Origin of the sequence: Sphingobacterium sp. LZ11T8 (genome assembly GCF_024261425.1) — a bacterium.
In the GTDB taxonomy this organism is placed as follows: Bacteria; Bacteroidota; Bacteroidia; order Sphingobacteriales; family Sphingobacteriaceae; genus Sphingobacterium.
The window spans coordinates 57,672-288,357 of the sequence record NZ_JANBZY010000002.1 but is presented as its reverse complement, the minus strand read 5'-3'; the positions used below and the strand labels follow the sequence as shown (position 1 = coordinate 288,357).

Here is a 230,686-nt window from a genome sequence, read left to right as displayed (position 1 = left end):
TTGGTGAAAACCGATGACGCGATTGACACGGAAGATAATTTCAAACAGAAATATGAGGTTCCGTCGGATAAAAAAGCTTTGGTCAGTGAGTTAAAGAAGTTAGCGAAATCTGCAGAGACAGTATGGTTAGCGTCCGATGAGGACCGTGAGGGGGAAGCTATTTCCTGGCACTTATTTGAGACCTTGGGATTAAAGGATGATAAAACCAAACGTATCGTTTTCCATGAGATTACCAAGCCAGCCATTTTAAAAGCGATAGAATCACCAAGAAAGATAGATTTTAACTTAGTCAATGCACAGCAAGCACGCCGTGTATTGGATAGGTTAGTTGGTTTTGAGCTATCTCCGGTTTTATGGAGAAAGGTTAAGCCTTCACTTTCTGCGGGAAGGGTTCAATCCGTAGCGGTTCGATTGATTGTTGAGCGCGAAAGGGATATCAATAAATTTAATGCAGAAGCTGCATTCAAGATCGTTGCCATATTTAATACTGGCAATGCCAAGGATCGTTTCAAAGCAGAATTGCCACAAAGGTTTGCCACAGTAGAGGAAGCTAATCAGTTTCTGAACGATTGTGCCAATGCTGTGTTCCAGATCAAGAGTTTAGAGACAAAACCATCAAAGCGTACTCCATCTGCACCTTTTACCACTTCGACCTTACAACAAGAGGCGAGCAGGAAATTAGGATTTTCAGTTGCTAGAACCATGCAGGTCGCTCAGCGTTTATATGAGGCTGGACGCATTACCTATATGCGTACTGACTCGGTAAACTTATCTGACACGGCATTACAGGGCGCACAAGCTGAGATTATCAATGCCTATGGGGAAAAGTACCATAAGTTACGTCAATACCGTACGAAGAGTGCAGGGGCCCAAGAGGCTCACGAAGCAATTCGTCCGACTTACTTCAACGATCATACGATTGATGGGGATAATTCGGAGAAGCGATTATATGAACTGATCTGGAAGCGTTCGATTGCTTCGCAGATGAGTGAAGCAGAGTTTGAAAAAACGACGGCTAAGATTTCTATTTCCAGCAGAACTGAAGATCTAGTAGCAACAGGAGAAGTCATGAAATTTGATGGTTTCCTGAAGGTTTACTTTGAATCTTCCGATGATGATAACGATGAAATTGATTTGGACAATTCAGATAATGCCATCCTTCCACCGTTAAGTAAGGGACAGGATCTGAATTTAGAGATCATGCATGCCACTGAAAGGTTCTCTAGACCTCCGGCAAGATTTACGGAAGCTTCATTGGTTAAGAAATTGGAAGAATTAGGTATTGGTCGTCCTTCGACTTATGCACCTACCATTTCGACGATTCAAAACCGAGGCTATGTGGTAAAGGAAGACCGTGATGGGAAGGAAAGAGCCTACAGGATCCTTACCTTAAATGGCGGACAGGTAAGTTCACAGACCAAAACTGAAATTACCGGGGCTGAGCGTAATAAGATGTTCCCAACGGATATTGGTGTTTTGGTGAACGATTTCTTGGTTCAACATTTCAAAGGAATCGTTGATTACCATTTTACGGCGAAAGTAGAGAAGGAATTTGATGAGATTGCACAAGGATTCAAGGAGTGGACCGATATGCTGTCCAATTTCTATGGTCCATTCCATTCGGAAGTACAGAATACACTAGATAATGCCGATCGTGCTACCCATGAACGTGAACTTGGTGTTGATCCCGTATCGGGCAAACCGATTTCGGTTCGTGTAGGACGTTTTGGACCATTGGTTCAGATTGGAACGGCGGACGATGAAGAAAAACCAGTTTTTGCTTCATTACGTAAAGGTCAAATGATCGAAACCATTACTTTAGAAGAAGCCTTGGAATTGTTCAAGCTTCCTAAAAAAGTGGGGGAATTTGAAGGGAAAGAAATGACAGTTGCTATTGGTCGTTTTGGACCATATATCCGTCATAACAGCAGTTTCTATTCCTTGCCAAAAGGGTTGGACCCATTGGATGTAGAGCAAGATCAGGCAATCCAGATCATCGAGGAAAAACGTCAGAAAGATAAGGATAAAGTCATCAAGATTTTTGATGAAAACCCAGAGGCTAAGATAGAAAATGGACGCTGGGGACCATTCGTTCGTTTTGGTAAGCAGAACCTAAAAATTCCTAAAGGTACAGAAGTTGAGAAGATCACTTATGCGGACGTACTGAAATGGGCTGAGGAAGACAGTAAATCGCCATCGGCGAGAAAAGCTGCCAAAGCAACGAAAGCGACTAAAACAACAGCAAAAAAGACAACGACTAAGAAAGCTACTGCTAAAAAGAAATAGGATAAAATGAAGAAGGATCTACCTTTAAATATAGTTGAAGATATCTCGGTTGCCGTTGTTCTGGAAACTGAGTCTCCGACTACAAAGGTTTGGAATGTTTATTTGATCAATGAAAAAAAAGCTGCCATCCAGAGTGTACTTGTTTCCTCAAAAGGGTATGGTATAAAGGATGGAAAGGAAGTGAAAACGACCATTTTGAGACATTTCATTGGTGATATGGAAGCCAAGACTTCTCAAAAAATTGAAGCGATCGATCCTCAGGTTTTCGGTTTGACCAATGAATATTGGTTGAGTTATTATATAAACGGTACTATTTATGACAAGAAATATGTTTTCTTACCAGAAAGTATCGTTGATGAGAATCTGATCAAGATTCCTTTGGTAAATAAACCCGGTGTAATGATTGGAGGAACCAACTAATGGTTATGAAGAATTTTGTAATTGCTATTGATGGTTTCTCATCATGCGGAAAGAGTACAGTTGCAAAAGCATTGGCGAAAGAATTGAACTTTGTTTTTATCGACAGTGGTGCAATGTACAGGGCAGTAACCCTATATATTCAACAGAACCAAATCGATATCAATGATGAGGAGGCTGTGTCTACAGCTTTGGAAAACATCCATATAGATTTTATTCCGAATCCTGAAAAGACCCAAATCTTACTGAACGGTAATGACGTTTCAGACGCAATCAGAACGATGGAAGTTTCTGAATATGTTTCTGAAGTGAGTGCATTGAAGGCTGTTCGTAAGGCTATGGTCAAACAACAGCAGGATTTGGGAAAGAAAAGGAATATCGTGATGGACGGTAGGGATATCGGGACTACGGTATTTCCAAAGGCAGACCTAAAGATCTTTATGACGGCAAGCCCACAGGTTCGCGCGGAAAGAAGATTTGCGGAACTGTCAGCAAAAGGGGAGGTTTTGACGATGGAGGAGGTGAAAGAAAACCTTTCACATCGCGATCATATTGACAGTACCAGGGAAGAAAGTCCGTTAAGACAGGCTGAAGATGCCATCGTACTGGATAATTCAGAACTGAACCAGGTTGAGCAGTTGAATTTTGTGATTCAATTGGTAAAGGATAAGATAGAATTGCCCCAATCCTAGGGAAAAGATATATAAAGAAAAAGGCCTCAATTTGAGGCCTTTTCTATTATTTCATATTATCGATTTCCTGTTGTTGTTTCAACTGATCGATATTATTTTTACTTCCAAAGTCATCTGTTTTTTCCTGGAAGGAATTGAGGATCTCCAGAATAGCTTCAGAGTTGTCTGCAGTTCGCTGATAGATATCAGGGATTTTGCTTTCGATAGTTTTATCACCTAACTCTATATTGTCAATTTCAACTTTTGCGATTTTTTCTAAAACAGCCTGCTGGCTATTTCTAATGTCCTCTAATTCTCTGGATATTTTCTCCATTAATTCGAATTTCTTTAATTTATCCATATATATTATTCATTAGTTTCTACTATTATAAACGCCAAAGATTACAAATTGTTGTATATTTTTTATAAATAACTGAAATGCAGCATTTTAATAAGTGTTATTTATGTAATTATTAAGATAAGTTTGTGTGGAAAAATAAAAAGGTCGCTAGTTAAACTAGCGACCTTCGAAATTGATTTAGGTATAAACTTAAATTGTTCTACCCGGATATTCTTCTAGACCTTTTTCTAAGCAAACCAATGCTTTTTTAAGATCATCTTGGTTTAAGACGTAAGCTAAACGGACTTCATTCGATCCTGCTCCAGGAGTGGAGTAGAAGCCAGTTGCCGGAGCCATCATCACTGTTTCATTGTTGTAAGAAAATTTCTCCAACATCCATTGACAGAATTTATCTGCATTATCGATTGGCAGTTTTGCAATGACATAGAACGCACCGCCTGGGTTAGGGCAGAAGACACCATCAATTTTATTAAGACCATTGACCAATGTATCTCTTCTTGCAGTGTATTCTTTGGATACCGCTTCAAAATAACTATCAGGAGTATCTACTGCAGCCTCTCCAGCGATCTGACCTTCCAATGATGGACTAAGTCTAGCTTGAGCAAATTTCAATGCTGTCAAGTAAAGTTCTCTGTTTTTGGTGATGATACATCCGATCCTTGCTCCACAAGCGGAATAGCGTTTAGAAACGGTATCAAATACCACTACATTTTGTTCAAGACCTTCTAATTGCATTGGGGAAATGAATTCGCGGCCATCATAACAAAATTCCCTATAAGCTTCATCAGAGAATAGGTAAAGATCATGTTTCAGACATAATTCTTTTAATGCCTCCAGCTCTTCGCGTGAATACAGGTAACCTGTAGGGTTATTTGGATTACAGATTGCAATTGCTTTAGTTTTTTCTGTAATTACTTTTTCAAAATCTGCAATGGAAGGTAATGCGAAACCATTGTCTATGACAGACATGATTGGTTTTACGATAATGTCTGCTGAACATGCAAAGCCATTGTAGTTGGCATAGAAAGGTTCAGGGATAATAACTTCTTCACCTGGGTTCAGACAGGCTTGCATCGCAATGGTAATTGCTTCCGAGCCACCGTTGGTAACCAAAATGTCGTTTGGAGTGATGTTATAATGGATCTTATTATAATACTCAGCTAATTTAGTTCTGTATGAAAGAGTCCCTTCAGATGAGGTATAAGCCCAAACTTTAAAATCAATGTTTTTTAAAGCATTTAACATGACTTCAGGAGTTTCAATATCAGGTTGGCCTATGTTCAAATGGTAAATTTTCTTTCCATCTTTTTTTGCCTGATCGGCAAAAGGAGTTAGTTTTCTAATAGGCGATGCAGGCATATTGATGCCCTTATGAGAAATAGTTGGCATTATAATTTTATTATGTTTTCAATCTTTACAAAAATACAAATAAAACTGAGCTTGTCCTAAAAAATGAAAGCCGACCTCTTGAGGTCGGCTTTCCATGATATTTTTATTTTTTCTCAGAATTGTTTCATTCTGGAGTACATTTTCCTTATTCTACGATACCTTTGATAGTAAGCGTTTTAACAGGTGTTTTAGTGTTTGATTTTACAATAAATGATTTTGTAAAAGGACCTTTAGCAGCTGCATTGAAAGTTACTTTAATGGTTCCCGCTTCTCCTGGTTTAACAGGAGTTTTGGTAAATTCTGCTACAGAACATCCACAAGTTGGTTGTACATCTGAAATAATGATTGGTTCATCTCCCGAGTTGCTGAATTTATATTCATGAGAAACCGGCTTATTCAAAGGGATCTTACCGAAGTCATGGGTTTCTTTGTCAAATTTAAACTCTGCAGCAAACATTCCCATCGCAGTCAAACTAATAAATGCAATCAATACTGCACATATACTTGTAATCTTTTTCATCGTTTCAATTTTTTCGTTGCTTTATTCAATCAAATCTAAGACCATTTTTATAAGAATACGATTCTTTAGTGAGATTTTGAAATAAACACACAAGAATTTTACAATCTTGATATTAGATAATACCTTCTTTTAAAATGTCTTGCAGGTGAATAATGCCTGCATATTTTCCTTCGTCGGTAACCACCAATTGGGAGATACTATTCTGGCGCATGAGGTGAAGAGCATTTGCTGCCAGTTCAGTTTTGTCTATGGTTTTAGGATTTAAGGACATAATATCCTTTGCCTGAAGGCCAGAAACATCCTCATGTTTGCCTAACATCCGACGAATATCGCCATCGGTAATGATTCCAAGGATATTTTCGTTTTCAATGACCACGGTTGCTCCAAGTCTATATTCGGTAATACTGATCAATACGGAACGGATATTTGCATCTGCAGCTACCATTGGGACACCGTTATGATCAGAAAGGTCACTAACTTTTAGATATAGTTGTTTTCCCAAAGCGCCACCTGGATGGTATTTAGCGAAATCTTGATCGGTGAACTGTCTTTTGGTCTGCAGACAGACAGCAATGGCATCACCCATAGCAAGTTGAACTGTAGTACTGGTGGTTGGGGCTAAATTATTAGGGCAAGCTTCTCTCGTAATGCTGGTGTCCAGAATATAATCCGCTTGTTCAGCAAGGAAGGATTCATGGTTTCCAACCATGGCTACTAAGATGTTCCCTGTTTGTTTAAGATATGGGACCAGAACTTTGATTTCCGGTGTATTGCCACTTTTTGAAATCGCGATGATAAGGTCATCTTTTTGGATGATTCCAAGGTCACCGTGAATGGCATCTGCGGCATGCATAAAAATGGCAGGGGTGCCAGTGGAATTTAGGGTTGCGACAATTTTTTGAGCGATGATTGCGCTTTTTCCGATTCCGGTTAATATTACCCTACCTTTCAGCGTCAAAATCTTCTCAATTACCTCTACAAAATCGCTGTCGATTTTTTCAGATAGAGCCAATACGTTAGCTGCTTCAAGTTCAAATGTGCTCTGTGCCAACGATTTGATATCTATATTGTTTTTCACGTAATATTTCCTTAATTTTATATATAAATATGATGTGTTCGCTACAAAAATACATTATTTAACACGTATTATTCATACCGTTATTACATCTATTTATTTTGCATAGTCAATGGAAATAGAAAAATCACTTTTCGACAATCTTCAAGATTTTTTTGGGTTCGACACTTTTAAAGGCGATCAGGAAGCAATTATTACGAACGTTCTGAACAGGAAGGATACATTCGTCATAATGCCTACAGGTGGCGGGAAATCAATCTGTTATCAGTTGCCGGCTCTGATGAGCGAAGGGACTGCAATTGTAATCTCACCGCTTATTGCTTTGATGAAGAATCAGGTCGACCAGGTACGCGCTTTTGGAGGAAGAGATAGCATCGCGCACTTTTTGAATTCCTCCCTTACCAAAAATGAAATTCAACGCGTAAAACAGGACGTGCAAGAAGGGAAAACCAAGCTCTTGTATGTAGCACCTGAATCTTTGGCCAAAGAGGAAAATGTTAACTTTTTAAGGAGCATAACAGTTTCATTTGTGGCCGTTGATGAGGCGCACTGTATTTCAGAGTGGGGACATGATTTCAGACCGGAATATCGTAAGATCCGTCAAGTCATCAATGAAATTGGTGAGGATATTCCAATTATCGCATTGACGGCCACCGCTACTCCAAAGGTTCAGTCTGATATCCGTAAGAACCTACAGATGAATGATGCAACCTTGTTTAAGTCTTCCTTTAACCGTACGAACCTGTACTATGAAGTGAGGCCTAAAGAGGATGTTATTAAGCAGATCGTTCGTTTTATTAAAAACAATGCAGGAAAGGCCGGTATTGTGTACTGTCTGAGCCGTAAGAAGGTGGAGGAGATAGCTGAGGTATTGAACATCAACGGGATTAAAGCTCTTCCATACCATGCTGGTTTGGACGCAAAGACCCGTGCTGATACACAGGATAAGTTTTTGATGGAAGATATTGAAGTGATCGTAGCGACGATTGCTTTCGGAATGGGGATCGATAAACCTGATGTCCGATATGTTATCCATCATGATATCCCAAAATCAATGGAAGGATACTATCAGGAAACTGGTCGTGCTGGCCGTGATGGCGGGGAAGGTTACTGTCTGGCTTTCTACTCTGAAAAAGATGTAGAGAAGCTGACCAAGTTCATGAAAGATAAGCCCGTTTCGGAAAAGGAAATCGGCACTCAGATATTGAAGGAAGTGATTGATTATTCTGAATCAGCTGTTTGTCGAAGGAAGCAGATCCTCCATTATTTTGGGGAGAAGTTTGACGAAACTGGATGTAATTCCATGTGTGATAATTGTCGATCTGCAAAGACCTATTTCGATGCCGAGGAGCCTTTATTGACTGTACTGAATTTTATAAAAGAGCAGGGTGATAAATTTGATGATCAGCATATAATCAATGTGTTGATTGGACAGAACAATCAGCCTATTTCGAAATATAAACATGATACCCATGCCTTATTTGGTACTGGGAAGGAGCAAGGAGTGAATTTCTGGAATTCCTTGATCCGCCAGGCAGAATTAGCTGATTTTATCAAGAAGGATATTGATCACTATGGTCTATTGCAATTGACTTCAGATGGTAATAAGTATATCAATAATCCGTATCCATTGAAGTTTATCTTAAATAAACCGATGGAAATGTCTAAATCAGACTCTTCAGAAGAAGGTTCTGCTCAGGCAGGTGCATTGGATGCCGAGTTGCTGAAAATGTTAAAGGATCTTAGAAAGAAGATCGCTAAACAGAAGTCGCTGCCACCATTTGTTATTTTCCAAGATCCTTCATTAGATGAAATGTGCACCCATTATCCGGTAAGCATTGATGAGTTGAAACAAATCCAAGGTGTTGGATCCGGGAAAGCCATGAAGTTTGGGGCTCCATTTGTAGAACTGATCAAAAAGTATGTGGAGGATAATGATATCGATAGGCCTCAGGATTTAGTGATCAAGAGCACGGCCAATAAATCTGCCTTAAAAGTTTCTATTATCCAGAATATCGATAGAAAGATCTCTTTGGAAGATATTGCCTCGTCAAAAGGAATCAGTTATGAAGATCTTTTGCGTGAAGTGGAGTCTATCGTAAATTCAGGAACCAAACTGAATATTGGTTATTTTGTAGATGAAATGATCGATCAGGACCGTCAAGATGAGGTCTATGATTATTTCAAAACTGCAGAGAATGATGCTATCGAAACTGCATTGGATGAATTGGGGGAGGAAGATTACTCCTTTGAGGATATCCAACTGATGCGCATCAAATTTATGTCGGAACTAGGTAATTAAAATTATATGATCAATACATATTTGCCAGGAATAAAAAATGGCAACTCTTCTTCTTTCTTTTTGATGGCAGGACCTTGTGCCATTGAAGGTGAAGAGATCGCTTTGCGTATTGCGGATAAAATCGTAAATATCACTGATAAACTGAACATCCCTTATATTTTTAAGGGATCTTATCGTAAAGCAAATCGTTCGAAAGGAAATTCCTTTACTGGAATTGGGGATGAAAAAGCATTGAAGGTGTTGGAGAAAGTAGGGAAGACCTTTGGCATTCCTACCGTAACAGATATCCATGAAAGTCAGGAGGCTGCAATGGCCGCTGCGTATGTGGATGTGTTGCAGATTCCTGCATTTCTATGTAGACAGACTGACCTTTTGGTTGCTGCAGCAGAAACTGGAAAAGTCGTTAATATTAAGAAAGGACAGTTTTTATCAGCTGAGTCGATGAAATTCGCTGTAGAAAAGGTTCAAGATGCTGGAAACCCTAAAGTTGTTCTTACTGACCGTGGGAATACTTTTGGTTATCAGGACTTGATCGTAGACTATAGAGGATTACCAGTTATGAAATCTTTTAATGTTCCTACGGTTATGGACTGTACGCATTCCTTGCAACAGCCAAACCAGAGTTCAGGAGTGACAGGCGGTAAACCGGAATTGATCGAGACAATTGCTAAAGCTGCCATTGCAGTCGGTGCTGATGGTCTGTTTATTGAAACTCACCCTGATCCTGCAAATGCCAAATCTGATGGTGCAAATATGCTCCACCTGGATCTGTTAGAAGATCTGCTGGTGAAATTGCAAAGGATAAGGGAAGCGATTCTTTAAGACATAAAAAAAGCTGGTTTATTAAAACCAGCTTTTTTTATGTCTTAAATTTTAGATTTGAGTATAGCGATAGTAGAAATTCTATTCAAATTAATATCTCATGTCTCAGATCTCAAATCTCACATCTATTATTCAAAATACTCTTTAATTCTCTCAAAGAATGATTTTTCGCTCTTACCAGGTTGTGGTTTGAAGTTAGCAGAGTTCTTAAGTTTTTCTAGAAGTTCTTTTTCTTCTTTTGAAACTGTTTTTGGAGTCCACACATTCACATAAACCAATTGGTCACCTTTGTGGTAGGAATTTACTTCTGGAAGACCTTTGCCTTTTAGACGGAGGATCTTACCACCTTGAGTACCTGGTTCGATCTTGATCTTTGCCTTGCCATCAATGGTCGGAATTTCTACGCTCGTGCCTAAAGCAGCATCAGCAAAATTGATATAAAGATCATAGATGACATTGATGCCATCGCGTTTAAGCGTTTCGTGAGGGACTTCTTCAACCAGGATGATCAAATCACCAGGGATCCCACCACGTGGTGCAGCATTACCTTTTCCACTCATGGACAGTTGCATGCCTTCGCTTACACCTGCAGGAATATTGATTGAAATGGTCTCTTCACCACGAACTAAACCTTCGCCTTTACAAGAAGTACATTTGGCAGTTATTTCGACACCTTCACCATTACAGGTAGGACAGGTGCTTGTGGTTTGCATCTGACCAAGGATAGTATTGGTTACACGTCTTACAGAACCAGAACCACCACAGGTATTACAGGTATGGTACGAGTTTTTGTCTTTGGCACCAGTACCATCACAGGTATTACATTTTACCTGTTTGTTTACTTTTACCTTTTTCTCAACTCCTTTTGCAATTTCTTCAAGGGTAAGTTTTACTTTGATCCGCAGGTTTGTTCCGCGTTGTACACGGCGTCCGCCACGACTACCTCCGCCGCCGCCTCCGAAAAAGCTTTCAAAGGGGTTGCCTCCACCAAAGATATCTCCAAATTGACTGAAGATATCATCCATGTTCATGCCGCCACCACCATATCCAGAAGCAGAGTTGCCTGCATGTCCGAATTGGTCATAACGTCTTCTTTTTTCAGGGTTGCTCAGGACTTCATATGCCTCAGCAGCCTCTTTGAACTTGTCTTCAGCCTCTTTGTCTCCAGGGTTCTTATCTGGATGGTATTTGATGGCTAGCTTACGATATGATGTTTTTATTTCTGTTACTTCTGCCGTTCTGGTTACACCAAGGACATCGTAATAATCTCTTTTTGACATCTTTTATATTTATTGGCCTACTACTACTTTCGCAAATCTGATTACGTTGTCATTCAAAGTATAACCTTTTTCAATAACATCGATAACCTTATCTTTTAAATCTGGGGTAGGTGCAGGGATGAGGGTTATGGCTTCTTGGAATTCAGGATCAAAAGGTTGACCAATAACATCGATTTCCTTTACACCTAATTGTTCCATGGTTTTCTTAAGCTTATGATAAACCAAGTCAATGCCTTGTTTCATTGGGTCATCAGCAGGCACGTCTTTCATAAAGCTTAGGGAGCGATCGAAATCATCAACTACAGGTAATAATTTTAAGATTACATCCTTACCAGCTGATTGCATTAAATCAATCTTTTCTTTTGCAGTTCTCTTTTTGTAATTGTCAAACTCAGCAAACAATCTTGCATATTTATCGTTGGATTCGCTTAACTTATTGGTAAGTTCTTCGGTAGCTGCAGAACCTTGCTCTACATTTTCCTCCGAATTGTTCATTTCTGGGTCTTGAATATTCTCGTTCTCGTTTATCATCTCCTAATATCTAGTTTAAGTAACCTTAACATGGCATCCATCAATTTTTTTGCCAACAAAAAAAATCCGACATGCTGTCAGTGTTTACTGGTTTCATTAGCAAAATTGTCGGATTTAAATGGTATTGTCAGCTGTTAGATGCTGACATTGTCATGCAACGCACCATCTGCTGTTTTCAGGATGCGTGCAGGCATATTTCTAATAATTTGGTAATCGTGCGTTGCCATCAGGACTGCGGTTCCAGAGGAAGCGATGTCACGTAATAACAATACAATTTCTTCGGATGTAGCGGGGTCTAAGTTCCCTGTTGGCTCATCGGCAAGGATGATTTCAGGGTTGTTCAGTAATGCACGGGCAATTACGACACGTTGCTGCTCACCACCAGAAAGTTCATGAGGCATTTTCTTCAGTTTCGAACGAAGTCCAACTTTTTCCAACACATCGATGATTCTGTTCTCGATCTGAGCCTTTTCCTTCCAACCTGTAGCTTTAAGGGCAAACTCTAGGTTTTTTTCAACTGTACGGTCGTTCAATAAATGGAAATCTTGAAAAACGATTCCCAATTTACGTCTTAGGTATGGGACATCATTTTCATGAAGTTTTTTCAGGTCGAATCCAGCAATCATCCCTTCGCCATTCGCGATGTATAGGTCTCCATAGATTATTTTCAATAAACTACTTTTTCCTGAACCAGATTGTCCAATAAGGTATAAAAATTCTCCTTGGGCAATGTCTAAGTTAACATCTGAAAGTACAAGGTGTTTTTGTTGATAGATATCTACATGTTTAAGTTTGATAACCGTATTTGTCTCTCTCATGGTAATTTATAAGTCGATTTTCTTTATTTGGCCAAATGGTAATTCACGAACAACATCCATAATATATTCGGATTTATCAGCAAGTCCGATTTTTTCCAATGATTTGTCGGGTCTATCCACGCGGAAATAAGCCAAAAGCGTAAATGCATCGTCCCTTAATTGAACATAATCTGGAATTTTTGCTACACCTTTAACCTTAATAACATACATAGTCAAACAAAATTATAATTTTTTACGAATTCACACTCATATAACGACAATAAAAGCTAATTATTGGTTTGCCAATAAAAAGTCTAATGTATTTACATTGTCTGCATAATCATCCAATGCCGGGTATTGGCTTGCACCAAATGGGAATACAGGAACGTCAGCTACCTGGAGATCCATATCGCTAGTTACACATTGAATGTCCTTTTTGTGGGCTAGGATGTATTTTTCTACTTCTTCCTTAGCCTTATAGTATTCAAAATGAACGACTGCAAGGGGAGAGGCTAGGCTTTCATCTTCCTTTAACAATAGAAAACCATTGTCAAAATGTTTGTTCTTGTTGATCAAATAGATTGACTTATTGAAATCGTAATTGTTGTTGTATTTTGAATGGTCTTTTATGGAATGAAAAGATTCTAGGTTGTCCATAAGCTTTGCAATGTCATAACCTTCTGGGATGAATATTTTTGAAACAGACCTGCATCCCAAACCGAAATAATCAAAGATGTCATGTCCTAGGGCCTGTAGTTGTTCTTTAGTCTCATTTCCAGAAAGCACAGAAAGTGAGTTTCTGTTTTTCCGGATAATATTCGGTTTTTTACCGAAATAATATTCAAAATAACGCGCTGAATTATTGCTTCCTGTAGCAATGACAAGATCAAAATTCTCTAGCTTATCCAGTAATTGGATCTTCTTGGCAAATTGAGGTTCAATTTCAATTAATTGATCCAGTATAAATTTTGTTAAGCCGGCATCATCTGATGAAACTTTGATTTTGGCCGTAAACCCAGCCAATAGCACACACATGATATCGTGAAATCCGACTAAGGGAAGATTTCCTGCCAATACCAAGCCTACAGATTTATCAATATCCTGATTAGGAACATCCTTAAGCCATTTCTCCAATTGATCATGGGTCAGATTTTGCGCAATGGCGTGGATCTGTTGCAGAATATTTGATTTGGTATACCAAGCATTTTTATGAACTGCTGAATCAATGATGGGAGAGTTCTTCAACTCATCAGATTGAAGGAATTGTCCGAGTTTTACGAAGGCGTTTATTCTTTGTGCTCTTGTCAAAATCTTACTATTTATAATTAATCTGTGTTTTTTTTGCCGTATATTTGCCATATCAAAGTAAATAACTACTAATTTTGTATACTTTTATTTTTGAGTATATAGCTTTAGTATTACCTTTGAAAGTGCAAAATTAGTTTATTATTTTATTGTAAGGACATAAATGGCAATTAAAATTACTGACGAATGTATAAATTGTGGGGCATGTGAACCAGAATGCCCAAATAATGCAATCTATGATGCTGGTGTAAGTTGGAAGTTTTCAGATGGTACAGCATTGGATGGTGTGATTGATTTTGGTGATGGAGTAACTCTTGACGCGAACGAATCACAGGATGCTATTTCCAATGAAGTTTATTACATCGTTTCAGATAAATGTACGGAGTGTGTGGGATTCCATGATGAACCTCAGTGTGCTGCTGTATGTCCAGTTGATTGTTGTGTTGAGGATGAAGACGTCCGTGAAACTGAAGAAGAACTATTAGCGAAGAAAGCTTGGCTTCACGCTGAATAATCTTAAAGATATTCTATAGATAAACCACCTTGAAAGAGGTGGTTTTTTTATTTTTCAAGATCCCTGAAATGGAAAATCAGTTGGTTTCTAAGTTCTATTAATCCTTTGTACCTCTTATTTTACAATCTTCCCCGATATTTTTAACCTTAACCCAACTCTCTGATTCAATATTTTACGATTGAAAAAGCCGAAACTCAGCACATTTTAGGAAATACTATAACGCAAAAGATTTGGTTTGCAGAGCTATTTTTTTATTTTTGTTCGTCTAAAAAGTAAAAAAAAGAAATAAATAACCTTATTAAATCTACATGTCAAAAAAAACTACAGGATATGTTCTACTTGCGACCATTGCGATAGCATCTATCCTGACCCTCCTTTATGAATTTAATCTTGCGCCAATTCCTGCATCCTTGATGATGGTTGTCCGTTGGGTTACTGCCATTGTTTTGGTATGGAACGCAATTGTACGGAAAGGATTGACAACATGGATCCTAACCTGTATGGTATTGGGTATTTTTGTTGGGCTTGATTTTCCAGATGTAGCTAAGGCATTGCAGCCCTTAAGCCAAGGGTTTATCAAGTTAGTGAAAACCATTGTGGGGCCAATTTTATTCTCCACCTTGGTATTTGGTATTGCTGGCCACTCAGATCTTAAGCAAGTTGGTCGTATGGCTTGGAAATCCATGTTGTATTTCTTCTGTGCTACTACCTGTGCTATATTTATTGGTCTAGGTGCTATTAACTTAACCCGTGCTGGAGTAGGGATCGATATCGAGCACATGCCGCACGAAGAATTACCGCAGACATCCGCAGTGTCAGATGCAGATAAGATCGCACTTGAACATATTGATGAAAGCGCACATTGGATCTATAAATTCACCTCATTCTTTAGGGATACATTTCCTGAAAATATTGTAAAATCAGTATACGAGAATAAAGTTTTGCAGATCGTTGTATTTGCCGTGATCTTTGGTATCGGTCTGGCCATGGTGGATGAGAAGAAGCGAAAGCCCTTTGTGGACTTCGCAGAATCACTCTCCGAAGCCATGTTCAAATTTACCAATCTGGTGATGCTCTTTGCGCCAATTGGTGTTGGGGCAGCAATGGCCTATACCGTTGGGCATTTGGGGATCGATATCCTCAAAAACCTGTTCATGTTATTGGCAACACTGTACCTAGCATTGATTTTCTTCCTTGCCGGGGTGTTATTGCCGGTAGCGCTTTATCTGAAAATTCCGGTAAAGCAATTTATCAATGCCATTAAAGAACCAGTTTCTATTGCATTTGCAACTACAAGTTCTGATGCAGCTCTTCCAAAAGCGATGAGTGCAATGGAGAAGTTTGGTGTGCCAAGGAAAATCGTTTCGTTTGTAATTCCTACTGGCTATAGCTTTAACTTGGATGGTACTTCACTTTACCTTTCATTAGCTTCCATCTTCGTAGCTCAAGCTGCTGGTATCCACTTGTCCTTTGGTCAACAATTGATGATCGCCTTTACTTTGATGATCACTTCAAAAGGAGTGGCAGCAGTTCCTAGGGCATCCTTGATTATTTTGATCGCAACTGCTGATCAATTTGGACTACCTGTATTTGTTATTGCAGCGATTCTAGGTATAGATGAATTGATGGATATGGCTAGGACATCTGTGAATGTCATTGGAAACTGTTTAGCTACGGTTGTAGTCGCCAAGTGGGAGGGGGAATTTGATGAAACCGCCCCATTTAGGCAGGATTCTGATGAAGACGGCATTGAAGAGATCGCCGAAGTCATTGAAGAAGGTCCTGAAGGGGAAACCAGGTCTTAGACCACAAAAATATTTAAATAAATAAGGGAGCTTTTCATACGAATTGCTCCCTTTTTCTATCTATTAATTGTGATTATGAAATAAATCCTTTGACATACTGTTTCGTAATTTCATGCTTAGGTTCCAAGAGAATCTGCTCTGAGGGTCCAAATTCAATAACCTCACCATTGTATAAGAATAATATATAATCTGATACCCTTCTGGCTTGGCGTAGGATATGTGTGACCAAAACAATGGTATAATCTTGTTTTAATTGGACCAATAAGTTCTCAATGACCTGAGTTGAAATTGGATCCAAAGCAGAAGTAGACTCATCTCCCAATATGATTTCTGGCTCTACAGCAAGGCCCCTTGCTAAACAGAGCCGTTGTTGTTGTCCGATCGATAATTTACTTGCGGAACCATCTAACCGATCCTTAACCTCTTCCCATAAACCTACATTGCGCAATTGTCTTTCAACTATAGCCTTTAAAGACTTTTTATCTTTATTCCCATGAATTTTAGGGCCATAGGCAATGTTGTCGAATATAGACATCGGCAGAGGAAATGGTTTTTGGGACAGTAAGCCCATCTTTTTCCGGATATGGGTCACCTCAGCATCCGGACCATAAATATCTTCACCATTGACAAGTACCGATCCCGTGACCTTGACTTCAGTGGAATCATCCAATAGCCTATTAAGCGTCTTGAGCAAGGTAGTTTTGCCACATCCTGAGGGACCAATGATAGAGGTTATGCAGTTATTTGGAATCTCGAGATTGATGTCCTTTAAAATATGTTGGTCTTCAACAAAAACATTCAACCCCTTAATCTCAATATGTGGATTTACCTGATGGATTATGCCCTGTGTTTTTTCTGTCTCGATGCTAGGTATTGCGTACATATAACAATAAGTAAGATGATTATAGTTAAAATTAATGCGGAAGCATAGGCTCTACCCTGAACTTCAGGAATAGGGCTGCTCAACTGAAAGAAAATCGCCAATGGAAGGGTTGCAGTAGGTTCATCCAGATAAATCGGAATATTGTCGCTGAACCCAGTTGTCAATAATACGCCTGCAACATCTCCAATTGCCCTTCCGAATGCAAGTAAAATCGCGGTGAACAGGCCTGGTTTAATATAGGTTATCATGACTTTAGCTGATTCCCAGCGAGTTGCTCCTAAAGAAGTTGTAATATGGCCTAAATCCGTTGGAATGGTCTGAATTAGCTCATCTAAGGTCCTGACAACGATTGGGATAGTTAATAGGGTAATCGTGATCACACCACCGATCAACGATGCTCGGACACCTAGCCACACCATGATGCTGAAAGCTATTGCTCCATATACTATAGATGGCACTCCAAATAAAACATCAAATACTAATTTGGAAAATCGACTGATCCTTGATCCTTTCTTAGAATAGATGTTTAAATAAATACAGATAGGTATCCCAATGATAGTGGCTAAGAACGTAGATAAACCTGCAAGGTAAAGCGATCCAAGTATCGCATTGAGGATTCCACCGCCTTTACCTACATAAAATCCTCCTTCAGGAGTCTTGGTGATCATATCTAAGCTCAAATATGGCAATCCTTTGTAAAGGATCGTCCCTATGATAAAGAATAAGGAGCCTGTGATGATGATTCCAGAACCTTGCATAAGGAGTTTGGCAAACTTTTCTTTCCTCAGCCTTCTATTGATGTTGCTCATATATTTTTTGCCTCCATTTTCTTTAATATCCCTCTTGAAATCAGGTTAAATCCTAAAATGATAATAAACAATAGCAATGCTGCGAACATCAATGCGGAATCATATAGAGGAATGGACATCATTTCCCCAAAGTTATTGGCAATTAGAGCGGGTAATGGATATCCCGCATCAAATATGGATTGAGGGATCTTTGGAATATTTCCACAGACCATAAGCACGGCAATGGTTTCCCCAAATGCCCTGGAAACAGCTAGAACTATTGCAGCCATTATTCCGGGCCTTGCTTTCTTTAATATCACTTGCTGAATGGTTTCAAGTTTAGTGGCCCCTAAGGATAAGGAAACTGATCTCAGCTCCATAGGAATGGTCTGCAAGACCTCGACCATAATGCTCACCATGATTGGAAAAATCATGACGGCCAATACAATACCTCCAGAAAAGACAGAGTAACCGGTACTGCTGATTCCGAAAATAGGAGCGATGTACCCTCCAATTAATGGAACTACGAATAGAACTCCCCATACACCATAAAGTACAGGTGGGATAGCTGCTAATATGTTTACTAATGGCAGTACAAAATTCCGCAATCTGCTTCCAGCATACTCGACCAAGTAAACGGATGCAGCCAAACATAAGGGTACAGCAATGATTAATGCGATTAATGTAACCCATACAGTCCCCATGATAAACGGTAAAAAACCGAAGTTTCCTTTCATAGGCGACCAAATGCTACTGCTCAGGATAGTCCACAAGGATTCTGTGGCAATTAATGGTTCTGCCTTAATACTTAACCCAATGAGGATTGCCAATATCACCAAGAGGCATATTCCCAATAAAATCCCAGAGAGGTTTTTGATTATTTTATCTTTTATCAGTCTGTAATTCACTTGCAAGCAATTTTTCGTTCTCTTTCTTATTCAATTCCTTATTGATCGGCACAAATCCATTGTCCAGTAAATATGCCTGTTGTTTGTCGGTCATTACAAAACGGACAAACTCTTCCAGTAACTTTGATTGATGTTCCTTATTGAGGACAAACATAAGTTCCCTTGAAGGTGGTGATGGGTATTTTCCGGTTGCCACTGCATTTGTGAGGCTATCCAGTTCTGTGTAGAAGTTTTCCTGAGCATCAATCTTATGGTTTGAATTAATATCAAGTGGCAGGGCTATAATATTTGCTGTTGTTCTTTTTGTTTCTAAATCAAAAACATAGTTGATGTTATTAAAACCAATAGCAAGCGGATTGTCTTTGATGGCTTGAGCCAATCCTGGATCACCAAATATTCCGATTCCTTTTAATTCCTCTTGAGTTGCTCCAAGATACTTCGCCCAGGTTTCTGCTGCTCCAGCAGCATCTGAACGTATATATACTTCAATATTCTTGTTTACAAAGCTTGGATCTAAATCACTCCACTTTTTGATTTTGCCTGTTACAAAGATTCCTTTTAGTTCATCTTGACTCAATCCTCTTGTTAGGAGAGCGGCGATATTAGGATGTTTGCTATTTAAGGTTCCTATAACGGCATCGTTTGCTACAATAACTGGTAAAGCACCTTTTTCTATTTCTATCGGGTGTAGGTCTCGGGATACCAATCCGATATCTACCATATTAGAAAGCACATCAGATATCCCTTTTCCAGCTCCTCCCGCTGAAATATTGAATCTTACATGCGGGTGTAATTTCTTGAAATCTTCACTCCATAAAACAGCAATTGGGTAGAGCGCAAAGGCCCCAGAAATTGATATTGTGCCTACAAATCCCTTGTCCTTATCATAACCTTGATCAACTTTCGGTGCACAAGAAAATGTTACAATCTGGATTAAGGAGCTAAATATCAGTAGTTTAATTGTTTTTATTTGCTGTTTTTTATACATCCTTTGAAATTAATTACACAAATATATAGTAATTTGGTAGACTTTGTATAGTTCTTTTATAATTATTTTATACATTTGTCGAATAAACGTTATCAATAACCTAACTAAAGAGGTGAAATATTACCTTTTTAATAATTGAAGATAGAATGCAGAGCTTTAGGACAGAATTAGAGAATCCTGTAGTAGCACAGGAAATCATAGAATTAGAGAAAAAGATTAGAGCTTATCGGAAAGGTGATCTACCAGAAGAAAAGTTCAGATCCTTGCGTTTAGCTAGGGGAGTGTATGGGCAGAGGCAGCCTGGCGTTCAAATGGTGAGGATAAAACTCCCATTTGGAAAAGTTACTTTTCAGCAGATATTAAAAATTGCGGATATCTCTGATGAGTACGCAAGCAAAAACCTTCACTTAACTACCAGACAAGATATTCAAATCCATTTCGTAAGCCTTGACAAGACCCCAGAACTTTGGTCTAAGCTTGCCGAGGACGATATGACCTTAAGGGAAGCCTGTGGGAACACCGTTAGAAATGTAACGGCTTCAGCAACTGCCGGTATTGATCCGGAGGAACCATTCGACGTATCTCCTTATGCTCATCAAACTTTTAAATATTTTGTCCGTAATCCTATCTGTGCTGAAATGGGAAGGAAATTCAAGATTTCATTTTCAGCTTCTGATAAGGATAGCGCATTTTCCTATATCCACGATTTCGGTTTTATTCCTAAAATCAGAATAGTTGATGGTAAAGAACAAAGAGGTTTTAAGGTCATGTTAGGTGGTGGATTAGGTGCCCAGCCAATTCTAGCGCATGAAGTCTATGATTTCCTTCCTGAGGATGAAATCCTTCCTTATGCTGAAGCTACAATTCGGGTTTTTGACCGTTATGGAGAGCGGAATAACCGAAATAAAGCAAGATTTAAGTTCTTGGTACAAAAACTTGGTCTTGAAACGGTCTTGGATCTGATAGAAGAAGAGAAGATCGCGGTAAAACATAAGCGTGTTCCCTTTGACATCGATGCAATCCCTCAACCTGAGCCTCCATCTAATAAAGTTGAAGAAGAAATAGCAGATGACCTGCTTGGTTTTGAGCTTTGGAAAGCTACAAATAGCTTTGAACAAAAGCAAAAAGGCTATTATGGCGTTTATGCAAATATCCAAACAGGAGATATTTCCACGGAAAAAGCACGGATACTGATCGCTGGAATCAGAGATCATGTCGCTGACGATATTCGTATCACCCAAGACCAGAATCTTTTGTTTAAATACGTGCGTCCTGAGTCATTGGCAAGTATTTATAATGTACTCTTAAAATTAGGTTTTGCAAAACCGGGTTATAATAGCACAGCTGATATTACCACTTGTCCAGGAACGGACACCTGTAATCTAGGTATATCGAATTCTACTGAAATGGCAAGGGTACTGGAGAATTACATCCATGAATTCCACCAGGATTTTATACAGGAAAAAGAATTAAAGATTAAGATCTCTGGTTGCATGAATTCTTGTGGCCAACATGGTCTTGCTCATATTGGCTTCCACGGTAGTTCGGTAAAAGTCAATGGCAATGTGGTCCCTGCAGCTCAAGTCATGATTGGAGGCGGAACCCTTGGCGACGGAAAAGGTAGGGTGGCAGATCGAGTGATCAAAGTTCCTACTAAAAGAGTCCTTCAGGTGGTTGATGTTATATTAGCTGATTTTAAGTCGAATAAGGATAGCGAGCAAAACTTCATTTCTTATTACGAACAGCAAGGGAAAGATCATTTCTATAGATTATTGAAACCCTTGGCAGAGCTTGGAAACCTCAGTGCTGATGAGCATATCGATTGGGGCCATGAAGAAAGTTTTGAAACTGCCATTGGTGTCGGCGAATGTGCTGGAGTGGTAATTGATCTCGTGGCCACCTTATTATTAGAGGCCGAAGAAAAACTGGAGCTAGCAGAACTTGCCTTGGAACAAAAGCAATTTGCTGATGCAATCTATCATTCATACAGCTCATTCGTATGGACAGCTAAAGCCTTATTGTTAGATAAAGGCATAAATGCTTCGACACAAACCGCAGTTATTCAAGAGTTTGATGACAACTATGTAAATGAAGACTATTTCCAGTTTCCAGCTTCATTTTCAGATAGAGTTTTACAGATCAACAAATACGAGCCTTCTGAGGAATTTGCAAGAACCTATTTGCTGCAAGCCAAGGCCTTTTGCTTTGAGGCAAAAGAACGTAGAGAAGAATGGCGTGTAGTAAACCAATAAGAGAGGAGAGAACATGAAGGAAATTAAACCATTTGTAACATTAGTAGGCGCTGGTCCAGGTGACCCAGACCTAATTACCTTAAAAGGCATTAAAGCAATCCAACAAGCCGACGTAATTCTTTATGATGCCTTAGTAAATGAGGAATTACTAGAACTTGCAACAGCTGATTGTACAAAAATATACGTTGGGAAACGAGCTGAACAGCTATCTACCTCACAAGATCAGATCAATCAACTTTTGGTTGATTACGCTTTGACCCATGGTCATGTTGTTAGGCTCAAAGGAGGAGACCCATTTGTCTTCGGACGTGGTGGTGAAGAAATTGATTTTGTAAGAAAATTCAATATTCCTACCGCAGTAGTGCCTGGGCTTTCTTCTTCGATCAGTCTTACTGGATTGCAACAGATCCCATTGACATACCGAGGGATTTCTGAATCTTTTTGGGTCATTACTGGAGCAACGAAAGCGGGTTTCCTTTCTGAAGATTTATATACTGCAGTCAATACAAATGCTACAGTCGTAGTTTTGATGGGTTATGCTAAACTTCATCAAATCATTGAATTATATAAAGAAAATGGAAAGGCTGATCTACCAATCGCTTTGATCCAAAATGGGTCTCTTCCTAATGAAAAGATTGTGTTGGGTAGGGTTGATAATATCCTTGACCAAGCTGAAGCATCAGCCATTGGAGTACCTGCCATCATAGTACTTGGAGAAGTCGTTGCTAAACATCTGGAATTTGAAAAGGTTAAGGAACAATTACAATTTATAGAAGGATAATGAACGAGCTTTTTCCAATATATGTCAAGTTAGATCAGGTAGAAACCTTGTTGGTTGGTGCTGGTCCCGTTGGATTGGAAAAGATACAGGCTATTATTTCCAATTCACCAAATGCCAAGGTTACCGTGGTGGCAGAGGAAATTTGTCATGATTTCTATGAATTTGTATTGGGTAAAGAAAATATAGTGCTGCATAAGCGTTCGTTTTCAGCCGTCGATCTTTATTCCAAACAGGTGGTAGTTCTGGCGACCAATAATCCCAAATTAAACAGCTATGTAAGGGAGCTTTGCTCTGATCATCATATCCTTTTGAATGTGGCAGACAAACCATCCCTATGTGATTTCTATCTGGGTTCGGTGGTTCAAAAAGGAAATTTGAAAATCGGGATTTCAACAAATGGGAAATCTCCAACGATTGCCAAAAGACTGAAAGAGTTCTTGAATGACCTTTTACCAGAAGAAATTGATGAAACACTCAATCTCATGGCAGATCTTAGAAACCAGCTTTCCGGTGACCTTAAGGAGAAAATAACAGTGCTGAATGCACATACGGAGCAATTAATTAAACAAAATGAATATGATCGAGCAAATTAAAGCAGACTTAATTGGAGCAGATGCACGGTCTATCATCCAATATATTGAGGAGAAATATGCCGAAAAAGCTGTCTTTTCTACCTCATTTGGAATAGAGGATCAAGTGTTGACCCACATTTTGGCTCAAGAAAAATCAAGGACGTCTATTTTCACCTTAGATACTGGACGTCTTTTTCCGGAAACCTATTATGTGTGGAATCGGACATTAGACCTCTATAAGTTAAAAATCAAAGCCTATTATCCAGAAACAAAGGCCGTAGAAGAACTTTTGGAACAGAAGGGGCCATCTAGTTTTTATAATTCCGTGGAGGATCGAAAGGAATGTTGCTATATCAGAAAAATTGAGCCTCTAAAGCGAGCAATTGCTGGTTATCAGGTCTGGATTACTGGAATCAGAGCTGAACAATCTCAAAATAGAGACCAAATGGAATTTGTGGAATGGGATGATGTCAATCAGATCATTAAAATCCATCCCTTATACAACTGGACTTTGGCCGACGTAGAAAAATACTTAAAAGACAATTTCGTTCCTTATAACCCACTACATGATAAAGGATTTATCAGTATAGGTTGCCAACCTTGTACGAGAGCTGTACAAGAAGGAGAGGACTTCCGCGCCGGCAGATGGTGGTGGGAAGATAAATCAAAGAAGGAGTGTGGATTACATGTAACACTTAAATAATTAGTTTATACAATGGATTACTTAGATCATTTAGAGGCAGAAGCCATTTACATATTGAGAGAAGTAGCTGGACAGTTCGAAAATCCTGCACTTTTATTCTCCGGAGGAAAAGATTCGATTACATTAGTTCACCTAGCTAAGAAGGCGTTTCGACCAGGTAAATTTCCATTTCCATTAGTTCATATCGATACTGGCCACAATTTCCCCGAAACCATTGAGTTTCGTGATTGGCTAGTAGATCAAATTGGAGAAAAACTAATTGTGGGTTATGTGCAGGAAAGCATAGATGCTGGTAAGGTCGTTGAACAGAAAGGCAAAAATGCCAGTAGAAATGCCCTGCAAACGGTTACTTTACTCGATACGATCGAAAAAAATGGTTTTGATGCCTGTATTGGTGGAGCCCGCCGTGATGAAGAGAAAGCTAGGGCCAAGGAAAGGATATTTTCGGTAAGGGACGATTTTGGACAATGGGATCCTAAGAGACAGAGACCAGAGCTTTGGAATATTTTCAATGGTAAAATCCAAAAAGGCGAAAATGTCCGCGTTTTCCCTATCTCCAATTGGACTGAACTCGATGTTTGGAATTATATAAAAAGAGAAAAGATCGCCTTGCCATCCATATATTTCTCCCACAAAAGGGACGTGGTTTTTAGAAATGGTCAATGGATGGCAGCTGATCCTGTCCTTCAGATTGATGACAACGATCTTGTAGAACATAAATCAGTGCGTTTCAGAACAGTAGGAGATATGACATGTACTGCCGCTGTAGATTCGATTGCTACTGAATTAGATGATATCATCAACGAAATTAAAGCATCCACAGTTAGCGAGCGTGGCGCCAGAATGGATGATAAGGTCTCGGAAGCTGCAATGGAAGATCGCAAAAAGCAAGGCTATTTTTAATTTAAGGGAGGAAAAGAACATGAACATTTTGAAATTTTTAACGGCCGGATCTGTAGATGACGGAAAGAGCACACTGATTGGCCGATTATTATATGATACTAATTCTATTTTAGATGATCAATTGGAAGCCATACAAAAAGCAAACCGCAAGAATGATGATGGAACCATTGATTTAGCAATCCTGACAGATGGTCTCAAAGCAGAAAGGGAGCAAGGTATCACCATAGATGTCGCCTATAAATACTTCCAAACGGAAAATAGAAAATTTATCATAGCTGATGCACCGGGACATATACAATATACCAGGAACATGGTTACCGGAGCTTCAAATTCTGACCTGATCATTATCCTCGTTGATGCCAGAAAAGGCGTAATTGAGCAGACTAAGCGTCATTCATTTATTGCTAAAATATTGGGAATCAAAAAGGTATTGGTTTGTGTCAATAAAATGGATATGGTAGATTATGAATTGGCAGTTTTTGAGAATATCAAAACAGAATATCTTAACCTAGCCAATAAATTGGGCTTAGAAGATGTTGATTTTATTCCTGTATCTGCTCTTAAAGGTGATAATATAGTACAAAAGTCCCAAAGAATGCCTTGGTATCATGGCGCACCAATACTCACATATTTGGAAGAAGTTGAATTTGAGGAACTTGCAAACCAAGGTTGGCGTTTTCCAGTTCAATGGGTAGTTCGCCCGCAAAGTACTGATTTACACGATTATAGAGGTTATGCCGGTAGGGTGTTGGGAGAGGGCTTGAAAGTAGGGGAAGAGGTCCTGGTTTTACCAAGTGGCTCCAAATCTAAGGTAAAATCTATAGAATTTGATAGTCAGGAATTGCCTGAAGCACACAATGGATCATCTGTCATCATCCATTTAGAAGATGAAATTGATATTTCTAGAGGAGATTTCATTGTCAGTGCCAACCATCCAGCAAAAACTGACAAATCTTTTGAAGCTAATATCTCTTGGTTTGAAAACAAAGAACTTGACTTGGGGCAGATTTACTTGTTGCAGACTCATTCTAAAGTCAGCAAAATAAAAATTCCAGAAATCCTTTATAAATACGACGTCCATACTCAAGAACAATTATATGAGCAAGCGATTGGTCTTAATGATATTGGTCGAGTATTAATAAAATCTGCAGATGAAATTGTTTATGATCAACAAAAGGATTTCCCTGAAAATTCTAGAGCAATCATCATTGACCCAAGAACAAATATTACAGTAGCCGCTGCAATAATTCAATAAGAAAACTATACAGAATCCTATAGGAGCTAATAAATTTAGAAACTATAGGATTTTAGTATTTAACACAAATATACAAGAGAAGGGTATATTCAATAATTACTATTTAACATAATATAAATTATTTGACTTATTCGTATTGTGAGATAATAAGGCAAATCCTTTAACTATCGATCCTCTTAACAAAATTTAAAGTCTAAGTAATAACCAAACTATCCGCAACAGTTACTCACTTAAAAACCAAATCTAAATTTGGTATCTGAATGATTCCTTTGACTTAGATTCTAAAATGCTTTGAATAAATTCCTTTAAATAATAAAATGGCTATAAATAAATTGGGATCGGATCCTAGATGAAATTCTGAAACACTTATTGCTTATGGAATATTTTATAGGATTATATAATTCTCAAGCCTTAGCCTTTTCTACCATAAATCAACAGCCGTTTAAATGCATAAATTGCTGGAAAACTTTTATAGGCATCCACTATCCTTTTTTTAAATTCCTGGATGAATCCTTCCTTATTCTCTTCATCCAAAATCTCTAAATAAGGCACCATTGCCGAACCTGAGATGAAATCATACAGATCATCCACATTTTCAGCAATCTGAGGATATACCTTTTGATAGATTTCAATATCCTTTATTCCATTGTCAAACAGGATCTGTGTATACTCATCCATGGATAGAACTGGGGAATTTCGCGTGAAATGACCTAATTGAGAGGCAAAGGGTTCCTCCTGTACCAATTTTAAAAGGATCTGATTTAATTTATTATCATTCTGAACGGGCATCTGAATGGCTAATTGACCTCCCGCCTTTAATTTGGAAATAACTTTAGGAAAAAGAACGGTATGCTTATCCAACCATTGTAAGGCTGCATTGCTGAAAATTAAATCCCAATGCTTGTTGTCAGCTATTGCATCCTCGATGTTTTCCAGTTTGAACTTAAGCCGATCATTTTCGTAAGGCTTCGACTTTTCAAGCATTTCTGCTGAATTGTCTACGCCCAAGATTTTAGCTTCCTTAAAGCGGTTTGCAAGCGTTGCAGTCTGTTCTCCAGTACCACAGCCTAAATCAATACATTCCATTGGCCCTAAATCTTCTACCAAATTTAGCAGGTCATAAAATGGCTTATAGCGAATATCTTTATATCGGTTGTATACTTCTGGATCCCAAGGCATAGTTGTAAATTATTTTAGTTTAGAAAATGCTACCTTAATTCCCATCAAAATAAATACCATACCTGAAAATTTATCCATAAATCCCTTGATTTTATTGTTGCCCTTGATCTTGCTTGAAAAAAGGTTCATGGAAAGCGCCAATATGCAATAATACAGCAATCCTAAGGCCGCATAGGTAAAACCTAATACGATAAAGGGAATTGAAGAACCTACAGCGTCTTTCTGGACAAACTGAGGGAAAAAGGAAAGAAAAAACAAAGCCACTTTAGGATTCAAAACGTTGGTAATCAATCCAGATTTAAAGTTTTTCCAGCCACTTTCTGACTCAGTCGTGATCTCTTCCAGGTTAAAGGCCTTTTCCTTAGAAAGAATGGATTTGATCCCTAAATAGATTAAATAGGCTGCTCCTAAATATTTTATGATGGAAAAAGCTATTGCTGACTGGGCAATCAACACCGAAAGACCCAAAGCTGCAAACATGGTATGCACTAATATGCCTGCATTGACCCCGATCGCAGAATATATACCTGCAGACCTCCCCTGACTAATGGATTTATTCAGCACAAAAATGGTATCCATTCCCGGTGTGATAATAAAAACTATGGTCGCAAGCAAAAAGAGCTCAAAATTTAAGATGCCAAACATGTTTCGGAATTTGTTTTCCCAAATCTAAAAATTTAAGTGAGGAAATCAATTGAAAAATTAACCTGACTTCCAAAATGTTTTTGATAAATTAGAAAGGAAGAAATGCCTGGTTTTAACCCGCTTAAATAAAGACCCTTGAGAGAGTTACCAAAAATGGATAGGAATACCATTGGCCCTTTTGCTGATGTCTCACTGTTAGATTTCTACAGCGGTGTCTTCAACTGTGTATTTGTTTCCTTAAATCCTTTCCTACAACTGCTGGACTCTTCCACTTTGAAACTTTCTAATTTCTGGGAAATAGACGATAGAACTTCAATTGATATTAAACAAAGGATCCTTCTCCATACTAAACCCATCCGATGGGAAGAGATATTAATGATTTCAGGATTTCAGGGGATTAACCAAATAGATATCGCATTGAGGACTTCTATCGGTGGATTGGTCAAGCTGAAACAAGATTGGGTCCTTGAGGAAATATTAGATAACGCTATGGAGAATAACCAAATCCTAGCACCAACTGAAGGCCGCATTCCTGAAAACCAAATCAACTCTATTCTAAAAGCGATTAAAAAACAGGGATATGAATGGATATGTTTAGGCGCTGAATTTGGTGATGCCATGGAATTGGTCTGGATTGATGACCTGATCCAGGATCAAATAGATTATGCTACACACCAAAATCTATATACTTATGATCGCAAGATATTGATCAGCTGCCATTGGGATAGCTTCCAAATCTATATCTGTTCTAATCCAGCGACCGTGAAAAGTATCGTGAAGGATGCTTTATTGGAAGGTTTTTACGCCAATGAGAAAACAGAAGTTTATTGGAGTGTAAAAGCTGATTGATCTTAACTTGTTCAAAATATAAATATTGGCAGCATTTTTTCAACAATATTCCTCAAATTTGCCATTCTATTGAATGATACATGAAGCTTCAAGCCATCAATCTTATTTCCAAGGAAAAGATCAATTTAAAGAATGAAATTCTCGCTGGATTAACGGTTTCTATGACCATGATCCCAGAGTCGCTTTCATTCGCCATACTGGCGGGACTTAGCCCACTCACTGGTCTATATGCAGCATTCTTGATGGGTATTGTAACTGCTTTTTTAGGAGGTAGACCTGGAATGGTATCCGGTGGCGCCGGTGCTACAATTGTTGTCCTGATTGCATTGGCATCCTCACATGGGGTCGAATACCTATTTGCTGCTGTGGCCCTTGCTGGCCTTATGCAGATCCTAGTTGGCGCTTTTAAATTAGGGAAATTTGTTCGTCTGATTCCACAGCCTGTTATGTACGGATTCTTAAATGGTCTGGCCATTATTATCTTTATGGCCCAATTAAAACAGTTTAAAACGTTCAACAATGGCATAGAAACCTGGATGACAGGCTCTCCCCTCTTAATAATGGCTGGTTTGACTTTGCTGACCGTATTGATCGTGTTGATCTTTCCAAAAATTACCAAAGCTGTTCCGGCATCCTTGGTTGCTATCATCGTCACCTTTGCCCTGGTTTACTTCTTTGATATCCATACGAAGAAAGTTATTGATATAGCATCGGTGAGTGGTGCTTTTCCCTCTTTCCACATACCCAATGTCCCTTTTTCCATCGAAACCTTGAAAATCATCTTTCCTTATGCTTCGGTTATGGCTGCAGTTGGATTGATTGAATCCTTGTTGACCTTAAATATGGTTGATGAAATCACAAATACTAAGGGGAGTTCAAATCAGGAAGCCGTAGCGCAAGGTACTGCGAATATGGTCAACGGATTTTTTGCAGGTATGGGAGGTTGTGCCATGGTGGCTCAGACCTTGGTGAATATCAATGCTGGTGCGCGGACCAAGATTTCAGCCATTGTTGGTGCATTGGGGATCTTGTTTGTGATCTTGGTGGGTGGAAAGGTAATTGAACAGATTCCTATGGCTGCTTTGGTCGGGGTCATGATGATGGTGGCAATTTCTACTTTTCAATGGGGCTTTTTACGACTCTTGACCAAAATGCCAAAATCTGATGTGCTGGTTGGTATCCTGGTCGCAGCCATTACGGTCATCTTGCATAACCTGGCTTTAGCGGTATTTGTAGGTGTAATCATATCAGCATTGGTGTTTTCTTGGGATAATGCCAAAAGGATTCGCGCCAGGAAATCCATAGCAGAAAATGGCGAAAAGGTATATGAAATATACGGACCTCTGTTCTTTGGTTCCACAAGTAATTTCATGGATAAATTTGATATGATTGAGGATCCCGAACATATCATCATAGATTTTCAAGAATCGAGGGTAGTTGATATGTCCGCCATAGAAACCTTGAAAAAGCTGATCCAAAAATATCAGGATTTAAATAAGAAAGTTACCTTAAGACATCTCAGTCCAGATTGTGTCCGATTATTGGATAACGCCAAAGGATTTATAGAAGTCGATATCGAAGAAGATCCAACTTATAAGGTTATGCCTAAAGGTTAATCAGTAACCATAAAAAAACTAATTGGGTTTAACTGAATAAACCCAATTCGTCTATTTATAGTCAGTGATTAAATCTTATCTGTCAGGCTGCTGATATCTATCGTTGGTTTTCCCAGATTCATGGCTTTGATCGCATCCTTGCATTCATCTACCATTTGTTGGGTCATTTTGTATTCATAATTTCCATAATCATCATATTTCATTTCCCCTACATAAAAGAAACCATATTGATCAAAGAAATCAGTTAAATCTGTCCTTGATACCTCGCAGGCAGTCTTGATGAAATTCAATTGATGAACTGCTGGGTTTCGTTCCACAACAACAGGCTCCCTGCCCCATCGTTCCCGGATTTTTTGCCTAGAAGGACTATTGTTCTTATTTTGTTTTCTCAAAGTCTCAAATAAGTCTGGATAGAAATCTGGGTTCTTCCCCTCCCCTTCAAAGTATAATTGCAATTGCCAAAATGGAACTAACCTGTTGAACACATCAGGGTCTTGCAGATAGGAAATCTTTTTGTCAATGATCGATTCTTTAGCTGACTGGAAATTGTTTTGGGCCAAGATTCTTGATTTGTTTCCAAATGACCTCATGACATAAAGCGAATAAATATTATTACTCACCTCTCCTAACCCTCCCCAGCTCAGCATTGGCGAAGTTTGGTGTACATGTCCAACTTCATGGCTAAATCCCCAACAAGGGTCACCATTGATGACTGAACTTGGATCTAAGACCATCTTCATGGCATAACCCTGCTTGTCTCCCATATAGGCTACTCCATCTCCATCACGGAACATATAGTAGTTATAGTTTACTCTTGCTAATATCTTATTGTCGGGAACCCTATCGTATTTGATCAAGCCCATTAAACGATGTTGTCTATATACGAGGGAATCGTAATTGCTGATCAACTCCTTCCCTTTTCCGTATGCATATTTCTTTAGATCCTCTACGGGATATGCCGTTTGTATATGCTTGCCCTTTGCATCCATGATCGGATAGACAGCATGATCCAAAAATGCATTCCAATCTTGGTCAGAATGCTTCTGTATATCAAAATAACCATTTACCTGTCCAGATAGAAAATGTATTTTGATCGGTTTTTCGTCCTTGGGCTGATCAGAGAAGTAATTGACATAAGCCAAACTGCCAAACTCCTTTAATTCAATGATATTGACCCCATTCTTTAATTTGAATTCCTTCTTCTCGATTCCCCAACCCTTCGGGTCTTTGGTCGGCTCTTCTGGGTTAGGCGCTTTACGCATCCAATTTGGAATAACGAGCTTGATATCTTGATCATCTTCAATGCCATCAGCAATAAGGATGTGTTTGCCAATAGGTAGATAAACGCCGGTTACATTTTCATATTTGCTATATCCATCGCCAATACTCAGTTCTTGACCCAATGTTTTCGGTGATAATAGTGCAGGATAGCTGGCATATTTATAAGGGTCTACATTTTTGCCAGACAATAATCCTTGTGCTAAGGCACGGATATCCTCATTTGCAATAGTCGCTATCTGTTTCTTGTTTACTCCCTTTTTAAGTTGGGTAGCTAGCCCGTCTTGGAAGACCGTTAAATCAGCATATACTTGATGCAGATCTTGGGCACTCTGGGCACAACTAAGGTTACTGATTAATATGGCTGCTGAAAGTGTAATTAGTGTTTTTTTCATAATAAAGAATTGATCCAGTACTGACTAAAATACATTTAATTTTTTATCTCAATAATGTGAGAATTTGCCAAAACAGGCTAATTACGCTTTATTTGCAGTTTCAATCGGTTGACTAAAATTTTATTTATTTCTGGTCTCTTGATTAACAATAAATAATTCTAAGCTCCGTTTAAAATTTGAACCCTAAAATTTATTTTTCAATGCACTTTAAAACTTACTCTTTAACGCTAGTTTCCAGCCTCATTTCCTGTTCTGTTTTCTCTCAAAATCTGCAAGGCTTAAAACCGCAGATTGATAAAATATTAGCTAATTACCAAGCAAAAGTTGGGATTGCCATTCACAATAATGATTTTACCGATAGCTTGATAATGAATGGAGATCATCAATATCCCTTACAGAGCACGTATAAGTTCCATCTTGCCATTGCCATCCTTGATCAGGTGGATAAAGGGAAGTTAAGTTTGGACCAACCTGTGGATATCAGTAAGGCGACAGTTACCACTGATCTATACAGTCCAATCAAGGATAAGTTCCCCAATGGTACAACGCTGCCATTAAGTGAAATATTAAGGTATACCGTAGCGGAAAGCGACAATGTAGGTTGTGATATTATGTTTGGATTGCTTGGAGGGACTGAGCCTGTACAAAAATATTTTGAAGATAGAGGCTATACGGAGCAATCGATCAAAACTACCGAGGAAGAACAACAAAGTAACTGGGATATTCAATTCCAGAATTGGACGAAGGTGGCACAAACCAATAGAATCCTCTTTGATTATTACACAAACACGAAAAAATTGCTGTCAGACAGTTCCCATAAATTTCTTTGGGATACTATGCGCTCCACCAGTACTGGTAAAAATAGGTTAAAGGGTCTATTGCCACAGGGCACCGTTGTGGCTCACAAGACCGGTTATTCAGGAGTCCATAAAACCACAGGTTTCATAGCTGCAGTCAATGATATTGGCGTAGTCACGTTGCCAGATGGCCAGGTTTTCTATATTTCAGTCTATGTTACCGACTCCAAAGAAACCGAACCGAACAGCGCCAAAATTATTGCAGAAGTTTCAAAAGCCGCTTATGATTTTTTGAAAAAGTAAGGTTGGGATTGATGCCTAAAAGAGATTGATTGAAATGATGTGGAGGTCGTATTTATTTGAGGAAAGCATCTTGATCCATCCTCCTATCCTTTGCATCCTGGTTCAAAACAATATTTTTAAAACAAACTCCCAAAATATTCTGTTTGAACAATTACATTTGTTTAATACGAACTAGAACAATGAAACCAAAAAAATTAGAACCACAGCGTGCCGAGGAACTATTGGATATCCTTAAAAAGCGATTTGAAAAAAATATGCACAGGCATCCTAATATCACCTGGGAAGATGTTAAAGGAAAATTAGAGGCTTCGGCTGATAAACTTTGGAGCATTAATGAGATGGAAGAATCAGATGGTGAACCTGATGTGGTATCGATATATGACAATGAGGAAATCATCTATATCGACTGTGCTGCAGAAAGCCCAAAAGGCAGACGTAGCTTATGTTATGATGAGGAGGCATTGGAATCCCGAAAAGAACATAAGCCCAAAGATTCGGCGGTCAACTTGGCCAATCATATGGGGGTAAAAATATTGAATGAGGCAGAATATGCTGCTTTACAGGCTTTGGGCAACTTTGATGCAAAGACCTCTAGTTGGCTGGAGACACCAACTGAGATTAGGGAAAAAGGCGGTGCTATCTTCGGAGACTATCGCTTTGGCCGGGTTTTTACCTACCATAACGGAGCAGAATCCTATTATGCAGCCCGTGGATTCCGTGGTTTGATCTCCCTTTCCTAAAAATATCAATAATCCTTTCAAGGATTATACCTAACCTAGCCGATCAAAATTCAGCTAGGTTTTTTATTTTTATATGCTGTTCTATTGGGTTTCTATTAGACCTCATTCGAGACACATTCCGAAATTTCGAATCGGATGAAATTATTCTCGAATGATTTTCGAATGATTCCCGAATATGCCTCGAATGATTCCCGAATATGCCTCGAATGAAACTGTCATACTCGGCTAATTTTTGAACCTGAAGAAAAGTGTTGTTTGCTAAAGAATCTCTAATTTTCCTTATATTTAATTATAAATTTAAGTTATGGGAATGTATTGCACCCTTAGAAGGGTAACTTTGGATAAATTGGAGTCTTACCTCGAAGACAGTCATAAGTTGGAGCAAGATTTCTTTTCCAATGAAGTTACACAAGCTCCTTCCTTAGATATTGATAAATCATGGGATGGCATAATTTTTTTGTTGACAGGGTCCTCCTTTGAGAACGCTGTGGAGAACAAAATGAGCCATGTCATTTTAGGGTCTGCATCGGTAGATGAAAATCAAGATCTGGGTTATGGTCCAGCAAGATACTTGCTTCCAGAGGAAGTGAAGAGCTTGAATGAAAAAATCAAAGCGATTGGAATTGAAGACCTGAAACTTAGGTTCAATCCTCAAGAGATGAAGGAACAGTCCGTATATCCTGATATTTGGGACGAACAGAATAGCTTTGACTATTTAGAGGAATATTTTGTGAAACTCCAAAGCTTTTTCCAACATGCAAGTTGGGCAAATGAAGCCATTGTAATCATCATTAATTAGTATTACCTGCACGGATACCGGTCAGTTAGGATTTAATGATCGTATCTAACTGTTCCGATAATTTCTTCAGAACGGTCCTGTCACCCCCGTTTACTTCCAAGGTCATATATTGACCTTTATAGTTGATGTCTTTGATGGTTTTCATGACCTGGGACCAATTTACATCCCCCTGGGTAAGTTCTATGTTAAAGCCCTTCCCTAGCCCTTCCTCATTCATGATCTTCTTGCTGTATTCCTTGACATGGAGCTTGAAAACTTTGTCTCCAAGGACTTCCAACCAATGGTCTGGCCATCCATATCGTAGGATATTACCTAAGTCAAAATACCAACCGACTAATGGATGATCTATTTTATCTAGAAAATCCTTGGCCTCTATTGGACTGAGGATAAAATTGTTCCATACGTTTTCCAATGCAATTTTTACCCCTGTTTTTTCAGCATGCGGAATCATTTTTCGAATAGAATCCAGGGCATTTCCATAAGCAGTTTTATAGGATACTGTATCACTGACCACTCCGGGTACTAGCAATACAGTATCTCCACCTAACTCTTTGGTCTGTTCCAAGGATTTCGCCATGGAGTCGATGGTAAACTTTCTCACAGCAGGATCAGGATCTGAAATTGGTTTGCCCCAATGATCCTTATTGACCGTACTTGGGACCTCAATACCTGTTTTATCACGCGCTTCCAATAAATCTTTCAAAGGGATGTCCAATGGACTGTTGAACTCAATGCCATCAAAACCTAGGTCCTTGACCAACTTAAACTTGTCCAGTAGAGAAAGGTCTTCCTTGATCATCCAATAGCCTAGCCCCTTTTTTATCTGGAGTGAATTAGCATTGACTTTCAGGGTATTGCCAATTACATCCGTTGATAAACTTGTAGCTGCTAGGATTCCAAGAGATTTGATGAAGTCTTTTCTTTGCATTGGATTTTATTAAAGTTAAGAAGGTTGATTTCCTAAAGATAGAAATTTAAAACCAATTGCTATATGCAAATAAGCCTGCTGTGCCTCCGGTATGGATAAATAATATAGGTTCTCCTTTGGGATATTTCCCTAATTTAATGTCGTTGACCAAACCTGTAAAGGCTTTGCCAGTGTAAACAGGATCTAGGAAAACGCCTTCTGTCTTAGCGAGATGCTTGATGGTTGCCAAAGTTTGTTCATTGGGTATGCCATATGCCTCTCCTACATATTCATTGGATAATCGGTATTCGATTTTGGATTTTGAATCGTCCAGTTCGAAAATGTCGAGAATACCTTCTGTAATATGCTTGGTTTCTGTCAAGATAGGTTCTCGGTCTGGTTGTACATTGTAGGCCTGGATAAAGACTTTCTTTCCTTGGATTTCATAGCCAGCGATTACGCCTCCATGAGTTCCTCCCGATCCACTTGCCAAAGCTATATGTTGAAAATTGATACCTAGAGCAGCAGCTTGGGTTTCGATCTCAAAGGTGGCTCTAGCATAACCTAATCCACCAACCACATTAGAACCGCCTACGGGTATGAAATATACTTTCTCCCCTTCGGTTTCATAATGTTTGCTGAGGTTGCTGATAAAGGTATTGGCTGTTCCGTCGTTGGGTATTTCGTGGATGTTGGCGTCAACAATATTATCCAAAACAAGGTTCCCGTTGAGTTGATAACTCTCTGTATCAAGCGGGACCGAATTTTTGAGGACCAAATCGACCTCAAAGCCCTGCATTTTTGCTGAAATTGCCGTAAGCCTTGCATGGTTAGATTGTCTCGCTCCGATGGTGATGACCCGGTTTGCTTGCTGGTTCTTCGCTTCTGCCAATAGGTATTCTAACTTTCTAAGTTTATTTCCACCTGTTCCGAGCTCGGTTAGATCATCCCTCTTGATAAAAATTGGGGTGTCAAGTTCTTTGCTCAGAGATTTTAGTTGTAGTAATGGACTGGCTTGGTTTAATAGGTTAATTCGGTGGAATCCGTTTGAAACCAAGTGATGGTCAAATCCGCTTAATTCTTTCATGAAATAAAATTAAGGAATTATATGCATTGATTAAAAACATAAAATATTGGCATTTTTCTGGAATTTTTGGTAATATTGCGTTGAATCAAATAATTATTTAATAATAAATGTCCCTTAATTTTAAGAATTTCATTAAACAAGTAGATCAGCGTAATCCAAATGAACCTGAATTTCTACAAGCAGTTACCGAAGTAGTTGAGGATTTAATTCCCTATATCACTGAAAACAGACAAGATTTTATTGATCTCAAGATCCTGGAGCGTATGGTCGAGCCAGAACGTGTTGTTTCCTTTCGCGTGGCATGGTTGGATGACAAGAACCAGATTCAAGTTAACCGTGGCTATCGTGTTCAGATGAATTCAGCAATCGGGCCGTACAAAGGCGGGTTGAGATTTGCACCGGATGTAAACTTGAGCATCTTGAAGTTCTTGGCTTTCGAACAGGTTTTCAAGAACAGCTTGACGGGTTTGCCAATTGGCGGTGGTAAAGGAGGTTCTGATTTTGATCCTAAAGGTAAATCGGACAATGAAATCATGCGTTTTTGCCAAAGCTTCATGACGGAATTGCAAAGACATATCGGTTCGGAAACGGATGTCCCTGCAGGCGATATCGGTGTAGGAACAAGAGAAGTTGGGTATTTATTTGGTCAATACAAAAGATTACAGAATAATTTCTCAGGCGTGTTGACCGGAAAGGGAACACAATGGGGAGGTTCATATATACGACCAGAAGCTACGGGTTATGGTCTACTCTACTTCGTGCAATGTGTATTGGACTACAATAACGAAAGCATTGAAGGAAAGACAATCAGTATTTCTGGAGCTGGAAATGTAGCCTACTATGCTGCGGAAAAAGCCATTCAATTAGGTGCAAAAGTGATTACTTTATCAAATAGCCAGGGGACAATATATGATAAAGATGGATTCACGATAGAGAAACTGGTTTATTTGGGGACTTTAGGCCGTGATCTAGGAAAATTCAGCAAAAAATATCCTTCAGCAACCTATCATGCTAAGGAAAACCCATGGCAGTTTAAATGTGATATTGCATTACCATGTGCTACGCAAAATGAAATAAATGAATCCGATGCCAAGAAATTAGTTAAGAATGGTTGTACTATCGTTGCTGAGGGTGCCAATATGCCTTCAACTGCCGAAGCAATCCGTGTTTACCATCAGGCAAAGATCCATTTTGGTCCTGGTAAAGCCGCTAATGCGGGTGGTGTTGCGGTTTCTGGTTTAGAAATGTCGCAAAATGCCATTGGCCAACAGTGGTCTCCTGAAAAAGTAGACCATCGATTGAAATTGATCATGGAGAACATCCATAAGACCTGTGTCCGTTTTGGTAAGGAACAGACAGGTTATGTCAATTACTTAAGAGGTGCCAATATTGGAGGCTTTATAAAAGTTGCGGAAGCAATGAAAGCCCAAGGAGTCGTTTAGAATAGTAATAATTTATAATTTTGAAGTTCTGGTCTATATAAACCAGAACTTTTTTATTTAATATACATAAGAAAAGATATGCGAGTACTAGCTGAGTTGCCACATCCTGACTGTAAGATCAGCATCTTCGGGATGAACCAAAAGTTTATCATCAAGTTTGAACAAGGGACTTTGGAGCAATCCTATAAAATAGCCGAAGTAGATGTTGTTGGCGGAGTCAATGGCTTGTTTGAAATGCTTGATGAAGAGTTTATGAAGAAGGTTCTTGACCTCTTTGTTCAGATGAGAGCTGCAATTATAGAAACCTACAACAAACATCAATAATAAGTTGATATAATATACGTAAGTATCAGATTACGTAGTTGTTAAAAAACTAAAAACCTGTATACCAAATATTATTTGGTATTCAGGTTTTTTTTATGTTCTAGTTTATATTTTAGTAAAACCTAACATTTAAATAAATAATATAAAATACTGAAATACAGTATAGTTATATGTTGTTACAAAATATTATTTGGGTAGATATTTCGCCAAATAATCCACTCCTACACTCGCTTTTTCGGATATTTTCAGTACTACTGGTGGTACGCGATATTGCTCAGCATTTGGGTCGATAAGGATAAGTTTGCAGTCCGGTTTAGTTTCGTAGATCAGGTTTGCTGCAGGATAGACTTGCAGGGATGTTCCAATGGTTATGAAGACATCTGCCTGCCTTGCTATTTTATAAGCTTCATTCATATTTGGAACTGCTTCTCCGAACCAGACCACATGTGGGCGCAATTGAGAACCGAGCTCACATAGGTCCCCGTCCTTAATATCCGTCCCGTTGATGTCATAGATAAGATTTGGATTTATGGATGACTGTCCTTTCCTGATCTGTCCATGTAGATGCAACACTTTGCTGCTTCCCGCACGCTCATGCAAATCATCAATATTCTGGGTGATAATGGTGATATCATAATCTTTCTCCAGTTCGGCCAGCTTTCTATGGGCATGGTTAGGTTCTGCTGCCAAACAATCTGACCTTCTTTTATTATAGAAATTTTGAACTAATTCAGGGTCTTTTTCCCAGGCTTCAGGAGTAGCGACATCCTCTACGCGATGGCCTTCCCAGAGTCCATCTGAACCCCTAAATGTTGGCAGGCCACTCTCTACGGATATTCCAGCACCTGTAAATACAACTATTTTTTTCATGGAAAATGGATTAAAAAAAATCGGTTTCATTATAAAATGAAACCGATTATAAAATGAATTGTGAATATTATTTCACAAAATATCTATGCTCAATAACTGTAGCTTCGGGTTTCTTTTCTTCAATAGCTTCCTTGATTGGGCAACTACCCGTGACACCTCTCAGTACAAGTGCGCCCCCCAGTGTAATTCCAGAGAAAGCTGTAATCGGGTTTTTGAGAAGCTTTCTAGCTCCCATACCGATAATGAAACCGCCAGCAATTACTGATAATATACGTTCTGATGTTCCCACATTACCATATTCGCAGGATTCTTCTAGTTTAGTTTTTACTTTGTCAATTGCAAAATTTAAAATACCGCTCATAATTTTCGAAATTTATTCCTCTACAATATAACGATTGAAAAATTAAAATGTTTCCAGTTAGGTATAAATTTTGTGTTTAGGACATTAATATTTGTAAATTCAGGCAGAAAAGAAAAAAATGCGCGTAAAAAAATATTCAGGTGAGCTGGTACCTTTCGACGAAACAGCATTACGTCGCTCCTTAACCCGATCTGGAGCCAATGAACAAGTAGTCAATATGGTTTATGAATCTATCAAAGGTTCGGTATATGATGGGATACCTACCAAAGAATTATACGAAATGGCATTTAATGCCCTTAGAGGCAAGAAGAATTCCTATGCCGCACGATATAGTCTGAAACGGGCTATTCGTGAATTGGGGCCAGAAGGCTTCTATTTTGAGAAATGGATCGCGAGGTTATTCCAAGAAGATGGCTACGAGGCTGTAACCGGCCAGACCGTTCAAGGTCATGCCGTAAGCCACGAAATTGATGTAGTTGCCTTAAAAGGCGATGAAATGTTGGCCATAGAGTGTAAGTTCAGGAATGACACCGACGCCAAGATCTCCGTGACTACCCCCATGTACTTTAAATCAAGAAAAGAGGATATTACGGGAATATCTTATCGTTTCTTCAACCAAGACCATGAGTTTACGGATGGTTGGTTGGTGACAAACGCATACCTTACCAGCGATTCCATTGATTTCGGAAAATATTACAATGTAAACTTACTTTCATGGGATTATCCTAAAGGAAGTTGTTTGAAGACCCGTGTTGATAGCAATGCGGAATATCCGGTGACCTGCTTGACCAATGTATCGGAACAAGATAAAGCGATGCTGTTGAAATTTCAATGTATTTTAGTTAAGGACCTGGTTAAGTCTCCCCAAATCTTGGATAAAATCCAAGTGGCAAAGGATAAACAAAAACTTATCCTGAAAGAGGCAAATGAGTTAATTAATAGCCCATTAGAACATGAGTAATAAATTTGTACGTGAGGAAATCAATTTCCTAAAAGGTGCTCGAGGTAGATGGAATGAATTGAAATATGCCATCGGTGTTGTATTTCAATTTATGAAAGGATTCCGGACCTTACATTTCGTTGGTCCATGTGTCACCGTATTTGGATCTGCGCGTTTTGGAGAAGATCATCCCTATTATGTTCAGGCTCGGGAGCTTTCTGCAAAATTAGCTGACCAAGGTTTTACCATCATGACTGGCGGCGGCCCTGGGATAATGGAAGCGGCCAATCGGGGTGCAAAGGACGTGGATGGAAATTCAGTGGGCTGCAATATTGTATTGCCCCATGAACAGAAGCACAATCCTTACATGGATAAGTTTGTAAATATTGATTATTTCTTCGTCCGAAAAGAATTGCTCCGTAAATATTCCTTTGCTTTTGTCATTATGCCAGGTGGTTTTGGAACTTTGGATGAATTCTTTGAAACCCTGACCCTTATACAGACCAAAAAGATCTCTCAATTTCCAATCGTTATTATGGGCATGGATTATCATAAAAACATCAAGGAACATGTCGATATGATGATCGAGGCAAAAACGATCAGTCCAGAGGATCAAGACTTATTATTGTTTACGGATGATATCACTGAAGCTGCCCTGCATATCATGAAGTATGCAGACACGAATAAGATCATCAAGCTTAAGGAACCAAAACCAAATTGGATATTGGGCGAGAAAAAGGCTATTTAATTGTAGTACTTAGTAGCTGGTATTTAGTATTTAGACTTTGGGGCATCTCTAAATGTTTACTTTCAAACTGATTTGGAGATTGTAAAGAACTGTGTTTATGCCAGTGGATTACGATGTTATAATTCAACTGGCATAAAAACTTTTCCGTATTTATTTAATTCATTTAAGTCTACGTTTTCTTCAAATATCCCGAATACTGATGAACCTGACCCACTCATTGAAGCGTAGATAGCTCCTTTTTCGTAAAGTTTTGCTTTAATATCCCCTATTAATGGGTAGCGATCAAAGAGGGAAATTTCAAAATCATTGATGATATGATATTTCCATTCTTGAATAGGAAGTTTTATCGCTTCTCGCAAGTCTACACTTGGAACCATAGGACTGACCCTGCTGTATGCCTCAACCGTAGAGATGTGAATTTCCGGTTTGATTATTATGATCTTGTATGGACTTAGGTCGAGTTGGATCTCGCTGAGTTCGGTTCCAATCCCTTCCGCATACATGGCCTTATTATCAATAAAAAATGGACAGTCTGCTCCCAACTTTGCTGCATATTGCTTCAGGATTTCCTTGCTTAAGTTTAACTTGAAGTAATCGTTTAAAAGCTCTAAGGTTGAGCTGGCATCTGAAGATCCACCGCCCAGACCTGCACCAATAGGGATGTTCTTCAATAGATGAATTTTTACAGGATCTATATGGTGGTCCTGTTGCAGGAAACGGAAAGCTTTAAGGCAAAGGTTTTGATCATCCGCAAGGAGATCAGAATTCCAGATCTGGAGTTCCAGTTTTTCTGCCGGCAGTATTTCAAGGACATCATAGATATGTACTGGATAGAATATGGTTTCCAGTTCATGGTATCCATCTTGCCTTTTGCTACGGATGTGTAAACCAAGGTTAATTTTAGCGTTTGCGAACTTCAGCATATACAAATTAAATGATTTTCCCTTAAGTAGCCAATGAGAATTTTAATGTTCATGAGTAGCTTTTGTTATATTTGGTCCTTAAGAATATGAAGTTGCTGAAGTATTTCCTAGTTATCTTATTTATTGTTGGTCATTTTGTCGAATCAAATGGTCAGAATATTCCGCGTGTCGGTTCTCCTTATGTGCAGCAGTACAGTAAGACTGTCTACCACGCGGGAAACCAAAACTGGGGCATAGCCGTGAGTCCGGAAGGAATGATCTATTCAGCGAATACAGAAGGTCTTCTTCAATACGATGGCCAGGAATGGGAACTTTATCGGATGAAAAACCATGCTGGTCTACGCAGCGTAAATATTGATCCCGCAGGAAGGATATTTGTAGGTGGAGCTGGGGAATTTGGCTATTGGAGCCGATCCGACTATGGGAAAATGGAATACAGCAGTTTATCCGGATTGGTCAGCGATCAACAGGCATTAAAAAATGATGAAATATGGCGGATCATCATTGATGGTGATAAGATTTATTTCCATACCTTTTCCAAAAGTTACCTCTATCAAAACAACCAGATCAAGACCATCACCGCTGATGGCGAGCCATTTTTATTTGGCTTCCAGGTAAACGGGAAGATGTATTTTGAGCAACTCCCTTCTGGTTTGCATGAACTCAATGATAGCAAGTTAATTGCGATAAAAGATAAACATAAGCTATTAGGATATAATATTTTAGCTATGCTTCCCTATAGTTCCAATGAAGTACTGATCGGGACTGATCGCAATGGCGTTTACAAGATGAATGCCGATGGTAGCATGGAGCCTTGGAGAACCGAAGCCCAGGACTTGCTGAAAAAATATCAGATCAATAATGCAGTCAAGCTTTTTGGAAACCAATATGCATTTGGTACCATTCAAAATGGAGTCATCATTGTCAATCAAGCCGGCGAAATTGTTCAGCATATTAATAAAAACAATGGTCTGCAGAACAATACGGTCCTCAGCTTAGCCGTAGATAAGCAATCCAATCTTTGGGTCGGACTAGACAATGGCATTGATCGGATTGACATCAATAGCCCATTATATTACTACTCAGACCTGACGGGTAATATCGGTACGGTCTACAGCTCGATAATCTTTGACAACAAGATCTATCTTGGCACCAATCAAGGCCTCTTTGTAAGTGATTGGCAAGGGGTCAATGATTATAAGTCTTTAAATTTTAGGATCGTGCCCAATTCCCAAGGTCAGGTATGGAAATTGGCCAATATCAAAGGTCAACTGATCTGTGGCCACAATAATGGAACATTTGTGGTTGAGGGAAATAGCATGCGTCAGGTTTCTTCGGTTACCGGTGCTTGGGATTTTGTCTCCATGCGAGATTCTAAATATTGGCTTCAAGCTAATTATACGGGTGTGAGTTTGATGCAGAGTGATCCTTCTGCAAGCTTTGTAAAACAGTTTTCCTATAAAAAGGACCCAATTAGGAATATAATGCAGATTGGACCTGAAAGCTTTTGGTTGAGTAACTCACAGAATGTTTTCAGTTTTAAATTAAGTCCAAACTATCAAGATGCATTAGAATTTAAATTAGAGAATAATGGCTTGCCAAAAGGCAGCAAATTGCATGGGATCTATAATTTGGCCAATAATATTGTTTTTGCAAGTGATTCCGGTTTTTACTTATTTGACAATATCCTAAGGGCTTTCAAACCCTATGAAGAACTGAACAGCCAATTGGCTAGTTTTGCTTCCGCAAATAAAATAATCCCTATCCATAATAATGCTTATTGGTTTATCAAGAAGTCGCATTTGGCCAAAATACAGTTTCTAAGCGATGGCAAGTTAAAGATTGATTCCAGTTCATGGAATTCCCTGAAAGGCCGTATGATGAACGATTATGAGCAGGTATTAAATGTGGATGAAAACCTCTCTCTAATTGGTTTGGATAACGGCTTTGCCTTGTATTTCAATCAATATCCCGTTCAGCAAAACATCCCTAAACCTATCATTACAAGTATTTGGAACACTACATCTGATCCTTATTCAATTTATGATGAACTTGAGATCCCGAATAAGGAAAATAATATCAGGTTTTCTTTTGCGTCAACTTGGTATTCCTCTTCAGCATTGAAGTACCAATATTATCTGGAAGGATATACCGAATCTTGGTCTACATGGGAGGAAATTGCATTTAAGGATTTCACCAATCTACCCTTTGGAAGTTATACCTTTCAGGTCAGGGCTATTACTCCTAATGGTATAAAATCTGAGATAACCTCTGTCTCATTTAAAGTATTACCGCCATGGTACCTGAGTTGGCCTGCTATTCTAGCTTATTTCATTGCATTAGCTGCTGTGATATACTTCGGTAAGAAATGGTATGAAAACAGGTTGTTGGAGCATCAGCGAAAGGTCAAGAAGAAATTATTGGAAGAACAAGAAGAACGTATGGCTCGTGAGGCTGCTGCCAATGAGAAAAAATTGATTTCCTTGAAGAACTTGCAATTGGAACAGGAATTGGAAAGTAAGAACAGGGAATTGGCCAATGCGGCCATGAACATTGTCTATAAGAATGAGATGCTCAATAATCTGCATCATGAACTGACCAATCTAAATGACTCCAGTGGGAACAAATTGAGCAACGATCAATTGCGAAAGGTAAATAAACTGATCGATGAAGCACATAGTGATGACCGGGACTGGGATCTGTTTGAGAAGAGCTTCAATGAAGCGCATGAGAACTTCTTTAAGAAGCTTAAATCTGAATACCCTAGCTTGGTTCCCAATGACCTGAAGTTATGCGCTTATTTAAGGTTAAATATGTCCAGCAAGGAAATAGCTTCTCTCTTGAACATCAGTACCCGTGGCGTCGAAATCCGCCGGTATAGACTGCGAAAGAAGTTGAATTTACCTACCAATAAGAACCTTACTGAATTCCTTTTGGAACTGTAAGGCATCCCTCCTTTTATTTCATTTTCATTAGCTAAATTTCTTAATGAGTAACCACTCATTTGCTAAAATGCTGCTCTTTTTTAGCATATGAACTGCTAAAAACACTTGAAATATTTGTTAAATATTTACTTTCCAGTACTACATCACTACATCATTACGCTAATATCAATTATGTGTTATTTATACACTAACTTAATTAACTTGTGATGAATATGATTGTTTTAAACATTTAGTTATCAAATATATAACTTTTATATAACATTTAAATGAGCAAGTAAAAATTGAATGTAGTAGTAATGTATATATGGATTATTTTAATTACAAACTTATACATCACATATTTGTTAAGTGAACAAACACTTTTTTACTTACTAAACATTATTCACTCAATTAAACCATTTGTTATATGAGGAAGTTATTTACACTGACCTTTGTTTTCCTTATCAGCTTTACATGGCTATACGGTCAAAGCAAAACCGTTACAGGTACGGTAAAGGACAGCCAAAGCATGATTGCTTTGCCTGGAGTTTCCGTTTCTATAAGTGGTAAATCAGGAGGAGCTCAGACGGATGAGGCAGGCCGTTTTAGCTTAGAGGCTAGCCCTACTGATTCATTGGTATTCTCTTTTATAGGATACGTGTCGCAAAGCATCGCAGTTGGCGACAAAGATCAAATCAATGTTTTCTTAGACGACGAGAACATGGCTTTAGAAGAGGTTGTGGTTGTCGGTTATGGTACACAGAAGAAAGTAGACTTAACGGGTTCCATTGGAAGCGTTAAGGCTGAAGAAATCGTGAAACAACCAGCCATGTCAGCTATGCAGTCTATTCAAGGTAAAGTAGCTGGTTTGAACGTAACAGCTTCAGAAGCTCCAGGTTCTACCCCACAAGTTACTATCCGCGGTCTAGGAACAGCATTAGGGGGAAGAAATCCATTGTATATCGTGGATGGTTTCCCAACTGATAACCTTAATTCAATCAACCCTGCAGACATCGAATCCATTAACGTATTGAAAGATGCTTCTTCTGCTTCCATTTATGGTGTTCGTGCTGCGAACGGTGTAATCATGGTTACTACCAAAAAAGGTAGAGTTGGTTCTGTTAAGATTGGCTACGAGGGCTATGCAGGTATGAAAAACATGTTGAACCGTGTTAAGATGGCTGATGCTTCCCAATATATCCAATATTATAACGAAAATATTCAGGGAATCGGAAGAGGTACTTTATTGGCGGCAAACCAAGCAAATAATACGGATTGGTTTGATGAAATCTTGCAAAATGGTACCGTATTCAATAACTCCATCAATATTTCTGGTGGATCTGAAATTGTAGACTATTTCTTCAGTGCAAATAATTTCACTGAACAAGGTATTATCGACGGTTCTAAATTCACTAGAAATACCATTAGAAACAACAATACCTACAAGTTTTTGGATAACAAACTTAAGTTTATCCAAACCTTAAACCTTTCATTCAATAAATCTACGCCAAAACCTTTCAGTGCATTTAATGATGCCTACCGTCAGACTCCATTGGCTCCAGTTATGTTTGACAACGGTCGTTATGGTACTTCAATTTACAATTCTTCAACTGGTGTTGCTGGATACCAAACTCAACCTGGTGAAACTACTGGTAACTTGAACTCGATCGGTAACCCTGTTTATGCAATCCAAAGAGCTAATCAATTGTTGAACAATACTCGTCTTCAAGGTGGTATCGAAGCGGAATATCAAATCTTTGATTTCTTAAAGATCAATTCACGTATCGGTGGAACTAAGATCTTCAGCAATGAAAGATCTTTTACTGATATCAAAGATGCATGGTTAAATGGCAATCCACTTCGTACAGAGGCTGATTTCAATAAATTGAAAAATGACAATCCAAATGTCACTCAATATGCAAACAACAGCTTGATGTACAAAAAGAACGAAGATTTCAGATGGCAATGGGAAACCTTCTTGACATTTGACAAAAACTTCAATGGTCATCAAGTAAACGCAGTTGCCGGTTTCTCTAGGGAGAAATCTAATATTTCAAATATGCTTTCAGGAACTGGATATGACCTGCCTGTTTTGGAGCAATATTGGAACATAGACATGGCTTCAGCAGATTATACCAAGGTGTTGAACCAAACTTATTATACACCAAGAGCATTAGCTTCTTATTTCGGTCGTGTTCAATATAACTACAACAGTAAATATTATGCAACAGCGACCATCAGACGTGATGGATCAAGTGTATTCAGAAACACAGGTAACTACTATGCGACCTTCCCTTCATTTGGTTTAGGTTGGACCATCTCCAATGAAGATTTCATGAAAGACAATACCGTATTGAATTTCTTGAAATTAAGAGCAAACTGGGGTGTATTAGGAAACCAAGATATTCCATTGAACGTTTCTCAATTATTGACTGCTGAAGGAAGTTCAAACTACAACTACGTATTTGGCCCTGGTCAAGACCTAGTATTAGGAGCAGCTTTTGGTAGCCCTGCATTACCATTGACTTGGGAGAAAACTCAAGAAACTGGTGTAGGTTTGGATTTTGAAATGTTCAATAGAAAACTTTCGGGTTCCGTAGATTTCTACAACAAGTTGAATACAAATGTACTGATGAACGTTCAGCCAATCTTGAACTCTCCTTTCGCCAATAACTTCTACGATCACGGTGGTAAGGTAAGAAACAAAGGTATTGAAGTGATCTTAAACTGGGCTAACTCTGTTTCTGAGGACTTTAATTACAATATCGGAGTTAACTACTCTTACAACCACAATGAGTTGACTGATGTAAAAGCAGCTTATGACGGAGCTATCGGTGGTAGTCTTGCGAATGGTCAGATCACTAAGCAGATCAAATCTGGGCAGCCAATCTACGGTTGGTGGATGTGGGAGACCGATGGTGTTTGGCAAAATACCGATGAAATTGCGAACAATGCAAAATATGGTACCCCTCGTCCTGGTCACTTACGCTATAAGGATCAAAATGATGATGGTGTAATCGACAACAGGGATAAAGTATTCTTCGGATCGTATATGCCAACTTCTACTTACGGTGTGAACCTAGGTATCAACTACAAAGCGATTGATTTCTCCCTTTCAGGATATGGTGTTGCAGGTAACAAGATCTACAATGCATTGAAAGGAACTAGGATCAATGGTGGTGAAAACATCACTGAGGATACTTTCAACAACCGTTGGACAGCAGATAACAAATCTAACACCGATCCAGGAGCTGATAGAGATTCATATGCTTCTAGTTATTACTTAGAGTCTGGTAATTATTTCAGGATCAATAACATTACCCTAGGATATACCTTCAAAAAGTTATATAACTCTACTTCAAACATGAGGTTATATTTCACAGCGCAGAATCCATTTATGTTTACCAAGTACACTGGTTTCTCACCAGAGATTGCTAGCGATGGTAATCCTGCATTGACTTCAGGTATTGAGTTATCGGCATACCCTACTACAAGAAACTTCTTGTTTGGTATCAATGTTCAGTTCTAATTAATTAATGACGACAACATGAAATTTAGAAATTTAAATATAGCATTATTGGCAGCTGCAGGTCTTTTGATGACTGGCTGTTCCAAGGATTTTTTAGACGTGCCATCCCAGGAAGTAATTGAAGCTGAAGACAGTAATGAAAATTACTCTCCCGAAGTATTAGTGAATGGTATCTATGGGATGTTCACGGACTGGAATTATGGATTCTCCTTCTTGGGGATTACAGAAATCATTTCGGATAATTCAGATAAAGGTTCTTCACCTACAGATACTGGTGGTGACAAAGATATCTTAGATAACCTAACCTACACCTCTACTGCTGGTTCATTTGCAGCTTTATGGGAACAATGGTACAAGTCTATAGGTAGAGCGACCAATTCCATTCAATACACAGAAGAATATGGTTTGACGGATGAAACCTTGAAAAACAGGTATATCGGTGAAGCAAGGTTCTTGAGAGCTTTGAATTATTTCTGGTTAGTTCGTGGCTGGGGCGATGTTCCTATCCAGGAGAAAGACCTGATCATTAGGGCTCCTCAGGCTGAAGTGTATGCATACATTGAAGCTGACCTTCAGTTTGCAATCAATAACCTTCCTGATAAGTCCAAATATGCCGCTAAAGATTTGGGTAGAGCTACTAAAGGTGCTGCTCAAGGATTATTATCTAAGGTATATCTATATCAAGGAAAATGGCAGCAAGCATTTGATTTGGCACAAGCAGTAATTAGTTCTGGAGAATATTCTTTAGAGCCTGATTACGCCAAGATCTGGAGACTTGCAGGTGAAAACGGGTCCGAATCTCTATTCGAAGTTCAGGCTAGAGGGTCTTCAATTGCCCACGGTATACAACAATACTCGCAAACTCAAGGTCCACGTGGTGGAGCTGCTGGAATTGGTTGGGGATTCAATACACCGTCTCAAAACTTATTGGATGCTTTCAATGCGGAGAAAGATGATATCCGCCGCGATGCTACCATTATTTTCAGAAATGAAACCATGTTTGATGGTTTACTAATCGGAAATACCGAGAATGAAATGTACAACGAAAAGGCCTATTCATCTGCAAATGGTGGAGCTGGCGATACAGATAAAAACCTTAGGTACTTACGTTTAGGTGAAATCTACTTAATCAAAGCAGAAGCTGCCAATGAATTGGGCAATACATCCGAAGCCTTGACAGCTTTGAATGCTGTTCGCTCTCGTGTTAAGCTGGCTAATTCAACAGCTTCAGGCCAAGTAGCCATCCGTCAAGCGATCTGGAAGGAACGTCGTTTAGAGTTGGCTATGGAACATGATCGTTGGTTTGATTTGGTAAGGACCAAACAAGCCGAAGCAGCGATGAAAGCTGCCGGCAAACCGTTCGTTGCTAAACATTATCTGTTCCCTATTCCAGATAATCAATTGATTCAGACACCAGATATGGTTCAAAATACTGGCTGGTAAATTTTCATACAATTAGAGGGAAGGTCTTCGGATCTTCCCTTCTATTACCACTTTCAAGCATGAGAAATCTATACTCCACTATTTTATTGTTCAGTTCAGTTTTCATGGCTTGTTCTAAAAACGAAGCCCCTGATAAACCTTCTAGTACCAGTTTTGCACTGACTTCTGTTAGCAACGGAAATAAGGTGTTGCAAATTGCTTCCAAAGGAATTGAGCTTCAGCCTGAATTTATTCTTGAGTTTGATGAGAATGTTTCGAATCAAGATCTAAATAACTCCATTCAGATTTTGGATGCCAATAAATCCACAATTTCAAGCACTGTAAAACTACTTGAAGCAGGTAAAAAGGTTTCCATTACTCCGACTAAAGCATTAAACCCTCTATCCAAATATGAAGTATTGGTAAAGAATTCCCTGAAAAGCAATGCTAATAATCCCTTAAACCAACAATACAACTATTCATTCAACACAGCGTTTGACCCTTCTGACAAGTTCAAGAGGATTTCACAGGATGAATTAATGACCTTGGTTCAAAAGCAGACCTTTAACTATTTCTGGACCTTTGCACATCCTAGCTCTGGTATGATCAGGGAACGAAATAGCTCTACTGAAACAGTTACAATTGGAGGAACTGGATTTGGTTTAATGGCTATCGTAACTGGGATTCACAGGAACTTTATCAGTAAATCGGAAGGATTGGAAAGAACCAAGAAAATTGTTTCCTTTCTTAAGACAGCGGATAGATATCATGGCGCTTTTTCGCATTGGTACCAAGGTGGGACAGGAAAAACCCAACCTTTTAGTGAGAAAGATAATGGCGCTGATATTGTTGAGACCTCCCTACTCTTTCAAGGGCTAATGGTCGCTAGGGAATATTTTCAAGACGCCAATTTAACGGCTGATATCAATGCTTTATACCAAGCGGTGGAATGGAATTTCTTTCAGAACGGGCAGAATGTTCTCTTTTGGCATTGGAGTCCTAACCATAATTGGGATATGAACCTGAAGGTTCAAGGATGGAATGAATCATTGATCACTTATGTATTGTCGGCTGGAAGCAATAAGTTCAGTATTGATAAAAAGGTTTATGATGAAGGATGGGCTAGAAATGGACAGATGAAAAATGGAAAGCGTTTCTTTGAGATGGAACTACCTTTAGGTCCAGATCAAGGTGGACCGCTTTTTACAGCACAATATAGTTTTCTTGGAATCAATCCAATGGGATTAAAAGATGCTTATGCCGATTATGAGGTACAGGTGAAAAACCAGACATTAATTAACCGAGCTTATTGTATTTCAAACCCGAAAGGATTTTATGGGTATTCTGCAAGTAGTTGGGGTCTTACAGCAGGTGATATCCCTAATGGATATTCAGCGATGTCACCCAGCAATGATCTAGGGATCATCAGTCCAACAGCTGCATTGACATCCATGGCATTTACACCAAAAGAATCTATGGAAGCCATGGAGTTCTTTTATTATAAGCTTGGTGACAAATTATGGGGCCAATATGGTTTCAAGGATGGCTTCTCCCTGGATGAGCCTTGGTTTGCGGAAAGTTACATCGCAATCAATCAGGGGCCTATTATCATAGGGATTGAGAACCACCGCAGTAAATTAATCTGGAACTTATTGATGAAGAGTCCAGAAGTAAAAAACGGATTAAAGAAATTAGGGTTTAATTCTCCTAACATTTAATATATTATGAAGATACGAGCAATTACAATCGGGTTATTATTAGCAGCTGCAGGGATTCAATCTTGTCAAAACGTACAGAAAACGGATAACAAGAAAGAAACAAGCCAATCTGTAGATAGTGTTGCCCATTCAAACGATTCCCTGATGAACAAGATTCAGCAGCAAACTTTCCAATATTTCTGGGAAGGTGCTGAACCTAATTCAGGAATGGCTAGAGAAAGAATCCATATCGATGGGGTCTATCCTGAGAACGATGAAAATGTCGTTACCATCGGTGGAAGTGGATTTGGCATTATGGGATTGATCGTTGGAATGGAGCGTGGCTATATTTCCAAGAAAGAAGGAGAAGATCGCCTAAACCATATCATGGATTACTTGGGGAAAATCCCAAGATTCAAGGGAGCTTGGTCACATTGGTACCATGGAGATACCGGAAAAGTTAAAGCTTTCAGCGAAAAGGATAATGGTGGTGATTTGGTGGAAACGGCATTTCTAGCACAATCACTGATCGTTGTGAGAGAATATTTGAAGAATGGATCTGATACCCAGAAAACCATTGCCAACAAAGCTGATGAGCTATGGAAAGAAATCGACTGGAACCATTATACCAATGGCAAGAATGTCCTGTTATGGCATTGGAGTCCGACCCACGATTTCGGAATGAATCATCCTATCCAAGGATATGATGAATGTCTGGTAACCTATGTATTGGCGGCTTCCTCTCCTACACATGCCATTGATACCGCGGTGTACAACCAAGGTTGGGCAAGAGATGGAAAAATTAAGTCGGACCTTAAAAAATTTGATATTCCAATAGGTATGAAGCATAATGCAAAAGAAGGTCAGGTAGGACCTTTATTCTGGGCCCATTACTCCTTTTTAGGATTAAATCCAACGGGGTTAAAGGATCAGTATGTTGATTATGGTGAAGTAGTCGTGAACCATGCTAAGATCAATATCGCCTATGCTGAAGAAAATCCTAATCATTATAAAGGATATGGTGCTGATAAAGGTTGGGGATGGACCGCTTCATACTCCATCAAAGGATATGATGCCCATCATCCTGACAACGATAAGTCAGTGATCAGTCCGACTGCCGCCTTGTCCTCTACCCCTTATACCCCAAAAGAAAGTTTAGCATTTGCGAGGTACCTGTTCAATAATTTAGGTGATAAGGTATGGGGAAAATATGGTTTTTATGATGCTTATAGTGAAACTGAAAATTGGTTTCCGCAGCGATACTTAGCCATCGACCAAGGTCCTATCGTGGTCATGATGGAAAATTACCGTTCTGGTCTGATCTGGAATCTGTTTATGCAAGCTCCAGAGATTCAGTCAGGATTGAAAAAGTTAGGATTTCAAAGTCCAAATTTGAAATAATAAGTGGTTAGTAATGAATGCTCAGCCCTTCATGGGCTGAGTTTTTATGAATCAATTTGCAATGAAATTTTTTAAGAATATACTCTGTTGCGGACTAATCCTTAGTTCCAATATGTTATTTGCCCAACAGGATCAAAAGATGGATTCTTTCATCGATGGCCTGATGAACAAAATGACCATAGAAGAGAAAATTGGGCAATTGAACCTGGTTACCGCTGGTGAAGCTACGACTGGTTCTGTAGTATCTACGGATGTGGAATCTAAGATTAAAGCTGGAAATATCGGGGGAATATTTAGTATGACCTCTCCTGCTCGAATCCGTAAAGCCCAGGAATTGGCAGTAAATCAATCTCGTTTAAAGATTCCCATAATATTCGGAATGGATGTTATCCATGGTTATAAAACCATTTTCCCGATCCCATTGGGATTAGCGGCAACCTGGGATATGCCATTAATCCAAAAAACGGCGCGTGTAGCTGCTGTTGAGGCTTCAGCCGATGGGTTGAACTGGACCTTCTCACCAATGGTCGATATTTCGAGAGATGCCCGTTGGGGAAGAATCTCCGAAGGAAGCGGAGAAGACACCTACTTAAGCTCTCGGATTGCCAGAGAGATGGTCGTTGGCTATCAAGGTGATGATCTGAGCAAGAACAATACACTAATGGCTTGCGTAAAGCATTTTGCGCTCTATGGAGCTGCTGAATCTGGTAGAGATTATAATACCACAGATATGAGCTTGCATAGGATGTACAATGAATATCTACCTCCTTATAAGGCGGCTTTGGATGCAGGTGCGATGTCCGTAATGACTTCATTTAACGATATCAACGGAGTTCCGGCAAGTGCAAACCATTGGTTGTTGACCGATCTTTTGCGTAAAGACTGGAAATTTAATGGGCTTGTTGTAACGGATTATACGGCAGTCAATGAATTGATCGACCATGGCTTAGGGGATCTTCAGAAAGTTTCCGAATTATCCTTGAAAGCTGGAGTGGATATGGATATGGTCGGTGAAGGATTTTTGACTACCCTAAAAAAATCATTGGATGAAGGTAAAGTTTCAGAGGATGATATCAATAGGGCCTGTCGTTTTGTTTTGGAGGCAAAATATAGATTAGGATTATTTGAAGATCCGTTTAAATATTGTAGTGAAGATCGTGCGAAGAAAGAAATCCTGACTCCGGAGCACCTGAAACTGGCTAGAGAAGCAGCAGGAAAATCCTTCGTGCTCCTGAAAAATGAAAGCAATACTTTGCCTTTGAAAAAACAGGGAACGGTTGCTGTCATTGGACCATTGGCTAATACTGGAGCAAATATGCCAGGAACATGGAGCGTCAGTGCTGATCTGAAAAACACCCAGTCTTTAGTGGAAGGCATGCAATCTGTTTTGGGTGATAAAGTAAAAATTGTAACTCATTTAGGCGCCAATCTTACCGATGATGCTGCCTTACAGGAACGTTCTACAATGTTTGGTCGTACCATTCCGAGAGATGACCGTAATCCAGAGGAAATCATTGCTTCAGCCATCCAGGTTTCTCAGGAAGCTGATGTAATCGTTGCTGCTTTGGGTGAAAGTTCAGAAATGAGCGGTGAAAGCTCAAGCCGTACTGACCTCAATATTCCTGAAAGCCAAAAGCGCTTGTTAGAAGCTTTAGTGAAAACTGGAAAGCCAGTGGTATTGGTGTTATTCGCAGGAAGACCTATGACGCTTTCCTGGGAAAGTAAGAATGTCCCAGCAATCTTAAATGTATGGTTTGGTGGTACTGAAACCGGAAAAGCTGTAGCTGATGTGCTTTTTGGAGATGTAAATCCTTCAGGAAAACTTCCTGCAACCTTTCCTCAGAACGTTGGTCAAGTGCCTATGTACTACAGTCAAAAGAATACTGGAAGGCCTTTGGCTAAAGATGCCTGGTTTCAGAAGTTTAGGTCTAATTACCTAGATGTGAGCAATGAACCTTTATATCCTTTTGGATACGGATTGAGCTATACGAAATTTGAATATGCGGCTGTAAAACTGGATAAATCAAGCATCCATAAATCAGATAAACTAAAAGTTTCGGTTACAGTGAAGAATAACGGTAATTTTGATGGCGAGGAAGTCGTTCAGTTGTACCTTCAAGACTTAGTAGGCTCCCAAACAAGACCTGTTAAGGAATTAAAAGGCTTCCAAAAAATCTTTATAGAAAAAGGCAAATCAAAAGAAGTTGAATTCATTATTGAAGAAGAAGATCTTCGATTCTATAATCAACAGTTAGAATTTGTATCAGAGCCTGGAAAATTCAAGGTCTATGTGGGCACCAATTCAAGAGATGTTCAGGAAGCTGAATTTGAATTAATGGACTAGAAGAACTTGCATAATAATAGTTAAAACAATGAGTAAGAGCGACCATAATTGGTCGCTCTTCTTTATTTTGCTTCGCTGTAAAAGTCTACTTCAATAAACTTCTGGAATTCGCTTTCGTCATCCTGGGCCAATTGAAATTGTTTGATTACTCCAGCAATATTCAATTTTGCTTCTGCCAATAGTCCTGCATCCTTATCATGTGCTACCAGAACCGATTGACCAGAAAGCTCATCTTTTATTTCATAGACGATATAGGTTTCACTGATTGGTATCAGGGTAAATACATCAATTACTGGAATCGAGATATAACCAGAAATAACTCCTTCTCCTTCGATTTTTCTCGGTACCCCAGTAATTATAACAGCAGTCCCAGCATCCAAGGATTCCAATTCCCCATGTGAGTTTATTACTTGAGGAGTATACTTCTGGAAACTATCAGAAAGATTATCATCAAACCTACCTTCAATTTCCTGTTGTTCCCTAGGGGAAAGGTTTTTCATTGCTAAATTCAGGAACAGGACTGCCTTTTGTTTTTGAAGGACCGCCCCAGCAACCTTGGAAACCTCTGACTGTGAGATGAGATCATCATCTGCTTTTGTGAAAATATTATAAAATTGACCACCATTGTCCAAGGCATCGATGGCTTGACTGGCACTATTGAAAGGTGTTATTTGTTCCATGTGTGAATTTATTATTGATATACTTAAATCTAAGGATTTTATTGTTCTAATAATAGCGATTTACCGGTTATCTAGGGTTTTTTAGCATTTATGACATGGGTAAGATGATGATTACAGTGCCAAGCATAGATTCCAATGGCAGTTTCAATACTGATTGTCTTCTTGCTTTCAGGATTAATAAATTGCTTTTTCAAATCCTCTTCCGAAAGACTTTCCAGTAGTGTCGCCCAGCGTTGATGTAGACCCTCCAATATCTTTATTGAACTTTCAATAGGTTGCAAACTATCTGCAAGGCAAGCCCATCTGTCTTCTTTATAAGGTTTTATTATCGGTGTATCTTCCGTGAGTGCCAGTTTAAAACGAATAAAACTATTCATATGGCTATCGGCGCAATGATGAACCAATTGTCTGATAGTCCAACCTCCTTCCCTATACGTCAATTCTAAATCTTTTTCCTGAAGCTTCTGTACTTCATTTTTTAGGTATTCAGGAAACTTAGCTATGGTATTGATCCAGCTTTCAATGGTTTCTTTACTAATATTTTCAGGTTGACTGAACTTACCGATTGGGTACCTCAGCTTTTCAAGTTGATCTTTTAGCATTTCATTAGGCTTTTATTCCTCAATTTAATTGGATTTATGCCAATTTTCCTCGAAGTAATTAATGTATTGACGATATTGCGATTCAGGTTCAGCATGCTGTACTACAATGCTTTTCCACTCATCAAATTTAGCTTTATCCTTGGCATGAAAGTAACTCTGAGCCATATTAATGGCCATTTCAGCGACTTGGTTTTTATCAGAAGCGAGTTCTATTCCTTTTCTATAAACCTTTTCGGCTTCAGGTAAGTTATTGAGATGCTTTAGGGAAAATCCAAGTTCACGGTAATACCAAAAGTTACTTGGATCATTTTCAATCGCCTTATTTAATACGATTACAGCCTTATAAAAGCTTCCAGTAGCATTATAGGCATATCCAAGTTCAAATTCTAATCCCGGATAATGTGGATCTTCCTGATAGGCCTTTTGCAGGATTGGCAAAGCTTTGATACTCGCACCAGCACCATTCATCATGGATGCTCTATGGACGCGTGTCTCAATAAAATCAGCATTCTGTTTATAATTTTGGAGCCATTCTGGTGGATTTGCTAAGCCTAGTTTTGTCACTTGTTCATCAGTTAGGACCTTCACATTAAAAGAGTTGCGATCAAGCCTCATGATTATATTACTGCTTGTGTCCAATCTAGGTACTTTATGGAATTCACTGTTTTTATATTCCAATTCGCCCTGATAGCTAAAGGTATAACCAGCCTCAGAGTCCAAATAGACAAATCCTAATGCATAGGTATTCTGATTCTCCTTTTTATCAAAGATTACCCACCTGTCCTCGGCATCATAAAACTTGGTTTCAAAAGTCAGAGAGGACTTTTGAGCAAAGGCAAATTGTATCAAAGAAATAAAAAGGATAAGAATTTTTTTCATGTCGTATGACTTTATGCTAAAATCGGGAAATAAACGGTAAAAACTAAAAGTTGGGATGTATTTTAAGGGTATTTAACTGAAAATATATGGTTAATTGCAATTTTTTTCGTTGAATAAAAAATAATCAGGCTCATTTTCAGGCTAATAATAATTAAGTTTTGGAGAGCGTACAAAAATTTCTACTTTTGTCGCGGAGAGTTGGCAGAGTGGTCGAATGCGGCGGTCTTGAAAACCGTTAACTGTCACAGGTTCGGGGGTTCGAATCCCTCACTCTCCGCACAAAAAGCCTTCATCGAAAAGATGAAGGCTTTTTTGCGTGAGTGAGGGATCGAACCTTGTGATGGCCGGGGTTCGACCCGCAGGGGGTTCAGGGTTTGCGTTGGGGGTATGTGGGACTGAACCAATCCCTCACGGGTGCTGGTCGAAAATGTTCCTGAACAACGATATACAAAAAGCCTTCATCGAAAAGATGAAGGCTTTTTTGCGTGAGTGAGGGATCGAACCTTGTGTTGGCCTGGGTTCGACCCGAAGGGGGTTCAGGGTTTGCGCTGGGGGCATGCGGGGCTGAACCAATCCCTCACGGGTGCTGGTCGAAAATGTTCCTGGAAAACGATATACAAAAAGCCTTCATCGAAAAGATGAAGGCTTTTTTGCGTGAGTGAGGGATCGAACCTTGTGATGGCCGGGGTTCGACCCGAAGGGGGTTCAGGGTTTGCGTTGGGGGTATGTGGGGCTGAACCAATCCCTCACGGATGCTGGTCGAAAATGTTCCTGGAAAACGATATACAAAAAAGCCTTCATCGAAAAGATGAAGGCTTTTTTGCGTGAGTGAGGGATCGAACCTTGTGATGGCCGGGGTTCGACCCGAAGGGGGTTCAGGGTTTGCGTTGGGGGTATGCGGGGCTGAACAAATCCCTCACGGGTGCTGTGAGTGAAAGATGGTGTTTGTGAAGTTTCAAAAAATTGATAAAATACTGAGGTTGTTCCGAAGTATCTCATCCTGTAAAACTTCAAAATCAAAAAAATTATGGTTTTTACTAGCGTACAGTTCCTTAACCTTCGGTTAAGGATGACAAAGTCTTTGGGAGTAAAACCATACAGATTCCTCACTTGTCGTTCAGAATCAGAAGTATACTAATAGTTTTATAATGATGTTCGTAATATTTCATTAAATAAAAAAAACCACCCACCTTTCCCTCCCATTTCTTAAATTTATCTTATCACAAACCCACTTCACCATGCAACCCACAATTTCCAATACCACCCCCATCAACGGAATCCAAATCTACTACGAAATATATGGCAAGGGCTCCCCATTAATCATGCTACATGGTGGCGGATCTACCATCCAAAGCAGTTTTGAAAGAATCATCCCACTTTTAGCAAAAACCCATCACATCATAGCCGTAGAATCCCAAGCCCATGGTAGAACCTCCGACAGAAACTCGCCTTCATCTTTTAACCAAGACGCCGATGATATCGCCCAGCTAATGGACCACCTAAAAATCAAAAAAACAGATATTCTGGGGTTTAGTAATGGAGCCACAACAGCTCTTCAATTAGCCATACATCATCCGGAAATAGTGAACAAACTTGTTTTAGGGTCACCTTTAGCAAAACGTAATGGCGTAGCAGATGGCTTTTGGGAATTTATGAAGAATGCCAGCTTAGAGAATATGCCTTCGCAACTAAAAGAGGCATTTCTAAAAGTAAATCCCTCCGAAGAAGGATTAAAAAACATGCATGACAGGGATGCGGCAAGAATGGTTAATTTCAAGGATATCTCTGATCATGACCTTCAATCCATCGTTGCTCCAGCTTTGATTATCTTAGCTGAACAGGATGTAATACTGACGGAACATGGAATAGAATTAAACAAGTTGATTCCAAATAGTCAACTGGTTATCCTCCCTAGGGGCCATGGCGCATACTTTGGAGAGATTACGACGATCGGCCCAGATTTCAAGGAAGAGGACCTTCCAGTTCCTTTGATTGAAAGGTTCCTGAATTAAATACAAAAGCTGAATTAATCTTTAACTCAGATTTGTGTATATGTAGATATCATTTAACCTTTTGTAACCGGATGGTATCTCCCTCCAAACTAAAAAACCTTAGTGTATCGACCTTAATGTTAAATGGTATTTGCCTGTCTGCAGTGTCAATGATAATACCTTCATTCGATTCCAAATTGAAATTATAGGTTCCCTCCCACTTGGTTGTATCATATATTGCCTTGAGCATACCATCTTTTAAAAAGCTTAGTTCCAGATCAACAGAATCTGAATCTGCATCCAATTTACCTTTTCCCTTCCATTCCGTTCCAATAATGGCGATTTCCTCATCAACATTAAAATCATCCTTTACACAAGACGTAAATCCAATTGAAACCATTATCAAACCAAAAACCAACTTTCTCATATTTTCTTAAATTATCTTGATCAGCCCTCCAATCATCAAGATTAATGCCAATATAGGGTTAGTGGATTTGACCTTCCGAATAATATATTCCGAAATTTTTCTTTGGAAGAACTATGATTTTAAAGATTAATGAAATAAATTTATTAAAAAATTATTTCTATTATGTTAATGGTAAACTATCATAACAAAACTTTCCACACCGTCAGCAATTCTCAAAACGGCGAAACTTCTTCTGAAACAATATTTCATTACAAACAAATCGGTAATGTAGTTTTTGCAGAATACCAAGGTGGCAATATTAAATATGGCCATTTATTGGGTCTTGTGAGCGAATACGGAACTATAGACATGACCTACCATCAGGTAAATGTTGCTGACGAATTGATGTGTGGAAAATGCGAATCAATCCCCGAAATCTTAAGCAATGGCAAAGTCAGGCTACACGAAAGCTGGGAATGGACCTCCGGTGATTTTTCAAAGGGAAAATCTATCGTAGAAGAGGTATAATTGGAACTGAAAGCTTAAATCATTCCTGCGCATTCTATTGAATTTTTTGGATACCATTCTAAATCCAGTATATTTAAACCCATATGTTACTGGTACAAATACAATTCAATACCTTTACAACCATCTTGTTGGTGGCGCTCTTGCTCGTCATTATCCTTTTATTGATCTATTTGTACAGGAGCCAAAAACAGGTCAATTCTCTTGCAAATAAGCTTAATAAGATCGAAGGAGAATTACATAGCCACCAATTGAAAGATATCGATTACAAGCTTAATCCGCACCTGTTTAAGAATGTATTGAACTCCATCCAGTCCCATGCCTATCAGACTTTCCACTCCTTAGATTCGCTTTCCAATGTGCTGGATTATATCTTATATGAAAGCAGCAAAAAGTTTGTCACACCTCAGCAGGAGATATCCTTTGCAATGAGCTTGATTGAAATCAATAAGATAAAATTGAGTCCCTTATTCGATTTAAAGGTGAAACAAAAGGTTCGAGAGAATGAACCTCTATTGAACCAAAAACTGATGGTTCCTATGTTGAGCACAGATTTGATTGAGAATGCCTTCAAGCATGCCGATATCCAAAGCCCAAATGCCTTTATCTCGGTTACTTTTGAATTCAAGGATAATGTATTCTCCTTGACCGTTGCCAATAAAATATCCAAGAAAGAGCCTATTCAGAAGGACAAGGATGGTTATGGTTCCAAAATGCTGGAACAACGCTTGAATATCGTCTACAAGGACAATTACAAACTCGATAAGTTCATTGAGGGCGATGTCTACATTGCCCATTTAAAAATAAATCTACTTGATTACAAAGCTAAGGTGCTTGCTGCTCGATGATGAGCTGCCAAGCCTACAATATTTGAAATTACTGTGCCAGCAGATTCCTGACCTGGAAGTCGTCAAATCCTTTAATTCCCCTCAAGATTTATTGGCAGAATTTCCTACATTGGATTTTGACCTATTGATTTCAGATATCGATATGCCTGGCTTAAACGGTCTCGAACTAGCTGAACAATTACGAGGAAAGCCTATAATCTTTATCACGGCCTATGCTGAATATGCTGCTGATGCATTTGACCTCCAAGCCGTCGATTATATCCGAAAGCCGCTCAAAATTGAGCGATTAAAGCAAGCTATCCAAAAACTATTGAGCATTCGTGGTAGAAAACCGATTGAAGAAAAAAACTTCGTCCAATTAAATACTGATCAAGGCAAATACCTGCTCTATTTTGACCAGATTGCTTATATTCAAACTTCATCCCTTGATAGCCGCGATAAAATCGTTCGGCTTGTGGATCAGAAAGAGGTAACCCTGAAAAACATCTCCTTCGATAAATTATTGGAGATTCTCCCTGAAATGCAGTTTTGTAGGATCAATAAAAAGGAAATCATTTCCATGAATATCATCAGTTCCTTCTCGCATGATGAAATCAAGACCAATTTTAGTATTGGAAGCGATGCTCCCCTAACCTTTAATCTGAGTGAAATCTATAAAACCGCTTTCATCCAAAAGGTCAGTTTATAGTTTCGCTACATAAAAGCCCCCTTTCATTACATATTTCTGCTTAATGGCCCAATAAGCAGGGTTTTTAAGTTTATTAATTTCTATTTTCATCCCGTCAGACTGCGCAGAAACTGACGCCAAAACAAAAATTGAAGAAGGAATTATTGTATGAAGAACTTAAAAAGCAGCTTCTTTTATATTGTTATCATTGGTGGATTTTCATTATTGATTTATTGGATCATCAACCATGGTGCTTTTATGGAAGAAGGTCGTCATGTTGAAAACATGGGATCCAACCTTTCCAATTGGGAAGAGTTCCTAAGTTCCATGTTGCATAATTTACAGCATCCATTGGCAATTTTATTGGTACAGATCATCGTAATCATATTGGTTGCTAGATTATTTGGTTGGCTCTTTAAAAAAATAGGTCAGCCTTCTGTAATCGGAGAAATCATTGCCGGTATAGTCTTGGGGCCATCCTTTTTGGGCATGTATTTCCCCGATTTCTCTGCTGCCCTATTTCCAGAAGCCTCTTTTGGCAACCTGCAGTTCTTGAGCCAGATCGGATTGATCCTGTTTATGTTTGTCATAGGAATGGAGCTGGACCTAAAAGTCTTGCAGAAGAAAGCTCATGATGCCATTGTTATCAGTCATGCTAGTATTATTTTACCCTTTGCATTGGGTGTCGGCTTGGCTTATTTCATCTACCAAAGTTTTGCTCCAGAGGGAATCGCATTCTCATCTTTCGCTTTATTTATCGGGATCTCCATGAGTATTACTGCATTCCCAGTCCTAGCTAGGATTGTTCAGGAACGCCACATGCAGAAAACCAAGGTCGGCACCATTGCCATCACCTGTGCTGCTGCCGATGATATCACTGCATGGTGTCTCTTGGCAGCTGTAATTGCCATAGTAAAGGCAGGTTCATTTGTCAGTTCCCTATATGTGATCGCTTTGGCGGTTGCTTACGTTTTATTGATGATCAAAGTGGTGCGTCCATTCCTTAAACGCATTGGCGAGCTCCACTCTACGCGAGAAAACCTTAATAAATCCATTGTTGCCATTTTCTTCTTGACCCTCTTGGTCTCCTCTTACCTTACCGAGGTTATTGGAATCCATGCTTTGTTCGGCGCATTTATGGCAGGTGCCATCATGCCCGAAAATTCTAGGTTCAGGAATATCTTCATTGAAAAGGTAGAAGATGTAGCCTTGGTCCTGCTCTTGCCTTTATTCTTTGTTTTTACAGGTTTAAGGACAGAAATCGGCTTGTTAAACGAACCATATTTATGGAAAGTTACCGGTTGGATTATTCTGGTCGCTGTTGTCGGTAAATTTGTAGGGAGTTCCCTAGCTGCCAAGTTTATGGGGCAAAATTGGAAAGATAGTCTGACCATAGGTGCATTGATGAACACCCGTGGCTTGATGGAATTGATCGTACTGAATATTGGATTTGATCTAGGGGTATTGAATGCTGAAATATTCGCCATGATGGTTATTATGGCTCTGGTCACCACCTTTATGACCGGACCAGCAATCGATCTATTCAATAAGATTTTAAAATCTACGGAGGATGTCGTTCCAGAAGAAATCAGCCGAAAAGGCAAGTATAATATCTTGATTTCTTTTGGCAATCCCGAAACAAGTCCATCCCTTTTAAGATTGGCAAATGGAATGGTCAAGCAATTGAACCAAAGTTCATCCATTACCGCAATGCACCTGACCCCAACGAGTGACCTCACATATTTAAACTCAGATTTATATGAGTTCGAAACCTTTGAACCCATAGTCAAGGAGTCCAAGTTCTTGGAGCAAAAAATCAGCACCTTGTTCAAGGCTTCCAGTAACCTAGAAGCTGACGTCGCAGAAATTGCCAATGATGGCGATTATGACCTTCTTTTGATTGGTATTGGACAGTCCATATACGATGGTACTTTCCTAGGCAAAATCTTGGGGGTAACGACACGGATCATTAATCCTGAAACCTTGATCTATAGGGCTAAGGAGAAGGAAAGTCCGTTTAATACCTCCTCATTTTCTGATAGTACCATTCAGATCATGCACAAAACGAAGGTACCTGTTGGGATTTTCATGGATAAGGGTTTGAAGAAACTGGACAAGATATTGCTTCCTATCTATACAAAGGAGGATTTGGAGCTATTGCCCTATATCCAAAAATTCATTCATAATTCCCAATCACAGGTAACTCTGATCGATGTGCATCATATCCTTCAAGAGGATAAAAAGGCATCAGAAATGGTTCGCGCCATTGCTTTGAAGGCACCTAACCATATTAGCAAATTCGAAGCAATGGATATAGATGCGCAATTATTCAAGGATCATGATCTATTATTGATCAGTGCCGAAAGCTGGCGCGAATTGATCGAAAGCAATAAGATATGGCAATCTGAAATGACTTCCGTAATGGTAATAAAGAAGTAATAACGCATATTTAAATTAATATTCTTGCTGAAGATAATCAGTAGATTTTATTCTTTAATCAATTTTTTATAATTTGAAAGAAATCACGCTATCTCCAAATGGAAGAACAAAATCAAGAATTAAGGGCAACAATAAAAGAATTTAGGGTTAATCAAGATATATCCAAACTGGATCGATTTAAGTTGGATGCACAGCCTACCCCTGACAAAAAATGGACCTATGATCCTCATGCTTGGGATAGAGCCATGTTGATCTTAGAACTGTTTAATGACAATACCGCTGCTGATAAACCACTTATTAAATGGATTTTGGATGAGGAGATCAAAGGTCAGGAACTCGAAATTCCATATTATGCCTTAGATGTCATCGCCTACTTATTGTACAAGTACATGGACAATGAGGATGTCTACCAGCTTTTCCTAGCCAAATTTGCCTATGGAAATGTATTCCATTTGGATGTTGAATTAATCTTCGGTCATGACAGGGAAGAAATGAAAGCATACTTGAAAGATTCCCAAAATGCCAATCCATTGAACAAGGATATATTGGCAACTATTTCTTCATACGAGCAAAATCCTGATGCAAAATTCAAGAGCCGTGAGGAGTATGTAAATTATTATGAAAACAGGAAAATAAAACATATCCGCAATGATATTGAAGCTAGCAAAAATTATATGCAAACTGGAGATTATTGATAATATATGCTCCAAACTTAAATGGGCTACAATTTCTTGTAACCCATTATATTTATTTTAATTCTTCTTGAATCTGTTCTAGAGACTTTCCTTTGGTCTCTGGCATTCGCATCACAAAGAAGAAGGATACTACCACCATGATGGCATAGAACAAAAAGATATAGAAACCACCAGAGGCAAAATTTTCGACCACGATCGGGAAAACCCAAGAAATTAACGCAGCCATTACCCAATGCGTGGTACTTCCTAAGGAAGTGCCTTGAGCTCGAACGGCATTCGGGAAAATTTCAGAAATAAAGACCCAAATAACGGCTCCCTGAGATAGTGCAAATGATGCAATAAAACCTATGATATAGAATAACAGAAACTCCGAAGCTCCACCTTTCAAGCCAAATGCGGTCAATACTAAAAATATAAACATCCCCACTGCCCCACTTAACAAGAGTTTCTTTCGACCATATTTATCGATAATGCTCATCCCGATCAGGGTAAACAACAGGTTGGTACCTCCTATGAAAATAGGTTGTAGAAAGGCCAGATCCCTACTGAACCCTGCCATTTCAAATATTCGTGGCGCATAGTACAGAATGGCATTGATCCCAGTGAATTGGTTAAAAACCGCCAATAGGACCGCGTAAATGATCGGTTTCCTATATTTCGCCTGGAACAATGGAACTTTTTCTGAACTTGCATTTTCTGTATTGAGCGTTTCCTCATAGGTTTGGCCTAAGTCATCAAATACTTTCTTGGCCTCTTCTTTTCTATTATTCAATGCTAGCCAACGTGGAGAAAACGGAATGGTATTGAGCAATAATAGAAAAGCTAATGAAGGTATGGCCATGATTCCTAACATGTATCGCCAAGCATCGTCTCCGAAATTTGCAAATAAATAATTCGTCAGGAAAGCGATAAAGATACCGCTGACAATCATAATCTGGAACATACCAGTCATTCTTCCTCTTAGTTTGGCAGGTGCTATTTCTGATATATACAGAGGACCGACTACGGAACTTACCCCAACAGATAATCCACCCAAGAACCTGAAGAATAAAAACATATACCAGTTAAAAGATAGTCCACAGCCTATTGCCGAAAATAGGTACATTACGGCAACCACCTGTAGCACTCTTTTCCTCCCGTATTTTTGGGCAGGTTTTGCAGCAGCGATGGCTCCAAAGATGGTTCCGATCAAGGATATCGAAACTGTAAATCCATGCCAAAAAGAATTAAGATGCCACAATTCCTGTATGATCTTTTCGGCTCCCGAAATGACAGCAGTCTCAAAACCGAATAGGAATCCTCCTAAAGAGGCGATAAATACATATTTCCAAATTTTACTCATAGGTTTAGGTGTTTTCAGTGGTTATTTACTTTCGGGTACTGGATCAAAATCAGTTAATTTTGTGGGATCATAGACGGCAACTGCCACTCTAGAATCCGCACAGCCATAATAGAGATACCATTTATTCTTAAAATAGGTCAATCCTTGAATAAATACTGTCCCATCCTTATATTGACCTGATTTCTCAAATTCTTCCATAGGTCTCAGGAAAGGGACATCCATACGTTGGATGACATGCGTAGGATCGGTATTGGAAAATAACACCTGCCCTGCACTGTAAGTGCCAATATTAAATCTTGGATCTGCTAATTCTTTTTTATCATGGTTCTTACCATTATACAATAGTAAAATACCCTTATCGGTTAGGACAGCTGGAGGCCCGCATTCGGTCAGGGCTGAATCAAAATACCCTTCACGAGGAGAAATAAATTTCGCTAGGTGTCCCTCTTCATCCAATACTGGTTCCCAATTGATCAGGTCTGTGGAAGTTGCTCCAGATACGCCATGCTCTCCCCAATACATAAAATATTTGCCATTTACTTTACTTATGACCAATCTGTCATCCTTTAGGGTGGTCACAATCGAGGCTGATTTATGAGGCTCCTGATAGACCTTTTGGTATTTGGCATTCTTGAATATTGGTCCATGCTTTTGCCAAGTGATCAAATCTTTGGAAGTTGCAACTCCTAAGCGCGGCATTTTCCTGTTCCACTGTGTATAGAACACGACATAAGTGCCATCTTCTGTAACGGCCAATCGCGGATCTTCCAAACCTCCTGGCCATTCATATTCGCGTTGGCTGTCCTTATTCGGAAATAAGACAGGTTCTTTGCGTCTCTTAAAGTGGATGCCATCATTACTCTCCGCTAATCCCAATCTGGAAGTCCTAAAACCGATCCCAATACCAAATTTATCCTCAGCACGGTACAGAACATATACTTTACCATCTTTCACGACAGCGCCAGGGTTAAAAGTGTCATTTTCCTCCCAACGGACCAAGGAGTCACTCATCGGATCCATAAAAATAGAAGTGGAATCAGGAAGGATAATGGGATTGACAGCATTGGGCCGTTCAAATCCGCCTAAGGTCCAGACAATATCCTTGGTTATCGCCGCATCTGGTTTGGTCGATATGCAGCTGACAAAAAGAAACAATAGAGCAATGGAAAACAATCTATTGGACATGCTTTTCAGATTAATTAGGTTAATAAATCAAATCAGTAAACCGCTTTAGCAATTTGATATATCTAATATAAGACTAAAAATTATTTCTACAATAGCAATTGTTTATTAAAGCTCAAGTACAGAATCGTTTACAATGACGAAAATCTTGTTGTTTCTATCTTTCTTCACCAGGTGCAAACCTGTGTATTTTCCAAATGCCGGCATCGTGAGCACTTTATCCTGAATAAAAAAGCATGGCAGTCGAAAAGATTGCCTTCCTCCTGCTTCGATAAGACAGCCTGGATGAATATGCCCTACTATATTGAACATGTAATCTGGTAAGCCAATTATGGGCTCATGGGAGAGAATCACTCCTTCAGCTAATAATACTTCATCCTTGATCTTCATGTTCATATCTTGAAAATGCTTTTCCTTCAAGATATCATGGTTCCCTTTGGTCAGGGTAAATTGGATCGAGTATTTACTGATGCTGTTTATATGGGATTTTAATTTTTCCCAATCGGAATTCCATTCGGAATGGAAAAGATCCCCTAAGAAAACGATTTCCTTGATATCAAGGTCATCAATCAATAGGTTCATCCTTTCCAGCTCTTCATCAATGTTTGGTGCTGGAACAAAAAGACCTTCCTTGCGAAAATGGGCTAATTTACCGAGGTGCCAATCGGAGATGATCAACATAAAATATTTGGGAATATACATCACCTTTTGGGGTAACAGATAAATTTCCAATCCATTTAACTCTAAGCGTTTAGCCATCTAATAGTTGATTTTTCAGCTTTTCCAATCGACTTTGCCAATCTTCATTGGAATAGCGCTCTCGAAAAGATTCTGCAAATATAGGGAACGCAAAGGGAGTTAATTTAGAAGGTCTACTAAAAATAATCTTATGTTTCGAGATTCGTTCAAAGGCAAGCTGCATTCTCCCTTCCTCCAATTGAAAATCAAAAACTTCATCATAAGCCTCCCGTAACAGAAGATTGGAGGGCTCATATTCAGAAAAAACAGAAAAAAACAGCCCGGCATTCGCCTGCAAATGCTTGCTTTTCATCTGCTTTCCTGGAAAACCCTGAAATATCAGTCCTGCAATACCAGCTATGTCCCGAAACCTCCTTCTTGCCATTTCCTGAACATTGATTCCAGAATTGATGTCCTTGTGCAGGTTCTGTGGACTGAAAATTTGCTTTAACAGTTGGGTGTCTATTTCATAATCTGTTTCGGAAAGAAGCTCAATCCCATATTCATTTGTCGCAATGGAGAAGGTTGCAGGTTTTAACAGACTCAATCGATAGGCCACAACCTGAGCCATTCCTTCATGGACGAGCTTTCCTTCAAATGGATAGAAAAAGAGATGGAAGCCATACTTGGTCTGTATATATTCGACCAAGAGCTCATCTTCTTTCGGAAGGGCCGAGAGTTGCTCCTGCTCTTTAAATAATGGTTTCAAGAATTTTATTTCTGGACTTATCCCTACAGTTTTATGGATACTCTTAAAACTATGTCGAATAGCAATCCCAAGGTCTGTAGAAATGGCAAATCGCCCACCCATCCAGGATGGTACCACACCTTTTTTCTTTTCAGATGCCTTCACGATAGCATCATTTGCAATAATCTGAACCAGCTCCAGCTGCCGACCGGAAAACCAAAAAACATCGCCGATATTCAATTTTGAGATAAAGGACTCCTCTATGGATCCCAAATATTTTCCAGAAAGGAATTTCACCCGCATCATCAGATCTGATACAATGGCACCTATAGACAATCGATGTCGCATCGCCAACTTTCTTGAAGTCACCTTGTATACCCCTTCTTCCAAAACCAAGCGATGGAAATCATCATACGCTTGAAGGGTTGATCCCCCATGGATCAATAAGGACATGCATTGGTCAAATTCCTCTTGGGTTATCGATTCAAAACAATGGGTTTGAGCTACCTCTTGCAGGATTTCATCTGCATAAAATCCATCTCCTACAGCCAAGGTCATGAGATATTGGATCAAAACATCAAAAGATCTTAAATAGGGAATCCGACTTTCCACGATTTTCTCCTTCACGGCAAATTTCAAGGAATCTCCCTCAATGATCTCTAAGGAATTGGTAGGCACGTAATAGATGATAGAGGTAGCATCAGGCCTATGGCCCGAGCGTCCTGCCCTTTGCAGGAACCTGGCAATACCTTTTGGCGATCCAACTTGGACTACGCAGTCCACGGGCCTAAAATCAACACCTAGGTCCAAGCTGCTCGTACAGACTACCGCCTTTAATTTTCCTTCATGCAGGGACTCCTCTACCCAATTGCGGACCTCGTCACTTAATGAGCCATGGTGGATGGCCAGCAGTCCGGCAAATTCTGGATAATAGGTAATAATCTGCTGGTACCAGATTTCGGCCTGCGACCTTGTATTGGTGAAAATTAATGTTGTTTGGTAATTATTGATAATATCGACGACCTTGTCCAATAGTTTAATCCCTAAATGGCCAGCCCAAGGAAATTTCTCCAGATTATCCGGAAAGACCGTCTGAATGTCCATTTTTTTATGGATATCAGCCTTAATGAGAGTTCCAAGGGTTCCTGGACCTAATAGTATATCTTTTGCTTCCTCTAGGTTACCGATCGTTGCCGATATACCCCAAATCTTCAGGTTAGGATTTATGGCCTTTAAGCGACTTAGCGCAAGCTCAATTAACACACCTCGCTTGGATCCCAACAGTTCATGCCATTCATCAACTACAATGAACTCCAGATTCTTAAAATATTCCTGTCCTCCTTTTGTTGCAAGGATCAGATGCACACTCTCCGGCGTCGTAATTAAAGCTTGAGGTGGGTTTTTTCGCTGTTTCTGGCGAATGCTGGTGGAAGTATCTCCTGTCCGCAATTCAATCTGATAATCAAGGTCCAAGTCAGTTGAAACTTGATTGGTCGCTTTATGGATTTCCTTGGAAAGCGCTCGCAACGGGGTAATCCAAAGGGCATGCAGGTGTTTTTTCTTGCTTGCTTTGGGATTTGTCATTTTAGCATAGTATTGAGCAATGATCCCAAACCAGATCGCAAAGGTCTTTCCATAGCCAGTCGGCGCATTCAGTATTCCAGATTCTCCATTGGAAATTGCCTCCCAACAGTGCTCCTGAAAGGCATGCGCCTTCCATCCCTGGTTAAAGAACCATACTTCCGCAAATTCATTTTTCACTGTAGACATCCAAAGAATGAAAATAAGAATTAATAATATCTTAATAACTTTTTATGAAGTAATTTGTTATAACCAATAACAAAGTAAATATTATGACAAATAAAAAAATAGGTGTTTTTGTAGGAAGTTTGAGAAAAGAGTCTTTCAATAAGAAAATCGCTAACTATCTGGTTTCTAATCCACCGGCAGGTTTGGAATTAGAGATTCTAGAAATTGGCCAACTTCCATATTATAACGAAGATTTAGATCAAGGAAATCCTCCTAAGGAATATGTTGATTTCAGGAAAGCCGTGTCCGAATTAGATGCAGTGCTTTTTGTCACTCCAGAATATAATCGTGGGGTATCTGCAGTGCTGAAGAATGCCATAGATGTTGCTTCAAGACCATATGGTAAAAATGTTTGGAATGGTAAACCAGGCGGCGTGATCAGCTCTTCTATTGGAGCAATCGGTGGATTTGGTGCCAATCATCATTTAAGGCAATCATTGGTCTTTATCAATGTGCCAACCATGGCTCAACCGGAAGCCTATATAGGTAATGTTGCAGCAAATTTCGATGAACAAGGAAAATTGGTCAACAAAGATTGTCAGAAATTCTTGGACTCCTTTATGGCAGCCTATAAAGAATGGATTGAAAAATTCTTAAAATAGCCGAATAGTATTGGCTAAATGAATGCAATGTCGGCAAGTTGAAACTCAATCCACTTGCCGATGTTTTTTTAGTTTATTGAAACTTGATTTCACCAAAGAATGCTGGTAAATGAAAATTAGGTTTTGGAAAATCGATGTCATTCCAAGCTACAAAATGAGGATTTGGTAAACTGTCCCCACATTTATAGAAATTTGCTTGAACTGTTGTTCCCCCTAATTCATCCGCTTTTTTACCAAATAAAGAAATCGGAATGACCAAGATCATATCCCAAGTCTTATCCCCTTGAAGGTTCTTTACTTGGGTGAAGGTACTCACACTTAATATCTCCTCTGCTGTCAATCTATTTCTGGATGCCTTATCCGAGGTTCCATAACCGATCAGACCTGCGCCTAATACATTAAATTCAAAATTATAATAGGTCTTGCGATCATCAAATGAAACAAAGAACTCAACACAGCTATCTTCCCAAATATTTTCATTCGGACGGATATATTGAGCTTTTACAAATTCCTCCTGAACATGATAATGGACATAAATCGACTCCTGATCATAGGCAATCTGAAATCTTACTTCAGGGTTTACCGGAAACTCAGTTTGCCAAGGTGCTTGGTCTATTTGGTTCCAATCTAATCCAAACAGTCCCTTTGAAAGGCTGGCGTAATCTAATTCACCGCCTGTAAGATCGATTTTTTTAACAATAAGTTCCTTCATATTAGTTAGACATTAGATTCTCCGCTAATATACTTGTTAATTTATCATTGTTTTCTTCAAGTTCATGGACAAGCTTCAATTGAGCTTTTGTCCTTACCAGGTTATGTTCTGGGTAAGCGATTTTATAATAGGTATCCCCATTGATATAATCGGTCAAGAACCTGACTGCTTGCATATAGGGCAATAAATGAACAGCAGGAATAAGAGAATCCACTTCTGTTTCGGTCAAAAACTCCTTAGCTTCTGATAGATATCCAGCCGTAAATGATTGGAACAATGGAATATTTAAGACAATTTTTGATACATCAGCTTCATCTTCTGCTGCTGAATTGATAATGGTACGGATGGCGTCTCCAAAATCATAGGCTACATAACCTGGCATTACCGTATCCAAATCAATGACACATTGCACGTTATCGTCCTTATCCAACAAAACATTGTTGAATTTTGTGTCATTATGGGTAATTCTCAAAGGCAATTGATTGGAACGGCCTAATTCTAGGATCGTCCTCATCTTTTCTTCGCGCTCAAAGATATAATCCAATAGATCCTGGATTTTCTCCACACGCTTTGCTGGATTTTTCTCAATTGCTTCGCGAAGGTTATTCAATCTAAATTCGATGTTGTGGAAATTGGGAAGTATTTCAACTATGGTTTTAGGATCCAGGTCACTCAATTGTTTCTGGAATTGTCCAAATGCCAATCCACCAGAGTAAGCCTGCTCTTGGGTCTCCAAGATATCATAACTCCTAGTATCAGGAATCAAATGGAATACGCGCCAATAATCACCATTTTCCTCTTGATAGTAGTTTTTTTCATCTATGGTAGGAACAATAGTCATTGTTCTCTTCAAGACTTCCTTTTCCCCTAAGTGTGCTAATTTTTTCTTGAGGTGCTCACAGACACTTTCAATATTATTCATCAGGCCTTCCACGTCTTGGAAAATATGATGGTTAATGCGCTGCAATAAATAAAGGTTATTTTGTTGGCTATTGGTTGTTATCTTAAAGGTATCATTGATATGACCAGACCCAAAAGGTACAGAATCAATGATTTCACCTTCTAATTTAAATTTCTCCGCCGATCTAATGCTATTTTCAGTTTTTTTGGTTGACATTACTCTTAATTCATTCAACATGCTATGTAATGAATGCAATATCTATAAACAGAATCAATAAATAAAATATTTTTTATAATCAAACGGTTGCATAATAAAATTGCATGCAGTCAATTTAAAGTATTAATTATAGGTTGTTTCCTTGCTTTAAAATCAATTTTAATCAAGTATTGAAAAGAAAATTTCGTATTTTGCTACATGATTAGCGAGTTATATCCCATATGGTCACGGAAATAGTAATTATTCTTATATTAATAGTTTTAAATGGTATCCTATCTGCTTCTGAAATAGCGATAGTATCCAGCAGAAAAGCAAGATTGCAAGCTGCAAGTTCTAAAAATCAAGGTGCCAAAACCGCCCTTGAATTAAAAGAAAACCCAAACAACTTCTTATCGACCGTACAGATCGGTATTACCTTAATCGGTATCTTGACTGGTTTTTTCTCCGGAGGTTCAATCTCAGTTTACATTGCAGAACAACTCAATAAAATAGAAGCCTTAGCGCCTTACAGTAATCAAGTTTCTGTTTTGGTCGTGGTATTGATTATCACCTACCTTTCCTTAATTATCGGTGAATTGGTTCCAAAACGAATCGGTATGGCTATTCCTGAAAAGTATGCTTCCTTTATTGCAGTTCCTATGAATGTACTGAGTAAGATCGTAAAACCATTTGTGTGGTTGCTGAGCATCTCTACTGAGTTTATCGTGAAGTTATTCAATATCAAGGTAAATCAGAATGCAGTGACCGAAGAAGAAATCAAGGCCTTGGTCGATGAAGGTGTGGATAGTGGAGCCATTGAAGGAATTGAACATGATATGGTGGATCGTGTATTGAGCCTAGGTGATAAAAAGGCAATAAACCTGATGGTGCACCGAAGCAAGATCACTTATTTGGATATCCAAGATAGTTTTGAAGAAAACAAAGCTTGCATTATCGCTGATGAGCATACCGAATATCCTGTCTGTGACGGTAATTTTGACCATGTCATTGGAGTGGTGCATGTTAAAACCCTATTGAAGGAATACTTAACCTCCAAGGAAATGGACCTGGCGAAACTGGTCACTCCTATCCCCTTTGTCAACGAGAACACATACGCCTATAATGTCCTGAAAACCTTGAAAATTGGCAAGGTTCTACAGGCTGTAGTTGTTGATGAATACGGTAGTCCTCAAGGGATCATTACCATGACTGATATTGTAGCCTCTCTAGTAGGTGGTTTCGACTCTCCTGAAACAGAAGAGAAGAAAACTATCAGACAGCGTGAAGATGGATCTTTTGTTATCGATGGTAGTTTCCAGCTGGATGATTTTATCGAAATGTTCAACTTGGATCTTACAGAGGAAGATGAAGATGAGATCGGTAATTTAACAACAGTGGCTGGATTGGTATTCTTATTATTGGATCATATACCTGAAGAAGGCGAAAAAGTGATGTACAAGAACCTAGAATTTGAAGTCTTGGACATGGATGGTCATAGGATCGATAAACTTAGTCTTATCGTCAAAGATCCTGCATCTGACGAAACAGCAAATATTGACTGATAATACTCATATAAAGACATCTGAAAAGCCACCAAATTTGGTGGCTTTTTTTATGCATATTAAGGAGCATATATTCTGAATTATTCTTCATTATTGACCGAAAAATTTTAACAGATATTCTATACCCCTCAGTTTACCCTTATTCGAGACATGTTCGGAAAATTCGGAATGTGTCTCGAATAAGGTCCATATAAAACCTAAGTATTTTTATCAATTTTTGGATTGAATTTCTATTCTTGGAATAGCAAATTTGGAAGGGAGACTTTAACCTAAAAAAGGCATAGTTAAAAGTCGAAATAATCGATTGAAAACCGAAAGACTAAATTCAAAAAAATAAGAGGAAATCAGTTATTGACTTCCTCTTATATATTCCTTAAGAAAAGGAATTAATAATTTTCAGAAGTTCATGTTTCGGCTGTAATCCACTTTGACGCCATACCTGATTTCCATCCTTATATAGGATTAAGGTTGGAACACCTTGAACATGGAATTTGCTCGCTACTGCTTGGTTCTTGTCGATGTCTATCTTAATGATCGAGAGCTTCTCTCCCATTTCATCTTTAACTTCTTTTAAGATTGGTGCCAACATTTGACATGGTCCACACCAAGCTGCTGAGAAGTCGATCAAGACCAAAGAATTTTTTTGAAGTATATCGTTAAATGATGCCATTGTATAATAATTTATAAAATTAAGCATTTAAGCCAATGGATTAAATGCTTCGTTAATTCACTTGTTTCTATTAATAATACAAAATTAAGCCTATTTCGTTTATTCTAAGCTCAATTTTTCTAGATCTTCAATATCGCCACTGAATAGATTGAGGTCCACTGGTCCTTTAATTCCCTTCACAGTGCCTTTCTCTGAGAATTGCCAGAAATTCCAGTGTTTCTTGGGCTTCTCTACCCAAAAGTTATAGTTAGCAATCCAAAGGGTATAGTCTGCAAATTCTTTTTCCAGGAAGTCAGCAAAATATTTGTCTCCTGAGTATAAAACGGGTTTTATTTTATAATGTTTTTCAACTTGGACCAGCCATCTCTTTAAGCCAGTCTTTAAACTGTCCATGGACTGGTTCCTAGGCATTTCTTCGATATCCAATACCGGAGGTAAGTCTCCAGGTTCAAGCTCCACAGTTTTGATAAAGTTATTAGCCTGCTTAACAGAATTTTCGTTTGGTCGGAAATAATGGTAAGCCCCCCTGAGTTTATTTCTTTTCTTGACCGCTTTCCAATTGGATCTGAATTTGCTGTCCTTTGCTTTTTCTCCCATGGTAGCACGGATATATATGAAATCTACCGGGAATTCCCCATTGATCGTTAAGACCTCGTCCCAGGAAATATCACCTTGATACTGCGAAACATCGATTCCGAAGATTTTATCATCGTGCCTACGCATCAATTCGACATTTCGGATATCATATTTGCTATTATCCTCAGCGATCATCTTGTCCTTCTCAAACCATTTGACCATCAGGTAAGATAGACCCGCACGGTGCTGCCAAGCAAAAATACCTATGACGATCAGGCATGGAATGGCAATACTCCAAAAAAGTAGATTACGGTTAATTTCTCTTTCGGAGACAACTTTTTTCTTGACCGTTTTGCGCTTTTTTGTCATATTGCGTGAAATTAGGCTATTTATAGATTATAGCCAAAAAAATTATTCAATGATTGTTTACAACCCCAAAGACTGGTTTAAAACCATTTCCTACCTTCATAACAGTAAAATTTTCAAGAGACTTCTTCCCTATCTTATTATTTCTGTTTTGGTATCCTGGGCTCTAGCATATTGGGAGTTGGAATACCTGAAATTGTCCGATAGGACTTGGATGAAAAACATTACCACGGTCCATAATCTATTGGGCTTTGTCCTTTCCTTATTATTGGTTTTTAGAACAAATACTGCCTATGACCGTTGGTGGGAAGCCAGGAAACAATGGGGCGCCCTAACCAACACTAGCAGAACGCTTGCCATTAAGCTTAATGCCTTTTTAGCACCGGATGACAAGGTAAACCGAAGTTTCTATAAAAAGTCGATTGCTCTTTTTGCAGAGACGCTCTTTAGCTATTTAAGGTCTGACTATACCAAATTTATGCTGGATGAGAATGAACATCCTGAATTACAGGATCTTGATGAAAAGAAACATGGTCCCAACCAGGTAGCTGCCCTCATCTATAAAAAGACCAACAAGATCTATAAGGAAGGAATCCTTACAGGAGATCAACTTATTGTGCTGAATAAGGAATTGACATCTTTGACCGATGTGACCGGAGCCTGTGAAAGAATCAAGAACACACCTATCCCATTGGGTTATAGTGCATTCATAAAAACTTTTATTGTGTTGTATACAGCCACATTGCCCATTGGCCTGGTATTTTCAATGGGTTATTTTGTAGTAGCAGCTGTTCCATTTATATTTTATGTATTAGCTACGCTAGAAATGATTGGCGAATCCATCGAAGACCCATTTGGCGCAGATTCTGATGATCTACCGATCGATAAGATCGCAGCAAATATCAAAAAGCATTGCAATGAGATATTGTTGGGTTAATCTGGAAAGTCCCTAAATCTATCTAACTAACTGTCGTGTTGAGGAACGAAACATCTCGGAGTAAAACAAGGATTGCACTGGCTTACAGTTCTTGTATCGAAGGTTCAGGTTGACAGGCCATTTTTTATAAGAACCGTACAGATTCTTCACTAATCGTTCAGAATTGGAAATGTGCTAAAGAAACATTGGCCAATTAATTGTTTGATGGGCTTAAAATCCTGGCCCATCCTCTAATCCCTTTAATCCTGGTTCAAATAACCCAAACCCAATCATCAATCCCCAAAAAAAAGGGATAGCTTTCGCCATCCCTTTCATATTCATGTTTTGCAATGCTATTCCTTAGACCACAATATTGATAATCTTTCCTTTTACAAAAATCACCTTTTTCACAGCTTTGCCATCCAATAATTTTTGGACATCTGCATTTTCTTTCAATATTCCCTCTACTGCTTGTTGATCAAGATCTAAAGCAAGAGGAAGGTTCATTTTCATCTTTCCGTTAATGGAAACAGGGTATGCAAATTCACTTTCTACCAAATATTCAGGATTGAAGACTGGGTAATTTGCATAAGAAATGCTGCCGGCTTCATTTCCTAGTTTAGACCATAGCTCTTCGGTAATATGTGGAGCATATGGTTCTAGGACGATCAAAAGATCTTGAAGGATCTTACGCTTGTTGGTTTTAAGATCGGTCAATTCATTTACACAGATCATAAAGGCCGATACGGAAGTATTGAAAGAGAAACGCTCAATATCTTCTTCAACTTTCTTGATGATCTTATGTAATGCTTTGTATTCCGCTTTTGTTGGCTCTTCATCTGATACATTGAAGTTTCCTTCAGCGTCATGGAATAAGCGCCATACCTTACGTAAGAATTTATATACACCTTCAATACCATTTGTGTTCCAAGGCTTTGCCTGTTCCAAAGGACCTAAGAACATTTCATATAGGCGAAGCGTATCGGCGCCATATTGTTCGATGATATCATCAGGGTTGACCACGTTGAATTTAGATTTTGACATCTTTTCAACTTCTGTTCCGCAGATATATTTACCGTTTTCTAAAATGAATTCCGCATCATTATAATCAGGTCTAGACTGTTTGAATTTCTCCAGGTCTAGAACATCGTTATGTACAATATTTACATCCACATGTAATGGATTCACGGTATATTGATCTTTCAATCCTAAGGAAACAAATTGATTGGTTCCTTTTCCATCAGCATCCAATACACGATAAACAAAATTGGATCTTCCTTGGATCATACCTTGGTTGATCAATTTCTTGAACGGTTCTTCTTCGTTGTGATAACCGATATCTTTCAGGAACTTGTTCCAGAAGCGTGAGTATAGCAAGTGACCTGTAGCATGCTCAGAACCACCAATGTATAGATCTACTGCTTTCCAGTAATTCACTGCTTCTTTAGAAGCAAAATCCTGTTCGTTTTTAGGATCCATATAGCGGAACCAATACCATGAAGAGCCTGCCCATCCTGGCATGGTACTCAATTCATACTCGTATTGGTCTTGGTATTTCCATCCTTCTGCACGACCCAAAGGCGGCTCACCGGTTTCAGTTGGAAGGTATTTATCTACCTCAGGAAGTAATAAAGGTAATTCTTCCTCTTTGATCAAATAAGGTAATCCATCCTTGAAATAGACAGGAACTGGTTCTCCCCAGTATCTTTGTCTGCCGAAGATGGCATCGCGCATACGGAAGTTGATTTTTGCCTTGCCTAATTTGATGGCCTCCAATTTTTCGATCAATGCTGGAACAGCTTCCTGATAGCTCATTCCATTGATGAAATCTGAATTGATATATTTTCCATCCTTATTGGGATCTGCTGCTTCAGAGATATCCTGTGAATCAGAGATCGGAATGATAGGAAGGTTAAAATGCTTAGCGAATAGATAATCACGTTGATCACCTGAAGGTACGGCCATAACGGCTCCTGTCCCATATCCAGCCAAAACATAATCAGCAATCCAGATCTGTACATCTTCTCCAGTCAACGGATGTTTGGCATATGAGCCTGTAAATGCTCCGGAAACGGTCTTGGTATCCGCCAGACGATCCAATTCGGATTTCTTGGAAGTCTTATCGATATAAGATTCGATTTCAGCTTTTTGAGCCTCCGTAGTTAAAGCAGAAACTAATTCATGTTCTGGAGCTAAAACCACAAAGCTAACACCGAAAATAGTATCGACACGGGTGGTAAATACTTCGATATTATCATTTAATTGAGGAACAGGAAATTTGACACTTGCACCTACTGATTTACCGATCCAGTTGCGCTGCATCTCTACCAAAGGTTCTGGCCAATCGATGGTATCCAACCCTCTTAATAGACGGTCTGCATAAGCAGTGATACGCATTGACCATTGCATCATTTTCTTTTGTTCCACTGGGAATCCACCACGTTCTGACAAACCGTTGATTACCTCATCGTTTGCCAATACCGTTCCTAACGCAGGGCACCAGTTCACTGTACTCTCTCTCAAGAAAGCCAGTCTATATTTTAATAGTTCAGTTTGTTTTTCTGTTTCGGAGAATGCCTTCCATTCATCCGCTGTGAAGGTCAATACATCTTCGTCAGATTCGGCTTTGATGCCTTCGGAACCTGATGTCTCAAATTTTTGGATTAAGGTAGAGATCGACTCAGCCTTATCGGACTCCTTATTATACCATGCATCGAATAGCTGCATAAAGATCCATTGGGTCCAACGGTAATAATCGGGCTCAGAGGTACGGACCTCACGAGACCAGTCATAGGAGAAACCAATGTTATCTAACTGCTCTCTATAGCGGTTGATATTCGCTTCAGTGGTGATAGCTGGATGCTGTCCAGTTTGGATGGCATATTGTTCAGCTGGCAGACCAAAAGAGTCATAACCCATGGGGTGCAATACATTGAAGCCTTTTAATCTCTTGTAGCGTGAAAAGATGTCGGAAGCAATATAGCCGAGCGGGTGACCAACATGCAGCCCAGCACCAGAAGGATAAGGAAACATGTCCAAAACATAGTATTTTGGTTTTTCAGTAGATTCAGAAGTCTTGAAGGTCTGGTTATCAGCCCAAAACTTTTGCCATTTTTGCTCGATAGATTGATGGTTATACTCCATTATAAATTATAAAAGTATGGTACAAAGAATTGCGAAATTAGCGAATTTAGGGTAAATTCGGTATAAAAGTTTTTTATTCTATACAATAAATTCTGATATTCGCTGTTAGAAAATTAGTATTGGGAAAAAATAAATCCTTACTTTCGCAAGGATAACCGCAGAATCAAATATATGTCAGTGATCGAACAGGGTTCACCAAGGAAAAAAACTAAATCAGTATACGTATCTACAGTAATCAGTATTGCACTGGTTTTATTGATGACTGGTCTTTTGGGACTAATTCTAGTCCATGCTAAAAACTTATCTCGCTATGTAAAAGAGAACATCGTCTTGAACGTCATCGTCAATGATAATGTCAATGAAGGTGATGTGCTATCGCTACAAAAGGATCTTGAAAAAGACCCTTATGTTTTACGTTCGGAATATGTGAGCAAGGAACTCGCTGCAAAGAACCTTAGAGAGGATTTGGGTGAAGACTTTGTTGAATACTTAGGTAGAAACCCTTTGCTGCCATCTATTGATGTGTACATGAAGGAACAATACGCGAATAGCGATTCGATCCAGACCTTCATCAATAAGATTGGAAAAAACAGCCGCATTAAAGAGGTGGTTTACCAAGAGTCATTGATTGATATGGTCAACAAAAACATCCGTGTGATCAGTATCGTGATTCTTGCCTTTACCGTGATTCTTTTGATCATAGCCGTAGCTTTGATCAACAATACCATTCGACTAGCAATCTACTCTCAGCGTTTCTTGATCAAGAGTATGCAGTTGATCGGTGCTACGAAAGGGTTCATCCGCAAACCATATATATTATACGGGATTGCCCATGGATTGATCGGTGCCTTGATTGCTATCTTACTATTGATTCTAACCTTACAATTTGCTCAAAAACAAGTACCTGAATTGGTATTCTTACGCGATTGGTTTGAATTTGCAATGATTTTTGCCATCGTTTTAGGATTAGGTATCTTGATCTCTGGAGCAAGTACATACTTTGCCGTTACCAAATATTTACGTGCTAAATCAGCAAGTTTATATAGATAAAATCGATCAATTGTTAATCCGTTCAGAAAATGAGTCAAACTAAGAATGTAAAAGGAACTCCAGCAAATGCTTCAAATGCGGGGTTTGTATTTAAGAAAATAAACTATCAATTATTTGTTTTGAGTATCGTTGTGGTGGCCATTGGCTTCATCTTGATGATGGGTACAGAGGATATATACAGCTTTACCAAAATCACTTTGGCACCTATTGTTGTGGTTGCTGGTTTTGCATTAGGATTTGTAGCAATATTGTATAAACCTAAGAACAAAACAAACCAGGAATAATGAGTTATTTAGAAGCAATTATCCTCGCTATCGTCGAGGGTTTAACAGAGTACCTTCCTATTTCTTCTACTGCTCACATGGGCTTTACGGCCGCATTGATGGGTATGGAAGAAAGCGAATACCTAAAGATGTTCCAAGTTTCTATTCAGTTTGGAGCTATCCTTTCCATTGTTGTCCTTTATTGGAAAAGATTCTTTGATTTCAAAAACCTTAAATTTTACTACAAATTAGCCATTGCCGTTATTCCAGCCCTAGTATTGGGTAAATTATTGGATGATAAGATTGAGGCGGTGTTAGGAAACCAGATTGCCATTTCAACCGTATTGGTTTTAGGTGGTGTGGTCCTATTGTTTGTGGACAAATGGTTTAAGAATCCAAAGATTACCGATGAGAAGGAAATTCCGGTAAAGAAAGCCTTTATTATTGGTATTTGGCAATGTTTGGCGATGATGCCAGGAACTTCACGATCTGCAGCATCCATCATCGGTGGTTTGACCCAAGGACTGGACCGTAAAGCAGCTGCTGAGTTTTCATTCTTTTTGGCCGTACCTACGATGCTTGCCGTAACTGTCTACTCCATTTTCGTCAAAACATGGGCTGAAGGAACAGAACATGCGGCAAAAGGTTATGAGATGATCATGGCCAGCAATGAAAACATCATGATTTTTATCATCGGGAATATCGTTGCGTTTATCGTTGCCATGATTGCCGTAAAAACTTTCATCAGCGTACTAACAAAATATGGCTTCAAATTCTGGGGCTGGTATAGAATTGTTATCGGTATAGCCCTGTTGGTGTTTTTTTATACGCAAGGATAGGTAAGACAATAGACATGATAAATAAGACACAAGAATATTCTAACTGTATATGTTAGATAATATTTTTAAGGACCTTTTTAGGTCCTTTTTTATTTCAAGTCTTTTGTCGGTTGTCTGATATCTGATGTCTTGTTTCAAAATAAAATTCCTATTTTTGCAGAAAATTAGCCAGAGGAGACATTCTGAACTGATGCACAGATTGGAATGAATTCCATGAAACTTTAAGATTAAATGAGCGAAAATATAGAAGGACAAGCTAAGCCAAAATTTGCTTTTGCGGAGGGTGAAGTGTTATTAATCGATAAGCCATTAACGTGGACTAGTTTTGATGTCGTTGGTAAATTGCGCAACAGCATTAAACCGATGAAGGTTAAAGTTGGACACGCTGGTACCTTAGACCCTTTAGCAACCGGACTGCTGATCGTTTGTACTGGTAAGATGACCAAGCAAATCGATGGGTTCCAAGCTGAAGACAAAGAATATACTGGAAGCATAACCTTAGGAGCTACCACTCCTTCATATGACCTAGAAACTGAAATTGACCAAACTTTTGACTATTCTTTCTTGAAGGATGAAGATATCTTGAATACAGCAGCTTCTTTTGTTGGTGTCCAAGATCAGTTCCCTCCTGCCCACTCTGCTATTAAAATTGGGGGAGAGCGTGTGTATGAGAAAGCAAGACGTGGTGAAGAGGTCGAGTTAAAGGCAAGAAGGGTTGAAATCATGGAATTTGATGTTGAAAAGATCGAATTGCCAAAGGTTTACTTCCGGATTAAATGCAGTAAAGGAACTTATATCCGTTCCATCGCCCATGACTTCGGCAAAAAACTGAATTGTGGCGGACATCTATCTTCTTTGAGAAGGACAAAATCGGGCGACTTTGATGTCAAAGACGCCTGGGAATTAACTGAATTAATTAATCAAGTAAGGGAGTTAAAGAACCAAACGGTTTAATAGTTCTAAGCTTAGAAAATCATATAATGAAAATATACAGAAATCTGGATGAATTCAAAGCGTTGGATTATGCTATCGTCACGATAGGGACATTTGACGGCGTGCATGTTGGTCATCAGAAGATTCTAAATAAGTTGACCGAATTGGCAAAGGATAATACTGGCGAGACAGTTTTGTTAACCTTTTTTCCGCATCCAAGATTAATTATCAATCCAGATGACGATAGCTTAAGGCTGATCAATGATATTGAAGAAAAGGTGGAACGATTGGCACTGGCAGGTATCGACCACTTGATCATCACTCCTTTCACCAGAGACTTTTCCAATCAAAACCCAGAAGAATATATTTCAGATGTTCTGGTCAATAAAATTGGATGTAAGAAAATTGTAATCGGTTATGACCACCATTTTGGTAAGGACCGAAAAGGTACCATTAAGGATTTAATTCATTTTTCTGAGATCTTTGACTATACCGTAGATCAAATCCCTGAACAGGACATCGAAGATGTAGCGGTTTCTTCCACCAGAGTGCGAGAATCGTTGATCAAAGGTGATATTATAACGGCTAACAAATACTTAGGTTATCCCTTTGAATTGACGGGAACAGTGATTAAAGGAGATCAGATTGGACGTGAGATTGGTTTCCCGACCGCAAACTTACACGTGCATGAATCCCATAAATTAATTCCTGCTTATGGTATCTATGCCGTGGATGTGGAAATCTTCCCTAAAACCACTGAAGTAGTAACAGGCGATTATTTTGAACCGGTACCAGAACGTGTGGCAAAAGGGATGTGCTATATTGGAACCCGTCCTACCGTGGATGGGATGAACAGAAAAATTGAGGTCAACCTATTGGACTTCAACGATGATCTTTATACCAAAACCATCCGTGTAAAATTCCTTGAATTTATCCGCCATGATCAATGGTTCGAAAGCCTTGAGCTCATGCAGGAACAGATCAAAAAAGACGAAGCTGATATCAGGAAATATTTCGAAGGGAAGTAGTTTTTGAAGATGTGCAATCTGAGTATTGAGATTTCAGATAGAAAATTTATTAAATATCAAGATTATAAGAAAAGGACCAAATTGGTCCTTTTCTTATTTCTCATATCTCACATCTCCATCTAATAAAGCTAATAGAGATCAAACAGGTCATTCACACCTAAGATCTTTCTACTGGTAAATCCTTCGGCATATTTTACCTGGATGGATCTTCCGAACTCATGAGCCCTTGCTTTTGTGGAATCCATGAAGTCAGGGTTTGAGATATAGGTCTGCGGTTCGTCATCTTGGTTCTCGACATTGAATTGAGAGGTGTAAGCCAATATTGAACGCTCTTTGATATCCCAATACTTCGTAATGTCTATTAAGATGTCTGGTTGAATATATTTGTCTTGGATCAATTGAAGCTGTAGCCTAGGACGAAAGGGTTCTTGAGACTGACCTTCCAATTCAGTTTCTATCCTTCTCAGACCAGCAAGGAACAATGCGTCATTAACAAGCTTGCTAGCACGGCCATGGTCTGGATGACGGTCCTCCCAAGCATTGGTGATGACGATTTCAGGTTGAAACTTTCGAATTGCCTTAATCACTTCCTTCTGACCTTCTTCGTTGTTCTGGAAGAATCCATCCCGTAACCTAAGGTTCTCACGAACGGCTACACCAAGTATTTTTGCAGCGTCTTGAGCTTCCTGGGCACGGATTTCTGGAGTACCACGTGTACCCAATTCGCCTAAAGTAAGGTCTACGATCCCTACTGTTTTACCCTCAGCTACATATTTGGCAATAACACCACCGGCTCCCAATTCTGCATCATCAGGATGTACGGTCATGACAAGTAAATCTAATTTCATCAAATTGTGTATTAAGTACAATACACAAAACTACTAAAATTTAAAGCGATTACTTATCTCCTAGAAGCTCTTCAATGCGATTGTGGACTTTTTTTGACATTGGGCTTGTCAATGAGTAGAAATGATCGACTACTTCACCTTTTTTATTAATTAAATATTTATGGAAATTCCACTTCGGGATAGTGCCAATCTTTCCGTTTTCCTCAATGTTGGTTAGATACCTGTAAAGTGGGTCAGTAAACTCCCCTTTCACATGGATTCGCTTAAAAACAGGAAATGTAACTTGCCTATTGATCCGGCAGTAAGTCTCCAAGGTCCTTCCGGTCAAGGGTTCTTGGTTCCTGAAATCATTGGATGGAAAGGCCAACACCTCAAAACCCAACTCTTTATATTTCTTATACAGATTTTCAAGGGTCCTGAACTGTCTGCTGAAAAAGCAATTGCTTGCGGTATTGACAATGAGTAAAACTTTGCCTTCAAAATCTCGAAGTGATCTCTTCTGTCCACTAAACTCTAATGCATCATAATCATATACGGTCTTACTCATAATAATAGGTTTTTAACGTTTTACCATCGGCCGCGAACGTTCGTACTCGCGAATAATATTCTCTATCTCATAATCTTCCTGAGGATCATATGTACTCTTTAAATTATGGCCAAATATCTTGGCCACACCTTGATATACAAATGCGGAGATACCGCCTTTCATGTCTTTTACAAGGTCATAACTGGTGTTTCCAGTCTGTCTTTCTATCAATTTGATCAAGATCTTACCTTGAGAAACGCTGAGGTTCTTGACTTCCGAAGTGATCTTATCCTTGATTTCCCGCTCACACTCCTTGATCAATCTTTTCTCTTCACGCCTTGAATTGGCCAAGGCTAAGTCCCGGTCTAATTGCTCATATCTTTTTTGGGCATAGATAGCATAAGGAAGAACCCGAATCACATTCCTTCTTAACCTTAAATATTTCTGCCTGTCTTCTTCTGTTTTAAATGTTCGCCTAGCGTATATGACAACTTCCTCAATTGGGAACCAAGGAACAACTTCACCATTATCAAGGGTTGTAGTTGCATAATGTTCTACCACCTCAGGTTTACCCGGTCCATACTGAGGTTTTATCAATGTTTGAGCAAAGCCAATCCCTGGCAATACAAACAAGATCGCTGCGATAAAAACCCACTTTATGTTACTTCCACACATCATCAATATAATAAGCCCTATGCGATAAAATTCATTTTTTTTCTGTATATTTATACTTTACAATTTAGTATAAAATCTTTAATTATTTGTTCAATAAATATAGCAAATTATTTTATTTTTTTTGATAGCAATGCAATTTTATGGAAGAATATGTGATTGATATTGAGGCTGAAAATAAGGAAATCCGTAAAAGATACCGCGCACTTTTAAGGGCTTGTAAGCCCACTCTTCAAAAAGGAGATAAGCAACAGATCAGAAAGGCCTTCGATTTAGCACTGGAAAGCCATAAAGATATGCGCCGGAAATCTGGCGAACCTTATATTTACCATCCTATCGCTGTAGCACAGATCGCTGCAGAAGAAATCGGACTTGGAACTACTTCTATTGTTTGTGCATTGCTACATGATGTTGTTGAGGATACTAGTGTTACCCTTCAAGATATCGAAGAACAGTTCGGAAAAAAAGTGGTGCGTATTATCGACGGCCTGACCAAGATCTCTGGGATCTTTGACCCGAACAGTTCCATGCAAGCCGAGAACTTTAGAAAAATGCTTTTGACCCTAGCGGATGATGTTAGGGTAATCTTAATTAAACTGGCTGACCGTCTTCATAATATGAGGACCATGGAATTCATGGCCCGCCATAAGCAATTGAAGATCGCTTCGGAAACCAGCTACCTTTATGCTCCCCTAGCCCATCGACTGGGATTGTATGCCATAAAATCTGAGCTGGAAGACCTCTCGATGAAATATACGGATCCCGATACGTATAAGTTTATCGCCAAGAAACTGAATGAAAAGAAGGCTGAACGTGAAAAGTTTATCGCTGACTTCATTTCTCCTATTCAGGAGATTCTTGCTGAAGAAGGTATCAATGCTTCTGTTTTTGGAAGACCTAAGTCCATCCACTCCATCTGGAACAAGATGCGCAAGAAGTCCATTCCTTTTGAAGAGGTTTATGACCTATTCGCCATCAGGATCATCATTGATACGGATGATGAAAAGGAAAAAACAGAATGTTGGAAGGTATATTCAATCGTAACTGACCTTTATCGTCCGAATCCAGACCGCTTGCGCGACTGGGTGTCTTCTCCGAAGGCAAATGGCTATGAGTCTTTGCACACTACCGTTATGGGCCCGAGAGGTCAATGGGTAGAAGTGCAGATCAGGACAAGAAGGATGAATGAGATTGCCGAAAAAGGTTTTGCTGCCCATTGGAAATATAAAGAGTCGAACTCTGACAATGGATTGGATCAATGGATCCAAAAGGTACGTGATATCTTGAACAATCCGGAACCTAACGCCCTGGACTTTGTGGATGATTTTAAAATGAACTTGTTCTCGGACGAGATCTTTATCTTCACGCCTAAAGGTACCTTGGTGCAGCTTCCGAACGGTGCTACGGCCCTTGACTTTGCCTTTGAAATCCATACCGATATTGGGGCAACCTGTATTGGTGCCAAGGTAAACCATAAATTGGTGCCCCTGAGCCATGAACTTCTAAATGGCGATCAGGTAGAGATTATCACCTCCAGCAAACAGACTCCAAAAGAAGATTGGCTAAACTTTGTTGTAACGGCAAAGGCGAAGTCAAAAATCAAATCTTCCTTGAAGGAAGAGAAACGCCGTGTAGCTGAGGACGGTAAGGAGATCTTGGAAAGAAAACTGAAATCTCTAAAGATTACCTACAACACGGAAAACATCAATAAAATCGCTAATTTCTTTAAATTCCCTAGTTCGCAGGAGCTATTCTATAATGTAGCAAAGGGAGCTATCGATATTAAGAACCTTAGAAATTTTGTTGCCAATGAGCGTTCTGAAGACGCAAATCAGAATCAATTCCAATCCCATATCAATGGGTTGGTTGAGAAGATCAACAAAAAGGATGATACCATCCTGATCGGCGATGATTATCAGAAAGTCGATTATACATTGGCACCATGCTGTAACCCAATCCCTGGTGATGATATTTTTGGTTTCTTGACAGTCAATGATGGCATTAAGATCCACCGCACCAGCTGTCCGAATGCTTCGAAGTTGATGGCTAACTATGGCTATAGGATATTAAAAGCTAAATGGGCATCATTGCACAATAATGTTGCCTTCTTAACCGGGTTGAAGATCGTCGGTATTGATGATGTGGGCTTAGTAAATAAGATCACAACCGTGATTTCACAGGACTTCAAGGTGAACATCCGCTCTCTATCCATTTCCAGTAACGAGGGGATATTTGAAGGGGATATTATGGTCTTTGTAAACGACACCAATCAATTAGATAGTTTAATCAAGCATTTGAAACAGATTCCAGGCATTACTGGAGTAACACGATATGAGTCAGAAAACTAAAGACTTACAAGGTCTTGACATTTTCACATGGATATTACCATCCTATTTTGGTAAATTTGGAACTTATAAAGGAAATACCTTATGAAACAAGGGGAAAATTACGAAACCGTAAAGAAGATTTTTGAAGCCTATTTAGAAAACAAAAATCTCAGAAAAACACCTGAGCGTTATGCAATCTTAGAAGAAATCTACTCGAGATCAGACCATTTCGATGTAGAATCTCTATATATCCACATGAAAAACAAAAAATACCGTGTAAGTAGAGCGACGGTATATAATACCCTAGAATTACTGGTATCATGTGACTTGGTGACCAAACATCAGTTTGGCCGCAATATGGCTCAGTTTGAAAAATCGTATGGTTACAAACAACATGACCACGTTATCTGCATCGAATGCAATAAAGTAGTGGAGTTTTGTGACCCTAGGGTTTACCAGATCCAATCCATGATTGGCGACCTATTGAATTTTGATATCAAGCACCATTCCCTAAACCTATATGGAATCTGTGCTGACTGCAGAAAAAGTAAACTCAACCAAGAGGCACCCGTAAAAGAAGCAGTAATTTCAAATTAATTTAACATTCGAGGAATTAATATATACCTTTGTTCGGAAAAAGGCACATGAGCACCTTTTTCCGAATTTTTTTTTGATTCGTGAATAAACAAAATAAATTTTAACTAATAAATTTCAAGTAATACTATGCAAGTTGATGTGCTATTGGGATTGCAGTGGGGAGACGAGGGAAAAGGAAAAATCGTTGATGTTTTTTGTCCAAAATATGATTTGATCGCTCGCTTCCAAGGCGGACCAAACGCGGGACACACTTTAGAGTTTGACAACAAGAAATTTGTATTGAACACTATTCCTTCAGGAATCTTCAATGAAGGAACCCTAAACCTAATCGGTAACGGCGTTGTAATCGACCCTATCATCCTGAAAAGAGAATTGGACAACCTTAAAGCCGCTGGATTCGATCCAGTTGGTAAAGGAAACTTGGTAATTGCGCGTAAAGCACACTTAATTTTACCAACCCATCAACTATTGGATGCAGCATCTGAATCTAATATGGGCGCTGGTAAGATCGGTTCTACACTTAAAGGTATCGGTCCTACTTATATGGACAAAACTGGCCGTAATGGCTTAAGAGTCGGAGATACAACTCTTCCCGACTTTATGGAGCGTTACGAAAAACTTAAGCAAAAGCACCTTTCCATGTTAGCTCACTATGGTGAGATTCCTGATTTTTCTGAAAAGGAAAAAGCGTTCATGGATGCTATTGAATTCTTGAAATCTATCCCTCATGTAGATTCTGAACACCTTGTAAACCAATACCTAAAAGATGGTAAACGTGTGTTGGCAGAAGGTGCACAGGGAACTCTTCTGGATGTTGACTTCGGTTCTTATCCATTCGTAACTTCTTCAAATACCACTACTGCTGGTGCTTGTACAGGTTTAGGAATTGCTCCAAACAAAATCGGTGAAGTATTCGGAATCTTTAAAGCTTATGCAACTCGTGTAGGTGGCGGTCCATTCCCGACAGAACTTGAAAATGAAACTGGCGAGAAATTACGCCAATTAGGTCATGAGTTTGGCGCGACTACAGGTAGAGCTCGTCGTACCGGATGGATTGATCTTCCTGCATTGAAATATGCCATTATGATCAACGGTGTTACTGAATTGATCATGATGAAAGCGGATGTATTGGATACTTTTGACAAGATCTACGTTTGTACACACTATAAATACCAAGGTGAAACTATCGATTACATGCCATATGAAATCATAACTCACCAACCTGAGCCTATCCTGAAAGAAGTTGAAGGATGGAATACAGATTTAACTGGTATCCGTAGTAAAGATGAAATTCCAGCTGCATTGAACAATTACATTGCTTTCTTAGAACAAGAATTGAATGTGCCAATTAAGTATTTGTCAGTAGGTCCAGATCGTACGCAAACTATTGTTTTATAAGAAATATGGCAAAAGCCATTTTTGAAACGGACTCTTCTACATTTTTACTTCAGGCACTTAATTGGTCTAAAGGATTTGATACGGTATGTCTTTTTCAATCAAATGGTTTCCAAAATCAATATTCAAAGATTGGGAATCTATTAGCCATTGGTGCTAAGGAAGAATTCTCAGCCAATGTAGGATCAGTCTTTACTGATCTAGAAAACTTTAAATCCCGGTATCCAAACACTTTGATACCGGGATTTCTTAGTTATGATCTCAAAAACGAGGTCGAAGATCTTCAAACTAACCACCCTAACCCACTTGGTTTTCCAGATGCGTACTTCTTTATTCCTCAGATATTAATTGAATTGAACAAGGATTCAATCAGTATAACTGCGGAGGATCCTCAAAAAACATTTGAAGAGATCAGTATGTTCCCAAGCTTGGATCTGCATTATCAATTTAAGGGCAAAATACAGCCTAGAATGAATCAAGCGGCATATTTTGATGCTTTCAATAATATCCAAAGGCATATTTATCAGGGTGATATATATGAAGCCAACCTCTGTCAGGAGTTTTATGATGAGCAGGCAGAGATTGATAATCCTGAGGCCCTGTACCTACGTTTGAATAGCCTTTCCCCTACTCCATTCTCATCTTTCATCAAGGTCAGGGACAAGTACGTCATCAGCGCTTCTCCCGAACGCTTTCTTGCAAAAAGAGGAAAAACTTTGGTTTCCCAACCGATCAAAGGAACTGCAGCTCGAGGAAAGAATGCAAAAGAAGATGAAGAGTTGAGGAACAATCTTGCAAGAAATCCCAAAGAGATTGCAGAGAACGTCATGATTGTGGATCTCGTTCGAAATGACCTGACGAGAAGTGCCATTCCGGGAACAGTTGAGGTGACGGAGAAACTCGGAATCTATACCTTTGAGCATGTCCACCAAATGATTTCCACGGTATCTTGCGAAATGGATGAAAGCCTAACTGAAACTGAAGTTATCCGTAACACCTTTCCGGCAGGTTCAATGACTGGCGCACCAAAGATTTCAGCCATGAAATTATGTGATAAATACGAAACATCACGTCGCGGAGTGTATTCAGGTGCTATTGGATACTTTTCTGCTGACGGTGATTTTGACTTTAACGTGGTCATCCGTACCATTCTCTTCAATAAAACCCAACAATACCTATCCTTCCATACCGGCAGTGCCATCACTGTAGATGCCAATGCAGCACATGAATTCGCCGAATGTTATACCAAAGCAAGTGCGATTTTGAAAGCTTTAGAACAAAAGCTTTAAATAAATTCATCAGATACCCAATATATTGTAGTTATTTTTTCAATAAAATCTGCAAATCATTAACATTTTGTTATTTTTGTTTCGATTATGAAAATTAGTGGACAGATGTCTTACTAAACTATGTTTATATTGTAAAATTTTTAATGGGACGTCATATTTTAAAAAGAGAGCAAGCGATCACGTTTGTTAAGGAAACATTTGCATCTCGATTGAAGGAAGTATTAAACCTCACACCTGTTTCTTCACCAATAGTGGTTTTGGATGGGACAGGAATTAACGATGATTTAAATGGAATCGAGAGACCTGTGTCTTTTCCGATCAAATCATTATCAGACCAAAGAGCCGTTGTAGTGCACTCATTGGCAAAATGGAAAAGAATCAGATTGAAAGAATTGGAAATGGAACCTGGAGAAGGTATCCTAACTGATATGCGAGCATTACGCCCCGATGAAGATTACTCCCCGATCCATTCTATATATGTGGATCAATGGGATTGGGAAAAATGCATCCGCTATGATGACCGTAATCTTGATTTCCTGAAAGAAACTGTAGAAAAGATCTACGGTGTAATCTATTCTACCGAACAAGCAGTTGCCGAAAAATATCCACACGTTGAGACTATCCTTCCAAAAGAAATCAAGTTCATTTCTTCCGAAGAATTGTTATTAGCTTATCCGCACCTATCTCCTAAAGAGCGTGAAAACGCTATCTCAAAAGAATATGGGGCCGTATTCCTATATGGTATCGGAGGCGCTCTTTCCAACGGGCTTGCCCATGATGGCCGTGCAGCGGATTATGATGATTGGAGCACAGACAATAGCCTTGGATACAGAGGATTAAACGGTGATATCTTGGTATGGAACCCTATCCTTGGTTCTGCCTTTGAACTATCATCTATGGGAATCCGTGTCGATAAAAAAGCACTGATGACCCAATTGGAAATCAGAAACAGCCTAGACCGTCAAAAATTGACCTTCCACCAGATGTTATTGAACGATCTATTGCCAGAATCCATTGGTGGTGGTATCGGTCAATCCAGAATCTGTATGTTTATGTTGAAATTAAAACATATTGGAGAGGTTCAAGTAAGTATCTGGGATCCAAAGAAAAAAGAAGAACTCCTAGACCAAGGAGTTGAATTACTATAATCTTTAAAGATTAATCGAAAATAATACTAATAATTTTAGTAAATAAAATTATTAGTATTATTTTTGTTTAATGGAGTCTTCACACTTTGCTATAGTCGATATCGAAACCACTGGTGGTTATGCCTCTGCCAGTCAAATTACTGAAATAGCTATTTTCATATATGATGGCGATCGGGTAATAAACGAATATAGCACCTTAATCAATCCTGAACAACCTATTCCATTCCATATCCAAGCCCTTACGGGCATTACAGATGAAATGGTCAAGGACTCCCCTGTTTTTGCTGATGTGGCAGAAATGGTCTTTAATCTCTTGGAGAACAAGATTTTTGTTGCCCATAACGTACATTTCGATTATTCCTTCATCCAATCTTCACTGAAGAATTCAGGTTACGACTGGAAAACATCCAGGCTCTGTACTGTCAGGTTATCAAAAAAGATCTTTCCAAACCTTAATTCATATAGTCTTGGGCGTCTTTGCCAATCCTTAGGCATTGACATACAGGATAGGCACCGTGCGAAGGGAGATGCCGAAGCTACGGTTACCCTATTCCAGCAACTTCAGGAAGCCGATAGCCATCAAATTATTGAAAATTCCATCAAACATAAGGCTAAGGAGCAGCGAATCCCGACCCATATTTCTTCAGAGCAGGTCAATAACCTTCCCATGAGTACCGGAGTATATATCTTTAAGAATTCCAGTTCCAAGATCATCTATGTCGGTAAAGCAAACAATATTAAGAAAAGGGTGATTTCCCATTTTACGGGAAATAATACAGGACAAAGGAGACAAAGCTTTATCAATGAAATCTGCTATATTGAATTCCAGGAAACTGGAACTGAATTAATGGCATTTCTATTGGAGTGCCACCTGATCAAGAAGAACTGGCCGATCTACAACCGAGCTCTAAAGAAGTTTGAACCCAAATACGGTCTATTGGACTATGAAGATCAAAATGGATATATCAGGCTTTCCATTTGCCAGGTTCGCAAAAATGTAAAACCCATCTACTATTTCAATAGCGTTCATGAATCAACACAGCTTTTACTCAAATTGGTCCAGGAATTCGAACTTGATCTTCGTTTATGCTCATTTTTTTCCAATCCAAATGTACCGAAGGAATCTAAGGATGTCCCCTCGAACAAAACATTACCCGAATTGGAGGAGTACAATCTCAAGGTAACCCAAGCTATTGAGTCCTTGACCGACCAAAAACGTAGTTTTGTGATATTGGACAAAGGAAGGAACATGAACGAGAAAAGCTATGTATATTATAAGGACAATAAGGTATATGCTATTGGATTCGTTGAGAATGATGATGAAAACATGGATATAGACAACATTGTCAGTCAAGATGATTTGGTGATCAATAACTTTTACATGAACCACTTGGCAGAAAGCTATGCAACATTATATCCCAACAAAGTCCTGCAATTAAAAGGTGTTCCTTCTCTAGAATAGAGTCAATTGATATCCCTCTTCCACAGCTTCTAAATCATGAAAATTCGAAATCGTAACTCCCAGTAATCTGACCCGACTTTCTTGCAGATCCAGTTTATTCAAAAGGTCCAGGGCTTGATTCTCGATATCCACGAGCTGTTCCATGGGCGTGAAAAAGGTCCGGCTTCTTGTAATCTGCGTAAAATCTCCGAACTTCACCTTTAAGGTAATGGTCTTACCAAACTTCTCTGCTTTTTTGAGGCGCTTGAATAATTTGCTTGAAATCCTTTTTATCTCTTCCACCATATCCTCCCGTTCCCTTAGGTCCGTCTCAAAAGTATCTTCCACCCCGATGGACTTACTGATCCTATTGGGTTTAACAGGGCGGTTATCCTCCCCACGGACAATTTGATAGAAGAACTTTCCCGACTTTCCGAAATGCTGGATCATCTCTATTTCCGAAAACCTCTTCAGGTCATGTCCATTGAATATCCCCATTTGGTTCATCTTTTTGGCCGTTACTTTTCCGACTCCAAAGAACTTCTCGATAGGCAATTTTTCCAGAAATGAAACGATCTTCGAAGGCCCAATAAAAGTCAAGCCATCAGGTTTCTGGAAATCGGAGGCGATTTTAGCCACAAACTTATTGACCGAAACCCCAGCAGAGGCGGTTAAACCCAGTTCTTCAGAAATGGCATCTTTAATTTGCTTCGCTATTTCAATTGCTGAACCTATCCCCTGCTTATCTTCTGTTACATCCAAATAGGCCTCATCTAAGGACAAAGGCTCGATCAAGTCCGTATATCGGCTGAATATGGAACGTATATGATTAGAAACCTCCTTATAGACATCAAATCTCGGATAGGTTAAAAGTAAATGTGGGCACAGTTGCAAAGCCATACGGGAAGACATTGCTGATTTCACACCAAATTTCCGGGCTTCATAGCTTGCAGTGGCCACAACTCCCCTGCCATCTGGCGAACCGCCGACAGCAAGGGGCTTTCCTCTAAATTCAGGGAAATCGCGCTGTTCCACAGAAGCATAAAACGCATCCATGTCGATATGAATGATCTTTCGCATTATCCAAAAGTAAAAAAATGGTATTAATACTACATATCCAAAGCCCAAATTTGACTTTAAGCCATGAAATTATAGTATCTTTGCGCTAAGTCCAATATATTATTAAAAAATGAGTAAAGTAAAAGTTGGTATGGTTCAAATGTCTTGTGTAAAAGACAAACAAACGAACCTAAACAAAGCTATTGAGAAAGTTCGTGAAGCTGCTGCCAAAGGTGCACAAATTGTATGTTTACAAGAGTTATTTACTTCTTTGTATTTCTGCGATGTGGAAGATTACGATAATTTTGATTTAGCAGAAGCAATCCCTGGACCTTCTACAGATGCCCTTTCTGCAGTGGCTAAAGAGTTAGGAGTAGTAATTATTGCTTCTCTATTCGAAAAAAGAGCGCAAGGATTATATCATAATACCACAGCTATCTTAGATGCAGACGGTTCTTACCTGGGTAAATACCGCAAGATGCATATCCCTGATGATCCCGCATTCTACGAAAAATTCTATTTCACCCCAGGTGATCTAGGTTATAAAGTATTCAATACAAAATTTGGTAAGATTGGTGTATTGATCTGTTGGGATCAATGGTACCCTGAAGCTTCTAGGATCACTGCCCTTATGGGTGCTGAAATCATGTTCTACCCTACTGCTATCGGATGGGCGACTGATCAAGACGAGGAAACCAATCAAGACCAATACAATGCTTGGCAAACTATCCAACGCTCCCATGCAGTTGCAAATGGAGTACCGGTAGTATCGGTAAACCGCGTTGGCTTTGAACAAGATGGTGCCATGAAATTCTGGGGCGGTAGTTTTGCTGCCAATGCACAGGGTAAATTATTGTACTTAGCCTCCCATGATAAAGAAGAAGTGGAAGTAGTGGAAATCGATTTAAATCAATCCGATTATTTCCGCAAACACTGGCCTTTCCTACGTGATAGACGTATTGAAACCTATAGCCCAATTACCAAAAGGTTTATTGACGAAGATTAATAAGCTTTAATTTAAAATATAATAAGAACTATGTTTTGTACCACGAAACATAGTTTTTTTACGCTACTTTATTATGACAGCGCATATCAATTCAGATTTATATTCATTTCAAGATACTCCCAAAGCTCAAGGCTTTGTTTTTCCTGCAGAATGGGAAAAACAGGATGCACTTTGGTTAAGTTGGCCACATAAGGAAGAATCTTGGCCAGGAAAAATAGAAACCATTTACGAACCATATTGCCAGTTTATTAAACTGGTTGCCGAGGATCAACTTGTCCGCATCAATGTTGCTGATGAAGAAATGAAAGCATTTGCTCTCGGCCATATTGAAAAATCGGGTGCTAAAATGGAAAACATCAGTTTCTATTTCAACCCGACCAATGATGCCTGGTGCCGTGACCATGGCCCTGCCTTTGTAATCAATCGCGAAACTGGCGAAAAAGCTATCGTAGATTGGGGATACAATGCTTGGGGCGGAAAATACCCACCATTTGACCTAGATGATGTAGTTCCTACAAGGATCGCAAAAGAATTCAACCTTAAACTATTTACTCCGCCAATCGTTATGGAAGGTGGATCTGTAGAATTTAATGGTAAAGGAACTATCTTGACCACTACCGCTTGCCTATTGAACGAAAACAGGAACCCGCATCTCAATAAAGAGCAAATTGAAACTTATTTGAAGGATTACTATGGCCAAGACCAAGTCCTTTGGTTAGGTGACGGAATTGTTGGCGATGATACGGATGGGCATATCGACGATATTACGAGATTTGTTTCAGAGGACACCGTTCTAACGGTCGTTGAGGAGGATAAATCGGACGAAAACTATGCTTTATTACAGGAGAACCTAGACAACTTAAAAGGCATGAAGCTTTTGGATGGTCGCTCTCTAAATGTAATTGAGTTGCCGATGCCAAGACCGGTAGAATACGATGAGCAAAGGCTACCTGCTTCATACGCAAACTTTTACATTGCAAACAAAGTGGTTATTGTACCTGTTTTTAATGATAAAAATGATCAAAAAGCCTTAGAAATTATTCAAAGTGTCTTCCCTGATAGAAAAGTAATCGGAATCGATTCTGTAGATATTATTTGGGGATTGGGAAGTTTTCACTGTTTAAGTCAACAAGAACCTTCAATATAATATGAAAAACCTAAAACAGCTCTTATTAACCTCAGCATTCATCTTTTTAGGCCTATGTATGGCTCAGGCTCAAGAAAGAGATGACCGTGCAACGATATTGAATTTCAAAGGTATTCAGTATAAATCGAATGACTCTTTGTTCTATATCAACTTTCGTTTTAGAATGCAAAACCGATTAGGTTTCAAACAGGAACTGAATGATATTGACGATGGTAAATTCGATGCCAGGATCAGAAGACTGCGTATGCGTATGGATGGATACATCTATACCCCAAAGATTTCCTATTCGGTACAATTGGCCTTTACCCGCAGTGACCAAGATTACGATGATACCAAGGTAGCAAATATCGTAAGGGACGCGGTGATGTTCTATAACTTTTCAGATGATTTCTATATTTCTTTTGGACAGAATAAATTACCGGGTAACCGCCAACGTGTAAATTCCTCAGGGCAATTGCAGTTCGCCGATCGTTCCTTGGTAAATGACAACTTTACCTTAGACCGTGACTTTGGTATTTCCCTGAATTTGAGTAAGAAAATCGGGAATATGCCATTCAACGCAAAAGCCGCTATCTCAACAGGTGAAGGTCGTGCTGCAGCTTCAACCGATCCAGGTTTAGCATATACCGGTCGTGTTGAATTCCTACCTTTGGGTAAATTTACCAATGAAAATGATTACCAAGAAGGTGACTTAGAACGAGAAGAAACACCAAAAGTATCTATTGGTGCTGGATACAGTTATAACGATAGAACCAAAAGAGAAGGTGGTCAGTTAGGTAGGTTCGTACAAAATCCTTTTACTTTCAAAACCACATTTGCAGATGCGATGTTTAAATACAGTGGTTTTGCATACCAAGCTGAATACATGCGTCGTGATGTAGATAATCCATTTAACATCACAGATGAAGAAAAGCCACAGGAAACTGTCGCGTATAAAGGATGGGGTATAAACCAACAAATGTCCTATCTTATGAACCATGGCTATGAAATAGCTGGTAGATACACCTTAGTTCAGCCGGATAGTGAAATCAAGGCATTTGAAAGACAAACCGAAGTGGTGGAGTTAGGCCTTACCAAATATATGAAAGCCCACCGCTTGAAATTCCAATTGAATGGTAATTATACCTTCAAAGATGGCCATTTCAACAACAGTAATGACAAAAGCTCTTGGGGCGCCATGTTCCAAGTTGAATTGGGAATCTAATACTTTCCAACACCTCATATCCAAAGGCTGCAAGTAATTTTGCGGCCTTTGTCATTTAATCCTATGGATTTTCCCCTTTTATTGCATCATGGTTATAAGAATCCTTATCTTTAAAGATTAATTGTTGCAATGAAATATTACTTAATAGCCGGTGAAACATCAGGCGATCTGCATGGTGCAAACCTGATCAAAGCATTAAAAAAAGAAGACCCCGAAGCTGAATTCCATATTGTTGGTGGCGATCAGATGCAAGAGGCTGCTGAAGTCCCTGTCCTGATCCATACCTCTGAAATGGCATTTATGGGTTTCGTGGAGGTTTTAATGAACCTTCGTAGCATTTCCAGGAACCTTAAAAAAGTAAAGGAAGATATACAAAAGGTCAAACCTGATTGCCTGATCTTGATTGATTTCCCTGGCTTCAATATGAAAATAGCGGAATTCGCCAAGAAGCTCGGAATTCCCGTAAACTATTATATTTCGCCTAAAATTTGGGCCTGGAATCAGAAACGCGTTTACAAGATCAAAAAAGTAGTGGACCATATGTTCTGTATCCTTCCTTTTGAGGTCAAGTTCTATAAAGAATTCAGATATGATGTGGACTATGTAGGCAATCCCTTATTGGATGCAATTTCTGCCTATAAGTTCCAACCTGATTTCCGAGAAAAAAATGGCTTGGACAAAAGTCCGATCATTGCCTTATTGCCGGGAAGCAGAAAAATGGAAATCGAGCATCTTCTTCCTGAAATGGTAGATTTGTACAATCGTTTTCCTGCGCATCAATTGGTCATCGCCGGAGCCCCTAACATTGACCTGAGCCTCTACCAAAGGTATATTGGCGATTATCCTATCCCAGTCATATTTGATCAAACCTATGACCTTCTAAAGCATGCTGAGGCAGCAGTGGTGACCAGTGGTACAGCGACATTGGAAACCGCACTCCTAAGGGTGCCCCAGGTAGTCGTTTATAAAGCAAATCCTATCTCGGTCATGATTGCTAGACAGGTCATTAAAGTTCGGTTTATCTCATTGGTAAATCTGATCAACGATTATCTTTCCGTAATCGAATTGATCCAGAAAGATTGTACCACGTCTAATATTTCGGATGAACTTGGTTTATTGATATCTAACCCTGAGCATCGGGCCAGTGTATTAGAAAATTATGATGTCCTTATGGAGAAAATGGGAACTCCAGGTGCCTCCGAAAAAACCGCTAAATTGATAGTGGAATATATGAAGGCTGAAAATTAAACTTTTTTCCAATAATATTGTCCTAATATACAGGAGGATAATGAAATGAAATACATATTAAGTTTAGCGTTTATTTTAGGAAGCTTCTTTACATATGCGCAAGAAGTTCAACATATTCCACGCCTAGAGCTTGGAAAAAAAGACAAAAAAGTTTTCAGCAGAGGAGACTCTTCCATGATCTTGAAAATAGATACCTTGATCATGAAAGATAAATCCAAAATAGAGTTCTATGCCAAAAAGGATGTAAAACTCGAAATTGGATATGCTGAAATCGGTAAAAATGTGGTGATTACCGGGCAAGACAGCAAGAACAATGCAACCAATATTGATATGGACGTCAATTTTAAAAAATTGGGATCCCTATTCATAATTGCTAGAGGTCTAGATGCTTTCAACGGTACCAAGACATTCCCAAATGGCAACGGTGGAAAAGTGAGTATCACCTATGATCCAACAGGAGTCAATCCACAAACCAAGGATAAAAAAGGAAACAACTACCTATTTGTTGACATTAAGGAAGGTGGTCTTAGGGTTAATCCAACAAGTGAGATTGGCCAGATATACAGCCGTATCTCTATGTCCTACCCTGGGTTAAGAGGAATGCCGCAAGGACAGATTTACTCTGGTTCTCCTGGTAGAGAAGGATCAGTGGAAATAAAAGCAAAGGAATAATAACAGAATAAAATGTTAGTCCGCGCTATTTTCGGAGCATAAAAAAAACGATCAGGTGTAAGCATCTGATCGTTTTTTATTACCCTTTATTTTTGATATTGAGTTCAAATTATTCGAACCATGTTTTGACCTTATTCGAGACATATTCGGAAATTTCGGAATGTGTCTCGAATAAGGTCAGAAGGAGCTATACAATTTTATCAGTTGTTATTCTTAAAAGAAAAAAATTGAATGGGCTCTACCCTATTGCATGTTGCGTATTTTCTTTTGTTTTATTTTCTTTTTTAGCCTTATTGATCTTCAACTGCAAGAGAATTATTGAAGCTATAAAGGTAACTACTGCAATAATGGCTAATCCTAAAATCGGGCCATGCAGATAAGCAGATGTACCTTTTTCGATCATTAAGGTACGGAAAATCTGTAAATAATGGGTCAATGGAATCATTTTCGCAATGCCTACCACCCAATCAGGCATTTGGCTCAATGGCCATGTAAAACCACTCAAGATAAAACTTGGGGTCGCAATGACCATCAGGATCTCGGTAGCCTTCAACTGACTTGGAATAGCAATACTGACCAGCACACCGATGAAGCTTACTGCCAAGAGGAATAACATGGTTGAACCAAAGAAAGTCCAGCCATCGAGTTCTAATGGCATCCTATACCAAATCGAATAAGCATAGTACAGTCCAAAGATCAGGAAGGACATTAAGATGTAAGGCAAAATTTTCACCAGGATCAGTACAAATACGTTTTTAGATCTGTTGACCAATTCGTTGAACGTGCCTTTTTCAAATTCTGAGGCAAAACTCAATGCCAGTCCAAGCATCATGACCTGTTGCAAAACCGTTAACAGCACTCCCGGCAACATAAAATACAGGTAGTTACCACTGCGGATATTTTGCTTGATCATGGTAATCTTAAAGGGTTCAAACTGTTTGCTGGCAACAAATTCAGGTACACCTTTCTTCTGCTGTGCTTTGATCTGTATACCTGCTTTTAAGGTTGATGCAGCAACATTCACGGCCATCATGGCGTAATTGGAAGTCAAGGTGTTGGAGGCATTGACAAACAAGGTCAGTTCCGTACTTCGATTATAATTAATGTCGGACGAAAAATTACGAGGGATCTGAACGACTACGGTTGATTCCGTTTTCATGGCTTCATCTTTAGCCTTGAAAGGATCGTTGAGAACCTTTGCCACATAAATGACTTCATTTTCCTCAAACATATCGATCAACTGTCTACTCAATGGGCTTCTGTCTTCATCCACCACTATGATGGGTAAGTTTGTCACTTTACCCTTCTTATATACTCCGCCAACCAAAACACCATATAGCACAGGAGCACCAAGGAAAAGCACAAGCAATACTTTATTCTGAAAGAAAAGCTTGAATTCTCTTATTATTAAACTCCAAAAATTCTTCATGCTAATTAGTTTTGTTTGACTAAGAAAGTCGCTTTAGTTAATAGATCCTTAGATTCCTGTTTGTCCACTGGTTTTAAATGGATTTCAAACAAGGTCTCCTGTTCTTCAAAATCAGGGTATGCCGTGGAGATATTTGCATAAGAACTCAATGGTTTTATGGTTTCCACTTTTGCCTTGATTTCCTTATTGTCCAAATATGGAACGGTCAGGATTTTCTCTTGTCCTTTTGTAAAGTCTTTCACTTTGCTTTCAGGAATGGTTACCCTAAAAAAAGTGGCATCATTGATGTATCCCGAAACCAAGCTGTATCCTGCTAAGGCAAGTTCACCTACCTGCAAATTGATGTTTTCTACAGTCATATCCTGAGGTGCTAGAATATACCTTTCCTTGCCGGCAACTTTCACTTCGTCCACAGCACCTAGGGCACGCTCTTTCTGACCTAAGGCCATTCTTTGTTGCTCTATACGGGCACCATGTTGTACATCTGCTAATTCAGCCTGAGCAGCAAGGTATTGATTCTTTGCACCTTGATATTTTGCATAGACTTCATCATATTTCTGTTGGGCGATCAATGAATCCTTGAGGAGGTTGTTCATGCGGTCCAGGGATTTCTGAGCAAAATCAAATTGTTCCTTGAGGCCATCTACCTTGGCATGCAGTTGCTTCAACTGTCCATCAGTTGCACCCTTCACAGCCATTTCGTATTGAGCCTGAGCGGCAGCTAATGCCCCTTCAGCTTGAATTGATTTCGCATCTACTTCAGGTAACTCCAGTACGATCAAGGTATCCCCTTTGTGGACGGACTCTCCTACCTCCACTAAAATCTTCTGGATCTTTCCCGGGATTTTTGTGGTCACCGCGATCTGATCACGCTCAATTTTTCCTTCTAATTTTGGTTCCTTTTTAGCATTGTCCCCAGAACAACTTTGTAAAAGAATAATGCCTGCTATTGTGTATATAATGTTTTTCATGATTATCTAGTGATGGTTTGGTATAAGTTTCCGTTTGCTTTTAATAACTCCGATGCTGCCAAGCGCTGATTTAAGACTTGGTTGTAAAAGCCCAATGACTGTTTGTAAAATTCATTTTCTGCTTCCAACCTTTCTGTCACATCCGCCAAGCCTTCTTCAAACTGTCTAGAAGCTAAGTGTAGATTGTTCTTGGCAATTTCAACCTGTTGGTTGCTTACGCTTATTTTTTTCATGGCCAAATTATAATCTACTTCAGTTTTTCGCTGCAATAGGGATAGCTTCTCCTTGGTGTCAGCAAGTTTGTTTTCATTGATCTGAATATCCAATCTAGCCTTATCTATGGCAGTTTTATGGGCCTTTCCTTCAAATATGGTCCATTTGACCCCTACCCCCAAAGCAAAATTGGGTGCCATCCTTAAATGATTGGCCTCTAATTTTAAATCACCCAAATGAGGTAGATCTTTCAGGGTAGCATTTGTACCAAAAGCATTGAAATAGGAGACATTTCCAAATGCAAATACCTGCGGAAGCTTTGCGCCTTTTTCTTTTTTCAACACAAATTCATAGGCTTTCTGGGAGGCTTCCAGTGCTTGAAGCTCCTTTCTGTTCATCTGTTTAGCCGATTCCATTTCCAGATTGATTTCTTGAAGTTGGTAATTAACAGCTTCCAACTCATTGATATCCATCCCTGTCAGTTCCTGTAGCTTGAAGTACAGGAGCTCCCTATTACTTTGCACCTCTGCTTTTTTACTTTCCAATTCCAACATCGCCAATTTAATCTTATCGCGATCATATGGGATTGCAAAGCCGTTTTCAATTCCTTTCACCACTTTGACATGCTCCTTATTCAATCTTTTTTCAGAGTCGATAATCAACAGGTCGACTTCTTTCAGTAGCATTAATTGGTCAAAACTGTGCAACACTTCTTGAGCCAATTCATCATAACCAGCTTCAGTCATCAATTGTTGTGCTTTAAACTTCTGTTCCAATGCCTTTTGTCCGTTTGTGATCTGTAGACCACTGAAAATTACCTGAGTAGCTGTTACACCAGCCATTCCAATTTGAGTAGATAAGTTCATGCGTTGAGAACCATCAAAAATGCTGGTACCTAGCAAAGGCAAGGTTTTAGAAGGAAGATCCACATCTATGTTGCTGTTCAGATAACCATACATTGCGTTTGCAGAAACGGTTGGCAACAACTTTCCTTTTACGTTTTCACGGTCCAATGCTACCTTTTGATTTTCAAGGTTGGCATTGATCAGTGATTTATTATAATTAACCGCCTTCTCAACAGGTGCTTTGAAAGCTTCCAGCCCCTCTTGCCCATAAGCAGTCATGGTTGTAAGCAACACGAAAGCTAAGCTTGATAAGGTTTTATTAATTTTAAAATCCATTTTGAATCAGTTTGACTTAATCTTTTAACAAGACAAAGATGCAAGTGTTTTAGATGAATAAATTTCAGATATCTTAAAAAAGAACATTAATCTAAAATTCAATCCATAATAAATACCATTAAAATGATCTTATTGAGTAAGGAAGATAAAATTAGCTGCAGGCTTATATAGAAAAATTACTATTTGATCCCTCGTATTACCGATAGTGTCTGTTGGGAAATGCCAAGGTATGATGCGATGTGACCTAAAGACGCATTTTGGAATAACTCCGGATTTTCCTCAATCAGCGCATTATAACGCTCATGCGCAGTTTCAAACTGCGTTTTGTAAAACCTATTGGAAAAGTTTATCAGGGAGTCTAAAAGGACTTTCTGAATAATCTTATTGACAGTAATATCTGTATTAGAAAGTTCTTCAATTGCAGCAAACGGAATCAAACAGACCTTGGAAGGAGCCAATGCCTGAAAGCCAAAAAGAGATGGCTTTTTATAAAAGACACTTTCAATACCGGTTCCAAAGGTATTTGGACCAAAGAAATAATGTGTTATTTCTCTTTTGTTTTTATAATAGTAAATCCTGGTAAATCCAGATTCGATAAAATAAATATATCTTAAGTAAGTATCAGGCTCAAAGATTACATCCCCTTTAGCATATTCCTTGATTTCAATAATAGAATCAAAGAATTGTTCGAGCTCATCATTGATATGGTAAAGTTCCTTAAAATATTTTAATAGGGTCATCGGAAATTTCTGCTGATAAACATTGAAAATATTGTTTTTAATTGGCCTAAACAAATGAATTATGCATTATTTTTTTGGTTAAAGGGGTCCATTCAAAAAGATATTTTATAAAAAATTAATTACATTTATGGCTAGAAAGCTGTTGGATATTGCAGCTTTAAACTAATCAATTATAAAAAATGAAAATTACACTAACAGTCATCATGTTAGCCTTTATTACAATGGCGCATGCGCAGCATCATGAAACTAGAAAAATCGGTAATATTTCAGGGATTTCGGTTGCTTCAGGTATTCAAGCTAAGTTTATCAAGTCCTCTAAAAATGAAGTGGTAGTCGATGTTTCAAGACAAGATCTATTAAATAAAATTGTAACTGAGGTCAAGGGTGGCAATTTAAAGATCCAGGTAAAAAGAGGCAGTAATATCAGAAATGCTAATTCATTGAAAGTTACTGTGTACAGCAACTCTACCATTAATTCGATAGCAATCAGTTCATCAGGATCATTAGAGATTTTAGATCCAATAAGTGTCAATAATTTCAATGCAGACCTTTCCTCTGCGGGAAAATTGAAAACTGGAAAGGTTGAAGCTACCTCATCGGAAATAAACCTAAGTTCTGCCGGTAAAATGTCAGGGGAATTAAAGACCGAGAAATTGGCAATCAATGCTTCCAGTTCTGGAGAATTGACCTTATCTGGTTTGGCCAAACAGACCACTGTAAATATGTCCTCAAATGGTAAAGCATTTTTACAGAACTTGAAAACCACAAATTTAACGGTTAATGGTAGTTCAGGTGCCGGATTGAAAATCAATGTATCGAATGAATTAAACGCAAATGTTTCATCTGGTGCAAAAGTCGAATATTCTGGTAATCCAAAGTCTAAATCAGTCAATCATTCATCAGGTGGTTCGGTTAGCCAGCTATAAAGTATTTTAAGAATGAATCAAAGGAGCTAAATTAAAACTTAGCTCCTTTTTTGTTTAAATCCATGTCTTTGCTAGCAGAGCGAACGAACTGTTTCCTTTCTATAGGAAAGTTATCATTTTACTCCCTTACTGCCGTCCTGAGAATGGAAGTGTCTCAGAATTTTACAGACATAATCAATTACGGATGGCAATAGCGTACAGGTCCTCAATCTTCGATTGAGAATGACAAGGTCATGAGGGGCAGAACCATACAGATTCCTCACTGATCCTGCAGAATCAAGATTGCTCTTTTGGCTGATTGTTTTTTTTCGGATAGCGTCCCTAATTTTTCCTTTTACGTTATAAAATTATTTTGAACTGTCCTGAGAAAGGGTAAAGTTTGTAGTGTTATTTATAATCATTCTAAATAATTATTGATAGGCATTATTTGACTTTAGATAAAGTCCACAAAGAATCTCCATAATCTCTTTACTACTATTTCTATTGAGCTCCTGTATCCTTTCCACCGATACGGGAGCCATAGAAATAATGTAGCCCTACCTTAGCCCCTTTTCCCAGATTTAAAAAATTGAGTTTCTATTCTATCCTAAGCTTTAATTTTCATAAAATATATTCTAAATTCAGGTTGTAAAATTACCCTTATGAAAGCTCTCTTCTTTATTGGATTTTGGCTCTGCCAGATCAGTTCAAGTATTATTTTCAAATATGGAGGTATTCAACCGAAATATCAGTGGATGGCATTGATCGGTGGGAACATCATCCTACTTTCTGCTTCCTGGTTTTTGGTCCAATTATTCAAAACCGTTCCACAGCCTATAGTAATAGCTCTTTGTTCAGGCGGAACCTTTTTAACCGTGCAATTGGCCATGGCGTTATGGTTCAAGCAATCATTAAGTTGGATGCAGATATTGGGGTCATTGATCATCATTGTGGGCATGGTAATGGTCACTTTTGGTGATAAATCAATCAGTCAAAACTAATTTAATTAAGATGGACGCAGAAGAAAAACAACCAGAAGTATGGATGCGAGGTCCAATCCCTCAAGTTCCAGCTTTGCTTCAACCTGTCGCACATGCCATATTGCAGGTCAATGAAGATATCCAAAAAATTAACTCAGACAAATATGAAAAACAATTATGGATCAAGCCATATGGCATGGCATCAATTGCATTTCATTTACAGCATATAGCCGGAGTAATAGATCGATTGATGACCTATTCGCGGGGGGAATCCTTAAATGAAGAGCAATTTGATTCTCTCAGTCAAGAGGGGCAACGAAATGACAACCTATGTTTGGAAGACTTAAAGGGTAATTTGGAAAGGACTGTTGAAGTTTTTATAGCGGCATTAAAGCGCATCAATCCGGACAGCCTAACCGAAGAACGGTTCTTGGGTAGAAAAAAGATACCTACAACGCAAATCGGTCTCCTGTTCCATGCTGCAGAGCATGCACAAAGACATTATGGACAACTATTGGTCACCCTGAATTTATTACATCATATGGACCACACTGCATAGGCATAAGCCATACTCATAAAGGAAATCCTAAAGCCAATGATCTTGACTTTAGGATTAACTTTTGCTAATTAAGCGATCTTTTCATCAAAGAAAACGATAAACTGGGTTGGATTGAATCCAGTTCGATCTTTAATGCTCTTAGCAAATTTTCCATAGGATGAGAAGCCTGAGAGTGCAGCTAAATACGTTAATTTAAAATTTCTAGCCTCTTCCACTGTTCTTAAATAATTGTTCAAGAAATCCAGTCTTAAATTATTTACATAATTTGGGAAATCAATTTTCTTGTTTTTATTTACTACGAAGGAAAGATATTTAGAATTACATCCTATCTCCTTGGACGCAGTGGTTATAGAACAAGAAGGATTTAAATATGATTCCTGTGCTTCCCATTGAGTAAGTGCTGCCAGAATCTTATTCTCCGTGTCTGGGTTCATATACTCCTTTTTGATAGTTGGAACGTTGTCAATCATAATAGAATAGATAGTGTTAATTAATTTGATAGTTATTCGGTTTGTTATTAATATGGTGATTTACCCTATTTGGTAGTTTATTTGTTTCGTTAGAGCTTCTTCAAAGAATGTGTCCGTTGTTGTTTTTTCCTGAGTTTCGGTATCACGGTGATTTCTAATGATTTTCATGGCTTGGATTAACTCTTCCTTTAGCGCACTGTCTTTGGATTCAAAGAAAATTTCATTCAGGAACTCCAGTCCAAATTTTGTTTTAAACTCAGTAACGGCCCTAATAATGGCTTTTTTCACCTTTTTGTTGCTGGAATGGTAACAGGCGATGATATGTGATTCACTCTGTTTGTGCTTTAAACAGATCAATGTTTCAATAATGGCCAAGCGGATATCATTACAGGGTTCATTATGCAGCAAACTGGCTAATATAGCTCCACAGCCACGTTGATTAAAAAATGAAATTTCTTTAATCATAAAAATCCTGAAAGCTGTATTCGTCGAGTTCCTCACCCATCTGCTCAAGAGCGGTAAACGGCCTGCATCAGCTTTCACCATTAAAAATTGGTGAACGAGAATTTCATCCAGCGGATTAAATTCATTGATAAAACTTTCGTCCAAGAATTTATAGGGTTCGTGATTCTCAGTTTTCGAAATCTTTTGCGGCCCTTTATTATTTAACCTGTTCGGGAGGTTATGCGCTGAAATATGAAGGATCTGTTGCTGATAATTGCTCTTCAGGTCATCCAGATTCTTTTTTGCCTTAAAAATTCTATTCAGATTATTGGATACAAGTTCTAATTCCCAGAAATTAATGAGTCCGTAGGTGTTCAAAATGATATTATAGTTATTATCATTAAAAGCGACCTTTCCAATTTTAGATTTTAGGTTGGCTTGGATCAATAACTTGGATAGGAACTTTAAGCCTCTTCTGGATCCTTTTATATTATAGATCGATTCAAATTCATTTAAGACATTCTGTTCCGAGAGATTATTTCTATTCATGAGGATATCATTGATAGAACTCTCCAGTCTCTCTTTAAAGGGTCTAAATGTTTGATCATCCTGATTATATTTTGCCTCGAAAAACAGGTTTCTCAATTGATTAATAATCAGAACTAAGATTATGGATACGAAGATTACAATTGTTAACCTTGTTAAGGAAGGATAACTCCATAATTTTGCCTGTACATATAACAGATAAAATTGAAGGTAATAACCTAGATACATATTCTTTAATATTTGTTATTAATAGTTAGTTGGCGTATTAATAGCGGAATTAGCCTGCATTTTTCATGTTAGTTAATTCCTCGTTTGTGATTAATCAAAATTACATCTAGTCCCCAAAAAAGTATGTCCCATAAAACATTTTAATTGTCTAATTGCAATAATAAGACATGTCTTAAAACTATATAACAATCTGTTTGTCAATTTATTATAAGCCTCTATTTGATTTGATTATATTAATTGTTGATTTTCAGGAAATTGAAAATTTGCACAATATTTCCAGCAAATTATTAGACTTAAATGGAGGTGGACATACGCCCTTTTGGACAATTTATGATCATTATCAAGGAATATTTAACCATGTATCCTTGATTTATCTGTTATAAACAGCTATAATTAGTTGATTTTAGCAAAAATTTAGTCTAAAGAGCTGCAATATTTTGGTTGATTTTTAGATTGGAAGAGATCTGTAGAAGAAATTAGGTGAAAATGGTAGATGAATACCTGTTAAAATTAAGGAATGTCCACCCCCCTAACCCCTTTTATTTGATAATATTAACCTATAAATTAAATGTGAAGTTATTCATTCACCTGCTTGCACAAGCTGTTTTAAGAAAATAACAATGAACTATTTTAGTGCTTCTGTTTTAACTCCTCAATAAATAAGGATGGTGTAGTATCCATTACGGATTTAAAGGCTAGTGTGAATTTACTATGTGATGTAAACCCAGCCATATCCGCAAGGTAAGACAGTTTATAGTCCAATAGAGCCTTGTTGGACTCTAATTGCTGAACTATATATTGGATCCTCAAATTCAATATATAATCATTGAAATGTTGATTCTTATATTTTCGTATTACATAGGATATATACTTCTGATTGCTGTTCAGTTTATTGCTCAACCAGCCTAAAGTAATATTCTTGTTCAAGAAAAAATGGTCATCTTCCAGATCATTAAGCTTCTTGACCAGTCTCGTTTCGGTTTCCAGGGATATCTGTACCTCTAAATTAGTATGCAGATCCTTCGTATGAGGTTTGCTCGGGTTGGAAATTTCAGCCAAAGGAGCCAAACCTGCATAAATATTTTCATTTTTATTTGATTTAGGTTTTACCTTGATCATATAAAAGAGAATAAATACACATATACTGATAACAATCGACCAAACCAGAATGACATTATTTCTTTTTAGGGATTTAATTTCCTGTAAGTTTTCCTTAATCAGGTTATTGCTAATGATCTCCGCGCTATTTCTTTTTTGTTCTTCGATTTGGTTGAATTTGTCCACAAATTGTATAGCTAGATCATTCCTGTCGATATTTCTTTGATATTTTGCTTCTAAAAAGTAGTATTCTTTCTTAAGGTAGAGGTTATTAGACCCATTTACATAAGGAATTACGAGATCTAAATACTTCCTGGCGTTTTCCTGTTGACCCAAATGAAAATAGCTGTCAGCCAGGAATTGATAGGTAAAAGCCTTAATGATATGTTCGAAGCCATAAACTTCATCCATGACCATTTTAAGGTACGTTAGGCTTTCCTCATAATTACCCATCTCCATGTAACATTGCGCAATTATTAAATAGTTTTTGGATCTAATTAATAAGGATCGAGGGTTGTTAAAGTCAATATAACCTTTTTTGTTAACGGCTAAATTCATACATTCTAAGGCATCAACATACCTTTTCTGATTTATGTATTGATAGGCTTCTTCTTGAAGGACCCAAATATCGAGCTGGTTCCTGACCAGGCTATCATTAACAGATTTAATATTGGCCTTGGCTCTATGGATATATCGGCTGACTTCTTCATGTATACCAATATCTCTGTATATTGATGCAAGAACTAATGCGCTGCTGGCTTCAAAATCCGAAAGACCTATAAGGTCAGAAAGCCGATCTGCTTGTTTAGCATAATTAATTGCTATAGAATAGGTTCCAATGCTTTGATGAACTAAAGCTAAAAGAGATTTTGATCGGATTTTAGAAGTTTCCGATGTTGAAATTTGTTCCAATGAATCCGCAACGCGAAGGGCTTCTTCATAATTATTGGCAAGAAATTCGGAACGAACTGCAGCATACCTTTTCTCAAACACCGTCCTTTGGGAATAAACCTGAAAAGGAAGTATCCACAGCAATAAATAGCTCAAAATCCTAATGCATCCCATATTAATTCAAATTTGGAATAACCATTTCTCTATATTCAATAGGTGTACATTTCTTTTCTAGGTTAAAATTCCTATAGAATGAAGCCCTTGAACTAAACCCGCAGCGTAATGCCAGTTCATCTATATTTATATCAAAATCTTCTTTGCTCAACTCTTTACACACTTCCTCGACACGGAGGGCATTAATAGTTTTCAAAGCATTTTGATTAAAATAATCTTTAAAAAATTGGGAAATCAAAGGTCGAGAGATTTTCAAATCTCTGGCCATAACATCAATATTAAATTCTGGACTTAAATATCTTTTCTCTTCTAGGTATTGTAGGATCTTCTCTTTATATGGTGATTCTTTTACGTTTTGATTGACCTTTAATGAATACTCCGGTGTTTCATTTTTCTTGAAACTGTGATTTGACAATGGAAATCCTTGAGGCCGAACCTGAGAAACCAAGGTTCGGAATAAATAATTGTAAATCATACTAACCCCTATCATCATGATAAAATACACGGTAACTCCTGAAACAGGTTTGCCCACATCAAATTTATCAATGAAGCTTGACATGATGGTGGGGATAATAAATGCCGCTAATACCAATAGAAGTATGATAAAGTAATAGTAAAGCCTTTTGGTGTCAAGTTGTAAGAAATCAGATATATTACCTTTCAACAATACTGAAATTGGATATAAGATCCAGGATAAACCGAACATGCTGTAAAGAACAACATAATACAATTTACCGTATTGGAATCGAATAAATTCACTGGATAAAAAAATGATAAAAATGACGGACATTATCAAAAAAGGAAAACCATGGATTAGGATAGTTTTTCCAGTTACCCTTTTATATTTAAATGCCAGATATCCAAAATATAGGAAAGGTCCATAGAGTAGGCCAAATGGTGCTCCTAAGTCCACATATTTATAACCTGGAATGATATCACGGAAAAGGGCGGCAAAAACAGTATGGATCAAAAGGGTAATGATCAGCAAAGACAGGATTTTCTCAAACAGACCTTTTTGGGGAAGGTTGCTGTATATCTGATAGCTGAGGAGGCATATGACGATAATTGCTGAGTAGATGAAAAAAATCAACATATGCTATTTAATTAATTTATTCCTATAATTAGATGGAGATTCTCCAACATATAATTTGAAATATTTATTAAAAGTAGTTCTGGAATCGAAACCACTTAAATCCGCCAAGAATTCAAGTTTTAAATTTCCAGAATCTGCATGGATTAAGTTGACAGCATGTTGGACTCGATAAGACGCCAACCAATCTTCAAAATTGGAATCCAGGATCATCTCTAAATAATATTCAATCTTTTCCTTATCAATAGAAGTTTGTTTGCTTAATCGGTCCAAGGTTAAATGGGCATCAAGATATAAGTGTTCCAGTTCCATGCTCTGGGCAATCTTGTTTTTGATCAGATGTAATTCTTGGTCCTTAATATTAAAATCATATACAGATGCAAGTGATAATGCTTGTTGTTTTTCTTGACTACTGCTCAGAAATCTATTGCTGACAAGAAACCAAGTCAAAACGGCCACATTTACCAATAGGATGGCAACAATAACTAATTGAGCATGTCTGTTGGAGAAGTTGTTAGATAAATGGTTGATGTAGATAATATTGATGAAGAAAAATATGGCAAAGCCCAGTAAGGCTAGTATCTCAAGTAGAATCAGATTCCTTTCATTTAAAAACAGACTTTCTTTTTTCTTGGAAAAGATAACAATGGAAGGATATGTAAACATCGAAATCAACGTCGAAATGAAATAAACATGTTGATAGATAGATGGAATGGAAGGTTTTACCAGAAAGAAAATGGCAGCAACAATGGTAAATGGAATAATATGAGGCAGTGCTCTGCTTAAGGTTATATTTACATCAAGTTGATCTAAATAGGCTAAATATAGAAGAGGCCCAAATATTAAGGATATTGGAAATTCAATACTTTCCATCATCATTAGGATTTGGATTATTAAACCAATACAGAACATGGTTAATAAAATCTCAAATAGGTTCTTCTTCATATACTATTTACTAAATAATACCAGATTATTCAGCTGTAAGAAATTAAATGGTAGACTTAGCCTCTACCTCTTAGATAACACTGTTAATAATTGAACAATTCACATAGCAACAGATTCAATATCAGGTACGGTTGCTTCTATTTCAGCAAATATATCTAAATATTCATACATCTATAAAATGAACCCAGAGGCCCTTTTTTTAAAGAAATAGTCTATTTTCTGTACTTAGAATTTAGTTAATGTTTTTGAGTGATTTAAATAATTAGAAATAGTTAAAATATATAAATTGGCTTCGCTTAAAAACGACCTTTATTTATGTAAAGGAAAAATAAAATAATTATCAGCGTTTAAACATCTATATGTTTTCTGATATCAATCTTGTTCATTGGTTAACTTAAGTGGCAAATGACAATTAAACAAATCACAGGCCCTTTTACTTAATTTTTTTTCTATTTCAAAGATATTCAATACAATATATAATAATTTGTTGAGATTTATGAAATTATTATTACCAAATTTTAAAGTTAAATTAAATTGGCAGGAATGGTTTAGTGAGCTGTTTATCAATGTTTAAACATTAATTCAAACTATTTAGGCTTTAGATTGTATTACAATTACATATGTTACAAAATCTAGATATACCCGATTCGGGCACTCTCATTATATCGAATCGCCTGCCAGTAAAAATTGAACGAAAAAAATCAAAACTCAAGTTCACTCCCAGCGAAGGAGGATTAGCCACTGGCCTGGGATCCTTTTATAAAGAAAATGGATCTTGGTGGATTGGCTGGCCAGGGATTATCCCCAAAAATGAAAAAGAAGAAGAATTGATCAGGCAGGAGCTTAAAAAGCTGAACCTCATCCCTATATTTCTCACAGAAAAAGAGATCAAAGGTTACTATGAGGGTTTTTCGAATGCCATTCTTTGGCCATTATGCCACTATAGACCAAGCTATGTGGAGTTGAAACAAGAGTTTTGGCTAAGTTATGTGGAAGTAAATAAAAAATTTGCCGAAGCAGCATTGCCTTTTATAGAACAAAATACGCGTGTTTGGGTCCATGATTATCAATTAATGCTAGTACCTAATTATATTAGGGAACTTAAGGAATCCTGCAGCATTGGATATTTTCACCATATCCCCTTTCCTCCTATCGAGTTATTTAAGATGCTACCATGGCGAGATGAACTATTGGAAGGACTTCTGGGTGCAGACCTGATCGGTTTTCATACCTATGAAAACGTGGATAATTTCTTGGACTCCTGTTCTGGTGTTTTAAACCTCCAAAACAATATCAACTCCCTGAAAATAAATGGAAGAAAGGAATTGGTCGACGTATTTCCAATGGGCATTGATTATGAAAAGTATAAAAGCCAAGCCCTAGATACAGAGACGAAAGAATATAGCAAGCATCTGAAAGAACTGTACCACAATCAAAAACTAATCCTATCTGTAGATCGCCTGGATTACAGTAAAGGAATCTTACAGCGATTGACAGCCTTCGAAATTCTATTAAATGACCATCCGGAGTTACATGGACAAATTTTATTATATATGCTCATAGTTCCTTCTCGGGACCAAGTCAATCAATATAAAAAACTAAGGAATGAAATCGACAGAAAGGTTGGAAACATCAATGCCGTTTATGGGAAGCCAGGCTGGCAACCAATTGCCTATTTCTATAATTCATTGCCATTCCATGCACTTTCAGCATTATATGTAGCGGCAGATGTATGTTGGGTAACCTCTCTGTACGATGGCATGAACTTGGTTGCGAAAGAATATATCGCAAGTAAGCAGGAAACAAAAGGGGTTTTGGTGATCAGTGAATTCGCTGGTGCCTCCAAAGAGCTATCGGATGCATTAGTCATTAATCCATATGCAGTGCATCGGACCAGCAGAACACTTTATGATGCCATTAGCATGGAAGATGAAGAAAAAGATGAAAGGATGCATGCTAGCCAAGCCATTGTTTCAAAATTCACGGTTCATCACTGGGTCAACCTCTTTATGCAGCGTTTAGAAGAAATCAAGAATGAGCAAAGGCATGAATTAGCCCGGAAGGTTCGTGAAAAGGTTGAGAATGATATTAAATCGGGTTACAATGCAAGTAAAAAACGATTAATCCTTCTTGATTACGATGGGACTTTAGTTGGATTCAACAAGAATGCAGATAAAGCGGTTCCCACTACGGAGGTATATGCAGTATTGGACAAATTAAGCAATGACCCACGGAACTTGGTCACCATAATTTCGGGTCGGAAATATAGCAATTTAGAAAATTGGTTTGGGAGCCGACCATATTACTTAATTGCAGAACATGGGATCTGGAGTAATTATCCCAACCATGAATGGCATTTAGTTCCAGGGCTGAGCAATAGTTGGAAAACAGAAGTCAATCAAATCTTACAAAGGTTTACAGACAGGACCCCTGGATCTTCAATTGAAGAAAAATCCCATTCCTTGGCATGGCATTACAGGAAGGTAGAACGGGCCTTTGGACTAAGACAGGCACAGGAGCTTTTACAGGAATTGAGGCATTTGAACCAAGTTTTGGACCTTCAGCTAATCAATGGTGATCGTGTCATTGAAATCAAGAATAAACTTGTGAACAAAGGAAAAGCGGCCATAAACCTTGCAAATGAAATTGACCCTGACTTTATTTTATGTATCGGTGATGATGCTACTGATGAGGATATGTTTATTGCCTTACCTGAGCATAGCATTACAATTAAAGTGGGTGACAAACAATCTCACGCGAAGTATTACGTTGAAAATAATAAAGAAGTCTTACAGTTATTGGCTTCTTTAGAAAAATAAAAAGATAAAATCTATGAATAAAAGACACCTTTATAATAGTGGTATTATTGGGAACTGTAATTTTATTGCCCATGTGCACAAAAGCACAAACATCAACTGGCTATGTTGGCCAACATTTGAAGATAGTTTCATTTTTGGATGTTTACTGGATACCGAAAAAGGTGGAGAATTTAACATAAAGCTTGACGACAGTCATATTACCTCCAATCAATATTATTTAGAGAATACCAATATTTTAGTTACCGAAGTCAATGGTGAACATTCTGGTTTCAGAGTTATTGACTTTGCCCCACGGTTTGTACAATATGATCGTTATTACAAACCACTGATGTTGATCCGAATAGTTGAGCCACTATATGGAAATCCAGCAGTAAGAGTAAACTGTAATCCGAAAGCGAATTACGGGAAAGATGATTTTAAAAAAAACAGAGGAAGCAATCACATTCATTTTCAGCATGCAGAAGAACATATGAGATTGACGACCAACATTCCCATCAGTCATTTTTTCGATCAGGAGGAGAGCAATATTATCCTTTCCGAGAAGAAATATATGATCCTATCGTATGGGAACAGTTTTGAAGCACCATTGATACAAACAGCGGAAGAGTTTTTGATCAAGACCAAAATATATTGGAGGCGCTGGACAAAAAAAGCAAACATTCCGAACTTCTATCAGGACCATATCATTCGATCGGCTTTAGTTTTAAAATTGCACCAATACGAAGATACCGGAGCCATCATTGCTTCGAGTACAACAAGTTTACCGGAGTCACCTGGTTCGGGAAGAAATTGGGATTACCGTTATTGCTGGGTCAGGGATAGTTATTACGTATTAACAGCCCTGAGCCATATCGGAAAATTTGATGAACTCGAAGAGTTTGCCAACTACATTACCAATATCACCCAATCGGATTCTGGGAGGTTGCAACCTCTATATGGGATATTAGGTCGTAAAGTTTTGACAGAAACGACGCTTGACTATTTGGAAGGCTATAGAGGCAATAAGCCCGTTAGGATTGGAAACCAAGCTTATGAACATATACAAAATGATGTATATGGGCAAGCCATGATCGCCATGTTACCTCTATATACGGATTATCGCTTTCCTCAAGATGAAAGAAAAGATGCTAAAAGCTGGTTGAAATATATCTTGGAGAAGATACAGATGACGATTGATGAAAAGGATGCCGGTATCTGGGAATTCAGGAACATTGCAAACCATCATGCCTATTCCAATCTATTTCAATGGGCTGGTGCTTCAGCTGCCTTAAAAATTGCGAAGCAGAACAATTACAAAGATATTGAGGAACAGGCCAAGATATTAATGGATAAAGCAGCTGAGTATATTGAAAAATGTTATGATCCAGAAATGCAGGTTTACAGGAATTCAGATGAAGGTTCAAATTTGGATGCGAGTACTTTACAGTTAATTTTAATGAATTACCTGGATCCAAGTTCAGACCGAGCTAAAAAACATTTGGAAGCTGTGGAGAAAGAGTTAAAGGGCAAGAACGGACTGTTTTACAGGTACCTGCACCAAGATGATTTTGGAAAACCTAAAACAACCTTTTTAGTGTGTGCATTTTGGTATGTGGAAGCATTGGCATGTGTAGGTCGATTGGAAGAAGCTCAGGAAACCTTTGAGCAACTCCTCTCCTATGGAAATTCCTTAAAGCTATTTTCTGAGGATGTTAACGAGGAAGATGGTAGTCAATGGGGCAATTTTCCACAAGCTTATAGCCATGTGGGATTAATGAATGCGGCATATCGAATCGCGGTAAAACTGGATAAGCCAATATTTCTAATTTAATTACTTAACATTAAATTCATAAATAGCTGAAATGGTACATGTTTTGCTAAAAATAGTGAAATAACGAAAATTACTATGAAAGCATTACTTGGATTATCGGTAGCTATGGTTGCCTTAAGCTTATCGAGTTGCAGTACTGATGACTCGAAAACAACAGATGGAACAACACCAGTAACCATTAAAATTACAGATGCACCTGCATATTATGATCAGATTATCTTAGATATCGATCATATTGAAGTTATTACAGAAGGTGGTCGTCAGGTTATTGATGTTGATATTGAGCCTTTTGATATCTTACATTATCGTGAAGGAGATTACTTGATCCTTGCCGAACATGATGTCCCTTCAGGGCGATTACAAGAAGTAAGATTGGTTTTGGATGATGATAATTATATTGTGGTAGATGGTGTAAGGCAAGATTTGAAGACACCTAGTGGTCAAACTTCAGGTGTCAAAATCAAAGTTCAAGATGATTTAATTCCCCATGTAGCCTATACCCTAGCCTTGGATTTTGATGCATCAAAGTCTATACATCAGACTGGAAATGGTAAATATATGATGAAACCTGTGATCCGCGCCATTCCGGTTGCAGTATCAGGAGCTTTAACTGGTGAGATTTCGCCTATTTCTGCAATGCCTCATGTCTTTGCCATTCAAGGAACTGATACCTTAGGTACATTGGCCGGCCCAACGGGTAAATTCTATTTTCCTGGTGTTATGCAAGGAACTTATAAGCTTGTAATTGAACCGACAAATGATAATTTTAAATCAGCAATCGTCAATGATGTTGTGGTAACTACGGGGCAAACAAAAAATTTAGGGGTCATTCAATTAGAAGAAAAGTAATTGAAATAGCTCTATTAAAAAGGGATAACGTTTATGTTATCCCTTTTTTGGTTTTATAAGGAATCCGCAATGGCATCCCAAAGACCAATTCTATATTGCAAAGCTAATTTGGCAACATCAGCCATCTCTTTCCATTTCACTTCGTTGTTATCTGCCAATTCGTGGATCATCTTCATGGCTAATGGTCCATGTTCATCCCCATCCAATTCGATATGACGCTGAAAATAATATTCAATCTTCTTTAAATCCGATTCGGGGAACTGTTCCTTTAAAGAAGATAGAATTGACGTGAACATATCTGGAATCAAATCCTCTCTACCAAATGTGAATGCAGAGGCAATCTTATGGGTCTCTCCTGCTTCAATAGTATCAAAGGAAAAATTTAGGAAATCTTTAATTCTGTTGTCCAATGTACTATTATCTAAAGCATCTTTAATCTTTATTCCCGCTTGAAGGTTTTGGATCAGGTCCAATATAGGATTCACATCCGCCCCTATCCCTTTCATGGCATCGATATACATTTCAAAATGGCTTAATCGTTGACCATCAATATATTCATCTGATTCTTCAGCAAGAACAATTTCATTGATCAAATATCTGGTTATGGGTGACGGGCTTGCAAACCAAGGAATCGTGGTACAGGTTAATTTGATCTGCAATGCTTTCAACAGAGACATGAAGTCCCACACTGCATAGACATGCCCTTCGGTAAATTTCTGTAAATCGGTAACCTTTTGAATTTTATGATATAATTCGTGGTTTAGTAGATGATTTCTTTCAGCTTGAATATACTCGTTTATTGCTTGAACATTATTTTTCATGGCCCAAAGGTAGGAATAGCACCTATTTTTTAGTCCATTAAAGGAATAAATTGCAAAAAGCTTACAATAATTAGTTTGATGTTTAACTATCTTATGTTTAACTTTGTGCAAAATATTAGAAAATGGCAAAGGATCATAAAGTAGTTCAAGGTTTAATCAGAGATATTATTTCGTTAAGGGTTGCGATAAAACAGTTTTACTTTCAGAAAGTTAAGGAGTTGGAATTAGATGTCACCTATGAAATGGTCCAAGTTTTAGCTGTTCTATGGCGAGAGAAAGAGCTTAATCAACAGGATATTGCAGAGGAGGTACAAAAGAGTAAGGCAAGCGTGACACCATTAATTGACAATCTCTGCAAAAGGGATCTTGTTCAAAGGGTACCTGATGCCAACGATAGGAGAAATAATAAAATTGTCCTGACAGAGAAAGGTTGGGAATACCAGTCGCATTTAGAGCCAGTTCAAAAAGAGCTCTATGAAAAGATCATGAAGAACTCCCAAATCAAAGATATTTCAGAAATCAGTAATCAATTAAGATTGATCAAAAGCGCTATTGAATAGTGTTTTTTTGGAGGAATAGTTCAATATCAAACTAATTTTAAGAATATATTACATTAATAGATGAGCACAGAAACAAATAAAGCAATCAATCAAAAAGAAAGAAACCGAAGGATCAAGATCTATGGTATCAATATCCTTTCCGTACTGATTGTTTTGGCAGCTATAGGTTGGGGCATACTTAGCTATTTACAGTTAAATAACAGTGTTTTCACAGAGGATGCACAAATCGATGGACATATCAATCCTGTAAGCACAAAAATCACCAGCTATATTAAGAAAATCCGGTTTCAGGAACATCAGACAGTGCATAAAGGAGATACATTAGTGGTCTTAGAAAATGATGAGTATAAAATTCAGGTGGAAAATGCCTTGGCTGCTCTAGCTGATGCCAAAGCAGGCAATTCCGTAGTAAGAACCGAGGTCGAAATAGCAAGAAATAGCCAAAACATCGCGGATGCGAACATAGAGGAACTCAAGACCCGCTTGGAAAATGCTGAGGTCAATTATAAGCGGTTCAAGGATCTGATGGATAAGGATGCCATAGCAGTGTATCAATTTGAACAGGTAAAAACCGAATATGAATCCCTAAAAGCAAAATATAAAGCATTGTCTGCGCTAAAGGTAAGCTCCCATTTAACTACACAAGAAACCAGTAGGAAAACAGGGATCAATGAAGCTGCGATCTTAAGGGCCAAGGCTTCGCTCGATCTGGCCAAACTTAATTTATCCTATACCGTGATTGTAGCCCCTTATGATGGCATTTTGGGCAGGGTAAGTTTGGAGAAGGCCAATTGGTCCAATCAGGACAGCAATTATTCAATATCGTTAGGGATCAACAGAAGTGGGTAACAGCAAATTACACCGAAAATCAGATGAAACAAATTGTCCTTGGCAAGAAAGTAAAGCTATCTGTGGATGCTATTCCCCATGTTGTTTTTGTGGGTGAGATAAAGGCTATTTCCGAAGCTACGGGTTCAAAATATTCCAGTATCCCAGTGGACAACAGTACCGGTAATTTTGTAAAAGTTCAACAACGGATACCTGTAAGGATAGAATTTTCAAAGGACAACAAAGTTGAAGATTTAAAAAAACTGATGGTAGGGCTTAATGTGGTGGTTAATTCGATATAGATGAGCAATAGTTTATTTAGAGATTGGGTCCCTCAAAAGTATAAACTAAGCATACTGCTATTAATAGCGGTTTCCTTATCCTTTTGTAGTGGAATTCCAAACAGCATCTATATCTATATCATTTCAGATCAAGCGGCAAGTTCAGCTGATCTATCCATGGCAATGTACGCGTATTGTGCCGGCATGGTCTGTTCAATTTCCTTGATCTTTAGACTGACCATCTATATGCCGAAGAAAAGGTTAATAATATTCTGTTTGATCTTATTAATGGTCATTAACATAGGCTTGGCATTAAATCAAGCGCCATTGATCAATGTGATGTTGATGTTTGTGTTCGGCTGTGTGAAAATCATATTAACCATGGCTTTGATATCAGAGCTGATGCCATTCTTGATGCCCACCGGGGAAAGGTATCAAATGTATGCCATCTATTATCCGATGAACCTGATCTTTCCCATTTTAGGAGGTTTGATAGCTGCCTATCTTGCCAAGCAACATTGGGAACTTGGCTATTATTTCCAGACCTTAATGCTTCTTATATCCTTCCTGATCGTCATTATCTGCTTTAAAACACAACATATCAAGAAGGTGCCATTGTTTCAATACGATTGGTTGGGAACCATCTTATTAGCATCCAGTTTGCTCTGTTTTTCGTTTGTTGCAAGCTATGGTTTACAAAACAATTGGTTGACCAGCAAGAGTATCATATTGGCAATAGTGTTGACCATTGTATTTTTTATCTTATTCTTTAATCGGAATTTCAAGAAAAAGAGAAAGATTATCAGCTTTTCAGTTATTAGGAACAAAGCCACATTCTTAACTCTATTTACCGTGTTTATTTTGGGGATATTTTATTCCAATACAAGTTTGCTGAGCAATCTAATGAATGTACTTTTACCCTCAAATCCTACTAAACAAGCAGAAATCAATGCCTATGTAATTGTTGGATATTTCTTGGGGAGTATATTGGTGTATTTATATTTCAAGCAGACCAAAAAATGTAAAGCTATCTTTTTAATTTCTGCCTCTCTCTATTTAATTTCCAATATCTTATTGTACAATCTGATCAATATCAATACCCCTTTACATTATTTAATTCTACCAATCATACTGAGAGGAATGGCTGTGATAATCTCATTTATTTCGACAGCTGTTTATCTAGCAGGTAATGTGAATGGAAAAGCCTTTTTACAGAGCATTGTTATGTTCCTTTTGATCAGGACATTTTTTGTAACTGTTTTCTGGTCCAGTGTAATCAGTAATTGGTTTAATAAATTACAATTTATCCATCAGACAAGATTGGCGGAAGTTTTTGAGTCTGGAGAAAAAGTAGATCGAACGGTATTAGTAAACTTCCAAAAACAAGCAAACTTATTGGGTTTACATGATCTATATCTTTACCTATGTATCATTAATATATTGGTTATTATCATTATAGCATTAATCCCCTATCACTCATCCACAGTAAGACATATTTTTAACTGGGGAACAAAGAAAAATTCGAAAGAATTGATTCAGGCTACCCCGATGTCTTAATTTTATTTTCAGTTAAACTTTAGATCGCCGTGGCAGTCCATACTGAAACAAGGTTATTAATTGAATAATAATATAAGCCGTATGCCAAATCAATTCTATCGTATTATGAAAAATTCCATATTCATCAGCATCCTTTTTCTAATGTTTTCTTTAACTTCTATGGGTCAGGAAATTGAAAACCAACAATTGCCTGATTCCTCTGTATTCCATAAGAACAACGTGATCTTTGATCGCATTGTACAGCAGAAATTAATGGATTTTCCATATACCAGGGTATACTCTAGCAATAATTATGGTATCCTGGGGTTAATGATGGTTTTATCTGATGATGGATATTTTGGATTTTCAGACAGCAAATACCTAAAAATATCGAATCGCTATTATAATCTAATGGGCCTGAGAGATCTTGACGGGAATGAGGCTGAAATTGAAATTGAAAGCGATGGCACCTCTTTTTTCCGTGGTTTTAACGGAAATACTATGTCAAGTTTCAAAGAGGCTAATAATCAAATGGTGATTCGTGATGAAGCTGGTGAGGTATATCATCTGACCTTTGATCGGATGTCGAATTTAAAAGAAATACATTCAGAATCAGGATATCAATTAACCATAAAAAAAATAAAATCGGGTTTCGAGATCAAGGATAATCAAAATAATGTGGCAGAGATAAAAAAGCAAAAGATTTTTGTTTGGGAGGCTACCTACTCTAATGGAAAAATCTTATCGACAAAGAGAGGGATCTGGAATACCCATAATTTTATTTCAGAAGATGGTAAATCCATATTGAACATTGATTTTGATCGAAATACCGACAACATTAAAATAACGAACAATGAAGGTTTGTATTTAGTAATTAACAACTCCTATAATCCAACCCTCGGAAAGGTTCATCAACATCAACATCAACATCACGATCAATCAAGTGATAAATAAGGATATAAAATTATTATGGAAAGGGAACAAACTCAAGTGTTTGTTCCCTTTTCTATTATATTTTGTTAAAATCTTTGCTAAAATCTGTCCTTTGGATCCGTACGGCATTCAAAATGGCCAATAATGCCACACCTACATCGGCGAAAACAGCTTCCCACATGGTTGCTACACCTCCAGCTCCCAAAATCAGTACAATAGCTTTAACAGCAAATGCCAAACCTATATTCTGCCATACAATTTTCTTCGTTTTTCTTCCGATTTTAATGGACATAGGGATCTTAATTGGTCTATCATCTTGAATAACCACATCTGCAGTTTCGATGGTGGCATCCGAGCCTAAACCTCCCATGGCGATTCCTACATCACTTAACGCAACAACAGGGGCATCATTTACACCGTCACCTACAAAGGCAACGATTCGATCTCTTGCTTTGACCTCCTTCAGTTTTTCAACCTTATCTTCTGGTAGAAGATCACCATAGGCAGAATCGATCTTCAGGTTCTTTGCAACCTCATTTACAACAGTGGATTTATCACCACTTAACATGGTCACTTTGATTCCTTCGCTATGCAGCGCATTTATGGTGTCCTGTGCACCATCCTTTATTTTATCAGCTATGCTTATATAGCCTATATACTTCCGATCGACTGCAATAGCAATGGTGGTATAAACAATTTCTTTATCTGCATTAGGATAGGAAACCTGATGCTGGTCAAGTAACTTAAAATTACCTACCAATACTTCTTTGCCATCAATTTTTGCTTTCAGTCCGTGGCCAGCAATTTCTTCAACATGATCGAGGTTGAGATGACCCTTCACCTCTCCTACATATTCATGGATTGCCGTTGCTACAGGATGTGTACTTTTGCTCTCGATTTCATTGACATACTCCAATATCTGCTCCTGAAGGGCGGATGGATCGAACTTGACATCATTAACCTTAAAAACACCTTCGGTCATGGTTCCTGTTTTATCCATAACAACATGCTTCACGGCTGCCAAGGTATCCAGAAAGTTTCCTCCTTTGACTAAAATCCCATGTCTGCTAGCGGCACCTATTCCACCAAAATAGCCCAATGGAATCGAAATAACCAAGGCACAAGGGCATGAAACGACCAAGAATATCAATGCCCTATATAGCCAATCTTGAAAAACATAGTCTGCCACAAAGAAATATGGGATCAATGCTATTCCAATTGCCAGGAACACCACTATAGGGGTATAGATTTTGGCGAATTTTGAAATAAACAGTTCTGTAGGTGCTTTTTGGGTACTGGCATGCTGAACCATTTCCAGGATCTTACTCAGTTTACTGTCCTCATATACTGTTGTAATTTCAACTTCAGAAACGGTTTGCAGGTTTATCATTCCGGCAAGCACGGAATCGCCTTTAGCTTTAGAGTCTGGTTTGCTCTCTCCTGTCAATGCTGCGGTATTAAAAGTGCCGGATACTGAAATTAACTTACCATCTAAGGCTAATTTTTCACCGGGTTTTAATTGGACAATATCTCCCACTTTCACCAATTCAGCTTTGATCAGTTCAGTTTTTCCATTCCTAAGAACGGTCGCTTCATCGGGTCTTTGATCCAATAAAGATTTAATGTTGGCTTTTGCCTTGGAAACCGCCATGGTTTGGAAAGCTTCACCAACCGAATAAAAAAGCATTACAGCGACCCCTTCCGGATATTCACCAATGGCAAAAGCTCCAATTGTTGCAATCCCCATCAAGAAGAATTCTGAGAAAAAATTGCCTTTTGAAATACTTTTAAAAGCGTCTTTTAAGACTGGAAGCCCAACAGGTAAATAGGCCAATAAATACCAGACCAAACGCAGCCAGCCCTGAAACCAAGGGAAATGAAAAACATAATCGAATAGAATTCCGGAAATCAAAAAGACAAAACTGATTATAGCTGGTCTGAAAAGTTCAAATGTACTGGCATTATTGTCATGAGAATGATTATGCTCATGATCGTGGCCATCATCTTCAGCATGTTGATGATCCAACTTATGACTATTATTTCCTTGATGGCTCCTATGGTTTTGGGTCTGTTTAAGTAAGTCATCAGCATTGGCATTTTTATAAACCTTCACCGTCTGACTACAGATTTCGCAATTGCCATCTTTATCAAAAATATGTTTGTGATCCATAAAGTATTATCCTCTCCTAAATTTAACCTATTTAAATCTAAAAGCTTAGCTTATCAACCAAATAAACCTTGAATTTGTTTTAATAGTGCATTTTTAAAGATGTAAACAAAATGTATATAGGTTTTATTTAGGACCTATTTCCAATAATTATAAATTGCATAAGCAAAAAAACACAAAAGAAAATCATGAAATACTATCAATTATATTATTGGATTACACTATTGTTGCTATCAATATTTAATCCGTTAGATTCCTGGGCACAACCATATCTTATTCAGAGTAAGGAGGGGTATTCGAATGTAAGGGAATCAGCAGATTCAAAAGGGAAAATTCAAAACCAATTGAAGAACAATACAGTTGTGTTGATAGATCAGGTTGAAGAACAAGATCTAGCAAAAGATCAATGGATCAAGATTCTATATTATGAAAACCTGCCTTTTTCCATCGTTGAAATAAAGGATGAAAAACCGCTTAAGGCTGGATATATCCATAATTCCCAACTATTGGCACTAAACAAACTGGAGAAGCCAAGGAAAGCAGATTTTTCCATGCAATATTTAATAAAGCCAGCAAACCTGAAGGGGAAAAAGATAGCATACTATGATGAGAACTCCACTGCCATCAAGTCAATAAATGGAATCTATTATTATCTGGCGGATTGTGGAATTCCAAATGAATTAATAGAAAAGGCGGATGCAACTATCAAAGGAACCAAAGTTTCAATACCAACAGAACTATTGTTGGGAATTGGCTCAGCTAGGCAATCTTTTGACTATTATAAACTGGGAAATGTCTATCTGGCTGTGCAAGAGATTGGAGATGGGGCTTGCACAAATCATGTCGTTTGGGTGTTTGAGAGGAATAAGTTAACCCAGCGATTTATAGGATGGGAATATTAAGAAAAAATAAATGCCCGATTATAATTTAATCGGGCATCAATATGTTGTTCAGTAAGTATTTATAATTATTTCATTAAGCTAACGCTATAGCTTTTACCCGCATCCGTAAGGAGCACAGTAGCATTGGAATAATCTCTACTTAATAAAATGTAAAATTCTTGAAAGTTAGATTTCATTGCTAGTGTAAAGATATCAGGCAATTCAGTGCTGCCTCTGTTCGCATTATTGATCTCAAAACCGTATCTAGATTTTGTTCCATCCGCCCCGGTCATCTCAATCACAGTACCTACAAACTCCATTTTAGTAAAGTAACCTTGATTCGGCTCCAACATTACTGGACCTGTACTCTCGGAAGACATTTGAGCTTCATAAGCTGTAAACACTTTACCTTTAAGATCTGATAATACTTCCTCTTTTAATTTTTCAGGAACAACTCCATTGTCCTTTTCACAAGAGATAAATAATACAGCAAACAACAATAATATACTTAACTTTTTCATACCTTATTAATATAATAATGCTCAAAAGTAGAACAAAAATTAATAACAATTTAATATTTGGACCTGCTCTACCCTACTTAAAAATAATTTGTAGCTATATGTTTGCAAAAGTTCGATTTCAAGGAATTTGGCCTTAAAAGCCACTTTTAATCTAAATTTCAATTGCTAAACTAGCTTTAGCATATTTGCTATCTCCAGCTATGGGGGTTCAATTTTTTTAAGTAAAAAAAGCCTAAGAATTAATAGAAACGAAGAATTCAGGAAAAACCTTTTCAGGCTAACGCGATTTAGCTCATGACAGGCATAAGATTTTACTAGATTTAGCGTTAATTTAACATAACAGCAATAACTAGCGTGATTATAAACTAAACTTAAAATTATATGCTAAAAATGAAAACCAAACTGCAAAGCTTGACTTTTGCCCTATTTTGTTCAGTTATCTACAGCAGTTGTAGCAAAGACAGTTTCCTGGACCAACCTGACCCTGAATTGGAAAAAATTGAAATTAAGGACATTACCACTGATGCTAGAGTAACCGTAAGCATAGAAAATCCAGATGGGGCTAATGGGCAGGAAGGCTCAACCAAATTAACTGACGGTGACAGCACGACGAAGTTCCTCGCAAAAAACTTTAAGACATTAGATATCAAATTCCAATTTGATACGGCGAAGCTTGTTGCGGGGTATGATTTTACCACAGGAAATGATTTTGACGGCCGTGATCCGATGGATTGGAAATTTTATGGGTCCAATGATGGTCAGACCTGGAAAGAACTGGATAGCCATATGGGCATGCAATTCAGAAAAAGAAGGAATACCTACAGTTTCTTTTTCAAGAATGAGGAGAAATTCACCCATTACAAATGGTCTATCTCAAAGCTTTACAATGACAATATGTTCCAGGCTTCAGAGTTCAGGCTGATCCAGATGCCACCTTCAAGTCAAAAACAGGAACCTATCCAAAAGATTGATAGCTTGACCAAAAACAATGTCTCCTTGGTTTTTATCAATCATTCCAATAAATCACAATTGGAATATCAGGAAAGATTGATGAACACTTACTTTACGGTCTATCCAAAGCTTCTCAATGATTTTAATCCGAATGCGAAAAAGAAAATGTACTTCATCATTGATCCTACTTATGATGGTGCTGCTTATGCCTGGGGTGAGGTCGTGGTTTTTGGCTTCAAATACATGGAAGGAAATCCGAAAGACGGTGATGTCGTTGTCCATGAGACCATGCACCATATACAACAGGATTATAAAGGTTCGGTACCTGGATGGCTAGTTGAAGGCATTGCAGACAATGTAAGGTATCATTATGGTATAGATGAACCTGATCCATGGACATTACAAGATTACAAACCAGAACATAACTATGATGGCAGCTATGGAATTACCGGTCGATTCCTGTTATGGATTGAAACACATAAGAACAAGAATTTTGTAAAAGAATTGAACAATGCCTTGATCAATGGCACTAACTACAATGATTTTTTTGTGCAATCGCTTGGAAAGAACATTCAAGATGTCTGGAAAGAATATGCACAGAATCCAGCAATCTAAATTCATCACATAAAAAATGGGCTATAATTTATAGCCCATTTTTTATGCCTCTAAAGTTGTTTTTATTTGCTCAAGGAATTTATTTCTGCAATTAAATCATCAATGCTCTGGTTCAACTTTTCATGACTTACATGCTGGAGATGGTTTGCCTGGTATTTTTTCAACTGCTCAAAAAATTGTACCAAGTTATTTTTAAACTCTTCGTATGTCAAATCTGTAGGTATGTATTTGGTTGAGGCTTCAATACGTTCTACCCGAGGATTCTCAATTGCAGGATATTGAATCCATTTTCCTGTATGATCCAGCTTAGGGATGTACTCCTCTTGCATCCATAAAATTATTTCATCTTTTGGTTGGGATAATCTCAAAAAATAATGTCTTGAATCTGATATTTTTAAACCAAACAAATTCACTGAGTAATCATATTCCTTTAAGAAATCAGACAACATTTGGTTGTTCATCAACACCTGAATAAGATTGAGTATCTTTTCATTTTTTTTCATCATACTATCAAAATATTATGTTTTTCACTTTCCTAAATATTTCTAAAATAAGGAATCCATTAGAGAAAGCATTAATTATTATTATTTTAACTATTGATTAATTTAATTGAACTACCTTATAGACAAATAAATATATAAGGCTATGGCAAGACAACACTATTTAAAGACCATTATTATTATCCTTTTCCCTATTTTTTTGAGTTCATGTGTTAAAGAAGGTATCCTCGATGAAGATATAGAACCAAAAAATCAAGCCTCAAAATTATATGTGGGGGAAACGCTTCAATTAAAGTCGAATGATAAAAACACGAAATGGAAAAGTTCAAATAAGTATGTTGGGACCATCGACGAAGAAGGTCTCTTTACTGCCCATCATATTGGAAAAGTAAAGATAAATGCAACAAATGAAGGTAAAAAGAACAGCACTGAAATAACCGTTATCCCTAAGATAACGGATATCCCAGAGCCTGTGATTAAATTTGGTGGCTCTAAGGAACAAATCAAAGATTTAGAAAAAAGGAATTTACTGAATGACTCAGGCCCGGCTCTTTCATTTGAAACTGATTCACCTTATGTGGAATCCTTGTATTATGTCTTTCAAGGAGGAAAATGCGCTTATGCAATTGTGCGATTTAAAAATGATCCAAGTATCGACATTGATTATATTCTGGCCTTTTATCAAGAGCGATATGAGGCAATAGGTACGGATAAAGATGATTATTACTTCACGGACCAAAAGCGGAAAATAGTGATAGCCGTATCTACTAAGGATCAGTTTAATGGGAGGTATGCCGTATATGAGAAAAAGAAAAGTTAACAATTGCAGAATTCATGCAATATTTCTTTTCAAAATCTGTTATTAATAAGATACAATTTATCGTCAATTATTAGGACTGTACATTTTATTGGATTTCACACTAATAAAAAATTAAACACGATTCAAAAGAAAATTCATTAAAGTTAATTTATCAAGCTTCTTGTTAGCGCTATGTTAACCTCGGATTATTTGTAAATTTTTTAATAACCTTTCTACATAATTGGCACAATATTTTCATAAGCGTATCCGTAGTTGTTGAACATTTGATAATTGTTTGAATCAAGGAGCACAATTCCAAAAGGTACTTTCCTTTTTCCAATAATAATCAACTTAAAAGGATTTTTCAATATGGTAAAGAACCAAAACTTTAATAGAGAAGCAATAATTAAAGAATTAAAGAAATTAGATGAAAAACACCGGGACTATCTTGAAAAAGATGGAAAATGGTTAATTGGGGGTTTTGAATCTATTATTAGCTATGATGGCAAAATCTCAACTATTCAGGGAGAACAAGTCACTTTGAAAAAAGAAATCTATATGATGTTACCGTCTGAAATTAGAGAAGAAATCGCTCAATTTATGGACGTAGAATAAGGCATTAGCCATTCTAAAAAAACATCTGTACTTAAGAGGAAGAACAGGCTATTAAAATTATAGCCTGTTCTTCCTTTTTCTGTATTAATTGCCCATTATTTAGTGGGAATTTATCCAATCCTCTCCCCTTTCTCCTATTAATCTGTATATTTATTAACACAGATGAATTTAATATATGGAAGAAACTAAATCATTACCAATTTTAAGCCCTGAAGAAATTAGAGTATTGGGATCATTATTAGAAAAATCTAAGACTACTCCAGAATATTATCCAATGACCCTTAATGGTCTGTTGACTGCCTGTAATCAAAAAAGTTCAAGAAAGCCCGTAGTTCAATATGAAGAAAATCTGGTTATCCAAGTTTTGGACGGATTGAAGAAAAAAGGATTGATTTCAACTGTTGTTGGTGGTGGTAGTCGAGTTACAAAATATAAACACAACTTGGCGATTCAATTTCCCTTATTACCCCAAGAATTAGCAATAATCTGTCTATTATTTCTTCGAGGACCTTTAACAGCTGGTGAAATCAATAGCAATTCTGGTCGTCTATATGAATTTGAAAATCTTGATGAGGTACAGGAACTCCTTCAAAAACTAAGTACCTCTAAACCTTTGTACATCAAACAATTATCAAAACGTCCAGGCCAAAAGGAAGTAAGATATATCCATCTCTTTGCAGACTTTGATGAGGATTCTTATGAGGAAGAGGCTCCCTCAAGTCCATCAACAACCAATAATACGGCAATTGCGCAGCTAGAAGAAAAAGTAGCCCAACTAGAAGAGCAACTTAATACCCTTCGGGCTGAATTTGATGAATTAATGAAGCAACTATCATAGTATGAAAAGATATTTTCTAATTTCTGCAGTTTGTCTTTTCGCCTTTCAAGCTTATTCCCAATCCTTTCAAACCCTAACTTCTGGTAACAAGGCTAGTTTTAGGGGGTTGGAAACCTATAAAAATAAGGTTGTTTGGGTAAGTGGAAGCAATGGAACGGTTGGAAGATCTATTGATTCCGGCAAAAGCTGGGAATGGATTTCGCCGAAAGGATATGAAAAATTTGATTTCAGGGATATTGAGGTTTTCAGTGCCAAAGAAGCAGTTATTGTCAGCGCTGGAGCACCTGCAGTAGTATTACATACGAAAGATGCTGGGAAAACTTGGACAGAAACATATAAGAATGAGGATCCTGCTATCTTTTTAGATGGAATGGACTTCAAGGGAAAAACAGGTTATATATTAGGTGATCCCATCAATGGACAATTTCAATTGCTGAAGAGTGACAATAAAGGCAAAACTTGGACAGATGTGACTGAAGAAATTCATTTGTTTGCGGAGCCCGGGGAAGCGGCATTTGCAGCAAGTGGGTCTTCTCTTCAGGTCATCAATGATTGGTTATATATTGGTACTGGAGGCACTTATTCAAGTTTGATGAAAAGAAGTGAAAAGGAAAGAAAGCTGGACGTTCAGGATGTTCCTATCTGGTCTGGTTCTGCCAGTACTGGAATATTTTCCATTGATTTCCTCAATGAGCGTGTTGGTGTTGTTGTAGGTGGAAACTATACCTCAGATAAGGACAACAGCAATAACATTCTTCTGACCCATAATGCTGGATTATCATGGGATAAACCTGAAATTCCAGTTCATGGATATCGATCGTCCGTAAAATACATTAGTCCTGAAATATTGGTTGCCACTGGAACATCGGGAACTGATATTTCCAAAGATGGAGGAAAGACATGGGAAAATATTTCGACTGAAAGTTTTAATGTCATTGCCGTTTCTTTCAATAAAAAGCTTATTTATTTAGCAGGAAGTAGTGGAAATGTTGTCGGATTGACTTTATAGAAAGATTATTAAAAATCAAAGCCCGATAAATGATATCGGGCTTTTTATATGTTCAATTTTTCCTTTTAGCTTACGGGCTCCAAATATTGCGCATAGCAATATCCTTCTTCACCATCTTTGGTTCTTACCAACCACCATTGATCATTGGCACGGCTAATTAAAGTAATGATTTCATCCTTCGCAGCTTTACCTACGATTGGTTGATCCGTTCCTGGACCTTTACGGATATTCAAATTACTACTTTCCGTAATTACACGTACTTGAGAACCTGCTACAGCAGATGATACATCCACATTCATGACCACATCACCACTTAAGAAATTAGGGTCAATTTGATTGTAGATATCCCACAATTTATTTTTCACATCTGCATTTGGTGCTGTACCTTGAACATGCAAAACACCATCTTGTTCTGCGATAGCCAAATCTGTCATTCCTGAAGCCTTTGCAGTATCAATTAAAACTTGATATTTCGATTGTAAACTCATATTATTTTCTATTTAACAGTTAAACCACTCATGTCTACTTTCTTCGGATTCAATGCATCCAGACCCATTTTCAGAGCTTGTACACGTGCTTGTTCCAATTCACCAGTTACCGTAATAACTCCGTCAGATACAGCGGTTTTTACCGAAGGAAAGTCTTTGGTAAAATCGGCTACTTTTGAAGTTAAGTCAGCATCATTGGTATTGATTTCAACAGGAGGCATCGTATTCACTACGATATTGTTTTGTACAGACTTTACAGCTTTGCTATCAGCAGCTTTTGCAGCATTTTCGATCTGCACTTTCTCATCTTCTGAATTTGCCGTTCCGTTTAGAGTAACCACTCCATCTTTCACATCAACGGTAATTCCAGGATTAGCCTGTACAGCAGTTTCTACTTTTGCTTTCAAGTCGGCGTCCGATATTTTGGACTTACAAGCGATTGTTCCGGTCATCAGGGTTCCGGAAACCAATGCAATAGTTAAGATTTTTTTAAGATTCATAAATCACCTTGTTTTTATTGGTAAATAATACTTAAATCTAAACAAAAATTACTCCTAAAAAGTTTTGACAATTATTTTTTTCATTTATTGTAAATCAATCTATACAAATTCTTCAACTTTTCTGTTTTCCATTACTGAAAATTGAATTTACAATATCCTCTCCCTTTAAAAACTTTGTAACATATCGCCATCTTTCACAAACAAAAAAACGAGCCATAAGCTCGTTAGATCTTCGTTATATATATCCTAATAAATTTTATTGATGATAATTGTTTTATTATTGAACTGAATTGATTCATTTACCTTTTTCCCAAACAAGATGCTCCCAATAGGTGACTCTTTAGAAATGACCATAAGGGTCTTCTCCTTAATTTTAACTGCGCCAATAGAGATCGCAATAAAGTAATCAAATTGGTCTGTTTGAACAATGCTACCCATTCTCACCAATTCCGAGGGATTTAAGTCTACTCCATTGATTTTATCCAGGTCAATTTCAGCCTGTTTCAGCTGATTTTGCAAGCGACTTATTTCCTGTTGGGCCATTTCCCTGGATGTTTCATATTTATCCCCCATACTACTTTTAGTATCATTCAGGATAGCATCTTGCGCTGAATCCATGGCTGATTTTATCTCTTCTACCCTATTTTTGCATTTATTAAAGCAGTATGCGACAACTTCTTCTTTATTCCAATTCATTTTTTATTATTAAACCAACAATATACAGCAATAAATAGAATTTATAGGAGGCTCTCGTAAAATCAAAATAAAAAAAGCGCCAATAGTATTGGCGCTTTCAATTAAAAACTTAATAACCATTCTATAAATGGATTTTATTAGTTTTCTAAAGCTTTTTTAACGTTTTCTGCTTTTCTTTTGGCGTCGTCAGATAATTCTTTTGTTTTATCACCTACTTTTTCTGCAGTGTTATCGATAGCTTCGCCAGTTTTTTGACCAGCTTCTTTTGTAGCATCTACTGCATTGTTTACACCTTCTTCAATTTTATCACCAGCTTTTTTCGCTGCTTCTTTTGTTTTTTCCCATGCTGATTTTGCATCATCTAATGCTTTTTGAGCAGCTTCTTCAGCCTTTTTATCGCCACTTTTTACTGCAGCATCTAAATCAGCTTGTGCTTTTTTTACATTTTCTTCAGCTTTTGCCAATTCAGCATCTGCATTTGCTTTCATTTCATCAATTGATTCATTTGTAGTTTCAATTGAATGATCTAATTTCTCACCGATTGAAGTATCTCCATCATTGTTTTTATCCATAGATGAATTATTGTTACATGCTGACAAGGAAAGTGCACATGCAACTGCTGCTAATACTGCGATTTTTTTCATGTTTCTAATTTGTTTGTGTAATAATAGTTTATTGTAATAATTATATACTGATTGCACTTTGCAATATTTATACCAATTTTTTGAAAAATATGGCAGCCATCCCACTATGGCTGTACATTTTTGTTTTTCAACTCCTTTTCCAAGCGGTCGACATGATCCGAGAGTTGTTTCAGCAATTTTAAATGGTTCACCTGCGAATCAAATAGCTGTTTAACCTCTTCCTCTAACAGTACATCTATTTTCTTATGCAAACTCCTGATTTCTAATTCAGCCTTTAGGTTTACCAGATAGTCATTCTCAGCCCGTTTTCTATCCTTTTCCTCCTGTCGGTTTTGGCTCATCATAATGATTGGAGCCTGTAGAGCAGCCAAACAGGACAAGACTAAATTCATCAAAATAAAAGGATAAGGGTCAAATCGGTCTTGCTTGATCATGAGCGTATTGAACAATATCCAAACGATCAATATCCCTGTAAATATTAAAATAAAAGACCAGCTTCCTCCAAATCGTGCTACCTTATCAGAAATAAGTTGCCCCCTATTTAGGTATTCATCTGTAGGATTAATAAGGTTATCAACGATTAATTTTTCTTCCTCAAATGATTTTCGAACGATTTCATGAAGCTTTTTTAGGTTTTCATCATTTTGGTTGATCATTTCCAAAATATCCTTATTCTTTACTTGATCAAGTTTAGCCATGGTTAATGAAATAAGTAATCAAATATATGGACTAAAACCAAGGAGAATTCAAATAGTTGGAAATTAATCAAAAAAAGCCCCCAAAATTGGGAGCTTTAAATAAACATATTTCAATTCAATATTTTTTAAGCTTTGGGATACACTGTTCCTTTTGCAGCCTCTAGGGTGTTCTTTAATAAACCAATAATGGTCATTAATCCGACACCTCCCGGTACTGGCGTTATCCAAGAAGATTTCGGAGCAACATGCTCAAAATCCACATCACCATAAAGTTTAAATCCTGATTTTGTTTCGGTCGAATTCTCCCTATTGATTCCCACATCGATAACAATAGCACCTTCTTTTACCATATCCGCAGTTACAAAATTCTTTTTGCCAATGGCTGCAACCACGATGTCACCTTGCAAAACCTCAGCTTTCAAGTCTTTTGTCCTACTATGTGTCAGGGTAACTGTACAATTTCCTGGATTAGAATTTCTTGCCAAAAGGATACTCATTGGGGACCCAACGATATTGCTCCTTCCAACAATGACTGCCTTTTTACCAGCTGTATCAATTCCGTAATGTTCCAACATCAACATGATGCCATAAGGAGTAGCAGGAATAAAGCAAGGTAGATTACGTTGCATTCTACCTAGATTGATTGGATGGAACCCATCAACATCTTTGCGGTAATCGATAGCTTCAGTAACTTTTTCAGGATCAATATGTTTAGGTAAAGGCAATTGAACGATCAATCCATCAATCGATTCATCTGCATTGATCTCATTGATCTTTTCCAACAATTCTTTTTCAGTGATATCCGTATCATAACGAAGATTGGTCGAGTCGAAACCAACTTGCTCACAATTTCTCATTTTGCTCGCAACATAAGTTTCACTACCACCATCGTTTCCAACTAAAATAGCTACCAAATGAGGTTTGCGGCCTAACTTCGCAGTAAGCTCTGCAGCCTCTCTTTTGATGTCTTCTTTAACTTTGGTTGATACTTCCTTACCGTCCAGTAAATTCATGATATATTTTATAGGTTGATTTTCTTAATCTAATTTCAGAACCGCCATAAATGCTGATTGTGGAATCTCTACGTTTCCAACCTGACGCATACGTTTTTTACCTTTCTTCTGTTTTTCCAACAACTTACGCTTACGCGAAATATCACCACCATAACATTTTGCAGTTACATCCTTACGCAATGCAGAAATGGTTTCCCTAGCAATGATCTTTGCTCCAATCGAAGCTTGAATACGGATTTCAAACTGCTGTCTCGGTAAAAGTTCCTTCAATTTCTCACAGATCTTCTTACCAAAATCATAAGCATTGCTTCTGTGTATCAATGAAGATAAAGCATCCACGGGTTCATCATTCAAACGGATATCCAATTTCACCAAGTCCGATTGCCTATAGCCGATTTGATGATAATCGAAAGATGCATATCCTTTAGAGATAGTCTTTAACTTATCATAGAAATCAAAAACGATCTCTCCCATTGGCATTTCAAACACCAATTCTACACGATCAGATGTCAAATAAGATTGGTTGACAATCGTACCGCGTTTCTGAATACAAAGGGACATTACAGGACCAACAAACTCAGCCTTTGTAATGATATTTGCTTTAATATAAGGTTCCTCGATACTGTCCAATTTACTTGGATCAGGAAGATCCGAAGGATTGTGGACTACGATCTCCTCATGATTTTTTGACAGGTAAGCTAGGTAAGATACGTTCGGCACAGTAGTAATAACTGTCATATCGAACTCACGTTCCAAGCGTTCTTGGATGATTTCCATGTGCAGCATTCCTAAGAAACCACAACGGAAACCAAAACCTAATGCAGCTGAAGATTCTGGTTCAAACACCAACGAAGCGTCATTTAACTGCAAACGGTGCATAGACTCCCTTAGCTCTTCATAATCTTCCGTATCTACAGGATAGATACCCGCAAACACCATGGGCTTAACTTCCTCAAAACCTTGGATAGCTTGAGCACAAGGACGATCCTTCTTCGTGATGGTATCCCCTACTTTTACCTCTCTAGCTTCTTTGATCCCAGAAATAATATAACCTACATCTCCGGTCTTAATTACTTCCTTAGGCACCTGGTTTAGCTTCAAGGTACCAACCTCATCAGCGATATATTCTTTGCCCGTAGCAACAAACTTTACACGGTCTCCTTTTCTGATCTCACCATTTTCAACTTTGAAATAGGCCATAATCCCTCTGAAAGAGTTGAATACGGAGTCAAAGATCAAGGCTTGTAATGGAGCTTCAGGATCGCCAACCGGCGCAGGGATACGCTCAATGATAGCAGTTAGGATATCAGGAATACCCATTCCGGTTTTACCGGAGGCAGGGATAATTTCTTCTCTCTTTCCACCGATCAATTCAACGATCTGATCTTTTACTTCCTCCGGCATAGCTCCTGGTAAATCCATCTTGTTCAAGATGGGAATAATTTCAAGATCATGCTCTAAGGCTAAGTATAGGTTGGAAATAGTCTGTGCCTGTATACCTTGAGAAGCATCTACGATCAACAAAGCACCTTCACAGGCAGCAATCGATCTAGAAACTTCATATGAAAAATCGACGTGACCCGGGGTGTCAATCAGATTTAACACATACGTTTGTCCATCTTTGGTATACTCCATTTGGATTGCATGGCTCTTAATCGTAATCCCTCTTTCACGTTCCAAGTCCATATTGTCCAACAATTGTGCTTGCGCCTCACGTTGGGTGATGGTATTGGTATACTCTAATAATCTATCGGCCAAAGTACTTTTCCCGTGGTCGATATGTGCGATAATACAAAAATTGCGTATATGCTTCATATAGGTTATTATGCCTTCAATTTAATTCGCAAATATAATTTTTTTAAGTGAGCTTTTTAGCTATTAAAATCATCTATTTCCGAATAATTGAAACATTTACCCCTATTTTTAGCAATACCGGAATTTACTGGGATTAAAGAATTTGCTTTTGACTAGGATTGAGAAGGAAGTATGAAAACCTCTTTCGGGAACAACAGATGGAAACATGTTCCTTTTCCTATTTCACTTTCCACCTCGATTGTAATATGGAGTCGGTCCGCAATCCGCTTTACAATGGTCAGGCCTAAGCCTGTTCCCTCATAACTATTGGCATTGGACATCCGCTTAAAGGAATCATAAATGGTACTCAACTCCTCCTTCGCGATCCCTATACCGTTATCTTGGATGGTATAACGGACAAATTCATGCTTGAGGCTAGAAGAAATGGTTACAACGGGCTTTGCTACTTTTGCACTATATTTAATGGCATTCCCTATTAAATTCTGGAACAATTGGTACACAATACTTCTTTCACCATAAACTGGAAGAATATTACCATATATCACTTCAGTTCCAAGGGCATTATAGCGCAATTGACTGAAGTTCACAATTTGCTTAAGGAATTCTTCCACATACACTGGTTCCATACTGTACTGATAGTCTTTCACCTTAGAAAAATCATGAATACTCTTCAGCAGTTCAGAAATGACTTCCACGGCCTCTTTCGTGTTCTTCAGCATCTTCAGTTTCAGGTCATTTGTCATTTCCGGTCGTTGAAGGAGCATCTGGGTAGAGAGGTTAATTGCTGATAAAGGGTTTTTAAGATCATGGCTCACCGTATGGGCATAGTTATCCAGTGCCCTATTCAGGTCGATCACCTCTTTGTTCAGCTTTACGATTTCTTGAGAAAAATTCTTATTGCTCTGGATGATCAGATTCCTTAACCGCTTAATAAAATAAATCTCATTATCGCGCCAAGGGTCGCAGATCCCAACGGTAGTTTGATGCCAAATATCGAGGACAGGATGTTCTTCCCTTTCAAATGAATCATTCGGTAGGTTCATTTTGATCCTAGATTCGGGTTTGGCTACCCACTTCCTTTTGAACTCTTTCTCCTTCCTAAACCAAAGCACACTGCAATTCTCCTCCAACTCAACTTTAAGTGCAGCTAAGCCGACAAATCGCTCTGAATCCAACCCTAACTCTTCACCATGATTTAATATAAACTCAGCATCAAAGAAGATTGAATCCTTTGATACTCTGGAAAGAAGTCCTTTAATATCTAATACTTTATCAAAACCAATGGAGATATTGTAGGTATAAAGCTTACCATTAATCAATATTAGCATAGCATCTGCTTTGGCATAATAGCAGAGCTCTTTATCCAAACTCATTAAAGCTTCAGCAAGGTTATTTTTCAGGATTAACTTTTCCTTCAGCTGAAGCTCAAAATTCCTAATATCATCCTGAAAGTCCTTGATCTTATTCTTTTGTTCCTCTTCATAACGGTAAATAGCCATTTGAATAAAGTACACCATGGCCTCTCGTTTTAAGAGGTTTATTTTCTTTCCCTTTTTACTTTGACAAAAAATATATCCCCAAATCTTTCCATCAATCTGCAAGGATACACTAAGGTTTGAATTGACTCCATCGCGAATGAGATAATTTGCATGGATCGGAGAAATCATCCTGATATTTGTCTGTGATAGATTGGGCTTAAAATTATCTTTAGTTACGATCTTTATGGTTTTACCATTGACCTGAGCGGTATAGCGGTGGAAATTGACCGAATGAATGTTTTTAGCATGCTTAAAAATATCCATATCAGGATAATAACAGCCTAATATTTTTTCCAAGTCTGAATTCTCAATACTTTCCGCCAATACATAGCCATCTCCATCACCGACATATTGAAAAACCCTTACCCGATCAAATCCAGAAATCTTCGAAATATAAGAACTGACTACCTTCCAGATCTTTCCTTTGCTTTCACTTAATAGCTTATCTACAATTTCAAACTTTGGAAAAAAAACATTCGAGTCCTCAAATTTCTTTTCAAACTCTAAATAGATGTTGTTATTGAATAAATAGATATTTAGATAATATGGTTCTCCTTGGATGACCAATTCCAATAAAACCCGTTCATTGGTTTCATTTATAACTTGATCAACTGCAATTTTTATACTGACTACGTATTTCGAAAAATATGCAGTTAATATCTCCCATAAATTAATTCCTAGATAAGTGGAAACAGGATTGCTTAACCAAACATCACAGTTCTCACTACCTGCAATGAGGTTATAGTCTAAATCAACAATCAATAAATAACCGAACTCCTGAATCCCTTCACTGAGATTCAATTGTTCTTCCTCAAGAATAATCCGATTATCCATTTAATTAATTCATAGTTAGTTTGTACTTTTTTCCTGGTTTGGCCAGATGTTTTTCAAACAGCAGTTAAAATTAGAAAAAAGAAATCAAGTTTAAATATATTCAAACTATATTTTTATTGATATTGAGTATCAATAAATAACAACCTTTCAATTCAAACTCCTTAATTGTTTATTTCCAACAGGTTATCGGAAGTATGGAATGAATATGAATTCATTAAATAAAACACTCAAGGTTAAAAGTTCTCATTCCATAAACAATGCTGAAAATCTACCTAAATATTGAATTACTAAATGAATACTCAAAAGAATTCATAGCATTGAATTCTTTGCAGTAGGCTATTGGGCAATAAAAAAGGAGTTGCCAAAAGACAACTCCCGAATATTTCTAAATGAGGTTGGATTATTCTGCCAAACTAGGCACTTGTACCAATTCACTAGTATCTTTATCGTAATCGATATTATCAAAGTTGAAACCAAATAGTTGGAAGAAATCATTACGGTAACCAACGATATCAGAGATCTCTTCTAAGTTTTCCGTTGTTGCCTGTTCCCAAAGTTTTGCTACCTCTTCTTGAACATCTGCTCTCATTTCAAGATCGTCAACACGGATCCTGCCTTTTTCATCCAAAGGAGTTTCTACATTATTGTATAATCTTTCAGCAAACAATCTTTGCATCTGCTCGATTGTTCCCTCATGGATTCCTTTTTCCTTCATCACTTTATACAATAATGAAATATACAAAGGAACCACTGGAATTGCAGAACTAGATTGTGTAACCAATGCTTTGTTTACAGAAACATAGGAGATACCGTGCAAATCTTTCAGAATTTCATTGATGGTTGGAACAGTTCCTTCCAAATCATCTTTAGCACGCCCGATTGTACCATTTCTATAGATAGGATAAGTCAATTCAGGGCCGATATAAGAATATGCAACAGTTTTAACGCCTTCTGCTAAGACGCCTGCAGCTTTAAGGTCTTCAATCCAGAATTTCCAATCTTCACCACCCATTACAGCAACCGTATTTTTGATGTCATCATCTGAATCAACAGGTTGAATGCTTATATCTGATACAACACCAGAATGGAAATCAACAGTTTTATTGGTAAAAGCCTGATCGATTGGCTTTAATACTGAAGCATGTTGAACTCCAGTTTTTGGATGTGTACGACGTGGAGATGCCAAAGAATAGACAACCAAGTCAACCTGTCCAAGATCTTTTTTGATCAATTCAATGGTTTGCGCTTTGATCTCATCCGAGAAAGCATCGCCATTGATACTTTTTGCATATAAGCCAGCAGCATGAGCTTCTTTCTCAAAAGCAGCGCTATTGTACCAACCTGCAGTACCTAATTTGCCTTCAGATGCTGGTTTTTCAAAAAACACTCCGATAGTTGCTGCTCCTGAACCGAATGCAGCACTGATGCGTGAAGCAATCCCAAATCCGGTAGATGCACCGATTACCAATACCTTTTTAGGCCCGTTTTTAATCTCGCCTTTAGATTTTACGTAATCGATTTGGTTTTTGATATTCTCTGCCGCTCCTTCTGGATGCGCTGTCAAGCAGATAAAACCTCTAGTTCTTGGTTGAATAATCATATTGCTAAATTCTCAATTTGAATAATTTTTACAAAAGTAGTTAATTTTTCAAGTAAACTGCCTCAAAATATCCCCCTTTAATCCTTTTGTGGACCTTGCAACCTAATGCTCAGAAGGTTAATGGCACTCGTTACTGTTTTTTTATGAAATCTTGATAGAGTAAGTTAATAACTTCTTTCGACATTACAATATCTTCATTTCGATCAATCGTTGGAATGCAACCATTGGTTATCACGACAAAACCGAACTTTTTCTTAGGCTCAAAAAACATGTTGCTATAAAGGCCATAGGCTGAGCCAGTATGTCCGATCATATGTTCCCCAGGAATTAATTGATAGGTCTCTAATAATGCTAAGCCATAATTTTCCTTTGGAGATAAGCCCTTTTGCATTTTTTGCGAACTTGCTTTGCTGATGATTCGCTTCTTACCTAATTTCCCATAGTTCATATGCATCTGCATATATTTCCCTAGATCATGTGCCGAGATCTTCATCCCCCCAGTTGGTGAAAAAACAGGTGTACTCACTCCCATCGTATAATTCCTGATCTCCTCAGATCTTGGATAGTAAGCAGCACTTTGTTCATCATATTCACCATCTATTTTATCATACAATTTTGCAAATCGACTTTGGTCTAATGAGTCTACACAATATCCCGCATCCAATTTTAATGGATTCAGTATTTGTTGTTTGATATAGTTATCAAATCGAATTTCAGTTAATCTCTCCAATACTGCCCCAATGATATTGAAGTTCAAGTTACAGTATTCATAATCGGTTCCTGGTTCATAACTGTTATAGGATTTCTCCCATTCTTTGTTCTTTGTGGTATCCAGAACATCAAAAGTAAAATAACCATTATAATCATTTAAACTGGAACGATGTGATAGCATCATTTCCAATGTTATTTTGGTATCAGGAAATTTAGGATTTCTTATTTTAAATCCAGCCAGATCACTGATATCATCATCCAACGAAACCTTTCCTTGTTCTACAAGTTGCATAATTGCCGTAGAACTGAACGATTTGGAAATCGAAGCAATCCTGAAAAGGTCATTTGTGGTTAATGGAGCTTTTGTTTCTAGGTCCTTATAGCCAAAAGCCTTTTCATAAACAGGTTTTCCATTTTTTACAACCACAATGGCCAAGCCTACGGCATCATATTTATCCGTTATTTTTTTAAGGTCAGATTCAAATGAAGCACTTTGCGCCATGGCGCCAGTGCTCATAGAGACCGCAGCAAATAGACAAAATAGGCTCTTGAACCTTTTTAGATTTATTTTCATAGTAGATTATATTATTGTTAGTAGATATTTTAAGCCAAATGCGACCAACATACCAAGTCCAAAACTTAACAAAGTTCCGATCAGTACATACTCTGTAAATTTTGTATCCTTCGCATTCGTTAGGTCCCCGAACCTAAATATTGATTTAGCTGCCAGCAAGAACCCAATCCCCTCATTCAAGCCAAGCAGCACAAAGCCCAATATCATTGCTCTTTCCAAGATTCCAATAATGGTCCCGGCATCAAATAAGGTTTCTTTTCGCTTACTGTTGAACTCAACTTCCTTATTCCACTTGCTGAAAAACACACGGATCACAATTGGTATTACAAATACGATCAACAATATGGCTATGGTATAGAGCAGCACATGGTTCCAGTTCATATTTGTTAAAATATCCTGGAAGGCAGCCATATTATTAAAATAATAGACAGCAAAAATACTCGCTATATGCAAGGCTTGGTCTACCAGGAAAATTCGGACAGGATTCGAGGGCCATTTTTGTTCCCAACCTATTTTTAGGCTGTCGATAGCTAAATGTGCCGCAACCAGGAAAAGGATACTTTGCCATTTATTGCCCAGATCATTGATAAAAAATAATATCAATAGACCTGCATGCACCGCAACATGATAAAACAAATATTGAATATGTGTCCTACGTTTATCAACCCACGATTTCGGCTGAAAAACAAAATCCCCTAAAATGTGGGATATCAACATTTTAAGCAGATCAATTAACATAGGCCTTTAAATCTTTTGTGCAATAATCGATTACTTGGTTCATCTTGGAATAATTCGCTTTACTAAGTTCTGTACTCACTTGGCTCTGGTGCTTTCTCCCGATGATCTTCGTCAATTCAGTCTGGTTGGCATTGGGATAGTCCATTGCTGCCTGAACTGTTTCAGCCATATTGGGAGTCCATTGGTCCGTTAAGCGGGTTGTCAAAGTTAATATTAAATTCAAGCGCTCATCCAGATCCTTCCATTGCGATTTGAATTCCAAACTTTCCTTAGTCAGGCTATCCAATGATTGACCTGAAAAAACAAAAGCCTCTCCGCTCGACTTCTTTATATCTTTATCAATGAAATCAACCTTCCCCACTCCTATTCCTATTCGGATATCCATTCCTTCCAATTGCCTCATTTCTGACTTTAAATAAAATATCGCCTGAAAGCAGGCCTCAATAGGCACCTCGGCCTGAAAACTATCCCCACGAAAAATATCATAGGTCAGTGCATGTTTCTTGATGCCCCGCTCTAACCTCGGAAGCCATTCTTTCGCATCATGCGACCTTGAATGCACTACATCTCCTGTTAATATGACATGGTAACTCATGGCTGTCTTTTTATTAATCATCCAATATAATGATATTTCTTATTATCATCAAAATAAATGATAAACAAATTTATCATTAAAAACGATGATATTTTTAATTATCACTGAAATAAATGATAATTTTATTTATCAGCTCATTGGATAATAAATTATTGACCCTAGGGCAAAACGTAGATTAAACAATTATTTATTAAATTGTGTTCAACTAAATAAAGCTTATGGGAAACTATGCAAAAAGGCTAACGGCAAAAAGCAATTTCAAACTAAATGAACATCCCACCAGTATAAAAGATGAGATAACAAAGGATGACGCAAAGCTTGAATTAAAGGAATTAAGAAAGAAAATAGCTGCTCTTCAGGACAAAATGTATGCAGATGACCGATATTCAGTTTTGATTTGTCTGCAAGGGATGGATACTTCTGGTAAGGATTCCTTGATTCGAGAAGTCTTCAAGGAAATGAATGTACGCGGGGTAGTTGTTGAAAGCTTCAAAACACCAACAGAAATCGAACTACAACATGATTATTTATGGCGACATGAAATCAAGTTGCCAGAAAAAGGGAAATTCACGGTATTCAATCGGACCCATTACGAAAATGTATTGGTAACAAGGGTACACCCTGAATACCTTCTGAACGAAAGGATTCCTCATATCACTGATCCTCAAAATTTACCAGATGATTTTTGGGAAATGCGCTTCCAGCAAATCAACAACTTTGAAGAACGATTGACACAAAATGGTATGATTGTCTTCAAGTTCTTTTTGAATGTCAGCAAGGAGGAACAACGTGACAGACTTCTGAGCCGATTGGAGGAGGAAGAAAAAAACTGGAAATTCTCTCCTGGAGACTTAAAGGAAAGAGCACTGTGGAGTAAATATATGGAATGCTATGAGGATGCCATCAAGAATACCAGCAAAAAACATGCACCTTGGTATGTTATTCCTTCAGATTCTAAACCAATCAGTAGATTCTTGGTCGCAAAGATTATTTACGAAGTACTTTCAACATATAAGGATATCAAATATCCTGAAATGCCAGAAGAGATCGAAGAACACAAGAAAAAATACAAAGAACAGTTGGAAGCCGAATAGCTTCCAACCGTTTATCTAAAAGACGACATTGGAAAGACCGCCATCCAATGGAATGGAGGCTCCAGTCAAGAAGTTGGCATAAGGAGAAGCTAAGAAAGCTGCTAAATAACCATATTCTTCCGGTTTACCCAATCGTTTGATAGGCATACTTTCAATCCGTCGCTTTTCAATCGTCTCTAAGGAAACTCCCTCATTTTTTGCCTGAATATTCATCAGGTCATAAAGTCTATCCGTTGCAAAATAACCTGTCAAAATGGAATTGACTGTAATTCCATCTGCAGCAACCGCTTTTGAAAGTGATTTACTCCAACTGACTAAGGCGACCCGCATCGTATTGGAAAGCACTAGGCCATCCTGAGGTTCTTTCACGGTCAGGGAGGAAACATTGATAATACGTCCAAAACCTGAGGAACGCATACCTTTCAAGGCTAATTCAGAGGTATAAACAGCGTTTTTGAACAACAGATCAAAGGCCTGCTGATAATCTCCGATATTTTTATGGGAGACATCTCCTGCTGCTGGTCCATTGGTATTGTTCACCAGGATATCTACCTGATGCGCATTAAAATAAGCCGATAAATTGGCTTGGTGCTGCTCAAAGTCCATAAAGTCGGTTTGCAGATAACCATGTTTCTGGCCATTTACCGCCGAGAGTTCCATTAAAACTTCCTTTAACTTATCCTCATTCCTGGACATCAGGGTGACTTCAGCTCCACATGCCGCCAATTCCATGGCAATTGCTTTCCCGATTCCCGAAGTAGCACCACCAACTAAGGCCTTTTTACCTGTTAAATCAATTTGCATATCAAAATTTTTGAAAGCCTAAATATAGCCATTCAATAAGAAAAACCGACCCAGTGAATAGGAATTAATCGCCTTCATATTTAGGATAGCCTTCTTCATCCAAATCATCGCGCTCATCTTCAGCATCTCTCGACAGCTCTTCATCTTCTTTAGATACCCGTACGATGCTCTCCCCTTCGACATGCATATTGTTATCCTCAAGATTTTCCTCCTGAAGTTCATCTAATGGGGCATATTCTTCACCTACATAGGGATTCGACGAATCATAGGTAGAGTCATCGTCTGCAGCACCTTCACTGATAGTATCATAGTCCGAAGGATGCTCCCAATCTGGATCATTATCATTGACATCCAATTCGTAGGAGGAATCTTCCTTATTATAGGCCAGGTCCTTTGGATCTTTAGGTCCTTGGTCATCATCATTCACCTTATTTTGTTTTTTGTTCTCTTCTGAATTCATAATAATTAATTATTTAAAACCTACCTTTAAAACCATCCTAACATCCCAATTGTTTGCATAAACATCATAAGATTAACGACTTTGTGACGTTGTATTAAAAGAGATAATTAGTTATATTTACCTTTAACAATTTATAAACTTCTATTATGCAAACTAAAACTGAGTACCTAATTTGGGACAAAATCGTCTCAAGTGCGAAAAGTCGTTTTGATGCTGATTTATATGCCAATAAATTCAGAAATATGAATCCAGAATTGTTTGATAAACTGATCCTACATATCATTGTTGGATTTGCTTCTGGAGAAGATCATGATAGTATTTCAACCAACCTACACAACGAATTGGAACATTTAGGGATTGATGTCCGTGAGGGCGTCATCGACACCATTGTATCGGATAAACATGTCACCTTTTCGTGTGAAATCTATGCGGCTTACCTTACTTTTTCCATGCTGGAAGATGGAGCCTTGGAAGTTGAAGTATTGGGTTATGTTACCGACCTGCTGGAAAACCCTCATATTTATTAGGATAGCAATTTTCATTGCCTTCGGTTGAATTCCGATAAACCCCGTTTATCATCCGTACTAGCTGTATCAATTTTCCTGTTTTTTATGTAACTTCGCAGTTATATGGAAACCGTTGTTAGTGGTATTAGAAGTACCGGAAAATTACACCTTGGAAATTATTATGGGGCATTGAAAAATTTCGTCAAAATGCAAGACGAATACAATTGCTTCTTTTTTATTGCAGATTTACACTCTTTAACGACTCATCCTACTCCACATGGCCTCAAAGAAACTGTACGCAATGTGGTGGTAGAATACCTTGCCGCTGGATTAGACCCCGAAAAATCAACTATATACGTTCAATCTGATGTACCTGAAGTTGCTGAACTCTATCTATACATGAATATGAACGCCTATTTAGGTGAACTGGAAAGATCTACAGCATTTAAGGATAAGGTTAGAGCAAACCCTAATAATGTCAATGCAGGTCTATTGACATATCCTGTCCTTATGGCCTGTGATATCTTGATCCACCACGGAACTAAAGTGCCTGTAGGAAAAGATCAAGAACAACATCTGGAAATGACCAGGACCTTTTCAAACAGGTTCAACCGTCTGTATGAGGTAGATTATTTCAAAGAAGCATTTGCATTCAGTTATGCAGACAAGCTCATCAAGATCCCAGGACTATCTGGCCAAGGTAAAATGGGAAAATCAAACGGTGAAGCCGATTGTATCTATCTTTCCGACGCCGAGGAAGTAATCCGTAAAAAAATTATGCGCGCGGTAACCGATGCTGGTCCTACGGAACAGAACCAAGTAAAACCTGAAGCTGTACAAAACCTCTTCGATTTGATGAATGTCGTATCTACTGCTGATACCGTTCAACACTTCGATGGATTATATAATAAAGCCGAAATCCGCTACGGTGATTTCAAAAAACAACTTGCTGAAGATATGGTAAATGCCACCAGTGAAGTGAGAGCACGAATCCAAGAAATCAGTGAGGATGATGCTTACATTGCCAAAGTCATAAAAATGGGCGCTGAAAAAGCCCAGGCAAGTGCCCAAAAAACAATGAAAGAAGTTCGCGAAATTATCGGTTTAAAAAATTTGTATTAGAATATGCATATAGCAATTGTTGGAAATATTGGAGCTGGTAAAACAACCTTAACAGAATTACTTGCCAAACACCTTAACTTTGAGCCTCAATTTGAAGCCGTAGAGAATAACCCTTACCTAGAGGATTTCTATAGCGACATGAAACGATGGGCCTTTAACCTGCAGATTTTCTTCCTAAATTCTAGATTCCGCCATATTGTGGATCTACAGAATAGAGAGATCAACATGATCCAAGATAGAACCATCTATGAGGATGCTTACATCTTTGCAGAAAACTTATATGATATGGGCTTGATGAGTGCCCGCGATTTTGAAAACTATTCCGATATTTTTCAAAGCATTGTTAACTACATCAAACCACCAGATCTTTTGATCTACCTTCGTGCATCCGTACCTACTTTGGTAAACAATATCCAAAAAAGAGGCCGTGACTACGAATCTGGAATACGTTTGGATTATCTTTCTAAGCTGAACGAGAAATACGAAAAATGGATCAATAATTATTCTGAAGGAAAACTATTGATTCTAGATAAGGATAATCTGGATTTTGCCAACAATCAGGAAGATCTCGGAAAAATTATCCAAAAAATAGAAGCCGAACTCTTCGGTTTATTTTAAGAACTAAAAAGCCGATATTCTTCGGCTTTTCTTATTTTTAATCTATGAAAGTAATTGGAATAATACCTGCTCGATACGATTCAACAAGATTTCCCGGAAAACCGCTGGTGGATATCGCCGGAATGACCATGATCCAGCGAGTTTACAACCAAGTAAAACATGCCGCCTCACTCAGCGAAGTCGTTGTCGCTACGGATGACCAAAGGATATTCGACCATGTGAAAAGTTTTGCGGGCAATGTCGTCATGACTAAAAAAGAACACCAATCTGGTACTGATCGCTGTGCTGAGGTCATCAATAACATCTCGGGTTTTGATATCGCCATCAATATTCAAGGTGATGAACCTTTTATTGATCCTCAACAGATTGATTTACTGGTTTCCTGCTTCCAAAGACCTGAAGTAGAAATTGCAACCCTTGTCCGTCCGATTCAAGAACTTTCGGATCTGGAAAATGTAAATAAGCCGAAGGTGGTATTAAACCAAAAAAGCGAAGCATTGTATTTCTCTAGGCAGGCAATCCCCTATATGAGAGGTGCTGACATCAAAGAATGGCTCTCCAAAGAAACCTATTACAATCATATTGGCATCTATGGTTTTAAGGTTGAAACTTTAAAGGAATTAGCCAGGTTACCTATATCTAAACTTGAAACGACAGAATCTTTGGAACAGCTCCGCTGGTTAGATAATGGCTACAGGATCCAAACTGCGGTATCTACCCATATTAACGATGCCATCGATAGCCCCGAAGATCTACAGGATATCCTCAAAAAATATTTCAGCAAATAATAAAAAATAAGGTCAAGATTTATTCTTGACCTTTATCCTATATCTCTATTCCTCCTGCCCTTTCTATTAGATCAGAAGTATAAAATTCCTTTAATAACTAACTTCGGGCATATTAGCCAACAATTCCTGATAGTCGTGTAATTTAATCTTATTCATTTCATCAACAACCAGGTCCAACGAATTAATTTGCTCCCTAGTCCTTATCCCGAGTACACTGCAGGCTACAGGATGATGTAATAATGGATATTTTAAAGCAAGTGCCAAATTATTCACACCTAATTTATTTGCTATCTTTGATATTTCACGTTGGATCTCCAGAACTTCATGAACGGAATAGCTCAAGTATTTCTGGGCAGCTTTTTTTAACAATAACCCTTGGGCAACAGTACCACGAGCTAATACAGAAATTCCACTATCCGCAAGTTCCTGAAAATACGCCTCTGGCCTCCGATCAAAGATACTGTACTGCATCATATCGGAAACAATATGGCTATTCTTGGCATAATTTAGGAACACCTTTGGCCTAATGGATGAAATACCGTAATAGCGGATCTTTCCCTGCTGAACCAATAATTCGAAGGCTTCAACTATTTCATCAAATGGATCCTCAATGGTACCTCCATGTAATTGATAAAGATCGAGGTAATCAGTCCTTAGACGACTTAAAGATTCATCAACAGATTTTAAGATATAGGTCTTACTTGGCGCCCAATCCCAGCCACTTCCATCCTCTTTCCACTTATTCCCGACTTTAGAAGCTAAAATCCATTTATCACGATTTCCTTCAAGCAACCTGCCTATCAATTCCTCATTCTTCCCTTTGTCATAAAGGTCCGATGTATCGAGGTAATTGATACCAAGCTCTTGCGCATGCTTAATAATATAAGAATTCGTTCCATCATGACCTTGCACCAACGACATCGCGCCAAGTCCAATTTCAGATATCTTTAATTCCGATTTCCCTAAGGTATTATATTGCATTCTCATTTGGGGATTTTATATCCAATAGTTCCACATCAAAGATCAACGTACTGTATGGAGGAATTGGACCACTGCCACGTTCTCCATAGCCTAAATTATAAGGAATGAAAAATCTATATTTTGCTCCTTTTTTCATCAAGGGGATACCGATTTTCCATCCTTCAATTACATTATCCAATTCAAGGTCCAATGGCTCACCACGTTCATAGGAATTATCAAAGGTTTCTCCAGTATGGACCTTTCCAATATAATGAACCTTTACAGTATCGGTCAATGAAGGGTTCAATCCTGTTCCCTCTTTTAGGACTTCATATTGCACTCCCTCAGGAGTCACCTTTACTCCAGCTTTGCTTTTATTTTTTGTCAAGAATTCTTCCGCAGATTTCTTTAATCCTGCACTCTTTTCGTCCTGGATCTTCTGTAATCCATCACGGATTATCTGCTCTCGGTCTTCATCCTTAAATAATGGATCCTTACCTTCCAGCACATCTCCTATTGCTTGTAACAATTTCGCCTTATTGATAGGCAGATCCATCCTTTTGATATATGACCCTAAGTCTTGGCCTAAAGCATAAGACAAAGAATCATTGGCATTTGATAAGGCCTGTGCCTGACTTTGCGAACTTATTGCTAAACAAAAAAAGATTCCTAAAATGTACTTCATTATGGTTTATGGTTTTTTATTATTTTATCGATTATCTCTGCCGTACAGTCTTGGTAATCCACGTTTACCTTAGATTTTGCATTTAACCAAGATTCAATGTCCAACTCAGATTTCTTCTTTAGACTTTTGATCACAGGTACGCCAATTTCCTCCAGAGATGCTGCATTTAAATGTTGCTCATATTGGTTCTTCATTGGAATCACCAATAATTTCTTCCCTAAATATAGGGCTTCCGCAGGAGTTTCAAATCCTGCACCACATAAAACGCCTGAAGATTCTGCCATACTCTGTACAAAAGCATCCGAATTGATAGGATTGATGGACACATTCTTTAGTCTAAATGGCTTCTTGTTATGTTTCGAAAAAACCTCCCATTTTACATCCGTAAAACGTGATAGGTGCTTTAATAAATGGGAATCATCATAAGAAGGTAAATATACCGTATAATGCCCAAGATCCTTAGGTTCCAATTCTCTTACGGACTGCCTGATTACTGGAGTGAAGATATGGGATGCATAGGACTTAAAGTGAAAACCATAGGAAATATTCGATGGAGCATAATTCTTCATGATGAATTTCCCCAACATGTCCGACTCCTCAGGTTTAGGACTCGAAGGATCAAAAGCACCGATCTGATGACTTAATCCAATACAGTTCTTTTCTTTAAAATAACATCCCCAAGCAGAAATAGGTTCAAAATCATTGATTACCAAATCATAGTCTTCCACTGGAACAGAATTCACTTCCTTGACAAATTTCCGGACTGTTGAACTCATAAAGGTCTTCCAAAGGTCTACACCACCAGACTTGCCAAAAATAAAGCTCAATCCATGATATCGATATTTGACTTCAAATGGCAAATCGATATCGGCTTGTATGCCACTGATTAGAACATCGACCTGACCGTATTCCTGAAGACATGGAATAATATCGATAGCTCGACATAAATGCCCATTTCCAGTCCCTTGAACAGCATATAATATTTTCATCGAATCAGTATTTGACTTCAGCAAAGTAACAAATTTCAGTTAACATGTTTCGACAAAATCTTATATATCTTAACTTAAAATTATTATATTTCGATAAATCTCTACTAACCAACATGAAACAATGTTGTATTTTGTTCATCTCAGGAATTATTATCCTTATCCTATCTGCATGGGGTTTTAAACCGCATAAATTGATGAATCAAAATGCCATTTTCACCCTCCCTGCTGATCTCAGTGTCTTTTATAAGAAACATCACTATCAAATCCGTGAGTATGCCATCAATGCCGATAAAAGGGTTTACATTGACCCAGCGGAGTCACCACGTCACTTTATTGATCTGGATCGTTGGGATCAGCACGATTCTATCCAGATCCCATGGAATAAAGCAAAGGAAAAATATCAGGAAAAATATTTGATCAGCCGTGGAATTGTTCCTTGGCAAATCGAGAAGTCATATCGTCAATTAAAAAAAGCCTTCTTCGAAAAGGATATTGACCGAATTATTAAGATCTCTGCTGATTTAGGTCATTATGTAGCTGATGCCCATGTTCCATTACATACCAGCAGTAATTATAACGGACAGTTAACAGACCAGATTGGAATCCATGCCCTATGGGAAACCCGATTGCCTGAAAGATATAGCAACAAGTATAGTTTATATGTCGGACCGGCGGTCTATATTGATGATGTCCTAGGTTTTGCCTGGCAGGCAGTCCTTGAAAGTCATTCCCTCCTCGATTCCGTATTAAAAATTGAAAAGGATTTGTCAAATAAACTTCCAAAAGTCCTACATCGATCCTTTATCCAGCGAGGTCAACAATTACAAACAAACTACTCCGACTTCTATGTCACAAATTATCATAATCAGTTAAATGGTATGGTCATGCGACGAATGAAAAAATCAATCCATGCCATCGGCTCAATATGGTTTACAGCTTGGGTGGATGCAGGACAGCCTGACCTTGCCAACACTCAAAACCTAGAAAACAAAATTGATAGTATAGACCTTAAGATCAATCATATCCCTAAAGGTCGAGAAGAATGGCATTAGAATATTCGTTCAACTAAACATTTTAACTAATTTTGGCAAAAATTTAATTAAAATGTCAACCAAAAAGTTATTATTCCTTTTTTGTTCTATACCTACATTCGCCTTTACACAAAGCTTGAATGATACGACCAAAATCTCAGAGGTCATCATTCAGGAAAACAGATTTCAGATTCCTTTCAATCAACATAGCCGCAATATCCAGCTCTTGACGCAAAAGGACCTTAAGAAATTACCAAGTACAAGTATCAATGAGGTCTTAAGGTACGTGTCTGGCGTAGATATCCGTCAGCGTGGTCCTTTTGGAACCCAAGCAGATATTGGCATCGATGGTGGTAGTTTCGACCAAACGCTGGTATTGATCAATGGTGTTAAATTATCTGATCCACAGACAGGTCACCACATGCTCAATATCCCTATTCCATTAGAAGCAATCGAAAGAATTGAAATCCTCCGTGGGCCTGCCTCCAGGATGTATGGAATCAATGCCCTTACCGGAGCTGTCAATATTGTAACCAAACAAGTGGAACATAATTCAGTATATACCCATCTATATGCAGGTACTTCTTTTGACAAAGTGGAAGAAACCGATAAGGAAGGCATCTACTATGGAACAGGAATTCAAGTTGGTGGAACTTATTATAATAAAAGTAACCAACATCAATTATATGCCAATAAAGAGCATAGCAATGGTCAACGATATAATACAGGATCTGATAACGAAAGAATCTATTATCAAAACAACCTAGTCATAAATTCGGACAACAGGATCCAAATGATGGCTGGCTATATGAACAACAGGTTTGGTGCAAATGGTTATTATGCAGCACCTGGGGATAAAAATTCAGAAGAGTTGGTAGAGACATTTTTATCAAGTATTTCCTCTCAACACCAGCTGAACGAAAACTGGTACCTGAATCCTAGGTTCAATTACCGCTATAATGATGATGATTATAGATACTTTAAAGATGATTTGAGCAAAGGAAGAAGCCATCACTACACACATAGCCTATCAGGGGAATTAAATGCATACAGACAATTTAAATACGGTGATTTGGGATTAGGGATTGAATCAAGACATGAAAAGATCAATAGCTCCAACATTGGAGATCATAGTCGCAATAACCTTGGATTTTTCACTGAATTCCGTTCAACCTATTTTAGGAAGTTTATTTTCAACCTAGGGGCCTATATCAATTACAATTCTGATTACGATTGGCAGGTATTCCCTGGCCTAGATATCAGTTACCTGATCAATGACAACTGGAAAATCTCGGCAAGCAGTGGGACCAGCCAAAGGATCCCAACCTTTACAGACCTGTATCTAAACCAAAGACCCGGAAATATAGGAAATCCAGATCTAAAAAGTGAAAATGCTTGGCAAAACGAAATCGGAACCTCCTATACCAAAGGTAACCTCAGTATAAGGGCGGGCTACTTCTATCGTGATATCGATAACTTTATTGATTGGATGCGTGAAAGTACGGATGTACCTTACCAAGCAAATAATTTAGGGAACAATAAAACCCACGGAATCTTTTCCAATCTATTATACAATTACCAGATTGCTGAAAGAAAAAGCTTGAACTTCAACTTTTCATACAGCTATTTAAACCCTTCTATTGTAAATAATTACAAGAACAGCATAATCAAATACGGAATCGAAAGCTTAAAACATCAGGCTATCGCAACCATTAGCTTCCATACCGGAAACTGGAATTTTATTACTGCAAATCGTTGGCTAGAAAGGACTTCAAACAACTCATATTTTGTGTCCGATGCCCGCATATCATTCCAAAAATCTAAGTATACCATCTACGGCGATATCCAGAATATATTTGATGCACAATACATCGAAGTTGGAGCAGTCCGAATGCCAAGCCGCTGGGCTACTTTAGGGTTTAAGTATAACATTAAATTATAGATATGAGATGTGAGATATGATATGTGAGATAGAAAATTTGGAATGTAATGTGTGATACGTTGGGCGAGTGCTCTCCCAGCGGAAAAGCTGAGTGTAGAAATAAAATTATTAAATCAATATTGATTTTTCAAGATCGGTTGAAGATTTAGTTAGGCTAAGTATTATTGCTAACCTGTAAAAAAAATATACCGACTAGTTAATTGCATGATAATTGTTGCCTCTAAAGTATAAAGAGGGAAGTGTTATTTTTCCGGGTGAATTTGAATGCTGTTACGCTATCACCTTCCATTTATCGGAAGCGCACAGGATGTGCGAGGATAAGCTAAACATATTTGACCTTAAGGTTGAAGAAGGCGTGTTCCAACAATTTTAGTTTATTTATTGTAATTATTATTGCTACAATTTCAAAATGCACCTTAAATAAATCAATCAACTTTAAATTCCGTATTTGAAAACATTTTTTTTAAACTATCAATAGTATTTTGATTTTTTATTAAATCTGGATAATTAATAAATACTTCGAATTCTACAATACCTTCTTGGGTTTTGTAAATAACTTCATTAGTGAATATACCAAAATACTTCATTCTATCTTTCATAAAGTTAATAAAAGCACTAATTTGTTTTGGATCTAATTCTTTTTCGAAAGTAAAACTGTCCTGAAATAAATCTTTTTCAAATTTGGATTTATCATATAGTTTGTTGAAAATTCTATTAAAACTTGAATTTATATTGTTTTTAATTTCACCTAGTGAGAGATTGTTTTTTCTGAGTTTTTCTTCTAATTCGGTTTGTTTGTTTTGAAGTGTTAAATTTAAATCTGAATTAATATTTTGGCTTTCTCGCAATTCTAATAAAGTTTTTTCAAGTAAAGTTTTTTGTTCATTAAATTGAATGTCTTTTGCCATATTTGATTTCTCAAGAGTATCTATTTTTCTATTAAGTAATGCGAGATTTGCACTTTCAGCAATTGATTCTTGAAGTGCTTTTGTTTTTAGAGCGTGTTCTGATTTATAATCGAATTCTGGGCCTAATGCTTCCTTTTGTATTTTGAAATTTTCTGATCTAGAATTCAATAAAGCTAATTTTATCCAATTTGTTATATATGGGAATCCAATAGTATACACTAAAGCTACCATAACTGGTTTAACCAATAAATCTTTTGGACGGTTATAATGTAAATAAAACTTATCTATTTTTGATTCAATGATATCAGTTGAAAACAGAAAAAAAAGTACTAATTCCCAGTTTACAATTAAAAATGAACAAATAAATGAAAATATTAATGGATGACTTAATCTATCTTTTGCTGGTTGAATTAAATCATTAATATAACTGCCTTGATAAATATCTTTCGCAGACTCTAATAATTTTTCTGAGACATTTTTATCATCCTTTTCCATTATTAAATGCTAGTTACTACATTAAAATTAATAAAAATATAGATAATAAGAATATTATTTAAAGTCAATGTTCGTTATAATATTTGCAATGTTTTTCTGTGACCATCCTATCTTGAATTAATCGGAATTAGCAGACACCCATTGACGTTCTTTCGCTCAAAAAAACAGGGAGGCTTAATGGCTGTTGGATCTATTAGTAAAGAGGATTAAGCTCTACAATTCTAAAGAATTTAAGAGAACTTAGGAAAGGCCTTTCAGTTTGATTCTAAATTCAACATCTACAAGGAATTCAAGGTTGTAAATCTCATATATACCATCAAGTTGAACTTAAGATGGATAGATATTACAAACAAGAGACCTCAAGAGATATAGTTAAAGATCGAAGGATAACGAGGGAAATCCTTGAGGAATGTCTAACGTAATAACTCTAAAAATTGTTTTTTTGGTTCTAGGGACCAATGAACATGGATTTTCCTTCCTGAAAACTTATCCAAATTATATAAACGTATAATTGTTTTTTGTTGGATAAAGTTCAAATCTTCCTGTTACCACTTTTTTCTGGTGTAAATAATCTTGGCAATTATTTCTAATCGTCCTACCATATTTTGTTTTCTAGTCTTAAAGTTGTTTCCCAAATTTATCAAATACTTTCTCTTCATCAGTTGTTATTCCCGAAGAAGTTTATGGAATTTCCATAAAAAATGAATCCAAATAGAAATAGTTTAGCGCAAATAAAAAACAAACTCAATTCGAAGCACATACTTCTAAATATCGAATAGAGATTGAGATTTTGAAGAGGTTCAGGAAAAGGCATTACTCGAATCGACGGACGTCCAAACTTTAGGGCTGTAATTAAATAATAAAAATGTTAAAAATTTATTTAAAATCTATTATGCTCTATTATTAACTCTATTAGTTAATAATGCATCATTTGCCCAAACATATATTAAGGGTAAATTTGTTGAACCGTTATCCAATATTGGAACAACAAACCTTCTACCAAACAGTTCGAGGATTGACCATTCAATAGCTTATACAAAGCTTAAATCAATTTATCCCACTACAGTTTATAAAAATGCTTCGGAAATTATTGGTGAGTTTTGGTTAATTGATGGAATGCTCATAAATGTTGTTTCAAGAAAAATAACCCCTAATGTATTAAAACTTGATTTAGAAGAAATGAACTATGGGTTATCTCCAAAAATTAATCGGATGAATGACATGCCGGTAATTATGACAAGAGCAAATGATTACTTTTATGAATTAGAGGTAGTAAAAAACTCTGACGTGCTTATTTCCTATTATAAAACTCATCCTTGGCCAAAAACATTTATTATACAGGACAAGTTAGATAAATATTACGTTTGGGGAGAAATTTATGCAGTCCAGACTGACTATACTAAGGCTCACAGTTACATCAATACCCTGATCAAAAGTATCACTTTTAAATAATGAGATTACCCTATCCTGGTTCTAATCCAGATCTTGGCCCATCCTCTCTTCCTTTCCATCTTGGTTCAGACCCAGATCTTGGCCCATCCCCTTATCCTTTCCCTCCTGGTTCAAACCCAGATCTTGGCCTATCCTCCCATCCTTTCCATCCTGGTTTTAATCCAAATCTTGGCCCATCCTCTTATCCCATTAATCCTGGTTCAAAAAACAGGGCGATTATTTCTAATCGCCCTACCTTATTTTGTTTTCTAGTCTTAAAGTTGTTTCTCTAATTTATCAGTCAATACTGATTTTGGAACAGCACCGATTTGTTTGTCAACAATCTCACCATTCTTAAAGAACAACAAAGCCGGGATATTACGGATTCCATAACGAACAGAAATATCTGGATTGTTATCAACATTAACTTTACCTACCACTGCTTTACCTTCGTACTCCGTTGCAATCTCATCCACCAATGGACCTACCATACGACATGGGCCACACCATTCTGCCCAAAAGTCAATTAGTACTGGTTTATCTGATTTTAATACAACTTCATCAAAGTTGCCATCTGTAATTTCTAATGCCATTTTGATTATGTTTTTATGATTTTACAATTTAAATGAACACAAATATAAGCAATCGCTTATACATGCTATTTACTTACAACTATTATTTTTTTTATATGCTATCAATTTAATTTATATCGCACACTCTCTAAAGCTTCCAATCCATCCAAAAATTCATTGGTGATAAAAATCTTCTTCCGCTTTACAGGCATTTCAATGGACAATTCATCCTGAAGATCCATGATCATAAACTTTAATTGACAGTTTGCCTCTTGTCCTTCTAATTGAGTATAACTCACTAACTCTTCTAATGTTTTGACAAATTCCTGATTTAAGATATGCAATGGAAACTGAATAGTAAAGCTTTTTGCCATCTTTTCGCGTAAATCAGATAGCAATTGGATGCCTTTCAGCTCAAATCCCCAGTTACCAACTTGTTTGAAACGCTCTTGCACCAATCCCCTGATCTGGACAAAATAGCCTTCCTGCAGATAACCTTTAAATTTCACATAATCTTCACCAAAAACCATGATCTCATAGGAGTCTGAATAATCTTCAATAATAAATGAACCAAAAGGTTTGCCCGATTTGGCAACCCTATGGTTTGCCAAGGCCACAATCCCTCCTAAAACAACCTCCTTGTTCTTGATCCGGTTAAATTCAAGTAATAGCTCCTGCTCTACTTCCGCAGCTTTCACCTTATTGATCATCTGTAGGTCTGTCACATTATTTGGACAGAAATGGCGCATTTCGAATTTATAGTTATCCAAAGGGTGACTGGTCAGATAAATTCCGATCACATCTTTTTCATATTTCAACTTCTCGATCAATCCCCATGCTGGACATGGATTCAAGGTCGGTTCAGGCAATTCAACAGCTCCACCCGCTCCAAATAAACTTACCTGCGCGGAGTTCTCATTCTCTTTAAATTTATGAGCAAATTTAATGGCCTTCTCAATCCCCGAACTACTATCGGTGTCCGAGAAAAAGTATTGTGCACGGTGGGTATCCGAAAAGGAATCAAATCCTCCAGCATAAGCCAAACTTTCGAATGCTTTCTTATTGATCATCCGAAGATCAACTCGCTTAGCTAAATCAAATATTGACTTGTACGGACCATCAGTTCTACTATTTACAATCGTTTCTACGGCTCCTGCTCCTACACCTTTCACTGCTCCAATACCAAAACGGATAGCCCCTTCATCATTTACCGTAAATTTATAATGCGACTCATTAACATCTGGACCTAAGACAGTTAAACCCATTCTCCTACACTCTTCCATAAAGAACGTTACTTGTTTGATATCGTTCATGTTATTGGAAAGTACAGCAGCCATATATTCCGCTGGATAATGTGCTTTTAGGTACGCAGTCTGATAGGCGACCCAGGCATAACAGGTGGAGTGGGATTTATTGAAGGCATAGGATGCAAATGCTTCCCAGTCAGTCCAGATCTTTTCCAAAACCTTTGCACTATGTCCATTCGCTTCTGCTTGGGCAACAAATTTAGGCTTCATCTTATCCAAGACCGCTTTTTGTTTCTTACCCATCGCCTTACGGAGAACGTCGGCATCACCTTTTGAGAATCCCGCAAGCTTTTGGGACAGAAGCATTACCTGCTCCTGGTAAACCGTAATACCGTAGGTTTCACTCAGGTATTCCTCACAGGCATCCAAGTCATAGGTGATAGGTTCAATTCCATGCTTACGTTTTACGAAACTAGGAATATATTCCATCGGACCTGGACGATATAATGCATTCATGGCAATTAAATCCGCAAAGACTGTCGGTTTTAATTCCTTCATATATTTCTGCATCCCTGGAGACTCGTATTGGAAGATACCAATGGTCTCACCCCTCTGGAACAGTTCGTAGGTCTTTACATCATCAATAGGGAAATTATCGGGATCCAAATCGATGTCATGGCTCAATTTTACGTTGATTACAGTATCCTTGATTAAGGTTAACGTTTTTAAGCCTAGAAAGTCCATCTTCAACAGACCCGCACTTTCAACGACCGAGTTGTCGAATTGGGTGACATATAGATCTGAATCCTTCGCTAAAGATACTGGAACGAAATTCGTAATATCATCCGGTGTGATGATTACCCCACAGGCATGTATACCCGTATTACGCATCGATCCTTCCAAGACCCTAGCCTGTTTAATGGTCTCCGCTTCAATACCGGCACCATCAGCCAAAGACTTCAGTTTATTGACGGCTTCCAACTCTTCACTACGCAAAACTTCCTTCAGCGCTTTGTCTTCCAGATTGAAGATCTTACTTAGTTTCAAGTTGGGAATCAATTTTGCAATTTCATTGGCATCAGAAAGTGGAAGATCCAAAACCCTGGCAGTATCCTTGATAGAAGATTTCGCTGCCATAGTTCCATAAGTAATGATCTGCGCTACTTGTGATGCTCCATATTTGTCGATTACATATTGCATTACCCGACCACGCCCCTCATCATCGAAGTCGATATCAATATCGGGCATGGAAACACGGTCAGGATTCAAGAAACGCTCAAATAGCAAATCATATAAGATGGGGTCTACATTGGTAATCCCCAAACAATAGGCAACGGCAGATCCTGCTGCTGAACCACGACCCGGACCTACTGATACTCCCATTTCACGGGCGGCAGCAATAAAGTCCTGTACGATCAAGAAATAACCAGGATACCCTGTTTTCTCAATCGTAGCCAATTCAAAATCCAATCGCTCCCGAATGGAATCGGTAATCTCAGGATATCGTTTCTCCGCACCGATATAGGTCAGGTGCCTTAAGAAGGCATTCTCACCACGCTTTCCACCATCAACCAAATCCTCTTCCGATTGGAACTGTTCAGGGATTTCAAATTTTGGAAGTAAGACATCCCTGTTCAAGGAATAAATCTCAATCTTATCCAAAACCTCCTGTATATTGATGATGGCATGTGGTGTATCTTTAAAAACCTGCTTCATTTCATCAGCAGATTTGAAATAGTATTCTTGGTTTGGTAAACCAAATCGGAATCCGCGACCTCTCCCTTTCGGTGTAGAGAGCTTTTCACCATCCTTAACACATAATAGAATATCGTGCGCGTGCGCATCAGCTTTATTGACGTAATATGTATTGTTGGTCCCGATTACCTTCACCTGATGTTTTTCTGCCAGTTGGACCAAGGTATCATTTACCCTGTTTTCGTCCTCCTGACCATGTCGCATCAGTTCAATATAGAAATCCTCGCCAAACTGTTCCTTCCACCAGATCAGCGCTTCTTCTGCTTGGGCTTCACCAATATTTAAAACCTTGCTAGGGACCTCACCATTTAGGTTACCTGAAAGAACGATCAAATCTTCTTTATAGCGTTCGACAGTTTCCTTATCGATCCTCGGCACATAATAGAATCCTTCAGTATAAGCTACTGAAGCCATTTTTGCCATGTTGTGATATCCATTTTTGTTCTTGGCCAGAAAGACAATTTGATAACCATTGTCTTTTCTGCTTTTGTCTTTACGGTTCTCACATACAAAGAATTCACAACCCACGATAGGTTTGATGATCCGACCATCATAGGTCTCGCCATTTTCTTCAGCTTCCTTAATTTTTGCTTCTACATCCTTATTGTGACCTAAGGTCTTGCTAACAAAGTGAAAGGCTCCCATCATATTACCATGGTCCGTCATGGCAACTGCCGACATTTTATGCTTGGCTGCTGCTTGGATCAGGCTATCAATGGAAATTGTGGACTGTAAAACTGAAAATTGGGTATGATTATGTAAGTGGGCAAACTCAGCTGCTTCAAATTTAGCTAGCGTTTCAGGATCAATGACAACCTTTTTAACCCCCATGCTTTCCTCTTGACGGATTGCATCAGAGGCCGCCTTCAGGTTGACATGCTTCAGTCCTACCGATTCAACAACGGAAGGATTCTCTTTTCTAAATTCTACAAAATAGCCGGTATCAACCTGTAAATCACTTGGCGTAAATACATCTTTTCTGATCAGCTCAAAAAAGCATCGCGTAGTTGCTTCCACGTCGGCTGTAGCATTGTGCGCCTCAGCAAATGGAACCCCAAACAGATAACTGTGTAATTCTGTTAGGTTAGGCAACTTATATCGGCCACCACGACCACCGGGCAGTTTCAATAGCTCTGCCGTGACTTCCGTACAGGTATCAAGGATTTGCATGGAAGCCATTGGACTATCCACCTGATAACGGTAGAATTCACAGCCCATAATATTGATATCAAAACCAATATTCTGACCTACCACAAATTTCGCCTTTGCTAATGCTTCATTGAATTTTACTAAAACATCAGTCAGGGGTATACCCTCAGATTCTGCCAATTCAGTAGAAATACCATGGATTTTTTCAGAATCATAGGGAATGTTGAAACCATCCGGCTTGATCAAATAATCCTGATGCTCAACCAGCCTTCCCATTTCATCGTGCAATTGCCAAGCAATCTGAATACACCTCGGCCAGTTATCTGTATCCGTAATTGGTGCATCCCAACGCTTTGGCAAACCCGTAGTCTCCGTATCAAAAATTATATACATCTTTCTCTTCTCCCTAAAACTTTGAACTAACAAAAATACTTAATATTATCCTAATAAACTCCCAAATTCTAGGAACTAAAATCTCCAATTCTTTAAGTAAATCTAAACTAGGATTTTAAAGGCAAAGCTCTGTTTTTAAAAAGTCATTTTGCAATTTTAGCTTTCCATATCGATCAATTAATAAATTAGCAACCTATCAAATTCCAGCAAACAAAAAACGCAGCCCATTTACTGCGGACTGCGTTTTTATATATTTTTAGAGGTTCTTTATTTCAAGATCACCACTTCTACTCTTCTGTTCTTTTGTCTTCCTTCTGGAGTTTTGTTGTCAGCAATTGGTTTGGTCTGGCCTAAACCTTTTGTTGAAATTCGAGCGTCAGATATCCCCGCATCTACCAAAAACTTCTCCACTGAAGCTGCACGCTTGTCTGACAGCCAAACATTGTACTCCGGAGTACCTGTAGCATCAGTATGTCCATCAACTCTGATCTTGGAACTGGCGTTGGAAGTCTTCAATACCTTCACCAATTTGCTCAATTCAGTTTTTGCTCCATCTGTTAAATATGAAGAATTTGTCGGGAACAATAAATCGGATGATATGGAAACTAAAATACCTTCATTTGTCTGCTTCGCGTCCTCAAATTCTCTCTTCACATTTTTCAATCCATCATTGGTTCCATCTTGACTGACTACAGCCCCTGGGTTCACAACCAATGCTTGTTGTTTACAAGAAAATAAAGTAAGACCCGCTAAAAAAATTAAAGTTAAATAGTTGATTCGCTTCATGAGTTTTTATAAAGTTATTATTCTGTAAATATAGTGATATTACTATTAAAAATGTCACTTCTTGAAGATTCTTTGTTCCGCAGATCTGATTTCTGGAATTGCCTGATATAAGTTCCAGATCAGCCCTGTTCTGGCGTTCTCCAACAGGATGGCAAGGTTGGATTGGTTGTTGGCAATATACTCATCAGAAACATCATCTGTCCGCAAATCCATCCATGCTCTAAAACCATATTCGGTAAAGAGGTATTCTCCAAATTGATTGTACATGGCATACATGGAACGCTTAGAACGGCTCTCATCCAAAAACATGGACGAAATCGCTATGGCCGGATTGATCCGGAAAGTACCAATACTATCTCTATATTGATAGAATCCCCAAATATCAGAATTTGAAGTACCTACGCCAATCTCATTATCCCTGCGTTTAGCCACTTGTGTATATTTTTGGAGAACTGATTTCAGGTCATACTCTCCTACCTTACTTAGATTCGGGTTGATCGTATTAAAAGGCCTGTACATATCCAATAGACTCGTGGTATAGTTTCCGAATGGAAGTTTGATACCGTACATCAGGGTATCATGCGCTGAAGCCACTTTAAATATGGAATCCTGCCCAGGAACGGAAATCAATACCTTTTCAGCATCCATCATCAGATTAACGGAATCTCCTAAATTGGATTCATGATCGGTGCCCATCCGTCGGATCGAATTTCTTCCCCTTGGCTTTTCAAATCTATATTTTAAAGCGTTGGCAAAGGCCTCAGGTGGCAAGCTAGATTTTGTTGAAGCAATGGCTAACATGTAGGCATTTAGGCCTCCATTGATACCAACCAAGGGATCAAAGGTAAAATATTCATCTACCATATCGATTGCTGACCTTAACACCAATGGATCAGACGGCAAGGTCACTCCTCTCCAATCCAATCTTTCCCACAACTGGGTAATATCCGCGCGTAACTTATTTTCATCTGCAGCATCGGTGGTCAGGTACTGACGGATGACCAATAAGGCTTCCATCAAGGAACTCGTGGCTTGCACGTCATAACGTGGAATATCGTCTAGATATAAGGGCAGTCCTTTTCTACCATCAAAATAAGCAGGAAAGAAGCCTTTATTGTTTTGGGCCTTACCCAAAAAACCTACAATCCGTTTAACCCGACTTAGGAACAATGCTTTGCTTACAAATCCTTTCTCTACACCCACCAACATGCTCAACATGGCACCTCCGGTTTCACGAACAGAAACCACTGCCTTATCTTTCATGCGATAGGGCATGTACATTCCTGAATTGATATCGTAATTCTCAACGAAATAATTTACGTTGGCAAGTTGGATCAGATCCAATAACTGATCTTCATTAAGCTGTTTGGGTTCTACCTCTAGCACTTCTGAAAATGGAGATTCACGGTAGTTGTAGTCCACCCAGGCAATCTTATAATAATATTTCTTATCTAAAACTGGCACATAGTCCAAGCTCCTCAGCATATAGGTTGGTCGGATGGCCACTGCTTTAAATTCTTTGTTGTCCAAGGAGCGATAGATTTTAACATAGCGGATACTAGGTGTCAGGGGAACCTGCCATTGTAGGTCAACATGCTTCCCATAAGCAGTAGCTTTGGATAATACCGCATTGGATGTCAAGGGAGCCTCTGAATATTTTGTAGGAAGGAATTCTATCTGATCCAGAAATAATTGATTGGTAACCTCACTGGAGTGATGTTGCCTAAGTATAATCCCAGAGATATTATGATCAATATTCAAGCCTGCAAATTCCTTCAGTGGAATCTTCACGCTCATCCAACTGCTATGGTTATAATCTTCGATATAATCTCCCAATGGGATAGAAACTGATTGATTCATCCCTTGTTGGATAGAGATGGAAGGTAAGTTTTCAGCTTTTGTACCAGCGGAACCTACAAAGATCTTTAGGCTCAGGATATCATCGAAGGACACCCGATAGTGAAATTTCTGCCTACTATACTTGATCAGCACATCCCAATCTCCCATTTCAGAGGAAATGTATTTTAGGGAAAGCGCATTCCCAGGAGTAAAAAATAAGCTGTCCGAAACCAAAAGGTTTTTTTGGACATTCTCCACCCAACTATCGCCCGAATAATTAACGATACTGCGGGCATAAGTTCCTTTCACCAAACTATTATCAAATACCACCTCAGGATAGGATTCAGCTTTACTGTTCAAGCCCAGAAAGCATAAAAAGAGTATAGTAAAAAGTCGAAGTTGCATAAACAAGAATTAATCTACGAAAATAGATAAAAATCGCGCCAAAAGCTATTATTATGCCCTTTTTCTGGCTTCGTGATAAAATTATTACGCACATTACAAGCACATTGCATTTTTTATCAGGATATTATTTTTCAACTTTGTTAAATCTCTCTATATTTGCAGCACGTCAAGCGAAAGTAGCTCAGTTGGTAGAGCACAACCTTGCCAAGGTTGGGGTCGCGAGTTCGAATCTCGTCTTTCGCTCAGTTGCCTAGGTGGTGGAACTGGTAGACACGCAGGACTTAAAATCCTGTTCCCGTTAAGGGAGTGCGGGTTCGATTCCCGCCCTAGGTACAGAAAAAAGCCGCTTAAAGCGGCTTTTTTAGTATGTAAGTATTTAGTAGTTAGTATTTAGACCTATAGTTTCCTAAAAAGAGAAACCCCTAAAGGGGGTGAGATAATTTTTTATTTGAGGAAACTTCAAATTCTGAATGATATTTAAGAATCTGTTAGGTTCTACTCTCCACATCCCTGTCATCGTCAATCTTCGATTGACGAACTGTACGCCAATACAAACTATCTAAGATTGGCACATTGAACGTCAATCCAAATTGGATAATAGTTTAAGTTTGCATTGTTCCGAGATACTTCGGATGAACCTCAGTATGACTAAAAAAAAAAAGATTCTTCGCCTTATCCTGAATCCCTCTTCAGCGCATTTTTATTCTGAACGATTAGTGAAGAATCTGTACGGTTCCACTATAACTATCCCTGTCATCGTCAATCTTCGATTGACGAACTGTACGCCAATACAAACTATCTAAGATTGACACGCTGAACGTCAATCCAAATTGGATAATAGTTTAAGTTTGCATTGTTCCGAGATACTTCGGATGAACCTCAGTATGACTAAAAAAAATAGATTCTTCGCCTCGCTCTGAATCCCTCTTTAGCGCATTTTTATTCTGAACGATCAGTGAAGAATCTGTACGGTTCCACTATACCCATCCTTGTCATCGTCAATCTTCGATTGGCGAACTGTACGCCAATACAAACTATCTAAGATTGACACACTGAACGTCAATCCAAATTGGATAATAGTTTAAGTTTGCATTGTTCCGAGATACTTCGGATGAACCTCAGTATGACTAAAAAAAAAAGATTCTTCGCCTTATCCTGAATCCCTCTTCAGCGCATTTTTATTCTGAACGATATGTGAAGAATCTGTACGGTTCCACTATACCCATCCCTGTCATCGTCAATCTTCGATTGACGAACTGTACGCCAATACAAAATTCCATGATTTTAAAATTGTTTATTGTATTGTACCGAGATCCTTCCTGCGTCAGGACGGCAACGTGGCGTTAAACTATATATGATTAGGCTTGTATTGTTCTGAGATTTTCGAAGATTTTTAGAATACGAAAAAAGCCTTCACAATATTTTACCTAAATTCGAAAAGGAACAATTGCAGGTTCTCCTCCCTTCCCTAAAATTTTCAACTAAGAAAATTCTCCTATTTCTAAAAATCTCGATAGACCTTTTGACCTTATTCGAGACACATTCCGAAAATTCGCAATACAACCAAACCATTTCTCGAATATGGCTCGAATGAATCCCGAACAAGACAAGGAAATAAAGTCCAATTTCAGCCATCCATTTCTTCCTAAAAACTGATGGCCCTCTCCTATTTTCCTACCCAATCTCAAGTCTAACCTTATCCATTTCAGTCAATTATTTACAATTATTTAAAAGGTCATTTTCACACTTTAGAGGCCATTACCACATATCAATAGCAAACTGTAGTGATGAAACGACAATTTAAAATTAACTGCTATTACGCATATCTTCTGCAGTAGAGAAAATGAATTTCCTACTTATTTTTACAATGTTTTCAAAGTGAAGACATTAGAATATACCGAAAATCACTAACTATTAACGCGTAATTCTAAAATTTTATAAAGTATCACTAACTAGGTGCAAAGCATTATGGATAAAACTTACATGAGTCCAAAAATCGAGGTCCTCGATATCCATCTTGAAGAAGGTATAGCTTCAGGATCAGCATTTGTCCGCCCTCATAACACTGATAATGAGCTGATGGACCAATGGTACCAAGACGATCAGGAAACAAAAAATATCGATTGGTAATACAAACACACAAAGAATAATAAAAACCTACAAAATGGAATTTACACTACTGAACAAGATGGCTAGATTAAAAAGTATGTTCTTTATAGCGATTCTGCTACTTAGCTTTCAATCTTGTAAAAAGTCAGGCTCTGATCCAGTTTCTGGAGAACTAACGACCGTAAAAGTAAAATTATCGGTTGGCTCGCCTGAAGAGGAAAGAATAGCATACGGAAGCAATAAATCAACTAAGAGAGCGCCAGAATCCAATGTACAATTATCAAACGTACAGATCAGCGATAATATGAACATGGAAGTGATGGTAATCCGCGATGTTGAACCTTCTACGATTAGAAGGACTTCTTCTGCAGACAATGCAGCCAAAGCAGCAACACAAACCGTGAACTCAACTTTGACTCCTGGCGTGAAATACCGCATTATGGTTTATAATAATGCAGGTGCTCATCAAGGGAATTTCGACTATATCTATGGTAGCGAACCTACAACTGGTGGCATTCAATTAAATGCTGGTGAAACCTACACTTTTGTAGTTTATTCAGTGAATAGCTCGACAGATTTACCAAATGTGAGCAACCAAGGAAGCTTAAGTACAGCTAGTCTGAATAATATCTCCAGTGATCTTATGTTCTTTAAAAAGTCAGTGAAACTGACTCACGGAGATAATAACCTGAACGCCGTATTGGTACATCAATTTAGCCAGATTACGACGACCATTGAAATGGACGATAGTATGACTGGATCTATTGAAGCAATTTCAAATGCCCGTTTCTCTCCAACAAAAGCTAGTGGTTCATTGAAATTCAGTGATGAAAGTCTAAGTTTCCCTAATCAAAATGGGCAAACTAATGTGACATTTCCAACTATTACACCTGGTATGAGAAGCATCAGTAGTAATCCAACATTTTTGATCAGCAAGAGTGTTACGGATGCCATCTTTACTTTTGGATCAATCACCTTAGATGCGGAGACCCAAACTGGAATTCAAGTTAAGGATGTTAAGATTACTCCGGGACATAAGTACAATTTAGTATTACGATTCAGAGCATGTACACAAAATGTAACTTCAGATGCCATGAACTGGAGATACAAGGAAGAAACTTGGAGAGAAGGAAATTGGTTTACAGGTTATACAACTTATATTGGCATCATAAAAGACGGCCAAAAAATTAAAAATAATGAGATTATTACCAATTCATTCAGTGCACCACGAGCTGATTATGGTTTCCAATTTGATATTACCGAATTAGACAATGCATTGAATATGCGCGTAAATGGTAAATATATTTTTGGAAACAGCTACGCAGACCAGATCCAATTCCAGACTAACAATAACTTAGGTACTGTACGTAATATTGAATTTGAAGACGGCACAGAATACGCTAAAAATGGTATTGATGAGGCTTACAACTTAAAAGGTACATTGGCTAAACCATTGATCCGTATCATGATCAGTCGTACTGGAGAAGTGACCATGTTAGGAAGCAAAACCAACGAAGGACCATTGATTCCATTGCGCTTGAAAGGTGGCAAGCAATTCAATAATGTTACCTGGAGTTCAACAGGTTCAAATACCGTAGTAGTAAGCCAGAAAGTGGACGGTAGGACGATTGTTGTTGGTAGAGGTTATGGAAGAAAAAGAACCGACTGTCCTAAATAGCATAAGCCCCATTTAATAACAAGGATATAATTTTTAAGATAACGGCCAAATGTAATATTTGGCCGTTTTTATTTTGCCAAGATTTTATTGATATACTCGCACCCAATCTATTTCCATGGCGACAGGTAATTGTGTTTGATCCACCTTACCTACCCAATTACCGCCTAATTGTTGATCGATCAAGATAAAAAAAGGTTGATCATATGGCCATTGTGTAGGGTCAACCCCTTCTACTCTTGGATAGGTAAAAGTATCCTTTCCATTCAATTGAAAAACAATTCTGTCAGGGTACCATGAGATTCCAAAGACATTGAATTCATCAGGTTCTATGGCCGTTGTGCCAGAATGTGGCGGATTGTCTTGATGACCAAGATTTAGGGTATAATGGGAATGGGTTGTCTGATAGATTATTTTATCAAAGTTAAGGTGTTCCATGATATCGATCTCTCCATTCATGGGGTATTTGCCGTATTTATCCAATTCAGCTAACATCCACATGGCCGGCCATGCACCCTGTGCACTTCCCAATTTAGCCCGAATCTCAATCCGGCCATATTGAAAGGCAAATTTGTTCTTGCTCCAGATCCCTCCTGTGATAAAGGGCCTAGGGTCTGAGGATAGGTCTGGATTATTGATACCTAGTAAAAACAAACTCCCATTTTCCATTCGGAAAACGGCATCTGAAGTACTCATATGTCTGTTCCAATCAGATTCTCCTTTGGGTATCCGGGACCATTTTGTTGTATCTATCCCCGTCCCGTTAAAATTATCCTCCCAGATCAATTTCCACTTTCTATCTGCCCTATTTTCTTTTTGGATATGGATATATGGTTTGTCCGCCATCTTTTGCGTGACTGAACAGGACCCCAATAAAGTAATGAAAGTGAGTCCAAGGAGATATAGGTTTTTAGTTTTCATAGCAGATTAAAATAGAGAAGTTTGTCCAGACCAAGGTTTTTGGATATCGGGACGATTGGTATTTCCGCTGCGATCAGCTGTAACCCGATGCACTTGGTGGGCATTTAATTCCTTTGGGTATGGAATCATCAATTGTTTGATTTCCTCTTTTCCTTCTGCAAATAACCAAGCATCTCTTGACTCCTCGGGAATTACCAATGGCATCCTTTTCTTTTCATTATGAACCTCCTCAAGCAGTTCATTTGCAGCTGTTGTGATCACGGAAAAAGTTGGATAAGTTTCACCAGTTTCCTGATCCGTGAAATTGGAATATACAATCCCCAAACTGATAATTTCATGCTTAGGAGCATAAATGAAGTAATTCTCAGTATCTTTTTTTCCGGCGACCTTATGGGGTTCATAAAACCCGGTTACATACAATAATCCTCGATTATTGTGGATGTAGTTTTTATAGCTAGCTTTTTCGAAAATACTTTCAGCTTCGGCATTGAGGGTGTTTGCATATTTACCGGCATCTGTTTCCGTCTTCACCCAGCTGGGGATCAGCTTCCACCTCGCCTCGATCACAGCATCCGAATCTTGGTTTAATGTCACTGGAAGATAGGGTCTAGTGAATCCTGAAATATGGAAAATTTCATTTTCATTCGGATAGTATACCTTCTTTTTGGGAAGTTTATTTTTTAATTCTGATTTACTTGGAGAACCAACATGATAACACATAACTGTAAGGTAGATTTCATTTGAAAATAATAATTATTATACAATAAAACGCATATTTTGATTGCAGGAACACACATGGAGATAATTCAACATTTATAATTGCCAATAAACAATTATACCCCAATAGCTTGGGGTATAATCTTATGCAAATTGACAATAAATTGTAAACTAATTTCTGAAAAGAGTCAATCTGCAATTTTATGGTTGTATTGCGATGTGCGTTATAACAGTTTTAATGTTCTAGATAATTTTCAAACAATTTAAATGTAAATTGGTTTTAGAACATTTGATTTTTTATAAATAATAAAAATATTAAACTTTTTTCACCGGAATTGATTCATTCATAAAGGTATACTGAAAATATGAGGGATAAAATAAAACTGGAATTGGGTGATATTACCAAATGTCATGTGGATGCTATTGTAAATGCAGCAAATACTTCATTATTGGGCGGAGGAGGTGTTGATGGTGCAATCCATCGGGCTGCTGGACCTTCACTATTAGAAGAATGCCAACAGATCCGCAACAGGCAAGGTGGTTGCAAAACAGGCCAGGCTGTCATAACCCATGCAGGCAATCTTCCCTGTAAATTTGTAATCCATGCCGTTGGTCCGGTTTGGAAGGATGGGAACCATAGTGAAGATGAGCTTTTATATAATGCCTACTTCAATAGTTTAGTTTTGGCTAGTAAAAATAATGTAAGCAAAATTGCATTCCCTAATATCAGTACCGGAATTTATGGTTTTCCAAAAGAAAGGGCTGCAAAAATTGCGATTCAGGCGGTAAAAAATTATTTAGCTGAAAATGAATCGATTGGAGAAGTAATTTTTGTCTGTTTTGATGAGGAAAACCTTAAGATTTACCAGAAATCGTTGGATATAACTATAATATAAACGTCATAACTTGGATTTCAACCATCCAAATTGCATATAATTCGATACATTTAGGCTCCCAGGACTTAATATTATGATTGAAATCAAAGTAGCATCTATTGATGACTTGCTCATTATTCAAAAAATTGGTCGAGAAACATTCCTTGAAACCTTTGAATCCAGAAATTCCGAATCGGATATGTCTGCATATATTAATGATCGTTTTTCCGAAATCCAGGTTCAGCATGAATTGAAAAATCTGGAGTCTATATTTTATATAGCTTGGGACCAGGAAGACCCTATTGGCTATCTGAAATTAAATATTGGTCAGGCCCAGACCGAGTATAAGCTGGAAGACCATATCGAAATAGAACGAATTTATGTCTATGCAAGCCATCATGGCAAACAAGTTGGTCAGCTTTTATTTTTTAAGGCCCTTGAAACCGCAAAAAGTTTAAGGGTACCGACGATTTGGTTGGGAGTCTGGGAAGAAAATGCCCGTGCCATCAGTTTCTATAAGAAAAATGGATTTGAAGAATTTGATAAACATATTTTCAGGTTAGGTAGTGATGAACAGACGGATATTTTAATGCGAAGGGCAGTTGGGTAATACCCTAAGGGGGTGAAATACTTTTCTTTACCCTTTTGTGTCACCCTGAGGGCACCCCGAAGGGTCTCGGAACTATCCAATCTTCTTGTGAAATAATTTTCAATAATGATTTCCAAAGCTTGAAAATAAAATAATTCTCTTCTTTACTTTTGAAGCGCAAATTAACCAAACTGACGAAGGAGCTCAGGGATACCAATCCTATTGTTACTTTTGAAGCCCAAATTAACCAAACCGACGAAGGAGCTCACGGATACCAATTCTCTTCGTTACTTTTGAAGCCCAAAAGTAACCAAACCGACGAAGGAGCTCAGGGACACCAATTCTCTTCGTTACTTTTGAAGCGCAAATTAACCAAACCGACGAAGGAGCTCAGGGACACCAATTCTCTTCGTTACTTTTGAAGCCCAAAAGTAACCAAAAGGCTTCGGCTCATTTAAGATGGCTTTTCGCACAATCCAACACACATGAAAAGAATGCCTTGATGTCGGGAATATCTTCCTGCAAAATTCTCCTTTTAGATGGAGAATTTTTTGAAAGCATTCCAAGGCCAATCCCATCGCGCAGGGCAACGTCATTCTTTCCATTTTTCCGCCATTGGAAATGAGCCGGGAGCTAAAGGACTTCCTTTGGAAGGATGATGTTTGTTTTGAGTAACCCCTAGCGGGCATGAAATACTTTTCTATACCCTTTTTGTGTCACCCTGAGGGCACCCCGAAGGGTCTCGGAACTATCCATACTACATTTGAAATGGTGTCCTCATCTTACGATAGCGGAATGACAAAAAGCTCAAAAAGAATCAAAAAATAGATTCTTCGTTTACTCTGAATCCCTCTTTAGCGCATTTTGATTCTGAACGATTAGTGAGGAATCTGTACGGTTGTCCTCCCACAGGTCCTGTCATGCTGCACCGAAGGTGCAGGAAAGTTCGTCAATGCAAATTGTATAATAATGTAAGTTTGCATTGCTCCGAGATACTTCGGATGAACCTCAGTATGACTAAAAAAAATAGATTCTTCGCTTCACTCTGAATCTCTCCTTAGCGCATTTTGATTCTGAACGATTAGAAACTTTTGGACGTTGCGCCTTATTTTTTGATCAGTTCGATATTGGAATGTTCAGCGATAATTTCTTGGAGGATTTCGAAATAGGTCTGCCCCTTCCCTTCCCTTAATGCATCCAATCGTTTTTGGATAACGGAAGAATCGAAATCATCGGGATGCTCTAACTTTTCCTGATAATAACTAATGGTGAATTCAGTTCCTAAAGCTTCTCGATTGGCTTCAAAGTTTTCCCAGATCAATGTTATTTCTTCCTTTTCACGGATGGCTCCAAAACCTCCGTACAATAGGTCATCAAATGCATCCAAACTTTCCGCTAATTGCCAGCTTTCATTTTGCATAAACTTTCGATTTATTTCTTCGTAAAAACTGGATTTATCGTGGATTTGGCTACCGTCAATTATGATTTCTTTTTTCATGCGTACACAAAAATAGAAATTTTAAGGAATCTGACTAAATAGGAAGTAACAGCAAAAAGCTATTCCGTGTAATCCTTAGTACAGCTGTTATAAACCATAGTTTTATTGGCAACTTCATTAAAGTTTTCAAAATCTACCTTTTCTAGGTCACAAGTATAGCCATATTCTGGAGAAGCAGTTAGGCAAGAAATACACACGACATCTACATAATATACCGTTTTGCCTTTATAGATTCCTTTATAGAGATTGGTTTCATACGCACCTTTCTCGGTACATCGTATTTCTTTCTTGAAATGGCTTCTTAATTTTTTGGAGCAGGGTGAAGCATCTTGACCTTCTTTTTCACAAGCCGTAAACAGTACTATGGCTAGAGCTAAAAACATAATTCTCTTCATAATTGACAATGGTTTAATATTAATAGAAATGCTGTGTATTAACTAAACGATTAAATTTATCAAGATGCTACAAAGTTGAATACATAAAAAAAGCCTGATTTCTCAGGCTTTTTCCTACAAATTATGTTTATAAAAAAATTAATCTTTTAATTTTTATTTACAAGCAATTTTAGCTTGACCGTAACCTCTACCTACAACAAAAGTTGTATTGGATACTTTTTGAGTAACCTTTACGCTATTCGTTCCAGAAGTTTTCCAAGGCACGTTGTTGAATTTCAAAGAACCTTTTAAAACCATTTGAACTAATGGTCCATTGTTTGTTTTGCTACCTAACATGGTCACTTCACCTGTTTTACTGATAATGATTCTAATCATTGGAGTAGCATCAGTTCCTCTAAGGTTCCAAATATCCGGAATGCCACCTTTACCATGTTCCGTTCCATCAGCAAATTGAATGTTACGAGTAATGATTCCTTCACCATTTGCTGTGTTATCGTAAGTTTGGAATTGAATCTGGCCTTCTTTAGGATCAGTTAAGATCTGAACTCCATTAACTTCCATATTTATGGCATTGTCCAATTGGGTGATATCAAATGTAAAGCCGTAATTTGAAGCAGGAGCAGTGAATTCTCTCGTCAATAATTCTCCATTTTTCCAAACTTTACCTGAATTTGGATCATAACAACCCTTACGGTCACCAGTTTCAGGAAATTTCCAGTTTAAAGCATCATTCGCCAATTTCACTTCCTGGGTACAGGTTCTGAAGTTCAGATTCAGGTTATACTTACATCCAGGATTTACCTTAATATTAGCGATCGAAAAGTTTGTCTTGGTTTCATCATCAATTTTAATAATGCCAAAATTCAATGTTTTGTTGGTAGATGCAGGGTTGATAATCAAGGTAGGAAAACTAGTAACGTCCCTTAATCCGGTTCCCAAAACAGGGAAATTGATTGCTGCAAATGTATTTTGGTCATTTTTGTAAGCGATTGTTTCGCCATTGAAATTAAAGGTAGCACTAGCATCCACTTTTCCGATGGTTGTGTTGGTCAAGGTCTTGATAGAGCCTGTCATTTTTGAATCCATCGTTAATCGGGTAGTAATCATGCTGAATCTATGTTTTAGGATTACCCCTAATTTATTGTCACCATAGGTCAGTTGTTTATCTTTAACAATAAAGACCATTAAATCTTTAGATACGTCAACCAATTTTGCATTTGCAAATGTTGTAACGCCATTGGTGTAGATTAATTTAGGTAATTCATCATTTGCGCTGTTGATCGAATAAGCAACAAAAGTATATTTTTTACCAGCATCTAAGCTCATCGCACCTGCTGAAGCTTCACTACCATAGGTATAATCCTTTGCTTGATTAAAAGTACCATCTGCATTAAAGGCTACCAATCTATATTTGGTACCTTTGGTCAGTGGAGTAGTTTTCGTTACTGCTGCTGCCATATTAGCATCAGAACCACGGTAAGTAGTTTGGTTACTCACTGTTCTATTTGATCTATCATTGTCTTGGGACATTTTCACGTCCACTACAAAATCATCATAAACCAATGAGGTATCTTTTACGAGCCCAGATGCAACAGAGCCTTTGGTGCTGCTTTTCTTATCGAAGTCAATATTGTCCTCTTCAAAAGAAATCCCATCAATCTGAACATTAAGTTTTGCTTCTCCATTGCCCCCAACTGGATCATCAGACCTCTTACAAGATCCAAAACTAAGCATGAGGACTGCCAAGAATCCAATACTAAATTTCATACTGATTTTATTTTTGATATTATTCATGTTCTATTTCTTAATCAATTTTTATTATTACCAATCGATATTTCTATTATCATCATCCTCTTCAGTCCATTGGTCTTGGACCACATTGTTACCATTTTGAGGATATACTTTTGCAGACCCCAATGCGATGTCCACTTCCATCTGTACTTTAACTAAATGAACATGGGGAGTTTTGTAGTGCTTTTTCATTTCTTTAACCTCCATTACGGTCTAGACTCAAAACCAAAAAGAAAAAACAATTTTTCCTATCAGTTAAGATTTAGCCGCAATTTTGTATGCCTTTTTATTAATTTTTTAATAGTTGTGTGCCATAAAATTATGGTCTACAAAAATACACAGGATTTCGATTACCTGAAATCAATAGTATCTATTTAGTGCTGTTAATTATTTTTTGTAGCCCATGGCCTACACGAAATTAGCGTGTAAAAAAAGTAGCTAATATGATTTAGTTAGCAATCAGCTTAATGTTGACTTCAATTTATTAAATTTTTTGTATATCGAAAATCGATAAAAAACAGAAAAATATCTTCGTTTAACGGCTTTAAACTGTGTTTTAAAAAACAGGATTTTCAACTGTTTTAAGCAAGATTTTAAGCAGATGAGCGCAAGATTAGCTAATCATGAAAAAAAAGATTTTTGGACTTATTGGATACTAATATTAACGTCTGGTTTTATTTTATTGAAAAGGAGTAAAATACATGTTTGAACATGTATAATTTCAGCCGCTTTAACTATATTAGTAACTAAGAATGCAATTAATCACGATGAATAAGAATATTATTTTTCTGAATATTATAAGTTTGTCCCTACTCTATTCTTGTCAACAGGGAACTAAAACAGAACCTATTCAAGCTAGTCAAAATTCCACGCAAAGCCCTATTCCGGAAGCTATACCTCTCACCTATCAGATAATTGGAACACTAGACCACGATACTTCAGCTTTTACCCAAGGCTTTGTTTTAGACCAAGGAAGTCTAATTGAAGGGACAGGTCTTGAAAGGCATACCCGAATCAACAAAATTGATACTTCAACGGCAAAAGTTGAAGTACTCAAGGGAAACTATGAGAATGAAGTGTTCGGTGAAGGAATAACCATACTGAACAATAAGCTTTATCAATTGACTTACATGAACAATAAAATCTATCAATTTGATCTGGACAATTTAAAGCAGCCCAGCGGCACACATAGCTGGCAGAAAGAAGGCTGGGGATTGACACATGATTCTACCTCCTTGATATTAAGTGATGGTTCCTCCACGTTGTACTACCTTAATCCGGAAAACATGGCAATCATCAAAGAATTAAAGGTACTAGATAATATGGGGTCAGTCGATAGCCTGAATGAATTGGAATATGTGGAAGGTTATATTTTCGCTAACCAATGGGGGTCTGATTACATTTATAAAATAGACCCGAAAACAGGCTATGTGGCAGGAAAAATAAGTTTTGAAGGGATCTTACAACTTTACGACAAGAGTTTTCAACCTGACCCTGAAAAGGTGTTGAATGGGATTGCCTGGGATCCTATGAATAAATTTATGTTTGTTACTGGAAAAAACTGGCCTTTGATATTTAAGATAAGGATCAATTAACCTTCATAATTATGGTCTTCAGTGATACTAATGTAATACCCATCGAGATCATAAAATGAAAATTCCATTTTTTTGGAATTCATATTTCTATGAAGATCTTCAATCATCTCAATCTGCATTTCTTTTGCTGTATCGTAAATCCCTTGGTAATCCTTGGTCTTAAAATATAAGATTAAGCCATTTCCATGTGCAAGGTCTGGGTTTTCCATGCTAGGATGATGATGTTCAGCCCATTGATGTAGGCATATAATGGTTTCACCCGAAGAATCTTGCAATACAGCGAAATTCTCGCCACCATGACTGTTATGGAGGTTTAATAACCTTTCATACCAAACGGCACTCTTCTGTACATCTTGCACAGCGACAATAGGATCTAGTTTCATATTTATCTGCATTACCAAACGCTATATAGCAAGAACAATTAAAGACAGGAAATTGATTTCATAGATTGCCATTCATGTTCGATATTTAACATTATTACGGCATGGTCAAATTGGATAGAGCCTTCAGGAAAGCGGTTTTTATCATCAAAATAAGTCGATTTTATGTTTTGTACTTCTAATGGACTTATCTCCCAATTATAGGTGTTTAATTTTAGTCCATCGAATGATTTTCCATTTGGTGAATAACCAATGGATCCTTTTTCAAAGAACTGGGATACCTCGTCAATGTTGTCGAATATTGAACCTAATGGAAACTCTGAGGTTCTCCTGGCGTCGATTTGGATATGATTCTGATCGGAACTGAGCGCATCTAGGTGATAATTAGCATTAGATTCTCGAATATTGAAGTTTGCAAAGTTATGTTTTCCAGGAAAAAACCTACCTCCTACTAAAGTGTTCAAATAGAGACTGGTATCTCTTCTGGGAATATAGACCCCTTCACAAATTTGGCCGGATTCATCTGTCCATTCTACAGCAAAACGATGGGCTGCATTTTCAGAACTAACTCCAAATAATTTAGGAAAACCTTTCGGCTTGATAGATTTGAGCCGGATCAAGCAGATGCCTACAATTGCTTTTCCTTTATATAATTTTGGCGTAAATGGAGCTGGCAAGATTCCGCTAACGACTGTAGGATCTGCAGTATAATTGACTAATATCCTTCTTTCTATAAACCCATGGATCTTTGGTATATTCATCGGGAAATGCTAGAGTCTTTATTGTTAAAATTTTTATGAGTAAATTACAAATTTCATTACTTTCCAAATTGTACCTTTTTGAATGCTGATGGAATATGGAAATCTGGCTTTATACTAGTGGGTCTAATCCAAGATATCCAATTGATTGATTTCTCATTCCATTCCAGACTATCAAATTCGCCTCTGAATAAGCTTAAATATACTGATTGCCCGGAACTTGAATCCATTATACTTTTAATGAAATCCATAGGAATCTTACCTTCCAAAATGTAGCCATCAGGTTTTATTTTTGACTTAACTTCTAAACTTTCTAAATCCCATCCATAGTCAAACTTTCTATAATGGCTTGCCCTATAGTCTAAAACCTTGGCACTTGGGGATATTTCAAAACAGTAATATTCTTTTAAACCAAGATCTACTGATAAGAATATCTCTCCTCTATCGCCTCTACCTACATCTTCTTCTTTCTCAAATTTCTTTTCTACAACCTTATTATCCTTGATATCAAAATAGAAATAGAAATAGGACCCATCATGAAATGCCTTAAAGATCGTCTTCCCAAAGTTTTGATTTCCCCAAGGAGATATAAATTGATCTACGGTGAATAGATTTCTTTGATTATTCCAGTCGGTTAGATTCCCATCTATAGAGGTGGAATGGTTTTTTTTGAATGGAATTAATGGGATTTCAGAAGATTGCGCTATAGTAGCTTTGGGAAGGCTAAACAATCCGGTCAGAAGGATGAAAGGAAATAGAAAAGATATTGGTCTTTTAGGCATTATAGATTTCTTGATTTGATCTCGTCCTCTAATTCCTTTGTGCTATTTTTGGATTTCACAAACCAATAGACAAATAATAATGGGAATAACGTAAAAAAGCTGAACCCTTTATTATAGAAGCTGTAGGCTGCAACACCTACCGCCGCCCCGATCAAAAGTGCATTGATCAGATTGGTTGACTTTAATTTCTTTTGCTCTTGTAGGAGCTGTTCGTCCGTCAATTGGGAATATTTATTTTGGTTCATAGATTTGGGAAATTGATTTTTAGTTTAACGAATATAGAAAAATTGGAGGGAAAGAATGTTAATCTTATGATCAGTCTATAAAAAAACAGCCCTCCTATTTAGAGAGCTGTTCATTCATTTTTAATTTTCCGGTTCCTTTTCGGCTTCATCAGGATCAACCACAAATCCTATGAAATAGGTTATTACATTTAAACCTAACATGACATACATGGACCATCCAGACTGATGCGTTAACACATAATAAGAATATCCTAGTATGAACAGAACAAAAAGTATGTTGAGAAAGTAGGCTTGATTGACATTCTTTAAACTTGTTAATCCGAACTCGTTTTTGACAGCTAAGGCATTTTGCCTTTTACTGAATAAAAAGATAAAGATGATATATGCTAAAATGCCTACACAAATATTAATAAACATGACAAAAATACTAAATGGTTAAACTTTGCTTGATTTGATTAATTAACTGATCCCTTTCGTTGAGATCGGACGTAATTGCATCGTTAGTATGCTGCATTAAATCCTGATTGAGTTTTTCTAAAATTTCATCATTGCTTTTATTTAGAGCTTTCAGGGCTTTAATTTCATCCAAATACTTTAATCGACGAACCATACTTTTTGCTTGCTCCGCGATTATTCCGACCATTTTACCTGATAAATCAGCAAGGTATGGTTTGTCCGGAAAGTTTTCAATCATCAATTTCTCTAAATAACCGCTCATCCTTTCTTTAATGGAATCCTCATCACGCAATTGCAGAAAATTCGTTTTGGTAATAAAAGAATCCATTTGATCCGAAATCAATTTAGTTTCATTCACATCAAAAGAACCTTTTTCCATTCCTGTTGAAACTCCATCTATGAATTTCTTACGTACGTTGTCTAATAAGGCAACCGTATCAAGTACTTTATTGGCTGCATTCGAAATTTTCCTAGACACTAATTTGCTCTCATCATAGCTTTCAGCCCCTTTAACTGCCTTAACGAAGGTCAGGTTACTTAGGTATTCTGCTGGGTTCAATAAATTGTCCCGAAGTCCTTTTTCTAAAATATCCTTCGAAATCTTTAAAACAGTATTGATATTCGCTGGATTAATATCTGTTAAAACAGCGTCCATATTGTTTTCTTTAAAATACTCTTTAACTTCCTCTGAAAAACCCTCAATTGACTTTGCTATGTTGACATTTTCTTTTTCTAAATCAACGATACGACCCTTATAATATGAAATGTCCTTTTTTAATTTTTCAATTTCATTTGTACTTGAATTAAATTCAGCCTCGTATGGTTCGAAAAAAGTAGACCATTTAGCAAATACATGATCATATACTGCCGTATTTAAACCCAAAGACAAGATCTTTGAAATCATTCCTGGTTTGGTTGGCTGAATATTCAACAACCTTTCATATAACGGCTTAACCTCATTTTCAAGATATGCCCTTTCGTCATCTAAAAGCTTTTCTAGATTTCCAATGCTTTTATGATGTTCTAAGACATCCAACTCATTCGCACGCCTTGATAAAACAAGTCTTTCTCTTTCCTTAAAAACCGGAGACTGCTTAAATTCTCCATATTTGTTCAGTAAACTCTTTAATTCACCTCCTAAAATATTGTTGAAATACCTTCCATAACACTCTGCCAAAGGAATAAATACCTCGCGAATATTGGTGTAAACCTCAAATAACCTCCCCAAATCAACCAGGATCTTTTGATAATCTGGAGCAAAGGAAAGTTTCATAAACTCAATATCCTTCTTAATTTCCAAACATTTCTCCTTAGATAGGGCCCTTGTATTTGAAAAGTTTTCTAATACTTTCATCGCAACTTTGCCAACCTCCTTTCCAATATGCTTTTGCTTTAGCTTGGAATAGACCATCTTATCAACAACATTTGAAAGTGATGAATCTAATTGGTCTTTTACCTTTTGTAGATTTTTATCTGCCTGATCTAAAAACGCATCGTATTTACCTTGAATCTTTTCAAATTGCGTGTCCAAATCGTTAAACATGTTCTCTACATCCAACCATTCAATTTGATTGAAATTGAATAATTGTGGGTATGAATCATAGATTTTCTCGCCATACACATCTTTTAGGACGCAAATTAAATCTTCCCTGTCAAAGCTTAACTGAATCCTTAATTGAGAATATTCATTGATGGATTGTAAAATGGAAAATTTAGCAAAATGGTATTCTTCCAGAATATTGGTATAGATTGAATATACTTCTGTAGCCCTTTGCGTAAATTTCTTCACGTTACTCGCGCCAGTGATGGAGAACCAAGATTCTTTAGGTAATTCTATTTTCTCAAAATTATTTTTGAAAATGTCTAACGTTTCTCTTATCTCGTCCTCAAATGATAGGTTTATCATTTCACCTAATACCTTAAGGCTTTCTGCAGAATTTTTTACCGTATCAAAAGTCAAGCTCTGTTCTGCTACAATCAGACTGCCATCTTGGCTTAATGGCTTAGAGATGAAATTATTAACGAAATATTTATCCGCATTCTTCTTTTTGTAGATACTTAATGTTTTATAATAAGACTGATATGCTTGCATAAAACTCGAATCTTCATATAAACGCTTTTGAAGAAGATTGGAACTATTTAGGTATTCAACAATATCAGATCGAGTATACTGGGTCTGATTAATTTCACATTCACTGAGTAATTTATCCATTACTTCGGAAAAAGAATTATCAACCAAACCGTTATCGTTATTTAATACCTTCAGCATCTTCGAAACATAGCCATCATGCCTAAACCAGTTGTGTGCCCAGTTAGGGACCATAAAAATATATCCACTTGGGTCTTCATGAGGTGCACAATCAAGCTGATTGCCAATCGCTAGTGAAGCTTCTCTTACCGTCATGCCACAGACATGGGCTACTTCCTGCCTGAGCAAGTCATAAGTTACTTCACGGATCATAGCCGCAGTAACACTCCTATCCGCTAAGGCTTTGGCTGTATTTTCATTGGAAGCAAGTATTTCGCGTAATTGCGCTTCATCTGGAGTTCTGACCACAGGGGAAATCCGTAATCCCCAAAAACAGTACTCTCCATCAATTTTGAACATTTCAAAGGGAGTGTTTGCATTTCGAGCATTGCACTTTTGGGCTAACTCGGCCAATTTATGATTGCTGATATTCTCTAACAATTCGTTAATGATGGGCTGATGCCTCAATTGACCATAGGTATATCCTTCCCTATTTATTCCACCGGAGCCATTAGGAATGTCATTATCATCTACTTCACAGATTTCAACTGAGCGGATGTTAATTAGATCTGGATAGTCAGCATAGAGATTTTTAAATTTCTGTTTCATTTCAGTTAATAATAATAGATTGGTTGCATGGCAAAAGCCATGTATTAGTTCAGATTCACTTTTTTGGAACTATTTCACAAATGTAATTTCGCAGACGGCCAAATTTTGTCAGTCTAAGGGTAATGATTAATAATAAGTCGGTCTGTTGATTCAAAATTAATTGATAAACAGTAAAAGATTTTACGGGAAACCATATTGAAACCTGAAAAATTATTTGCTAATGGGTAAGGTGGTTGGAGATTTTAAGGGAAAAAGAGAAAGATTCTTAAGGTTAATGGGATTGCGGTAGGGACTTATAGCTAATAGGGACATTAATATGAACAAGTAGCTCAAAGGGACACTATCTGGATTCTTTAGCTCAAAGGATCCCGTTGCTCATAGGGATTGGTTCAGCCCCACTGGGCCCGCACGCAAACCCTGAACCTTCCCTTTGGGGGGAGGCTTCACAGAAACAAAGGGCCTCGCTCCGCGGGCCTTTTGTTGTTTCAGGACTGCCTTTGCTCAAACAAGTTTGCCAAGGAACTCAATCAGGATTCTTTAGCTCTTAGGGATTCCGGTAGGATCCCGTAGCTCAAAGGGATTGGTTCAGCCCCACTGGGCACGCACGCAAACCCTGAACCTTCCCTTTGGGGGGAGGCTTCACAGTAACAAAGGGCCTCGCTCCGCGGGCCTTTTGTTGTTTCAGGACTGCCTTTGCTCAAACAAGTTTGGCAAGGCTGTCCTGAAACAACAAAACCCAACTAACGTTGGGCTTTGTTTCTTTGGCGGAGAGAGAGGGATTCGAACCCTATCTAACACCTTTATAAAAGTCTATTTTTCAATCAGTTATGTCGATTAAAAAATCTTCATAAAACATTCATAAAACAAAATTTCATTCATAAAACATTTTGGTAAATTCATTTGATTTATTATAAAGGTTTGTTTCGTCACCTATCTATATTTAAAATTAAGACATATTGATCTCAAAAAATACCAAAGAGAGGGTGTGCGCCCTCCATCTATTTCTATTTTCAATATGCCACACAAATAATTCAAAAAATAATTACTTCCTCTTGTAAGAAATAGTTTTGAAATAATTATCTGTGTCAGTAATTGTTAATTCATTTGAAGATATTAAATCAACATCGAAAACAAAATCCTTATACCCAGCCTTTAAAGCAAGTGATTTATTAGAATAAATATATTTACCAGTTGCGAGACATTCATTGTCTTCATTTCTAGAACTACAAATTGAAAATTCAAAATTTCCGTTTGACTTAAGATTTAAATAAACCCATTTATCTCCATTAACATCTACCCAATTTCCAATAATAGTTTGATCATCAACCTGCGCTTCATCCTTACTGCATGACAGGAATGTAAATGATAGCGTTAGAATTAATAAAATTTTTTTCATTATTTAATTATATCTGCAAGATCATATGTGTTTTCTATATCAGGAGCATTCAATTTAAAAGACCTGTTACTTAAAAAAATATTACTCGGAATAACTGTCAATATGAATTCACTTTCGTTTATTGTGAATCTTTCAGCATTTGCAATGCTATTTTTTACTTTAATTGACTTACCCCTATTATTAACATGTATTGTAAATGTCCTTCCTTTAGAATCGAAAAAATATAAATTCCTTACTTCTACTCTATTCCTATCTAACCTTAGTTTTTCTGATTCGTAAAGTTCATTAGTTATAGCCCCAGAATCCAACAAGGATTTAAGCTTAAATAACTCATCAATATAATTTACATTATTTTTATATTCATTCTTTTCCAATAAGGCTTTTTCAAATGCGATTGTGTCTTTTCTTTTTGAAGCAAGGGTAATAATAATACCTATTAATGGAGAAAGTAAAAGAGAAATAAGAAAACCACCCAAAAAACCTGTTGTTCTATTAGAGGCGACAGCTCCAACAACAAAAGATAGTATTATCCAGGATATTATTATTTCCATAATTTATTTATTGGTCTTAGTTTTTAATTACCATTTCACGCTGGTACACGCGTTTAATATCTTTAAGGTATATTGGTTTAACTGGATTATAATCTTCATTTTGCGATCTTAAATGGATATAATCGTCCTCGATCTTAACAAATTCTTTAATTATGATCCCATCGATAGTTTGGAATACATATACTCTACCCTTTACTAAATGATTGAAATTCTCGATCGGAGTTCCTACAAAGTATTCTCCAGGAACATATTCTGTCAACATACTTAACCCGTCTATTTCAAATGCAAAACACTCTTGACCAATAAATGGAAAATAGACTTTCTCTATATTCTGTTCTAGCAAAACAGAATCTCCGTAACCTTCAAGAAACCCTCCTTGTGCTTTAATAGGAACCACCCACATATTTGGAGTGCCATCGCCTAAAAATCTTGCCGGTTTAGCATTAGGCTTACTAAGGTCATCACCCCATATTTCATCCTGAGACAATCCCAATCCTTTTGTAATTTTTACAATCTGCTTGTGGTCCAATTGTTCTTTTTTAAACCATTTATGAATCGTATCCCTGCTAATTTCTATTCTTTTTGCAGCTTCTGTAGCAGAAATACCTAACTCTGTAAGTTTTTTCTGAAATTTATCTCCCTGATAATCAGACATATGTAAAAATGTGTAAGTTTTTAACTTACTATTACTTGCAAATACGGATATATTACCCTTACTTTGTGTAAGTGATAGTAAGATTTATTTTTTAAATGCAATGCAAAAATAACACTTTCTGTCATATATTGTAATATTTAGTAATATAAAGCAATTGAATAACATGGTTAATGACATTATTATGACAGGAATACCGCCAAAAGCAAAAGGAATAATTGAACCTGTCAGAAAAACTGTAAGATTATTAAGTATTGACCAATACATTTTAGTTAATAATCACGGTTATGCTAAGAACTTAAAACTAGAACTATCAAAAGAATTTCCAGATCGAGAATATATCGTTTGGAAGGACAATGGCAAATCATTTATTGGCAGGACAGCGTAATGAACCAACTAACAAAATTATTTTCTTACCAAGGTAACGAGGTTACTTTTAGAAATGAAAAAGGAACTGCTTATGTTAATGCCAACAATATGGCAAAACCTTTTAAAGGAAAAGAGCCAAAACAATGGTTTGATAATGCTGAAACGCATGATTTCATTCATGCCTTAGCAAAAGCAAGAGGAATTAAGCCGATGGGCGAAATTAAGACTTCGTTGAATACCAGTGAGTTAGCAAAACTTTATCCTTCTTTATTAATTGTTGTAAAAGGCGGAACACCAGGATTAATTCAACAAGGCACATGGATGCATGAAGAAGTAGCATTAGAATATGCTCAATGGCTTTCAGTAGACTTCAAATTATGGTGCAATGATCGAATTAAAGAACTTCTATCTGTAGGCATTACTGCTACACCGCAAACAATTGAAGATATGCTATCAAATCCAGATATGATCATTCAAATGGCTACCCAATTAAAAGAATTAAGGAATAAAACACAAAGACAAGAAGCTCAACTTCAAACGGCCCAACAATATTTCAATATCGTAAAGCCTAAGGCTGAATATTACGATGATGTTTTAACTTCTAATTCTCAAATAACTATTAACTCAATAGCAATGGAATTAGGTCTGACAGCTATTAAGTTGAATAAAATCCTTAAGGATAAAGGTGTTCAATACAAACAGGGTGATAAATGGCTTCTACGATCCAATTATCGTGGGAAAGGTTATGAGGACACATACACACACAAATACTTCAATTCACGTGGCGAGCAAATGACTAAAACGGAAATGCGCTGGACAGAAAAAGGACGTGAGTTTATCCATTCATTATTCAAAAACTAAAATACTACAACATCTAAAAATCAATTAGTTACAAGTTTTAAAACCACTTGTTCAGGCGTGAGCCATGTTTAAAATTTCCCGATAAGCTAAAGGCAGTAAGGCTCGAAACCTTGGTCGGGATCAACACAATAGTTCTTTATAAACCGTGTGCAGGTTTAAAGCACCGACCAGCTGTTTGAAAGTATCAGCATTATACTTGGATCGAAGTAGACCCTCAAGTTTGAAATAGTACTACGGGCATAAATAAGCTGTATATAGGTGTGTACCCCATATTGATAAGTTGAAAACAACGAAACAGCATGAAAAGAATATTAACACTAGCAGTTGCCGTAGTAGCTATGGCATCATGTTCAAAAGAAGGATTCCAAGATGTAGATGTAATTCATAACCAGGGATCATCACAAGCAATTTTAAACGGCATTACAATGTCACCAGGGCAACAAGAGATTGTGCCTCATACCCCTAATTACTCCATTACCTGTAGTGAAGGATGTAAGGTTAACATCAATGGTTCTATCTACTACCAATCCGGAGTTTATCAAAACGATTCTAAGCGTCAACACAAATTTTAAGCCGTAAACTGGATTCATGGGTGGTTCGATTCCACCTACGGCTCTCCAAATAAGGAAGGCAGATTTAAGACATTTTTAGCCGCCTAATAACGTAAATGTCAAACACAGCCCGATGTAACAGTCGGGCTTTTTCATTTTAAAATCTATCAATCATGGAAGATAAAGTAATCCAAGTTTCACTATCAGACCTTAGAGCTGTAGTAATATCTATGGTTTCCGATGAAAAGCTGAACAAAATAACATCTAAACCCCAATTGATTTTTAAGGAAGCCTGTGAACTATATGGGGAAAACAGAATAAGGAAATACATTAAATCAGGTCTTTTAAAACCTGTCAGCCAGAACGGTAAAGGAAGCTGTAAATATTATTCTCATAAAAGAATAAATGAGCTTATACAAAACAGCTACAACCATTTGCCGGAAATCAAATTGTAACCAAACGTAAACGATAATATGAAACTGTTTAAAAGAATTGACCGATCAGTTCAGAACTGGTGGTTCTACTTAGATGAAGAAACTAAAGAAATGTTTCGATTCTATTTTCAAGTCATTGCAATAGCTGTAATGGCTTTTTTCTTTTTATATGCCCTTTATGTTGGGGCAAGTGAGTATGAAGTAATTATAACAAGTAGATAAAGATATGAAGATATATAAGAAACTATTCGAAATCCAAAAGAACATTGGAAAGTTGACAAAGGATGCAGATAATCCATTTTTCAAATCTAAGTATGCTGACATAAATCAATTGATTGAATTGTCCAATCCGTTGTTCCACAATCAAAATTTAATGGTTCTACAGCCTATTCAGGGGAACACATTATTGACACAGATTATTGATGTCGATACAGGCGAAAAAATTGAAAGCTCATTAGAACTTCCCCAATCTCAAGATCCACAAAAAATTGGTTCAGCTATTACTTACTATCGAAGATATACCCTTAAAGCATTGCTAAATATCCAAGAAGAAGATGATGACGCAAATAAAGCTTCTGGAAATAAAGTTGACAAACCTGAAGACACAAGACCATGGTTAACTGAAGATCAATTCAATGGATATCTGTCGCTTATTAACAAGGGTGAAAAATGGCTTTCAAAGCTCAATGATAAATTCAGAATGAAGAAAGCCTATAAGGAAACATTGGAATCAGCAGAAAAGAATTACAAACCTTCAAAATAATTAATCATGAATCAAGAATTTGAAATCGAAGTAAGTCCATCTAAGCTTTTGGACTTAAACAAGGATTATATCAGCCAAACGGTAGAACAGGCAAGGGTAAACCTATCTGAGGGTTTTACAGATGCGCTTAAGCTATTTATCACAGCTAAGAAAGGCCAAGAACTGTTCACTCAACTTGAAAAGGTTATCAGGCCATATGCTGAACAGGAAACCAGGCTAGGTAAAGGAGAAGTTTACAAAAAATATGGTTGCGAAATAACTGAGCGAATGACAGGTGTTTCTTATGATTTTTCAATGTGTGACGATGAAGAATGGAATGAACTTTCCAATCAAATTGCCGAATTGGACAAAAAGAAAAAGGAACGTGAGAAGTTTTTAAAAACCATCACAAAACCAATATTTGATGAAAACGGAGTGGAGATAAAACCTCCGATCCAAAAGGGCAAAATGGGATTGGCCGTAAGCATTAAATAATGAAGAAACGCTCCATAGACGCCAATGCGTATTACTGGGGCGTTGTGATTCCACATTCATCAACTGCCCTACTCTACGCAGGATGGGAAAAAGAAAGGTTTTCTCATTATGATTTGGTTCACAGGTTCTGGAAAACCATTCTTAACACTCCATCCACAAAGGATTTAACAAAAACTCAATTTTCTGACTACATCGAGGATATAATAAGGATATGCGCTGTATATCTTAATTATCAGATCCCCGATTCCAATTAAACCAAAATGGAAATCAAGGAAATAATACAATTGATAGAGACTAGGTTTCTACCATTGATAGATAATATCAATTCACCTCTTAGTTTCAAATTAGGAGAAGTAAACATTAGCATAACCCCAACATATCTGCATGTTTTCTACCGTGCATTTTCTGAAAATCAATTCGACTGCACATCCAACAATAAATGGACAAACGTAACGGTATGCCCCAACCATATAACCGAGGATGATCTTGTGGTAGTACATGATTCATTAATAGATATATGGGATAAGCACTTGAAAGATTCTAATATCATTCAGTCAAGAAGAACACAGATAACTAACCGAATTAAAGAACTAGAAAACGAATTATCATTATGTCAGTAAAACCAAAAGCAAGACCTGTTTTCACCCGGTTTGATAAAATCGACAGTGAAAAACCATACAAAGTGACCTGTCCCGAGCTACAGCTTACACCATTCCGATTTAAGACGCTGGAAATGGCTTTGGATAAGGTAAATGAAGCCAAGGAAAATAGATTCCAATCAATATTGACAATTGTCGATGTGGAAAAGCAAAGGTTAACTTTTGCAGGATATACTGCACCTGATTGGACAAGAAGGAGGTCTGTTTAAAAGCAAAAAATTATGTCACAATTAGGATTCACTTTTTACCCTAAAGATTGGTGGTTTAGTGATACCTTTTTTGAGCTTTCCCCTATCCAAAGGTACATCTATTTAGAGTGCCTTTTTTTGATGTATTCCAATGGCGGAACAATGAAGATTATGAAGTCTCATTTCGAAAATAGAATACGGATGAAAGTTGATGAAGATGACTGGAAATCTGTAACCGAAAAGTTTGAAATTGAAGACAATGAATATACACATATTTCAGTCAATTCACGATTACGAAAGCAAAAAGCAAATAGGGAAAATGGCAAAAAAGGAGGTAGACCACCAAAGGATGAAAAACCCAAAAAACCCAATTCGGAAACCCAAAATAACCCACCTTTAGAAAGTGAAAGAGAAAGAGAAATAGAAAGTAAAATAGAAATAGAAAATAAAGTGAATGAAATAGAAAAAACCACACTCACTTTTTCTTCAAATCAATTCGGTAAAAAACCGATACAAAAATTAAAGGAAAGTTGCGCCGGTTATTCCGAGTGGCTGAACACGATTGCAATGAAAAATTCCCTGTTGGTCCACGATGTCCTTGAATGGCTCGATGCCTTTGAACTTTATATTCTCGGATCGGGAAAAATTGAAGAAACCGAGCAGGAATTCAAACGGTACTTCAACTCCTGGATAACATCGGAGATACGGCAGGGAAGAAAACCAAAGGTAGAGAACCAATCGAAGGATGCGCCACAAAAGACACACGAACAGATCGCACAGGAAGTAATAATGAAAAAATATGGAAACAGGGCTCACTAAAATCGAAAAATACACGGCTCTTCAAAGATTTGAACTTTGCGTGGAAATGCTGGATTCCCCCATGGCTCGTGATGTTGAGGAACTGGAGATTGACAAAGTTGTCCTACCTGCGATATTGAAGGCTCAAAAAGATTTGGGATTCAACCCCAATGAAGAAAAGGGAAGTCACCTAATGGACGGAATTGCGCTTGAAATCAAACGGGCTGTTCCTAACATCAGATTGCTTGAAATTCCCATTGCGATTAACAAAGGTGTTTTAGGTGAATACGGCGACTTTCTTGGTCTTTCTATAGTCACGGTCATTAAATTCCTAAAAGCTCATTACACGTCAGCAAAACGTGCGGAAATCGCAAAACAGGTATCGCATAAGGAAGAAGAAAAACCAATTCCATCAATTGAGGAACAAAAGGTACTCGCTAAGCTGCATTTGATAGAGGGATTCGCCAAGTACAAACTCACAAAGGTCATCCCCTTTTCAGCTGTCTACCTGTACCGATTCCTTAACGAACATTTCAAGCTTGTCTCCTACTCCAACGAAGTAAAGTTTGGAATGTACCATCAGGCAGTTTTGGACACGATCAAGGACAAGGAAAACGAAAGTATCAAAGACCCTAACACACGGCTATCGAACAGAAAGGTAATCGACCTTTTGAGGAAAGTATTGAGCGAAAACCCTGGAAAGGTTGAGGGAGCTAAAGCGGTACTGAAAGAAGTATCTGAAAACGAGATACGATTCTCTTTAAAAAACCAATCAGAACGTATTGCACTAAAGACCTTTTTCGACAACCTAATCGAAATGGAACAAGAAATAACAGATTTATTAACCGAATAAAAAATTAAGAAAATGAACAGGGAATTAGTAAAAGAAAGCATATCTCAATTTGAGGTAGCTATTGATAATCTAAAACAGGCTTTATTAGAAGAAGATAAATTCGCTGAACTAAAAGAAGCTCATAAGAATGGGGCGGTGATTGAGTATAAAACATATGACATGATGAACGAAGGTGTTTGGGATGAACTGAAGAACCCAGCTTTTGTTGATGGAATAGAATACCGTATCAAACCCGAAGAAAAACCAAAGGTTGGGGATGTTATCAAAGCTTGGGTAACTAAAGAAGATGAATACTTTATAGGTGTTTTATCCTCTATAGACTCTAGAGGCGACTATGTAGTAAAGTTTCAAAATTCCTACGATTCTAGTATCTATACATTTAGAGCAAGATACGCAAAACCCCTAACTCAACAAGAAGCAATTGAATTACTATTCGGAAAGGAAAAACTAAATGATTAGGATTGATATTAAACCTTTATCAGTTAACGAAGCTTGGCAGGGTAAACGGTTTAAAACTCCTAAATACAAAGCATACGAAAAGCATACTCTCCTACTCCTACCAAGTAAAATACAACTTCCTCCCCCACCTTACAGAATAGATTTTGAATTCGGACTGTCCAGCTCCTTAGCGGATTGGGATAACCCTATTAAACCTACACAGGACATTATCTGTAAGAAGTACGGTATCAATGATAAGTTGATCTCCGAGGGGAATGTAAAAAAGATAAAGGTAAAAAAAGGAGAAGAATATTTTAGGTTTAAAATCGATTCGGCATGATAAAGCGAAAGAAAAAGATTTGTGAATCCTGCAAAGATGAAAGGTACATATTCAGTAAGCGTATGTGCCTTTTTTGTTATAACAAGAATTTCATTAAAAAGCCTATCCAAAAGAAAAATATCCCAATTCCCAAACGATCCAAAAAGGGAATTAAGGAAGATAGGATTTACTACAAACTTGCAAAGAAGTTCAAAGAAGATAACCCCTACTGCAAAGCTAAATTAAATGGATGCACTCATGTAACTACTGATGTCCATCACATGAAATCCAGGGGAATAAACCTTAACAAGATTGAGTATTGGCTTCCACTCTGCAGGAACTGCCACAACAAAATAACTGATGATTCAGCCTTCGCTATTCGTGAAGGCTTTTCTATTTCCAGACTTAAAGATTAAACAATTATGAACATTAAAATGAATATAGGAAAAAGCAATTTCCTTGATACCAAATTAGAAACCATTTGCAGTAATGACGACCTAAGACCTGCAATGCAATGTGTGTATTTTAAAAATGGATATGTATATGCTACTGATGCACATGTAGCTATAAAACAACATTTATCACTTCATGATATTGATGAAGAATGTGCCAAAATACTAGATGGTAAACTTCTTCATAAATCCCATTTACAAATTATGAAAAAGTGTGATTGGTTTGAAATACTCCCTAATGGCATCAAGTCAAAAAAAGGTATGATGACCATTACACATGAATTCTATGACGATAAATATCCTGACATAGAAAAAGTAATACCTAAAAAAGCTAATAGCAGCCTTAATGTTTTAGGACTTAATGCTGTATTACTAAAAAAGGTTCAAGATGTAATGTTTCAAACAGAAGGACAATATTTAAAACTAGAATTCACCAAACCTAATGGAGCAATACTGTTAACTACGATGATTAGACCCGAACACCAAGTAGGGTTGATAATGTCTATTCACGTGACAAAAGATTAAATCAGATGAAAACATTCATAACCCATTATTCAGCCATTAATGAAGATGGTGAATTAATAACTATGGAAGGAAGGATAAAAGCCTTTGGTTGGCATAGTGCCTATTTCTTCCTATGGATAACAGGAAGATCAAAAAAGGAAAGTATTTACGGAATTCTCATTGAGGAATACGAATGTGAAAACGATGTTTTCCAAAGAGTTCTAAAAGCAGTTAAGGAGGAATCATGAAAAAGAAATTCACAACCGAAGAAATAGACATGATAGTCTATCTGTCAAGATCAGGAAAGTCCCCTATTGAAATAACCAAAGAAACCGGTATAAACTACAACAGTGTAAGGTCAATAATCCGGAGGATAATTGGGGTTGCGGACCGTGCTTCTTCTGAAAAGAGGAAGATGTACGATCAAATGGCAATTGACAGACTTACGATGACATCAATTGAAGTAGGTATTAAATACGGCATAACCACTAGATACGTGAACCAGTTGCTTCAGAAACACCCTGAAAAAGGAAAGTTCAAGATGATAAGGCAAAAGGCAGATCCAAAGTTGAAGTCAAGGCCCAATACAAGGATAAAAACCAAGGTAACGGAACCTATCGATAAACCATCGATGCAAAAGGGACATGTCAAGCTACAGAAGAACGAAAAGATATTCCAAACCAAACAGCCCAAAGCCATGCGCTCTGTACCTATGTACGATTCCAAGAATACTATAAAGTTCGTGGAGCTTGATGATCCAAGGAGCAACGAGGAAATCCGATCAGCATGGAAGGAATCAGAAGAAAAGAAATTTAAAAACCTATCTGCATAATGAAAAAGCTACTTAAAAATATCAGGATGTTTTTCGGTATTCGATTGACACCAGAAGAAAAGGAAGAAATGCTACAGATATCAAAGGAGTATGCACATAAACACACAACAAAATGGAAAGATTAACAACAAAAGAACTGCTTGGAAAAGTAGCATTAGCAAACGGTTATTCCTGTATGGCAGAAATGAGCGTAACGATGTCAGATAAAGATATTAGAATAGCTGTTTTGAAATATCAATTGGATGAAAGTCAATCCCAAACACAGGATCTTCAAGAGCATAATGCGGAGCTTGTTGAGATGTTGGAAGATGTTAAAGGTTACTTAGGTAGCGATAAGCGTAATGAAGTTGATACATTATTAACCAAATACAACCACTTAAAATCAAACACAAATGGAAACACTATCGAATAAAGTAGTCAAAGCAAATAAAGACCATGTCTGCAATTTCTGTGGATTGAAAATTAATAAAGGTGAAAATTATCATACGTCATTCAATGTGGATGGTGGAGAAGGCTATACATGGAAATCTCATATGGATTGTCAAAGACTTGCAGGTATTTTCTTAGAAGACGCCAACGATGGCGAAGGATTGACTCAGGACGATTTTGATACCTATGTATTTGAACGATACAAAGATATTTTCGGTAAGCCTTGTAACCTAAAATCACAGCTTTACGAAGAGATATTACAGGCTGTTAAAGGCTCTTTGCTCGGCAATATCCACACCCAAGATGGAGGGCAAGAGGGATGACCATCCAAGAACAAGCAGATATGATAATAGCCTATCTCCAGGAGAATGGTTTGAATCACGATCAGATGCTCGAAGTAATCGGACTAGCAAGGAAGAAACTCGAAGCAATCAAAGCCGAGGAGCAATTGAACAAACCGAATAAGCAGATTAAAATATTTGAGGGATGAAAAATTATAAAGAATTTTTAGAAAGCAAGATTGTAATTGCCGAAAACTTCGGTACCAAGATAGATCCATCCAGGTTATCCGATAAGCTTCTACCACATCAGAAGGTAATCGTACCATGGTGTATCGAAGGTGGGCGTAGGGCAATATTCGCAAGTTTCGGACTTGGTAAATCTATGATGCAGCTTGAAATTGCAAAACAGGTTATTGAGATCACCGGTAAACCTTTCCTGATCTGCATGCCCCTGGCCGTAGTTGGTGAGTTTAAAAGGGATAATGATTTTCTAAATACCGGATTTGAGGTTGAATATATCACAGAAACGACGGATAGCATCAAATACGATAAGAAGATATATCTCACGAATTACGAACGGGTAAGGAAAGGCGATATAGATCCTTTGATGTTTGGCGGCGTGTCATTCGATGAAGCATCCATTCTGCGCAACCTTAAAACAGAGACAACGAATTATGTTCTGCAGTATTTCAAACAGATCCCTTACCGGTTCGTTGCAACTGCTACGCCAACGCCAAATGATTTCATAGAGATTCTTAATTATGCAGACTATCTTGGAGTAATCGATCGAGGTCACGCATTAACAAGATTCTTCCAAAGAGATAGTACCAAAGCTGGTCATCTAACTCTTTACGAAAACAAGAAGGAGGAGTTTTGGAAATGGGTAGCAACATGGGCTGTTTTTATCAATAAACCAAGTGATCTGGGATTTGATGATATCGGATATGACCTACCGAAATTGAACATACATGAGATCGAGGTCCAAAATTTGACCGATGATGTTATCCAAAATAAGAAAGGTGATATCGTATTATTCAAGGACACAACAAAAAGTCTGGTTGATGTTAGTCGTGAGAAATCTGAGAGCGTAAGTCTACGGGTTGATAAAGCCTTTGATATTGTTCAACAGAATGGACCTTATTCAAACTGGATTCTTTGGCATCACCTGGAAAGTGAACGTATGGCCATAGAAAGGAAATTCAAAACGGTTTCACTCCATGATGATCTGCAATCGGTTTACGGATCTCAATCCAATGATGAGAAAGAAAGGCTATTGATAGATTTCTCCGAAGGGAAATATCAGATCCTATCTACCAAACCTAAGATAGCCGGATCAGGATGTAACTTACAGCACCATTGCAATAACATGATTTTCGTAGGTATAGACTACAAATTCAATGATTTCATTCAAGCCATCCATAGGACTTACAGATTTGGGCAGACTAATGAGGTCAACGTCTACATCATCCACACCCAAAATGAAAGGGAAGTATTAAAAGCCTTGAAAGAGAAATGGGGTAACCATATCGAACTTCAAACGGAAATGATAAATCTGGTCCGTGAATACGGATTGAATACCAATAAAATTAGATCAGACATGAAACGTCAACTTTTTAATAACAGAAGATCTGCAGTTGTAGCCGGAGCTACGGTTTACAATGAGGATACAACGATTATACATCAGGAAATGCCGGACAACCACAGTGACATGATCCTGACCTCTATCCCATTCGGGGACCACTACGAATACAGCGACAATTACAATGATTTCGGACACAATTTCGGAAATGAGGGATTTTTTGAGCAAATGGATTTCCTGGTACCGGAGCTTCACCGGACATTAAAGCCTGGCCGTATAGCTGCAATCCATGTTAAGGACCGTATTCGGTATTCCCATCAAAACGGCACCTGCTTTACTACGATCGATGATTTCAGTGGAGATACAGTTAGATGCTTTCGCAAACATGGATTTTATTTGGTAGGGAAAATCACAATTACAACAGATGTTGTTAGGGAAAATAATCAAACATACCGGCTCACATGGGGCGAACAGCGCAAGGATGCGACAAAAATGGGAGTTGGATTACCTGAATACGTTCTATTATTTCGCAAAGCCCCTACGGAAATGAACAATGCCTACGCCGATGATCCTGTGGTTAAGAAAATAGATGAATACCTTTTAAGCCTTTGGCAGTTGGATGCACATGCTTATTGGAAATCTTCTGGCGATCGTTTCCTGTCATTTGAGGAACTATCCAAAGCCGATATGAAGTATGTGTTCAACAAATGGAAAGAGTTCGACCGAGCTACTGTTTACAATTTCCAGGAACATCTACGAGTTTGTGAGGATCTTGACAGGTCTGGAAAGCTTTCCAAATTGTTCATGACCATTCCACCGACATCAAGCAATGATCTTGTATGGACTGATATCAACCGAATGAATACGCTGAATGCAAATCAGGCGAATAGGAAACGTGAGAAGCATATTTGCCCTCTTCAATTAGATATCATCGATCGATTGATCTATCGTTTCACAAATGAAGGTGACTTGGTGGATGACCCATTTGGCGGATTATTCTCTACAGCCCATCAATCATTGAAGCTTGGCCGTAAAGCGATATCAGCAGAGCTTAATCCAGATTATTATGATGATGGTCTATTCTATTTGAAAGCATTGGAGTACAAACTATCGGTACCGACTTTATTCGACATGTTACAGGATGCCTCATGACCCCACTAATATACTTAGGACTGGATAGCTACGATAGGCTATCCTTCCTTAATAAGGACAAGGGACCAGTAATAGAAGCGGTCAGCGAGGTTACGGGAATCACGCTGCAACAGGTTAAGGGCAAATCCCGGTTAAGGGAATTTGTTACGGCACGTTCGCTTATCTGCCACTATCTAAGGAAGTACACCAAGCTTACATTACAGCAGATAGGAGATCTTATTGGCGGCCGAAACCATGCAACGGTAATAAACAGCCTTTCCATGCATGAGGATCTATTCCAAGTAGACAGTGAGTTCAGGAAACTATCAACAAGCGTGGAAGAAATATTGATAAAACAATTGAAATAGGGTTAACACCGGAAAGAGTGATATTATCTATTATCAGTGAAATAAGTGATAACATATAAGTTTGAACAGATGAAGAAAAGAAAACAATGCTACAACTGCCGATTTGTTGGGCAATCATTTAAAATAGGAGATCTTACGCATCATCATTAAGAGCATCCCAAATATACCAAGGAGCAATTTGAAAGCGGAGAAATAAGTCCATGGGATACTCTGGTTAAATGTTCAGATAGCTGTGAGGACCATAAATTTAAATGTTTAACACCCTCCCCAATCTTGGGGAATTAAATACCCCCTACTATTATTTAAAAATCAATGGTATAATTTAAATAAGAAATGAAAGTATTATCACGAAATTTGGTTATCGTAAGAAAGAAATAACTTCATTATAGTTGTTATGGCTAATTATAATTGTAAATAAATTAAATTTACTCTCATCTTTACTGGTAAAAGAGGCCATAAAACCATACGATTCACTATTTTTTTCAATATTTGTCAAAATACCACTGTATGCAAATGTATCTTTGATGCCATCAAAATGATTTGTCAAGTCTGCAACTTTTTCTGTTATTTTAACGTTAAAAACATCATCTATATTCAATTTCGAATTTTTTATTGAAATAAGATATCCTTCGTTTTTATCTAACTTTATTAGCGATAAATATGATATAGACCTTATGTTTTCGCTCTTGGTTAAAATTTCACCACTCGGCGAAGAAACAAGAATAGTTCCTGTAAGGTTAAATTTTTGATCTTTAATCCCATTTGAATTAAAATTATTCTGGCATTGTGCTTTATTTATGTTTATACCTAAAAAAATCAACCCAAATAAAATATAAGTAAAAACTCTCATTTGAAAATTACATGATTAAATAAAACTCTAATATAATGTAATTAACGTTACAACTAGAAAAGTATAAAGATTAAATTTTATCAGTTATTACCTATAAATTTATGGATATGCAAAAGAAAGTAATCTACAAAATAACATATCCGAACGGCAAAATATACATTGGGAAAGACCTAACCAACACTTTGAATTATTTCGGCAGTGCTAACAGCAGATTGATTGCTGCTGATTTCACAGAGGACCAAATGTTGGATTTTACCATAAGAAAACAAATACTTTGGGAATCCTACACGGATGACATTAAAGAAGTTAATAAGGTTGAAGTTGAACTTATCAGGAAATATCAGTCCAATAATCCTGATATTGGCTACAACCTTTGGCCGAAATTTAAGTCGTAATATACCGAGTTGGCTTTGCTATACGGTCGCCAACAAGACACCAAGAAAGCTATTGAAAGGGCGCTAAAAATCTTCAATGGAAATCATTAATTTTGCATATAATGGCACATAAAGAGAAGATATTCAAATTAGATAATGGCAATCGTTTAAAGGTTGAAATTACATTTCACTTTGATAGTTTTAGATATGACTACGATAAATCAAAGGAAAACATGTCATACTATGCTTTTGTTACCTACTTAGAAAAGGGTAAAAAGAAAGGAATAAGAGTAAACAACGAAGATTGGTTACCTCAAATACAGAAAACTGCCTTGGAACTATGGCAAGATTTTAAACCAAAATTCACAAGCCTAACCTACCGTTAGGCTTTTTACTTACCTTTGTTCCATGCAATCCACAATAGACAAAATACTCCAGGCAATCAAAGAATGCGAGCAACCGTTAAAGAATACGGATGCAAGGAACATTCGTGATATTATCCTCAATGAAATAGGTGCAACGCTTATGGATAAATCCCGTGAGGAAATAGAAGGCTACGCCCGTAACGAAGATGAAGCAAGCGCATTGCATTGGTTCTATACACGGTTCGTGCACTTCAAGAAAGGCAATAGACCGATCAAAAAAATGGAATAGGAAAAACAAAATTTTATTATCCGTTGTTTTATCACTGCAAACAAGTAATATTTATATTCATAAAAATTGCCGTCTATCCCATAAAGGTAGGCGGCATTTTTTAAACAATTATAATCTTTGTTTGTTAATTGGGATAGTAGGCTCAACGAGCCAAGGTTTTTGTATTGATATTTCCCCGGTATTTTCGTAGGTGCTGGGGATTATTTTTTTCCAAACTATTATCAATCTCGTATGTTTGATGTAAAAGAGCAATTAATATAGTGGTTTACTAAATTTAGATTCCCCGTTTCGTCATGGTCTCGGGGAATTTATTTTGTATATTTAAACGATCATGCTTTTGCATGATAATTTTCGTTAATTCCCCAGTTGTTTTCAGCATTTCAACTGGGGTTATTTATAAAAAAGCCACTGGTTAGAGTGGCTGAAAATAAACTTCTCCAATTTCCAGCAGTTTTTTATATAAAGGTGTATGCGATTGCAACCTTATAGACATTGATAAAGTATTCACGATAATTTCTGAATCTTCTTTAATAATTTCGAAGAATTCGCGGACCCCAGTATCAGTTGTGAGGGTGATATCTAATTTATGTCCATCTTTTTTTATGTATGCAGTAAAAAATGATTCCGATCCATCCGCTTGATTAATTACAAAATCGACTTTATCTTCCATTATTCATTTATTATTTTGAATAAAGGTACTTTCTTAAGCTTAGTAAAACAAAGAAATACAGGATATTTTTAATTATGTCCTTTGTCAACCAAAAGGAATTTTTTAAATAATTTATATAAAACTTTTTATAATTTCATTTTTAGTAATACATTTGTCTCGGAATTATTTAACCAAGACACTGTCAAATCCTTTAATCAAACAACTGTGTAAAGGCCATGTGTAAAAAAATTGCCTCGACCACTCGAGAAGGTCGGGGCTTTTTTAGGTCAATCTCGATCGTATTCGAGTAATCCCTTCCCTATGGGAGAAGTAAATAGGGATTGAGGGCTGAAAAAGGCAGTCCTGACTAAAAATATATTTGACAATGGCGTTAGATAATTCCAAAAAAGACGACAATCAGGAGTATATTTTCCGAATGACGATTACGGTAAAAGGTAGAGTAATTCGGAGACCAAACGGGAGACCCTTTAAAATCCCCGTTAAAAAGTAGAAAAATGATCTAGTTTTATAGAAGCCGAAAATTATGACCTAGAATGAGTAAGCTTCTTTTTTAGAGCTTCTCAATTACCTTAATGTAGAAGCCATCATTCATATCAAAGGTTGTGTCTAACCAAATAAATAAATCAATCATTTTTTCATTAAACCAATTAGTTCCTTTGACTTCTCCAGTTTCATCGTTATACCAACAACGGAAACCGTACAATTCTGCTAAGTGGGTATATCCTTCCATATATTTAATCTAAATAACAAAAAACATTCCAAATAGTTTAACACCAATTTCCCATTTTTGGGGATTTTAATGTTTTTTCCTCCTTCCAATCCCAAAAAACCACCAAGCACCGACAATCAATATAATCAAGATTGCTACCGACCAGCCAATCTTATTAACGAAAATTGCCCCCTTATCCGGTGTACTGGTCCTTTCCTCGGACTGCTTCTTTTCTTCTTTCTTTCCCTTTTCTTCAGCGACACTGTCTGCCTTCTGATCTAATGTATTCTTTATATCATTGGCAATATTCTTGGCCTCATTGCTGTTCCTTCTTGCCTTTTGGATTATACTGTCAGCTTGGAACGTCATGGAGCCATCAGGATTGATTTTCACTTCAGTTCCCTTAGTTGGATAGACCTTTGTGCTTTCATCGCTATGGACGCTTGATTTGACATCAGTTTTGGATCTGTCCAATTGCTCCTTTTTGGTATCAGTACTGACCTTGACATCTTTACTCACCTCTATGCTAGTTAGCGTTTTATCAATCTTATTTGATTTCTTGAAAAGTCCGCAACCAGTCAATAGAGCGCAGGCCATAGCCATTAAAATTATTCTCATAATTGTTCTATCTTCTGTGAAATACTGTCTAGCTTATTGGAAATCGTATCGAGTTTGATAACAATGTTTTCAATAGGCTCTGCTAATTCGTTCCTTTTGCTAGGTTCGCTCTTTGGTTGATAGCTTACGCTTATTACCAAGAACATCAATAAAAACCACCTCATTTCTTAGCTCCTTTCCTTAGTTTTTGTTGTTGAGCAACACTATCAACACGGATTGCAGCACTATCCACTTTGGTGGCGGCTTCGTTAACCCTATCAACTGCAGGTGTGACCTGTTTCCTTACTTCCTCGATCATCTGTTGGTATAGCCTGTCCTGCATCTGGATCATCTTGTCGTTCTGACTGTCGCCCCTATCGGTTACCCAATAGAGGACAAACCAGAATACCGACACCACAACCATCAATGCATAGGTAACAGGATGGCTAACTATCTGCATGAAAGTTGGCTGTTTGCTACCTTTTGGTTGTGACTGTTGCTCTTTTTCTAACTCATTCATCCCCTTACTAACTGAAATATAAATCCGCTTCTGCTTTTCTTCTCCTTACCAATCCTGCAAACACCTTTCCCCCGGCCTTGTTCCATTTTGCGAACTCATCACGGATTGAAGGATCGTTTGGGTTTACATTGAGCTTTTTTAATAGTGTAGATTTGCTGAGATTTGTCGCACCCAGATTGAAGGTAAAGCTCACCAAGGCATCGAACTGGTCCTGTGTCAACTGCACACGTACGAGCCTGTTTACATCGTTCTCGTACCCCTTCAAGATCTCCTGCAGCATGCATGTGGCCTGATGTTCCGTCAATGGCCTGTCCTGCATCGTTACCTTACGCCTATCAGGCAAATAATATGTGAAACCATATCCAATGGTAGGAATACCAATCGGGTCCCTGTAAGGCTTGGGATAGAATCCCTCAAAGCTCTTGATCAATGCCAATCCCTTTTCTCCTGTTTTCATTTTTTTTCCTATATTTAAACAACTGTTAGTTCTCATAGCAGTTTCGGTTTGGCCCAATGGAATGCGACCCGTTGGGCTTTTTGTTTTTATTCACTATCTTTAAGTCCCCATAAATTTTACCATAATTTAGATAGTGACCCAATAGCGTTTCCAGTTATTGGGTTTCGTTTTATTATCACTATATTTAAGAACATTTAATTCTATATACATTCATGACCCAATGGCAACCCTCCCGCTGTTGGGTTTTTTGTTTTTAATATGTACCTTCATAAAACCCTTCAATCCCAATTAGAAGGTTTTTCATTTTCTAGGCCCATCAGTTTATCTGTTGGGCTTTTTTGTTTACCATATTTCAATTAACTTTGGATAATCTAATAGGTAAATGAGTAGTTTTTGGAACCCAATGGTGTAGTGTCCGTTGGGTTTCTTGTTTTTATTTCCTATCTTAATCATCGCAACATGCAGACCTCTCAAAGGGTTTACATATCAGGTGGCCCCGTCTTTCCATAGACTGGGCCTTTTTTCTGTTTGCAACATTCACATTACCGTGATATATTTTTATATAATATTTTATATGTTTACGCATCGCGAATTTTTCGCTGACTAGGTAAGTGTTCTACCTGGGCCCTCTCTCCGAACAACAGCCCAGGAGTTCCTTACATTATGTTTCAATGCTAGTGGATATCGAAATCCACTGGCTTTTTCTTTGAATGTTTCCGCACTATCTATTTTATATCAGCCCCTACCGAAATAGTGGCTTGTTACTACCTGATGATCTTTAAAACCTTTGGATAAAACTCTGCAAACAGTTTGGCGTATCCTGAACTGTTCAAATGCAATCCATCCCAAGTATCAACACCAAGGCTTCTCAAAGTTATGGGAACTTCCTTGATGGAACTTATAATGGGTATACCTTCTTTTTCGGCAACTAATTCCATGGCGATGCAGTAATCTACTAAAGTCTTGTTAACTGAATTCTTAGTATATGTGTTATACCCACTATTATCTCTATTTGGTGGTGTGATGAAAATAATACTTGATTGTGGTTTGCTTGTTCTGATATAATCAATATAAACCCTCAATGCACCATAAAAAGTGAAATAGTTTAATCCTGTACCGTTAATATAATCAGTATGGAAATCTCCGATAGGTCGACTTAACCTAAAATCATTGGTTCCACAAAGGAGTGCATTAACATCTCCAATTGTCCAGGCAGACCTATTCTGGATTATACTTCCTGTTCCTTCAGTTGGAGCCGTCAACGCTGATCCAGGATATCCAAAGGAATAGAAGTTGGCAAAGTTTACCTTTTCTTTAAGTAGGACCTGCAATCCAGGATATGTGCCGGTGCCATCACCCTGCTTAACAAGGGAATCTCCAGCAATCATGAATGTATCAGGTGACTGCTTAATGCCTGTATCCACATTTCCCGACAATGGGATGTTCATTACGGCTCCAATGGTTGCCGGATTTGACCTGAAACTTTCATATGGACTCTTGTCAAAGGATATCATGATTGAATCCATGACCTTCATCGGATCGTTGGCGTGCTTGACAGTAACCTCAAAGGCTATGGCATTTGAAGGTACTGCAAGACCAATGGTCGAAAGGTCTGCATAGCTCCCGAAAGAGATCAACGCTCCGCTTGAATCAATGAACCTTCCCCATTTGTTCTCTGCAAAAGTGGTTACGCCTGTTACATATATACGTGGGTATTTGTAGTTTGTAAGTGGAACATAAGCCGTGTACCAACCATTAGACGTATTCAATGCCCCTGTGGTATTTGATATATACCTATTCTCCATAACCCCGAATTGCTTCATTGCCTCGGTAACAACAGCGGACTTATTGAACAGCTGAGGGTTCTTGATGGTGATATTGAAAGCGTATTCAGAAGTGGGTACGATAAAAGATTCGTTCCCGTTGGTCTTGAATGATGGCCTAACATATACCACGCCCGGTAAGGTTACAGGAACATTTGTATAAACAGAGTTTGATACCAACGGTCCGCTGACAACTCCAAGATAATTGAAGTCTTGATCAAACCCGACAACAGCAGGTTTAAGGCCATCTATCTCGCCTTTGTACATTAAAGGGTCTGGCCCCACATATTTTTGGAAAGGTCCGGTCTTATATGCTGGATCATAGACAAACTCCCCTGTCGATCCGATATAATAGCCGTTATCGAACCTAGATCCCACAACCTCCTTGGCGACAGGCTTAGAAACGAAAGCCTTAGAAAAATCATCGGCCATAAGTTCCGTTCTCTTGGACGCCCTTTTGTTGTAAATCTTATTTCCGTCAGGAGCCTTTTTGTTTCCGGGCAACACATCGCCGTCAGCAAGTGAGTCCGGCAACGCCCCCATGTCCTTCAGGACCCAAGAAGTTCCGCTCCAATAGGATTTCCAACGTCTGTCAGCACTGGCCTCTACAGGACCACTACCGAAGTCATACCATTTACCGCTAGATACTTCTGCTGTTCTCTGTTCTCCTGCAGGACCATTGGCCACGACAAGGGCAGTAGCAGAGCTGTCTCCTCCTACTAGGGGTTCTAGTTCTATACCGGTAATGTTCAAAAACTCTTTGGCCTTGTTCCATTGTGATGCTAATGCTTCACCGTTTTCATCGGCCATCAAAAACCAATCTTCTCCTTTTATGACTTCCGCTATCCCCATTCCAAAGGGGAACTTCACTTTATCCTCTTCACCTGCCATACTAATTTATTTTAAATCTTTTCTACACTACTTCCACTCTCACTAATCTCCCTGATTCAAAAAACCAATCTTCTATGGTGTCATCAGCTAATTTTATTCGTTTGGTAACATTCAAACCCAGTTCCCCATTAATTTCTAGGGATGTAGTTTTTATTGAGTTATGTTCAACATTGTCAGTAGTTTTTAATCCCTGATCAAATGTCGAATCATAGGATCTACCATCCCATTTATCGGAATCTCCTACTTTACACTTTACTCCATTTATATAGACATATCCACCATTGCTATGCAGATAAATCTCTCCGGGGACTTCATCGTTTGGATTCACATAAAATTCAGGTATTGCCAATAAATGGGTATTCCTGGTACCCCTCACCTTCAACGGTAAAGTAGATTCATTGCCACGCTGCAAGGTCTTATCCAAAGTCGAATCACTTGATTTTACATAGCTTTGGGCATTTACCCATGACTGGGATGCTCCCGAACTTACGTTGCTATTGGCTTTATTGGAATTGCTTGAAATACTGTTTTCTCCATAATCATTTCCACCATCCGGCAATTCGTGATCTACATATTGGCAGATTGTACCTCCAAACCTATGCTCCTTTGATTGGATGTCACCAGCTTTGATAAACCATTTGGTATTTGGATAATCTCCTAACTGAATTACTCCATTTAGGTTAATTGGATAAGTACTCAATCCTCCGTCCATCAACTTCTTTGGTTTTAAATACCGCCTTTGAATAGACTTGGCTAGTGTTAAACCAATTGGACATATTTGAAGGGAATTGTCCCGAGTAATCCACTTATCAACGACTTTGCCACCTACACTAATAATTGACAGATGATCATTGTTCTCTTCATCACCGAGTAATACTGTAACATCATCAAGTTTATCAAAATAGTCTCCATCCTGAATGTATTCGTATAACCTTCCTATCCCAATATCCTTATTGGCTATTTTGGTTATCTGGACATCAGCTATCTTGATCTCGGGATTAAATTCACCTTTATAAAAGGTCATTAATTGCCCATGGTTTTCTGACCACTCTTCATAACCTAGCTTTTCGTTTTCAGTATCATATGTTGTAGAGATCATTGCATAAGCAAATTTATCTTTATCGTACATAGGTGATCCCGTAGCACCAGTTCTAAGCATTTTAAATGCGGAGCCAACAAATTTTATTGTAATTTCTCCATCATCAGGAAGGCCTTCACTTTTGATATTAACTTTTGAAAAGTCAGAAAAATTTCCTGCAGGAGTAGGATTATGTCCAGTGGAGTAGTTTGTATTAAAATGCCAAACAATACTGTTTTCTTTTTTCTTCCAAGAACCTATTGGATTAGCGGACATATAGTTAATGTCAGACCATCCTTTTTCATCCTCATGATTTACTAGGTAGTAAACAGAATCTTTTGTTTTCAATTCCACCACTATAGTTACATAGTTGTATCTATTGGCATTCGAAGAAAACTCTTTAATACTTTGCCACCATGACATTCTAAGCACATCGCCTTCTAGCATACTTATTCTTACTGGCCTAATCCAGTTGAATGAATTAAACTCATTTGGAGTGGCCATTTGAAGAAAATTACCAAATGGTTGACCACTAGCAAACTGGCCGAGATCGATTGTAATACCCCATTTAGAACTCTCTCTTACCCATCCATCAGGAGTATATGTTGGTGACATAGGGACATTTGGCCCTTCAAATTTTCCATTTCGAATAAGATTCGTGAGGTTGTCTCCTTCAGCTTTGTATCTATACTGATATCCTACACTAACACTTTTTAAGGTTTTGTCTATATACCTGGTATTTCCAGAAGCCTTGTAATTAATTTCGTCATGTTCACATGGAATAATAGAATCTTGACTCTTTTCGAACCTGTTTAAATAATTACCATCAAAATCATACTCGAAATAATCTTGCTCAATCCTATGTTTATCTAATGACTCAAAAACCCATTTCCCATTTTCTTGAGAAACCCTGGAATCAAATAATAAGGCAATATTGTTGAGAACATCCCATGATGACAACGTACCATCGGTATAATCGTAATACTTCTTCCCTTCATCATTCTGATTGTCTTTATTGATTGTGGTTTCTGGATTTACCCAAACCCTAACATCATGGGTTGATATTGCGAGTGGATCTAAATTTTGATCATAATTTGGTGTATAGAAGTAGCCTGTTATGGCAGCTACTGGATCAGGGGTATATTGAGGATTTAGTTTTATACCTTTACCCCAAGAAGGATTTGAAAGATCAATTTCCTCTATGATTGCATTGACATATTTGTTTCCATCGATTTCTTTGAAATAAAGATAATTTCCAATTACAATCAATTCATCAAAAAAAACAAATTGAGGACTGTAAATAAATCCGTTTTCTACTTTGTCGATAACGAAAATTGAGTCTGTTCCGTTAACCTCAATCGGCAACCGATCCACAAGTGAAAGGATGTTTAATTCCAATCCTGTTTTCTTGAGACATTCCTTAACAGCAAACAATAGCGATTTTTCATAGTTTTCATCTACAGTGCCATAATTTACCCCACTTGGATCAATAAATTTTAACCCCTTTAACCGTGTTAAACCATCAAAAGCTTTGATATCTAAATACCTAACTCCATTAGTATCATCCTCTCCAAAGCTTTCGGGGGTCAAGAAACCTATCCAGTCTACCTCATTATTTATCAAATGAATAATCTGAAACTCACTATCGTTGGCTGTAAATATATCGTCCATTCCAAAATTTTCATCTCCGATCAACTGCAATGAAGCATGGGTTGGATAAATTTCGCCCAACAGGTTCTCTTCGTTATTTAATAATGATTTTTCAAATGGAATTGGTCCAGCATCAACAAATGTTGCCGGACCTAGATAGTCTTTCTTTCGAATGGATAACCTAGCAGTATCCCCTACCTCGTTTATACAATAGTTATGAAAATAAATTTCCCCGTACATCACTCATCCTACCCTTTACCAAACTTCTTTTCAAACCTAGTAGCTTTGTTATAAGACCACTTAGTCACGTTATTACGTGTTTGACCTTCTATATTAAGGTCTAAAGATAACCGATTTTTTCCCATAAAACTATTATTTTGGCTAGAATTGCTAAAATTTTTAGCTACACGTGGAGTAAAATCATTTATAGATGGAATTTCGCCTGACTGAAGTGATCTTAAATTATCCACTCCTATTCTCTTGGTGCTTTCTGCATCAAATACAAACTCCTTACCATGAACAATTCCAGCAGGTTTATTAGGGGACATGTTCCCAGTGTATCCACCTGAAGAAAACCCAACTCCCGGTAATATTGTCGAAATTGCAGTTGATGCTCCCCCTGTGAATATTGCACTAAATAATTTTATTGCAGCAAGTCTACTGAATTGCTGAATAAGTGATGAAACCAGAGATTTAAACAATGATTCCATTCCGGATTTAAAGGATTGCCCCTCTACCAACATGTTTGAGAAAGCATCGCCAACACCACTAGAGAATTGATCATAAACGGTTTTTAGAGCGTTAATACTGTCCTGCTGATTTAGGAGGCTATCCTGAACTGCTTTGAATTGTTCTACTGAAATAGCACCTGCTTGAAACTTTCTAACGTTCTCATCTAATAATATATTAGATTTTTCAAGAGCTTTATTAAATAGACCTCTGGAGTCAACCATTGCCAATCGCATTCGTTGCTCCTCTTTATAAATTTGCTCCGCTTTGTCAAAGTACTCCTTCTGAAGTTTATCCTGTCTACCATCAGCGTCAATATTTGTAACGCCTATTGAAACCTGGCCCCGAAGACTTTTTTCTAGATCAGCCGCTAAGTTTTTGTATTCAGAATTAAGTATCCTTAATGACCTTTGAGAAGCTGATTCATCAAATTTACGTGAGAATACCAAATCAACATTGATATTATCTTGAGCTATTTTTTTGGTGGCATCTGCAATTTTAATTGCAGTATCCTTTGTTTTCTTTTCTTGATCTGAAAGAGACTTTTTAACCATTTTATCAATAGCCAAAATAGTCTCAGCTTTATTGTTTATCTCTAACTGTTTTATTGCCTCAGAGGCATTGGAAGAAATCTTTACATTTTCATAAATATTTCTTTTCCATCCTTCATATTTTTGGTTTATTTCTTCAATTGTTTTCTGGATTCCCGAAACTTCTCTTTTGTTTAGACTATCATAGGAATTTAACAGTGTTTTTTCAAGTAATTCCTGTTCTCTAGCAATGTCTTTTGCTAGTTTTTCTCTTTCTCTCTGTGCTTTTTTTGCATCTGAATCAGATCCTCCAGGTGTTGTACCAGATTTTTTTACAACATCCATACCTCCTTGTGACCTATAAACCTTAATAGCCTCCGATAATGCCGCTATATAATAATTTACAGATCTACCTAATTCATCATACTTTGCCATTGCCTGATTGACAGATAAGCCATCAGATGCAGAGGTTTTATAAAAGTTATTGTATTTCTCCCTAGCCTTTTTTAATAGTATTCCTAATTCACCAATATTCTTTTTTTGCTCATTAAGGGACTTACCACTTATTCCAAAGTTTTGAATATATTTTTCACCCGTGGACATTCCCCTTTGATCTGTGTAATTCTTGTCCCAAAACCTTTTCCAGAAAGCAGAAAAATCCTGTGAATTAAGTAATATAGTAATTTCACGAATCATTTCAGCGAATCCATCAGTTACTTCTGTAAAGAATGTTTTTGCTCTTTTTGAATCCCAAAGCATGTCAAAGGCTGTATTCAATCTATTGACAGATGCTTGCATGGAAACAATCTTTTCGGTTTTGTCATTACCAAATGAAATGTCTAATTGTTTAGCGAACTTTGGTAGGAAGTCCTCAGAAATGACCTGTCCTTTTTCAAGCATCTTATTGAGCTGAGCTTCTGTAACCCCCATTGCTTTTGCAGCTAATGCAAATGCTCCTGGCAATCGTTCTCCTAACTGCCCCCTGAGCTCCTCGGCCTGAACTTTTCCTTTGGACATCATTTGAGACATTGCGAGAAAGGTGCCCTGTACTTGTTCGTTGGAGAGCTTTAGTCTCCCCGCGGCATTAGCTACGGATTCAAATATCTTTCTGGATTCTGAACCGGTTAAATTGGCAAACTTGGCAGATCCTTGCCACGTCTTAAAAGATTGTGCGGTGGACATAAAATCTAAGCCTAATCTATCGGCTGTTTCTCTCAGGAACTTAAGGTTTGTATCAAATGCAATGGAACTACCCGAAACCTCTCTTAAGGAAACATTAAGCGCATCAAGTTTAAGGTTGGTATTGAATGACTCTCTCATTCCAGAAACCGCTAGGGCCACAATTCCTGCTGCAGTTGTAAATTCTGTCAGATATGGAATGGCACCCGAAATGGCACTGGTATAATTACCGACATTGCGCTGATGGTTTCCCATTGCGCGATCAAACTCTTTTAATTTACTGTTTAGCTTGGTATATTCGGCTATCTGAGCTCGGACTGCTTTATTCTTAAGATTAAATCCATTAGCATTTTCCCGAATAGATTTACCTAAAGCTGTTAATCTTTGTTGTGCTTCGCGATAAGAACCTGAAGCTGCTGTAGTTGCTTGTTGATTCTTTCTTTTTTCAAGTGTTAATGCAGCTAATTCTTTCTTTAACCTCTGAAGCTCTGTTCTTTCAGACTCAGTAGCCTTCCTTTGCTTCTCTGTAGCAGTTTTAGCCTGTTCAGTTGCGTTTTTACTTTCGTTTAAGGCTTTGGTCTTTTCTTTGATCTGATTGCTTAAATCAACCGAAACCGCCTTTAACCTTTCAACCTCTGATTTGTACTTTGCAACGCCTTCCTTTGCATGGTCTATTACAGAAGTTCCATTATTTATTGACTGGAAGTATTTATCCAATGAAACACCACCAAAAGAATTTTTTATGTTTTCGGCAATCTCCTTGGTAGACTTGCCCATTTTATCAAATCTTTGCTCAATAGCGGAAATATGTCTATCTCCCCTATTTACAAAGTCTTCTATACTCTTTTCTGCAACACTTAAACCTTTGGAAAGCTGGTCTAATTTAGCTCTTATTTCTACACTTAAAACTGCATCTGCCATCCTTACCCTCCTGTAATCTTCTTAATTGCATCTAGTGCAGCACTTTTCTTTTCATCTGACCAATTATCAATATTAACTGTGTTATTTTTTTCTTGATCTAGGTCGGATTCATCTATGGGCCACCATGACTCTTTAGTTTTAGGCAAATCCTTTGGATCTGCATAACCCTTTATTATGTGCCAAGAAATTTCTCTAACATTCTTTTGAGCCTTACGCTCCTTTTTTAGGAACCCCTTATACATCAGGCCGAATTCGTAAGGTGTCAGGCTATAATATTCAATAGGCAATAAGCCCATCTCCCCAAATGCGATCTCTTTTATCTCTTCGTAGGTAATCTCCTTGTTTTCGGAATCTTCTTGGTCTTTTTTTTTGACTCTTCACCCTTCAAGTCATCACCAACGTTTTTAAGGATATCTAAGGCTTGGTCTACAACATTGAACAGTTTGGACCCTGCTTTACTTTCCTCAAACACTTTAAGTACTTCATTAATGTTACTGTCTGATTTTTCAACATCAAAAAAGTGATCTTCAAGTTTAACCATTAGGTCCCCATATGTCATTTCAGGATATAAAGAATCAATTGCACATTGGTTAAGATACCCTGCCCAAGCAACATCGCATGCATATTTATTTGTTCCCATATATGAAGAAACAAGTTTTTGCATCTCTTCAAATGCCACCATTCCGAAATAAAGGGGGATTCTTTCACCCCCTATACTCAATACAATCCTCATAACATTAAATTAAGGAGTTACCGGTTCTGTGGTAGCTAACACTCCAGTTCCTTGGACGGTCAGCGAAAATGTATAAGCTTCATTGTTTCCTGCTGTTGAGTCCAATTGGCTTATCCATCCAAAACCGTAGTCAACTTCTGTAGATCCAACTTTCGCCATTTTCCATTCAGCATCTTCCCCTGAAGCCCACATGTCTTTTAAGTCATTCAATGAAACCTCCGAAGCTTGCAAAGTGTCATCAACTGCATTCCCTTCTCCGGAAAAGCTCCAGTTTTTTTCACCTGATTTAGATTCTTGGAAACCATCGCTACATTTTGTAGAAGATGTGATTGCGTCAGCCCCTCTACTCACTCCATTACTTGAAAGACATGCAATTGTTTTCCATGTCTCATCAGCGGCCCTTTTAACAAATAAAAGGTATTCCTTTCCATTCTGCATTCTTAACGCCATATCACTTTATTTTAATTATCAAATATGATTTACTTTATGCTGTATTGTAATAATCTTGGTTATTATTCTCTCACTGCTAGATTCACCAATCAAATCCCTTTCGGTAATCTTTTTTGTATCCCAGATATTAAGACTTGGTATGCTCAATCCTGTAGATCCAGGATATGGTATTGCTAGGCCCAATAAAGAGTCAGCAATCATTTCAACATCTTTTTTAGTCCCAGATCCTAATGGGTATTTAGCTATTATATTGAATGAGATAAGGTCTATTGTTGAAAAACCGCATTTAAGGCTGTCATCTGTTGAAGTCTGGCCGGACACAACAATATAAAATTGTGAAAGGTCATCTGGATCAGCGATTTCATCATATACAAATACCGTTTTGTCCTTGTAGGAAAGTGAACTCAATAAAGTCATATAACCAACCCTCAGCTCGTAACCAACATTTCTCATCTTTTCAATACTGCTCTAACTTTATCAACAAATAACGGAGTAAATGATATCCATGCAGGGAAAAGATAACTATGGACCCTTGTTTTCCCCTTTCCGTTTATATAATATTTTCTTGCTGCATCCTGCCATTCTTTGGGCAACATATTCACATAATACCCGGCATTTAACCCGGTCCCAAATTCCAAATAAACCGGCATGTTCCTCATCATTGGAGGACCTGGCATTGAGTTTACCAATATGGCGAAACCATAACCGTTTTTGTTTGAAACTATCTTACCATTGATCAAGCCGTCGATCATAGGAGGCGCATTCATTTTAGCCCTGAATTCAATGTCTAAACCAGTATCTCTAACTACTTCGCGTATTCCGTTTCGATAGGTTTTGGACTTCTTCTGAAGCATTAGTTTAACACTGTTAAGGCCCTTGATTGCCATATGACTTAACTATAATCTTATCTTCATTTTCAGGGGTAATGTACCTCGCAATATTATCGGCTAGAAACTTAAAGAACCTTCCCTGTATTTTTCCTTTTCCCTTTAATGTGGCACTAAAAGAAAAAGGTTGCCAGGCTGTTTGATTCTCTCTGTAATCTGTGATCGTAACCCTTCCCTCACGTACATATAAATCTCCTACTTTAGCTACTCGGACACTGAATGCTTCTCCGGATACAGCTAATTCATAAAGAATTTCGTGACTTATGGAAGATGGCTTAAGCTCGTTTGAAATTGCAACCCCGTTTATATCAACTGAAAAAGTCTTCTTGCCGTTGACATGATTCCCCCAGTTACCTTCGCACCCTGATGATGTTTCAATTACCTCAGAAGAAATTCCTAGTTCATTGGAAACAATACAGGCAACGACACGCCAATCGGTATCAATAGTTCTTTTTATGAAAACCAAATAGTCATTACCTATCTCAAACATTACCCTACACTAACTATTAATTCAATGAACTTATCCTTAAATCTTTCGTTGTCTATTGTATGAATTGCAGTGGTTTTCCCTCTGAATTCAACCAACATATTACTTTCTATATTTTTATCATTTCTAAAACGGACCACAATTGAATAAACTTGCTTTAATCTGTCTTGAAATGTCTCGGCTACCCTAGATCCCTTGACCTGTTCAATTTCCGCCCATGTCGACCAATAAAGAACAGGTATAGTATCAGTTCCTCCCCCTTCATCCCTAATTTTTTCTAATCGGAATATCTTAATTCTTTCGGATCGTTTACCTGCCTCTCTCATAACAAAAGATTTCTTGAATATGGGTGGATGAGATTCTTCGCAGAATTACTCAAGGAACTAGATGACCTAACTGTTGAATTGTTGTTTACAGTAAAGTTTTCCCTGTTGTCATAATCAGTAAGAACCTGTTTTAATACGGCCAACTTTATATCTTGAGGTATTGTAATAAATCCTGCTTTATAGGTAATGTAATATGGTCCAGCTTGACCTATTTTGAGCTTATACTTTATTGATGCATCGAATTCTATTTGGTCCCCCGAATTGTTTGTTATACTCTCTACTTCAATAACAGGGGAAAAAGGAAGCCATAATGTCTTATCAGTATCAGAAGACACCTTAATCCGCTTTTCAATTATTGAAATGTTGGCAAAGTTCTCTAATGCAATACGAGATGATTTTATAAGGTCCTCGATCAATAAATCTTCACCTGTATAATCATTATCAATCCTGCAATATTCCTTTGCTTCAGCTAATGTTACCGGTTCTGCCCCTAATACTTCTAAAATCTCAATGTTTAACATTATCCCTTGAATTCTTTTGTCTTTCTAACCTCTTTTTGCTCTTTCTCTTCCACTTCCTGAGGAGACTCCAAAACTTCTACCAACCCTTTTGTTATATAGCGTTTTGCCGTTTGTAAATTCTCTTCCGTAAACACTTCCCCTGGATGGTAGAAACCTCCACAATGACATGTAGGCTTTTTACTGATCAATACTTTTGCTCTGAACTTATACATAATTCAAATTTTTGTAGCAGTTAGGGGAAACGATCCCCTAACGAGTACCATACTGCTAATAATTATTTTTGGATAAATCCCTTTTTCCTGAATGAATCAACCAATAAAGCTGATAATTGGAATTTTTCGCCCTCTTCGCGTCCTGGGAAAGTTTTTGTGGCAACAACTTCAACTGTTTTTCTTAGGTCCACTACTTTTTCTTCTTTTTTATCTGACATGATCTTGAGTTAAATTATTAATAATTCCCTGCCTTATGGAGCAGGGGTTAAAGCCGCAATGATGTTTGCAAAATCGTCATAAACGAATGCGCCATTATCAACTGATTTTACATAAGCGTGCAAACGTTGCTCAACAAGTACAGTACGCATGTTGTGAGAGAAGTCATCTCCATCCAGACCGATTTGAACTTGTTTACCTTTGTAGTAACGAATATGGAAACGAGACATGTCACCAACCAATACTTTACCAACTGGGATTTCATCGGATTCTACAATTGCTGTAGCTCCAACTCTTTGCCCATCTGAAGTGGTAAATGGAGGTAGAACATATTGCCCATTTGCTCCTTTTTTTAAATCCATATTAGCAGCATCAATTGGGTTAACAAAAGCCGCATTGGCACGGAATTTCATCGAACGGATTTGAGCAATTGCCGCACGGATAGCACCGAAACGGTCTGGATCTTCACCTTTAACGGAAGTTAAAGTATATGGAACAGCATAAAGGGTTAATCCTTTTGGTTCATCTCCTGTGCCAGTTCCTGTTAATAACTTAGCTGCCGTTTGCTCGTTAACCTCTTGGATACCATCTTTACGGATTTCTGCCGCCAAGAAAGGAATGTCATCCAATGCTTCAGTAGATACTCGGAAACGAACAGCAATCTTTTTAGCGTTTGAGGTCTCTTTAGAGATTTGGAAATCACGTAGAGGCTTCAAATCACCCTCACCGATGAACAACGCGTTACCTTCTGGATTTACTTTATTGATCCAGTGGATTACCGGACTTGAAGTACTTTGGGTATCTGCATAGTTCATTACATTTAATTCTGCTCTTGGAGCTTCATTTAAGCCTGATTCCACTACAGGATTAGGAACTAAATCACTAGCAGTTCCAACAAAAGCGCCAACTGTAATATCGGCTGCTGCTTTTGTAACTTCTAACCATCCGCCACTTTTAGCCAATTTAACAGATTCTAAATCTGACTCTTTCAGCAACTTTTCCAATGTCTCACCCTTTGCTTGTGAACCACCATTCTCAACACGTACAGTAAGATCATCCAAATGCTTTTGCATTTCTTTGGCTTCATCTTCTGCTTTTTTGATCTGTGCTTCCAAGTCTGCTGCCTTATCTTGAGCAGCCTTTAACGCAACTTCACTTGCGGTCACTCGGTTATCAAAACCTTTTACTTTTTCTTCTAAAACTTTATTTTCTTCCATCTCACTAAATCATTTACACGTGAAAATTTTATAGATATTTAATAATACTAGCTGCTAAGGGACTATCCTTGGTCAAGGAAGCCTTAATTTCATTTGCTTGCTTATACAGCTCATCAATTCTGCCATAAAGCATTTTGAATGTTTCATCTGTATATGAAGCTGATCTCATTGACTTGGTTATTTTATCCAATTGTTCTGAAATCTTTTCATAATTTTTTACTGAAACAATAGGAGTGTTTGAATTTGCTCCCCAAAACTGAAGGCTTGATCCTTCCATCAAGAAACTTTTCATTATGTAGTTGGCATCTGATTTTTCCTCCTCTACCTGTGGCATAAAGCCATGGGAATGTTCAGTGATCAAACCATCCTGAACCATTTTCAAGAAGTCCCGCCCATCTGTGTGGCTTCCGGCTTTGGATTCATAATACAACCCAAAATCATCTTCTTTTAATTCTAAAATCTTTGCTACTGCTTTGGTTCGGTTGTGGTCTAATAGGTGCTTGATTCTTGGGTGACTTGACTTAGGCCCATGTTTTAATATTGATTCTGCAAATGCTCCCTTAACAATGATGTCGCCATCACTATCCTTAGAACCGAATGCTGCGAAGTAACCAGTTACAATACCTTTTTCAACATCAACATCCTTAAACCCTTCTCCTATTTCCTTGGTTTGTAAACTTCCCACCATAATCAATCTCACTTAAACTAAAAAAGGGCAAAATAGAACCTCAACACTAATCAACTGCACACTTCTATCTTACCCTTTTCCAACAACAAAATAATAACCCGTCTAAATCACAACTCACTAATCGGATACTAAGATAATTAGTATTATTTGTTTTAGCAAATTTTTAGCTATTATTTTTAGCAAACTTTAGCAAAACTTATTCTTTAGGTTTATTTTCCTGGTTGACTCCCTGATTTCTAACCTGTTGGTTAGCCTGTTGTTGTTGCAACAGTTCTGCCGAAACAACCTTAATATTAGTTGGTTGAAGCATCATATCTGCCACTGGATCATTATGCTTATCCCATCCTATCACACTCCTAAATTCATTGGTGGTAAAATGACCTGAACCATAAACCTCTCTCATTAATTTCATATCGGGCTGCAGTTCTGGATAAAATGCGCTGTCAGCTTCAAGGAAATACTTCTTCCCTGAATCTTTGGTCAACATTGGTATCAACCAATAGTTCAAACCTTCGGTTATATCGTTGTGCTGTGGCATCACGACTTGGGTTACCAATCCTTTATAAGCCCCTTCTTGGTTGTCGTATTTAGCCCCATCCTTTAAACCCAACAGAATAGGATCAACATTGAATATTGAGCAAGTTTTCCGGAGATCTTCTTTGTCAGCTTCGATTAGTTTCATATCAGCTACACTATCACCAATTTGAGCAACCTTTACAGAAGCGGAAGTCGCTTGTATGTTCATGTAGTTTTCAGGACCTTGGAGTTTTTCTTTTATCCTATCGTTAATTTCGTCCAACTGCTCCTGAGTCATAGGTATTTCATCTGCAGCTGGCTGTTCAGCACTGATCAAGAAGGCTCTACCTCCATTGATATACGCCTTAGTCTGTGCCTTTTGGTTTGCTTTCTCCCTATTCAAAAGATTACTAGCTACATCAATTGGCGAAATTGCATGAAGCCCATCCCCATTATAATTATATAATGGATTCCATTTCTTGATATGCAAAATTCTATGCGGCTCAATTTCAATCGGCTTGCCATCAAAATAGAATACATAATGTTTGATCGGCTTTCTAAAATCACCAGAATATATTGGCTCTACCAAATGAGGAGGTAATGAATATAAGGCTACGGGCTTATTTGCATTCCTTCCTAATGTTGGCATATCTGCATAGATAAAACATTCCCCTAAAGTATTGTAGAATCCGCAAATATCTTCAAGAAATTGCATTCTTGTCTGATAAGAGTTAGGTTTGTTCAGAAGGTCAATAATTGGATGTGTTTCAATCTCTTTAAGGCCTTTCTCCTTATATTCGTTGGCTTGTTTGATAAATTCAGCCTTTTGTCTATAGTTTAGATAATAAGCCGCCTTTTGTTCGTTAGTTACCTCATACAATAACCAAGGGCAAGGTTTAAACTTATCAATGATTATCCTTACAACAGGGAAAACATGATTTGAATTAAACATAGCTTCTTCAAGCTTCCCTCCTTTTCCCCCTTTTAACAGGTCCTTAATTTCGTTACCAATATATGTAACCGGCGCAAAAACCCCATAACCTCCTGGAGTAAACCCCTTCTTTTTAAATATTCTGTCCCACAATCCCATACCTCACTAAATTTTATTCTAATTATTATAAATTTCCCTTTTCTTCTTATAGTACTGAGGGTAAACAGCGTAACGGATAGCATCAATAGCGTGATTATAAGCATCAACAGGAATTTTGCTTTTCTTGTCATGCCAGACGTAGTTGTTGAATTCTCTGCCTAACTCCACACTTTCACTATCTACTATTATTTCGTCAAAGTCCTGCATTATTGCTATACCTGCAGTAATACTTCCTTGACCTTTAACTGTTGGTTTGATATTAATACCTAACCCCTTTACCTCACTAATCAAGCGAGGTTCTGCGCTATCAGCATAAATCAATCCATCACCAGCATACATTTTATTTGCTTCAAAAACCTCACTTGTTTTAAGTTTAGGTTTGTATAAATAAAGCTTTACATAAAGTTTCTTCCTCTTCTTATCAATTGAGGTCCTAACCAATGTTGTAGGATCCGTACTGAATCCAAAGTCTTACCCCCATACAGATGGAGCAACCTCTTGAAACTCACCATATCTCCAATTGGTGAAAATTACACCTTCTGCTTTATCTAACCATCCTCCTAATACCGAATGCTTATAATATCTGTATAGTTTAACCTTTCTAGGCTGCGTTATCTCAAGTTTAATAACTTCATCATCGGTGTAGTTTTTCAACTCCTCATATGCCTCACGAGCTTCTTCGAATTCTTCCCAGATATTATCAGCGATATGCTCTCTCTCCATATCCAAATAAGTAGAATGGATATATAGAACATTTCCAACAATACCGTTAAATCCTTCAGTTACTCCTCTTTCTTCAAAGAACTCTTGATATATCCAATGTTCTTTTGTCGCTGGATTCAGAATTAAAATGTTCAGGTTACGTTTTGCTGCTCTTATCGACTTCTTAATTTTATCCCAAGATTTAAAGTCCGGCATTTCCTCTGCTTCATCTAATACCCAAACAGAAAAACCCTTTAATGATTTAAGGTTTGCAGTTTGGTTTCCAGAACTGGTCTTAATCCCTTTGAACACTATCTTTGCTTTACCATCCTTGGTAATTACCCTATCTTTCAATACGTCAAAAGAACTCTCACAGTTAAGGATCTCAATCTTTTCATTGAATTCTGGAATGATAGAATCCTCTGTTGCCTTCATGGAGTAGCGGGTATAAAGTACAGACCTAATATAATCCTTTGCAGCTATACATGTTCCTGTACCCACTGCAAAAGACTTTTGACTGTTACGCCCCCCAGTCACTACAATCGTATCAACTTTGTATAAAGGGTCATTTTCATCTTCAACAGAAAACCACTCAAAAAGTGGCTCGTATTTATCACTGATCTTTAGACTCTGTTCCTCCGTTTCCATCCCCTCTATTTCCTCTCGTGAATACTATCTTAGTAGGTTGAGTGGACATTGATCCATCACTTGAACTATGATCAATCTCTTGCTTGTCTGACCAACCCATATTTTTTAAAGCAAATATTTGAAACGTCGGTGTTCTTGCATATTGAGCTGTACTTTCGTAATGATTCTCTACCATCAATCTCGCACGTTTTATAATGTAAGAAAACCCGTCTCTTTTCTCGTAGTCATAAAAGCTCTGCCTGCTTTCAAAACCCAAATGCAAACACAGACCTGTAATAGTAACCGCTTCTGGTGGTCTATCCCAAACCTTGACATCTTCTTCCTTGCCTTCGTCATTAGTTCTACATTCCCAATGGAACTCCCCTTTAACATATTCAAAGTATTCGTCAATCTTCTCCCTCATTTCATGAGGTATTTCAAAAATTGGAGGTCTACCCCCTACATCACCATCACCTAATTCTTTCATAAGCAAACCTCCAAAATATGTCTACTTAATAGAAAACTCAAATTTGTAGTCATAGGCAGTTAACGGATTTTCATAATCTTGTGTTTCAAGAATTTCAATTACCGATTCAAACGTTTCTGCCACTTTAATTACACCATTACTTGATAAGACTATTTCTGTATATTTGTTTCCATGTGGATCGTCAAATGTTCTTTCTACAGAAACGATTGCTTTAGGGTTGATAACCTGGTTAACTTTCCCGTCTTTAGTGATTTTGATAAATTCCATCTGCTAAATATTTTGCTAAATTTTTACCCAAAAATAGCTAAAATTATTTAGCTAACAAATCAATTGATATTTTTATTAGGAACAAAAAAAGACCCTACGAATGTAGAGCCTTTCCATTCAAACAATTTACCTAATAACCTATAATTCTTTTAAGGAATCTATCTTTGACTTATTTCTTTCACTTATATCTTTCTGAAGCTTAGCAGTGCTATCCTTAGCGTTCATTGCTGCAATAGCATTGTCAAAAGGTTTGTACTCTTTGAACTCACATGATGACAAACCAATGATCATTGATAATAAAATTGCTGTTGGAGATACTATTCTTTTCATGTTCTTATCTGTTTTGTTACAACAAATATAAACGATTACGTTTATATAAACAAAATAAATATAAACTATTTAGTGTGTGTTTTAAGGAGTTTCTATACGAAAACATTTATAATTATATTTGATTATGGATTTACGAGTAAAAGAAGTAGTCAAAGCAAAAGGAATCACACTCCAGGACCTATGTAAAAGGATGGATATGTCATATATTAACTTCAACCAGAAGTTATCAAGAAAGCCTAATACGGAATTTATACAGCAGATCGCAGATGCTTTGGAAGTATCCGTTTTTGAGATTATTTCATCAGATGGTAATACTTACCATTCTTATGATGAAAAAGGCAACTGGAGGGGAATTGTAAAGAAATAAGAAAGCCCCTACCTATTAAGGAAGGGGTTATATTCAAAACAAACTACTGCTCAAACTTAAAAAATTAAACTATTGTCTTATATTATTGGTGTGGTAATTATATTGAAATGTTCAAACTCCTCAACATATCTATAGGATGCATAACCTGAACATCAAACACTTTACATGGCTCTGGTATTTTAATACTTTTTTTTCGATGCGGGTCACTTATCTCATATGTAACTAACTTACAATTATTTTTTATAGAATAAGCTATTAGCCAAGGATCTGCTAAATCTGTTTTCAAAAATCCACTTTTAGCACTTGGAGTATATAATGTGCTACCCATAGCCCATTGAGTAATTAGACTATACTCTTTAATGCAATCCTGTGTATCACAGAAAAAATTTGTGTCTAGATCTGTTTTACACCATTTAGATAAATCATCTTCAAAATCATGACCACAAATTTCCATTTTTACTTTATCAATACTTCTAATAACCCCATTCTGACTCAATTCCTTAAGTGTTTTCCAATATGATGGAATTACATCAAAAGGATAAGATGTCTGATGAGCTTGAATCAGTACGTTAGCGTCAATTAGGTAAGTTTTCAATTTTATAATTGGTTATAAAAATTCTGATACAAATTTTTTGTAAGTTTCTCCGTTTAAATTAGTTAGTTTATAGGCATCTCGATATAACAATTTGTTAGTACGTACAGCACTATTAATAAAACTTGCAAATCTTAAACTTAATCTTTTTTTGGTTGTATAATAATAATTACCACCAGGAGTTGAGAGCTCTTTTTTCTTTAAATATTCGCTCATATAATTATTATAAAACTCTAAAAAATTAGTTTTATTGATCAAATTTAAATCCATAGCTCTTCTAGCAATAACAATAGGACTAACTTTAAATTTCCTACTTAAGCTTTGAAAATTATTATTATTTTTAGTCCATTCAGATTTTAATAATTCCTCAGGAACTAGAAATTCCGCAGCTGTAAGATCACATAATTTTTCAATAGGATCATCAGCAGGTAATAAATTTTCATTATTAAAGCCTGCGCTATATCCTAACCAAATATGAGCTAATTCATGAATTAATGTGAAAAGCTGTGCTGCTGGAGCATCGGCATTATTAACAAATATAAAAGGCGCAAGCTTGTTTACTAAAACAAATCCACGGCACTCTTCAACACTCAATGGTCTTCTAGTATTTGACCCAACAATTCCGTTAAAAGTAACAATTATACCTATCTCTTCAATTCTTTGAATTAAATGATGCAATGTATCTTCCCAATTACTAAATTCTGAAGCCCAAGTTTTATCTACCTTTAAAATTTTTCTAATATCTTCCACAATATCATGATAATCCGAATTAAGGTTAAACTTACCTACAAAATCAAGTCTATCAAAGTTTAACTCCTCTAAATATTCTGTTAGCCAATCTTGTCTTTCCTGAATAATCTGGACTGTGTGAAAAACGTTTAAACTAAAATTATTATTTGTTTTAAATCCTTTGGTTCTAAAAAAGGGAAGAGGTAATTCCTCGATAGGTGGGGCATTTAGAAACATATAACCAAAAGGAACATGTACTTTGTGCGTAAAAGCTTCTAATTGTTTTACCGTTGGGAATTTTTCTCCTTCAACCCAACTTTTAACATTAGGATTTTTAGAATAAAAATCCTCAACAATATTCCCATTCCTAGAAATTGCCCACTCAATAATTTCTTTATTAATATTTTCTATCCTTGTACTCACAACGTAAATATAAATTAACCATTTATTTTATTAATGGTTCGGCAAGCGATTTAATATTGGTTATTGTAATAATATTCTAAATTTTAAATTAGGCATCAAAATTATTAGCAAGTATAATGATAAATAAATTTTTATCCAATTAAACTTCCTATATAATTTAACAGATATTTTGTAAAAATACAGGTACTATTATACAATATATTGGTGTAACAAAAAATCCCCTACCGAGCGATAGAGGATCTTAACTAACCAATTATTAACCTAAATTATGAATTTCCTTAAAAGATGGGGATGTATCACTACAGCCCCGGTTGTATATATGCGATTATCAAAAATACTAATATTTTTAGTATTCTCAAATTATCTTTTTCTTTTTGTCTCTTTAATTTTTATTATTTTATTATAATCATACCGATAAATCCCGCCTATTTGAACATAAGGAATTTCATTTCTTTCTCTCCACTGCTTAATTGTTTGCCTTGTGATTCCAAATCTTGCACACATTTCATCAGAATCAATTAATTTAGGCTCCGACTCCACAAACTTTTCAAAACTATCTTTGATCCCATCGTCAACTGCTTTTTTTATCATATCCTGCAGGTCAGACAATTTTATCTGTACAAATACTACTTCTTCCATTACATTCCGTTTAATTTATTTATAACCATTTCTTGTACTCTATCTATCTTAGACCAATCAGGAGCTATGTAAGTATCAGTTATCCTGTTTTCCTCGCTTACATGGTTTAATGCTATAGCTACGTCCTCTTTTGAGAAATTGAGATCATTCCTTGCAATAGTTGCAAATGAATGCCTTGCATGCAACATTGTCAATTCTTCTAGCTTCAAGTCTTTCATAAATGACCTCAAACCTATGGATAAGGTATTGTTTAACCTATCAATATTCTTATACTTCATTTCGAGTCGTTCTAATATTTCCTTTGCCTCCTGTGTTATTCTGACACTAATAAATGCATCATCTTCCCTCATGCCCTCTGTTTTGCTCCTATTGTATCCGATTCTGTCATGTGATCCCTTAAGCTTATCCCAGTTATTGAACAGGTCCACAGCGTTCATTCCGCACATATAAAAGGATAACAGAAATATGTCCTTTGCAAATTTCCCCCTAGATGTTTTAGGGGTTATGTCACGAATTGCCCTGATTTGTTCGATGCTAAGGTTCTTGTGTTTTTTCTTCTTCTTGGGAATGATCTTATATACTGAAAAAGGATTGTTCTTTATAAGTATCCTTCCTGTGTCCTCATCATTATATTCCCTTTTTGCTTCATTGAAAAGAGTTCTAAATGCTGCCATGTGATTGTTAAGTCCTTTATCATTTAATGATGTGGTCTTTTTAATCGTATTCTCACCCTGCTTCCGGGTAATGGTTTTTGGCATCCGTAAAAAGGACTCGTATTGTTTCAAAAAACGGGAGGTAATTTTTGAAACGCTAAGCTTAGGTCCATTGAAATCTATCAAAGAATTTGTAACCGTCACAAACGGCTTGGCAGTTTTTCCACGGCCTTGATCCTTCAGTCTTGATATGTGTAATCTGCAGAAATCAATAAACTCAATATCCTTTTGGTCATTGGTCAACTCTTTAAGGATATCATCAACAGTGAGGACCTCTAAGTTTTCAATGTCATCGATCTTTCTTCTGTATTTTCTAAGATCGTCTGCCAAGAAATCTATAATGTAATCCATGCTCACATCATCATCATTTATGATATCCTTTTCAGTGATAAACCTCCTGGTCTTAATATATCTTGAAACCCGCTTATGAGTCAACCTGTACACTACACGCCACGTGTTGTTGTTATACTTATTTTTCTTTAGAATTTTAGGGGTAATGGTAGCCATCTATAGGTCATTCATAAAACATTCATAAAACATTTGCTCGCTAATATACGTAAATACTAAGTAATTTAGTATTTTACTATTATTTTTAGCTTGGTTTAATTGATTAAAAACGGCTTTTAAAGATAAAAGGGGCTATTTTTCGCAAATAGACCCCTTTTTTTTGAAGCGGAGAGAGAGGGATTCGAACCCTCGATACAGTCATCCCGTATACAGACTTTCCAGGTCTGCTCATTCGACCACTCTGACACCTCTCCTGATTGTGGGTGCAAATATATTACTTTTCGTGAGCTTTAAGGCATTTTTCTTGAAAAATATTTATCCTTTCTGATTTCCTTTCCCTAACTTAGGTCAAACTCTAAAATGAAAAGGATTTTATCTATCGATGGTGGTGGAATCCGAGGAATTATTCCCGGAATGATGCTGGTATCCCTCGAACAAAAATTAAAGAAAGCTTCAGGCAACCCAAATGCCCACCTGTCAGAATATTTTGATTTCTTTGCCGGAACAAGCACCGGTGGTATTCTGATCAGTATATTACTTTGTCCAGACCCTCAAAATCCAACGAAACCAAGGTTCTCCGCAAAAGATGCGCTTGATATTTACCTGAAACATGGAACCGAAATATTTACCACAAGCAGTTGGCGGCGATTCTTGAATCAATTCGGTTTATTGACAGAACTCTATGATGAGAAAGTCTAAGAACGGGTCTTGGAAAGCTATTTCGGTGATCAAAAACTTTGTGAACTGATCAAACCCTGTATTATTACTGCCTACAATATTGAACTCCGTAAAAACCATCTCTTCAGACAACAGAAAGCGATTTCTCATGGTGAGTCCCGCGATTTCTATCTTAAGGATGTTTGTCGAGCAACATCCGCCGCCCCTACCTATTTCTCTGTAGCCGAAATATATTCATTGGCTGGAACACGGTATCCATTGGTTGATGGCGGGGTGTTTGCCCATAATCCTGCAATCTCTGCATTATTGGAAGTACTCAAGACTTACAAAACTTTCAAAATCGATGATGTACATATCCTCTCCTTAGGAACGGGTATTGCAAAAAATGCCTATAAATACGAGGATTTCAAAAAACAGAAAGCGATTTCCATTGGACCTGCCTTAGTCGATATTATGACCAGCAGCTCTTCAGAAAGCAATGATTATTTTCTCCACCAATTGTTTCGTTCGGTACAGCATTCTTCCAATTACATAAGAATCGAACCCTCCAACCTATCCTCCATTGAACCAGCTCTGGATGCTGCCTCAGCAGGGAATATCCAGAAAATTGTCTCCTTAGCTGATAAGTTGATCAGTGACAACGAAAATATGCTTGATGCCTATGTGTTAGACCTCATAGCAGAAAAGGAAAAAAATGGCGAAAAGAAACACAACTCGGTATGGCAGTTTTTGCGTGATAAATTATGATTTCCTTAATCGAAAGTCATAATTCCCACTAATTCTTATAAAATTGATATTTTAATAGCCTTAAAATAACCTTGTAAAAATATTTTTGTTATATTATCGAAGCGGTTAAAAACAGAACGCAAACATATCATTCAAATGGCAAAAACAATAGCTTTAATTGCACATGATGGTAAGAAAGCCGAAATGGTGGCTTTTGTTAAAGATCATCAAGAAGGATTATCCAAAGCCCACCTCGTAGCAACAGGAACTACAGGTTCCTACATCCAACAAACAGGTTTAGAAGTAGAATTAAAACTATCTGGTCCAAAAGGCGGAGATGCACAAATAGCAGCTATGGCAGCTGAAGGAAAGATACAAGGTATTATATTTTTCAGGGATCCACTTGGAAAACATCCGCACGAGCCGGATATCCAAATGCTGATGCGTATTTGTGACCTTTGGAATGTACCATTGGCAACCAACCCAGCAACCGGATCATTGATTATTAAAGGATTATTAGAAGAAGATACAGAGATTTATGGCAAATGAAGTTTTAGTGAGTATTGGGGAAACTAGTTATACAACAACTATTTCCTATGAGGATTTAAATATTTTAGCAGATGAGCCCATCGAAGTCGGAGGGCAAAACAAAGGGTTGGCACCAACCCAACTATTGCTTTCATCCGTGGGTGCCTGCAAGGCCATTACCATGCGGATGTATGCAAACCGCAAGGAATGGAAAGTAGATAAAATTGACATCAAGGTTTCCAGTGAAGTTCAACGGAGTGAACAACAACAAACAACCTATATCAAGTGCAATATCTTTATTGAGGGCGATCTGGATGAAGAACAGAAGAAAAGATTATATGCCATAGGTGAGAAATGTCCGGTTCACAAGATGTTGATGAACCCTATAGTGATAGAAAGTAATCTAATTGATACAATCCAAGAAAAAAACATTTCTTGATTGTATATTTGCGACTTGAAAAAATAAATTGCTATGCCCTTAATCAGCGAACATACTTTTACAAGTCCGTTCCAAAACTTTACTCGCGAACAATGGAAAAGGTTGAACGGCCAGTTGAGCCACTCCATTCAAGAGAAAGATTTAGATCAATTGCATGCCCTTAATGAGCCATTGACAATGGATGAAATTGAGGATATCTATATCCCTTTGGCTCATTTACTGGAAGTACACATCCATAACTTTCAGGAACTGCACTCAAAAAGCAATGTTTTTTTCAAAAGGAACCATCAAAAACTACCTTTTATAATTGGTATAGCGGGTTCTGTGGCGGTAGGTAAAAGCACCACAGCTAGGGTA

Annotated in this window: 227 protein-coding genes, 4 tRNA genes and 2 pseudogenes (2 of these 233 only partly in view); 114 read left to right on the top strand and 119 right to left on the bottom strand. The window is 37.7% G+C overall.

Annotated features, from left to right (window positions below; all coding sequences use genetic code 11):
• The 3 genes in view from topA to cmk are tightly spaced (at most 6 nt apart) and all read left to right on the top strand, a layout consistent with a single transcriptional unit that may run on beyond the window.
• Positions 1–2,286 carry the 3' portion of a type I DNA topoisomerase gene (gene topA, locus NLF99_RS06180; RefSeq protein WP_254527208.1) on the top strand. 108 nt of this gene lie to the left of the window's left edge, so only the last 2,286 of its 2,394 coding nucleotides appear in the window; the start codon falls outside the window, past its left edge; it ends in the stop codon at positions 2,284–2,286.
• A gap of 6 nt (positions 2,287–2,292) precedes the next feature.
• The gene (locus NLF99_RS06175) at positions 2,293–2,706 is read left to right on the top strand and encodes a hypothetical protein (RefSeq protein ID WP_254527207.1); all 414 of its coding nucleotides are present in this window, start codon (positions 2,293–2,295) and stop codon (positions 2,704–2,706) included.
• Entirely contained in the window at positions 2,706–3,395 is a 690-nt protein-coding gene (gene cmk / locus NLF99_RS06170; protein WP_254527206.1) for a (d)CMP kinase, read from the top strand. The genes NLF99_RS06175 and cmk overlap by 1 nt, the downstream gene beginning before the upstream one ends.
• A gap of 46 nt (positions 3,396–3,441) precedes the next feature.
• Here cmk and NLF99_RS06165 read toward each other — a convergent pair whose 3' ends face one another.
• From NLF99_RS06165 to NLF99_RS06150, 4 genes are all read right to left on the bottom strand, one after another.
• Entirely contained in the window at positions 3,442–3,735 is a 294-nt protein-coding gene (locus NLF99_RS06165; protein WP_093096576.1) for a hypothetical protein, read from the bottom strand.
• Between the two features lie 189 nt (positions 3,736–3,924).
• Complete coding sequence (locus tag NLF99_RS06160) at positions 3,925–5,124, bottom strand: pyridoxal phosphate-dependent aminotransferase (RefSeq protein ID WP_185212168.1); 1,200 nt, start codon at positions 5,122–5,124, stop codon at positions 3,925–3,927.
• Between the two features lie 145 nt (positions 5,125–5,269).
• Positions 5,270–5,644, bottom strand: a complete 375-nt coding sequence (locus NLF99_RS06155; protein WP_093096571.1) for a DUF1573 domain-containing protein — start codon at positions 5,642–5,644, stop codon at positions 5,270–5,272.
• A gap of 112 nt (positions 5,645–5,756) precedes the next feature.
• Entirely contained in the window at positions 5,757–6,722 is a 966-nt protein-coding gene (locus NLF99_RS06150) for an SIS domain-containing protein (RefSeq protein ID WP_254527205.1), read from the bottom strand.
• 109 nt (positions 6,723–6,831) lie between these two features.
• Here NLF99_RS06150 and recQ point away from each other — a divergent pair, with 109 nt between their 5' ends.
• On the top strand, positions 6,832–9,021 hold the full coding sequence (recQ, locus tag NLF99_RS06145) for a DNA helicase RecQ (RefSeq protein WP_254527204.1): 2,190 nt from the start codon (positions 6,832–6,834) through the stop codon (positions 9,019–9,021).
• Positions 9,022–9,027: 6 nt separating this feature from the next.
• Positions 9,028–9,843 (top strand): 3-deoxy-8-phosphooctulonate synthase, encoded by an 816-nt coding sequence (kdsA, locus tag NLF99_RS06140; protein ID WP_254527203.1) that lies wholly within the window; start codon positions 9,028–9,030, stop codon positions 9,841–9,843.
• A gap of 128 nt (positions 9,844–9,971) precedes the next feature.
• On the opposite strand, the gene dnaJ is transcribed toward kdsA, so the two are convergent.
• The 5 genes from dnaJ to NLF99_RS06115 form a co-directional block, all read right to left on the bottom strand.
• Complete coding sequence (gene dnaJ / locus NLF99_RS06135; RefSeq protein WP_254527202.1) at positions 9,972–11,123, bottom strand: molecular chaperone DnaJ; 1,152 nt, start codon at positions 11,121–11,123, stop codon at positions 9,972–9,974.
• Positions 11,124–11,132: 9 nt separating this feature from the next.
• Complete coding sequence (locus NLF99_RS06130) at positions 11,133–11,654, bottom strand: nucleotide exchange factor GrpE (protein ID WP_254527201.1); 522 nt, start codon at positions 11,652–11,654, stop codon at positions 11,133–11,135.
• Between the two features lie 134 nt (positions 11,655–11,788).
• Positions 11,789–12,472: a cell division ATP-binding protein FtsE gene (locus tag NLF99_RS06125; RefSeq protein ID WP_185212163.1), complete on the bottom strand. Its 684-nt coding sequence runs from the start codon at positions 12,470–12,472 to the stop codon at positions 11,789–11,791.
• Between the two features lie 6 nt (positions 12,473–12,478).
• The gene (locus tag NLF99_RS06120; protein WP_185212162.1) at positions 12,479–12,682 is read right to left on the bottom strand and encodes a fructose-6-phosphate aldolase; all 204 of its coding nucleotides are present in this window, start codon (positions 12,680–12,682) and stop codon (positions 12,479–12,481) included.
• Positions 12,683–12,742: 60 nt separating this feature from the next.
• Entirely contained in the window at positions 12,743–13,759 is a 1,017-nt protein-coding gene (locus tag NLF99_RS06115; protein WP_254527200.1) for an acyl-CoA reductase, read from the bottom strand.
• A 160-nt stretch (positions 13,760–13,919) separates the two neighbouring features.
• On the opposite strand from NLF99_RS06115, the gene NLF99_RS06110 reads away from it, so the two are divergent.
• Complete coding sequence (locus NLF99_RS06110; protein WP_093096554.1) at positions 13,920–14,270, top strand: 4Fe-4S dicluster domain-containing protein; 351 nt, start codon at positions 13,920–13,922, stop codon at positions 14,268–14,270.
• Positions 14,271–14,578: 308 nt separating this feature from the next.
• Positions 14,579–16,075 (top strand): dicarboxylate/amino acid:cation symporter, encoded by a 1,497-nt coding sequence (locus NLF99_RS06105; RefSeq protein ID WP_254527198.1) that lies wholly within the window; start codon positions 14,579–14,581, stop codon positions 16,073–16,075.
• Positions 16,076–16,148: 73 nt separating this feature from the next.
• On the opposite strand, the gene NLF99_RS06100 is transcribed toward NLF99_RS06105, so the two are convergent.
• Genes NLF99_RS06100 through NLF99_RS06085 form a run of 4 tightly spaced genes read right to left on the bottom strand, consistent with a single transcriptional unit; the run spans position 16,149 to position 19,642 of the window.
• Positions 16,149–16,958: a phosphate ABC transporter ATP-binding protein gene (locus NLF99_RS06100; protein WP_254527196.1), complete on the bottom strand. Its 810-nt coding sequence runs from the start codon at positions 16,956–16,958 to the stop codon at positions 16,149–16,151.
• Complete coding sequence (locus NLF99_RS06095) at positions 16,913–17,767, bottom strand: PstA family ABC transporter permease (RefSeq protein WP_185216345.1); 855 nt, start codon at positions 17,765–17,767, stop codon at positions 16,913–16,915. The genes NLF99_RS06100 and NLF99_RS06095 overlap by 46 nt, the downstream gene beginning before the upstream one ends.
• Entirely contained in the window at positions 17,764–18,654 is an 891-nt protein-coding gene (gene pstC / locus NLF99_RS06090; RefSeq protein WP_254527194.1) for a phosphate ABC transporter permease subunit PstC, read from the bottom strand. The genes NLF99_RS06095 and pstC overlap by 4 nt, the downstream gene beginning before the upstream one ends.
• On the bottom strand, positions 18,629–19,642 hold the full coding sequence (locus tag NLF99_RS06085) for a PstS family phosphate ABC transporter substrate-binding protein (protein ID WP_254527192.1): 1,014 nt from the start codon (positions 19,640–19,642) through the stop codon (positions 18,629–18,631). Before NLF99_RS06085 ends, pstC begins: the two co-directional genes overlap by 26 nt.
• A gap of 146 nt (positions 19,643–19,788) precedes the next feature.
• Here NLF99_RS06085 and NLF99_RS06080 point away from each other — a divergent pair, with 146 nt between their 5' ends.
• Genes NLF99_RS06080 through NLF99_RS06055 form a run of 6 tightly spaced genes read left to right on the top strand, consistent with a single transcriptional unit; the run spans position 19,789 to position 26,108 of the window.
• Complete coding sequence (locus NLF99_RS06080) at positions 19,789–21,894, top strand: HEPN domain-containing protein (protein ID WP_254527190.1); 2,106 nt, start codon at positions 19,789–19,791, stop codon at positions 21,892–21,894.
• A 13-nt stretch (positions 21,895–21,907) separates the two neighbouring features.
• Positions 21,908–22,675, top strand: a complete 768-nt coding sequence (cobA, locus tag NLF99_RS06075; protein ID WP_254527188.1) for a uroporphyrinogen-III C-methyltransferase — start codon at positions 21,908–21,910, stop codon at positions 22,673–22,675.
• The gene (locus NLF99_RS06070) at positions 22,675–23,268 is read left to right on the top strand and encodes a bifunctional precorrin-2 dehydrogenase/sirohydrochlorin ferrochelatase (protein ID WP_254527186.1); all 594 of its coding nucleotides are present in this window, start codon (positions 22,675–22,677) and stop codon (positions 23,266–23,268) included. The genes cobA and NLF99_RS06070 overlap by 1 nt, the downstream gene beginning before the upstream one ends.
• Positions 23,246–23,950: a phosphoadenylyl-sulfate reductase gene (locus NLF99_RS06065; protein ID WP_254527184.1), complete on the top strand. Its 705-nt coding sequence runs from the start codon at positions 23,246–23,248 to the stop codon at positions 23,948–23,950. Before NLF99_RS06070 ends, NLF99_RS06065 begins: the two co-directional genes overlap by 23 nt.
• A gap of 12 nt (positions 23,951–23,962) precedes the next feature.
• Entirely contained in the window at positions 23,963–24,853 is an 891-nt protein-coding gene (gene cysD, locus NLF99_RS06060) for a sulfate adenylyltransferase subunit CysD (RefSeq protein ID WP_185212151.1), read from the top strand.
• Between the two features lie 19 nt (positions 24,854–24,872).
• Positions 24,873–26,108: a sulfate adenylyltransferase subunit 1 gene (locus NLF99_RS06055; RefSeq protein ID WP_254527182.1), complete on the top strand. Its 1,236-nt coding sequence runs from the start codon at positions 24,873–24,875 to the stop codon at positions 26,106–26,108.
• A 411-nt stretch (positions 26,109–26,519) separates the two neighbouring features.
• On the opposite strand, the gene NLF99_RS06050 is transcribed toward NLF99_RS06055, so the two are convergent.
• Positions 26,520–27,287, bottom strand: a complete 768-nt coding sequence (locus NLF99_RS06050; RefSeq protein ID WP_254527175.1) for a methyltransferase domain-containing protein — start codon at positions 27,285–27,287, stop codon at positions 26,520–26,522.
• Between the two features lie 9 nt (positions 27,288–27,296).
• Positions 27,297–27,932 carry a LysE family translocator gene (locus NLF99_RS06045; protein WP_254527168.1) on the bottom strand — a complete coding sequence of 212 codons (636 nt, stop codon included), beginning with the start codon at positions 27,930–27,932 and terminating at the stop codon, positions 27,297–27,299.
• A gap of 135 nt (positions 27,933–28,067) precedes the next feature.
• Here NLF99_RS06045 and NLF99_RS06040 point away from each other — a divergent pair, with 135 nt between their 5' ends.
• Together NLF99_RS06040 and NLF99_RS06035 are read left to right on the top strand one after the other, a co-directional pair.
• Positions 28,068–28,781, top strand: coding sequence for a DUF2711 family protein (locus NLF99_RS06040; RefSeq protein WP_185216334.1), 714 nt, complete (start codon positions 28,068–28,070; stop codon positions 28,779–28,781).
• Positions 28,782–28,861: 80 nt separating this feature from the next.
• Complete coding sequence (locus tag NLF99_RS06035; protein ID WP_254527166.1) at positions 28,862–30,397, top strand: SulP family inorganic anion transporter; 1,536 nt, start codon at positions 28,862–28,864, stop codon at positions 30,395–30,397.
• Positions 30,398–30,465: 68 nt separating this feature from the next.
• Here the strand turns inward: NLF99_RS06035 and NLF99_RS06030 are convergent, their stop codons facing one another.
• On the bottom strand, positions 30,466–32,070 hold the full coding sequence (locus tag NLF99_RS06030) for a M60 family metallopeptidase (protein WP_254527164.1): 1,605 nt from the start codon (positions 32,068–32,070) through the stop codon (positions 30,466–30,468).
• 200 nt (positions 32,071–32,270) lie between these two features.
• Between NLF99_RS06030 and bla the strand changes: the two genes are divergently transcribed.
• The 3 genes from bla (at position 32,271) to NLF99_RS06015 (ending at position 34,709) form a co-directional block, all read left to right on the top strand.
• The gene (gene bla, locus NLF99_RS06025) at positions 32,271–33,170 is read left to right on the top strand and encodes a class A beta-lactamase, subclass A2 (RefSeq protein WP_254527162.1); all 900 of its coding nucleotides are present in this window, start codon (positions 32,271–32,273) and stop codon (positions 33,168–33,170) included.
• A 179-nt stretch (positions 33,171–33,349) separates the two neighbouring features.
• Positions 33,350–33,910 (top strand): DUF4256 domain-containing protein, encoded by a 561-nt coding sequence (locus tag NLF99_RS06020; RefSeq protein WP_185212143.1) that lies wholly within the window; start codon positions 33,350–33,352, stop codon positions 33,908–33,910.
• 304 nt (positions 33,911–34,214) lie between these two features.
• Positions 34,215–34,709 carry a YfbM family protein gene (locus NLF99_RS06015; protein ID WP_185212142.1) on the top strand — a complete coding sequence of 165 codons (495 nt, stop codon included), beginning with the start codon at positions 34,215–34,217 and terminating at the stop codon, positions 34,707–34,709.
• A 25-nt stretch (positions 34,710–34,734) separates the two neighbouring features.
• On the opposite strand, the gene NLF99_RS06010 is transcribed toward NLF99_RS06015, so the two are convergent.
• Positions 34,735–35,637: a sugar phosphate isomerase/epimerase gene (locus NLF99_RS06010; protein ID WP_254527161.1), complete on the bottom strand. Its 903-nt coding sequence runs from the start codon at positions 35,635–35,637 to the stop codon at positions 34,735–34,737.
• Between the two features lie 46 nt (positions 35,638–35,683).
• Positions 35,684–36,703 (bottom strand): D-cysteine desulfhydrase family protein, encoded by a 1,020-nt coding sequence (locus NLF99_RS06005; RefSeq protein ID WP_254527159.1) that lies wholly within the window; start codon positions 36,701–36,703, stop codon positions 35,684–35,686.
• Between the two features lie 107 nt (positions 36,704–36,810).
• Between NLF99_RS06005 and gdhA the strand changes: the two genes are divergently transcribed.
• Complete coding sequence (gdhA, locus tag NLF99_RS06000; RefSeq protein WP_185212139.1) at positions 36,811–38,145, top strand: NADP-specific glutamate dehydrogenase; 1,335 nt, start codon at positions 36,811–36,813, stop codon at positions 38,143–38,145.
• A 78-nt stretch (positions 38,146–38,223) separates the two neighbouring features.
• Positions 38,224–38,469 carry a hypothetical protein gene (locus tag NLF99_RS05995; RefSeq protein ID WP_254527158.1) on the top strand — a complete coding sequence of 82 codons (246 nt, stop codon included), beginning with the start codon at positions 38,224–38,226 and terminating at the stop codon, positions 38,467–38,469.
• 186 nt (positions 38,470–38,655) lie between these two features.
• Here the strand turns inward: NLF99_RS05995 and NLF99_RS05990 are convergent, their stop codons facing one another.
• The gene (locus NLF99_RS05990; protein ID WP_254527156.1) at positions 38,656–39,339 is read right to left on the bottom strand and encodes an NAD-dependent deacylase; all 684 of its coding nucleotides are present in this window, start codon (positions 39,337–39,339) and stop codon (positions 38,656–38,658) included.
• 67 nt (positions 39,340–39,406) lie between these two features.
• Positions 39,407–39,700, bottom strand: coding sequence for a DUF2892 domain-containing protein (locus tag NLF99_RS05985; RefSeq protein ID WP_185212136.1), 294 nt, complete (start codon positions 39,698–39,700; stop codon positions 39,407–39,409).
• Between the two features lie 118 nt (positions 39,701–39,818).
• Here NLF99_RS05985 and NLF99_RS05980 point away from each other — a divergent pair, with 118 nt between their 5' ends.
• Together NLF99_RS05980 and NLF99_RS05975 are read left to right on the top strand one after the other, a co-directional pair.
• A complete protein-coding gene (locus NLF99_RS05980) occupies positions 39,819–40,661 on the top strand; it encodes an ATP cone domain-containing protein (protein WP_254527155.1) in 843 nt (280 codons plus the stop codon).
• On the top strand, positions 40,654–41,388 hold the full coding sequence (locus NLF99_RS05975) for a TIGR00730 family Rossman fold protein (RefSeq protein WP_254527152.1): 735 nt from the start codon (positions 40,654–40,656) through the stop codon (positions 41,386–41,388). The genes NLF99_RS05980 and NLF99_RS05975 overlap by 8 nt, the downstream gene beginning before the upstream one ends.
• Positions 41,389–41,504: 116 nt before the next feature.
• Here NLF99_RS05975 and ispE read toward each other — a convergent pair whose 3' ends face one another.
• Positions 41,505–42,311, bottom strand: a complete 807-nt coding sequence (ispE, locus tag NLF99_RS05970; RefSeq protein ID WP_254527147.1) for a 4-(cytidine 5'-diphospho)-2-C-methyl-D-erythritol kinase — start codon at positions 42,309–42,311, stop codon at positions 41,505–41,507.
• Positions 42,312–42,397: 86 nt separating this feature from the next.
• Here ispE and NLF99_RS05965 point away from each other — a divergent pair, with 86 nt between their 5' ends.
• From NLF99_RS05965 to bglX, 6 genes are all read left to right on the top strand, one after another.
• The gene (locus tag NLF99_RS05965) at positions 42,398–45,256 is read left to right on the top strand and encodes a triple tyrosine motif-containing protein (protein WP_254527145.1); all 2,859 of its coding nucleotides are present in this window, start codon (positions 42,398–42,400) and stop codon (positions 45,254–45,256) included.
• Between the two features lie 406 nt (positions 45,257–45,662).
• Complete coding sequence (locus NLF99_RS05960) at positions 45,663–48,764, top strand: TonB-dependent receptor (protein WP_254527144.1); 3,102 nt, start codon at positions 45,663–45,665, stop codon at positions 48,762–48,764.
• An 18-nt stretch (positions 48,765–48,782) separates the two neighbouring features.
• Positions 48,783–50,207, top strand: coding sequence for a RagB/SusD family nutrient uptake outer membrane protein (locus tag NLF99_RS05955; RefSeq protein ID WP_185212130.1), 1,425 nt, complete (start codon positions 48,783–48,785; stop codon positions 50,205–50,207).
• Between the two features lie 59 nt (positions 50,208–50,266).
• Positions 50,267–51,904: a glucoamylase family protein gene (locus NLF99_RS05950; RefSeq protein WP_254527142.1), complete on the top strand. Its 1,638-nt coding sequence runs from the start codon at positions 50,267–50,269 to the stop codon at positions 51,902–51,904.
• Positions 51,905–51,910: 6 nt separating this feature from the next.
• Positions 51,911–53,284: a glucoamylase family protein gene (locus tag NLF99_RS05945; RefSeq protein ID WP_254527140.1), complete on the top strand. Its 1,374-nt coding sequence runs from the start codon at positions 51,911–51,913 to the stop codon at positions 53,282–53,284.
• A 112-nt stretch (positions 53,285–53,396) separates the two neighbouring features.
• Positions 53,397–55,628 carry a beta-glucosidase BglX gene (gene bglX / locus NLF99_RS05940; RefSeq protein WP_254527671.1) on the top strand — a complete coding sequence of 744 codons (2,232 nt, stop codon included), beginning with the start codon at positions 53,397–53,399 and terminating at the stop codon, positions 55,626–55,628.
• A gap of 62 nt (positions 55,629–55,690) precedes the next feature.
• Here bglX and NLF99_RS05935 read toward each other — a convergent pair whose 3' ends face one another.
• The 3 genes from NLF99_RS05935 to NLF99_RS05925 form a co-directional block, all read right to left on the bottom strand.
• Positions 55,691–56,308 (bottom strand): hypothetical protein, encoded by a 618-nt coding sequence (locus tag NLF99_RS05935; protein WP_185216319.1) that lies wholly within the window; start codon positions 56,306–56,308, stop codon positions 55,691–55,693.
• 71 nt (positions 56,309–56,379) lie between these two features.
• Entirely contained in the window at positions 56,380–56,910 is a 531-nt protein-coding gene (locus NLF99_RS05930; RefSeq protein ID WP_185216318.1) for a YfiT family bacillithiol transferase, read from the bottom strand.
• A gap of 24 nt (positions 56,911–56,934) precedes the next feature.
• The gene (locus tag NLF99_RS05925) at positions 56,935–57,789 is read right to left on the bottom strand and encodes a tetratricopeptide repeat protein (protein WP_254527139.1); all 855 of its coding nucleotides are present in this window, start codon (positions 57,787–57,789) and stop codon (positions 56,935–56,937) included.
• Positions 57,790–57,981: 192 nt separating this feature from the next.
• On the opposite strand from NLF99_RS05925, the gene NLF99_RS05920 reads away from it, so the two are divergent.
• Both NLF99_RS05920 and NLF99_RS05915 read left to right on the top strand, forming a co-directional pair.
• A tRNA-Ser gene (locus NLF99_RS05920) sits at positions 57,982–58,066 on the top strand.
• A gap of 961 nt (positions 58,067–59,027) precedes the next feature.
• Positions 59,028–59,801: an alpha/beta fold hydrolase gene (locus NLF99_RS05915; protein WP_254527138.1), complete on the top strand. Its 774-nt coding sequence runs from the start codon at positions 59,028–59,030 to the stop codon at positions 59,799–59,801.
• Between the two features lie 49 nt (positions 59,802–59,850).
• Here NLF99_RS05915 and NLF99_RS05910 read toward each other — a convergent pair whose 3' ends face one another.
• Positions 59,851–60,207 carry a hypothetical protein gene (locus tag NLF99_RS05910; protein WP_254527137.1) on the bottom strand — a complete coding sequence of 119 codons (357 nt, stop codon included), beginning with the start codon at positions 60,205–60,207 and terminating at the stop codon, positions 59,851–59,853.
• A gap of 162 nt (positions 60,208–60,369) precedes the next feature.
• On the opposite strand from NLF99_RS05910, the gene NLF99_RS05905 reads away from it, so the two are divergent.
• The 5 genes from NLF99_RS05905 to NLF99_RS05885 all read left to right on the top strand — a co-directional run bounded on the left by NLF99_RS05905 (position 60,370) and on the right by NLF99_RS05885 (position 65,360).
• Complete coding sequence (locus tag NLF99_RS05905; protein ID WP_254527136.1) at positions 60,370–60,714, top strand: n-acetylglutamate synthase; 345 nt, start codon at positions 60,370–60,372, stop codon at positions 60,712–60,714.
• A gap of 83 nt (positions 60,715–60,797) precedes the next feature.
• Positions 60,798–61,559, top strand: a complete 762-nt coding sequence (locus tag NLF99_RS05900) for a histidine kinase (RefSeq protein ID WP_254527135.1) — start codon at positions 60,798–60,800, stop codon at positions 61,557–61,559.
• Positions 61,525–62,247, top strand: coding sequence for a LytTR family DNA-binding domain-containing protein (locus tag NLF99_RS05895; RefSeq protein WP_254527132.1), 723 nt, complete (start codon positions 61,525–61,527; stop codon positions 62,245–62,247). The genes NLF99_RS05900 and NLF99_RS05895 overlap by 35 nt, the downstream gene beginning before the upstream one ends.
• A 147-nt stretch (positions 62,248–62,394) precedes the next feature.
• A complete protein-coding gene (locus tag NLF99_RS05890; RefSeq protein ID WP_254527131.1) occupies positions 62,395–64,665 on the top strand; it encodes a cation:proton antiporter in 2,271 nt (756 codons plus the stop codon).
• 98 nt (positions 64,666–64,763) lie between these two features.
• On the top strand, positions 64,764–65,360 hold the full coding sequence (locus NLF99_RS05885) for a hypothetical protein (RefSeq protein WP_254527128.1): 597 nt from the start codon (positions 64,764–64,766) through the stop codon (positions 65,358–65,360).
• Between the two features lie 52 nt (positions 65,361–65,412).
• Here NLF99_RS05885 and NLF99_RS05880 read toward each other — a convergent pair whose 3' ends face one another.
• The 4 genes from NLF99_RS05880 to NLF99_RS05865 all read right to left on the bottom strand — a co-directional run bounded on the left by NLF99_RS05880 (position 65,413) and on the right by NLF99_RS05865 (position 71,080).
• Positions 65,413–66,702 (bottom strand): sugar porter family MFS transporter, encoded by a 1,290-nt coding sequence (locus NLF99_RS05880; protein ID WP_254527126.1) that lies wholly within the window; start codon positions 66,700–66,702, stop codon positions 65,413–65,415.
• Between the two features lie 21 nt (positions 66,703–66,723).
• Complete coding sequence (locus tag NLF99_RS05875) at positions 66,724–67,887, bottom strand: glycoside hydrolase family 130 protein (protein WP_254527124.1); 1,164 nt, start codon at positions 67,885–67,887, stop codon at positions 66,724–66,726.
• Between the two features lie 105 nt (positions 67,888–67,992).
• Entirely contained in the window at positions 67,993–68,643 is a 651-nt protein-coding gene (gene pdeM / locus NLF99_RS05870) for a ligase-associated DNA damage response endonuclease PdeM (RefSeq protein ID WP_254527122.1), read from the bottom strand.
• The gene (locus NLF99_RS05865; protein WP_254527119.1) at positions 68,636–71,080 is read right to left on the bottom strand and encodes a ligase-associated DNA damage response DEXH box helicase; all 2,445 of its coding nucleotides are present in this window, start codon (positions 71,078–71,080) and stop codon (positions 68,636–68,638) included. Before NLF99_RS05865 ends, pdeM begins: the two co-directional genes overlap by 8 nt.
• Before the next feature lie 83 nt (positions 71,081–71,163).
• Here NLF99_RS05865 and NLF99_RS05860 point away from each other — a divergent pair, with 83 nt between their 5' ends.
• Complete coding sequence (locus NLF99_RS05860) at positions 71,164–71,721, top strand: NADPH-dependent FMN reductase (RefSeq protein WP_185214444.1); 558 nt, start codon at positions 71,164–71,166, stop codon at positions 71,719–71,721.
• A 73-nt stretch (positions 71,722–71,794) separates the two neighbouring features.
• Here the strand turns inward: NLF99_RS05860 and NLF99_RS05855 are convergent, their stop codons facing one another.
• Entirely contained in the window at positions 71,795–72,433 is a 639-nt protein-coding gene (locus NLF99_RS05855; protein ID WP_254527117.1) for a carbohydrate-binding family 9-like protein, read from the bottom strand.
• A gap of 1 nt (position 72,434) precedes the next feature.
• Positions 72,435–73,550 carry a phosphotransferase enzyme family protein gene (locus NLF99_RS05850; RefSeq protein WP_254527116.1) on the bottom strand — a complete coding sequence of 372 codons (1,116 nt, stop codon included), beginning with the start codon at positions 73,548–73,550 and terminating at the stop codon, positions 72,435–72,437.
• Positions 73,551–73,771: 221 nt separating this feature from the next.
• On the opposite strand from NLF99_RS05850, the gene NLF99_RS05845 reads away from it, so the two are divergent.
• The gene (locus tag NLF99_RS05845) at positions 73,772–75,091 is read left to right on the top strand and encodes a hemolysin family protein (protein ID WP_185216267.1); all 1,320 of its coding nucleotides are present in this window, start codon (positions 73,772–73,774) and stop codon (positions 75,089–75,091) included.
• 373 nt (positions 75,092–75,464) lie between these two features.
• On the opposite strand, the gene trxA (NLF99_RS05840) is transcribed toward NLF99_RS05845, so the two are convergent.
• Both trxA (NLF99_RS05840) and NLF99_RS05835 read right to left on the bottom strand, forming a co-directional pair.
• Positions 75,465–75,761: a thioredoxin gene (gene trxA, locus NLF99_RS05840; RefSeq protein ID WP_093096417.1), complete on the bottom strand. Its 297-nt coding sequence runs from the start codon at positions 75,759–75,761 to the stop codon at positions 75,465–75,467.
• Between the two features lie 99 nt (positions 75,762–75,860).
• Entirely contained in the window at positions 75,861–76,706 is an 846-nt protein-coding gene (locus NLF99_RS05835; RefSeq protein ID WP_185214440.1) for a glycoside hydrolase family 25 protein, read from the bottom strand.
• A 49-nt stretch (positions 76,707–76,755) separates the two neighbouring features.
• Between NLF99_RS05835 and NLF99_RS05830 the strand changes: the two genes are divergently transcribed.
• Positions 76,756–77,640 carry a bestrophin family protein gene (locus NLF99_RS05830; RefSeq protein ID WP_185214439.1) on the top strand — a complete coding sequence of 295 codons (885 nt, stop codon included), beginning with the start codon at positions 76,756–76,758 and terminating at the stop codon, positions 77,638–77,640.
• A 339-nt stretch (positions 77,641–77,979) separates the two neighbouring features.
• Here the strand turns inward: NLF99_RS05830 and leuS are convergent, their stop codons facing one another.
• Positions 77,980–80,763: a leucine--tRNA ligase gene (gene leuS, locus NLF99_RS05825; protein ID WP_254527114.1), complete on the bottom strand. Its 2,784-nt coding sequence runs from the start codon at positions 80,761–80,763 to the stop codon at positions 77,980–77,982.
• A 171-nt stretch (positions 80,764–80,934) separates the two neighbouring features.
• Here leuS and NLF99_RS05820 point away from each other — a divergent pair, with 171 nt between their 5' ends.
• The 5 genes from NLF99_RS05820 to NLF99_RS05800 all read left to right on the top strand — a co-directional run bounded on the left by NLF99_RS05820 (position 80,935) and on the right by NLF99_RS05800 (position 84,876).
• A complete protein-coding gene (locus NLF99_RS05820) occupies positions 80,935–81,813 on the top strand; it encodes an ABC transporter permease (RefSeq protein ID WP_093096407.1) in 879 nt (292 codons plus the stop codon).
• 29 nt (positions 81,814–81,842) lie between these two features.
• The gene (locus tag NLF99_RS05815) at positions 81,843–82,097 is read left to right on the top strand and encodes a DUF3098 domain-containing protein (RefSeq protein ID WP_185214437.1); all 255 of its coding nucleotides are present in this window, start codon (positions 81,843–81,845) and stop codon (positions 82,095–82,097) included.
• Complete coding sequence (locus NLF99_RS05810; protein ID WP_185214436.1) at positions 82,097–82,915, top strand: undecaprenyl-diphosphate phosphatase; 819 nt, start codon at positions 82,097–82,099, stop codon at positions 82,913–82,915. Before NLF99_RS05815 ends, NLF99_RS05810 begins: the two co-directional genes overlap by 1 nt.
• A gap of 231 nt (positions 82,916–83,146) precedes the next feature.
• Entirely contained in the window at positions 83,147–83,869 is a 723-nt protein-coding gene (gene truB, locus NLF99_RS05805) for a tRNA pseudouridine(55) synthase TruB (protein ID WP_254527111.1), read from the top strand.
• A 26-nt stretch (positions 83,870–83,895) separates the two neighbouring features.
• Complete coding sequence (locus NLF99_RS05800; protein WP_185214434.1) at positions 83,896–84,876, top strand: bifunctional riboflavin kinase/FAD synthetase; 981 nt, start codon at positions 83,896–83,898, stop codon at positions 84,874–84,876.
• Positions 84,877–85,004: 128 nt separating this feature from the next.
• Here NLF99_RS05800 and bshB1 read toward each other — a convergent pair whose 3' ends face one another.
• Genes bshB1 through NLF99_RS05785 form a run of 3 tightly spaced genes read right to left on the bottom strand, consistent with a single transcriptional unit; the run spans position 85,005 to position 86,928 of the window.
• Positions 85,005–85,724 (bottom strand): bacillithiol biosynthesis deacetylase BshB1, encoded by a 720-nt coding sequence (gene bshB1, locus NLF99_RS05795; RefSeq protein ID WP_254527109.1) that lies wholly within the window; start codon positions 85,722–85,724, stop codon positions 85,005–85,007.
• Positions 85,725–85,773: 49 nt separating this feature from the next.
• Positions 85,774–86,271, bottom strand: a complete 498-nt coding sequence (locus tag NLF99_RS05790; protein ID WP_185214432.1) for a glutathione peroxidase — start codon at positions 86,269–86,271, stop codon at positions 85,774–85,776.
• 12 nt (positions 86,272–86,283) lie between these two features.
• Entirely contained in the window at positions 86,284–86,928 is a 645-nt protein-coding gene (locus NLF99_RS05785; protein WP_237219462.1) for a DUF4294 domain-containing protein, read from the bottom strand.
• Positions 86,929–87,065: 137 nt separating this feature from the next.
• On the opposite strand from NLF99_RS05785, the gene NLF99_RS05780 reads away from it, so the two are divergent.
• The 6 genes from NLF99_RS05780 (at position 87,066) to NLF99_RS05755 (ending at position 95,140) form a co-directional block, all read left to right on the top strand.
• Positions 87,066–89,270, top strand: coding sequence for a bifunctional (p)ppGpp synthetase/guanosine-3',5'-bis(diphosphate) 3'-pyrophosphohydrolase (locus tag NLF99_RS05780; protein WP_185214431.1), 2,205 nt, complete (start codon positions 87,066–87,068; stop codon positions 89,268–89,270).
• Between the two features lie 81 nt (positions 89,271–89,351).
• Entirely contained in the window at positions 89,352–89,846 is a 495-nt protein-coding gene (locus NLF99_RS05775; protein ID WP_093096388.1) for a Fur family transcriptional regulator, read from the top strand.
• A gap of 126 nt (positions 89,847–89,972) precedes the next feature.
• Positions 89,973–91,244, top strand: a complete 1,272-nt coding sequence (locus NLF99_RS05770) for an adenylosuccinate synthase (RefSeq protein WP_185214429.1) — start codon at positions 89,973–89,975, stop codon at positions 91,242–91,244.
• 5 nt (positions 91,245–91,249) lie between these two features.
• Positions 91,250–92,530, top strand: coding sequence for an anthranilate synthase component I family protein (locus NLF99_RS05765; protein WP_254527106.1), 1,281 nt, complete (start codon positions 91,250–91,252; stop codon positions 92,528–92,530).
• Between the two features lie 143 nt (positions 92,531–92,673).
• Positions 92,674–93,678: an aspartate--ammonia ligase gene (gene asnA / locus NLF99_RS05760; protein WP_185214427.1), complete on the top strand. Its 1,005-nt coding sequence runs from the start codon at positions 92,674–92,676 to the stop codon at positions 93,676–93,678.
• 70 nt (positions 93,679–93,748) lie between these two features.
• The gene (locus NLF99_RS05755; RefSeq protein ID WP_254527105.1) at positions 93,749–95,140 is read left to right on the top strand and encodes an exonuclease domain-containing protein; all 1,392 of its coding nucleotides are present in this window, start codon (positions 93,749–93,751) and stop codon (positions 95,138–95,140) included.
• Here NLF99_RS05755 and dinB read toward each other — a convergent pair.
• Positions 95,132–96,199 carry a DNA polymerase IV gene (gene dinB / locus NLF99_RS05750; protein ID WP_254527104.1) on the bottom strand — a complete coding sequence of 356 codons (1,068 nt, stop codon included), beginning with the start codon at positions 96,197–96,199 and terminating at the stop codon, positions 95,132–95,134. The two genes, NLF99_RS05755 and dinB, sit on opposite strands and share 9 nt — an antisense overlap.
• Positions 96,200–96,308: 109 nt before the next feature.
• On the opposite strand from dinB, the gene NLF99_RS05745 reads away from it, so the two are divergent.
• The 5 genes from NLF99_RS05745 to NLF99_RS05725 all read left to right on the top strand — a co-directional run bounded on the left by NLF99_RS05745 (position 96,309) and on the right by NLF99_RS05725 (position 101,455).
• A complete protein-coding gene (locus NLF99_RS05745; protein ID WP_185216259.1) occupies positions 96,309–97,184 on the top strand; it encodes a carbon-nitrogen hydrolase in 876 nt (291 codons plus the stop codon).
• 73 nt (positions 97,185–97,257) lie between these two features.
• The gene (locus NLF99_RS05740) at positions 97,258–98,331 is read left to right on the top strand and encodes an agmatine/peptidylarginine deiminase (protein ID WP_185214423.1); all 1,074 of its coding nucleotides are present in this window, start codon (positions 97,258–97,260) and stop codon (positions 98,329–98,331) included.
• 1 nt (position 98,332) lies between these two features.
• The gene (locus NLF99_RS05735; RefSeq protein ID WP_254527103.1) at positions 98,333–99,535 is read left to right on the top strand and encodes a porin; all 1,203 of its coding nucleotides are present in this window, start codon (positions 98,333–98,335) and stop codon (positions 99,533–99,535) included.
• Between the two features lie 129 nt (positions 99,536–99,664).
• The gene (lpxB, locus tag NLF99_RS05730; RefSeq protein WP_254527102.1) at positions 99,665–100,783 is read left to right on the top strand and encodes a lipid-A-disaccharide synthase; all 1,119 of its coding nucleotides are present in this window, start codon (positions 99,665–99,667) and stop codon (positions 100,781–100,783) included.
• Between the two features lie 45 nt (positions 100,784–100,828).
• On the top strand, positions 100,829–101,455 hold the full coding sequence (locus NLF99_RS05725; protein ID WP_185214420.1) for a hypothetical protein: 627 nt from the start codon (positions 100,829–100,831) through the stop codon (positions 101,453–101,455).
• 238 nt (positions 101,456–101,693) lie between these two features.
• Here the strand turns inward: NLF99_RS05725 and NLF99_RS05720 are convergent, their stop codons facing one another.
• The 4 genes from NLF99_RS05720 to NLF99_RS05705 form a co-directional block, all read right to left on the bottom strand.
• The gene (locus tag NLF99_RS05720; protein ID WP_254527101.1) at positions 101,694–102,884 is read right to left on the bottom strand and encodes an ABC transporter permease; all 1,191 of its coding nucleotides are present in this window, start codon (positions 102,882–102,884) and stop codon (positions 101,694–101,696) included.
• 5 nt (positions 102,885–102,889) lie between these two features.
• Positions 102,890–103,855, bottom strand: coding sequence for an HlyD family secretion protein (locus tag NLF99_RS05715; protein WP_185214418.1), 966 nt, complete (start codon positions 103,853–103,855; stop codon positions 102,890–102,892).
• A 2-nt stretch (positions 103,856–103,857) separates the two neighbouring features.
• Positions 103,858–105,249, bottom strand: a complete 1,392-nt coding sequence (locus NLF99_RS05710) for a TolC family protein (RefSeq protein ID WP_254527100.1) — start codon at positions 105,247–105,249, stop codon at positions 103,858–103,860.
• A gap of 179 nt (positions 105,250–105,428) precedes the next feature.
• Entirely contained in the window at positions 105,429–105,989 is a 561-nt protein-coding gene (locus tag NLF99_RS05705; protein WP_185214417.1) for a Crp/Fnr family transcriptional regulator, read from the bottom strand.
• Between the two features lie 179 nt (positions 105,990–106,168).
• On the opposite strand from NLF99_RS05705, the gene NLF99_RS05700 reads away from it, so the two are divergent.
• The 3 genes from NLF99_RS05700 (at position 106,169) to NLF99_RS05690 (ending at position 108,433) form a co-directional block, all read left to right on the top strand.
• Positions 106,169–106,915 (top strand): head GIN domain-containing protein, encoded by a 747-nt coding sequence (locus tag NLF99_RS05700; RefSeq protein ID WP_254527094.1) that lies wholly within the window; start codon positions 106,169–106,171, stop codon positions 106,913–106,915.
• Positions 106,916–107,556: 641 nt separating this feature from the next.
• Positions 107,557–107,895, top strand: a complete 339-nt coding sequence (locus NLF99_RS05695) for a hypothetical protein (RefSeq protein ID WP_254527092.1) — start codon at positions 107,557–107,559, stop codon at positions 107,893–107,895.
• Positions 107,896–107,905: 10 nt separating this feature from the next.
• The gene (locus tag NLF99_RS05690) at positions 107,906–108,433 is read left to right on the top strand and encodes a DinB family protein (protein WP_254527090.1); all 528 of its coding nucleotides are present in this window, start codon (positions 107,906–107,908) and stop codon (positions 108,431–108,433) included.
• Positions 108,434–108,501: 68 nt separating this feature from the next.
• Here NLF99_RS05690 and NLF99_RS05685 read toward each other — a convergent pair whose 3' ends face one another.
• The 5 genes from NLF99_RS05685 to NLF99_RS05665 all read right to left on the bottom strand — a co-directional run bounded on the left by NLF99_RS05685 (position 108,502) and on the right by NLF99_RS05665 (position 114,319).
• The gene (locus NLF99_RS05685) at positions 108,502–108,903 is read right to left on the bottom strand and encodes a hypothetical protein (protein WP_185214414.1); all 402 of its coding nucleotides are present in this window, start codon (positions 108,901–108,903) and stop codon (positions 108,502–108,504) included.
• Between the two features lie 60 nt (positions 108,904–108,963).
• On the bottom strand, positions 108,964–109,896 hold the full coding sequence (locus NLF99_RS05680) for a HEAT repeat domain-containing protein (RefSeq protein ID WP_185214413.1): 933 nt from the start codon (positions 109,894–109,896) through the stop codon (positions 108,964–108,966).
• A gap of 855 nt (positions 109,897–110,751) precedes the next feature.
• Positions 110,752–112,284, bottom strand: coding sequence for an AraC family transcriptional regulator (locus tag NLF99_RS05675; RefSeq protein WP_254527088.1), 1,533 nt, complete (start codon positions 112,282–112,284; stop codon positions 110,752–110,754).
• A 1-nt stretch (position 112,285) separates the two neighbouring features.
• Positions 112,286–113,377, bottom strand: a complete 1,092-nt coding sequence (locus NLF99_RS05670; protein ID WP_254527086.1) for a helix-turn-helix domain-containing protein — start codon at positions 113,375–113,377, stop codon at positions 112,286–112,288.
• A 3-nt stretch (positions 113,378–113,380) separates the two neighbouring features.
• Complete coding sequence (locus tag NLF99_RS05665) at positions 113,381–114,319, bottom strand: AraC family transcriptional regulator (protein ID WP_254527080.1); 939 nt, start codon at positions 114,317–114,319, stop codon at positions 113,381–113,383.
• 620 nt (positions 114,320–114,939) lie between these two features.
• Here NLF99_RS05665 and NLF99_RS05660 point away from each other — a divergent pair.
• The 3 genes from NLF99_RS05660 to NLF99_RS05650 all read left to right on the top strand — a co-directional run bounded on the left by NLF99_RS05660 (position 114,940) and on the right by NLF99_RS05650 (position 119,797).
• The gene (locus tag NLF99_RS05660) at positions 114,940–117,138 is read left to right on the top strand and encodes a bifunctional alpha,alpha-trehalose-phosphate synthase (UDP-forming)/trehalose-phosphatase (RefSeq protein ID WP_254527078.1); all 2,199 of its coding nucleotides are present in this window, start codon (positions 114,940–114,942) and stop codon (positions 117,136–117,138) included.
• 13 nt (positions 117,139–117,151) lie between these two features.
• On the top strand, positions 117,152–118,948 hold the full coding sequence (locus tag NLF99_RS05655; protein ID WP_254527075.1) for a glycoside hydrolase family 15 protein: 1,797 nt from the start codon (positions 117,152–117,154) through the stop codon (positions 118,946–118,948).
• A gap of 75 nt (positions 118,949–119,023) precedes the next feature.
• Positions 119,024–119,797, top strand: coding sequence for a DUF4382 domain-containing protein (locus tag NLF99_RS05650; RefSeq protein WP_254527073.1), 774 nt, complete (start codon positions 119,024–119,026; stop codon positions 119,795–119,797).
• Positions 119,798–119,850: 53 nt separating this feature from the next.
• On the opposite strand, the gene NLF99_RS05645 is transcribed toward NLF99_RS05650, so the two are convergent.
• Positions 119,851–120,618, bottom strand: a complete 768-nt coding sequence (locus NLF99_RS05645) for a DUF3050 domain-containing protein (RefSeq protein ID WP_254527072.1) — start codon at positions 120,616–120,618, stop codon at positions 119,851–119,853.
• A gap of 122 nt (positions 120,619–120,740) precedes the next feature.
• Between NLF99_RS05645 and NLF99_RS05640 the strand changes: the two genes are divergently transcribed.
• From NLF99_RS05640 to NLF99_RS05620, 5 genes are all read left to right on the top strand, one after another.
• Positions 120,741–121,178, top strand: a complete 438-nt coding sequence (locus NLF99_RS05640; RefSeq protein WP_185214405.1) for a MarR family winged helix-turn-helix transcriptional regulator — start codon at positions 120,741–120,743, stop codon at positions 121,176–121,178.
• Between the two features lie 60 nt (positions 121,179–121,238).
• Positions 121,239–122,027: an HlyD family secretion protein gene (locus tag NLF99_RS05635; RefSeq protein ID WP_254527070.1), complete on the top strand. Its 789-nt coding sequence runs from the start codon at positions 121,239–121,241 to the stop codon at positions 122,025–122,027.
• Positions 121,970–122,308, top strand: coding sequence for an efflux RND transporter periplasmic adaptor subunit (locus NLF99_RS05630; protein WP_254527068.1), 339 nt, complete (start codon positions 121,970–121,972; stop codon positions 122,306–122,308). Before NLF99_RS05635 ends, NLF99_RS05630 begins: the two co-directional genes overlap by 58 nt.
• On the top strand, positions 122,309–123,844 hold the full coding sequence (locus NLF99_RS05625) for an MFS transporter (RefSeq protein ID WP_254527063.1): 1,536 nt from the start codon (positions 122,309–122,311) through the stop codon (positions 123,842–123,844).
• A gap of 105 nt (positions 123,845–123,949) precedes the next feature.
• Complete coding sequence (locus NLF99_RS05620; protein WP_254527062.1) at positions 123,950–124,777, top strand: hypothetical protein; 828 nt, start codon at positions 123,950–123,952, stop codon at positions 124,775–124,777.
• 55 nt (positions 124,778–124,832) lie between these two features.
• On the opposite strand, the gene NLF99_RS05615 is transcribed toward NLF99_RS05620, so the two are convergent.
• On the bottom strand, positions 124,833–126,926 hold the full coding sequence (locus NLF99_RS05615; RefSeq protein ID WP_254527061.1) for a heavy metal translocating P-type ATPase: 2,094 nt from the start codon (positions 126,924–126,926) through the stop codon (positions 124,833–124,835).
• 185 nt (positions 126,927–127,111) lie between these two features.
• Between NLF99_RS05615 and NLF99_RS05610 the strand changes: the two genes are divergently transcribed.
• Positions 127,112–127,825, top strand: a complete 714-nt coding sequence (locus tag NLF99_RS05610; RefSeq protein ID WP_254527059.1) for a hypothetical protein — start codon at positions 127,112–127,114, stop codon at positions 127,823–127,825.
• A 65-nt stretch (positions 127,826–127,890) separates the two neighbouring features.
• On the opposite strand, the gene NLF99_RS05605 is transcribed toward NLF99_RS05610, so the two are convergent.
• On the bottom strand, positions 127,891–128,325 hold the full coding sequence (locus NLF99_RS05605; RefSeq protein ID WP_254527058.1) for a hypothetical protein: 435 nt from the start codon (positions 128,323–128,325) through the stop codon (positions 127,891–127,893).
• 390 nt (positions 128,326–128,715) lie between these two features.
• Between NLF99_RS05605 and NLF99_RS05600 the strand changes: the two genes are divergently transcribed.
• Positions 128,716–129,891, top strand: coding sequence for a basic secretory protein-like protein (locus NLF99_RS05600; protein ID WP_254527057.1), 1,176 nt, complete (start codon positions 128,716–128,718; stop codon positions 129,889–129,891).
• Between the two features lie 62 nt (positions 129,892–129,953).
• Here the strand turns inward: NLF99_RS05600 and NLF99_RS05595 are convergent, their stop codons facing one another.
• Complete coding sequence (locus NLF99_RS05595; protein ID WP_254527054.1) at positions 129,954–130,397, bottom strand: hypothetical protein; 444 nt, start codon at positions 130,395–130,397, stop codon at positions 129,954–129,956.
• A 139-nt stretch (positions 130,398–130,536) separates the two neighbouring features.
• Here NLF99_RS05595 and NLF99_RS05590 point away from each other — a divergent pair, with 139 nt between their 5' ends.
• The 4 genes from NLF99_RS05590 (at position 130,537) to NLF99_RS05575 (ending at position 133,652) form a co-directional block, all read left to right on the top strand.
• Positions 130,537–131,211: an Ig-like domain-containing protein gene (locus tag NLF99_RS05590; RefSeq protein WP_254527052.1), complete on the top strand. Its 675-nt coding sequence runs from the start codon at positions 130,537–130,539 to the stop codon at positions 131,209–131,211.
• Positions 131,212–131,559: 348 nt separating this feature from the next.
• Entirely contained in the window at positions 131,560–131,805 is a 246-nt protein-coding gene (locus tag NLF99_RS05585; protein ID WP_254527051.1) for a hypothetical protein, read from the top strand.
• Positions 131,806–131,980: 175 nt separating this feature from the next.
• Positions 131,981–132,643, top strand: a complete 663-nt coding sequence (locus tag NLF99_RS05580; protein ID WP_254527050.1) for a YceH family protein — start codon at positions 131,981–131,983, stop codon at positions 132,641–132,643.
• Between the two features lies 1 nt (position 132,644).
• Positions 132,645–133,652 carry a YCF48-related protein gene (locus tag NLF99_RS05575; protein ID WP_254527048.1) on the top strand — a complete coding sequence of 336 codons (1,008 nt, stop codon included), beginning with the start codon at positions 132,645–132,647 and terminating at the stop codon, positions 133,650–133,652.
• A 65-nt stretch (positions 133,653–133,717) separates the two neighbouring features.
• Here the strand turns inward: NLF99_RS05575 and NLF99_RS05570 are convergent, their stop codons facing one another.
• The 12 genes from NLF99_RS05570 to NLF99_RS05515 form a co-directional block, all read right to left on the bottom strand.
• Positions 133,718–134,140 carry an SH3 domain-containing protein gene (locus tag NLF99_RS05570; protein ID WP_185214392.1) on the bottom strand — a complete coding sequence of 141 codons (423 nt, stop codon included), beginning with the start codon at positions 134,138–134,140 and terminating at the stop codon, positions 133,718–133,720.
• 8 nt (positions 134,141–134,148) lie between these two features.
• Complete coding sequence (locus NLF99_RS05565) at positions 134,149–134,640, bottom strand: BON domain-containing protein (protein ID WP_185214391.1); 492 nt, start codon at positions 134,638–134,640, stop codon at positions 134,149–134,151.
• A 246-nt stretch (positions 134,641–134,886) separates the two neighbouring features.
• Positions 134,887–135,336, bottom strand: a complete 450-nt coding sequence (locus NLF99_RS05560) for a hypothetical protein (RefSeq protein ID WP_185214390.1) — start codon at positions 135,334–135,336, stop codon at positions 134,887–134,889.
• Positions 135,337–135,473: 137 nt separating this feature from the next.
• On the bottom strand, positions 135,474–135,980 hold the full coding sequence (locus NLF99_RS05555; RefSeq protein ID WP_185214389.1) for a hypothetical protein: 507 nt from the start codon (positions 135,978–135,980) through the stop codon (positions 135,474–135,476).
• A gap of 104 nt (positions 135,981–136,084) precedes the next feature.
• Positions 136,085–136,678 (bottom strand): DUF1003 domain-containing protein, encoded by a 594-nt coding sequence (locus NLF99_RS05550; RefSeq protein WP_185214388.1) that lies wholly within the window; start codon positions 136,676–136,678, stop codon positions 136,085–136,087.
• A gap of 125 nt (positions 136,679–136,803) precedes the next feature.
• On the bottom strand, positions 136,804–137,691 hold the full coding sequence (locus NLF99_RS05545; protein WP_185216231.1) for a bifunctional 5,10-methylenetetrahydrofolate dehydrogenase/5,10-methenyltetrahydrofolate cyclohydrolase: 888 nt from the start codon (positions 137,689–137,691) through the stop codon (positions 136,804–136,806).
• A gap of 24 nt (positions 137,692–137,715) precedes the next feature.
• Positions 137,716–139,506, bottom strand: coding sequence for a translation elongation factor 4 (gene lepA, locus NLF99_RS05540; RefSeq protein WP_185214386.1), 1,791 nt, complete (start codon positions 139,504–139,506; stop codon positions 137,716–137,718).
• Between the two features lie 152 nt (positions 139,507–139,658).
• Entirely contained in the window at positions 139,659–141,878 is a 2,220-nt protein-coding gene (locus NLF99_RS05535) for an ATP-binding protein (protein WP_254527046.1), read from the bottom strand.
• Between the two features lie 400 nt (positions 141,879–142,278).
• Positions 142,279–143,478: an enoyl-ACP reductase FabV gene (gene fabV, locus NLF99_RS05530; protein ID WP_185214384.1), complete on the bottom strand. Its 1,200-nt coding sequence runs from the start codon at positions 143,476–143,478 to the stop codon at positions 142,279–142,281.
• A gap of 130 nt (positions 143,479–143,608) precedes the next feature.
• Entirely contained in the window at positions 143,609–144,763 is a 1,155-nt protein-coding gene (locus NLF99_RS05525) for a serine hydrolase (RefSeq protein ID WP_254527045.1), read from the bottom strand.
• A 6-nt stretch (positions 144,764–144,769) separates the two neighbouring features.
• Complete coding sequence (locus tag NLF99_RS05520) at positions 144,770–145,480, bottom strand: DUF3307 domain-containing protein (RefSeq protein ID WP_237219460.1); 711 nt, start codon at positions 145,478–145,480, stop codon at positions 144,770–144,772.
• Between the two features lie 10 nt (positions 145,481–145,490).
• Positions 145,491–146,117 carry a hypothetical protein gene (locus NLF99_RS05515; protein WP_185214382.1) on the bottom strand — a complete coding sequence of 209 codons (627 nt, stop codon included), beginning with the start codon at positions 146,115–146,117 and terminating at the stop codon, positions 145,491–145,493.
• A 197-nt stretch (positions 146,118–146,314) separates the two neighbouring features.
• On the opposite strand from NLF99_RS05515, the gene NLF99_RS05510 reads away from it, so the two are divergent.
• Positions 146,315–147,190, top strand: coding sequence for a PPK2 family polyphosphate kinase (locus NLF99_RS05510; RefSeq protein ID WP_254527043.1), 876 nt, complete (start codon positions 146,315–146,317; stop codon positions 147,188–147,190).
• A 15-nt stretch (positions 147,191–147,205) separates the two neighbouring features.
• On the opposite strand, the gene NLF99_RS05505 is transcribed toward NLF99_RS05510, so the two are convergent.
• Complete coding sequence (locus NLF99_RS05505; RefSeq protein ID WP_254527042.1) at positions 147,206–147,994, bottom strand: SDR family oxidoreductase; 789 nt, start codon at positions 147,992–147,994, stop codon at positions 147,206–147,208.
• Positions 147,995–148,058: 64 nt separating this feature from the next.
• Positions 148,059–148,454, bottom strand: coding sequence for a hypothetical protein (locus NLF99_RS05500; protein WP_185216224.1), 396 nt, complete (start codon positions 148,452–148,454; stop codon positions 148,059–148,061).
• A 146-nt stretch (positions 148,455–148,600) separates the two neighbouring features.
• On the opposite strand from NLF99_RS05500, the gene NLF99_RS05495 reads away from it, so the two are divergent.
• The 4 genes from NLF99_RS05495 to kdsB all read left to right on the top strand — a co-directional run bounded on the left by NLF99_RS05495 (position 148,601) and on the right by kdsB (position 151,488).
• Complete coding sequence (locus NLF99_RS05495; protein WP_185214378.1) at positions 148,601–148,981, top strand: hypothetical protein; 381 nt, start codon at positions 148,601–148,603, stop codon at positions 148,979–148,981.
• 102 nt (positions 148,982–149,083) lie between these two features.
• Positions 149,084–150,082, top strand: coding sequence for a tryptophan--tRNA ligase (trpS, locus tag NLF99_RS05490; RefSeq protein ID WP_254527040.1), 999 nt, complete (start codon positions 149,084–149,086; stop codon positions 150,080–150,082).
• A 3-nt stretch (positions 150,083–150,085) separates the two neighbouring features.
• Positions 150,086–150,700, top strand: a complete 615-nt coding sequence (locus tag NLF99_RS05485; RefSeq protein ID WP_094256336.1) for a deoxynucleoside kinase — start codon at positions 150,086–150,088, stop codon at positions 150,698–150,700.
• A gap of 44 nt (positions 150,701–150,744) precedes the next feature.
• On the top strand, positions 150,745–151,488 hold the full coding sequence (gene kdsB, locus NLF99_RS05480) for a 3-deoxy-manno-octulosonate cytidylyltransferase (protein ID WP_185214376.1): 744 nt from the start codon (positions 150,745–150,747) through the stop codon (positions 151,486–151,488).
• A 90-nt stretch (positions 151,489–151,578) separates the two neighbouring features.
• Here kdsB and NLF99_RS05475 read toward each other — a convergent pair whose 3' ends face one another.
• Genes NLF99_RS05475 through NLF99_RS05465 form a run of 3 tightly spaced genes read right to left on the bottom strand, consistent with a single transcriptional unit; the run spans position 151,579 to position 154,122 of the window.
• Positions 151,579–152,475: an aldo/keto reductase gene (locus NLF99_RS05475; RefSeq protein ID WP_254527038.1), complete on the bottom strand. Its 897-nt coding sequence runs from the start codon at positions 152,473–152,475 to the stop codon at positions 151,579–151,581.
• Entirely contained in the window at positions 152,459–153,133 is a 675-nt protein-coding gene (locus NLF99_RS05470) for an FKBP-type peptidyl-prolyl cis-trans isomerase (protein WP_185214375.1), read from the bottom strand. The genes NLF99_RS05475 and NLF99_RS05470 overlap by 17 nt, the downstream gene beginning before the upstream one ends.
• The gene (locus NLF99_RS05465) at positions 153,133–154,122 is read right to left on the bottom strand and encodes a glycosyltransferase family protein (RefSeq protein WP_254527037.1); all 990 of its coding nucleotides are present in this window, start codon (positions 154,120–154,122) and stop codon (positions 153,133–153,135) included. Before NLF99_RS05465 ends, NLF99_RS05470 begins: the two co-directional genes overlap by 1 nt.
• 194 nt (positions 154,123–154,316) lie before the next feature.
• Here NLF99_RS05465 and NLF99_RS05460 point away from each other — a divergent pair, with 194 nt between their 5' ends.
• The gene (locus tag NLF99_RS05460) at positions 154,317–155,174 is read left to right on the top strand and encodes a zinc dependent phospholipase C family protein (RefSeq protein ID WP_254527670.1); all 858 of its coding nucleotides are present in this window, start codon (positions 154,317–154,319) and stop codon (positions 155,172–155,174) included.
• Positions 155,175–155,226: 52 nt separating this feature from the next.
• On the top strand, positions 155,227–157,095 hold the full coding sequence (locus tag NLF99_RS05455; protein WP_254527036.1) for a TonB-dependent siderophore receptor: 1,869 nt from the start codon (positions 155,227–155,229) through the stop codon (positions 157,093–157,095).
• Positions 157,096–157,520: 425 nt separating this feature from the next.
• Here the strand turns inward: NLF99_RS05455 and NLF99_RS05450 are convergent, their stop codons facing one another.
• The 5 genes from NLF99_RS05450 to NLF99_RS05430 form a co-directional block, all read right to left on the bottom strand.
• Entirely contained in the window at positions 157,521–158,498 is a 978-nt protein-coding gene (locus NLF99_RS05450; protein ID WP_254527035.1) for a hypothetical protein, read from the bottom strand.
• Positions 158,499–160,204: 1,706 nt separating this feature from the next.
• Positions 160,205–160,522 carry a thioredoxin gene (trxA, locus tag NLF99_RS05445; protein WP_093096263.1) on the bottom strand — a complete coding sequence of 106 codons (318 nt, stop codon included), beginning with the start codon at positions 160,520–160,522 and terminating at the stop codon, positions 160,205–160,207.
• 101 nt (positions 160,523–160,623) lie between these two features.
• Positions 160,624–165,045, bottom strand: a complete 4,422-nt coding sequence (gene dnaE, locus NLF99_RS05440) for a DNA polymerase III subunit alpha (protein WP_254527034.1) — start codon at positions 165,043–165,045, stop codon at positions 160,624–160,626.
• 267 nt (positions 165,046–165,312) lie between these two features.
• On the bottom strand, positions 165,313–165,831 hold the full coding sequence (locus NLF99_RS05435; protein WP_185214370.1) for an OmpA family protein: 519 nt from the start codon (positions 165,829–165,831) through the stop codon (positions 165,313–165,315).
• 54 nt (positions 165,832–165,885) lie between these two features.
• A complete protein-coding gene (locus tag NLF99_RS05430; RefSeq protein ID WP_185214369.1) occupies positions 165,886–168,075 on the bottom strand; it encodes a glucoamylase family protein in 2,190 nt (729 codons plus the stop codon).
• Positions 168,076–168,245: 170 nt separating this feature from the next.
• Between NLF99_RS05430 and NLF99_RS05425 the strand changes: the two genes are divergently transcribed.
• From NLF99_RS05425 to NLF99_RS05410, 4 genes are all read left to right on the top strand, one after another.
• Positions 168,246–168,318 (top strand) — tRNA-Gly (locus tag NLF99_RS05425).
• A 5-nt stretch (positions 168,319–168,323) separates the two neighbouring features.
• A tRNA-Leu gene (locus tag NLF99_RS05420) sits at positions 168,324–168,408 on the top strand.
• A 1,650-nt stretch (positions 168,409–170,058) separates the two neighbouring features.
• Complete coding sequence (locus tag NLF99_RS05415) at positions 170,059–170,205, top strand: hypothetical protein (RefSeq protein ID WP_185216216.1); 147 nt, start codon at positions 170,059–170,061, stop codon at positions 170,203–170,205.
• A gap of 34 nt (positions 170,206–170,239) precedes the next feature.
• Complete coding sequence (locus NLF99_RS05410; protein WP_185216215.1) at positions 170,240–171,862, top strand: hypothetical protein; 1,623 nt, start codon at positions 170,240–170,242, stop codon at positions 171,860–171,862.
• A gap of 84 nt (positions 171,863–171,946) precedes the next feature.
• Here the strand turns inward: NLF99_RS05410 and NLF99_RS05405 are convergent, their stop codons facing one another.
• Positions 171,947–172,780, bottom strand: a complete 834-nt coding sequence (locus tag NLF99_RS05405; RefSeq protein WP_254527033.1) for a glycoside hydrolase family 16 protein — start codon at positions 172,778–172,780, stop codon at positions 171,947–171,949.
• Positions 172,781–172,786: 6 nt separating this feature from the next.
• Positions 172,787–173,500, bottom strand: a complete 714-nt coding sequence (locus NLF99_RS05400) for an SOS response-associated peptidase (RefSeq protein ID WP_254527032.1) — start codon at positions 173,498–173,500, stop codon at positions 172,787–172,789.
• Between the two features lie 362 nt (positions 173,501–173,862).
• On the opposite strand from NLF99_RS05400, the gene NLF99_RS05395 reads away from it, so the two are divergent.
• Positions 173,863–174,393, top strand: a complete 531-nt coding sequence (locus tag NLF99_RS05395) for an O-acetyl-ADP-ribose deacetylase (protein ID WP_185212072.1) — start codon at positions 173,863–173,865, stop codon at positions 174,391–174,393.
• Between the two features lie 73 nt (positions 174,394–174,466).
• Entirely contained in the window at positions 174,467–174,982 is a 516-nt protein-coding gene (locus NLF99_RS05390) for a GNAT family N-acetyltransferase (RefSeq protein WP_185212071.1), read from the top strand.
• Positions 174,983–176,066: 1,084 nt separating this feature from the next.
• Here the strand turns inward: NLF99_RS05390 and NLF99_RS05385 are convergent.
• The 4 genes from NLF99_RS05385 to NLF99_RS05370 form a co-directional block, all read right to left on the bottom strand.
• Positions 176,067–176,459 (bottom strand): barstar family protein, encoded by a 393-nt coding sequence (locus NLF99_RS05385; RefSeq protein ID WP_254527031.1) that lies wholly within the window; start codon positions 176,457–176,459, stop codon positions 176,067–176,069.
• Positions 176,460–176,518: 59 nt separating this feature from the next.
• A complete protein-coding gene (locus NLF99_RS05380) occupies positions 176,519–176,854 on the bottom strand; it encodes a hypothetical protein (RefSeq protein WP_254527030.1) in 336 nt (111 codons plus the stop codon).
• Positions 176,855–177,007: 153 nt separating this feature from the next.
• Positions 177,008–178,621, bottom strand: a complete 1,614-nt coding sequence (locus NLF99_RS05375; RefSeq protein ID WP_254527029.1) for a hypothetical protein — start codon at positions 178,619–178,621, stop codon at positions 177,008–177,010.
• Positions 178,622–178,675: 54 nt separating this feature from the next.
• The gene (locus NLF99_RS05370; RefSeq protein WP_185212114.1) at positions 178,676–178,837 is read right to left on the bottom strand and encodes a hypothetical protein; all 162 of its coding nucleotides are present in this window, start codon (positions 178,835–178,837) and stop codon (positions 178,676–178,678) included.
• 575 nt (positions 178,838–179,412) lie between these two features.
• Here NLF99_RS05370 and NLF99_RS05365 point away from each other — a divergent pair.
• Positions 179,413–180,240, top strand: coding sequence for a glutaminyl-peptide cyclotransferase (locus NLF99_RS05365; protein WP_254527028.1), 828 nt, complete (start codon positions 179,413–179,415; stop codon positions 180,238–180,240).
• Here the strand turns inward: NLF99_RS05365 and NLF99_RS05360 are convergent.
• From NLF99_RS05360 to NLF99_RS05325, 8 genes are all read right to left on the bottom strand, one after another.
• Positions 180,237–180,623: a VOC family protein gene (locus tag NLF99_RS05360; RefSeq protein ID WP_185216206.1), complete on the bottom strand. Its 387-nt coding sequence runs from the start codon at positions 180,621–180,623 to the stop codon at positions 180,237–180,239. The two genes, NLF99_RS05365 and NLF99_RS05360, sit on opposite strands and share 4 nt — an antisense overlap.
• 38 nt (positions 180,624–180,661) lie before the next feature.
• Entirely contained in the window at positions 180,662–181,381 is a 720-nt protein-coding gene (locus NLF99_RS05355) for a DUF2071 domain-containing protein (protein ID WP_254527027.1), read from the bottom strand.
• 56 nt (positions 181,382–181,437) lie between these two features.
• Positions 181,438–182,160 carry a sugar-binding protein gene (locus NLF99_RS05350; protein ID WP_254527026.1) on the bottom strand — a complete coding sequence of 241 codons (723 nt, stop codon included), beginning with the start codon at positions 182,158–182,160 and terminating at the stop codon, positions 181,438–181,440.
• Positions 182,160–182,405, bottom strand: a complete 246-nt coding sequence (locus NLF99_RS05345; protein ID WP_185212063.1) for a hypothetical protein — start codon at positions 182,403–182,405, stop codon at positions 182,160–182,162. The genes NLF99_RS05350 and NLF99_RS05345 overlap by 1 nt, the downstream gene beginning before the upstream one ends.
• Positions 182,406–182,832: 427 nt before the next feature.
• Positions 182,833–185,718, bottom strand: a complete 2,886-nt coding sequence (locus NLF99_RS05340) for a hypothetical protein (protein WP_254527025.1) — start codon at positions 185,716–185,718, stop codon at positions 182,833–182,835.
• A 1,042-nt stretch (positions 185,719–186,760) separates the two neighbouring features.
• The gene (locus tag NLF99_RS05335; protein WP_254527024.1) at positions 186,761–187,114 is read right to left on the bottom strand and encodes a hypothetical protein; all 354 of its coding nucleotides are present in this window, start codon (positions 187,112–187,114) and stop codon (positions 186,761–186,763) included.
• Positions 187,114–187,665: a hypothetical protein gene (locus NLF99_RS05330; protein ID WP_254527023.1), complete on the bottom strand. Its 552-nt coding sequence runs from the start codon at positions 187,663–187,665 to the stop codon at positions 187,114–187,116. The genes NLF99_RS05335 and NLF99_RS05330 overlap by 1 nt, the downstream gene beginning before the upstream one ends.
• A gap of 16 nt (positions 187,666–187,681) precedes the next feature.
• Entirely contained in the window at positions 187,682–188,320 is a 639-nt protein-coding gene (locus NLF99_RS05325; protein WP_254527022.1) for an XRE family transcriptional regulator, read from the bottom strand.
• A gap of 181 nt (positions 188,321–188,501) precedes the next feature.
• Between NLF99_RS05325 and NLF99_RS05320 the strand changes: the two genes are divergently transcribed.
• The 21 genes from NLF99_RS05320 to NLF99_RS05225 all read left to right on the top strand — a co-directional run bounded on the left by NLF99_RS05320 (position 188,502) and on the right by NLF99_RS05225 (position 200,600).
• The gene (locus NLF99_RS05320) at positions 188,502–188,705 is read left to right on the top strand and encodes a hypothetical protein (RefSeq protein ID WP_254527021.1); all 204 of its coding nucleotides are present in this window, start codon (positions 188,502–188,504) and stop codon (positions 188,703–188,705) included.
• Positions 188,705–189,547, top strand: coding sequence for a phage antirepressor KilAC domain-containing protein (locus NLF99_RS05315; protein WP_254527020.1), 843 nt, complete (start codon positions 188,705–188,707; stop codon positions 189,545–189,547). Before NLF99_RS05320 ends, NLF99_RS05315 begins: the two co-directional genes overlap by 1 nt.
• Before the next feature lie 299 nt (positions 189,548–189,846).
• Positions 189,847–190,119, top strand: coding sequence for a hypothetical protein (locus NLF99_RS05310; protein WP_254527019.1), 273 nt, complete (start codon positions 189,847–189,849; stop codon positions 190,117–190,119).
• Positions 190,120–190,271: 152 nt separating this feature from the next.
• Positions 190,272–190,553: a hypothetical protein gene (locus NLF99_RS05305; protein ID WP_254527018.1), complete on the top strand. Its 282-nt coding sequence runs from the start codon at positions 190,272–190,274 to the stop codon at positions 190,551–190,553.
• A gap of 205 nt (positions 190,554–190,758) precedes the next feature.
• Complete coding sequence (locus NLF99_RS05300) at positions 190,759–191,295, top strand: ERF family protein (RefSeq protein ID WP_254527017.1); 537 nt, start codon at positions 190,759–190,761, stop codon at positions 191,293–191,295.
• A 6-nt stretch (positions 191,296–191,301) separates the two neighbouring features.
• Positions 191,302–191,769 (top strand): hypothetical protein, encoded by a 468-nt coding sequence (locus NLF99_RS05295; RefSeq protein WP_254527016.1) that lies wholly within the window; start codon positions 191,302–191,304, stop codon positions 191,767–191,769.
• Positions 191,770–192,379: 610 nt separating this feature from the next.
• The gene (locus tag NLF99_RS05290) at positions 192,380–192,637 is read left to right on the top strand and encodes a hypothetical protein (protein WP_254527015.1); all 258 of its coding nucleotides are present in this window, start codon (positions 192,380–192,382) and stop codon (positions 192,635–192,637) included.
• A gap of 12 nt (positions 192,638–192,649) precedes the next feature.
• Positions 192,650–193,435, top strand: a complete 786-nt coding sequence (locus NLF99_RS05285) for a hypothetical protein (RefSeq protein WP_254527014.1) — start codon at positions 192,650–192,652, stop codon at positions 193,433–193,435.
• On the top strand, positions 193,416–194,267 hold the full coding sequence (locus tag NLF99_RS05280) for a hypothetical protein (protein ID WP_254527013.1): 852 nt from the start codon (positions 193,416–193,418) through the stop codon (positions 194,265–194,267). Before NLF99_RS05285 ends, NLF99_RS05280 begins: the two co-directional genes overlap by 20 nt.
• 12 nt (positions 194,268–194,279) lie before the next feature.
• Positions 194,280–194,726 (top strand): hypothetical protein, encoded by a 447-nt coding sequence (locus NLF99_RS05275; protein ID WP_254527012.1) that lies wholly within the window; start codon positions 194,280–194,282, stop codon positions 194,724–194,726.
• A complete protein-coding gene (locus NLF99_RS05270; RefSeq protein ID WP_185216187.1) occupies positions 194,719–195,045 on the top strand; it encodes a hypothetical protein in 327 nt (108 codons plus the stop codon). The genes NLF99_RS05275 and NLF99_RS05270 overlap by 8 nt, the downstream gene beginning before the upstream one ends.
• Positions 195,042–195,440, top strand: coding sequence for a hypothetical protein (locus NLF99_RS05265; protein ID WP_254527011.1), 399 nt, complete (start codon positions 195,042–195,044; stop codon positions 195,438–195,440). Before NLF99_RS05270 ends, NLF99_RS05265 begins: the two co-directional genes overlap by 4 nt.
• A gap of 6 nt (positions 195,441–195,446) precedes the next feature.
• A complete protein-coding gene (locus tag NLF99_RS05260; RefSeq protein ID WP_254527010.1) occupies positions 195,447–196,001 on the top strand; it encodes a hypothetical protein in 555 nt (184 codons plus the stop codon).
• Positions 196,002–196,006: 5 nt separating this feature from the next.
• The gene (locus NLF99_RS05255; RefSeq protein WP_254527009.1) at positions 196,007–196,228 is read left to right on the top strand and encodes a hypothetical protein; all 222 of its coding nucleotides are present in this window, start codon (positions 196,007–196,009) and stop codon (positions 196,226–196,228) included.
• Positions 196,225–196,812, top strand: coding sequence for a hypothetical protein (locus tag NLF99_RS05250; protein ID WP_254527008.1), 588 nt, complete (start codon positions 196,225–196,227; stop codon positions 196,810–196,812). The genes NLF99_RS05255 and NLF99_RS05250 overlap by 4 nt, the downstream gene beginning before the upstream one ends.
• Positions 196,812–196,937 carry a hypothetical protein gene (locus NLF99_RS19675; protein WP_302328295.1) on the top strand — a complete coding sequence of 42 codons (126 nt, stop codon included), beginning with the start codon at positions 196,812–196,814 and terminating at the stop codon, positions 196,935–196,937. The genes NLF99_RS05250 and NLF99_RS19675 overlap by 1 nt, the downstream gene beginning before the upstream one ends.
• Positions 196,925–197,224 carry a hypothetical protein gene (locus NLF99_RS05245; RefSeq protein WP_254527007.1) on the top strand — a complete coding sequence of 100 codons (300 nt, stop codon included), beginning with the start codon at positions 196,925–196,927 and terminating at the stop codon, positions 197,222–197,224. The genes NLF99_RS19675 and NLF99_RS05245 overlap by 13 nt, the downstream gene beginning before the upstream one ends.
• Positions 197,205–197,564, top strand: a complete 360-nt coding sequence (locus NLF99_RS05240; protein WP_254527006.1) for a hypothetical protein — start codon at positions 197,205–197,207, stop codon at positions 197,562–197,564. Before NLF99_RS05245 ends, NLF99_RS05240 begins: the two co-directional genes overlap by 20 nt.
• Complete coding sequence (locus tag NLF99_RS05235) at positions 197,561–197,731, top strand: hypothetical protein (RefSeq protein WP_254527005.1); 171 nt, start codon at positions 197,561–197,563, stop codon at positions 197,729–197,731. The genes NLF99_RS05240 and NLF99_RS05235 overlap by 4 nt, the downstream gene beginning before the upstream one ends.
• The gene (locus NLF99_RS05230) at positions 197,728–200,253 is read left to right on the top strand and encodes a DNA methyltransferase (protein WP_254527004.1); all 2,526 of its coding nucleotides are present in this window, start codon (positions 197,728–197,730) and stop codon (positions 200,251–200,253) included. Before NLF99_RS05235 ends, NLF99_RS05230 begins: the two co-directional genes overlap by 4 nt.
• Entirely contained in the window at positions 200,250–200,600 is a 351-nt protein-coding gene (locus NLF99_RS05225; RefSeq protein WP_185216180.1) for a helix-turn-helix domain-containing protein, read from the top strand. The genes NLF99_RS05230 and NLF99_RS05225 overlap by 4 nt, the downstream gene beginning before the upstream one ends.
• Before the next feature lie 358 nt (positions 200,601–200,958).
• Here NLF99_RS05225 and NLF99_RS05220 read toward each other — a convergent pair whose 3' ends face one another.
• Positions 200,959–201,450 carry a hypothetical protein gene (locus tag NLF99_RS05220; protein ID WP_254527003.1) on the bottom strand — a complete coding sequence of 164 codons (492 nt, stop codon included), beginning with the start codon at positions 201,448–201,450 and terminating at the stop codon, positions 200,959–200,961.
• 107 nt (positions 201,451–201,557) lie between these two features.
• On the opposite strand from NLF99_RS05220, the gene NLF99_RS05215 reads away from it, so the two are divergent.
• From NLF99_RS05215 to NLF99_RS05205, 3 genes are all read left to right on the top strand, one after another.
• On the top strand, positions 201,558–201,845 hold the full coding sequence (locus NLF99_RS05215; protein ID WP_254527002.1) for a GIY-YIG nuclease family protein: 288 nt from the start codon (positions 201,558–201,560) through the stop codon (positions 201,843–201,845).
• 101 nt (positions 201,846–201,946) lie between these two features.
• Positions 201,947–202,210 (top strand): hypothetical protein, encoded by a 264-nt coding sequence (locus tag NLF99_RS05210; protein WP_254527001.1) that lies wholly within the window; start codon positions 201,947–201,949, stop codon positions 202,208–202,210.
• A gap of 22 nt (positions 202,211–202,232) precedes the next feature.
• The gene (locus NLF99_RS05205; protein ID WP_254527000.1) at positions 202,233–202,478 is read left to right on the top strand and encodes a hypothetical protein; all 246 of its coding nucleotides are present in this window, start codon (positions 202,233–202,235) and stop codon (positions 202,476–202,478) included.
• Between the two features lie 412 nt (positions 202,479–202,890).
• Here the strand turns inward: NLF99_RS05205 and NLF99_RS05200 are convergent, their stop codons facing one another.
• The 26 genes and pseudogenes from NLF99_RS05200 to NLF99_RS05075 form a co-directional block, all read right to left on the bottom strand.
• Complete coding sequence (locus tag NLF99_RS05200; protein ID WP_254526999.1) at positions 202,891–203,148, bottom strand: hypothetical protein; 258 nt, start codon at positions 203,146–203,148, stop codon at positions 202,891–202,893.
• A 550-nt stretch (positions 203,149–203,698) separates the two neighbouring features.
• Positions 203,699–203,878 (bottom strand): hypothetical protein, encoded by a 180-nt coding sequence (locus NLF99_RS05195; RefSeq protein WP_254526998.1) that lies wholly within the window; start codon positions 203,876–203,878, stop codon positions 203,699–203,701.
• 66 nt (positions 203,879–203,944) lie between these two features.
• Positions 203,945–204,475: a hypothetical protein gene (locus NLF99_RS05190; protein ID WP_254526997.1), complete on the bottom strand. Its 531-nt coding sequence runs from the start codon at positions 204,473–204,475 to the stop codon at positions 203,945–203,947.
• 160 nt (positions 204,476–204,635) lie between these two features.
• Entirely contained in the window at positions 204,636–204,974 is a 339-nt protein-coding gene (locus NLF99_RS05185; protein WP_185216172.1) for a hypothetical protein, read from the bottom strand.
• A 7-nt stretch (positions 204,975–204,981) separates the two neighbouring features.
• The gene (locus NLF99_RS05180; protein ID WP_254526996.1) at positions 204,982–205,431 is read right to left on the bottom strand and encodes a lysozyme; all 450 of its coding nucleotides are present in this window, start codon (positions 205,429–205,431) and stop codon (positions 204,982–204,984) included.
• Positions 205,432–206,195: 764 nt separating this feature from the next.
• Positions 206,196–208,145 carry a GDSL-type esterase/lipase family protein gene (locus NLF99_RS05175; RefSeq protein WP_254526995.1) on the bottom strand — a complete coding sequence of 650 codons (1,950 nt, stop codon included), beginning with the start codon at positions 208,143–208,145 and terminating at the stop codon, positions 206,196–206,198.
• Between the two features lie 22 nt (positions 208,146–208,167).
• Complete coding sequence (locus NLF99_RS05170; RefSeq protein ID WP_254526994.1) at positions 208,168–210,918, bottom strand: hypothetical protein; 2,751 nt, start codon at positions 210,916–210,918, stop codon at positions 208,168–208,170.
• A 203-nt stretch (positions 210,919–211,121) separates the two neighbouring features.
• Complete coding sequence (locus NLF99_RS05165) at positions 211,122–214,232, bottom strand: tape measure protein (protein WP_254526993.1); 3,111 nt, start codon at positions 214,230–214,232, stop codon at positions 211,122–211,124.
• Positions 214,233–214,234: 2 nt separating this feature from the next.
• Positions 214,235–214,528: a hypothetical protein gene (locus NLF99_RS05160; RefSeq protein WP_254526992.1), complete on the bottom strand. Its 294-nt coding sequence runs from the start codon at positions 214,526–214,528 to the stop codon at positions 214,235–214,237.
• A 20-nt stretch (positions 214,529–214,548) separates the two neighbouring features.
• A complete protein-coding gene (locus NLF99_RS05155) occupies positions 214,549–214,965 on the bottom strand; it encodes a hypothetical protein (RefSeq protein WP_254526991.1) in 417 nt (138 codons plus the stop codon).
• 9 nt (positions 214,966–214,974) lie between these two features.
• Complete coding sequence (locus NLF99_RS05150; RefSeq protein WP_254526990.1) at positions 214,975–215,415, bottom strand: phage tail tube protein; 441 nt, start codon at positions 215,413–215,415, stop codon at positions 214,975–214,977.
• 18 nt (positions 215,416–215,433) lie between these two features.
• A complete protein-coding gene (locus NLF99_RS05145; protein WP_254526989.1) occupies positions 215,434–215,868 on the bottom strand; it encodes a hypothetical protein in 435 nt (144 codons plus the stop codon).
• Entirely contained in the window at positions 215,865–216,302 is a 438-nt protein-coding gene (locus tag NLF99_RS05140; protein ID WP_254526988.1) for a hypothetical protein, read from the bottom strand. The genes NLF99_RS05145 and NLF99_RS05140 overlap by 4 nt, the downstream gene beginning before the upstream one ends.
• Positions 216,283–216,792 carry a hypothetical protein gene (locus tag NLF99_RS05135; protein WP_254526987.1) on the bottom strand — a complete coding sequence of 170 codons (510 nt, stop codon included), beginning with the start codon at positions 216,790–216,792 and terminating at the stop codon, positions 216,283–216,285. The genes NLF99_RS05140 and NLF99_RS05135 overlap by 20 nt, the downstream gene beginning before the upstream one ends.
• The gene (locus NLF99_RS05130; RefSeq protein ID WP_254526986.1) at positions 216,792–217,115 is read right to left on the bottom strand and encodes a phage head closure protein; all 324 of its coding nucleotides are present in this window, start codon (positions 217,113–217,115) and stop codon (positions 216,792–216,794) included. Before NLF99_RS05130 ends, NLF99_RS05135 begins: the two co-directional genes overlap by 1 nt.
• Positions 217,112–217,636, bottom strand: coding sequence for a head-tail connector protein (locus tag NLF99_RS05125; protein WP_254526985.1), 525 nt, complete (start codon positions 217,634–217,636; stop codon positions 217,112–217,114). Before NLF99_RS05125 ends, NLF99_RS05130 begins: the two co-directional genes overlap by 4 nt.
• Positions 217,636–217,848: a hypothetical protein gene (locus NLF99_RS05120; RefSeq protein ID WP_254526984.1), complete on the bottom strand. Its 213-nt coding sequence runs from the start codon at positions 217,846–217,848 to the stop codon at positions 217,636–217,638. The genes NLF99_RS05125 and NLF99_RS05120 overlap by 1 nt, the downstream gene beginning before the upstream one ends.
• Positions 217,849–217,910: 62 nt before the next feature.
• Complete coding sequence (locus tag NLF99_RS05115; protein ID WP_254526983.1) at positions 217,911–218,066, bottom strand: hypothetical protein; 156 nt, start codon at positions 218,064–218,066, stop codon at positions 217,911–217,913.
• 33 nt (positions 218,067–218,099) lie between these two features.
• On the bottom strand, positions 218,100–219,281 hold the full coding sequence (locus NLF99_RS05110) for a phage major capsid protein (RefSeq protein WP_254534179.1): 1,182 nt from the start codon (positions 219,279–219,281) through the stop codon (positions 218,100–218,102).
• 28 nt (positions 219,282–219,309) lie between these two features.
• Entirely contained in the window at positions 219,310–219,969 is a 660-nt protein-coding gene (locus NLF99_RS05105) for an HK97 family phage prohead protease (RefSeq protein WP_254526981.1), read from the bottom strand.
• A gap of 196 nt (positions 219,970–220,165) precedes the next feature.
• Complete coding sequence (locus tag NLF99_RS05100) at positions 220,166–221,575, bottom strand: phage portal protein (RefSeq protein WP_254526980.1); 1,410 nt, start codon at positions 221,573–221,575, stop codon at positions 220,166–220,168.
• Positions 221,576–221,593: 18 nt separating this feature from the next.
• Positions 221,594–222,034: pseudogene (locus tag NLF99_RS05095) on the bottom strand (terminase large subunit); the annotation flags it as partial.
• A gap of 12 nt (positions 222,035–222,046) precedes the next feature.
• Entirely contained in the window at positions 222,047–222,925 is an 879-nt protein-coding gene (locus NLF99_RS05090; protein ID WP_254526978.1) for a phage terminase large subunit, read from the bottom strand.
• Positions 222,891–223,391: a DNA-packaging protein gene (locus tag NLF99_RS05085; RefSeq protein ID WP_254526977.1), complete on the bottom strand. Its 501-nt coding sequence runs from the start codon at positions 223,389–223,391 to the stop codon at positions 222,891–222,893. Before NLF99_RS05085 ends, NLF99_RS05090 begins: the two co-directional genes overlap by 35 nt.
• Positions 223,392–223,412: 21 nt before the next feature.
• The gene (locus tag NLF99_RS05080) at positions 223,413–223,658 is read right to left on the bottom strand and encodes a hypothetical protein (RefSeq protein WP_254526976.1); all 246 of its coding nucleotides are present in this window, start codon (positions 223,656–223,658) and stop codon (positions 223,413–223,415) included.
• A gap of 138 nt (positions 223,659–223,796) precedes the next feature.
• Entirely contained in the window at positions 223,797–223,988 is a 192-nt protein-coding gene (locus NLF99_RS05075) for a hypothetical protein (protein ID WP_254526975.1), read from the bottom strand.
• Positions 223,989–224,112: 124 nt separating this feature from the next.
• Between NLF99_RS05075 and NLF99_RS05070 the strand changes: the two genes are divergently transcribed.
• Entirely contained in the window at positions 224,113–224,355 is a 243-nt protein-coding gene (locus tag NLF99_RS05070; RefSeq protein WP_254526974.1) for a helix-turn-helix domain-containing protein, read from the top strand.
• 97 nt (positions 224,356–224,452) lie between these two features.
• On the opposite strand, the gene NLF99_RS05065 is transcribed toward NLF99_RS05070, so the two are convergent.
• The 5 genes from NLF99_RS05065 to NLF99_RS05045 all read right to left on the bottom strand — a co-directional run bounded on the left by NLF99_RS05065 (position 224,453) and on the right by NLF99_RS05045 (position 228,212).
• A complete protein-coding gene (locus tag NLF99_RS05065) occupies positions 224,453–224,950 on the bottom strand; it encodes a DUF4411 family protein (RefSeq protein WP_254526973.1) in 498 nt (165 codons plus the stop codon).
• A 12-nt stretch (positions 224,951–224,962) separates the two neighbouring features.
• Positions 224,963–226,099 carry an ImmA/IrrE family metallo-endopeptidase gene (locus NLF99_RS05060; RefSeq protein WP_254526972.1) on the bottom strand — a complete coding sequence of 379 codons (1,137 nt, stop codon included), beginning with the start codon at positions 226,097–226,099 and terminating at the stop codon, positions 224,963–224,965.
• Between the two features lie 360 nt (positions 226,100–226,459).
• On the bottom strand, positions 226,460–226,738 hold the full coding sequence (locus tag NLF99_RS05055; protein ID WP_254526971.1) for a helix-turn-helix domain-containing protein: 279 nt from the start codon (positions 226,736–226,738) through the stop codon (positions 226,460–226,462).
• Positions 226,738–227,958: a phage integrase SAM-like domain-containing protein gene (locus NLF99_RS05050; protein WP_254526970.1), complete on the bottom strand. Its 1,221-nt coding sequence runs from the start codon at positions 227,956–227,958 to the stop codon at positions 226,738–226,740. Before NLF99_RS05050 ends, NLF99_RS05055 begins: the two co-directional genes overlap by 1 nt.
• Positions 227,959–228,124: 166 nt before the next feature.
• Positions 228,125–228,212: transfer RNA gene (locus NLF99_RS05045), tRNA-Ser, on the bottom strand.
• 106 nt (positions 228,213–228,318) lie between these two features.
• On the opposite strand from NLF99_RS05045, the pseudogene NLF99_RS05035 reads away from it, so the two are divergent.
• The 4 genes and pseudogenes from NLF99_RS05035 to coaA all read left to right on the top strand — a co-directional run.
• Positions 228,319–229,383: pseudogene (locus NLF99_RS05035) on the top strand (patatin-like phospholipase family protein).
• 135 nt (positions 229,384–229,518) lie between these two features.
• A complete protein-coding gene (locus tag NLF99_RS05030; protein WP_185212060.1) occupies positions 229,519–229,911 on the top strand; it encodes a methylglyoxal synthase in 393 nt (130 codons plus the stop codon).
• On the top strand, positions 229,901–230,329 hold the full coding sequence (locus NLF99_RS05025) for an OsmC family protein (RefSeq protein WP_185212059.1): 429 nt from the start codon (positions 229,901–229,903) through the stop codon (positions 230,327–230,329). Before NLF99_RS05030 ends, NLF99_RS05025 begins: the two co-directional genes overlap by 11 nt.
• Before the next feature lie 33 nt (positions 230,330–230,362).
• Positions 230,363–230,686: the beginning of a type I pantothenate kinase gene (coaA, locus tag NLF99_RS05020; protein ID WP_185212058.1), read on the top strand. 621 nt of this gene lie beyond the right edge of the window; 324 of the gene's 945 nt are visible here — the first part of the coding sequence; its start codon is at positions 230,363–230,365; the stop codon falls past the right edge of the window.

What these genes read in the sequence shown, in the direction of transcription:
- NLF99_RS06175 (WP_254527207.1), top strand. Translation starts at nt 2,293, where the DNA reads ATGAAGAAGGATCTACCTTTAAATATAGTTGAAGATATCTCGGTTGCC.
- cmk (WP_254527206.1), top strand. Translation starts at nt 2,706, where the DNA reads ATGGTTATGAAGAATTTTGTAATTGCTATTGATGGTTTCTCATCATGC.
- NLF99_RS06165 (WP_093096576.1), bottom strand. Translation starts at nt 3,735, where the DNA reads ATGGATAAATTAAAGAAATTCGAATTAATGGAGAAAATATCCAGAGAA.
- NLF99_RS06160 (WP_185212168.1), bottom strand. Translation starts at nt 5,124, where the DNA reads ATGCCAACTATTTCTCATAAGGGCATCAATATGCCTGCATCGCCTATT.
- NLF99_RS06155 (WP_093096571.1), bottom strand. Translation starts at nt 5,644, where the DNA reads ATGAAAAAGATTACAAGTATATGTGCAGTATTGATTGCATTTATTAGT.
- recQ (WP_254527204.1), top strand. Translation starts at nt 6,832, where the DNA reads ATGGAAATAGAAAAATCACTTTTCGACAATCTTCAAGATTTTTTTGGG.
- kdsA (WP_254527203.1), top strand. Translation starts at nt 9,028, where the DNA reads ATGATCAATACATATTTGCCAGGAATAAAAAATGGCAACTCTTCTTCT.
- dnaJ (WP_254527202.1), bottom strand. Translation starts at nt 11,123, where the DNA reads ATGTCAAAAAGAGATTATTACGATGTCCTTGGTGTAACCAGAACGGCA.
- NLF99_RS06130 (WP_254527201.1), bottom strand. Translation starts at nt 11,654, where the DNA reads ATGATAAACGAGAACGAGAATATTCAAGACCCAGAAATGAACAATTCG.
- NLF99_RS06125 (WP_185212163.1), bottom strand. Translation starts at nt 12,472, where the DNA reads ATGAGAGAGACAAATACGGTTATCAAACTTAAACATGTAGATATCTAT.
- NLF99_RS06120 (WP_185212162.1), bottom strand. Translation starts at nt 12,682, where the DNA reads ATGTATGTTATTAAGGTTAAAGGTGTAGCAAAAATTCCAGATTATGTT.
- NLF99_RS06110 (WP_093096554.1), top strand. Translation starts at nt 13,920, where the DNA reads ATGGCAATTAAAATTACTGACGAATGTATAAATTGTGGGGCATGTGAA.
- NLF99_RS06105 (WP_254527198.1), top strand. Translation starts at nt 14,579, where the DNA reads ATGTCAAAAAAAACTACAGGATATGTTCTACTTGCGACCATTGCGATA.
- NLF99_RS06100 (WP_254527196.1), bottom strand. Translation starts at nt 16,958, where the DNA reads ATGTACGCAATACCTAGCATCGAGACAGAAAAAACACAGGGCATAATC.
- NLF99_RS06095 (WP_185216345.1), bottom strand. Translation starts at nt 17,767, where the DNA reads ATGAGCAACATCAATAGAAGGCTGAGGAAAGAAAAGTTTGCCAAACTC.
- NLF99_RS06085 (WP_254527192.1), bottom strand. Translation starts at nt 19,642, where the DNA reads ATGTATAAAAAACAGCAAATAAAAACAATTAAACTACTGATATTTAGC.
- NLF99_RS06080 (WP_254527190.1), top strand. Translation starts at nt 19,789, where the DNA reads ATGCAGAGCTTTAGGACAGAATTAGAGAATCCTGTAGTAGCACAGGAA.
- cobA (WP_254527188.1), top strand. Translation starts at nt 21,908, where the DNA reads ATGAAGGAAATTAAACCATTTGTAACATTAGTAGGCGCTGGTCCAGGT.
- NLF99_RS06070 (WP_254527186.1), top strand. Translation starts at nt 22,675, where the DNA reads ATGAACGAGCTTTTTCCAATATATGTCAAGTTAGATCAGGTAGAAACC.
- NLF99_RS06065 (WP_254527184.1), top strand. Translation starts at nt 23,246, where the DNA reads ATGAATATGATCGAGCAAATTAAAGCAGACTTAATTGGAGCAGATGCA.
- cysD (WP_185212151.1), top strand. Translation starts at nt 23,963, where the DNA reads ATGGATTACTTAGATCATTTAGAGGCAGAAGCCATTTACATATTGAGA.
- NLF99_RS06055 (WP_254527182.1), top strand. Translation starts at nt 24,873, where the DNA reads ATGAACATTTTGAAATTTTTAACGGCCGGATCTGTAGATGACGGAAAG.
- NLF99_RS06050 (WP_254527175.1), bottom strand. Translation starts at nt 27,287, where the DNA reads ATGCCTTGGGATCCAGAAGTATACAACCGATATAAAGATATTCGCTAT.
- NLF99_RS06045 (WP_254527168.1), bottom strand. Translation starts at nt 27,932, where the DNA reads ATGTTTGGCATCTTAAATTTTGAGCTCTTTTTGCTTGCGACCATAGTT.
- NLF99_RS06035 (WP_254527166.1), top strand. Translation starts at nt 28,862, where the DNA reads ATGAAGCTTCAAGCCATCAATCTTATTTCCAAGGAAAAGATCAATTTA.
- NLF99_RS06030 (WP_254527164.1), bottom strand. Translation starts at nt 32,070, where the DNA reads ATGAAAAAAACACTAATTACACTTTCAGCAGCCATATTAATCAGTAAC.
- bla (WP_254527162.1), top strand. Translation starts at nt 32,271, where the DNA reads ATGCACTTTAAAACTTACTCTTTAACGCTAGTTTCCAGCCTCATTTCC.
- NLF99_RS06020 (WP_185212143.1), top strand. Translation starts at nt 33,350, where the DNA reads ATGAAACCAAAAAAATTAGAACCACAGCGTGCCGAGGAACTATTGGAT.
- NLF99_RS06015 (WP_185212142.1), top strand. Translation starts at nt 34,215, where the DNA reads ATGGGAATGTATTGCACCCTTAGAAGGGTAACTTTGGATAAATTGGAG.
- NLF99_RS06010 (WP_254527161.1), bottom strand. Translation starts at nt 35,637, where the DNA reads ATGCAAAGAAAAGACTTCATCAAATCTCTTGGAATCCTAGCAGCTACA.
- NLF99_RS06005 (WP_254527159.1), bottom strand. Translation starts at nt 36,703, where the DNA reads ATGAAAGAATTAAGCGGATTTGACCATCACTTGGTTTCAAACGGATTC.
- gdhA (WP_185212139.1), top strand. Translation starts at nt 36,811, where the DNA reads ATGTCCCTTAATTTTAAGAATTTCATTAAACAAGTAGATCAGCGTAAT.
- NLF99_RS05995 (WP_254527158.1), top strand. Translation starts at nt 38,224, where the DNA reads ATGCGAGTACTAGCTGAGTTGCCACATCCTGACTGTAAGATCAGCATC.
- NLF99_RS05990 (WP_254527156.1), bottom strand. Translation starts at nt 39,339, where the DNA reads ATGAAAAAAATAGTTGTATTTACAGGTGCTGGAATATCCGTAGAGAGT.
- NLF99_RS05985 (WP_185212136.1), bottom strand. Translation starts at nt 39,700, where the DNA reads ATGAGCGGTATTTTAAATTTTGCAATTGACAAAGTAAAAACTAAACTA.
- NLF99_RS05980 (WP_254527155.1), top strand. Translation starts at nt 39,819, where the DNA reads ATGCGCGTAAAAAAATATTCAGGTGAGCTGGTACCTTTCGACGAAACA.
- NLF99_RS05975 (WP_254527152.1), top strand. Translation starts at nt 40,654, where the DNA reads ATGAGTAATAAATTTGTACGTGAGGAAATCAATTTCCTAAAAGGTGCT.
- ispE (WP_254527147.1), bottom strand. Translation starts at nt 42,311, where the DNA reads ATGCTGAAGTTCGCAAACGCTAAAATTAACCTTGGTTTACACATCCGT.
- NLF99_RS05965 (WP_254527145.1), top strand. Translation starts at nt 42,398, where the DNA reads ATGAAGTTGCTGAAGTATTTCCTAGTTATCTTATTTATTGTTGGTCAT.
- NLF99_RS05960 (WP_254527144.1), top strand. Translation starts at nt 45,663, where the DNA reads ATGAGGAAGTTATTTACACTGACCTTTGTTTTCCTTATCAGCTTTACA.
- NLF99_RS05955 (WP_185212130.1), top strand. Translation starts at nt 48,783, where the DNA reads ATGAAATTTAGAAATTTAAATATAGCATTATTGGCAGCTGCAGGTCTT.
- NLF99_RS05950 (WP_254527142.1), top strand. Translation starts at nt 50,267, where the DNA reads ATGAGAAATCTATACTCCACTATTTTATTGTTCAGTTCAGTTTTCATG.
- NLF99_RS05945 (WP_254527140.1), top strand. Translation starts at nt 51,911, where the DNA reads ATGAAGATACGAGCAATTACAATCGGGTTATTATTAGCAGCTGCAGGG.
- bglX (WP_254527671.1), top strand. Translation starts at nt 53,397, where the DNA reads ATGTTATTTGCCCAACAGGATCAAAAGATGGATTCTTTCATCGATGGC.
- NLF99_RS05935 (WP_185216319.1), bottom strand. Translation starts at nt 56,308, where the DNA reads ATGGAACAAATAACACCTTTCAATAGTGCCAGTCAAGCCATCGATGCC.
- NLF99_RS05930 (WP_185216318.1), bottom strand. Translation starts at nt 56,910, where the DNA reads ATGCTAAAAGATCAACTTGAAAAGCTGAGGTACCCAATCGGTAAGTTC.
- NLF99_RS05925 (WP_254527139.1), bottom strand. Translation starts at nt 57,789, where the DNA reads ATGAAAAAAATTCTTATCCTTTTTATTTCTTTGATACAATTTGCCTTT.
- NLF99_RS05915 (WP_254527138.1), top strand. Translation starts at nt 59,028, where the DNA reads ATGCAACCCACAATTTCCAATACCACCCCCATCAACGGAATCCAAATC.
- NLF99_RS05910 (WP_254527137.1), bottom strand. Translation starts at nt 60,207, where the DNA reads ATGAGAAAGTTGGTTTTTGGTTTGATAATGGTTTCAATTGGATTTACG.
- NLF99_RS05905 (WP_254527136.1), top strand. Translation starts at nt 60,370, where the DNA reads ATGTTAATGGTAAACTATCATAACAAAACTTTCCACACCGTCAGCAAT.
- NLF99_RS05900 (WP_254527135.1), top strand. Translation starts at nt 60,798, where the DNA reads ATGTTACTGGTACAAATACAATTCAATACCTTTACAACCATCTTGTTG.
- NLF99_RS05890 (WP_254527131.1), top strand. Translation starts at nt 62,395, where the DNA reads ATGAAGAACTTAAAAAGCAGCTTCTTTTATATTGTTATCATTGGTGGA.
- NLF99_RS05885 (WP_254527128.1), top strand. Translation starts at nt 64,764, where the DNA reads ATGGAAGAACAAAATCAAGAATTAAGGGCAACAATAAAAGAATTTAGG.
- NLF99_RS05880 (WP_254527126.1), bottom strand. Translation starts at nt 66,702, where the DNA reads ATGAGTAAAATTTGGAAATATGTATTTATCGCCTCTTTAGGAGGATTC.
- NLF99_RS05875 (WP_254527124.1), bottom strand. Translation starts at nt 67,887, where the DNA reads ATGTCCAATAGATTGTTTTCCATTGCTCTATTGTTTCTTTTTGTCAGC.
- pdeM (WP_254527122.1), bottom strand. Translation starts at nt 68,643, where the DNA reads ATGGCTAAACGCTTAGAGTTAAATGGATTGGAAATTTATCTGTTACCC.
- NLF99_RS05865 (WP_254527119.1), bottom strand. Translation starts at nt 71,080, where the DNA reads ATGTCTACAGTGAAAAATGAATTTGCGGAAGTATGGTTCTTTAACCAG.
- NLF99_RS05860 (WP_185214444.1), top strand. Translation starts at nt 71,164, where the DNA reads ATGACAAATAAAAAAATAGGTGTTTTTGTAGGAAGTTTGAGAAAAGAG.
- NLF99_RS05855 (WP_254527117.1), bottom strand. Translation starts at nt 72,433, where the DNA reads ATGAAGGAACTTATTGTTAAAAAAATCGATCTTACAGGCGGTGAATTA.
- NLF99_RS05850 (WP_254527116.1), bottom strand. Translation starts at nt 73,550, where the DNA reads ATGTCAACCAAAAAAACTGAAAATAGCATTAGATCGGCGGAGAAATTT.
- NLF99_RS05845 (WP_185216267.1), top strand. Translation starts at nt 73,772, where the DNA reads ATGGTCACGGAAATAGTAATTATTCTTATATTAATAGTTTTAAATGGT.
- trxA (WP_093096417.1), bottom strand. Translation starts at nt 75,761, where the DNA reads ATGGCATCATTTAACGATATACTTCAAAAAAATTCTTTGGTCTTGATC.
- NLF99_RS05835 (WP_185214440.1), bottom strand. Translation starts at nt 76,706, where the DNA reads ATGACAAAAAAGCGCAAAACGGTCAAGAAAAAAGTTGTCTCCGAAAGA.
- NLF99_RS05830 (WP_185214439.1), top strand. Translation starts at nt 76,756, where the DNA reads ATGATTGTTTACAACCCCAAAGACTGGTTTAAAACCATTTCCTACCTT.
- leuS (WP_254527114.1), bottom strand. Translation starts at nt 80,763, where the DNA reads ATGGAGTATAACCATCAATCTATCGAGCAAAAATGGCAAAAGTTTTGG.
- NLF99_RS05820 (WP_093096407.1), top strand. Translation starts at nt 80,935, where the DNA reads ATGTCAGTGATCGAACAGGGTTCACCAAGGAAAAAAACTAAATCAGTA.
- NLF99_RS05815 (WP_185214437.1), top strand. Translation starts at nt 81,843, where the DNA reads ATGAGTCAAACTAAGAATGTAAAAGGAACTCCAGCAAATGCTTCAAAT.
- NLF99_RS05810 (WP_185214436.1), top strand. Translation starts at nt 82,097, where the DNA reads ATGAGTTATTTAGAAGCAATTATCCTCGCTATCGTCGAGGGTTTAACA.
- truB (WP_254527111.1), top strand. Translation starts at nt 83,147, where the DNA reads ATGAGCGAAAATATAGAAGGACAAGCTAAGCCAAAATTTGCTTTTGCG.
- NLF99_RS05800 (WP_185214434.1), top strand. Translation starts at nt 83,896, where the DNA reads ATGAAAATATACAGAAATCTGGATGAATTCAAAGCGTTGGATTATGCT.
- bshB1 (WP_254527109.1), bottom strand. Translation starts at nt 85,724, where the DNA reads ATGAAATTAGATTTACTTGTCATGACCGTACATCCTGATGATGCAGAA.
- NLF99_RS05790 (WP_185214432.1), bottom strand. Translation starts at nt 86,271, where the DNA reads ATGAGTAAGACCGTATATGATTATGATGCATTAGAGTTTAGTGGACAG.
- NLF99_RS05785 (WP_237219462.1), bottom strand. Translation starts at nt 86,928, where the DNA reads ATGATGTGTGGAAGTAACATAAAGTGGGTTTTTATCGCAGCGATCTTG.
- NLF99_RS05780 (WP_185214431.1), top strand. Translation starts at nt 87,066, where the DNA reads ATGGAAGAATATGTGATTGATATTGAGGCTGAAAATAAGGAAATCCGT.
- NLF99_RS05775 (WP_093096388.1), top strand. Translation starts at nt 89,352, where the DNA reads ATGAAACAAGGGGAAAATTACGAAACCGTAAAGAAGATTTTTGAAGCC.
- NLF99_RS05770 (WP_185214429.1), top strand. Translation starts at nt 89,973, where the DNA reads ATGCAAGTTGATGTGCTATTGGGATTGCAGTGGGGAGACGAGGGAAAA.
- NLF99_RS05765 (WP_254527106.1), top strand. Translation starts at nt 91,250, where the DNA reads ATGGCAAAAGCCATTTTTGAAACGGACTCTTCTACATTTTTACTTCAG.
- asnA (WP_185214427.1), top strand. Translation starts at nt 92,674, where the DNA reads ATGGGACGTCATATTTTAAAAAGAGAGCAAGCGATCACGTTTGTTAAG.
- NLF99_RS05755 (WP_254527105.1), top strand. Translation starts at nt 93,749, where the DNA reads ATGGAGTCTTCACACTTTGCTATAGTCGATATCGAAACCACTGGTGGT.
- dinB (WP_254527104.1), bottom strand. Translation starts at nt 96,199, where the DNA reads ATGCGAAAGATCATTCATATCGACATGGATGCGTTTTATGCTTCTGTG.
- NLF99_RS05745 (WP_185216259.1), top strand. Translation starts at nt 96,309, where the DNA reads ATGAGTAAAGTAAAAGTTGGTATGGTTCAAATGTCTTGTGTAAAAGAC.
- NLF99_RS05740 (WP_185214423.1), top strand. Translation starts at nt 97,258, where the DNA reads ATGACAGCGCATATCAATTCAGATTTATATTCATTTCAAGATACTCCC.
- NLF99_RS05735 (WP_254527103.1), top strand. Translation starts at nt 98,333, where the DNA reads ATGAAAAACCTAAAACAGCTCTTATTAACCTCAGCATTCATCTTTTTA.
- lpxB (WP_254527102.1), top strand. Translation starts at nt 99,665, where the DNA reads ATGAAATATTACTTAATAGCCGGTGAAACATCAGGCGATCTGCATGGT.
- NLF99_RS05725 (WP_185214420.1), top strand. Translation starts at nt 100,829, where the DNA reads ATGAAATACATATTAAGTTTAGCGTTTATTTTAGGAAGCTTCTTTACA.
- NLF99_RS05720 (WP_254527101.1), bottom strand. Translation starts at nt 102,884, where the DNA reads ATGAAGAATTTTTGGAGTTTAATAATAAGAGAATTCAAGCTTTTCTTT.
- NLF99_RS05715 (WP_185214418.1), bottom strand. Translation starts at nt 103,855, where the DNA reads ATGAAAAACATTATATACACAATAGCAGGCATTATTCTTTTACAAAGT.
- NLF99_RS05710 (WP_254527100.1), bottom strand. Translation starts at nt 105,249, where the DNA reads ATGGATTTTAAAATTAATAAAACCTTATCAAGCTTAGCTTTCGTGTTG.
- NLF99_RS05705 (WP_185214417.1), bottom strand. Translation starts at nt 105,989, where the DNA reads ATGACCCTATTAAAATATTTTAAGGAACTTTACCATATCAATGATGAG.
- NLF99_RS05700 (WP_254527094.1), top strand. Translation starts at nt 106,169, where the DNA reads ATGAAAATTACACTAACAGTCATCATGTTAGCCTTTATTACAATGGCG.
- NLF99_RS05695 (WP_254527092.1), top strand. Translation starts at nt 107,557, where the DNA reads ATGAAAGCTCTCTTCTTTATTGGATTTTGGCTCTGCCAGATCAGTTCA.
- NLF99_RS05690 (WP_254527090.1), top strand. Translation starts at nt 107,906, where the DNA reads ATGGACGCAGAAGAAAAACAACCAGAAGTATGGATGCGAGGTCCAATC.
- NLF99_RS05685 (WP_185214414.1), bottom strand. Translation starts at nt 108,903, where the DNA reads ATGATTGACAACGTTCCAACTATCAAAAAGGAGTATATGAACCCAGAC.
- NLF99_RS05680 (WP_185214413.1), bottom strand. Translation starts at nt 109,896, where the DNA reads ATGAATAGAAATAATCTCTCGGAACAGAATGTCTTAAATGAATTTGAA.
- NLF99_RS05675 (WP_254527088.1), bottom strand. Translation starts at nt 112,284, where the DNA reads ATGGGATGCATTAGGATTTTGAGCTATTTATTGCTGTGGATACTTCCT.
- NLF99_RS05670 (WP_254527086.1), bottom strand. Translation starts at nt 113,377, where the DNA reads ATGTTGATTTTTTTCATCTACTCAGCAATTATCGTCATATGCCTCCTC.
- NLF99_RS05665 (WP_254527080.1), bottom strand. Translation starts at nt 114,319, where the DNA reads ATGAAGAAGAACCTATTTGAGATTTTATTAACCATGTTCTGTATTGGT.
- NLF99_RS05660 (WP_254527078.1), top strand. Translation starts at nt 114,940, where the DNA reads ATGTTACAAAATCTAGATATACCCGATTCGGGCACTCTCATTATATCG.
- NLF99_RS05655 (WP_254527075.1), top strand. Translation starts at nt 117,152, where the DNA reads ATGAATAAAAGACACCTTTATAATAGTGGTATTATTGGGAACTGTAAT.
- NLF99_RS05650 (WP_254527073.1), top strand. Translation starts at nt 119,024, where the DNA reads ATGAAAGCATTACTTGGATTATCGGTAGCTATGGTTGCCTTAAGCTTA.
- NLF99_RS05645 (WP_254527072.1), bottom strand. Translation starts at nt 120,618, where the DNA reads ATGAAAAATAATGTTCAAGCAATAAACGAGTATATTCAAGCTGAAAGA.
- NLF99_RS05640 (WP_185214405.1), top strand. Translation starts at nt 120,741, where the DNA reads ATGGCAAAGGATCATAAAGTAGTTCAAGGTTTAATCAGAGATATTATT.
- NLF99_RS05635 (WP_254527070.1), top strand. Translation starts at nt 121,239, where the DNA reads ATGAGCACAGAAACAAATAAAGCAATCAATCAAAAAGAAAGAAACCGA.
- NLF99_RS05625 (WP_254527063.1), top strand. Translation starts at nt 122,309, where the DNA reads ATGAGCAATAGTTTATTTAGAGATTGGGTCCCTCAAAAGTATAAACTA.
- NLF99_RS05620 (WP_254527062.1), top strand. Translation starts at nt 123,950, where the DNA reads ATGAAAAATTCCATATTCATCAGCATCCTTTTTCTAATGTTTTCTTTA.
- NLF99_RS05615 (WP_254527061.1), bottom strand. Translation starts at nt 126,926, where the DNA reads ATGGATCACAAACATATTTTTGATAAAGATGGCAATTGCGAAATCTGT.
- NLF99_RS05610 (WP_254527059.1), top strand. Translation starts at nt 127,112, where the DNA reads ATGAAATACTATCAATTATATTATTGGATTACACTATTGTTGCTATCA.
- NLF99_RS05605 (WP_254527058.1), bottom strand. Translation starts at nt 128,325, where the DNA reads ATGAAAAAGTTAAGTATATTATTGTTGTTTGCTGTATTATTTATCTCT.
- NLF99_RS05600 (WP_254527057.1), top strand. Translation starts at nt 128,716, where the DNA reads ATGAAAACCAAACTGCAAAGCTTGACTTTTGCCCTATTTTGTTCAGTT.
- NLF99_RS05595 (WP_254527054.1), bottom strand. Translation starts at nt 130,397, where the DNA reads ATGATGAAAAAAAATGAAAAGATACTCAATCTTATTCAGGTGTTGATG.
- NLF99_RS05590 (WP_254527052.1), top strand. Translation starts at nt 130,537, where the DNA reads ATGGCAAGACAACACTATTTAAAGACCATTATTATTATCCTTTTCCCT.
- NLF99_RS05585 (WP_254527051.1), top strand. Translation starts at nt 131,560, where the DNA reads ATGGTAAAGAACCAAAACTTTAATAGAGAAGCAATAATTAAAGAATTA.
- NLF99_RS05580 (WP_254527050.1), top strand. Translation starts at nt 131,981, where the DNA reads ATGGAAGAAACTAAATCATTACCAATTTTAAGCCCTGAAGAAATTAGA.
- NLF99_RS05575 (WP_254527048.1), top strand. Translation starts at nt 132,645, where the DNA reads ATGAAAAGATATTTTCTAATTTCTGCAGTTTGTCTTTTCGCCTTTCAA.
- NLF99_RS05570 (WP_185214392.1), bottom strand. Translation starts at nt 134,140, where the DNA reads ATGAGTTTACAATCGAAATATCAAGTTTTAATTGATACTGCAAAGGCT.
- NLF99_RS05565 (WP_185214391.1), bottom strand. Translation starts at nt 134,640, where the DNA reads ATGAATCTTAAAAAAATCTTAACTATTGCATTGGTTTCCGGAACCCTG.
- NLF99_RS05560 (WP_185214390.1), bottom strand. Translation starts at nt 135,336, where the DNA reads ATGAATTGGAATAAAGAAGAAGTTGTCGCATACTGCTTTAATAAATGC.
- NLF99_RS05555 (WP_185214389.1), bottom strand. Translation starts at nt 135,980, where the DNA reads ATGAAAAAAATCGCAGTATTAGCAGCAGTTGCATGTGCACTTTCCTTG.
- NLF99_RS05550 (WP_185214388.1), bottom strand. Translation starts at nt 136,678, where the DNA reads ATGGCTAAACTTGATCAAGTAAAGAATAAGGATATTTTGGAAATGATC.
- NLF99_RS05545 (WP_185216231.1), bottom strand. Translation starts at nt 137,691, where the DNA reads ATGAATTTACTGGACGGTAAGGAAGTATCAACCAAAGTTAAAGAAGAC.
- lepA (WP_185214386.1), bottom strand. Translation starts at nt 139,506, where the DNA reads ATGAAGCATATACGCAATTTTTGTATTATCGCACATATCGACCACGGG.
- NLF99_RS05535 (WP_254527046.1), bottom strand. Translation starts at nt 141,878, where the DNA reads ATGGATAATCGGATTATTCTTGAGGAAGAACAATTGAATCTCAGTGAA.
- fabV (WP_185214384.1), bottom strand. Translation starts at nt 143,478, where the DNA reads ATGATTATTCAACCAAGAACTAGAGGTTTTATCTGCTTGACAGCGCAT.
- NLF99_RS05525 (WP_254527045.1), bottom strand. Translation starts at nt 144,763, where the DNA reads ATGAAAATAAATCTAAAAAGGTTCAAGAGCCTATTTTGTCTATTTGCT.
- NLF99_RS05520 (WP_237219460.1), bottom strand. Translation starts at nt 145,480, where the DNA reads ATGTTGATATCCCACATTTTAGGGGATTTTGTTTTTCAGCCGAAATCG.
- NLF99_RS05515 (WP_185214382.1), bottom strand. Translation starts at nt 146,117, where the DNA reads ATGATTAATAAAAAGACAGCCATGAGTTACCATGTCATATTAACAGGA.
- NLF99_RS05510 (WP_254527043.1), top strand. Translation starts at nt 146,315, where the DNA reads ATGGGAAACTATGCAAAAAGGCTAACGGCAAAAAGCAATTTCAAACTA.
- NLF99_RS05505 (WP_254527042.1), bottom strand. Translation starts at nt 147,994, where the DNA reads ATGCAAATTGATTTAACAGGTAAAAAGGCCTTAGTTGGTGGTGCTACT.
- NLF99_RS05500 (WP_185216224.1), bottom strand. Translation starts at nt 148,454, where the DNA reads ATGAATTCAGAAGAGAACAAAAAACAAAATAAGGTGAATGATGATGAC.
- NLF99_RS05495 (WP_185214378.1), top strand. Translation starts at nt 148,601, where the DNA reads ATGCAAACTAAAACTGAGTACCTAATTTGGGACAAAATCGTCTCAAGT.
- trpS (WP_254527040.1), top strand. Translation starts at nt 149,084, where the DNA reads ATGGAAACCGTTGTTAGTGGTATTAGAAGTACCGGAAAATTACACCTT.
- NLF99_RS05485 (WP_094256336.1), top strand. Translation starts at nt 150,086, where the DNA reads ATGCATATAGCAATTGTTGGAAATATTGGAGCTGGTAAAACAACCTTA.
- kdsB (WP_185214376.1), top strand. Translation starts at nt 150,745, where the DNA reads ATGAAAGTAATTGGAATAATACCTGCTCGATACGATTCAACAAGATTT.
- NLF99_RS05475 (WP_254527038.1), bottom strand. Translation starts at nt 152,475, where the DNA reads ATGAGAATGCAATATAATACCTTAGGGAAATCGGAATTAAAGATATCT.
- NLF99_RS05470 (WP_185214375.1), bottom strand. Translation starts at nt 153,133, where the DNA reads ATGAAGTACATTTTAGGAATCTTTTTTTGTTTAGCAATAAGTTCGCAA.
- NLF99_RS05465 (WP_254527037.1), bottom strand. Translation starts at nt 154,122, where the DNA reads ATGAAAATATTATATGCTGTTCAAGGGACTGGAAATGGGCATTTATGT.
- NLF99_RS05460 (WP_254527670.1), top strand. Translation starts at nt 154,317, where the DNA reads ATGAATCAAAATGCCATTTTCACCCTCCCTGCTGATCTCAGTGTCTTT.
- NLF99_RS05455 (WP_254527036.1), top strand. Translation starts at nt 155,227, where the DNA reads ATGTCAACCAAAAAGTTATTATTCCTTTTTTGTTCTATACCTACATTC.
- NLF99_RS05450 (WP_254527035.1), bottom strand. Translation starts at nt 158,498, where the DNA reads ATGGAAAAGGATGATAAAAATGTCTCAGAAAAATTATTAGAGTCTGCG.
- trxA (WP_093096263.1), bottom strand. Translation starts at nt 160,522, where the DNA reads ATGGCATTAGAAATTACAGATGGCAACTTTGATGAAGTTGTATTAAAA.
- dnaE (WP_254527034.1), bottom strand. Translation starts at nt 165,045, where the DNA reads ATGTATATAATTTTTGATACGGAGACTACGGGTTTGCCAAAGCGTTGG.
- NLF99_RS05435 (WP_185214370.1), bottom strand. Translation starts at nt 165,831, where the DNA reads ATGAAGCGAATCAACTATTTAACTTTAATTTTTTTAGCGGGTCTTACT.
- NLF99_RS05430 (WP_185214369.1), bottom strand. Translation starts at nt 168,075, where the DNA reads ATGCAACTTCGACTTTTTACTATACTCTTTTTATGCTTTCTGGGCTTG.
- NLF99_RS05415 (WP_185216216.1), top strand. Translation starts at nt 170,059, where the DNA reads ATGAGTCCAAAAATCGAGGTCCTCGATATCCATCTTGAAGAAGGTATA.
- NLF99_RS05410 (WP_185216215.1), top strand. Translation starts at nt 170,240, where the DNA reads ATGGAATTTACACTACTGAACAAGATGGCTAGATTAAAAAGTATGTTC.
- NLF99_RS05405 (WP_254527033.1), bottom strand. Translation starts at nt 172,780, where the DNA reads ATGAAAACTAAAAACCTATATCTCCTTGGACTCACTTTCATTACTTTA.
- NLF99_RS05400 (WP_254527032.1), bottom strand. Translation starts at nt 173,500, where the DNA reads ATGTGTTATCATGTTGGTTCTCCAAGTAAATCAGAATTAAAAAATAAA.
- NLF99_RS05395 (WP_185212072.1), top strand. Translation starts at nt 173,863, where the DNA reads ATGAGGGATAAAATAAAACTGGAATTGGGTGATATTACCAAATGTCAT.
- NLF99_RS05390 (WP_185212071.1), top strand. Translation starts at nt 174,467, where the DNA reads ATGATTGAAATCAAAGTAGCATCTATTGATGACTTGCTCATTATTCAA.
- NLF99_RS05385 (WP_254527031.1), bottom strand. Translation starts at nt 176,459, where the DNA reads ATGAAAAAAGAAATCATAATTGACGGTAGCCAAATCCACGATAAATCC.
- NLF99_RS05380 (WP_254527030.1), bottom strand. Translation starts at nt 176,854, where the DNA reads ATGAAGAGAATTATGTTTTTAGCTCTAGCCATAGTACTGTTTACGGCT.
- NLF99_RS05375 (WP_254527029.1), bottom strand. Translation starts at nt 178,621, where the DNA reads ATGAAATTTAGTATTGGATTCTTGGCAGTCCTCATGCTTAGTTTTGGA.
- NLF99_RS05370 (WP_185212114.1), bottom strand. Translation starts at nt 178,837, where the DNA reads ATGAAAAAGCACTACAAAACTCCCCATGTTCATTTAGTTAAAGTACAG.
- NLF99_RS05365 (WP_254527028.1), top strand. Translation starts at nt 179,413, where the DNA reads ATGAATAAGAATATTATTTTTCTGAATATTATAAGTTTGTCCCTACTC.
- NLF99_RS05360 (WP_185216206.1), bottom strand. Translation starts at nt 180,623, where the DNA reads ATGAAACTAGATCCTATTGTCGCTGTGCAAGATGTACAGAAGAGTGCC.
- NLF99_RS05355 (WP_254527027.1), bottom strand. Translation starts at nt 181,381, where the DNA reads ATGAATATACCAAAGATCCATGGGTTTATAGAAAGAAGGATATTAGTC.
- NLF99_RS05350 (WP_254527026.1), bottom strand. Translation starts at nt 182,160, where the DNA reads ATGCCTAAAAGACCAATATCTTTTCTATTTCCTTTCATCCTTCTGACC.
- NLF99_RS05345 (WP_185212063.1), bottom strand. Translation starts at nt 182,405, where the DNA reads ATGAACCAAAATAAATATTCCCAATTGACGGACGAACAGCTCCTACAA.
- NLF99_RS05340 (WP_254527025.1), bottom strand. Translation starts at nt 185,718, where the DNA reads ATGAAACAGAAATTTAAAAATCTCTATGCTGACTATCCAGATCTAATT.
- NLF99_RS05335 (WP_254527024.1), bottom strand. Translation starts at nt 187,114, where the DNA reads ATGAAAAAAATTTTATTAATTCTAACGCTATCATTTACATTCCTGTCA.
- NLF99_RS05330 (WP_254527023.1), bottom strand. Translation starts at nt 187,665, where the DNA reads ATGGAAATAATAATATCCTGGATAATACTATCTTTTGTTGTTGGAGCT.
- NLF99_RS05325 (WP_254527022.1), bottom strand. Translation starts at nt 188,320, where the DNA reads ATGTCTGATTATCAGGGAGATAAATTTCAGAAAAAACTTACAGAGTTA.
- NLF99_RS05320 (WP_254527021.1), top strand. Translation starts at nt 188,502, where the DNA reads ATGACAGGAATACCGCCAAAAGCAAAAGGAATAATTGAACCTGTCAGA.
- NLF99_RS05315 (WP_254527020.1), top strand. Translation starts at nt 188,705, where the DNA reads ATGAACCAACTAACAAAATTATTTTCTTACCAAGGTAACGAGGTTACT.
- NLF99_RS05310 (WP_254527019.1), top strand. Translation starts at nt 189,847, where the DNA reads ATGAAAAGAATATTAACACTAGCAGTTGCCGTAGTAGCTATGGCATCA.
- NLF99_RS05305 (WP_254527018.1), top strand. Translation starts at nt 190,272, where the DNA reads ATGGAAGATAAAGTAATCCAAGTTTCACTATCAGACCTTAGAGCTGTA.
- NLF99_RS05300 (WP_254527017.1), top strand. Translation starts at nt 190,759, where the DNA reads ATGAAGATATATAAGAAACTATTCGAAATCCAAAAGAACATTGGAAAG.
- NLF99_RS05295 (WP_254527016.1), top strand. Translation starts at nt 191,302, where the DNA reads ATGAATCAAGAATTTGAAATCGAAGTAAGTCCATCTAAGCTTTTGGAC.
- NLF99_RS05290 (WP_254527015.1), top strand. Translation starts at nt 192,380, where the DNA reads ATGTCAGTAAAACCAAAAGCAAGACCTGTTTTCACCCGGTTTGATAAA.
- NLF99_RS05285 (WP_254527014.1), top strand. Translation starts at nt 192,650, where the DNA reads ATGTCACAATTAGGATTCACTTTTTACCCTAAAGATTGGTGGTTTAGT.
- NLF99_RS05280 (WP_254527013.1), top strand. Translation starts at nt 193,416, where the DNA reads ATGGAAACAGGGCTCACTAAAATCGAAAAATACACGGCTCTTCAAAGA.
- NLF99_RS05275 (WP_254527012.1), top strand. Translation starts at nt 194,280, where the DNA reads ATGAACAGGGAATTAGTAAAAGAAAGCATATCTCAATTTGAGGTAGCT.
- NLF99_RS05270 (WP_185216187.1), top strand. Translation starts at nt 194,719, where the DNA reads ATGATTAGGATTGATATTAAACCTTTATCAGTTAACGAAGCTTGGCAG.
- NLF99_RS05265 (WP_254527011.1), top strand. Translation starts at nt 195,042, where the DNA reads ATGATAAAGCGAAAGAAAAAGATTTGTGAATCCTGCAAAGATGAAAGG.
- NLF99_RS05260 (WP_254527010.1), top strand. Translation starts at nt 195,447, where the DNA reads ATGAACATTAAAATGAATATAGGAAAAAGCAATTTCCTTGATACCAAA.
- NLF99_RS05255 (WP_254527009.1), top strand. Translation starts at nt 196,007, where the DNA reads ATGAAAACATTCATAACCCATTATTCAGCCATTAATGAAGATGGTGAA.
- NLF99_RS05250 (WP_254527008.1), top strand. Translation starts at nt 196,225, where the DNA reads ATGAAAAAGAAATTCACAACCGAAGAAATAGACATGATAGTCTATCTG.
- NLF99_RS19675 (WP_302328295.1), top strand. Translation starts at nt 196,812, where the DNA reads ATGAAAAAGCTACTTAAAAATATCAGGATGTTTTTCGGTATTCGATTG.
- NLF99_RS05245 (WP_254527007.1), top strand. Translation starts at nt 196,925, where the DNA reads ATGGAAAGATTAACAACAAAAGAACTGCTTGGAAAAGTAGCATTAGCA.
- NLF99_RS05240 (WP_254527006.1), top strand. Translation starts at nt 197,205, where the DNA reads ATGGAAACACTATCGAATAAAGTAGTCAAAGCAAATAAAGACCATGTC.
- NLF99_RS05235 (WP_254527005.1), top strand. Translation starts at nt 197,561, where the DNA reads ATGACCATCCAAGAACAAGCAGATATGATAATAGCCTATCTCCAGGAG.
- NLF99_RS05230 (WP_254527004.1), top strand. Translation starts at nt 197,728, where the DNA reads ATGAAAAATTATAAAGAATTTTTAGAAAGCAAGATTGTAATTGCCGAA.
- NLF99_RS05225 (WP_185216180.1), top strand. Translation starts at nt 200,250, where the DNA reads ATGACCCCACTAATATACTTAGGACTGGATAGCTACGATAGGCTATCC.
- NLF99_RS05220 (WP_254527003.1), bottom strand. Translation starts at nt 201,450, where the DNA reads ATGAGAGTTTTTACTTATATTTTATTTGGGTTGATTTTTTTAGGTATA.
- NLF99_RS05215 (WP_254527002.1), top strand. Translation starts at nt 201,558, where the DNA reads ATGCAAAAGAAAGTAATCTACAAAATAACATATCCGAACGGCAAAATA.
- NLF99_RS05210 (WP_254527001.1), top strand. Translation starts at nt 201,947, where the DNA reads ATGGCACATAAAGAGAAGATATTCAAATTAGATAATGGCAATCGTTTA.
- NLF99_RS05205 (WP_254527000.1), top strand. Translation starts at nt 202,233, where the DNA reads ATGCAATCCACAATAGACAAAATACTCCAGGCAATCAAAGAATGCGAG.
- NLF99_RS05200 (WP_254526999.1), bottom strand. Translation starts at nt 203,148, where the DNA reads ATGGAAGATAAAGTCGATTTTGTAATTAATCAAGCGGATGGATCGGAA.
- NLF99_RS05195 (WP_254526998.1), bottom strand. Translation starts at nt 203,878, where the DNA reads ATGGAAGGATATACCCACTTAGCAGAATTGTACGGTTTCCGTTGTTGG.
- NLF99_RS05190 (WP_254526997.1), bottom strand. Translation starts at nt 204,475, where the DNA reads ATGAGAATAATTTTAATGGCTATGGCCTGCGCTCTATTGACTGGTTGC.
- NLF99_RS05185 (WP_185216172.1), bottom strand. Translation starts at nt 204,974, where the DNA reads ATGAATGAGTTAGAAAAAGAGCAACAGTCACAACCAAAAGGTAGCAAA.
- NLF99_RS05180 (WP_254526996.1), bottom strand. Translation starts at nt 205,431, where the DNA reads ATGAAAACAGGAGAAAAGGGATTGGCATTGATCAAGAGCTTTGAGGGA.
- NLF99_RS05175 (WP_254526995.1), bottom strand. Translation starts at nt 208,145, where the DNA reads ATGGCAGGTGAAGAGGATAAAGTGAAGTTCCCCTTTGGAATGGGGATA.
- NLF99_RS05165 (WP_254526993.1), bottom strand. Translation starts at nt 214,232, where the DNA reads ATGGCAGATGCAGTTTTAAGTGTAGAAATAAGAGCTAAATTAGACCAG.
- NLF99_RS05160 (WP_254526992.1), bottom strand. Translation starts at nt 214,528, where the DNA reads ATGGGCTTATTGCCTATTGAATATTATAGCCTGACACCTTACGAATTC.
- NLF99_RS05155 (WP_254526991.1), bottom strand. Translation starts at nt 214,965, where the DNA reads ATGAGGATTGTATTGAGTATAGGGGGTGAAAGAATCCCCCTTTATTTC.
- NLF99_RS05150 (WP_254526990.1), bottom strand. Translation starts at nt 215,415, where the DNA reads ATGGCGTTAAGAATGCAGAATGGAAAGGAATACCTTTTATTTGTTAAA.
- NLF99_RS05145 (WP_254526989.1), bottom strand. Translation starts at nt 215,868, where the DNA reads ATGAGAAATGTTGGTTACGAGCTGAGGGTTGGTTATATGACTTTATTG.
- NLF99_RS05140 (WP_254526988.1), bottom strand. Translation starts at nt 216,302, where the DNA reads ATGGCAATCAAGGGCCTTAACAGTGTTAAACTAATGCTTCAGAAGAAG.
- NLF99_RS05135 (WP_254526987.1), bottom strand. Translation starts at nt 216,792, where the DNA reads ATGTTTGAGATAGGTAATGACTATTTGGTTTTCATAAAAAGAACTATT.
- NLF99_RS05130 (WP_254526986.1), bottom strand. Translation starts at nt 217,115, where the DNA reads ATGAGAGAGGCAGGTAAACGATCCGAAAGAATTAAGATATTCCGATTA.
- NLF99_RS05125 (WP_254526985.1), bottom strand. Translation starts at nt 217,636, where the DNA reads ATGTTAAACATTGAGATTTTAGAAGTATTAGGGGCAGAACCGGTAACA.
- NLF99_RS05120 (WP_254526984.1), bottom strand. Translation starts at nt 217,848, where the DNA reads ATGTATAAGTTCAGAGCAAAAGTATTGATCAGTAAAAAGCCTACATGT.
- NLF99_RS05115 (WP_254526983.1), bottom strand. Translation starts at nt 218,066, where the DNA reads ATGTCAGATAAAAAAGAAGAAAAAGTAGTGGACCTAAGAAAAACAGTT.
- NLF99_RS05110 (WP_254534179.1), bottom strand. Translation starts at nt 219,281, where the DNA reads ATGGAAGAAAATAAAGTTTTAGAAGAAAAAGTAAAAGGTTTTGATAAC.
- NLF99_RS05105 (WP_254526981.1), bottom strand. Translation starts at nt 219,969, where the DNA reads ATGGTGGGAAGTTTACAAACCAAGGAAATAGGAGAAGGGTTTAAGGAT.
- NLF99_RS05100 (WP_254526980.1), bottom strand. Translation starts at nt 221,575, where the DNA reads ATGGGATTGTGGGACAGAATATTTAAAAAGAAGGGGTTTACTCCAGGA.
- NLF99_RS05090 (WP_254526978.1), bottom strand. Translation starts at nt 222,925, where the DNA reads ATGGAAACGGAGGAACAGAGTCTAAAGATCAGTGATAAATACGAGCCA.
- NLF99_RS05085 (WP_254526977.1), bottom strand. Translation starts at nt 223,391, where the DNA reads ATGAAAGAATTAGGTGATGGTGATGTAGGGGGTAGACCTCCAATTTTT.
- NLF99_RS05080 (WP_254526976.1), bottom strand. Translation starts at nt 223,658, where the DNA reads ATGGAATTTATCAAAATCACTAAAGACGGGAAAGTTAACCAGGTTATC.
- NLF99_RS05075 (WP_254526975.1), bottom strand. Translation starts at nt 223,988, where the DNA reads ATGAAAAGAATAGTATCTCCAACAGCAATTTTATTATCAATGATCATT.
- NLF99_RS05070 (WP_254526974.1), top strand. Translation starts at nt 224,113, where the DNA reads ATGGATTTACGAGTAAAAGAAGTAGTCAAAGCAAAAGGAATCACACTC.
- NLF99_RS05055 (WP_254526971.1), bottom strand. Translation starts at nt 226,738, where the DNA reads ATGGAAGAAGTAGTATTTGTACAGATAAAATTGTCTGACCTGCAGGAT.
- NLF99_RS05050 (WP_254526970.1), bottom strand. Translation starts at nt 227,958, where the DNA reads ATGGCTACCATTACCCCTAAAATTCTAAAGAAAAATAAGTATAACAAC.
- NLF99_RS05030 (WP_185212060.1), top strand. Translation starts at nt 229,519, where the DNA reads ATGGCAAAAACAATAGCTTTAATTGCACATGATGGTAAGAAAGCCGAA.
- NLF99_RS05025 (WP_185212059.1), top strand. Translation starts at nt 229,901, where the DNA reads ATGGCAAATGAAGTTTTAGTGAGTATTGGGGAAACTAGTTATACAACA.